Annotated in this window: 213 protein-coding genes, 4 tRNA genes and 3 pseudogenes (1 of these 220 cut by a window edge); 151 read left to right on the top strand and 69 right to left on the bottom strand. The window is 63.8% G+C overall.

Translation table 11 applies throughout. The features are described from left to right. The first annotated feature begins 530 nt into the window (after positions 1-530). The 5 genes and pseudogenes from OIT41_RS16325 to OIT41_RS16305 form a co-directional block, all read left to right on the top strand. On the top strand, positions 531-1,910 hold the full coding sequence (locus OIT41_RS16325; protein ID WP_264636847.1) for a polysaccharide deacetylase family protein: 1,380 nt from the start codon (positions 531-533) through the stop codon (positions 1,908-1,910). 370 nt (positions 1,911-2,280) lie between these two features. Further along, positions 2,281-2,799: pseudogene (locus OIT41_RS16320) on the top strand (ISL3 family transposase); the annotation flags it as partial. Between the two features lie 78 nt (positions 2,800-2,877). After that, complete coding sequence (gene istA / locus OIT41_RS16315) at positions 2,878-4,113, top strand: IS21 family transposase (RefSeq protein ID WP_264637979.1); 1,236 nt, start codon at positions 2,878-2,880, stop codon at positions 4,111-4,113. Between the two features lie 26 nt (positions 4,114-4,139). Continuing rightward, positions 4,140-4,898, top strand: coding sequence for an IS21-like element helper ATPase IstB (istB, locus tag OIT41_RS16310; RefSeq protein ID WP_264636846.1), 759 nt, complete (start codon positions 4,140-4,142; stop codon positions 4,896-4,898). A gap of 67 nt (positions 4,899-4,965) precedes the next feature. Next, positions 4,966-5,763: pseudogene (locus OIT41_RS16305) on the top strand (ISL3 family transposase); the annotation flags it as partial. A 244-nt stretch (positions 5,764-6,007) separates the two neighbouring features. On the opposite strand, the gene OIT41_RS16300 reads toward OIT41_RS16305, so the two are convergent. The 6 genes from OIT41_RS16300 to OIT41_RS16275 form a co-directional block, all read right to left on the bottom strand. Continuing rightward, positions 6,008-6,613, bottom strand: coding sequence for a YdcF family protein (locus tag OIT41_RS16300; protein ID WP_264636845.1), 606 nt, complete (start codon positions 6,611-6,613; stop codon positions 6,008-6,010). An 89-nt stretch (positions 6,614-6,702) separates the two neighbouring features. Next, a complete protein-coding gene (locus OIT41_RS16295) occupies positions 6,703-8,490 on the bottom strand; it encodes a hypothetical protein (RefSeq protein WP_264636844.1) in 1,788 nt (595 codons plus the stop codon). Then, positions 8,487-9,146: a response regulator transcription factor gene (locus OIT41_RS16290; protein ID WP_264636843.1), complete on the bottom strand. Its 660-nt coding sequence runs from the start codon at positions 9,144-9,146 to the stop codon at positions 8,487-8,489. The genes OIT41_RS16295 and OIT41_RS16290 overlap by 4 nt, the downstream gene beginning before the upstream one ends. Positions 9,147-9,285: 139 nt before the next feature. Beyond that, a complete protein-coding gene (locus tag OIT41_RS16285) occupies positions 9,286-9,429 on the bottom strand; it encodes a hypothetical protein (RefSeq protein ID WP_264636842.1) in 144 nt (47 codons plus the stop codon). A 475-nt stretch (positions 9,430-9,904) separates the two neighbouring features. Beyond that, positions 9,905-10,135 (bottom strand): hypothetical protein, encoded by a 231-nt coding sequence (locus OIT41_RS16280; protein WP_264636841.1) that lies wholly within the window; start codon positions 10,133-10,135, stop codon positions 9,905-9,907. 12 nt (positions 10,136-10,147) lie between these two features. Continuing rightward, on the bottom strand, positions 10,148-11,191 hold the full coding sequence (locus OIT41_RS16275; protein WP_264636840.1) for a hypothetical protein: 1,044 nt from the start codon (positions 11,189-11,191) through the stop codon (positions 10,148-10,150). A gap of 474 nt (positions 11,192-11,665) precedes the next feature. Here OIT41_RS16275 and OIT41_RS16270 point away from each other — a divergent pair, with 474 nt between their 5' ends. Continuing rightward, positions 11,666-12,241: an NADPH-dependent F420 reductase gene (locus OIT41_RS16270; protein ID WP_264636839.1), complete on the top strand. Its 576-nt coding sequence runs from the start codon at positions 11,666-11,668 to the stop codon at positions 12,239-12,241. Positions 12,242-12,259: 18 nt separating this feature from the next. Here OIT41_RS16270 and OIT41_RS16265 read toward each other — a convergent pair whose 3' ends face one another. Continuing rightward, positions 12,260-13,765, bottom strand: coding sequence for an FAD-dependent oxidoreductase (locus tag OIT41_RS16265; protein WP_264636838.1), 1,506 nt, complete (start codon positions 13,763-13,765; stop codon positions 12,260-12,262). Between the two features lie 202 nt (positions 13,766-13,967). Here OIT41_RS16265 and OIT41_RS16260 point away from each other — a divergent pair, with 202 nt between their 5' ends. Then, positions 13,968-14,612, top strand: a complete 645-nt coding sequence (locus tag OIT41_RS16260; protein WP_264636837.1) for a TetR/AcrR family transcriptional regulator — start codon at positions 13,968-13,970, stop codon at positions 14,610-14,612. 25 nt (positions 14,613-14,637) lie between these two features. Here OIT41_RS16260 and OIT41_RS16255 read toward each other — a convergent pair whose 3' ends face one another. Beyond that, positions 14,638-15,768 (bottom strand): EAL domain-containing protein, encoded by a 1,131-nt coding sequence (locus OIT41_RS16255; RefSeq protein WP_264636836.1) that lies wholly within the window; start codon positions 15,766-15,768, stop codon positions 14,638-14,640. 195 nt (positions 15,769-15,963) lie between these two features. Here OIT41_RS16255 and OIT41_RS16250 point away from each other — a divergent pair, with 195 nt between their 5' ends. After that, positions 15,964-16,779 (top strand): MBL fold metallo-hydrolase, encoded by an 816-nt coding sequence (locus OIT41_RS16250; protein ID WP_241706980.1) that lies wholly within the window; start codon positions 15,964-15,966, stop codon positions 16,777-16,779. Here the strand turns inward: OIT41_RS16250 and OIT41_RS16245 are convergent. From OIT41_RS16245 to OIT41_RS16235, 3 genes are read right to left on the bottom strand one after another with little or no spacing between them, the layout of a single operon-like run. After that, positions 16,776-17,387 carry a cation transporter gene (locus tag OIT41_RS16245; RefSeq protein ID WP_264636835.1) on the bottom strand — a complete coding sequence of 204 codons (612 nt, stop codon included), beginning with the start codon at positions 17,385-17,387 and terminating at the stop codon, positions 16,776-16,778. The genes OIT41_RS16250 and OIT41_RS16245 overlap by 4 nt on opposite strands. Next, positions 17,387-18,337 (bottom strand): cation diffusion facilitator family transporter, encoded by a 951-nt coding sequence (locus OIT41_RS16240; protein ID WP_241706988.1) that lies wholly within the window; start codon positions 18,335-18,337, stop codon positions 17,387-17,389. Before OIT41_RS16240 ends, OIT41_RS16245 begins: the two co-directional genes overlap by 1 nt. After that, positions 18,334-18,753 (bottom strand): ArsR/SmtB family transcription factor, encoded by a 420-nt coding sequence (locus OIT41_RS16235; RefSeq protein WP_264636834.1) that lies wholly within the window; start codon positions 18,751-18,753, stop codon positions 18,334-18,336. The genes OIT41_RS16240 and OIT41_RS16235 overlap by 4 nt, the downstream gene beginning before the upstream one ends. Before the next feature lie 145 nt (positions 18,754-18,898). On the opposite strand from OIT41_RS16235, the gene OIT41_RS16230 reads away from it, so the two are divergent. Further along, a complete protein-coding gene (locus tag OIT41_RS16230) occupies positions 18,899-19,042 on the top strand; it encodes a hypothetical protein (protein ID WP_241706989.1) in 144 nt (47 codons plus the stop codon). A 227-nt stretch (positions 19,043-19,269) separates the two neighbouring features. On the opposite strand, the gene OIT41_RS16225 is transcribed toward OIT41_RS16230, so the two are convergent. Beyond that, a complete protein-coding gene (locus OIT41_RS16225) occupies positions 19,270-20,838 on the bottom strand; it encodes a chitinase (RefSeq protein ID WP_264636833.1) in 1,569 nt (522 codons plus the stop codon). Between the two features lie 218 nt (positions 20,839-21,056). Between OIT41_RS16225 and OIT41_RS16220 the strand changes: the two genes are divergently transcribed. The 11 genes from OIT41_RS16220 to OIT41_RS16170 all read left to right on the top strand — a co-directional run bounded on the left by OIT41_RS16220 (position 21,057) and on the right by OIT41_RS16170 (position 34,293). Further along, the gene (locus tag OIT41_RS16220) at positions 21,057-23,402 is read left to right on the top strand and encodes a glycosyltransferase family 2 protein (RefSeq protein ID WP_264636832.1); all 2,346 of its coding nucleotides are present in this window, start codon (positions 21,057-21,059) and stop codon (positions 23,400-23,402) included. A 55-nt stretch (positions 23,403-23,457) separates the two neighbouring features. Continuing rightward, positions 23,458-24,942 (top strand): SDR family oxidoreductase, encoded by a 1,485-nt coding sequence (locus OIT41_RS16215; protein WP_264636831.1) that lies wholly within the window; start codon positions 23,458-23,460, stop codon positions 24,940-24,942. Positions 24,943-25,010: 68 nt separating this feature from the next. Beyond that, complete coding sequence (locus OIT41_RS16210; RefSeq protein WP_241707149.1) at positions 25,011-25,361, top strand: ArsR/SmtB family transcription factor; 351 nt, start codon at positions 25,011-25,013, stop codon at positions 25,359-25,361. Beyond that, positions 25,358-26,095, top strand: a complete 738-nt coding sequence (locus OIT41_RS16205; protein WP_264636830.1) for an aquaporin — start codon at positions 25,358-25,360, stop codon at positions 26,093-26,095. Before OIT41_RS16210 ends, OIT41_RS16205 begins: the two co-directional genes overlap by 4 nt. Then, positions 26,092-26,502, top strand: a complete 411-nt coding sequence (locus OIT41_RS16200; RefSeq protein ID WP_264636829.1) for an arsenate reductase ArsC — start codon at positions 26,092-26,094, stop codon at positions 26,500-26,502. The genes OIT41_RS16205 and OIT41_RS16200 overlap by 4 nt, the downstream gene beginning before the upstream one ends. A gap of 48 nt (positions 26,503-26,550) precedes the next feature. Next, positions 26,551-27,918, top strand: a complete 1,368-nt coding sequence (locus OIT41_RS16195; RefSeq protein ID WP_264636828.1) for an NAD(P)-binding domain-containing protein — start codon at positions 26,551-26,553, stop codon at positions 27,916-27,918. A 77-nt stretch (positions 27,919-27,995) separates the two neighbouring features. Next, positions 27,996-29,285 (top strand): MinD/ParA family protein, encoded by a 1,290-nt coding sequence (locus OIT41_RS16190; protein WP_264636827.1) that lies wholly within the window; start codon positions 27,996-27,998, stop codon positions 29,283-29,285. Between the two features lie 371 nt (positions 29,286-29,656). Further along, the gene (locus tag OIT41_RS16185; protein WP_264636826.1) at positions 29,657-30,484 is read left to right on the top strand and encodes a hypothetical protein; all 828 of its coding nucleotides are present in this window, start codon (positions 29,657-29,659) and stop codon (positions 30,482-30,484) included. Positions 30,485-30,643: 159 nt separating this feature from the next. Then, positions 30,644-31,597, top strand: coding sequence for a hypothetical protein (locus tag OIT41_RS16180; protein ID WP_264636825.1), 954 nt, complete (start codon positions 30,644-30,646; stop codon positions 31,595-31,597). 87 nt (positions 31,598-31,684) lie between these two features. Further along, on the top strand, positions 31,685-32,905 hold the full coding sequence (locus OIT41_RS16175) for an MFS transporter (protein ID WP_264636824.1): 1,221 nt from the start codon (positions 31,685-31,687) through the stop codon (positions 32,903-32,905). Positions 32,906-33,021: 116 nt separating this feature from the next. Further along, the gene (locus OIT41_RS16170) at positions 33,022-34,293 is read left to right on the top strand and encodes an acyltransferase family protein (protein WP_264636823.1); all 1,272 of its coding nucleotides are present in this window, start codon (positions 33,022-33,024) and stop codon (positions 34,291-34,293) included. Here the strand turns inward: OIT41_RS16170 and OIT41_RS16165 are convergent. Then, positions 34,220-34,567, bottom strand: a complete 348-nt coding sequence (locus OIT41_RS16165) for an alpha/beta fold hydrolase (protein ID WP_264636822.1) — start codon at positions 34,565-34,567, stop codon at positions 34,220-34,222. The genes OIT41_RS16170 and OIT41_RS16165 overlap by 74 nt on opposite strands. Positions 34,568-34,740: 173 nt before the next feature. Here OIT41_RS16165 and OIT41_RS16160 point away from each other — a divergent pair, with 173 nt between their 5' ends. After that, the gene (locus tag OIT41_RS16160) at positions 34,741-35,523 is read left to right on the top strand and encodes a hypothetical protein (RefSeq protein WP_264636821.1); all 783 of its coding nucleotides are present in this window, start codon (positions 34,741-34,743) and stop codon (positions 35,521-35,523) included. A gap of 103 nt (positions 35,524-35,626) precedes the next feature. On the opposite strand, the gene OIT41_RS16155 is transcribed toward OIT41_RS16160, so the two are convergent. After that, complete coding sequence (locus tag OIT41_RS16155) at positions 35,627-37,609, bottom strand: S-layer homology domain-containing protein (RefSeq protein WP_264636820.1); 1,983 nt, start codon at positions 37,607-37,609, stop codon at positions 35,627-35,629. 396 nt (positions 37,610-38,005) lie between these two features. Here OIT41_RS16155 and OIT41_RS16150 point away from each other — a divergent pair, with 396 nt between their 5' ends. Genes OIT41_RS16150 through OIT41_RS16140 form a run of 3 tightly spaced genes read left to right on the top strand, consistent with a single transcriptional unit; the run spans position 38,006 to position 41,094 of the window. Then, positions 38,006-39,058, top strand: coding sequence for a permease (locus OIT41_RS16150; RefSeq protein WP_241707150.1), 1,053 nt, complete (start codon positions 38,006-38,008; stop codon positions 39,056-39,058). After that, entirely contained in the window at positions 39,048-39,848 is an 801-nt protein-coding gene (locus tag OIT41_RS16145) for a TIGR03943 family putative permease subunit (RefSeq protein ID WP_264636819.1), read from the top strand. Before OIT41_RS16150 ends, OIT41_RS16145 begins: the two co-directional genes overlap by 11 nt. Continuing rightward, positions 39,838-41,094, top strand: a complete 1,257-nt coding sequence (locus OIT41_RS16140; protein ID WP_264636818.1) for a hypothetical protein — start codon at positions 39,838-39,840, stop codon at positions 41,092-41,094. The genes OIT41_RS16145 and OIT41_RS16140 overlap by 11 nt, the downstream gene beginning before the upstream one ends. Positions 41,095-41,116: 22 nt before the next feature. On the opposite strand, the gene OIT41_RS16135 is transcribed toward OIT41_RS16140, so the two are convergent. Genes OIT41_RS16135 through OIT41_RS16125 form a run of 3 tightly spaced genes read right to left on the bottom strand, consistent with a single transcriptional unit; the run spans position 41,117 to position 45,264 of the window. Then, positions 41,117-42,037, bottom strand: a complete 921-nt coding sequence (locus tag OIT41_RS16135; RefSeq protein WP_241707006.1) for a phosphatase PAP2 family protein — start codon at positions 42,035-42,037, stop codon at positions 41,117-41,119. 32 nt (positions 42,038-42,069) lie between these two features. Next, entirely contained in the window at positions 42,070-43,092 is a 1,023-nt protein-coding gene (locus tag OIT41_RS16130) for a glycosyltransferase family 4 protein (RefSeq protein ID WP_264636817.1), read from the bottom strand. Beyond that, entirely contained in the window at positions 43,093-45,264 is a 2,172-nt protein-coding gene (locus OIT41_RS16125) for a glycogen debranching N-terminal domain-containing protein (protein WP_264636816.1), read from the bottom strand. A gap of 562 nt (positions 45,265-45,826) precedes the next feature. Between OIT41_RS16125 and OIT41_RS16120 the strand changes: the two genes are divergently transcribed. From OIT41_RS16120 to OIT41_RS16105, 4 genes are read left to right on the top strand one after another with little or no spacing between them, the layout of a single operon-like run. Next, positions 45,827-47,245 carry an extracellular solute-binding protein gene (locus tag OIT41_RS16120; protein ID WP_078107824.1) on the top strand — a complete coding sequence of 473 codons (1,419 nt, stop codon included), beginning with the start codon at positions 45,827-45,829 and terminating at the stop codon, positions 47,243-47,245. Next, positions 47,242-48,210 (top strand): carbohydrate ABC transporter permease, encoded by a 969-nt coding sequence (locus tag OIT41_RS16115; protein ID WP_264636815.1) that lies wholly within the window; start codon positions 47,242-47,244, stop codon positions 48,208-48,210. Before OIT41_RS16120 ends, OIT41_RS16115 begins: the two co-directional genes overlap by 4 nt. An 8-nt stretch (positions 48,211-48,218) precedes the next feature. Beyond that, entirely contained in the window at positions 48,219-49,106 is an 888-nt protein-coding gene (locus tag OIT41_RS16110) for a carbohydrate ABC transporter permease (RefSeq protein ID WP_078107826.1), read from the top strand. Between the two features lie 24 nt (positions 49,107-49,130). Beyond that, positions 49,131-50,531, top strand: coding sequence for a glycoside hydrolase family 32 protein (locus OIT41_RS16105; protein WP_264636814.1), 1,401 nt, complete (start codon positions 49,131-49,133; stop codon positions 50,529-50,531). A 39-nt stretch (positions 50,532-50,570) separates the two neighbouring features. Here the strand turns inward: OIT41_RS16105 and OIT41_RS16100 are convergent, their stop codons facing one another. Further along, complete coding sequence (locus OIT41_RS16100) at positions 50,571-51,623, bottom strand: LacI family DNA-binding transcriptional regulator (RefSeq protein WP_241707012.1); 1,053 nt, start codon at positions 51,621-51,623, stop codon at positions 50,571-50,573. Positions 51,624-51,857: 234 nt separating this feature from the next. Here OIT41_RS16100 and OIT41_RS16095 point away from each other — a divergent pair, with 234 nt between their 5' ends. The 3 genes from OIT41_RS16095 to menD all read left to right on the top strand — a co-directional run bounded on the left by OIT41_RS16095 (position 51,858) and on the right by menD (position 56,892). Further along, entirely contained in the window at positions 51,858-52,847 is a 990-nt protein-coding gene (locus OIT41_RS16095; RefSeq protein ID WP_264636813.1) for an o-succinylbenzoate synthase, read from the top strand. A 109-nt stretch (positions 52,848-52,956) separates the two neighbouring features. After that, entirely contained in the window at positions 52,957-55,041 is a 2,085-nt protein-coding gene (locus OIT41_RS16090; protein WP_264636812.1) for a PhoX family protein, read from the top strand. 156 nt (positions 55,042-55,197) lie between these two features. Then, positions 55,198-56,892, top strand: coding sequence for a 2-succinyl-5-enolpyruvyl-6-hydroxy-3-cyclohexene-1-carboxylic-acid synthase (gene menD / locus OIT41_RS16085; protein ID WP_264636811.1), 1,695 nt, complete (start codon positions 55,198-55,200; stop codon positions 56,890-56,892). 87 nt (positions 56,893-56,979) lie between these two features. On the opposite strand, the gene OIT41_RS16080 is transcribed toward menD, so the two are convergent. From OIT41_RS16080 to OIT41_RS16065, 4 genes are all read right to left on the bottom strand, one after another. Continuing rightward, positions 56,980-57,756 carry an amino acid ABC transporter ATP-binding protein gene (locus tag OIT41_RS16080; protein WP_274619627.1) on the bottom strand — a complete coding sequence of 259 codons (777 nt, stop codon included), beginning with the start codon at positions 57,754-57,756 and terminating at the stop codon, positions 56,980-56,982. Further along, positions 57,753-58,727, bottom strand: coding sequence for an amino acid ABC transporter permease (locus tag OIT41_RS16075; RefSeq protein WP_241707016.1), 975 nt, complete (start codon positions 58,725-58,727; stop codon positions 57,753-57,755). Before OIT41_RS16075 ends, OIT41_RS16080 begins: the two co-directional genes overlap by 4 nt. 35 nt (positions 58,728-58,762) lie before the next feature. Next, positions 58,763-59,716 carry an ABC transporter substrate-binding protein gene (locus OIT41_RS16070; RefSeq protein ID WP_241707017.1) on the bottom strand — a complete coding sequence of 318 codons (954 nt, stop codon included), beginning with the start codon at positions 59,714-59,716 and terminating at the stop codon, positions 58,763-58,765. A gap of 200 nt (positions 59,717-59,916) precedes the next feature. Then, complete coding sequence (locus tag OIT41_RS16065) at positions 59,917-61,275, bottom strand: isochorismate synthase MenF (protein ID WP_264636810.1); 1,359 nt, start codon at positions 61,273-61,275, stop codon at positions 59,917-59,919. 94 nt (positions 61,276-61,369) lie between these two features. Here OIT41_RS16065 and OIT41_RS16060 point away from each other — a divergent pair, with 94 nt between their 5' ends. The 4 genes from OIT41_RS16060 to OIT41_RS16045 all read left to right on the top strand — a co-directional run bounded on the left by OIT41_RS16060 (position 61,370) and on the right by OIT41_RS16045 (position 65,508). Further along, on the top strand, positions 61,370-62,146 hold the full coding sequence (locus OIT41_RS16060) for a demethylmenaquinone methyltransferase (RefSeq protein WP_078107836.1): 777 nt from the start codon (positions 61,370-61,372) through the stop codon (positions 62,144-62,146). Positions 62,147-62,169: 23 nt separating this feature from the next. Continuing rightward, positions 62,170-63,513 carry a geranylgeranyl reductase family protein gene (locus OIT41_RS16055; RefSeq protein WP_264636809.1) on the top strand — a complete coding sequence of 448 codons (1,344 nt, stop codon included), beginning with the start codon at positions 62,170-62,172 and terminating at the stop codon, positions 63,511-63,513. A 9-nt stretch (positions 63,514-63,522) separates the two neighbouring features. Continuing rightward, a complete protein-coding gene (locus OIT41_RS16050) occupies positions 63,523-64,626 on the top strand; it encodes a polyprenyl synthetase family protein (protein WP_264636807.1) in 1,104 nt (367 codons plus the stop codon). Between the two features lie 615 nt (positions 64,627-65,241). Next, complete coding sequence (locus OIT41_RS16045; protein ID WP_264636806.1) at positions 65,242-65,508, top strand: hypothetical protein; 267 nt, start codon at positions 65,242-65,244, stop codon at positions 65,506-65,508. A gap of 129 nt (positions 65,509-65,637) precedes the next feature. On the opposite strand, the gene OIT41_RS16040 is transcribed toward OIT41_RS16045, so the two are convergent. Further along, the gene (locus tag OIT41_RS16040; protein WP_241707021.1) at positions 65,638-66,060 is read right to left on the bottom strand and encodes a hypothetical protein; all 423 of its coding nucleotides are present in this window, start codon (positions 66,058-66,060) and stop codon (positions 65,638-65,640) included. A 13-nt stretch (positions 66,061-66,073) separates the two neighbouring features. Continuing rightward, positions 66,074-66,745: a trimeric intracellular cation channel family protein gene (locus OIT41_RS16035; protein ID WP_241707022.1), complete on the bottom strand. Its 672-nt coding sequence runs from the start codon at positions 66,743-66,745 to the stop codon at positions 66,074-66,076. Positions 66,746-66,808: 63 nt separating this feature from the next. Here OIT41_RS16035 and OIT41_RS16030 point away from each other — a divergent pair, with 63 nt between their 5' ends. The 12 genes from OIT41_RS16030 to OIT41_RS15975 all read left to right on the top strand — a co-directional run bounded on the left by OIT41_RS16030 (position 66,809) and on the right by OIT41_RS15975 (position 81,264). Then, positions 66,809-67,522 (top strand): sirohydrochlorin chelatase, encoded by a 714-nt coding sequence (locus tag OIT41_RS16030; protein WP_264636805.1) that lies wholly within the window; start codon positions 66,809-66,811, stop codon positions 67,520-67,522. A gap of 132 nt (positions 67,523-67,654) precedes the next feature. Further along, complete coding sequence (locus tag OIT41_RS16025) at positions 67,655-69,400, top strand: nitrite/sulfite reductase (protein ID WP_078107985.1); 1,746 nt, start codon at positions 67,655-67,657, stop codon at positions 69,398-69,400. After that, positions 69,397-70,113: a phosphoadenylyl-sulfate reductase gene (locus OIT41_RS16020; protein WP_264636804.1), complete on the top strand. Its 717-nt coding sequence runs from the start codon at positions 69,397-69,399 to the stop codon at positions 70,111-70,113. The genes OIT41_RS16025 and OIT41_RS16020 overlap by 4 nt, the downstream gene beginning before the upstream one ends. Further along, positions 70,110-71,180, top strand: a complete 1,071-nt coding sequence (gene cysD, locus OIT41_RS16015; RefSeq protein WP_264636803.1) for a sulfate adenylyltransferase subunit CysD — start codon at positions 70,110-70,112, stop codon at positions 71,178-71,180. The genes OIT41_RS16020 and cysD overlap by 4 nt, the downstream gene beginning before the upstream one ends. Then, on the top strand, positions 71,180-72,592 hold the full coding sequence (locus OIT41_RS16010) for a sulfate adenylyltransferase subunit 1 (RefSeq protein ID WP_264636802.1): 1,413 nt from the start codon (positions 71,180-71,182) through the stop codon (positions 72,590-72,592). Before cysD ends, OIT41_RS16010 begins: the two co-directional genes overlap by 1 nt. A gap of 279 nt (positions 72,593-72,871) precedes the next feature. Continuing rightward, positions 72,872-74,026, top strand: a complete 1,155-nt coding sequence (locus OIT41_RS16005) for an ABC transporter substrate-binding protein (protein WP_264636801.1) — start codon at positions 72,872-72,874, stop codon at positions 74,024-74,026. Between the two features lie 109 nt (positions 74,027-74,135). Continuing rightward, positions 74,136-74,873 (top strand): ABC transporter ATP-binding protein, encoded by a 738-nt coding sequence (locus OIT41_RS16000; protein ID WP_234748948.1) that lies wholly within the window; start codon positions 74,136-74,138, stop codon positions 74,871-74,873. Beyond that, positions 74,863-75,813, top strand: coding sequence for an ABC transporter permease (locus tag OIT41_RS15995; protein ID WP_264636800.1), 951 nt, complete (start codon positions 74,863-74,865; stop codon positions 75,811-75,813). The genes OIT41_RS16000 and OIT41_RS15995 overlap by 11 nt, the downstream gene beginning before the upstream one ends. A gap of 35 nt (positions 75,814-75,848) precedes the next feature. Continuing rightward, positions 75,849-76,883 carry an LLM class flavin-dependent oxidoreductase gene (locus OIT41_RS15990; RefSeq protein ID WP_264636799.1) on the top strand — a complete coding sequence of 345 codons (1,035 nt, stop codon included), beginning with the start codon at positions 75,849-75,851 and terminating at the stop codon, positions 76,881-76,883. Positions 76,884-76,968: 85 nt separating this feature from the next. After that, positions 76,969-78,225: a uroporphyrinogen-III C-methyltransferase gene (cobA, locus tag OIT41_RS15985; RefSeq protein ID WP_078107992.1), complete on the top strand. Its 1,257-nt coding sequence runs from the start codon at positions 76,969-76,971 to the stop codon at positions 78,223-78,225. A gap of 98 nt (positions 78,226-78,323) precedes the next feature. Next, positions 78,324-79,790 carry an FAD-dependent oxidoreductase gene (locus tag OIT41_RS15980; protein WP_264636798.1) on the top strand — a complete coding sequence of 489 codons (1,467 nt, stop codon included), beginning with the start codon at positions 78,324-78,326 and terminating at the stop codon, positions 79,788-79,790. A gap of 94 nt (positions 79,791-79,884) precedes the next feature. Further along, positions 79,885-81,264, top strand: coding sequence for an MBL fold metallo-hydrolase (locus OIT41_RS15975; RefSeq protein ID WP_264636797.1), 1,380 nt, complete (start codon positions 79,885-79,887; stop codon positions 81,262-81,264). Between the two features lie 93 nt (positions 81,265-81,357). Here OIT41_RS15975 and OIT41_RS15970 read toward each other — a convergent pair whose 3' ends face one another. The 3 genes from OIT41_RS15970 to OIT41_RS15960 form a co-directional block, all read right to left on the bottom strand. Next, on the bottom strand, positions 81,358-82,038 hold the full coding sequence (locus tag OIT41_RS15970) for a FadR/GntR family transcriptional regulator (RefSeq protein WP_241707031.1): 681 nt from the start codon (positions 82,036-82,038) through the stop codon (positions 81,358-81,360). Beyond that, positions 82,035-83,300, bottom strand: a complete 1,266-nt coding sequence (locus OIT41_RS15965) for a CynX/NimT family MFS transporter (RefSeq protein WP_413542290.1) — start codon at positions 83,298-83,300, stop codon at positions 82,035-82,037. The genes OIT41_RS15970 and OIT41_RS15965 overlap by 4 nt, the downstream gene beginning before the upstream one ends. A gap of 210 nt (positions 83,301-83,510) precedes the next feature. Next, entirely contained in the window at positions 83,511-84,953 is a 1,443-nt protein-coding gene (locus OIT41_RS15960; RefSeq protein WP_241707033.1) for a PucR family transcriptional regulator, read from the bottom strand. Between the two features lie 144 nt (positions 84,954-85,097). On the opposite strand from OIT41_RS15960, the gene OIT41_RS15955 reads away from it, so the two are divergent. After that, positions 85,098-86,528, top strand: coding sequence for a gamma-aminobutyraldehyde dehydrogenase (locus OIT41_RS15955; protein ID WP_264636796.1), 1,431 nt, complete (start codon positions 85,098-85,100; stop codon positions 86,526-86,528). A gap of 58 nt (positions 86,529-86,586) precedes the next feature. Continuing rightward, positions 86,587-87,942, top strand: a complete 1,356-nt coding sequence (gabT, locus tag OIT41_RS15950) for a 4-aminobutyrate--2-oxoglutarate transaminase (protein WP_078107999.1) — start codon at positions 86,587-86,589, stop codon at positions 87,940-87,942. A 153-nt stretch (positions 87,943-88,095) separates the two neighbouring features. On the opposite strand, the gene rarD is transcribed toward gabT, so the two are convergent. Then, on the bottom strand, positions 88,096-88,992 hold the full coding sequence (rarD, locus tag OIT41_RS15945) for an EamA family transporter RarD (RefSeq protein ID WP_241707152.1): 897 nt from the start codon (positions 88,990-88,992) through the stop codon (positions 88,096-88,098). A gap of 291 nt (positions 88,993-89,283) precedes the next feature. Between rarD and OIT41_RS15940 the strand changes: the two genes are divergently transcribed. From OIT41_RS15940 to OIT41_RS15910, 7 genes are all read left to right on the top strand, one after another. Continuing rightward, entirely contained in the window at positions 89,284-90,717 is a 1,434-nt protein-coding gene (locus tag OIT41_RS15940) for an FAD-dependent oxidoreductase (RefSeq protein ID WP_264636795.1), read from the top strand. 151 nt (positions 90,718-90,868) lie between these two features. Next, positions 90,869-92,233 carry a GAF domain-containing protein gene (locus OIT41_RS15935; protein ID WP_078108008.1) on the top strand — a complete coding sequence of 455 codons (1,365 nt, stop codon included), beginning with the start codon at positions 90,869-90,871 and terminating at the stop codon, positions 92,231-92,233. Positions 92,234-92,316: 83 nt separating this feature from the next. Then, a complete protein-coding gene (locus OIT41_RS15930; protein ID WP_264636794.1) occupies positions 92,317-92,928 on the top strand; it encodes a hypothetical protein in 612 nt (203 codons plus the stop codon). Positions 92,929-93,060: 132 nt separating this feature from the next. After that, positions 93,061-94,584, top strand: coding sequence for an aldehyde dehydrogenase family protein (locus OIT41_RS15925; protein ID WP_264636793.1), 1,524 nt, complete (start codon positions 93,061-93,063; stop codon positions 94,582-94,584). Positions 94,585-94,704: 120 nt separating this feature from the next. Further along, entirely contained in the window at positions 94,705-95,727 is a 1,023-nt protein-coding gene (gene adhP / locus OIT41_RS15920; protein WP_264636792.1) for an alcohol dehydrogenase AdhP, read from the top strand. Beyond that, positions 95,727-96,143: a DUF779 domain-containing protein gene (locus tag OIT41_RS15915; protein ID WP_078108010.1), complete on the top strand. Its 417-nt coding sequence runs from the start codon at positions 95,727-95,729 to the stop codon at positions 96,141-96,143. The genes adhP and OIT41_RS15915 overlap by 1 nt, the downstream gene beginning before the upstream one ends. A 112-nt stretch (positions 96,144-96,255) precedes the next feature. Next, complete coding sequence (locus tag OIT41_RS15910; RefSeq protein ID WP_264636791.1) at positions 96,256-97,845, top strand: amino acid permease; 1,590 nt, start codon at positions 96,256-96,258, stop codon at positions 97,843-97,845. A gap of 57 nt (positions 97,846-97,902) precedes the next feature. Here the strand turns inward: OIT41_RS15910 and OIT41_RS15905 are convergent, their stop codons facing one another. The 3 genes from OIT41_RS15905 to OIT41_RS15895 form a co-directional block, all read right to left on the bottom strand. Further along, the gene (locus OIT41_RS15905) at positions 97,903-98,538 is read right to left on the bottom strand and encodes a DUF2461 domain-containing protein (protein ID WP_078108012.1); all 636 of its coding nucleotides are present in this window, start codon (positions 98,536-98,538) and stop codon (positions 97,903-97,905) included. 150 nt (positions 98,539-98,688) lie between these two features. Continuing rightward, positions 98,689-100,173, bottom strand: coding sequence for a catalase (locus tag OIT41_RS15900; RefSeq protein ID WP_264636790.1), 1,485 nt, complete (start codon positions 100,171-100,173; stop codon positions 98,689-98,691). Next, positions 100,170-100,661 (bottom strand): Fur family transcriptional regulator, encoded by a 492-nt coding sequence (locus OIT41_RS15895; RefSeq protein ID WP_184738401.1) that lies wholly within the window; start codon positions 100,659-100,661, stop codon positions 100,170-100,172. Before OIT41_RS15895 ends, OIT41_RS15900 begins: the two co-directional genes overlap by 4 nt. 150 nt (positions 100,662-100,811) lie before the next feature. On the opposite strand from OIT41_RS15895, the gene OIT41_RS15890 reads away from it, so the two are divergent. Next, on the top strand, positions 100,812-102,083 hold the full coding sequence (locus tag OIT41_RS15890; protein WP_264636789.1) for an MFS transporter: 1,272 nt from the start codon (positions 100,812-100,814) through the stop codon (positions 102,081-102,083). A gap of 158 nt (positions 102,084-102,241) precedes the next feature. Beyond that, complete coding sequence (htpX, locus tag OIT41_RS15885; protein ID WP_264636788.1) at positions 102,242-103,111, top strand: zinc metalloprotease HtpX; 870 nt, start codon at positions 102,242-102,244, stop codon at positions 103,109-103,111. Positions 103,112-103,163: 52 nt separating this feature from the next. On the opposite strand, the pseudogene OIT41_RS15880 reads toward htpX, so the two are convergent. Further along, positions 103,164-104,004, bottom strand: a pseudogene (locus OIT41_RS15880) (Dyp-type peroxidase); the annotation flags it as partial. Between the two features lie 163 nt (positions 104,005-104,167). Beyond that, positions 104,168-104,659, bottom strand: coding sequence for a YajQ family cyclic di-GMP-binding protein (locus OIT41_RS15875; RefSeq protein WP_059387254.1), 492 nt, complete (start codon positions 104,657-104,659; stop codon positions 104,168-104,170). 186 nt (positions 104,660-104,845) lie between these two features. On the opposite strand from OIT41_RS15875, the gene OIT41_RS15870 reads away from it, so the two are divergent. Both OIT41_RS15870 and OIT41_RS15865 read left to right on the top strand, forming a co-directional pair. Next, entirely contained in the window at positions 104,846-105,112 is a 267-nt protein-coding gene (locus tag OIT41_RS15870; RefSeq protein ID WP_078108081.1) for a hypothetical protein, read from the top strand. Between the two features lie 129 nt (positions 105,113-105,241). Beyond that, positions 105,242-105,323: transfer RNA gene (locus OIT41_RS15865), tRNA-Tyr, on the top strand. A 168-nt stretch (positions 105,324-105,491) separates the two neighbouring features. Here the strand turns inward: OIT41_RS15865 and OIT41_RS15860 are convergent. Next, the gene (locus OIT41_RS15860; RefSeq protein ID WP_241707043.1) at positions 105,492-105,716 is read right to left on the bottom strand and encodes a hypothetical protein; all 225 of its coding nucleotides are present in this window, start codon (positions 105,714-105,716) and stop codon (positions 105,492-105,494) included. A gap of 138 nt (positions 105,717-105,854) precedes the next feature. On the opposite strand from OIT41_RS15860, the gene OIT41_RS15855 reads away from it, so the two are divergent. Both OIT41_RS15855 and OIT41_RS15850 read left to right on the top strand, forming a co-directional pair. After that, positions 105,855-106,400 (top strand): acyl-CoA thioesterase, encoded by a 546-nt coding sequence (locus OIT41_RS15855; RefSeq protein ID WP_264637977.1) that lies wholly within the window; start codon positions 105,855-105,857, stop codon positions 106,398-106,400. A gap of 111 nt (positions 106,401-106,511) precedes the next feature. Next, positions 106,512-106,883, top strand: a complete 372-nt coding sequence (locus OIT41_RS15850; protein WP_059387274.1) for a thioredoxin family protein — start codon at positions 106,512-106,514, stop codon at positions 106,881-106,883. On the opposite strand, the gene OIT41_RS15845 is transcribed toward OIT41_RS15850, so the two are convergent. Then, positions 106,880-107,158, bottom strand: a complete 279-nt coding sequence (locus tag OIT41_RS15845) for a putative quinol monooxygenase (protein WP_078108018.1) — start codon at positions 107,156-107,158, stop codon at positions 106,880-106,882. The genes OIT41_RS15850 and OIT41_RS15845 overlap by 4 nt on opposite strands. A 102-nt stretch (positions 107,159-107,260) precedes the next feature. Between OIT41_RS15845 and OIT41_RS15840 the strand changes: the two genes are divergently transcribed. Both OIT41_RS15840 and OIT41_RS15835 read left to right on the top strand, forming a co-directional pair. Further along, positions 107,261-108,934: an AMP-binding protein gene (locus tag OIT41_RS15840; protein ID WP_264636787.1), complete on the top strand. Its 1,674-nt coding sequence runs from the start codon at positions 107,261-107,263 to the stop codon at positions 108,932-108,934. A gap of 132 nt (positions 108,935-109,066) precedes the next feature. After that, positions 109,067-110,029: a hypothetical protein gene (locus OIT41_RS15835; protein WP_264636786.1), complete on the top strand. Its 963-nt coding sequence runs from the start codon at positions 109,067-109,069 to the stop codon at positions 110,027-110,029. A 17-nt stretch (positions 110,030-110,046) separates the two neighbouring features. Here the strand turns inward: OIT41_RS15835 and OIT41_RS15830 are convergent, their stop codons facing one another. Next, positions 110,047-111,039 carry a DNA-3-methyladenine glycosylase family protein gene (locus OIT41_RS15830; protein ID WP_264636785.1) on the bottom strand — a complete coding sequence of 331 codons (993 nt, stop codon included), beginning with the start codon at positions 111,037-111,039 and terminating at the stop codon, positions 110,047-110,049. 150 nt (positions 111,040-111,189) lie between these two features. On the opposite strand from OIT41_RS15830, the gene OIT41_RS15825 reads away from it, so the two are divergent. The 5 genes from OIT41_RS15825 (at position 111,190) to OIT41_RS15805 (ending at position 116,319) form a co-directional block, all read left to right on the top strand. Beyond that, entirely contained in the window at positions 111,190-111,597 is a 408-nt protein-coding gene (locus OIT41_RS15825) for a VOC family protein (RefSeq protein ID WP_241707047.1), read from the top strand. A gap of 124 nt (positions 111,598-111,721) precedes the next feature. Further along, on the top strand, positions 111,722-113,107 hold the full coding sequence (locus OIT41_RS15820) for a cystathionine beta-synthase (protein ID WP_236812368.1): 1,386 nt from the start codon (positions 111,722-111,724) through the stop codon (positions 113,105-113,107). Positions 113,108-113,121: 14 nt separating this feature from the next. Further along, entirely contained in the window at positions 113,122-114,285 is a 1,164-nt protein-coding gene (locus OIT41_RS15815) for a cystathionine gamma-synthase (protein ID WP_264636784.1), read from the top strand. Positions 114,286-114,445: 160 nt separating this feature from the next. After that, complete coding sequence (locus tag OIT41_RS15810) at positions 114,446-114,973, top strand: winged helix-turn-helix transcriptional regulator (RefSeq protein WP_264636783.1); 528 nt, start codon at positions 114,446-114,448, stop codon at positions 114,971-114,973. Continuing rightward, complete coding sequence (locus OIT41_RS15805; RefSeq protein ID WP_264636782.1) at positions 114,970-116,319, top strand: MFS transporter; 1,350 nt, start codon at positions 114,970-114,972, stop codon at positions 116,317-116,319. The genes OIT41_RS15810 and OIT41_RS15805 overlap by 4 nt, the downstream gene beginning before the upstream one ends. A 53-nt stretch (positions 116,320-116,372) precedes the next feature. Here OIT41_RS15805 and OIT41_RS15800 read toward each other — a convergent pair whose 3' ends face one another. Next, entirely contained in the window at positions 116,373-117,557 is a 1,185-nt protein-coding gene (locus tag OIT41_RS15800) for an acyl-CoA dehydrogenase family protein (RefSeq protein WP_264636781.1), read from the bottom strand. Between the two features lie 81 nt (positions 117,558-117,638). On the opposite strand from OIT41_RS15800, the gene OIT41_RS15795 reads away from it, so the two are divergent. From OIT41_RS15795 to OIT41_RS15755, 9 genes are all read left to right on the top strand, one after another. Then, positions 117,639-119,123 (top strand): sensor histidine kinase, encoded by a 1,485-nt coding sequence (locus OIT41_RS15795; protein WP_241707051.1) that lies wholly within the window; start codon positions 117,639-117,641, stop codon positions 119,121-119,123. Then, entirely contained in the window at positions 119,120-119,794 is a 675-nt protein-coding gene (locus OIT41_RS15790) for a response regulator (protein ID WP_241707052.1), read from the top strand. The genes OIT41_RS15795 and OIT41_RS15790 overlap by 4 nt, the downstream gene beginning before the upstream one ends. Positions 119,795-119,815: 21 nt before the next feature. Further along, positions 119,816-120,478 (top strand): MOSC domain-containing protein, encoded by a 663-nt coding sequence (locus tag OIT41_RS15785; protein ID WP_264636780.1) that lies wholly within the window; start codon positions 119,816-119,818, stop codon positions 120,476-120,478. A gap of 452 nt (positions 120,479-120,930) precedes the next feature. Further along, the gene (locus tag OIT41_RS15780; protein WP_264636779.1) at positions 120,931-123,138 is read left to right on the top strand and encodes a DEAD/DEAH box helicase; all 2,208 of its coding nucleotides are present in this window, start codon (positions 120,931-120,933) and stop codon (positions 123,136-123,138) included. A 226-nt stretch (positions 123,139-123,364) separates the two neighbouring features. After that, entirely contained in the window at positions 123,365-123,727 is a 363-nt protein-coding gene (locus tag OIT41_RS15775; protein ID WP_264636778.1) for a LysM peptidoglycan-binding domain-containing protein, read from the top strand. Positions 123,728-123,845: 118 nt separating this feature from the next. Further along, a tRNA-Thr gene (locus OIT41_RS15770) sits at positions 123,846-123,917 on the top strand. A 62-nt stretch (positions 123,918-123,979) separates the two neighbouring features. Beyond that, positions 123,980-124,053, top strand: a tRNA-Met gene (locus tag OIT41_RS15765). Between the two features lie 369 nt (positions 124,054-124,422). Continuing rightward, positions 124,423-125,007 carry a DUF6932 family protein gene (locus tag OIT41_RS15760; protein ID WP_264636777.1) on the top strand — a complete coding sequence of 195 codons (585 nt, stop codon included), beginning with the start codon at positions 124,423-124,425 and terminating at the stop codon, positions 125,005-125,007. A 211-nt stretch (positions 125,008-125,218) separates the two neighbouring features. Next, positions 125,219-125,950 carry a hypothetical protein gene (locus OIT41_RS15755; RefSeq protein WP_264636776.1) on the top strand — a complete coding sequence of 244 codons (732 nt, stop codon included), beginning with the start codon at positions 125,219-125,221 and terminating at the stop codon, positions 125,948-125,950. 46 nt (positions 125,951-125,996) lie between these two features. Here the strand turns inward: OIT41_RS15755 and OIT41_RS15750 are convergent, their stop codons facing one another. Beyond that, positions 125,997-126,590: a recombinase family protein gene (locus OIT41_RS15750; protein WP_264636775.1), complete on the bottom strand. Its 594-nt coding sequence runs from the start codon at positions 126,588-126,590 to the stop codon at positions 125,997-125,999. Between the two features lie 177 nt (positions 126,591-126,767). Between OIT41_RS15750 and OIT41_RS21020 the strand changes: the two genes are divergently transcribed. Further along, positions 126,768-127,382: an HNH endonuclease gene (locus OIT41_RS21020; RefSeq protein ID WP_413542289.1), complete on the top strand. Its 615-nt coding sequence runs from the start codon at positions 126,768-126,770 to the stop codon at positions 127,380-127,382. 203 nt (positions 127,383-127,585) lie between these two features. Here the strand turns inward: OIT41_RS21020 and OIT41_RS15745 are convergent, their stop codons facing one another. From OIT41_RS15745 to OIT41_RS15735, 3 genes are all read right to left on the bottom strand, one after another. Next, positions 127,586-128,278: a hypothetical protein gene (locus tag OIT41_RS15745; RefSeq protein WP_264636774.1), complete on the bottom strand. Its 693-nt coding sequence runs from the start codon at positions 128,276-128,278 to the stop codon at positions 127,586-127,588. 305 nt (positions 128,279-128,583) lie between these two features. After that, positions 128,584-128,979 (bottom strand): HNH endonuclease, encoded by a 396-nt coding sequence (locus OIT41_RS21015; RefSeq protein ID WP_413542334.1) that lies wholly within the window; start codon positions 128,977-128,979, stop codon positions 128,584-128,586. A 515-nt stretch (positions 128,980-129,494) separates the two neighbouring features. Next, on the bottom strand, positions 129,495-129,626 hold the full coding sequence (locus tag OIT41_RS15735) for a hypothetical protein (protein ID WP_264636772.1): 132 nt from the start codon (positions 129,624-129,626) through the stop codon (positions 129,495-129,497). Positions 129,627-130,229: 603 nt separating this feature from the next. On the opposite strand from OIT41_RS15735, the gene OIT41_RS15730 reads away from it, so the two are divergent. The 3 genes from OIT41_RS15730 to OIT41_RS15720 all read left to right on the top strand — a co-directional run bounded on the left by OIT41_RS15730 (position 130,230) and on the right by OIT41_RS15720 (position 132,238). Further along, positions 130,230-131,372, top strand: coding sequence for a tyrosine-type recombinase/integrase (locus OIT41_RS15730; RefSeq protein ID WP_264636771.1), 1,143 nt, complete (start codon positions 130,230-130,232; stop codon positions 131,370-131,372). 265 nt (positions 131,373-131,637) lie between these two features. Then, positions 131,638-132,069, top strand: a complete 432-nt coding sequence (locus OIT41_RS15725; RefSeq protein WP_264636770.1) for a hypothetical protein — start codon at positions 131,638-131,640, stop codon at positions 132,067-132,069. Next, positions 132,059-132,238, top strand: coding sequence for a hypothetical protein (locus OIT41_RS15720; RefSeq protein ID WP_241707057.1), 180 nt, complete (start codon positions 132,059-132,061; stop codon positions 132,236-132,238). Before OIT41_RS15725 ends, OIT41_RS15720 begins: the two co-directional genes overlap by 11 nt. Positions 132,239-133,351: 1,113 nt before the next feature. On the opposite strand, the gene OIT41_RS15715 is transcribed toward OIT41_RS15720, so the two are convergent. Further along, positions 133,352-134,344 (bottom strand): LysM peptidoglycan-binding domain-containing protein, encoded by a 993-nt coding sequence (locus OIT41_RS15715; RefSeq protein ID WP_264636769.1) that lies wholly within the window; start codon positions 134,342-134,344, stop codon positions 133,352-133,354. 555 nt (positions 134,345-134,899) lie between these two features. Between OIT41_RS15715 and OIT41_RS15710 the strand changes: the two genes are divergently transcribed. Further along, positions 134,900-135,556, top strand: a complete 657-nt coding sequence (locus tag OIT41_RS15710) for an SDR family oxidoreductase (protein WP_264636768.1) — start codon at positions 134,900-134,902, stop codon at positions 135,554-135,556. A 149-nt stretch (positions 135,557-135,705) separates the two neighbouring features. After that, a complete protein-coding gene (locus OIT41_RS15705; RefSeq protein WP_264636767.1) occupies positions 135,706-137,277 on the top strand; it encodes a Na+/H+ antiporter in 1,572 nt (523 codons plus the stop codon). On the opposite strand, the gene OIT41_RS15700 is transcribed toward OIT41_RS15705, so the two are convergent. Then, positions 137,274-138,494: an ROK family transcriptional regulator gene (locus tag OIT41_RS15700; protein ID WP_264636766.1), complete on the bottom strand. Its 1,221-nt coding sequence runs from the start codon at positions 138,492-138,494 to the stop codon at positions 137,274-137,276. The genes OIT41_RS15705 and OIT41_RS15700 overlap by 4 nt on opposite strands. A gap of 107 nt (positions 138,495-138,601) precedes the next feature. Between OIT41_RS15700 and OIT41_RS15695 the strand changes: the two genes are divergently transcribed. From OIT41_RS15695 to OIT41_RS15660, 8 genes are all read left to right on the top strand, one after another. Continuing rightward, positions 138,602-140,305 carry a glycoside hydrolase family 13 protein gene (locus OIT41_RS15695; RefSeq protein WP_241707062.1) on the top strand — a complete coding sequence of 568 codons (1,704 nt, stop codon included), beginning with the start codon at positions 138,602-138,604 and terminating at the stop codon, positions 140,303-140,305. Between the two features lie 110 nt (positions 140,306-140,415). Further along, positions 140,416-141,381 (top strand): aldo/keto reductase, encoded by a 966-nt coding sequence (locus tag OIT41_RS15690; protein ID WP_264636765.1) that lies wholly within the window; start codon positions 140,416-140,418, stop codon positions 141,379-141,381. Between the two features lie 173 nt (positions 141,382-141,554). Next, on the top strand, positions 141,555-142,418 hold the full coding sequence (locus tag OIT41_RS15685; protein ID WP_241707064.1) for an HpcH/HpaI aldolase/citrate lyase family protein: 864 nt from the start codon (positions 141,555-141,557) through the stop codon (positions 142,416-142,418). A 284-nt stretch (positions 142,419-142,702) separates the two neighbouring features. Next, positions 142,703-142,927, top strand: a complete 225-nt coding sequence (locus tag OIT41_RS15680; RefSeq protein ID WP_241707065.1) for a DUF3188 domain-containing protein — start codon at positions 142,703-142,705, stop codon at positions 142,925-142,927. An 8-nt stretch (positions 142,928-142,935) separates the two neighbouring features. Continuing rightward, entirely contained in the window at positions 142,936-144,435 is a 1,500-nt protein-coding gene (locus OIT41_RS15675; protein WP_264636764.1) for an FAD-dependent monooxygenase, read from the top strand. A 45-nt stretch (positions 144,436-144,480) separates the two neighbouring features. Then, positions 144,481-144,930 carry a MaoC family dehydratase N-terminal domain-containing protein gene (locus OIT41_RS15670; protein ID WP_078108045.1) on the top strand — a complete coding sequence of 150 codons (450 nt, stop codon included), beginning with the start codon at positions 144,481-144,483 and terminating at the stop codon, positions 144,928-144,930. Positions 144,931-144,932: 2 nt separating this feature from the next. Next, positions 144,933-145,370 carry a MaoC family dehydratase gene (locus tag OIT41_RS15665; protein ID WP_264636763.1) on the top strand — a complete coding sequence of 146 codons (438 nt, stop codon included), beginning with the start codon at positions 144,933-144,935 and terminating at the stop codon, positions 145,368-145,370. A gap of 85 nt (positions 145,371-145,455) precedes the next feature. Continuing rightward, positions 145,456-146,523: a UDP-N-acetylmuramate dehydrogenase gene (locus OIT41_RS15660; protein ID WP_241707068.1), complete on the top strand. Its 1,068-nt coding sequence runs from the start codon at positions 145,456-145,458 to the stop codon at positions 146,521-146,523. A gap of 32 nt (positions 146,524-146,555) precedes the next feature. On the opposite strand, the gene OIT41_RS15655 is transcribed toward OIT41_RS15660, so the two are convergent. Further along, entirely contained in the window at positions 146,556-147,023 is a 468-nt protein-coding gene (locus OIT41_RS15655) for a hypothetical protein (protein WP_078108048.1), read from the bottom strand. Positions 147,024-147,132: 109 nt separating this feature from the next. On the opposite strand from OIT41_RS15655, the gene OIT41_RS15650 reads away from it, so the two are divergent. Then, entirely contained in the window at positions 147,133-148,251 is a 1,119-nt protein-coding gene (locus OIT41_RS15650) for a winged helix DNA-binding domain-containing protein (RefSeq protein WP_264636762.1), read from the top strand. A 125-nt stretch (positions 148,252-148,376) separates the two neighbouring features. On the opposite strand, the gene asd is transcribed toward OIT41_RS15650, so the two are convergent. The 8 genes from asd to OIT41_RS15610 form a co-directional block, all read right to left on the bottom strand. Further along, positions 148,377-149,531 (bottom strand): aspartate-semialdehyde dehydrogenase, encoded by a 1,155-nt coding sequence (gene asd / locus OIT41_RS15645; protein ID WP_078108050.1) that lies wholly within the window; start codon positions 149,529-149,531, stop codon positions 148,377-148,379. A 108-nt stretch (positions 149,532-149,639) separates the two neighbouring features. Then, a complete protein-coding gene (locus tag OIT41_RS15640) occupies positions 149,640-149,864 on the bottom strand; it encodes an NF038396 family protein (RefSeq protein ID WP_264636761.1) in 225 nt (74 codons plus the stop codon). 2 nt (positions 149,865-149,866) lie between these two features. Continuing rightward, the gene (locus OIT41_RS15635; RefSeq protein WP_264636760.1) at positions 149,867-150,454 is read right to left on the bottom strand and encodes a dihydrofolate reductase; all 588 of its coding nucleotides are present in this window, start codon (positions 150,452-150,454) and stop codon (positions 149,867-149,869) included. Then, complete coding sequence (locus OIT41_RS15630; RefSeq protein ID WP_284763903.1) at positions 150,451-151,254, bottom strand: thymidylate synthase; 804 nt, start codon at positions 151,252-151,254, stop codon at positions 150,451-150,453. The genes OIT41_RS15635 and OIT41_RS15630 overlap by 4 nt, the downstream gene beginning before the upstream one ends. An 18-nt stretch (positions 151,255-151,272) precedes the next feature. Beyond that, the gene (locus tag OIT41_RS15625; protein WP_264636759.1) at positions 151,273-152,241 is read right to left on the bottom strand and encodes an NUDIX hydrolase; all 969 of its coding nucleotides are present in this window, start codon (positions 152,239-152,241) and stop codon (positions 151,273-151,275) included. Positions 152,242-152,252: 11 nt separating this feature from the next. Next, entirely contained in the window at positions 152,253-154,502 is a 2,250-nt protein-coding gene (locus OIT41_RS15620; protein WP_078108055.1) for an RNA degradosome polyphosphate kinase, read from the bottom strand. Between the two features lie 105 nt (positions 154,503-154,607). Beyond that, on the bottom strand, positions 154,608-155,579 hold the full coding sequence (gene mshD / locus OIT41_RS15615; protein WP_264636758.1) for a mycothiol synthase: 972 nt from the start codon (positions 155,577-155,579) through the stop codon (positions 154,608-154,610). A 246-nt stretch (positions 155,580-155,825) separates the two neighbouring features. Continuing rightward, complete coding sequence (locus tag OIT41_RS15610; protein ID WP_059387339.1) at positions 155,826-156,524, bottom strand: winged-helix domain-containing protein; 699 nt, start codon at positions 156,522-156,524, stop codon at positions 155,826-155,828. Positions 156,525-156,841: 317 nt separating this feature from the next. Here OIT41_RS15610 and OIT41_RS15605 point away from each other — a divergent pair, with 317 nt between their 5' ends. The 7 genes from OIT41_RS15605 to OIT41_RS15575 all read left to right on the top strand — a co-directional run bounded on the left by OIT41_RS15605 (position 156,842) and on the right by OIT41_RS15575 (position 162,905). Further along, complete coding sequence (locus OIT41_RS15605) at positions 156,842-157,576, top strand: permease (protein ID WP_241707074.1); 735 nt, start codon at positions 156,842-156,844, stop codon at positions 157,574-157,576. A gap of 166 nt (positions 157,577-157,742) precedes the next feature. Further along, a complete protein-coding gene (locus tag OIT41_RS15600; protein ID WP_264636757.1) occupies positions 157,743-158,342 on the top strand; it encodes an FABP family protein in 600 nt (199 codons plus the stop codon). An 85-nt stretch (positions 158,343-158,427) separates the two neighbouring features. After that, positions 158,428-159,150: a flavodoxin family protein gene (locus OIT41_RS15595; RefSeq protein ID WP_078108059.1), complete on the top strand. Its 723-nt coding sequence runs from the start codon at positions 158,428-158,430 to the stop codon at positions 159,148-159,150. Between the two features lie 22 nt (positions 159,151-159,172). After that, entirely contained in the window at positions 159,173-160,258 is a 1,086-nt protein-coding gene (locus OIT41_RS15590; protein ID WP_078108060.1) for a YgfZ/GcvT domain-containing protein, read from the top strand. Beyond that, positions 160,255-160,668: an ankyrin repeat domain-containing protein gene (locus OIT41_RS15585; protein WP_264636756.1), complete on the top strand. Its 414-nt coding sequence runs from the start codon at positions 160,255-160,257 to the stop codon at positions 160,666-160,668. The genes OIT41_RS15590 and OIT41_RS15585 overlap by 4 nt, the downstream gene beginning before the upstream one ends. 98 nt (positions 160,669-160,766) lie before the next feature. Continuing rightward, on the top strand, positions 160,767-161,327 hold the full coding sequence (locus tag OIT41_RS15580) for a PadR family transcriptional regulator (protein ID WP_078108062.1): 561 nt from the start codon (positions 160,767-160,769) through the stop codon (positions 161,325-161,327). Positions 161,328-161,381: 54 nt separating this feature from the next. Beyond that, complete coding sequence (locus OIT41_RS15575; protein WP_241707079.1) at positions 161,382-162,905, top strand: DHA2 family efflux MFS transporter permease subunit; 1,524 nt, start codon at positions 161,382-161,384, stop codon at positions 162,903-162,905. Positions 162,906-162,976: 71 nt separating this feature from the next. Here OIT41_RS15575 and OIT41_RS15570 read toward each other — a convergent pair whose 3' ends face one another. The 5 genes from OIT41_RS15570 to OIT41_RS15550 all read right to left on the bottom strand — a co-directional run bounded on the left by OIT41_RS15570 (position 162,977) and on the right by OIT41_RS15550 (position 167,085). Further along, on the bottom strand, positions 162,977-163,708 hold the full coding sequence (locus OIT41_RS15570) for a GNAT family N-acetyltransferase (protein ID WP_241707080.1): 732 nt from the start codon (positions 163,706-163,708) through the stop codon (positions 162,977-162,979). Between the two features lie 94 nt (positions 163,709-163,802). Continuing rightward, positions 163,803-164,828, bottom strand: a complete 1,026-nt coding sequence (locus tag OIT41_RS15565) for an ATP-dependent 6-phosphofructokinase (protein WP_078108065.1) — start codon at positions 164,826-164,828, stop codon at positions 163,803-163,805. Positions 164,829-164,987: 159 nt separating this feature from the next. After that, positions 164,988-165,245, bottom strand: a complete 258-nt coding sequence (locus OIT41_RS15560; protein WP_078108066.1) for a PspC domain-containing protein — start codon at positions 165,243-165,245, stop codon at positions 164,988-164,990. A 45-nt stretch (positions 165,246-165,290) separates the two neighbouring features. Next, positions 165,291-165,596, bottom strand: a complete 306-nt coding sequence (locus OIT41_RS15555) for a hypothetical protein (protein WP_264636755.1) — start codon at positions 165,594-165,596, stop codon at positions 165,291-165,293. A 1-nt stretch (position 165,597) separates the two neighbouring features. After that, positions 165,598-167,085 (bottom strand): PspC domain-containing protein, encoded by a 1,488-nt coding sequence (locus OIT41_RS15550; protein WP_264636754.1) that lies wholly within the window; start codon positions 167,083-167,085, stop codon positions 165,598-165,600. A gap of 125 nt (positions 167,086-167,210) precedes the next feature. On the opposite strand from OIT41_RS15550, the gene OIT41_RS15545 reads away from it, so the two are divergent. Together OIT41_RS15545 and OIT41_RS15540 are read left to right on the top strand one after the other, a co-directional pair. After that, positions 167,211-168,569, top strand: a complete 1,359-nt coding sequence (locus tag OIT41_RS15545; protein WP_241707083.1) for an ATP-binding protein — start codon at positions 167,211-167,213, stop codon at positions 168,567-168,569. Next, complete coding sequence (locus tag OIT41_RS15540) at positions 168,566-169,237, top strand: LuxR C-terminal-related transcriptional regulator (RefSeq protein WP_241707084.1); 672 nt, start codon at positions 168,566-168,568, stop codon at positions 169,235-169,237. The genes OIT41_RS15545 and OIT41_RS15540 overlap by 4 nt, the downstream gene beginning before the upstream one ends. 115 nt (positions 169,238-169,352) lie before the next feature. Here the strand turns inward: OIT41_RS15540 and OIT41_RS15535 are convergent, their stop codons facing one another. Continuing rightward, on the bottom strand, positions 169,353-170,582 hold the full coding sequence (locus OIT41_RS15535; RefSeq protein WP_241707085.1) for a pyridoxal phosphate-dependent aminotransferase: 1,230 nt from the start codon (positions 170,580-170,582) through the stop codon (positions 169,353-169,355). 376 nt (positions 170,583-170,958) lie between these two features. Here OIT41_RS15535 and OIT41_RS15530 point away from each other — a divergent pair. From OIT41_RS15530 to rplL, 9 genes are all read left to right on the top strand, one after another. Then, a tRNA-Trp gene (locus OIT41_RS15530) sits at positions 170,959-171,031 on the top strand. Between the two features lie 82 nt (positions 171,032-171,113). Next, positions 171,114-171,395 (top strand): preprotein translocase subunit SecE, encoded by a 282-nt coding sequence (secE, locus tag OIT41_RS15525; protein ID WP_059387348.1) that lies wholly within the window; start codon positions 171,114-171,116, stop codon positions 171,393-171,395. A 114-nt stretch (positions 171,396-171,509) separates the two neighbouring features. After that, positions 171,510-172,346, top strand: a complete 837-nt coding sequence (gene nusG, locus OIT41_RS15520) for a transcription termination/antitermination protein NusG (protein ID WP_241707086.1) — start codon at positions 171,510-171,512, stop codon at positions 172,344-172,346. A gap of 129 nt (positions 172,347-172,475) precedes the next feature. Then, complete coding sequence (rplK, locus tag OIT41_RS15515) at positions 172,476-172,904, top strand: 50S ribosomal protein L11 (RefSeq protein ID WP_264636753.1); 429 nt, start codon at positions 172,476-172,478, stop codon at positions 172,902-172,904. A 268-nt stretch (positions 172,905-173,172) separates the two neighbouring features. After that, complete coding sequence (rplA, locus tag OIT41_RS15510) at positions 173,173-173,880, top strand: 50S ribosomal protein L1 (RefSeq protein ID WP_028265118.1); 708 nt, start codon at positions 173,173-173,175, stop codon at positions 173,878-173,880. A 111-nt stretch (positions 173,881-173,991) separates the two neighbouring features. Continuing rightward, positions 173,992-175,068, top strand: coding sequence for a GNAT family N-acetyltransferase (locus tag OIT41_RS15505; protein WP_264636752.1), 1,077 nt, complete (start codon positions 173,992-173,994; stop codon positions 175,066-175,068). After that, on the top strand, positions 175,047-176,198 hold the full coding sequence (locus OIT41_RS15500) for a GNAT family N-acetyltransferase (protein WP_372489595.1): 1,152 nt from the start codon (positions 175,047-175,049) through the stop codon (positions 176,196-176,198). The genes OIT41_RS15505 and OIT41_RS15500 overlap by 22 nt, the downstream gene beginning before the upstream one ends. A 302-nt stretch (positions 176,199-176,500) precedes the next feature. Next, positions 176,501-177,106: a 50S ribosomal protein L10 gene (gene rplJ, locus OIT41_RS15495; protein WP_264636751.1), complete on the top strand. Its 606-nt coding sequence runs from the start codon at positions 176,501-176,503 to the stop codon at positions 177,104-177,106. A 76-nt stretch (positions 177,107-177,182) separates the two neighbouring features. Next, complete coding sequence (gene rplL / locus OIT41_RS15490) at positions 177,183-177,560, top strand: 50S ribosomal protein L7/L12 (protein WP_059387353.1); 378 nt, start codon at positions 177,183-177,185, stop codon at positions 177,558-177,560. Between the two features lie 139 nt (positions 177,561-177,699). On the opposite strand, the gene OIT41_RS15485 is transcribed toward rplL, so the two are convergent. Together OIT41_RS15485 and OIT41_RS15480 are read right to left on the bottom strand one after the other, a co-directional pair. Then, on the bottom strand, positions 177,700-178,167 hold the full coding sequence (locus OIT41_RS15485; protein ID WP_241707089.1) for an aminoacyl-tRNA deacylase: 468 nt from the start codon (positions 178,165-178,167) through the stop codon (positions 177,700-177,702). A 52-nt stretch (positions 178,168-178,219) separates the two neighbouring features. Next, positions 178,220-179,431 (bottom strand): acetyl-CoA C-acetyltransferase, encoded by a 1,212-nt coding sequence (locus OIT41_RS15480; RefSeq protein WP_241707090.1) that lies wholly within the window; start codon positions 179,429-179,431, stop codon positions 178,220-178,222. 397 nt (positions 179,432-179,828) lie between these two features. Between OIT41_RS15480 and rpoB the strand changes: the two genes are divergently transcribed. The 8 genes from rpoB to OIT41_RS15440 all read left to right on the top strand — a co-directional run bounded on the left by rpoB (position 179,829) and on the right by OIT41_RS15440 (position 196,714). Continuing rightward, positions 179,829-183,335, top strand: a complete 3,507-nt coding sequence (gene rpoB / locus OIT41_RS15475) for a DNA-directed RNA polymerase subunit beta (RefSeq protein ID WP_078108119.1) — start codon at positions 179,829-179,831, stop codon at positions 183,333-183,335. Between the two features lie 103 nt (positions 183,336-183,438). After that, positions 183,439-187,338, top strand: coding sequence for a DNA-directed RNA polymerase subunit beta' (locus OIT41_RS15470; RefSeq protein WP_078108087.1), 3,900 nt, complete (start codon positions 183,439-183,441; stop codon positions 187,336-187,338). A 450-nt stretch (positions 187,339-187,788) separates the two neighbouring features. Beyond that, complete coding sequence (gene rpsL / locus OIT41_RS15465; RefSeq protein WP_009358312.1) at positions 187,789-188,163, top strand: 30S ribosomal protein S12; 375 nt, start codon at positions 187,789-187,791, stop codon at positions 188,161-188,163. A 1-nt stretch (position 188,164) separates the two neighbouring features. Further along, entirely contained in the window at positions 188,165-188,635 is a 471-nt protein-coding gene (gene rpsG / locus OIT41_RS15460; protein WP_059387355.1) for a 30S ribosomal protein S7, read from the top strand. Positions 188,636-188,703: 68 nt separating this feature from the next. Further along, a complete protein-coding gene (fusA, locus tag OIT41_RS15455) occupies positions 188,704-190,818 on the top strand; it encodes an elongation factor G (RefSeq protein WP_078108088.1) in 2,115 nt (704 codons plus the stop codon). Positions 190,819-191,054: 236 nt separating this feature from the next. Further along, positions 191,055-192,245, top strand: a complete 1,191-nt coding sequence (gene tuf / locus OIT41_RS15450; protein WP_028265109.1) for an elongation factor Tu — start codon at positions 191,055-191,057, stop codon at positions 192,243-192,245. Between the two features lie 196 nt (positions 192,246-192,441). Beyond that, the gene (locus tag OIT41_RS15445) at positions 192,442-196,560 is read left to right on the top strand and encodes a hypothetical protein (protein ID WP_264636750.1); all 4,119 of its coding nucleotides are present in this window, start codon (positions 192,442-192,444) and stop codon (positions 196,558-196,560) included. Positions 196,561-196,588: 28 nt separating this feature from the next. Then, on the top strand, positions 196,589-196,714 hold the full coding sequence (locus OIT41_RS15440; RefSeq protein ID WP_264636749.1) for a hypothetical protein: 126 nt from the start codon (positions 196,589-196,591) through the stop codon (positions 196,712-196,714). Between the two features lie 33 nt (positions 196,715-196,747). Here OIT41_RS15440 and OIT41_RS15435 read toward each other — a convergent pair whose 3' ends face one another. After that, positions 196,748-198,175, bottom strand: a complete 1,428-nt coding sequence (locus OIT41_RS15435) for a GH1 family beta-glucosidase (RefSeq protein WP_264636748.1) — start codon at positions 198,173-198,175, stop codon at positions 196,748-196,750. A 389-nt stretch (positions 198,176-198,564) separates the two neighbouring features. Here OIT41_RS15435 and rpsJ point away from each other — a divergent pair, with 389 nt between their 5' ends. From rpsJ to map, 23 genes are all read left to right on the top strand, one after another. Beyond that, the gene (gene rpsJ, locus OIT41_RS15430) at positions 198,565-198,873 is read left to right on the top strand and encodes a 30S ribosomal protein S10 (protein WP_003803825.1); all 309 of its coding nucleotides are present in this window, start codon (positions 198,565-198,567) and stop codon (positions 198,871-198,873) included. Between the two features lie 18 nt (positions 198,874-198,891). After that, on the top strand, positions 198,892-199,542 hold the full coding sequence (rplC, locus tag OIT41_RS15425) for a 50S ribosomal protein L3 (RefSeq protein ID WP_078108091.1): 651 nt from the start codon (positions 198,892-198,894) through the stop codon (positions 199,540-199,542). 4 nt (positions 199,543-199,546) lie between these two features. Next, positions 199,547-200,164: a 50S ribosomal protein L4 gene (gene rplD / locus OIT41_RS15420; RefSeq protein ID WP_059387361.1), complete on the top strand. Its 618-nt coding sequence runs from the start codon at positions 199,547-199,549 to the stop codon at positions 200,162-200,164. Further along, on the top strand, positions 200,161-200,466 hold the full coding sequence (gene rplW / locus OIT41_RS15415) for a 50S ribosomal protein L23 (protein ID WP_059387362.1): 306 nt from the start codon (positions 200,161-200,163) through the stop codon (positions 200,464-200,466). Before rplD ends, rplW begins: the two co-directional genes overlap by 4 nt. Before the next feature lie 29 nt (positions 200,467-200,495). Next, positions 200,496-201,335 (top strand): 50S ribosomal protein L2, encoded by an 840-nt coding sequence (gene rplB, locus OIT41_RS15410; protein ID WP_264636747.1) that lies wholly within the window; start codon positions 200,496-200,498, stop codon positions 201,333-201,335. A gap of 12 nt (positions 201,336-201,347) precedes the next feature. Beyond that, entirely contained in the window at positions 201,348-201,629 is a 282-nt protein-coding gene (rpsS, locus tag OIT41_RS15405) for a 30S ribosomal protein S19 (protein WP_018773666.1), read from the top strand. 37 nt (positions 201,630-201,666) lie between these two features. Continuing rightward, positions 201,667-202,032 (top strand): 50S ribosomal protein L22, encoded by a 366-nt coding sequence (gene rplV / locus OIT41_RS15400; protein WP_028265103.1) that lies wholly within the window; start codon positions 201,667-201,669, stop codon positions 202,030-202,032. After that, a complete protein-coding gene (rpsC, locus tag OIT41_RS15395) occupies positions 202,033-202,869 on the top strand; it encodes a 30S ribosomal protein S3 (protein ID WP_028265102.1) in 837 nt (278 codons plus the stop codon). After that, a complete protein-coding gene (gene rplP, locus OIT41_RS15390; RefSeq protein WP_028265101.1) occupies positions 202,870-203,286 on the top strand; it encodes a 50S ribosomal protein L16 in 417 nt (138 codons plus the stop codon). A gap of 2 nt (positions 203,287-203,288) precedes the next feature. Beyond that, positions 203,289-203,612, top strand: coding sequence for a 50S ribosomal protein L29 (rpmC, locus tag OIT41_RS20895; protein WP_059387364.1), 324 nt, complete (start codon positions 203,289-203,291; stop codon positions 203,610-203,612). Continuing rightward, positions 203,609-203,908: a 30S ribosomal protein S17 gene (rpsQ, locus tag OIT41_RS15380; RefSeq protein ID WP_059387365.1), complete on the top strand. Its 300-nt coding sequence runs from the start codon at positions 203,609-203,611 to the stop codon at positions 203,906-203,908. Before rpmC ends, rpsQ begins: the two co-directional genes overlap by 4 nt. Before the next feature lie 347 nt (positions 203,909-204,255). Beyond that, positions 204,256-204,624, top strand: coding sequence for a 50S ribosomal protein L14 (rplN, locus tag OIT41_RS15375; RefSeq protein ID WP_003803789.1), 369 nt, complete (start codon positions 204,256-204,258; stop codon positions 204,622-204,624). Between the two features lie 3 nt (positions 204,625-204,627). Then, positions 204,628-204,987, top strand: coding sequence for a 50S ribosomal protein L24 (gene rplX, locus OIT41_RS15370; protein ID WP_078108092.1), 360 nt, complete (start codon positions 204,628-204,630; stop codon positions 204,985-204,987). Beyond that, positions 204,987-205,565: a 50S ribosomal protein L5 gene (gene rplE / locus OIT41_RS15365; protein WP_059387367.1), complete on the top strand. Its 579-nt coding sequence runs from the start codon at positions 204,987-204,989 to the stop codon at positions 205,563-205,565. Before rplX ends, rplE begins: the two co-directional genes overlap by 1 nt. 77 nt (positions 205,566-205,642) lie before the next feature. Continuing rightward, positions 205,643-206,041 carry a 30S ribosomal protein S8 gene (rpsH, locus tag OIT41_RS15360; RefSeq protein WP_028265096.1) on the top strand — a complete coding sequence of 133 codons (399 nt, stop codon included), beginning with the start codon at positions 205,643-205,645 and terminating at the stop codon, positions 206,039-206,041. Between the two features lie 18 nt (positions 206,042-206,059). Beyond that, on the top strand, positions 206,060-206,596 hold the full coding sequence (gene rplF, locus OIT41_RS15355; RefSeq protein WP_059387368.1) for a 50S ribosomal protein L6: 537 nt from the start codon (positions 206,060-206,062) through the stop codon (positions 206,594-206,596). Positions 206,597-206,599: 3 nt separating this feature from the next. Then, positions 206,600-206,983: a 50S ribosomal protein L18 gene (rplR, locus tag OIT41_RS15350; RefSeq protein ID WP_059387369.1), complete on the top strand. Its 384-nt coding sequence runs from the start codon at positions 206,600-206,602 to the stop codon at positions 206,981-206,983. Positions 206,984-207,012: 29 nt separating this feature from the next. Next, entirely contained in the window at positions 207,013-207,684 is a 672-nt protein-coding gene (gene rpsE, locus OIT41_RS15345; protein WP_171983517.1) for a 30S ribosomal protein S5, read from the top strand. Positions 207,685-207,686: 2 nt separating this feature from the next. After that, entirely contained in the window at positions 207,687-207,893 is a 207-nt protein-coding gene (gene rpmD, locus OIT41_RS15340) for a 50S ribosomal protein L30 (RefSeq protein WP_078108095.1), read from the top strand. Next, positions 207,893-208,375 (top strand): 50S ribosomal protein L15, encoded by a 483-nt coding sequence (rplO, locus tag OIT41_RS15335; RefSeq protein ID WP_078108096.1) that lies wholly within the window; start codon positions 207,893-207,895, stop codon positions 208,373-208,375. The genes rpmD and rplO overlap by 1 nt, the downstream gene beginning before the upstream one ends. Positions 208,376-208,562: 187 nt before the next feature. Further along, complete coding sequence (gene secY / locus OIT41_RS15330; protein WP_241707095.1) at positions 208,563-209,873, top strand: preprotein translocase subunit SecY; 1,311 nt, start codon at positions 208,563-208,565, stop codon at positions 209,871-209,873. A 5-nt stretch (positions 209,874-209,878) separates the two neighbouring features. Then, positions 209,879-210,448, top strand: coding sequence for an adenylate kinase (locus OIT41_RS15325; protein WP_264637975.1), 570 nt, complete (start codon positions 209,879-209,881; stop codon positions 210,446-210,448). Positions 210,449-210,670: 222 nt separating this feature from the next. Beyond that, complete coding sequence (map, locus tag OIT41_RS15320; protein WP_264636746.1) at positions 210,671-211,498, top strand: type I methionyl aminopeptidase; 828 nt, start codon at positions 210,671-210,673, stop codon at positions 211,496-211,498. Between the two features lie 86 nt (positions 211,499-211,584). Here the strand turns inward: map and OIT41_RS15315 are convergent, their stop codons facing one another. The 3 genes from OIT41_RS15315 to OIT41_RS15305 all read right to left on the bottom strand — a co-directional run bounded on the left by OIT41_RS15315 (position 211,585) and on the right by OIT41_RS15305 (position 214,909). After that, the gene (locus tag OIT41_RS15315; protein ID WP_264636745.1) at positions 211,585-212,931 is read right to left on the bottom strand and encodes an ABC transporter substrate-binding protein; all 1,347 of its coding nucleotides are present in this window, start codon (positions 212,929-212,931) and stop codon (positions 211,585-211,587) included. Between the two features lie 92 nt (positions 212,932-213,023). Further along, positions 213,024-213,962, bottom strand: coding sequence for a carbohydrate ABC transporter permease (locus OIT41_RS15310; RefSeq protein WP_078108101.1), 939 nt, complete (start codon positions 213,960-213,962; stop codon positions 213,024-213,026). Next, positions 213,959-214,909 (bottom strand): carbohydrate ABC transporter permease, encoded by a 951-nt coding sequence (locus tag OIT41_RS15305; RefSeq protein ID WP_264636744.1) that lies wholly within the window; start codon positions 214,907-214,909, stop codon positions 213,959-213,961. The genes OIT41_RS15310 and OIT41_RS15305 overlap by 4 nt, the downstream gene beginning before the upstream one ends. A gap of 279 nt (positions 214,910-215,188) precedes the next feature. On the opposite strand from OIT41_RS15305, the gene OIT41_RS15300 reads away from it, so the two are divergent. The 9 genes from OIT41_RS15300 to OIT41_RS15260 all read left to right on the top strand — a co-directional run bounded on the left by OIT41_RS15300 (position 215,189) and on the right by OIT41_RS15260 (position 221,865). Further along, positions 215,189-216,333 (top strand): IS3 family transposase gene (locus OIT41_RS15300; protein ID WP_264636635.1). Its coding sequence is split into 2 segments (ribosomal slippage): positions 215,189-215,462 and positions 215,462-216,333, totalling 1,146 coding nucleotides; the frame shifts between segments, so codons are not numbered across the junction. A gap of 136 nt (positions 216,334-216,469) precedes the next feature. Then, positions 216,470-217,420 carry a P1 family peptidase gene (locus OIT41_RS15295; RefSeq protein WP_264636743.1) on the top strand — a complete coding sequence of 317 codons (951 nt, stop codon included), beginning with the start codon at positions 216,470-216,472 and terminating at the stop codon, positions 217,418-217,420. Positions 217,421-217,676: 256 nt separating this feature from the next. Next, the gene (infA, locus tag OIT41_RS15290) at positions 217,677-217,898 is read left to right on the top strand and encodes a translation initiation factor IF-1 (RefSeq protein ID WP_009358723.1); all 222 of its coding nucleotides are present in this window, start codon (positions 217,677-217,679) and stop codon (positions 217,896-217,898) included. Between the two features lie 75 nt (positions 217,899-217,973). Then, a complete protein-coding gene (rpmJ, locus tag OIT41_RS15285) occupies positions 217,974-218,087 on the top strand; it encodes a 50S ribosomal protein L36 (RefSeq protein ID WP_011775570.1) in 114 nt (37 codons plus the stop codon). A 193-nt stretch (positions 218,088-218,280) separates the two neighbouring features. Beyond that, positions 218,281-218,658 (top strand): 30S ribosomal protein S13, encoded by a 378-nt coding sequence (gene rpsM / locus OIT41_RS15280; protein WP_011775569.1) that lies wholly within the window; start codon positions 218,281-218,283, stop codon positions 218,656-218,658. Positions 218,659-218,760: 102 nt separating this feature from the next. Beyond that, positions 218,761-219,162, top strand: a complete 402-nt coding sequence (gene rpsK, locus OIT41_RS15275) for a 30S ribosomal protein S11 (protein ID WP_028265083.1) — start codon at positions 218,761-218,763, stop codon at positions 219,160-219,162. Between the two features lie 142 nt (positions 219,163-219,304). Then, entirely contained in the window at positions 219,305-220,315 is a 1,011-nt protein-coding gene (locus OIT41_RS15270; RefSeq protein WP_011692778.1) for a DNA-directed RNA polymerase subunit alpha, read from the top strand. 66 nt (positions 220,316-220,381) lie between these two features. Continuing rightward, the gene (rplQ, locus tag OIT41_RS15265; protein ID WP_264636742.1) at positions 220,382-220,942 is read left to right on the top strand and encodes a 50S ribosomal protein L17; all 561 of its coding nucleotides are present in this window, start codon (positions 220,382-220,384) and stop codon (positions 220,940-220,942) included. 32 nt (positions 220,943-220,974) lie between these two features. Further along, positions 220,975-221,865, top strand: a complete 891-nt coding sequence (locus tag OIT41_RS15260; protein ID WP_264636741.1) for a tRNA pseudouridine synthase A — start codon at positions 220,975-220,977, stop codon at positions 221,863-221,865. A gap of 222 nt (positions 221,866-222,087) precedes the next feature. Here the strand turns inward: OIT41_RS15260 and OIT41_RS15255 are convergent, their stop codons facing one another. The 5 genes in view from OIT41_RS15255 to OIT41_RS15235 are tightly spaced (at most 11 nt apart) and all read right to left on the bottom strand, a layout consistent with a single transcriptional unit that may run on beyond the window. Further along, positions 222,088-222,966 (bottom strand): type II secretion system F family protein, encoded by an 879-nt coding sequence (locus tag OIT41_RS15255; protein WP_241707128.1) that lies wholly within the window; start codon positions 222,964-222,966, stop codon positions 222,088-222,090. An 11-nt stretch (positions 222,967-222,977) separates the two neighbouring features. Beyond that, positions 222,978-223,919 carry a type II secretion system F family protein gene (locus OIT41_RS15250; RefSeq protein WP_264636740.1) on the bottom strand — a complete coding sequence of 314 codons (942 nt, stop codon included), beginning with the start codon at positions 223,917-223,919 and terminating at the stop codon, positions 222,978-222,980. A gap of 2 nt (positions 223,920-223,921) precedes the next feature. Then, positions 223,922-225,403 (bottom strand): CpaF family protein, encoded by a 1,482-nt coding sequence (locus OIT41_RS15245; protein ID WP_241707130.1) that lies wholly within the window; start codon positions 225,401-225,403, stop codon positions 223,922-223,924. Then, positions 225,400-226,599, bottom strand: coding sequence for an AAA family ATPase (locus tag OIT41_RS15240; RefSeq protein ID WP_241707131.1), 1,200 nt, complete (start codon positions 226,597-226,599; stop codon positions 225,400-225,402). Before OIT41_RS15240 ends, OIT41_RS15245 begins: the two co-directional genes overlap by 4 nt. Beyond that, positions 226,599-226,764: the 3' end of a Flp pilus assembly protein CpaB gene (locus OIT41_RS15235; RefSeq protein ID WP_264636739.1), read on the bottom strand. 596 nt of this gene lie beyond the right edge of the window; 166 of the gene's 762 nt are visible here — the last part of the coding sequence; the start codon falls outside the window, past its right edge — the gene reads right to left on this strand; its stop codon occupies positions 226,599-226,601. The genes OIT41_RS15240 and OIT41_RS15235 overlap by 1 nt, the downstream gene beginning before the upstream one ends.

Raw genomic sequence — 226,764 nt, 5'->3', positions numbered from 1 at the left:
ACTCCAGGCTCTGTAACAAGACCCATGATTACCCCTAAAATCGTTGTTTTCCCAGCTGATTTCGAGACTACGGGGCAGGGGTTCTATCAGGCTTGAGTGGTATTTACCCGTATTTGCTGCGGTTTCCTCGTATGTCGGCAATCAGCACGAGTGTCGCTACTTGCTTTCAACTCGTGATACTTGCGAGGGGGGAGAGGGCAAAGGCGCTTCGGTGGAATGAAGCATCGCTGCTTTGGAGGCGGACTTTTCCAGACCGGGTGTGCCGGTACTAATAAAGGAGTTCCTTGGCGAAATGGTGTTTGGCGCTTGAATAGGTCTCGCCGCGCTGAGAACGTGTTAATCCTGCTGGCGGCTAGTGTGTAAGGGAGGGCCAGCGCTCGAAGCACCACGTGGTGGCAGGACGGTCGTGTGGCCAAGCGTCGCGAGTTTTCCTGTACTCTTTTTGACGGGTGCCCGACTGAACCCAACGCCTCCCGCGATTTGGCGCGTAGTTCGTTCGAACCAGGAAGAACTTGAGACTGGAGGCTTCATTGGAAAAGAATCCGGAAGCGGGAGAACAGAACCCCAATTCGGCAAGGTCGGCCGTGAGCCGGCGATCTTTGCTTGCTGGAATTGGCGCGGCTGCTGCCGCTGCGACTGGAATTGGTGTGATCACAGCGTTGTCCTCGGGGCAAATGCAACAACAGACCAAGCCCGCTTCTGCACTGCCTGTAATTAGAGAACCCAATGAACCGCCGCGAACGATATTGACACAATTCCAACGTGATCACGGATTTCGTGGGGTCGGAACTGCATCGGGAGCAGTTGACGACACGGTAGACTACGTCGAAGGTGATCAGTCCGTGTACTTTGAGACGACGGGAAGTCGGGTACAGGCAACTATAAGTAAACCTTCCGCCCTGCCGGTCGGTTTCGACATGTCAGGAAAGGTATTCGCCGTCCTTCTCAAAATCACGGGGGGTGATCATTTAACCAGGCTTTCGCTTCGCGCCGGAGATTCTGCCTTCAAAAGCTACTTTCAGTTCATGATCCAGGCATCACCGACGCTCCCTTATCAAGAAATCTTTCCGGAGAATCGGTGGTCCTGGGTAACGATGCCTTGGATCCCAGATTCCGAGGGGAAGCCAGCGCGTGAAAATATAACGGATCTTTGTATCGCTGTCGAGGACGACGGTACGGGTAACCGGGTGAAAATTCATATCCAGGCGATCGCAGTCCAGAAGGAACGTCCCGATGCCTTCCCGTCGGGCGTGATCTCGATCGGTTTCGATGATTGCTGGGGATCTCAGGGAAGATTTGGTACCCCTGTTCTCGACAAGTACGGATTTCAGCCTACGATCTATACGATCGTCGACGAAGTGGGACGCCCTGGTCGACTTTCATTGTCTGATTTACATCAGATAGAGGACGGTGGCGGAGAGGTTGCTGCCCATGCCTGGACGACGGCAAGTCACAACATGGGGTTCACACGGCTCTCGGCTGAGATGCTTGACGCCGAACTAAGAATGACAAGGAATTGGCTTCTAGAGAATAGCTTTCGGGGGTCTGATCTATTCGCCTACCCGCTCGGTTACTTCAATGCCGACGTTATAAAAGCGACGTCCAAGTATTTCAAATTCGCCAGGACCCTCAATAACCGGCAAGAGGAGACACTGCCTCCTGGAGAGATGTACACATGTAGGGCACAATCCAGCACTAACACTGTCACTCTTGCCCATCTACGGGATCGGATCGATTCCTGCAAGGCTAATGGCACGTGGCTGAACCTCGTGTTTCACGACATAACCCCGGGAATACCATCTGCCAGTGTCCAAATTGCGCTATCGACCTTTCAGCAGACGATTGACTATATCGCCCGCATGGATGTTCCTGTTCGTACAACCTCAGAGGTGCTTCGTGGCGCGGTGTGAACTTCCAAGGAGGCGACATGTTTGCTCACCCTCTAGGCATTTCAACAGCAGCGTCCTGGACGCCGCGGCAAAATACTTCAACTATGCTCGAACGTTGAACAGCAGGCACCGTGGGATCTTCTGCCCGGGTTAGCCATGACATGCCCGAGCCCAAAGCGTCAACAGCGGCACAACGCTGGGGATATCACGGCGGTGGTTGACCGCGCCCAGTTGACCGGGTCCTCGCTGAACTTGGGATTGCAAGACCTCGCCCCTTTACTGGCTCATCGCATTTGAGGGTGTAGCCGGGGTGGGCGCGTCGGTTCCCGGATAGAGGTCGAGGTCTTCCGATGATGGAAGTTCCTACACTGCCCATCCGGAAGACCTCGACGTGTCCAACGCTACCTTCCTGCCTCCTGACCTGACTACGTTTTGCCGGCTTGATGAGCTTGGGCTCGAAGCTTCCGGGCAGCTTCTCGGGCCCGGCCGGGCCGTGTTGGTATGCCGTGCCGTTGATCCTGACGACTGGTGCCGTTCGTGTGGTGCGCAGGGCATCGCCCGAGGCACGGTCACCCGGCCCCTCGCGCACGAACCATTGGGCTGGCGGCCGACGACGCTGCTGGTGAGGGTCCGGCGCTACAAGTGCACCGGCTGCGGCCGGGTGTGGCGGCAGGACCTCTCCAAAGCGGCCGAGCCGCGGGCGAAGATCTCCCGTCGCGGGCTTCGCTGGGCGCTGGAGGGCATTGTGTGCCAGCACCTGACCGTCGCCCGCGTTGCCGAAGGGCTGGGCGTGTCCTGGCATACCGCGAACAGCGCGATCCTTGCCGAGGGCAAGCGGGTGTTGATCGAGGACCCTGCCCGGTTCAACGGGGTCGCCGTGATAGGCGTCGATGAGCATGTCTGGCGGCACTGTTGACGACGGTCTAGAAGTGCACCAGTTTCGACGGTGAAGAAGTGCACCACTTCCTACGCTTTGGGAGTGATGACTGTGCATGATTGGGCTGAGATCCGGCGACTTGCCCTCGTCGAGAAACTATCGTCGCGGCAGATTGCTTTGCGGCTTGGTTGTAACCGACGAACGGTCCAACGGGCCCTGGCTGCGGCCGTTCCGCCGCAATTCCGTTCGCCCCGGCGTGCATCGGTCTTTGATGACTTCGAGCCGCGGGTCAGGGAGCTGTTGGCTCAGTATCCGCGGATGCCGGCGTCCGTGATCGCGGAGCGGGTCCATTGGGATGGTGGTGAGTCTTGGTTCCGGGAAAGGGTCGCCGCGATCCGGCCGGAATACAAGCCCGTGGATCCGGTGGACCGGACCTCGTATGCGCCCGGTGAGATCATCCAGTGTGACCTGTGGTTCCCGCCGAAGATCATCCCGGTCGGGCCGGAGGTTCTATCGGCCCCGCCGGTGCTGACGATGGTTTGCGGGTACTCGCGCTGGATCATGGCCATGGCGATACCGACCCGCACCACGGAGGACCTGACCGCTGGCATGTTGAGACTGCTGAAGGGTCTGGGCGGGGCGCCGAAGACCCTTGTCTGGGACAACGAGGCCGGCATCGGACGGCGCAACGCCTTGACTCGCCCGACCCAGACGCTGGCAGGGACTCTGGGGACCAGGATCTGGCAGACCGAGCCCTATGATCCGGAGACCAAGGGAATGGTCGAACGGGCCAACCGGTACCTGAAGGAATCCTTCCTGCCCGGGCGTGCGTTTAGCTCAGGGCAGGACTTCAACGCCCAGCTGGCGGAATGGCTGCCGATCGCCAACGAGCGGAAGGTCCGTGCCACCGGTGCCGGGCCGTGCGAGCTGCTGGACAAAGATCTGGCACGGATGCGCCCGATCCCAGCGCTGCACCCGCATTTCGGGTTCCAGACCCGGATCCGTCTGGGCCGGGACTACTACGTCAGGGTGCTGAGCAACGACTATTCCGTGGATCCTTCCGCGATCGGCCGCCTCATCGATATTCGCGCCGACCTGGCTACAGTGACCGCGCATCTGGGCCCGAGGCTGCTGGCCTCGCATGAGCGTTCCTGGGGCCAGCGCGGCACCATCACCGATCCGGAACACCTTCACATCGCCGGGACTCTGCGCGCACAACTGGGCGAACGTCCCAGATCACGGAACACCGCCTCCGAGGTCATCGTGCCGATGAGAAACCTGGCCGACTACGACACGCTCTTCAATATCAATCTGGCCCAACCCACCGAGCAAGGACACCGGTACTGACAATGACACCACCACAAGAAACGGTCATGACCACCACGGGACGTGAAATCACCAAGGACCTGGCGTTCTTCTGCCGGGCGCTGGGGACACCGGTGATCGGCGACGTCTACGCGGACCTGGCAGAGCAGGCCAGGGGCGATGGATGGTCCCACGAGCAATACCTTGCCGCAGTCCTGGCCCGGCAGGTCTCCTCCCGGGAAGCAAACGGGACACGACAACGAATCGCGCGGGCCAGGTTCCCGTCGTTGAAGACCCTTGAGGACTTCAACTTCGATTACCAGCCCAAAGCCCCCCGCGATGTCATCAGCCACCTGGCCACCACCACATTCATCGAGGCCGCTTCCAACGTCGTCCTTCTCGGGCCGCCGGGCGTCGGGAAAACCCATCTGGCCATTGCCCTGGGCGTCAAGGCTGCCCAGGCCGGGCATTCGGTGCTCTTTGACTCAGCTACGAACTGGGTCCGCCGGCTCGCCGCTGCCCACGAGAGCGGAACACTTCCGGACGAACTGAAACGGCTCCGCCGTTACAGGCTCCTGATACTGGACGAGATCGGGTACCTGCCTTTCGACCCTGACTCGGCAAACTTGTTCTTCCAGCTCATCAGCGCCCGCTACGAGCAGGGAGCCCTGATCCTGACCAGCAACCTGCCCTTCGCACGCTGGGGCGAAGCCCTCTCGGACGACGTCGTCGCAGCCGCGACCATCGACAGGATCGTTCATCACGCCGACGTCATCGCCCTTGACGGCAAGTCCTTCCGAACCAGGAACATCAATCAGAACCGCTAAACTAACGACCACCCACTGGTGCACTTCTTCACCGTCGAAACTGGTGCACTTCTAGACCGTCGTCAACAGGCACACCCGGCGCGGGGACAAGTACGTCACCGTGATCATTGACCTCACCCCGGTCCGCGACAGGACCGGACCGGCACGGTTACTGGACATGGTCGAGGGCCGCTCCAAACAGGTCTTCAAAGCCTGGCTTGCCGGCCGGCCCAAGGCCTGGCGGGACGGGATCGAGGTCGTGGCGATGGACGGGTTCACCGGGTTCAAGACCGCAGCGGCCGAGGAGCTCCCCGACGCGGTCGAGGTCATGGATCCGTTTCACGTCGTCCGGCTTGCCGGCGATGCCCTGGACAGGTGCCGTCAGCGCGTTCAGCAGCAGAGCATTGGGCACCGCGGGCGGTCCGGTGACCCGCTCTACACCGCCCGCCGGACCCTGCACACCGGGCACGATCTGCTCACCGAGAAGCAGAAGGGCAGGCTGGAGGCTCTGTTCGTTGCGGACAACCATGCCGAGGTCGAAGCGACCTGGGGGATCTACCAGCGCGTCATCGCCGCCTACCGCGAACCCGATGGGACCCGGGGCAAACAGCTCATGCAAGCGTTGATCGGCGCGATCAGCGCCGGTGTTCCCGCTGCGCTGACCGAAGTCATTACGCTGGGCCGTACGCTGAAACGCCGCGCAGGGGACGTGCTCGCATACTTCGACCGGCCCGGCACCAGCAATGGGCCTACAGAAGCACTCAACGGCCGCCTCGAACACCTCCGCGGCTCCGCCCTCGGCTTCCGAAACCTGGCCAACTACATCGCACGATCACTGCTCGAGACCGGCGGATTCAGACCCCGGCTACACCCTCAAATGCGATGAGCCCCTTTACTGGGACGGAAACCGTTCCCAGTCCCAACGGCAATATTTCAGGGTGCCATCGACCATATCAGTGCCAGAAGCGTCCCTGTGCGCAAAGCCGCTCAAATGCGACGCGCAACGGCGACCTACTAGTGGCAGGGCATTTTGACGATCGGTTTTCGACCGAGGACCGTAAACGGCCGAAGTGCGATGCAAAGCCCTAGAAGGACGACAGGTTTAGCTTCTTCACCGGCCCATCCACCATTCAGCAGTCCGGGTGGATCGCGACCTTGACGAAGGCTGCCGTTTGGTAGAGGTACTGGTAGGCCCACGAATAGGTTGGGTCGGTAAAGGAGAAGACTGGCAAGTCCATCCGCTCGGCGATCATGTGGAGGTCTCCTGCATAACAGCGGCGGACGATCACCCTGGCCCTGCTCACATGGAATTGGGCTGTAAGGACGTTCGCGCTCTTCCAACCATATTGCTGAGAAAGGCTCCTCAGCTCCCGTGCTTCGCCCTGTGTGGTGAACGGATCAGAGTGGAAGCAGATAACCCGGTACGGGCGGTGAGCGCCGCATATGTCCGCGGTGAATCTTCCGTCTTTCCCTATGGGGCTTGAGACGGCGAGTGTTGGCGCATACCCCTGCTGCATCAACTGTTCGGCGTAGACCATGCGTTGGTCCGGCGGCCCCAGCACAAACAGAACGTCCGCGTGTTGCGGTTCGTCAGATGCGGGGGCAACGTACAGAAAGATTCCGGTTACGGCCCAGACGATCGCCAAGGCTGCAATGACCGCAAAGGACCGAAAGAACAATCGCTTCTTTCGGGTAGGCGGTTTGGCCTGTGTTTCGTGATCTCGGAGAAGGGTCATACCGTCCTCTTACCAAAGCGGGATGTGGGCGGCAGCGCTGCACTGGATCTAAGACTACTATCTGCTGACACAGAGACCGATCGGCGAGCTCACGCAAGCACAACCAGGAGGACGACGTTGTCGCCATCCTGGCCCAGCGTTACCTCCTTGCACAGGGCCTGAAGCGTCGTCATTCCGAGGTTGGGGCGGATCCGGCCCCTGAGACGGCCAGGCGAACTGATGCTTATGTGAAGGGCCCCGTTGTCCCTTGATCGTCCTGCTGGGTGCTGCTCGCGGACAGAGATCGTGACCCGGACATTGTTTCGTTCACCGTGCCGGATGGCGTTGGTAAAGCCTTCTGAGAGCACTTCGACGACTGCCTCAGCTCTGGCGGTGTTCTCGTCGCACATTGCCCACACTCCAGGGTCGATGTCGCACGATAGCTTCAACACGCGCCCCCAGGTACGCAGCAGGTCCTGGATACTCGATGCTGTGTGCCTCGCCTGCCCGGGCGACTCCTCCAGGATCTCACTTTCCGCAGCAGCTATGGCACACCGCAGGATGTCCCTCACCCGCGGCGGGGCAAGATCCTTTTCGTGATCGTTCCCTCCGGAAGCAGTCAACGCGAGGGCACTCGAAACCAGATTTCCCTGAAGGTTGGTGTGCAGAATCCGGGCGACCCGCCGGCGGGTGTGGAGCAGCTTGTGGTGCGCGCGGTCGGCTAGCTTGAGTTGCTCGTTGAGCGAGCGTGCCAGCCTGACCTCATGCCGCCGTCGTTGGCTCTCGGCAGCTCGAAGAACCGCCACCGTGAGCGCAGTCAGCGGATAGGCCCAGATGGCGGACCAGTAGAAGTACGGGGCATAGCCGAATGCGTCCTGCAGTAGGCAGGTCACCGACGCTCCAATTGCGGCCGTGCCCGCGTAGCAGAGGGTCATGGCGGAGATTCGCCGCAGGGGACTGGTGATCCCCCGCACCGTCCGGGCCGTCGCGGCGTTTCCGGCGAGCAGAATGGCCCCGCCCACAACCCACTGAACAAGAAGGAAAAGGAGGCCGTATTCCGTCAGCAGTCGCACCGCAATGAGTGAAGCGAAGAGCAGGACAGGCAATCCGAGCGGTGCAGCCCGGATCAAATCCGTGAATCGCGGCGTGCGCTCTCCCCGGACATCGGCCCGCGGAGGGGCTGACTCGGGCGACAAAGGTGAGTGGTCGTGGAAGAGCTGGTGGCTCATCGGGCGGACGACGTCATCGGAGATCGTCCGCAGGAGGCGTGCGGCCTCGGCTCTGTCGAGGCTTGTCATCATCCCGGCAGGGAGGGCCGCGTCAAGGCGTGCGGAGAGCTCGGTGACATAGTCGGATCGGATCGAGCGCAGACGGTTCTCATCGAATCCGAGCTGCGCTTCGATCACAGCCTGAGCAGCGCGGAGCCTGCGTTCAAGCACGGCGTGCCCGCGGATCGAGTCCGTCAGCATCGCAATCGCCGAAAGGAAAACCAGGGCCATCCCAACGTTGATGAGGATGCGGGCCCAGAGGTTTTCGCTGAGGTCCGCAATGTTCAGAACCTGCGCGGACCAAGCGACGAGGACCGGGCGGCAGGCGCCCAACAACGCGAAGGTGCCGAACGCCGTCGTGATCCTGCCCTTAAGGCTCGGGCGTGCCGTGATCAAAGGGCGGAGGAGTATCCCCAGAAGACCAAGCATGACGTGCGCAAGAAGCAGGATCGCGATGCCGGCACGTTCCCCCACCATCGTGGCCGATCCGGTTCCGGACAGTGTGTTCGATCCGGCGAACATGTTCATGACAGTCAGCGCCAAGGGCAAGGTCAGAAGCCACGACCAGAGGCTCAGGGCATTCTCACCGCCGATGCCCCGGGCCCAGAGTGCAGGGGAGCGGCCGCTCATTTGTCGCTATCGGCAGGGTTCGGCCACCCGAACGTGCGCGCATACAGCGTCGCCGCGGCAACACGCGGGTTCACGCCCGGACTACGGTTCAAGCCGAGCGCCTCGAACGTGCGCGAAACGGCCTTCTCCACGGATCGCATGCTGCTTCCCCGTTGTTTCGCGATTTCAGCGTTGGACCAGCCCTCCGCAATCATGCGCAGGATATCCAGCTGTACACGGGTCAGGGTGCCGATCTTCGCTGCGTCCGCCGACAAAGCGGGAGTCACGGTGACCGGAAGCTCCACCAAGGTTGAATTCACCGCATTGATGAGGCCGTCCACGGAGTCAAGGGACGACTTGTTGACGAAAGTCGATCCTGCCGGCAACTCGGAAAAGGCAGCTTCCGACGGATAGTTGGTGAGGAAAACGATCGCGCACCCCGGGGAGAGCGACCTCACCACATGCGCCAGTTCGACGCCGTTGGGCCGGGTTCCCAGATCGATGTCCGTCACAAGAACATCAGGATCGACGGCGGCAAACATCGAGATCGCCTCGGACGCGGACGCGCAATCATGGACGTCGAATTCCGCGCCCCTCAAGGCCTCGGCGACCAGCCCGCGCATGAAGGGTTGATCTTCGACAACCAGCACCCGCCGAACCCACCCCATAGCCCCCATGGTTGAAGGCTATCCGAGCACGCCGTTCGATTCACCGGCAGCAGCCAGTTGTTACAACTCAGGATGGATTACGACGGCGGCGCGCTCGCGGTCCGCTTCGTGACGCCGCCTGCCGGAGTGCTTGCCCCAGGCGACGGCCTCAGTGGCGGAGGGCGATCGTGACAACGACGCCTGTGGCGACAGCCAGAATCGCCAATCCAACGTAGGACAGCCTCCGCTGAAACCTTCTCCGACGCTCACGCCGTTCATCCCTGGCCAGATATCCCGTGCGGTAGTTCCCCATACCGGGAGGGTATCGTCGCTGATTCTGCGCTCGCCTGCCGGGGTTCGGGTATTGCGACCGGGTTGGCTGCCGCCTACCCGTCCTTCCCATCGTTGTTGAGAAGGTCCGGGATATGGTTTCGAAGTATGTGTGCTGCGATGCCCAGAGCTACGAGTGATGCGCCCAGTAGGGCAAGCCAGACGCGCACGACTGAACCGATGAAGCCTGTCAGCCATAGCCCGACGCCCACGCCGGCCCCGCCTTGGAGGGGGAAAAGAAGCGAAAGTAAGTTTGTGGCCAAGGTTTCGAAGAGCACTCCGCCCGCGCAGACAATGACGCCAATAATGAGCAGTCGGTTTCTTACCTGGGTAAAAATATGTGGTGTTTGCGATTGAAGTTCCGATTCATTTTTAGCCCCCGCCTGACCTAAGGAGCGCCCCACCCTGCGGTGGGACGCTCCCCTCCGCGCCATGATTGGGCATCGTCGATCGAGGGACTAGGAAGGCGGCTCCCGGTAGGCGTGCACCATCGGGTCGGTGCGATCGAGCTCGGCTGCGAGCGCACGTGCGGCCTTCTTCCTCCTGTGAAGAACTGCTTCATTGACCACGTACAACACCAGAACCACCGATGGTAAGAGGATTCGAAGCCACAGGTCCCAATTGGTCATAAAAAGGATTGCCAGGGAAACCATAAAGATCGGCGGATGCGCGTAGCTGCACCATTTCACGATTGCCTTCTCTCAGAAGCCGCAGTCTCGCCCAGGCATATCCCGTAGCGGAGAGGACGGGCTGGAAAGGTTGATGCCATAGCACTTTGTGGCAACAAGGTTGGCACCCCTAAACGTGCCATTGATGATAGCGATCACAGACGCAACACCACCCACGCCGATCACGGTACAAATCTGGCTGACGACTCTTGCGATCCATCCGGTCAGCTCGCTGAATGTGCAGCCTGCCCACGTTCCGCCGACGAAAACCGTGGCCGTGAGGCCCGCTAGTACCTGCAACTCGGCGCCGCTGATCGCGAGGACTGGCCATGGTACCCACTGAATGCTCGGATCGGCCGTTATTGGAAATGCGTTCGAGGAATTGAAGTCAATGCGCTGAACTAAGATGCCGTCCTCAATCCTGAATGTCGTCGGCACCGGGTTGCCGTCGGCGTCGAATGCCCACGGAGAGAGAAAGGTGCTTGTAACTCTTCCCGCGGCGTCTCGAATGAGTACCGAACCGTCAGCTTCCACCTTCGCGGTGGATCCGGCCGAGAGAGCTAATGGGAATCGGTAATAGCGAGGTGCCTTGTCCGATTCGACTGTGATCAATGTTTGCGAGCCCTGTGGAATGCTGTAGGTGGTCGTTGTCGCGCCGGTCAGGGCGGTGGTCAAAAGTGGTGCGCCTTCGCCAATGAAGTGCCCGATCGGGACGCCCTTAAGCTGGGCAGGTCTCGTCTCTGACTTTTTGCCGGGAACGGTAATCCGTACCGAACCCGAGGGGGATTGCGTTTGGACAGTAGCACTTCCGGGGGCGTTCCCGTCCATCACATACACGCCGTCGTGCTTCTTGGCGTTTTCATGCAGTGGACTGGCGCTTCGCCCGGGCGACAGCCCCTGATCCCACGCGACAGACTGGACTCCAGGGCTGGTATCGGCCCGTATCGGCTGATCTACCCGTTCCTGTAGTGTCGTGCTTCTTTGAGCAGTACCTGCCTGTGCCGGTGCGGCAATAAGGATGGTCGCAATCAAAGACAGGCATGCGGTAGCTGAGGCAATAATATGTAGACGCTGCAAGGGAAACTCCTATTCATATAGTTGCCCCCCCTGAGACTCACAGCTTGCAAGTAATCATACGGCGTTTTTGTCTTTGTTGAAAGAGAATTTCGTGCGAAATCGTACTACCTGAGTAATTAATTGGCATTTGAAAAGGAGGATTAGCGTCGTCGACTGCGGGTGCGTTTTCTCGCCCTACGCCTGGCTGGTCATTCGCTGTTCCCAGGAAGGACACGGCCAGGACGCCTTCCGACGATCAGCGCGGGGGACTAGGATGCCGGAATGAAAGTTACGTTGCTCCGCGGGGAGGGCGATGGCGGCCCCGATTGCCCACATCAATTCGTTGGTCGCTGCGATGATTGCCTCGACGCCGAACGAAATTCACGTGGTGAATCGGGTGGCCACGAGCCTGTGGGCCCCAGCGAATAGTCGGCGGGGCTGCCTCCGGGAGGCGCCGGTCGTCGGTACTTGCCTCGAAATGAATAGGTGGAATCCATGCGGATTACCGTGATTGGGCGGGGTCACGTCGGCGGTGCCCTCGCTCGACGCTGGACAGCCGCAGGCCACGACGTGACTGCGCTCGGCCGTGACGGCGGTGATGCCACCGGCGCCGACGTCGTGGTGGTCGCCATCCCGGGAGACTCGATCGCCGTCGGGCTGGACAAGATTGCCGGCCTCGACGGCAAGGTGACCATCGATGCCAGCAATACCTTCGGCGCTCGGCCGCCGGGCTACGACTCGATCGCCGATCAGGTCAAAGCGATGATCGGCGGGCCCACCGCAAAGGCGTTCAACACCAACTTCGCTTCGATCTACGATGCCGTCGATGCGGAGCCAATGCCGCCGGGAACCCTTTTCGCGTCCGACGCCGATGCTCGCCAGGTGGCCGAGCAGCTCATCAGGGACGCAGGATTCGAGCCGATCCACCTCGGCGACTTGGCGAAGGCTCCTCTGCTGGAAAGCCTCATCGCCCTGACCTCAACGCTGGACAGGGGAGAACTCGGTCCGTTCTTCTACCGCTTCAACCGCCCCGGCGAGCTGGCGGCACGATTGGGCCTCGACCCGAGCTGAGTTCCAGCCCGCCAATCCCTACTGCAGCTTGAACAAATTGTGCGTCGCCGGACCCTCCAGCAGCTTGCCCGCGGCCGAGAATCGCGAGCCGTGGAGCGGGCAGTCCCAGGACTTCTCGGCGTCATTCCAGTGCAGGATCCCGCCCAAGTGCGCGCATTCTGCCGACACCCTGCACACCACGCCATCCACCGTGCAGATAGCGGCGGGTTTCCCATGGAAAAGTCCTGTGACGCCCGTTCCCTCGGCGGGGCTGGTCTCCTCCGTGATGGCCGGCTTCTTCTTCAAGGCCGCCTTGTCCCGGAAATTCTGCTGCTGTGTCTCTACGTTGAGCGAAATCGTCGACGCCGCCCCGCGGGCACCGGTGATCCGGTGGTGGATCGTTCGGGCCCACTCCGGCTTTTCGCCACGGATATCCGCGGCGATATCCAGCGCCGCTGCAACACCGTTTGTCATGCCCCACTTGTTGTAGCCGGTGCCGAAGAAGATCTTCCCGTGGCCCCGGGGGAACCTGCCGAAGAACGGCATGAGATTGCCGGCCTGGTAGTCCTGGGCAGCCCACGTGTGCGTGACCTCGGCCCCCGGATAGTGCTGTTGGGCCCAACCGAGCAGCTCATTCACATGGACCTGCGTGGACGGCGCCCGGCCACCCGCATGACCGAACCCGCCCACCAAAAGCAACGACCCGCCGTCGGGCAGTGGATAGTCCCTCAGCGAGCGGGTGGGCGGCTCCGCGGAAAGGTACATTCCGGGAGGCGGGCTGATGCCGTCCGGCAGCCGCAACGCGGCGGCGTACGAACGATTGGGCCGCAGCTTCGCGAAGTACAGTCCGCGGTTCAGGATGGGTGTCCCGGTGGCGAGCACCACGTTGCGGGCGCGGACCTCGCCCTTCCTTGTGACCACCGTCAGGGGATCGCCGTTGCGGACGTTCATGACGCGGATACCCTCCACAATGCTGCCGCCGGCGGCCCGGACATCCGCAGCCAGCGCATCCAGGACGTCCATGGGGTTGAACTGGGCCTGCTTCGCAAGCCGCAAGGCGGCGTCGACGTCGAACGGCAGCCCGGTCTCGCGGGTGGACTTGACGTTGAGCCCGCACGCCCGGGAAGCGTTGGCTTCGGCGACGAGGTGTTCCGCGCCAGTGGGTGTGGTGGCGAAGGTGTAGGCGTCCCGGTACTGGAAAGGCACACCCCGTCCCTCAAGGTAATCGAGCAGCCACTTCTGGCCTGCCCGGTTCGCGTCTACGTAGGCGCGGACCACGTTCACCGAATACTGGTTCCGGAGCCTGGACAGCGTAGTGCCCTGCAAAAGGCTCAATTTGGCCGTGGTGTTGCCGGTGTTGACCGCCCCGATGTGCCGGGCCTCGAGGACCAGCACGCTGCTGCCGGTCCGTGCCAGCATGAGGGCCGTGGCCAGGCCCGTGATCCCGGCGCCGACCACGACGGCGTCGTAACTGTTCCCTGGCATGAATTCATCGGGGCTCGCAACTGCGGAAGCCTCGCGCGCGTCTAGCCACAGAGAAGTCATAGCGGTCCCACGTCCCTTCAGCCGGCCGCGGCCCACACCGGAATTAGCGCGGCGGCGGCCCGGTAGTGCCAGAGAAGCAGAAGGCCGCAAGAGAAGCAAGAGGGGAGCCCCGACGTCGCGGGTTGCCTGTGTCGAGTCAACGAAAAATGGGGTCTGACAGACCGGTCTGTCTGGTTGCTCTGCGAGTACGATTGCTTTCACCATGAGTACGCCAGATGCCTCGGAAGCACCCGGTTCGTCTTCATTGCCAGCCGGACAAACGACCACCCGTGATGACGCGGTGGATCGTATCCTGGACGCCGCCTACGAACTCTTCTCCCGCCGCGGGATCCGCGCGGTGGGGGTCGATCAGGTCATCGAGCGTTCAGGAGTAGCGAAGGCCACCTTCTACCGCCACTTCCCCTCGAAGGACGATCTGGTTCTTGCCTTCCTGGCGCTTCGCGACCAGATCTGGACCGTGGACTTGATCATCTCCGACGCCCGGAACCGGGGAAACACCCCCGAGGAGCAGTTGCTCGCGATCTTCGACGTCTTCGGCGACTGGTTCCAGCGGGAGGATTTTGAGGCGTGCTCGTTCATCAACGTCCTGCTTGAAATGGGGCGTGAACATCCCCTGGGCAAAGCCAGCATCGGCTACCTTGCCAGGATCAGGGGGCACATCCAGGAGTTGGCAGAAGAAGCCGGACTGGAACGCACCGAGGAGTTCGCGCGCTCCTGGCACATCCTGATGAAGGGATCCATCATCTCGGCCACCGAAGGCGACGTCCTGGCGTCGAAGCGAGCCCAACAGATGGCCTCCTGGCTGATCGAACAACACCGAGGCCCGGAGCGCCCGGTAACCGCCTGAGGCGTCCCGAGTCCTGCGCGGCCTGTCAGGTCTTCGCTGTCCGGCCGCGACCGCCGGGAGAAGCGAGATGCCGCGCCTTCCCGCCCCACTTGGCCCATTCGCGGGGCTGGACCGAAGGCCGCCCAAGGTGATACCCCTGTCCAAGGGTGACGCCCAGGCCCGTAAGAGTGTCCAGCTCGTCCTTGGTTTCGATGCGCTGGGCAGTCAAGACCGCCCCGATCTCCCGTGCGAACGCGACCTCCGCCGCGACGAGTTCCTGCCGGAGGGAATCCAGGTTCAGGCCCGCAGTCAGATTCCGCTCCAGCTTGATCATCTCCGGCTTGAGCCGAAGAATATGGCTGGCCCCGGCGAAGAAGGAACCCGTGTTCTCGATGCACAAGCGCACGCCGGCACTGCGCAGCGGAGCCACGGCCGCGTCGAGCGAATCAGCCTGATCCTGGGGGAACTTCCCGGAAACTTCAAGGATCACCCGCCCGGGCGCCAGCGGGGATTGCTCGAAAAGCCCAGGAAGACGCGGGTCCAGGCAGACCTCGTCGGAAAGCTTCAGCGCCACGAAAAGGTGGGGCGGCAGCTTCAGCGCGGCCTCAAGCCCCGATTCCAACGCCGCGAATTCCAGATCCGTCCGGAGCCCCGAGTCCTCGGCCTCCGCGAACCAGAAATCCGCAGGGTCTCCGCTGTCGCTGACGAATCGGGTCAAAGCCTCGGCGCCGACCGCCGTGCCGGTGCTGAGGTCGAAAACGGGCTGGAAGGCGGTCATCAGCATGTGGTCCCGGAGCACGGCTTCGAGCCGCGGGCTGCCTGGGTGCTGAGACTCCGGCTCGTCCTGCGGGGCGGATTCGCCGGGTTGGTCCTGCTCGCCGGGCTCGCTTTGTTCGCGCTGCTGCTCGCCTTGCGGGTCCGGCTGTTCCGACCTCAGCTCAGACAAGTGCTCCAGCAACGCCTCTTCCGGATGCCCGGGGTGGGCGGCAATGTGCTGGCGAAGTTGCTCACGCACAGCGTCCGTCGCCTGCGAAGAGTCCGACAAGACCTCATCGATGATTTCCAGGACCTGGCGGCGCAGCCCACTCAGCTGCTTGAGCGGCCGCTCGACAGTCTTCCCGCTGGCCCGCAACCCGGCGTCGGTCAATGCAAAATGAGACGGTTTTCGCGTCGACATGAAATCATTCCTTTGCCTTTAGCTCCCCCCCGAGCCCGGGACCTGCAAACAAGGGGAATACTACAGGCGAACAATCCAGCAGGCGTGCATTGGAATGAAATCTCAATTGGAAGGAAAGGCGCTCCCGATCCTCCCAGCTCCACGTGGGTAGAATCGAGGCCTGAACACTGCCGGAACGCATCAGACGGAGAAACAATGTCAGCATGGCTCGAAGTCGGCCCTAACAACTACGTGTTGGAGACCGAAGGGTGCCTGCTCAACACGGGCCTCGTTGTAGGAACCGAACGAGCCATGGTGATCGACACCGGTTGCGGCCCCCGCCAGGGCAAGCAGATCCTCGCCGCCGTCCGCGAAAAGACCCAGCTGCCGCTCGTCGTCGTGAACACCCACGCCCACTACGACCACTACTTCGGCAACGCCGTTTTTGCCGACGACGGCGTCACGGAGTTTTGGGGGCACGTCAACTGTGCGGCGACAATCGACGACGACGGCGACCACCAGCGCCGCTTCGTCGCCGCCACGGAACCTGAGATGGCCGCGGGCCAGGGCGACGCCGTCGAGATCGTCATTCCCAACGCGATCGTCAAGGACCAGCCTGTGCTGGTTGACCTCGGCGGCCTCACCGCGACTCTGTTCTACCTCGGCCGTGGCCACACCGACGGCGACCTCCTGGTCGGCACGCCCAGCACCCTTTACGCCGGCGACCTCGTGGAACAAGGTGCGCATCCCTCGTTCGAGGACTCCTACCCGGAGGATTGGGCCGACGCACTGCGGCACATCTCCGCTTTGCGCCACCGCTACGAGTTCCTCATCCCCGGCCACGGCAAGCCGTGCAGCGACCAGTTCGTGAAGACCATGGCCAACACCATGTCCACAGCGGTCCGGCAGGCCAGGCAGTCGATCCGGGACACGCCGTCGGACGCTACCAAAGCCATCCCGGTGCTTCCCTACGGACCCGAGCAATCACGCTGGTTCATCAAGCGGCTCCAGGAGACGCAAGCGCAGCACTAAGCGGTGTGCTTGAAGGCGTGACCGGCCTCCCGGGCTGCGTAATAGATGATCACGGCTCCCGCCAGGGGATCGGCCCACCACCAGCCGAACAGGGCATTCAGTGCTAGCCCGGCCAGCACCGCGCCCGCCAGGTAGGCGTCCACGAGGGTCACTTTTCCTTCCGCGCTGAGCACCGGATTGCCCATGCGGTGACCCGTGCGGATTTTGCCCCACGCCAGGGCGAGCATGACCACGAAGGTCAGGGCCGTCCAGGCGATCCCCGGAACTGACGTGGCCGGGCGGACTCCCGTGGCAAACACGACGGCCACCTGGATGAGCAAGTAGGCGCCGAGCACTGCGAAGGCTATCCCGATCAGTCGCATCGCAGGGGCTTCGCGCTCCTTGTGGGAACCTTTGAGCTGCCACACCACCACCATCGAAGCGAAGATCTCGATCAGGGAATCCAGGCCGAAACCCGCCAGTGCCGGGGAACCGGCCTGGATGGCGGCGGCTGCCAGGACGCCGAGGCCCACCACGTTCCAGCCCAGGGTCGCGTATTCCAGCCGCAACCCGCGGCGCAACAAGATCACGCGGTCCTTGGTTCCTTGCTGAGGCAGGGGAGTGGTCATCAGTGCGTTCCGGTTTCGTGGACGGCGTGGCCGGCGGGTTCGAGCTGGAAGGTGGAGTGTTCGACGTCGAAATGCCCGGTGAGGCAGCTTTGCAGTTCATCAAGGATCAGCGGGGCATGTCCGTCGTGGAAGCAGCTCTCGTCCAGGACAACGTGCGCGGAGAGAGCAGGCAGGTCCGAGGTCACTGTCCAGACGTGCAGATCGTGGACATCGTGCACATGCCCGGTTTCGAGCAGGTGTTTCCTGACCTGGTCCAGGTCCACACCTTCGGGTGCGCCTTCCAGGAGGATCCTCCCGGAGTCCCGCAGCAACCCCCACGCGGCGTGCAGCATCAGGGCCACCACGATGAGGGAAGCGATCGCGTCTGCACGGGTAAAACCGGTGGTCAGGACGACGAGCCCGGCGATCGCCGTCGCAATGAATCCGTAGAGGTCGGTCAGGAGGTGCTGGAAGGATCCTTCCACGTTCAGGCGGGACCGGTTGGCTTTGGCCAGCACCCACACCGCCACGAGGTTCACGATCACCCCGAAGATCGCGACGACCAGGACCGGACCGCCCTCGACCGGAGGCGGATCAACGAGGCGGTGGATGGCCTCCACGGCCACGAGGGCGCTGATGACCAGCAAAGTGATTCCGTTGGCCGCGGCGGAGAGGATCTCCGCGCGCTTGAACCCGAACGTCCAGATTCCCCGCGCCGGACGGGCCGCGAGGCTGATCGCCCACAGCGAGGCGGCGATCGCCCCGGCGTCGGTAAGCATGTGCCCGGCGTCCGACAGCAGCGCCAAGGACCCGGAAACGACCGCGACAATCACCTCGACGACCATGAACCCGACAATCAACGCCAACGCGATCACCAGATAGCGCCGGTCCGCGTCCGCCGCTATCGCGTGGCTGTGGCCGTGGTGCTTGGCTGTGTTGCCCGGGGAGTCGTGGGTGTGGTTGGTGCTCACTGGGCACTGTCCTTCTTGGAACGAGCCGTGCGCTCGGGGTGAACGGCGACGGTGTGGCCGGTGTGGGTCAGGCCCAGGTCCAGCAGCATCCGGACGTGGGCATCATCCAGCCGGTAATAAGCCATCCGGCCGCGCCTCGAAACGGAAACCACCCGGTGGGCGCGCAACAGCCGCAACGCATGGCTGACCGCGCTCTCGCTCATCGCCGTCGTCGCCGCGAGGTCGCACACGCACAGTTCCCCGCCTTCCAGCAGGGACGTCAACAGACGCAAGCGTCCCGGATCGCCCAATAGCGAGAACACATCAGCAAGCTCGGCAATGTCATGATCCGAGGGCAGGGACGCGCGGACGAGTTCGACCTTGTCCCGGTCGACAAGTTTCACGCCGCATTCATCGACGGCTTCACGGGCAGCCACGGGACCTCCAACGTATGAACAAGTATTCAGATGTCAGTATAGCGAAGGGGCCACAAATTCCGGCCAGAGGCTGCCGTCTGGGAACTTCGTAGGAGTTATCCCGTTTGTTGCCCGAGCGAAACAATTGCGGCGTACTGTTCCCGGTATGGGGAACAAGATGATTGGGCTGTCGGCTCGCGAATCGAAGCGGGAAATTCGGAAGCAGCGCCTTCACGTGCTCGCGTACGTGGGGCTGGGAATCCTCGCTCTGGCGACCGTGGTGGTCGTCGTCATCGCCCTGCGACGCTAGGAACCATAACGCCAATCCGCTACGGCCGTGTCCCGATTTGCGGTCACCCGGCCGAGGGGTGCGTTCGACCGGGCCCGCAGTCACCATCTGCTGCACCAGGTTGCTGACCGTGTTGGTGGCGAGCCCTTCCCCATGCCCCCGGACTCGATGATCCGGTAAAACTCCATCACGAATTGGCAGTAGATGCCCGGAGGGAGCGGGCTGCCAGTTCGCGCGTAAGTTCAGGTTCAGGAACTCGGCGCGGTGGGGGATGGAGTGGAGATCTGGGCTGGGGTCAATTTTGCCCAGGGGGAGTCCGGGGCGCCCTGGACTGCGGCTTCCGGGCTGTCGCCTTGAGTCCACCACTTGGCCTCGAACGCGGATCCTTCAAAGAGAATGCGGTCGCCCTTGTGATAGACGGTTTCCGGCACCCAGGCCGGGAAGGTTCCCGCAGGCACCGTTGCTTTGGGGCTGGGCCTGTCTCCCGGGAGCACCGGACCCACGAGTTTCCACGGGGTGGCACCGCCCTGCAGGACCGGGTTGTCCGGGACATCGGCGCGGGTCCACCACTTCGCCTCATAGACGCTGCCGTGCCACACCACCCTGTCCGCAGCGGCGTAGGCGGCATAGGCGCTCCACACCGGATACGGGCTTGTTGCCGGATCATCGGTGATGGAAGCCGTGGCACCGCTCGAAGGAGTAGCCGTGGACGATGGAACTGCAGTGGACGTAGGCAGCGCCACGTCATTGGCAAGGGTGGCCGAAAACAGTTGGGAGCCTTGGACGACTCCGCTGCAGCTGTCCGAGACCTTGCTCAAATCGGGGTAGTTGGGGCTGCACGTCCTGTCCCTGTTCATGGACCACATCGACAACCTGCCGAGGCCCTTGTCCTTGACGAAGCTGTTCATGGTGGCGGCGTCATTGAGGGTGAAAATTTCGCCGGCGATGTCGTTCTGCCCGACCATGACGGTCAAGCCGAGCTTACGCCACAGGGTTTCGCTGCCGAAGTCAGTTCCGGCGTCGCGGTAAAGGGCGGCAAGCTGTCCGTGGGCAGCATCCGCAGCTGATTCAGAGGCGCGGGACATGCTCCAGGCCGCCGGTTTGCTGGCGCCGAAGTCCATCGTCATGATGTTCACGCCCTCGAGTTCCACCCCGCCAGCGAGGGTATGAGCCACGATCCCTTGGCCTTGGCTCGTGAGGCCGTTCGGGTCGGCCGCGAGGGTAAGCCATACGGCGAGGGGCTTGCCGCTGGACGTGCGTTCCTTCTGAAGGGCGGCAATGGCTTGCGCCCGTCGGTCGGCGGCGGCCGTGTCACCCAAGGCGACGCCTTCGACGTCGAGATCTATCGTCGTGACGTCGTAGCGGTCAACAATCTGCCGGTAGGCGTCGGTCAGGGCTTTCGTGTCTTTGCAGGAAACCGCGAGTTCGCTGTTGTTCATTCCGCCGAAGGAAACCGCTGTGGCCCCTCCAAGCTGGCGGAGCCGGGCGATCCTCCGGTCCAGGTCGAGATCGGAGGCCGCCTGGTCCGGGCTGTACGCCGCACCCCAGGACGGGGCGCAGTCCCGCTTGGGATCGGCGACGACGAAGGACAGCACCACGGCTTTCGCGCTGGGTACCGCCGGGTCCTCGAAGGCGAACCGCGGCGTCGCCGTCACGTCCACGTAGCCGGAGAACACCGAAGGCATGGAGGCCGCGGCACTGACATCCTGAACGCTGCGGAGGCCGAGGTAGCCCGCCGTGACCGCCGCGATCACGATGACGCAAAGGATGCCCAGCCGCAGGACGGACAGCCGGCGGCCGGGAAAGCGCTTCGACACAGAAATACCCCCAGAGGATTCGAATAGGACGTCGCGGATGTCCGGGAAAGACCGCACTCGAGTGGCAGCTCCGCAGCTTGGCGTAGCATTTCCACGAGTCTTATCCCAACTCCACGTCGTTCGCCTATCATAGGGGCGCACTGTAGTGCGGGCCGTCACATTACGCCTGCATTGTGCCGCGTGCCCACTGGGGGCACACGGACCGCGAATGGGGATTCATGTCGGATCAGATCGTGCTGCTTCGGCCCGATGAGCAGGGAACGGCGGACGGGCAGTCCGCAAAAGTCCGAAAGCGTCAATGGGGCGCAGAAAAACGATCTGAACCGCTCTCGATCGTCCATCCGGCACCGTCGCGGCGGAAGATAGTCCTCGGCCGGATCGGCGTCCTCACCACCATCCTTGCCTGGCTCGGCTACGTGGTCACGACCGTGCTCAAACAGTTGGTGGACAACCCCGGCGCCGGCTTCCGCTTCGGCGCCGAAACCTTCTCCTACTTGGTGGTGGTGTCCTTCCTGACGTTCTCGGCGTTGATGTACCTCACCGCCCGCCAAGGCGCCCTGACACGCTTTCGCGCCCACCGCCGCGTACCCCGTGGGGAACTGGACCGGCACTTCTTCGACTACTCCGACGGCATCACCGTGCTGATCCCGTCCTACGCAGAAGAACCGGAAGTAGTCCGCGGCACCATGTGGTCCGCGGTCCTGCAGGAATTCCCGGACCTGAGCGTCGTGCTGCTGCTCGACGACCCGCCCTTCCCGGAAGACCCCGAGGTGCTGGGGCGCCTGGAAGCCACCCGCGCGCTCGCCGGTCAGATCACGGAAACCCTCAAGGAACCAGCGGCGAGAGTCAACGACGCCTACGCGAGGTACCGCCGTCGTCGTGATCAAGAACCCGGCCTGGAAGCGGGGCCAGACGCCAGCACCGAGGTGGAGCGGCTCATCGCCGAATACCAGTACGCTGCCGAGTGGCTCGAAGCAATGGCCGAGACCGAGTCCGTCGAGGACCACGTGGATGAATTCTTCGTGGACCTGGTCCTCATGGGCCTTGCCCGGGAACTACGACTGGTGATTCTGGCCCTTACCTCCGCCAGGGCACAGCAGGCCTCGCCCAGCCCGGAACGCATCGCCGAACTCTACGCACGGCTCACCTGGATCTTCAACGCGAGGGTGTCCACGTTCGAGCGGAAGCGCTTCGCCAGCCTCTCCCACGAGGCCAACAAGGCCATGAACCTGAACGCCTACCTCTCGCTTATGGGCGGGACCTGGCATCCGGAACACACGGCCGACGGTACCGTCCTGCGGCCCGGGGGAATGGACGACGGCGATGCGCTCTCGATCCCCGACACCACGTACGTCCTGACCCTGGACGCGGACTCGATGCTCCTGCGCGACTACTGCCTCCGCCTGGTCCACCTCCTCGAATCCCCGGGCAACGAGCAGGTGGCCGTGACCCAGACGCCCTATTCCTCCTTCCGGGGAGCGCCTACCCGTATCGAACGCATCGCCGGCGCCACCACAGATATCCAGCACATCCAGCACCAGGGGATGACCCAATACGGCGCCACGTTCTGGGTGGGAGCGAACGCCGTGATCCGCAAACGCGCGCTGGAAGACATCGTCGAGATCTCCACGGTGGGTGGCTTTGAAGTCAGGACCTACATCCAGGACCGCACCGTCATCGAAGACACCGAGTCCAGCGTGGACCTCGGCAAGCACGGCTGGACCCTGGCGAACTACCCCGAGAGGCTCAGCTACAGCGCCACCCCTCCCGACTTTGGATCGCTCGTGGTGCAAAGGCGGCGCTGGGCCAACGGTGGCCTGTTGATCCTGCCGAAACTCTGGGAGCAGATCCGCAAGCGCCGAGGCCAAGCCAGGCCGCTCCTCTTCCGCGAAATCCTCCTGCGGGTCAACTACATGGCCTCGATCACCTGGGCGAGCTTCGGGCTGCTGTTCCTCCTCGCGTACCCCTACGACAGCCGCCTCCTCAGCCCCTTGGTCTTCCTAGCCGCGTTGCCCTACTTCCTGGCCATGGGAAGCGACCTGCGGGACTGCGGGCACCGGTTCAGCGACATCTTCCGGATCTATGGCTTCAACCTGGTTCTCCTGCCGGTCAATCTTGCCGGCGTCCTGAAGTCCCTCCAGCAGGCACTCACGGGGGACAAGATTCCGTTCGTCCGCACCCCTAAGGTCAAGGACCGTACCGCGGCTCCGGCCCTCTACGTCCTGGCCCCCTACTTGATCGTCGCGTTCTCCTTGTTGACGGTTTGGCGCAACTGGGAACTGGGAAACTGGGGCAATGCGGCATTCGCTGCCTTCAACGCCGTCATGGCCGCCGGCGCGATCCGGGCCTACATCGGGCTGGCCAACTCCGGAGTGGACATGTACCTTGGCGTGTTGAACTGGCTGTACGTCGCGCCCAAGAAGGCGAAAGCGCTGCCGCCGGCCATCATTCCCAAAACCCCGGAACAGGTCGACTGGGAGTCGCTGCTCTACCACGGAGACCGCCGCCTGAACCGCGACCTCCGCGGCAAGAACGACCGCCGGAAACGGGCCGGATCGGTGTAGGGCTACGCTGGCATAGGACGCCGGTTTCCGGCTCCAACGCATCGGAAGGGGCACAATGAATCCACTTGCAGTGGTATTGGGATCCACCGGCTATATCGGCGGACGGCTCGTCCCGCGTCTGCTTGACGCCGGTTACGACGTCCGCGTCCTGGTGCGGCACGCGAACAAGCTCAAGGATGTCCCCTGGGCAGCCCGCGTGGACGTGATGATCGGCGACCTGGAGGACGTGGACTCCCTGCGCGAGGCCTTTGCCGGGGCCGGCGCCATCTACTACCTGGTGCACTCGATGGGCCCATCGGGCCAGCGGTCCTTTGAGGAGACCGAAAGGCTCTGCGCTAGCAACGTTGCGCGGGCAGCGGCCGACGCCGGTGCCGGACGGATCATCTACCTGGGCGGGCTGCACCCGGAAGGAACGCTCAGCCGGCACCTCCGATCCCGCAAGGAAGTGGGCGACATTTTCCTCGCGGAACCGCAGGTGCCCGCGATAGTGCTTCAGGCCGGCGTCGTGATCGGTTCCGGTTCGGCGTCCTTCGAAATGATCCGGCAACTGACCGAAGTGCTGCCCCTTATGGTGGCTCCCCGATGGGTGCGGAACAAAGTCCAACCGATCGCGATCCGCGACGTGCTGTACTACCTGGTCGCAGCCGCCGGACTCCCGGCCTCACTCAACCGCAGCTTCGACCTCGGCGGCCCGGACGTCCTCCGCTACGACGAGATGATGAACGGCTACGCCGCGGAAGCCGGCCTGCGGCGCCGACCGGTGATTGCACTGCCCGTCCTGACCCCATGGTTGGCATCCCAGTGGGTCAACCTCGTCACCCCCATACCCCGCTCCCTGGCCGTGCCGCTGATCGGATCCCTGCAGCAGAACTGCGTGGTCGGAGAACAGGACATCCACCAATACATCGAGCCGCCCGACGCCGGGCTGCTTGGATACCGGGAATCGCTTCGCCTGGCGTTGGCGCGCGAGTCGGGCGGAGAAGTCGAAACCAGCTGGCAGAACTCCTCCGTTCGCGGCGCTCCGAGCGATCCGCTTCCCAGCGACCCGCAATGGGCCGGCCACCTGGTGTACCAGGACAACCAACAGCAACTCACGACGGCCACTCCCCAGCAACTGTGGCAAGTCATCGAAGGCATCGGCGGCGACAACGGCTGGTACTCGTTTCCCTTGGCCTGGTCCGTGCGCGGCTGGATGGACAAGATCGCCGGAGGAGTCGGGCTCCGACGCGGCCGGCTCAATCCCACCAGGCTGAACACGGGGGACGCACTGGACTTCTGGCGCGTGGAACAGATCGACCGCGGCTCCCTGCTGCGCCTCCGCGCGGAAATGAAGGTCCCCGGGCGAGCTTGGCTGGAGATGCGCGCCGAGGAGGCCGACGGCGGAGCTCTCTACCGTCAAAGGGCGGTCTTCTTCCCCAAGGGCCTGGGCGGACGGCTGTACTGGCTGGCAGTCCTGCCCTTCCACGGTGTCATCTTCAAGGGAATGGCCAACCGCATCACGGCAGCGGCGGCCGCGATCGCTGACGACGGTCCGGCGTAGCGTTACACGGCCTTGCATAAAACGGTCTTGCTTTAAACATTGACGAATGTAAATATTTACGTGTGTCTATGTCATTGGAGTTGACGCCCGTCCAGACGGTGGCGTGCTGCTCGCCGCTGTCCAGGGAGCCCTTGTCGGAATCCGAAGCCGAAGGAATCGTGCCGCTGCTGAAAGCGCTGGGTGATCCGGTGCGGCTGCGGCTGATGTCCCTCGTGGCGTCCCACGAGGGCGGCGAAGCCTGCGTGTGCGATCTGAACGACGCCTTCGAGCTGTCGCAGCCGACCATCAGCCACCACCTGAAGGTCCTCCACGAAGCGGGCCTCCTTGAACGCGAAAAGCGCGGTGTCTGGGTCTACTACCGAGCCCGTACCGATGCCCTGTCCGGCCTGGCGGCCTTAATCGGGGGACAGGCCAAGTGAGTGTGCTGGTTCGGCGGGCCGTGGCCGAGTTCGCCGGCACCGCCTTCCTGGTCATGGCCGTAGTGGGCTCCGGCGTCATGGCTTCGCGACTGTCGCCGAACGACGTCGGACTGCAGCTCCTGCAGAACAGCGCCGCCACCGGTGCCGCGCTCGTGGCGTTGATCCTGGCCCTGCAGCCGGTCTCGGCATCATTCAATCCTGTTGTCACTTTGGTGGAACGCGCCTTGGGGATCCTGGACACGCCCACCGCGCTGGCACTGGTCGCTGCCCAGTTCGCCGGCGGCCTGGCGGGGACCGTGCTCGCCAACCTGATGTTCGGCCTCGACGCCGTGACGCTCTCCACGCATGAACGGGCCGGGGGAGGGCTGTGGCTCGGCGAAGTCATCGCCACGGCCGGATTGCTGCTGGTCATTTTCGGCACCATCCGCTCCGGGCGGCCTGAGCGGGTGGGGTTTGCGGTCGGCGGCTACATCACGGCCGCCTATTGGTTCACCAGTTCCACCAGCTTCGCCAACCCCGCTGTCACCGTGGCCCGGATGATCACCGACACGTTCGCCGGCATCGCCCCGAGCTCCGCGCCGGCGTTCATCCTCGCCCAGCTGGTGGGCGGCGCCGTCGGGTTTTTCCTTGTCCGTGCCCTTTATCCGAGTGTTGCCTCGTTGCCTTTGCTCGCGCCTGTGCCCACGCCCGCTTCCGCGCCAGCCTCCGCATCCGATCGAAAGGTCCTCTCATGACCGTCAAGAAGCCCTCCGTCCTCTTCGTCTGTGTCCATAACGCCGGCCGTTCCCAGATGGCCGCGGCCTTCCTCACCACCCTGGGCGAGGGCCGGATTGAGGTCCGTTCCGCAGGTTCCCAGCCCGCGGACCAGGTCAACCCGGCCGCCGTCGAAGCCATGGCCGAACTTGGCATCGACATGTCTGCCGAGATCCCCAAGATCCTCACCACCGAGGCGGTGAAGGAATCCGACGTCGTCATCACCATGGGCTGCGGCGACGAATGCCCCTATTTCCCGGGCAAGCGCTACGAGGATTGGGTCCTCGAAGACCCGGCCGGCCAGGGCATCGAAGCCGTCCGACCGATCCGGGACGAGATCAAGTCCCGCATCGAGGGCCTGATCGAGTTCCTCACCCCCGCCGCGTAACGACACGCAGCGAGGCCACGGATCAAACAGGGGACAGGATTGGATTCAATGAAGAAACTACCCATCGCTGTGATCGGCGCCGGACCTGTCGGCCTGGCCGCCGTCGCGCACGTGCTTGAACGCTGCCTGGAACCTGTCATCTTCGAAGCAGGCCCGACGGCGGGCGCCGCTATCGACCAATGGCGGCACATCCGCCTGTTCTCACCATGGCGGTTCAACCTCGACGCCGCAGCCGTCCGCCTGCTCGAACCGTCCGGCTGGGAAGCACCCCGCCTCACGGCACTCCCGTACGGCGGGGAACTCATCGACGACTACCTCGCGCCTCTGGCCGCCCTTCCGGCCATCAGCTCCCGGCTCCAGACAGGTGCGCGCGTCATAGCGGTCACCCGTGCCGGCCTCGACAAAACCCACGTCCGGGACCGTGACACCACGCCATTCGTGGTGCGGGTCGAACACGAGGACGGCGAAATCCGAGACCACACCGTGGCAGCCGTCATCGACGCCTCGGGGACTTGGTCCACCCGAAACCCGCTCGGCACCTCGGGCCTGGCGGCCATCGGCGAGAACACCGCCGCAGGCCGGATCTCTGCGCCCCTGCCGGATGTCATGGGCCGGGACCGCTCATCCTTCGCGGGCCGCCGGGTCCTCGTGGTCGGGGCAGGGCACTCCGCGGCGAACACCCTGATCAACCTCGCCGACCTCGCCAAGGACGAACCCGGAACCACGATCCTGTGGGCCGTCCGGGGCGCGTCGGCGGAGAAGGTCTACGGCGGAGGGGACGCCGATGGGCTGCCCGCGCGCGGGCAGCTCGGATCCCGGCTCCGCCGCCTGGTCGAGGCCGGAAAAGTCGAACTGCACACCGGATTCGGTATCTCTTCGCTCAAGACCTTGGACAACCATGTGAGCGTCGAAGCCGCTGACGGCCGCACCCTGGACGCCGACGTCGTGGTTCCCTGCACCGGTTTCCGGCCAGACGTGGACATCCTGCGCGAACTTCGCCTCAACCTGGACCCAGCGGTCGAGGCACCTGTCGAGCTCGGCCCGCTGATCGACCCCGAATTCCACTCCTGCGGCACCGTGCCCCCGCACGGCGCCCGTGTTCTGGCGCACCCGGAGAAGGACCTCTACATCGTGGGCATGAAGTCCTACGGCCGTGCCCCGACGTTCCTGCTGGCCACCGGCTACGAACAAGTCCGTTCCGTGGCAGCGTCCCTTGCAGGCGACCAGGCCGCCGCCGACACGGTCCACTTGGAGCTGCCCGAAACAGGCGTCTGCTCCACGGACGCCGGCACAAGTTGCGATGTCCCCGCCCCGGACACCCTCGCATCCGTGGAAACCGGCACGGGCCCAAAAGCAGGCTCAAAACCGGGGTCCGAACTGCGCGGCATGGCCCATATGTCAGGTTTGAGGCCGTAGCCACCTAGAATTGCTGGTTGAAGCAATCTAAACGAGAGCCGCGGCGCACAACGCTGCGAGTCCTAGGGGACAAGACCATGCCGGATTCTGTGGACAACGAAGCCAGCGCCGCTGCATCAAACGAAGGGCAGCCCGAACTTCGTCGACGCCGCGATCGCCGCCGCGAAGAGGGTGACCCCTGGACAGGAACCATGCCGATCATTACGCCGAACGATTCCGACGCACCTGCATCCACTCCTGCCCCGCTCCAAAGCAGATCCTGGGCTGAAGCGGCAGCGGCCGCCGACGCGTCCGCCGGGGCCGTAACAGACTCGACCAGCGCTGACGCAAGCCCCGCGGAACCACGCCGCGCGATCCCGACGGAGGCAGCACCGGCGTCGGGCGCTGTTTCCCCGGCTTCCGCACGGGCCGGACGCGCCGCCGCTGCCAATGCTCCGATTTCCGACTTCATCTCTTCGCCGGGTTCCTTCGTGCGGGAACAGAAGCCGCGACCGGTCGGTGGCTTCCGCGGCATGCTCTACAAGCTGACGGGCGGCGCCTGGAATCTCGGGCCCAGCGCCAAGCAGCGCGAGGAAGACGAACTGGCGCGACGCATTTCCCGCCAGCTCCAAGGCAGCTACAACACAGCCGTCCTGAGCCTCAAGGGCGGCATCGGCAAGACCTCCACCACCGTGGGCGTGGGCCTCACTTTGGCGGAATTCCGCGGCGACCCGCCCTGCGCCATCGACGCCAACCCCGATTCCGGCGACCTTGTCGAGCGTGCCCTGGGCGAGGGTATCTACCAAAAGGCCACGCCGCGCACCATCACGGACTTGCTCAAGAACGTCGACAATGTCGATTCACTCACGGCGCTGGCCCGGTACATGCACCACGCCGGCCGGCTGCACCTGATCGCCGGCGAACAGGACCCGGAAGTTTCGGACTCATTGACGGCCGAAGAATACCTGCGGATTCGCGAGCTGATCTCCGGCTACTACTCCATTGCGCTGACTGACTGCGGCACCGGCGTCACGCACAATGCGATGAGCGGCATCCTGCAATCGGCCGACAACCTCATCATCGCCGCTGGCTATGCCGTGAGCGGTGCCAAGCGTGCCCGCAGCACCCTTCAGTGGCTTGCGAGCCACGGCTATGAAGAACTCGCCCGCAACGCGATCGTGGTGATCACGGACAAGGACGAGGTGTCGTCCCGCGTGGACAAGGACGCCATCGAGGAACACCTCTCCGGGATCTGCCGCCAGCTGATTGCCGTGCCGCACGACAGGGGAGTGGCCGACGGTGACCTGGTCACTCTGGACGTCCTGCGCCCCGACACCCGACGCGCGTACAAAGAGATCGCGGCCGCGATCGTGGACGGGTACGTGTAGCGCCTTCCCTTTTCGGCGGCCCCGCCCAACTAGCTCGCATTAGATGTCGTTTAGAGGGCTCAAAACGACATCTACTGCGAGTCAGTTGGGTGGGGCTACTTAGTTATTGCCTGGCGTGACGCCGGCGACACTCTATTCGCTACTTGGTCTTGCGCGGGTAGGTGGCTGCTTTTACTCGACTGCTACGTGGATTGCAAATTGTCGATCCTGCCCGGATTTCCCTAGAGTTGCACCTGGACGTCGTTCGCTTTTGCGTGGCATCCTCGCCATGACCGGGAACTGGGCCCGGGCATGGTGCACCACATCCCGTGCCTTCATGACACCCCGCTGCGCCCGTTTCTGAACCCGAGGCCAGCACCCAGGAGCCTCCTTTGATTCCCAAAAAACTCATGCTCGTGTTCGCTGCCGTGCTTCTCCTCGGACTGACGGGTGCCACCGGCACTCACCCCTCCGCCGACACAGCGCCCGACGCCGCCCCCGCACCGATCGCGAACGCCGCACCCGCCGCTGAGGTAGCGCCGCTCGCCGCACCGACTCCAGCACCTCCCGCCGTTCCGCAGCCTGCCGCCGCGCCGGTGCCCGCCGTCGTCGTGCCCCAAGCTGGTTCCGTGAAGGTGCTCGACACCACCGCAGCCATCACCGACCCCAACTGGTTCCGGCAGGCCTACGCCGAGGGCTTCCGGCTATACGTCATGCACTCGACCGCCTGGGGCACGTGCACCCCGTGGCAACAGACCCAGGCCCAGTTGAAGATGGCGCTCGACGCCGGACTCAAGATCGCGGTCTACACGCGTGACGCGTCGTGCTGGGAAAACGGGATCAAGGCCGCCGGCCCGTACGTGTCCCAATTGCAGTTCTTCGCCCTGGACATCGAACCCGGCGGATCCCTGGTGACCCGGGCCATGGTGGATGGTGTGCGGAGCCTGGGTGTGCGGCCTGTGATTTACAGCGGCAGCGGCATGTGGCCCGGGCTGATGGGCAACAGCACCGCATTCTCGGATGTGCCCCTCTGGGATACCGACACGAGCAACCTCAACTACGCCCGCTGGACCGCGAACTACCTGGCACCTGCCCCCGTGCAGTACGGCGGCTGGAACACGGCAAGCACCATGCGCGTCGGGATCCAGCAGAAGTTCGAACACACCCTGAACGGCATCAACGTGGACCTGAACTCGTTCAACGCGAGCTTCCTGAAGTAGGCGCTGCGCTAAATTCCTGACGCTGACGGAATTCCGTGGGCGCAGGGACAAATCGGGGTCGTCAGGTACGGGACGCGTCGGAATGATGTCCCGGGACTTGTCCACATGGAGGAATCCGGTGCTGTCGCGGGCCGCGATCCACGTGGCAGCTTCTTAGTCATGAACCAATTGCCCCGCCTGATCCTTAGCCGAGATCACCTTTTTCTCGGAACGACCCTCAAGGAACTCGCCCGGAGTGCAAAAACGGGTGCCCTGCACCGCGTCCGCCAAGGTGCTTACGTTGACGGCGCTGCGTGGGCGGCGCTGAAACCGTGGGAACAATACCGTGTCCGGATCAGCGCTGCGGCCGAAACTTCCAGTGCCAGGACCATATTCGCGAGGCACTCGGCGGCGTCTGTTTGGGGGATTCCCACCATAGGCCTGCATCATCCGGTGCAGGCCTTGACCCTCCAGAACGATGGCGGCCGCTCGCGCGCCGGGATAACCCGCCATTATGCGGACCCCGCTGGTCTCAAGGTATATCGCTGCGAGGGACTCCTGGTGACTGACAGGGTGCGCACCGTACTGGACCTGGCGGCTTTTACTCCGTTCGTCGAAGCCATCGCTCCCCTCGATCATGTGCTCAAAGCCGACCGCAAACGGGGATTGCCCGCCATCACGAAAGAGACCCTTCTGGAGCGAGCGGATGCAATTTACACGGCGGCGGCCATCCGGAGAATCCAAGCGGCGGTCGATTTCGCGGATTCCTTGTCCGGATCTGCGGGGGAATCCTATAGCCGGGCGTTGATGCATGTCGCCGGATTCGAGGCCCCGGTTCTTCAACGTGAATTCCGCGACGAAGAGGGCCTCGTGGGCTATTCGGACTTCTATTGGAGGGGTGTGCGGGTGGCCGGGGAGTTCGATGGCATCGACAAGTACCTGAAACCGGAATTCCTCAAGGGACGGACTGCCGCTCAAGCCGTCGTCGAGGAGAAACTGCGCGAGGACCGGATCCGCGCCACCGGGGCCGGCGTCGTTCGTTGGGTGTGGGCAGAACTCACGGCGCCTGGCGTGTTCGAACGGAAGCTGGCGGCGGGAGGCGTGCCCCGGCGCCGTCCGCGAGGAGCCCTATGACGCGCGGAATGCCTGACGCAGCCGGAAATCCCTGCGCGAGAGATATTTGGCGCGTCGGAAAGGAGGCGGCGTCCTAGGATGAAAGGGATGACGACCACCAGCACCCTTCAACCCTTCAATCTCCGCAGCATTGCGTTGCCCGCCTTTGGGCCCGCGTTGCTGTTCTGTATCGGCGAAGGCGCGGTGCTTCCGGTGGTGGCGTTGTCCGCCCGAGACCTTGGCGCCTCAGTGGCCGTGTCCGCGCTGGTGGTCACGTTGATCGGTTTGGGGTCGTGGTTCTTCAACCTGCCCGCATCGCTCATCACTATCAAGTTCGGCGAGCGATGGGCCATCGTTGCCGCAGGCGCCGCCGGAGCATTTGCCCTGTTGGCCGCCGGATTCGCGCCGCTCCTTGCGCACAACGGCATTTGGCTGTTCGCCGCGGCGATGACCGTCGTCGGGATGTCCACGAGCGTCTTCAACCTTGCCCGCCAGAAGTACCTCACCGAAGCGGTCCCGGTCATCTACCGCGCACGCGCACTCTCGACCCTGGGCGGCGTCACCCGGATCGGCGTGTTCATCGGCCCGTTCGTCGGTGCGGCCGTCATGCAGTTCGCCGGGATCAGCGGCGCGTATTGGGTTGGCGTGGCGGGCATGGCAGCCGCCGCGGTGCTGTCCCTCACCATCCCGGACCTCGTGTTGCCGGACGACGTCGACGGCGGGCCCAAGGGTCCCGAGCCCACCCTCCGCGGCGTCGCGGTTTCCCACGCGGGCGTGTTCCTCACTGTCGGGACCGGAATCCTGCTGCTCAGCGCGCTGCGCGCCTCACGCCAAGTGGTCATCCCGTTGTGGGCGGAACACCTGGGATTGGACGCAACGCATGCATCGCTGATCTACGGGCTGTCCGGCGCGATCGACATGTTGGTGTTCTATCCGGCCGGCAAGCTCATGGACCGCAAGGGGCGCATGTGGGTCGCTGTGCCCTCCACCCTCATCATGGGCGCTGCGTTGTTCCTGATGCCGTCGTCCGCCGATTTCGTGGGGCTGCTGCTGGCCTCGCTCCTGATCGGCTTCGGGAACGGCATCAGCTCGGGACTCATCATGACGCTCGGAGCCGATTTTTCCCCGGACAAGGGCCGCGGGCAATTCCTCGGCTTGTGGCGGTTCATTTCCGACGCCGGTGCCACCGGCGGACCCGTGCTGCTCTCCGCCCTCACTGCCGCAGTGTCCCTCGCCGCGGGCGTCTGGGCCACCGGCGTCCTGGGCGTGGCCGCGGCGGCGGTGTTCGCCGTCGCGCTCCCGAAGCTCAAGCACCGCAGGAACTACTAGGGCCCAACTGACTCGCAGTAGATGCCGTTTTGAGGGCTGAAAACGACACCTACTGCGAGTTAGTTGGGTAGGGAGCTCCCAGACTCCGGTCAGGTGCGTCCGGTATGGTGAATTGGATGTTCTCAGTCATCTCGCCTCCGCATCGTGCCCCCACTGCGAATCCGACCGCTGGGAATCCCGATACAGACAGCGCACCCCCGCTTGGTTCCGGGCCGGAGAATCACCTGCCGACGAGCGCTCCGAAGCAGTCCCGGCCTGATCTCGCGACGCTGACCGCACTGCGTTTTGTGGCCGCGCTGTGGGTGGTGTTCTTCCATCTTCAAGCCATGCAGCAGACTTTCCTCGCCCCCGTCTATGAGTTGTTCCGCCCGATCATTGCCAACGGCGACCTGGGCGTGGATGTGTTCTTTGTGCTCAGCGGCTTCATCATCACCTACACATACCTTGACCGGCTGGGCCCACGGTTCCGCTGGCGGGCTGCAGCGGACTTCGTCTGGGCCCGGTTCGCCCGGATGTGGCCCGCGTTCGCACTAGTGGTGGGCGTGTTGGGCCTCTGGTTCGTGTACGGAACCGCGCAGGAATCCGTGCGGGAATGGTCCCTCCAGACCCAGGCCCCGGACCTGTCGCCGTGGGGGTTGGCCAAGCAGCTGCTGATGATGCACCTCTGGTTCCAACCCGGTACCGACGGCGCCAGCTGGTTCGGCCCGGGCTGGACGGTGAGTGCCGAGTGGCTTGCCTACCTGGCGTTCCCGCTGCTCGCGCTGGTCCTGTTCCGGCTGCGCCGGCTGCATACGCTCGCAGCGCTGGCCGCCTCCGTGCTCGTCCTCCTGCCGACGGCGGTCTGGGGTCCGGACCTGCCGATCGCCACCACCGAGCATCAACCGTATGAATGGCTGCTGCGGATCGCGTGCTGCTTCGTTGCCGGCGCTTTTGCGTGCATTGCCGCACGGAACGCTGACCGCATGAAGTTCAATCCTGCCCTGGCCGGTCCCGGCGCCCTCCTGACCGGGACCGCCGTCGTCGTCTTCCTGGCGACGGCCGGGAAACCCGGCCCGGGACGGCTGGCCGTGCTTGCCTTCCCGCTGCTCATCGCCCTGCTCAGCCTGACCCGGGGCTGGCTCCGCTCGGCGTTGTCCGCGCGGTGGCTGCAGTACGGTGGCCACAGCTCCTACAGCCTGTACTTGGTCCACATGTTCTTCATCTACCTCTTCTACTGGCTCATCAGGGACTGGCCGCAGGGAGCGAGTCCGCTGGCGGAAAACCTGCTCGCGGCTGCGTGCCTGCTGGGGATTGCCTTGGCCACCCACCTGCTGTTCAAGTACGTCGAGGAACCTGCCCGGCTCCGGTTGCGCGCACTGGTGCCGAGGGCGGCCCCCGCAAGCGTGTGACCCGCTCGTGAACCTCAACCAACGGAACCGAGGCGTCCTCGGCTTGTTCTACCAGTGAATAGCCGTGCTCCGGTTTCTCCGCGTCGCCCTGTCCTCGGAGGTCGGGCGCGTAAACCCTGAAGCCCCTCAGCAGGGGCACAAGGCGGTCAAAGCTACGACGGGATTCACTCCAGGCATGCAAGAGCAACAACGGCTTCGCATCGGAGTCGCCGTGGACAAGACACGGAATCCGGATGCCCGTGGTGAGCCTGAGATCCAGGACTTCGGCACCCATAGCATCAGGGTATGCCTCGACATCGGCACTTGGGCGACTGCCGCCGTCGGGCATTCATGTCCAAAAGCGAAAGCCGGGGCGCCGGGCGATCCGGAGGCGGAATCGTTGACACTTGCGAAGCATTGGCGTTCGATGATCGCAGGGGGAACTGCCTCGGCGGTGAGGAACAGTTCATGCGGGTCATCCGGAATGCGAAACCTGTATCCATCGTGGCAGGCAGCGCCCTGCTGCTTGAAGGCGGCGCCGGGATGTGGCTCGCCGCCACAGCGCCGGCTGGACCACAGAACGGCAGGATCGTTTTCCTGGCCTTCTACATTGGCGTCATTGGCCTGATTCGGGGTGTCGTCATCCTGTCATGGGACCGACGGTCCAAACCGATGGCGCTGATGCGGGCGCAGGCGGCCGATGCGCTTCCTGTCATCCTGCCCGCCACGGTGATGGTGTCCGAGCTTCTCTCCCTCCCCGATTTCACAGACCCCGGTCGCCCATATCTGTGGATGGGCGCCCTGCTGCTGGGATCGGCTGTCATTTCCGTAGCACCTGCAGAGAAGACGGCCCTCTTGGAGATCCCGCCACTACGCCCCGGACGGTTTCCCGATTGGCTCAGATGGCAGAAATTCGGTGCCGGCTCGCTGTGGATCGCACTAATCTTCACTGCCATGTTCTTCACCTGGCCACGGCAGCTTCAGCCTTTTACGCCATTGATCATCGTGTTGGCGCTCGCCCAGGCGGCCGTGAGCGTTTGGCGAATTATCGAACACCGACAGTTTTCCAAGGTCGGCCTGCACCTCTCCGGCCTGCAGATCAATTGGCTACGCGTCATCCATGTCAACCGCGGACATGAGGCTGCGGTGAAGGAACTCCGCACGATGTACCCCAAGATGGGGCCAGCCCAAGCCGACACCATCATCGAAAACCTCTATCGGGCGGAAGCTCTCAGCGGGCCGAACCTCTAGATCTGACCACCTTTGAACACCTCAGCAGTCCGGAATCCTCGAAAATTCGGGGATTCCGGACTGGAAGGTTGTTCAAAGGTGGTCGGATATTGCGCCCCTCCCGTCAGGGCCGGGGGAATTTGGCGTTGAGGCGGAACAGGAACGCGGCGGTCGCGTCGCGGTGTACGGGTTGAAGTGGCTGGTAAATCGATCCTCCGGCTACTGGCCATCCGGTGGTGATGCCGGTGGAGGCGAGCCAACTGATCTCCTTGTAGAACGGGTAGCTGACGGGTACGTCGAGGAACGCGGTGGTCGGGGTCACGGCTGGGCTGCCGCTCAAACGGTAGAGGAACACGGCCATCGAATCCCGGTTCACCGAATCCAAGGGGTGGAAGGTTTTCGTGTTGTTCGGCCCGGGATACCCGGTGGTGATGCCGGCGGTGGCCAGCCAGGTGATTTCCTTGTAGAAGGGGTCCGAGGTGGGAACATCAGTGAACGGGGATACCGCCGGGGCATTGAACGCCGGGCTGGCCTCGTAGCGGTAGAGGAACGCGGCCATCGCTTCCCGGCTGATCGACTGCAGCGGTTCGAACAAGGTGGTTCCGTTAGGACCCGGGAATCCGGTGGTGATTCCGTTGGTGGCCAGCCAGGTGATCTCGTTGTAGAACGGATACGTCGAAGGGATGTCGGCGAACGAGACACCGTTGTCGTACATCTCGTAGTCGTCGGTGGTGATGGTGCCATTCGTTTGGATGTTCAGGCCCCAACTGATTCCTGAGGCGCCGGCCGGCAGGGGAGGCGTGGTCCAGGTGGTTTGGGTCCAGTTCGCCGCGGCGGCGACCAGTGGGCTTGCGGTCCAGTATGTCCAGAAGCCGTTGCCGACCCGGTAATAGAGTTCGAATTGGGTTGCCGCGGTGGATTTATACCAGGCTTTCAGCTGATACGTATGTCCGGGTATACCTGTCGGCGAGCAGCCGCCTAGGTCCAGGGCGGGCAGGAGTTTCGCGTCCCCGGACACCCACCCTGTCAGGGTGAGCTGTTCGGCGTTCGTGCCGGTGTGGCCGGGTGTGACGATGGAGAAGGCAGGGGTGTTGGTGCCGTACCCGCCGGCGGCCCAGCACTGCGGGATTGTGTTGACCAAGGTTTCCAGGCTGGGGTTTTGGATCATGTTGACTCCCGGCCCTGGCGGTGGTGGCACAGCAGGGCCAGCAACTGCGGGCTGCTGGGTCCCGCCGATGACCTGGTCCACGGTCTGAACCGCGACCGTACCGGCTGCCTTTTGCTGTGCCAGCCAGTTGGCGAACTGGCTGAACAGGGTCGGAGTGATCGTCAGAGTCGGGTCCGTGCCGACGGCGATGTGGTGGAAGGTCAGCTGGACCCATCCGCCGGTGGTTGTTTGGGCGTGGGTCACCTGGTTCTCCAAGGTCGCCAGGGTCCAGGTGCTGTCTACCTCATCCGGTGCCGCCGTGACGTAGGGATTGGCTGGCGGGATGGTGTCTGCCGCGGGAAGCGTCGCCGAGGCCGGGTCCGGGCCGGCGGCATCGCCCAGTCCGCGGGCACTGTTGAAACCGCACCCCTTTACCAAGGCTTCGGTGTTCGCATCTTCGGATGCGAAGGGGTAGGCGAAACTAGTGACTTTGAAGCCCATGTTCATCAGCGCCACGCGCCCGTCACAGATCTGCCGTGTCGCTTCAGCGGGGATCAGGGACACAAGATCCGGGTGGGTCACGGTGTGGCCGCCGATCTCATTGCCGTCGGCGGAGATTTGGTGCAGGTTGGCTGTGGTCAGGTAGGTGGGCTGGTCGATCCACCCGGTGGTGATGAAAAACGTGCCGACCAAGCCCAGGCTCTTCATCGTGGCTTCGGCCGTCAATTGGTCCGCGTTGCCGTCATCGAACGTCAGCGACACTACCGTGTTTGGGGCGGCATGTGCAGGAGCGGCGAATCCCACCGCGGCCAGCAGGCCGGCCACAACCAGCGCCGTGCTGCCGAAAGCGGTCCAGCGTTTGCCAAAGTGCTTACCGGGCCGTAATCGGGTTATCTGGGGCCGTGTGCGGCCCTCGCGCGGCGATTCCGTCGTCCCTTGCTGGTCATTAGTGGTACTCATGGTCAACTCCTCCCCAGGCTAGGTAATGCACAGGCAGCCGGGTGATCCCTCGTTGGTGGGCCAAGAAGGTGCCGCTCGAAAGGGGAGTCCGATCTGGGTTTCCAGCGGTGGCACTCGGTGCCGGTTGTTTATTCACACTCACGTACATGCGAGGCTACGACCCCGGGCAGCCGTTGAAACGAGTGGTCAATACTTGTTCTTGCCACGCTTCCTGACGCTGCCTTAGGTGGTGCTTCCGATGCGTCTAGGTAGCTTGCAAAGTGCTCTACTCGAATCGGTGCCCGGGCCCCGTCCAGGGCTAGTCGCGCAAGCACCCCGCGTGTACAGTCGACTTCGCCAGCCCCTTCCGGTCAGGCCTGCCCGACCGGCCCCATGGAGGAAGGAGTGCCCGTGGCGCTGCCTGCAGTCGACAAACGTAAACAGCCGGAACACGAGCACGGAACCCCGGCCCGGGCTCTCACGTCGAAGTCCGCTGCAGGGCTGGTTGTCGGCCTTGTGCTCGTTGCGCTTTTCGCTGTCGTGCGGGTGCTGGCGCCGTCCACGTCGGAGACCTTCGGGCTTCCCAACGCAGCCCGCGACTTCGCCACGCTGTCGATCAGCGTCGTCGTGGAGTCCCTGCCCTTTGTCTTCCTCGGAATTGTCCTTTCGATCGCTGTCCAGGTCTGGCTACCGGAGGGCATGCTGCTCCGTCGCCTGCCACGGAGTCCGGTACTGCGGAGGCTGGTCCTTTCGCTTCTGGGAATGCTGCTGCCGGTCTGCGAATGCGGAAATGTTCCACTGGCCCGCGGGCTGGTGGTCAAGGGCCTCACCGTCGCGGAATCGATGACTTTCCTGTTCGCCGCGCCCATCCTGAACCCCGTCACCATCGTCACCACCGCGCAGGCGTTCGGCTGGAACAACGGCATCCTGGTTTCCCGCGTCCTGGGCGGCTTCTTCATCGCCAACCTCGTCGGCTGGATCTACAGCCGGCATCCGCGTCCGGGGGAGCTGCTGACCGCCCGGTTCCAGGAAACGTGCAACGTGGCAGACCACGACGGCGGCGCCGCTGGCAGGGTGCGGCGCAGCGTGCAGATGTTCTCGCAGGAGACGCGGGCAATGATGCCGGCCCTGTTCATCGGCGCAGGCATGGCGGGGCTGATCCAGGTGGCCGTTTCCCGCGAAGTGCTGGTCGCCCTGGGCAGCAACCCCGTCTGGTCCGTCCTGGCGTTGATGCTGCTCGCCTTCGTCGTGGCGATCTGCTCAAACGTGGATGCCTTCTTCATCCTGTCTTTCGGTGCGACCTTCATGCCGGGTGGCATCGTGGCTTTCCTCGTTTTCGGGCCCATGATCGACGTGAAAATGCTCGCCCTGATGCGCACCACCTTCACCGCGAAGACCCTCCTTCAGCTCAGCGTGCTCGTGGCACTGTGCGCCGCGGTCCTCGGATTGGCGGTCAACTATGGTCATTAGGCGGCTCGTGGGCCGCTGGCAAGGCGTGGTTCTCAGCCTCATCGGCCTCGTCGCAACGATCTGGCTGGGCCTGACGGGGCAGCTTGCCTTGTATATCCATCCGCGGTATTTCGTGTTCACGGTCATCATGGCCGTCATCGCAGGGGTGCTTGCCCTGGCGGCCTTCGCCTTGGTCCCCGGCGCCAATGACGCCCCCGACGGCGGGCACACCCACGCCGGCGACGCCCACGCCCACGAGCACGACGGCGACGACGCGCACCGTTCGCGATGGGGCTGGCTGCGGCCGGCCGGAAGCGTGCTGACCATCATCGCCGCCGTCGTCGCCCTGCTGATCCTGCCGCCGTCGACCCTTACCACCGCGACTGTCGCCCAGCGCGACCTCAACGGCTCAGCGTCCGCCCTTACCTTGAAAACACCCGCGCTGCCGGGCAAAGGCGACTACTCCTCCTTCACCGTCCGGGACTGGGCATCGTTGCTTCGGTCGGGCGCGGGGCAGGACTTTTTCGCCGACAAGACCGCCACGGTCACCGGGTTCATCAGCGCGGACACGACAGATCCAAACCTCTTTTTCGTGACCCGGTTCGTGGTGACGTGCTGCGCGGTCGATGCCCAGCCGATCGGTGTTCCCGTCTATCACCCCGGGTGGCAAAACGACTTCAAGACCGACAGCTGGGTCACGGTCACCAGCAGCTTCCACGCCAACCCCAACGCGGCCAGCCGCGAGGCAATCGTCCTGATGCCGGACTCCATCAAGCCCACCACCCAGCCGGCGCAGCCCTATGTCTACTAAGCGCCGCCCCGTCTCGGCCAAACGGGCCGCAGCGATTGCGGCCGCGGCCGAGCTCCTGGCCGGACGCCGGTTCGCTCGCCGCCTCTACGGCACGATCGCGATCCTCGCCCTCCTTGCCGGCGGGTTGACGGCAGCGAACCTTTCGAAGCTGCCGCACGCCAACTCCACCTCGGCACTTGCCCGCACCGCGACACCCGCAGCCTTTGCGTTGTACAGCCTGCAGAGGGACACCGGCAAGGACGACACAGGGCACAAGAAGCCGGACACCATCCTCGGCACGAGCCTGTCCGGCAGCGACCAGGGCACCGTCATCGTCAGCGCCCCCCGCATCCAGGAGTATGCCGCACTTCCCACTGCCCTCGCCGTGGTCACGCTCAACGATGACAACACCAGCTCGCTCGAGATTGTGCCCCTCACCGGCGGGCCGCCAACGCTTGTTCCCTTGCCAAGCCTGGGAACCGTGGCCAACCTCCATGCGGCACCCTCCCAGCACCTCATCGGTTTCACCTTCACCGCGTCTTCGGGCACCGGCCAGTACTGGAAATCGCTCTTCGTGTACGACGTAGGCAGTCCCTCCACGGCTCCGCGCGCCGTCCAGGGGATCAACGGTCCGGTCTCGGCCGCGGACTGGCGCTTTGTCCCCGGTGCGGCCACCTTGGTGGCACAGACCGACGACCAGTCCATGTTCCTCATTGATGCGCTGGAAAGCGGCAAGGTGTCGCCTCTGGGAGCGCATGCCGGGATCCTCGGATTCGTCCCCGGCACCAACGAACTCGCCGTCGCCGACCAGGGACTGAAAAAGGGCATCGACCCGCCACGCTATTCGACCATCAACCTCACCACCGGGACCTCCACGCCGCTCAGCCTCACCGGCGCGTTCGTGCCCGATGTCGCCAACGGGACCACCACCACGGCGAGCCAGCCGATGGTCCTCGGCACGTCCGGCCAGTACGCGCAGGTAGTGAGAAAGTACGACGGCGGAAAGGAAGCCTCCGTGGTGAACCTCGCCGACAAGAACGGCTCGCGCCAGCTTTACCAGCCTGCCGCGGACTGGTCGGCCATCCTTGACACGTGCATCTCACCGGCCGGCGACTACCTCGCGGTCGAAACGGCAGCACCCCAATACACGGGGGACCAGTACCCTGTCCTCCCCGAACCGACCCCCATCCGGACGGACCTCGTGGACGTGAAATCGGGCGTCGTCCTGAAAAGCGTCCCGGGATTTCTCCCGAGCTGGTGCGGCTGAACACGACGGCGACCGGCAGGGACTAAGGCGATTGCCGCCGTCGGGCGCTCACGTCGAAAAGCCAGGTGGCGGCGACCGTTGCCAGATAGCCGGTGATGACAATCAGGGAGACGCCGGCCCAGAAGTAATTGGTGGTGCTGCTTTCCCGGCCGACACCGGGCGCAATCTTCAAGAGCGAATACACCGAAACCGCCGCAGCAGCGATACCCGCCAGCGCCGCCAGCAAAAGCCATAAACGCGACGACGCCCAGTGCCCGCCGCGGCCGTCCTGGACGTTCCAGCGCTTTCCCGTGCGCAGCACCAACCAGCCGGCCGGAAGCATGACCGCCCCTACCACGAGGAACGCGGCCACGACGTCGGCGGGCCGGTGCCACTGGTTGATCAGCGTGGAAACCCCGGCCGCCACCGCGAAAGTGCCACCGAGGAACCCCGCCACAGGCCGCCAGCGCGGCGACACCACCAAGAACACCGCGGCGGCCGCCGAAGCCGCCAAGGTGGTGTGGCCGGAGGGCAACGAGTTCAGTTCAATGGTCTGGACGCCGCGGAACGGCCTGTTCGGAAACCAGTCCTTGAGGAGCTGGGTGGCCAGGTTTGCGGCGACGCAAGCGGCGAGGGCGATCCCGGCGGACTTCCAGCGGCGGCGCATGATCGTGACGAAAAGAACGACGACGGCGGCGATCGCCACCGAAATGACCGGCAACCAATCGAGGAACTGGGTGGTTGCCCGCTCGGTGGGACCGTTGATGGCCGCGGCTTCCACCAAAGCGGATTCGTCGATGTACTGACCCGTCGTGGTGCGCACGAAAAAATAGAACGTGGCGATGAACGCGACCACGCAGGCAAGGGTTGCGAGCACAAAAAGCAAACCCGTGCTGGCGCCCGCCCAGCGCTTGGCAAAGGTCCCCCGTATGTCCGGCAGCCGGCTCGTCTTTGGAAAACTCATTGCTTTCAGGGTGTCATACCTGGCTGGGAGGATCACTTTTGCTCGGCGAGGAGTTCCTCATAGAGCGCCAGGTGTTCGGCAACCATCCGCTCGGCGCTGAAGTAGTTTTCCGCGGAACGGCGGCACTCTCGGCGATCCAGCCTGGCGGCGGCGATGACGGCCTCGGCCAACTCCGGGGGGCTCGAGCGGAGGTAGCCCGTGACCCCCTCGGAAACGATCTCCGGAGCGGATCCCCGGAATGTTGCCACCACCGGTGTCCCGGCGGCGAGGGACTCGATCATGGCCATTCCGAAGGGTTCATCCCACTGAAGCGGATTCAGCAGGGCCACGGACCCGCCCAGGAGGGCGAACTTGTCCGCCGCGTTCAGCTCGCCGAGGTATTCGACGTCGGACCCCAGGAGCGGCGCGATGACCGCGGCGTAGTACTCATGTTCTTCCGCGCTGTACATCTTTGCCGCAATCCGCAGGGGTATCCGGGCCAGGCGGGCGGTCTCTATTGCTTCGGGCAGGCCCTTGCCTGGGTGCATCCGGCCGAGGAAGCTGACGTAGCCGCCGTCGCCGGCTCCGAGCGGGACGGATTGGGTGTCGATCCCGTGGTGGATGACCTTACGTACCTTGATTCCGGGGGCAGTTTCCGCTTGATGGTGCGAGATGGCAATGATCGCGGTGTCGGTGGCCATTGCTTGGTAAATGTCGTGGTTTTCGGCCGAAAAGGGGAGGTGGGCCGTTGCGACGATGGGCGTTCCTTTTGGCCGATGCCGGTACAGCGGCCCCGCCAGGGTGTTGTCGTGGATGAGGTCGACGTCGTCCATGGCTGCGAACGCGTACACGCTGTGGCGCAGTTCGTCCGTCCCGTTGCCTATCCTCGAGCCGTCGGCAAGCGGTGGTCCGGGGACTTTGGCCACTGGACATGTGCTTCCGGACGCCGCCGCGAGAAGCACCTCGTGGCCCGCGGCAACCAGGCCGCGGGCCAGGATGTCGATGATCGACTCGGTGCCGCCGTATGCGGGCGGCGGGACCGGAAGCCAAGGCGGGGCAACAAGGCCGATGCGCACCTAGTACCCCTGCCGGAGTCCAGCGGTGACGTGGTGGACATCCAACAGATCGGCAAGCGGTTTGCGCGCCTCGAGGTGCAGCGCGACGTCTTCGGGCAGGTCCCTGACGTGTGTTTCTCCGTTGGCAACCTCCACCGAGATCCGGGAGCCGGCGAGCGGGATGTTCCGCATGGTGATCCCGCCGAAGCCTTCAGGAACGACGGGCGCCAGCCAGAGGCCGCCGTGGGTGAGACACGGATCGAACCGGAGAAGGACCCGGAGCAGATGGACCGGTGTGGCAGCGGCCCACGCTTGCGGCGAGCAGGACGAAGGGTAGGGGACGGGCGTCCCGTAGCTTTTCCGATCCAGTCCGCAGAACAACTCCGGAAGCCGCCCGCCGAACGCTTCGGCCGCATCGAGGAGGCCCGTGACGAGGCGTTGGGCCTCCTCAATGAAGCCGTAGCGCATCAATCCGCCGGCAATGAGGGCATTGTCATGGGGCCACACCGAGCCGTTGTGGTAGCTCGCCGGGTTGTATGCTGCCATGTCCGAAGCCAGTGTCCGGACGCCCCAACCCGTGAACATGGTGTCCGACATGAGCCGCGCCGCGACCAGCGGAGCCTTGTCGTCGTCGACGATTCCGCTCCACAGGCAATGGCCCATGTTGGACGCGCACGCGTCCACCGGGCGCTTGCCGCGATCCAGGGCGATCGCGAAATAACCGCGTTCGGGGAGCCAGAATTGCTCGTTGAATTTTCGCTTGAGTTCGGCCGCCCGGGCGCCCCACACCGCGGCCAGCTTTAGATCGCCTTCCTCCTGGGCCATCAGGGCCCGGCTCAGATAGGCGGTGTAGACATAGCCCTGGACTTCGCACAGAGCGATCGGTGGTTCCGCCAACGTGCCGTCGGCGAAGTTGATGCCGTCCCCGGAATCCTTCCAGCCCTGATTGAGGAGGCCCTGGTCCGTGGCTCGGGAGTATTCAACGAAGCCGTCGCCGTCGGCGTCTCCGTAGTCGCGGATCCAGTCCAGTGCGCGGTCCACCGCGGGCAGAAGGGACTCCGAGACGTCGGCATGGAATCCCCAGCGGGTGAGCTCCCCGGCGAGGGTGACGAACAGCGGTGTGGCGTCCACCGAGCCGTAGTAGGCACTGCCGCCGCCGAGGGCGAGGCCCGTGCTGGCACCGAGACGCACTTCGTGCAGGATCCTCCCCGGCTCCTCCTCGCTGAGCGGGTTGACGGTCCTGCCCTGATGGTCGGCCAGGGTCTTGAGGGTTCCCAGCGCGAGCGAAGGATCCAAGGGAAGGGTCATGAAGGACGTCAGGAGCGAGTCCCGGCCGAAAAGGGCCATGAACCAGGGGGATCCCGCAGCCACCACCGTCCGCCCGGGATGGTCAGCGTCGAAGATCCTGAGGGAGCCGAGGTCTGCCCTGCTCTGGGCTAGCGCCTTTTCGAAGGCCTTGTTGGCAAGTTCCGTTGTAGGAACCCTTTCATGCCACTCCTGCTGCCTTTCTTCCGGGACATCGGTGGGGCGTTGGTTCCCCCAAACCTCGGCGTCGGCCTCGGGTCCGACCCCGTCGATGCGGGGGGTGGCCGTCACACCCGTGGACCAATGGCCTTGGGGTTCAAGGGAGATGTCATAGCTGATGACATCTCCGTCAACGGCGCCATTCGGAGCGTCAATGGTGACCAGGACGTGCCGGCCCTGCCTCTGGGACTCAAGGACCAAGGACCCGTTGCCATCCCGCGTCAAATGCACGCTCTCGTGGTGTGCCCTCCCTTCCTTCACTTCGAAGATGTCGGCAAAGTCCGCATTGACCCTGAGTGAAACCGTCGCGTGGGTGGCCTTGTTGGAGAAATTCCTGACCGTGACCTCTTCGCGGACCCCGCCGAACACGCTCCGCCTGCGTTCAATCAGCAGATGGCTGTCTGCCAAGCCGTCGGTGCGCGCCGCGCGGCCCACAAAATCAGCGCGGAAAGGCTCCGGGACAGGAGAACCCAAGGCTTCGATGGGGTGGCCGTTCACCGCCAGCACCCAGTTCGAAACGAACCGCGTGTCACGGAAGAACATCCCGTGCGGGCGCAGTTGATCCATATCGCCGTTGGCCGCAGAGACGCAAAACGATGTTCCTGCCAACAACGTCACGGCGCCTGCGCCGGCCGAACCTGCAAGGTTCTCGGCATTCCAACCTGTCATCAATGGGCTCCAAAGCTAGGGACGGGGGAATGGGGCAGCTTGTTTCAGCGTATTCGCCACGTCTTCGGAAGTGAACCCTCGCTCGGATATGTGGGGTTTTCGGCGGACGCTCCCTCACGTATGGCGGGTTGTGGGTGGACGCTCGCTCACGTATGGCGGGTTGTGGGTGGACGCTCGCTCACGTATGGCGGGTTGTGGGTGGACGCTCGCTCACGTATGGCGGGTTGTGGGTGGACGCTCGCTCACGTATGGCGGGTTGTGGGTGGACGCTCCCTCACGTATGGCGGGTTGTGCGCGGACGCTCGCTCGGGTCTGGGGGTCCGCCTGGGGTTGGGCCGCAAGACCTGAGCGAGGGTTTGGGGATTGGGGCGGATATGTGAGCGGGGGTTTGCCGGTTTGGCTCCATATCCGAGCGGGGGTTTGGGGATTGGGGCGGATATGTGAGCGGGCGTCGTGAAGGGGGTCGTGGATGGGGTGAGGGGGGCGTAACACGAATGTGACGCTTGACACGTGTTAGGCGATGGATTTACGCTACCTAACACGTGTTAGGAAGGAATTGAACATGGCAGGAAGCAATGGGAAGCTGCGTGAGATCTCACGCAGGACAGCCCTTGGTGCCTTGGGTGCGGGAATTGTCGGAGCAACGGTGGCGTCGTGGCCGCGGTTGACCGGCATGGACATCCCGGGCCGCGGGGACAACAGCCTTAGCATCGCCATCTTGGGAACCGCGGCGGACGCAGCCGCCCGCCAGCGGGTCATCGATGCGTTCGCGAAAGTGCACCCGGAAATCAAGGTGAAGGTCCAGGCCATCCAGGCCGCGGACTGGAAGGACTTCTTCACCAAGATCCTCACGATGGTGGCAGCAGGAACGCCGCCGGATGTGGTCTACGTGGCCACCGAAGGTGCCCAGCTCTTCGCCGAGAAGCTGGCGCACCCCTTGGACGAGTACCTTCGCCGCGATGCCGCGGACATGAAGGAGTACTTCGCGGACGTCCACCCGAGCCTCGTGGAGGCGTTCATGTACAAGGGCAGCCTGTTCCAGCTCCCCATCGACTGGAACGCCGCCAACATGTACTACAACACCTCGGCCCTCCAGCAAGCCGGACTCGAACGTCCCGCGGACAACTGGACCCAGGTCGATTTCCGCAACAGCCTTGCGGCCATGCGCAAAGCGAGGCCCCAGGACTTCACCCCGTACTACTGGACCAACAGGCTCTTCGGCGGTGTGGTGCCCTGGCTCTATGCCAACGACACCAGCTTCCTCAAGGAATCCAAGTCCACCGGCGGCGAATGGCTCTGGGACAGCTTCTACGCCCAGGATCCGTCCCGCGGACTGCGCTCCGGCGGCTACCAGTGGCTTGAACCCAATGCCGATGACCCGCGGGTGTACGAATCGTTCGACTACCTCCGCGGCCTCGTCAAGGATGGCCTCGGTGTCCGACCGGAAGAAGGCGGCGGAAATTCACTCGTCGGACTGTTCGCCTCCAACAGGATCGGCATGACCCCGGCCGGCGGCTACTGGGTGGAAGGCCTCCACGAAGCCGGAATGAAGGAAGACGACTTCGACGTCCAGTTCTTCCCGCGCTGGCGCACCCAACGGCACCAATTCGGCACCGCCGGCTACGCCATCATGAAGACCGCCAAGGACAAGGACGCGGCTTGGGAATGGCTCAAGTTCGCCTCCAGCCTGGAAGCCATGCGATTGGTCTTCCCGACGCCGAACACCACCCCGGCGCGCCGCTCCATGGTCAACGAACAGCTGTACGCAGGCCGCGGACCCAAGCACTGGAAAGTCTTCTACGACACCCTCGACAAATTCCCCACCACAGGTCCCATCCCGGCGCCGCCCCAGCAGGCCGCCGTCGAGACCGCCCTGATGAAAAACGTATCCCTGGCCGTCAGCGGTGATGAGAACCAGCTCAAGCAGGCCCTCGCCTCCATGCAACGCGACCTTGAGATCGCCTTGAGGAGGCAGGCATGAGCACGGCAACAACGGGCATGTCCACCAAACGCCGCAACGGCGCGGGGCCCAAACGCCGGAACGGCGCCGCACCGGGGAGCGACACAACCGGAAGGCAGCGTCAGCGCTGGCTGCCCTGGGCGTTCCTGGCTCCCACCATCCTGGGCATGGGGCTGTTCACGCTCGTGCCGATCGTCGCTTCCGTGGTCCTCGCCTTCTTCCGCTGGGACATCATTTCCGCGCCAAGCTTCGTCGGGTTCGACAACTTCGCCGAAGTGGTCCAGGACCCCACGGTGCGTGTCTCGTTCCTGAACACCATCATGTTCGTGGTGGTCGCCGTCGCGCTTCAGCTCGGCCTCGCACTAGCACTGGCGATCATGGTGCAGGAGAAGCTCCCGGCCTGGCTCCGCGTCTTCTTCCGCAGCGCCTTCTTCTTCCCGCTGATCCTGTCCGCGGCGTCGGTCTCCATCTTCATGCGCTACCTGTTCAACGAACAATTCGGCGTGGTCAACTGGCTCTTGTCCTTCGTCGGCATCCCCGCCGTCCCCTGGCTGACGACGCCGGCCGGTTCTGCCGCCGTCGTGATCCTCGTGTACGTGTGGCAGAACTTCGGGTTCTCGTTCCTGCTGTTCATCGGCGGCCTCGCGTCGATCCCGACCGAAACGTATGAGGCCGCGTCGATCGACGGCGCCACCGGCTGGCGCAAGCACCTCCACGTGACGCTGCCCCTCCTGAGCCCCACCACGCTGGTGGCATCCGTCATGGCGATCATCAACGCCCTGCAAGTGTTCGACCAGCCCTACGTCCTGACCCGCGGCGGCCCCGGCGACTCCACGCGCACTGCCGTGATGGTGATCTTCGAGTCCGCGTTCCAGCGCCTCGAATTCGGCCAGGCCTCGGCGATCGGCGTCATCCTCACGCTGATCATCATGGCCATCACCGCCGCACAGTTCCGGCTCAGCAAACGATTCGTCTTCTACCAGTAAGGCCCGCCATGACTACAACCTCAACCCAGCGCGCCGCCGTCGAACGCTTGGCTCCCCAGCGGCCCGCGCCCCGCAAGAAGCGGAACTGGAGCATGGCGGGACGAATCGTTCTGCTCCTGATCGCGTCCGTCTTCATCCTCGGTCCGGTGCTGTGGACCCTGTCCACCTCGCTGCGGCCACCGGCGGAATCGTTCCAGCTGCCGCCGTCGTTCCTTCCGCTCAACCCCGATTTCTCGTCCTATGACCAGGTCTTCAAACAGCTCAACATCATGCTTCTGGTCCTCAACAGCGCACTCGTGACGGGACTGATCGCCGTCGGGCAAATGTTCACGGCGGCGCTGGCAGGCTACGCGTTCGCGAACCTCAAGTTCCGCGGCCGCGGGGCACTGTTCTCGATTGTGCTGGCCACCATGATGGTGCCGGCGCAGGTGACGATCGTTCCGGTCTTCATGCTGATCCGCGGCATCGGTCTGTCCGACACGCTCCTCGCGCTGATCCTTCCGGCGATCCCGACGGCGTTCGGCACCTTCCTGATGCGGCAATACTTCCTGGGGCTGCCAAGTGATTTGGGCGAGGCCGCGGCGATCGACGGCGCCTCGCCCTGGCGCACGTTCCGTTCCGTCTATGCGCCGCTCGCGATGCCGGGCATGGCGATCGTGGGCATCCTGGCCTTCAATTACCACTGGAACGAGTTCTTCCGCCCGCTCATCCTGACCATCTCCGAGCAGAACTTCACTCTCCCGCTGGGCTTGGTCTCGCTGCAGGGCAACCTCGGCACGGGCAGCATCTCCGTGGTGCTCGCAGGCGTGATCCTCTCCATGATTCCCGCCCTGGTGGTGTTCATGTTCGGCCAGCGCGCCTTGCGTGACGGACTCACCGCCGGCACCGGCAAATAGCCCTACTTCCCTGAAAGGACTTCGATGACGGACGTCATATCTTCCGCCCCTGCTCTAGCCGCGGCGGCCACCCACCCGGACCCCGCTTTCCCGCGTTTCCACCCCCGGCCGGCGCAAGGCTGGATCAACGACCCCAACGGCATCAGCTACATCAACGGCCGCTACCACGTGTTCTTCCAGTTCAACCCGGAATCGGCCCGGCACCACCGGATCCAGTGGGGCCACGTCAGCTCCCCGGACCTGGTTCATTGGGATGAGCGCCCTGTCGCGCTGCGCCCGCAGGACGGCGGCCCGGATGAGTTCGGTTGCTGGACCGGGGTGGTGACCGACGACGGCAGTGTCCCCACCGCCGCGTACTCGGGCGTGCGGGGCGACGGCGGACACTCGCAAGTGGTGATTTCCCGAGGCTCCGCGGACTTGGTGACGTGGGAACAGGATGGTCACATTGCCGCTTCCATGCCGGACGACGGCCTGGTCACGGCCGTGCGCGACCCCTTCATCTTCCACGTCAACGGCAAGCGCTACGCCATGCAGGGCGCGGGGCTCGCCAATGGACATGCTGCTCTGCTGCTGTACACGGTGGAGGACATGTCCAACTGGAAGTACCAGGGCATTTGGCTGACCACCGAGAACCCGGTGGCGGCTGCGCACGCTCCGGCGGAGATCTGGGAGTGCCCGCAACTGGTCCAGGTGCCCTCGTCTTCCGGCGAGGCCGACACCTGGGTCATGATGTTCTCCCTCTGGCTCTCCGGCGATGATCACGAGCACGCCAACGGGGTGGGCCACCTGATCGGCTCCTTGGCTGAGGACCCGTCGACGGGACTGCCCGTGTTCGTCCCGCGTTCCGGCGGCAGGTCCGACCTTGGCCGGGACTTCTATGCTCCCCAGATTGTTCAGCTGGATTCTGCGTCAGGGTCCGGGGCGGCGCCGCGTGCCCTGCTGTGGGGATGGGCCAACGAAGGCCCCGGCCGTGATGGCCGGCGTGGCCGTTCGCAAGCGGAGATCGACGCCGCGGGCTGGGCGGGCGTCCTAACCCACCCGCGCTTCCTCTCGGTTGAGGGCGGTGCGCTGGTGGTTGCTCCTGCGCCGGAGGTCGAGGCGTATCGGGGCACCCTGACTGCCGGCAGGGCGTCCGGGGTGGATGACTTGCCGCCGTCTGCCGAGGCTGTTGTGACTGGCGGCCCCGGTGCCGGCGAGGTCCGGCTGGTCCTGGCCTCCGGCGCGGAACGGCAGGTCGTGTTTGCGGGGTCTTTGTCCGAGGGCGAAGAACTGCGGATCTTCATAGATGCGTCCTTGGTGGAGGTGTATCGGACCGGTTCCGTGGCCACGACACTCCGCGCCTACCCAGCGACCGGGGAAACGTGGCGCCTTGAGCTTCCCGAAGGTGCGCTAGCGGACGTCTGGGAACTGAAGCTGCCGGCATAGGCGGCAGGCCGCCGTCGGGCACTCGACCTTTTGTCGGATCTAGAGGACCGGTACAGGCCCGGTCGACTCGCGAACCACCAAACGGCACGGAACCATGGTTTCCAGATGGCCGCTGCCGTCCGACGTCGACCGCTTGGCCGGATCCTCGATCTGCTCGAGCAACATGCTCATCGCGGCCGCGCCCATTTCGCGCAGGGGGAGCGCCATGGTGGTGAGCGCCGGGACCATGGTGGCCGCGATGCGGAATTCGTCGTCATAACCAATGATCGAGAGGTCCCGCGGTACGTCGAGGCCCAGCCGCGCCGCGGCCAGGGCGACGCCGACGGCGAGCCGGTCGTTGGCGCACACGATCGCCGTCGGGCGCTGGGTGGCGGAGAGCAGTCCCATGGCGCCCTGGAAACCGTCGTTGATATCCCAACCGGCCATGAACACACGGTCTTCGCGGACGGGGATGCCGGCCTTGGCCATGGCTTCCCGATGCCCCACGATGCGCAACGGCACAGCCGGGGAGGTGGCGGCCCCGGCGAGGAAAGCGATATCGCGATGGCCCAGCCGAAGCAAGTGCTCGGTGGCTTCCCGACCGCCGGAAACCTCGTCCGGGATCACGTGGTGCAGCTGCGGGGCGGGGCTGCTGTCATAGCAATTGGCGAGCACGGAGGGGACGCGCAGCATGCCGTGGGGCACGTCGAGCGGCTTCAAACCGACCGTGACGTACATCAGCCCGTCCACTTGCCGGTCCAACAGGGTCTCGACGGCGCTCTCGTCACGGGAGGCGTCGCGCTCGGTGTCCATGACCACGGTGACAAAGCCGTGGGCGCGGGCAACGTCGTCGGCGCCACCGATGATGTTGCCGTCGAACGGGCTCACCACCACCTCGTCCGAAACGATCCCGATCACGCGAGTTCGTTGGTTCCGCAGGCTCAGGGCGATGGGGTTGGGGGAGTAGTTCAGGTCCGCGGCCGCCTGCCGGATCCGGTCCTGGCTTTCCTTGGCCACGTTGCCGTCCCCGCGGCCGTTGAGCACCAGCGACACCGCACTCCGCGAGACACCCGCGCGTTTCGCGACGTCGAGTGCTGTGGCTTTGCGCTGCATGCGGGCTCCTCCGACTGTTGTTCCGTTTCTTGCTGCATTCTACCTAACGCGTGTGAGGGCTTACCGCCCGTTTCCCAAGGCCGGAACGCTCGCTCACCTATATGGCCGTCCAGCCGATCGCTCGCTCACCCAGTGAGCGAGCGTCCGCCGAAAACGCCCCAAAAGTGAGCGAGCATCTGAGGGTGCGCCCCACCCCGGGAACCGGCCCAGCCCGCCCCACGCTACAGTGAAACCATGCCTCCACTCCCCGCCCTCGACGAGCTCCTTGCCACCGCGAAGGTGGTCAGCCTGCCGATGCGGGTCAAGTTCCGGGGAATCACCGAGCGCGAGACCCTCGTGTTCCTCGGACCGGCCGGATGGGGCGAGTTTTGTCCGTTCCCGGAGTACGGCGACGCCGAGGCTTCCCGCTGGCTCGCCGCCGCCGTCGAAGCCGCATGGCAAGGTTTTCCGCCGCAGCTAAGGGACATCATTCCCGTCAACGCCACCGTCCCCGCCGTACCTGCCGCCCGGGTGCCCGAGGTCCTGGAACGCTTCGGCCGCGTGGACGCCGTCAAGGTCAAGGTCGCCGAGCGCGGGCAGGAACTGGCCGACGACGTCGCGCGCGTCACCGCGGTCCGGGAGGCCCTGCCGGACGCCGCGATCCGTGTGGACGCGAACGCAGGCTGGGACGTGCCGCAGGCGGTTGAGGCACTCGGGCGACTCTCCGCCGTCGGGCTCGAATACGCCGAACAGCCTGTGCCGCACATCGAGGGCCTCGCCGAAGTCCGCCGACGGCTAGCGCAGCAGGGGACGCCCGTGCTCATCGCCGCCGACGAATCCGTGCGGAAGGAAGACGATCCCCTCAAGGTGGCGCGCGCCCGCGCGGCCGACCTGATCGTGGTCAAGGTGGCGCCGCTTGGCGGAGTGCGGCGCGCGCTGGACATAGTCGCGCAAGCCGGGCTTCCCGCCGTCGTGAGCTCGGCGCTGGACACTTCGGTGGGGATCCGCGCGGGCCTCGCGCTCGCCGCCGCGCTGCCGGAGCTGCCGTACGCGTGCGGGCTGGGGACCGTGCGGCTGTTCGCCTCCGACATCACGCAGGATCCGTTAGTGCCCGACGACGGCGCCATCCGCGTCCGCGAAGCCGTCGCCGACGAGGGGCTGCTGGAGCGGTACGCGGCTCCCGCTGGACGTCGCGACTGGTGGTTGGACCGGCTCTGTCGCGTGCACGCGCTCCTGAATGCATAGAATGCTGGGAAAAGTCTGGGAATTCACAGGAATTTTACCGGGGTGTCCTCTCGGATTCCGCTAGCGCTGTAAGGGTGGGGAAATCACTCAATCCCCGGAGGTATTTCCCATGTCTGAATCAACCAAGCGCAAGTTCGACTTGCTCCCGATGCTCGGCCATACGAAGGGCAAGCGCAGCCCCGTGACGTGCGCCCTGAAGTGCGACAACGCTTGCTCGGGCGAGGTGTGCAACACGAGCTCCAACGCCTACTTCCGCGACATCGCTTCCGCAGCTGTGTCCCGCCGCGCCGCCCTGGGCTTCGGCGCCGTGGGCGCGCTCGCCGTCGTGCTGGGCGGCAACCTGCCTGGCAACGTTCCCGAAGGTACCGGCCTGTCCGCGGCGGCAAAGACGGGCTTCGACAAGGCCAAGCTCAAGTTCGCGCCGATCAAGCCTGTCGACTACACGGTTGACGCGATCACCGTGCCGGATGGCTTCGCGTGGCAGCCGATCATCCGTTGGGGCGATCCGCTCTTTGCCGACTCGCCGGCCTTCGAGCTGAACGGCCAGACCGCGGCAGCGCAGGCCCGCCAGTTCGGCTACAACAACGACTACACGGACATCCTGCCCATCCCGGATTCCAAGGACCGCCGTGCCGTGCTCTTCACGAACCACGAGTACACCAACGAGAACATCATGTTCCCGGCCACTTTGGCGGCTGCGGAGGCGCGCGCGATCGGACGTGCCGCACACGGGCTCACGGTTGTTGAACTCGAGCGCAAGAACAAGAACAAGCCGTGGAGCTACGTCAAGGGCGCGCCGCTGAACCGCCGCTTCCTGACCGACACGACGTATGAGCTCACCGGTCCCGCCGCGGGCACGGACCTCGTCAAGACCATCGACGATCCGTCCGGCCGGAAGATCAAGGGCACACTTGGCAACTGCTCCGGCGGGACGACTCCCTGGGGCACCATCCTCTCCGGGGAGGAAAACTTCAACGGCTATTTCGTAGCTCCCGGTACCTCGGCGGCCGACAAGCGCTACGGCCTCTCGAACAAGCCAACGGCCCGCAAGTGGGAACTGGATGAGCCGCGTTTCAACACCAACAACGCCGGTTACGCCAACGAGACCAACCGCTTTGGCTGGATCGTGGAAGTCGACCCGTTCGACCCCTCCTCCACACCGAAAAAGCACTCCGCGATGGGCCGCTTCAAGCACGAAGGCGCCAACGTGATCGTTGCCGCCTCCGGCCGTGTGGTGGCTTACATGGGCGACGACGAGCGCTTCGACTACCTCTACAAGTTCGTCTCCAAAGGCAAGTACATGGCCGGCGGCTCGGCCGCGGCCCGCCGGAACAACATGAACCTTCTCTCCGAGGGGGACCTCTACGTCGCCAAGTTCACGGGGGACTCTCCCGCAGCTGAGATCGACGGCACCGGAAAGCTGCCGTCCGACGGCGCGTTCGACGGTTCCGGCGAGTGGCTTCCCTTGGTGGTCGACGGCGCTTCCGCTGTTCCGGGCATGTCCGTCCCCGAGGTCCTGGTCTACACCCGCCTCGCCGCGGACAAGGTCGGCCCCACGAAGATGGACCGTTGCGAAGACGTCGAGCCGAACCTGGCCACCGGCAAGGTCTACGTGGTCTGCACGAACAACTCGGACCGCGGCAAGCCCGGCAAGGAAGGCGCCACCGAGGTCAACCCGCGCACCCTCAACCGGGACGGCCACATCGTGGAAATCACGGAAACCGGGGACCAGACCTCCACGCGTTTCAACTGGACCCTCCTGATGGTTTGCGGAGATCCGGCCAAGAACTCCTCCACGTATTTCTCCGGTTTCCCGGCCGACAAGGTCTCGCCCATTTCCTGCCCGGACAACGTCGCTTTCGACTCGGCAGGCTACATGTGGATCGCCACTGACGGCGCGCCGTCGTCGATCGGGTATGCGGACGGGCTGTTCAAAGTCACCCTGGATGGCAGCGAACGCGGCAAGGTTGAGCAGTTCCTCGCCGTACCGCGCGACGCCGAGACCTGTGGGCCGATCGTGCACGACGACGAGCGGACCGTCTTCGTCGCCGTGCAGCACCCGGGCGAGGAAGGGACGTTCGACGTTCCGCACTCGTACTTCCCGGACTACGTTGGCGCCGGAGCCGCCCCGGCCGCCGGCCAGGTCCGCGCCCCGCGTCCGTCGATTGTGCAGGTGTTCCGCAAGGACGGCTAAGGGTCCCCGTTCCCCCTTTTCCCAACGCCCGCTCACCTACGTGGGTCTTTCGCCTGACGCTCGCTCACTCTCTTCAAGGGAGTGAGCGGGCGTTTCGGTTTGGGGCCCGATACGTGAGCGAGCGTTGGGGGGAGGCGCCGCTAATAGACTGGTGCGGTGACTTCGCAAGGCTCCCTGAGCTCCCTCGCCGCTGCCCGGATCGCCGTCAAGGCCCTGCTCGACGGCGGTGTGCGGCACGTGGTGGTCTCTCCCGGTTCGCGCTCGGCACCCATGGCGTACGCGCTGGCCGAGGCTGAAGCAGCCGGGAACGTCAGGCTCCTCGTCAGGATCGACGAACGCTCTGCCGGTTTCACGGCCCTTGGCTTGGCCCTGTCGACAGGCGCTCCGGCGGCCGTCCTCACCACCTCAGGCACCGCCGTCGGGAATCTGTTGCCCGCGGTCATGGAGGCCAACCACGCCGCCGTGCCGCTCGTGGTCCTTTCGGCCGATCGCCCCGCCGAGCTCCACGGAACCGGCGCCAACCAGACCACGATCCAACTGGACCTTTTCGGCGAACACGTTCGCTTCGCCGTCGACATCGCCGCTGGAAGCAACCCGCAGAGGGCCGTCGAGACTGCCATTTACGCGGCAACCGGCGCGCTTGAGGACACCCCTCCCGGGCCGGTGCAGCTCAACCTCGCGTTCCGCGAGCCGCTGGTTCCGGAACCGGGCGAGGCGCTGCCCGCCACCAAGGGCCACGGAGTCTTCCACTACGATTCCGGTCCCCAACCATTGAGCATGCCCCCCGCTCCCGCCGAGCTGGCCGAGCGGCGGACGGTGGTTTTGGCAGGGCACGACGCCGGACCGGTCGCCGAGGCGTTCGCCCGCGCCCATGGCCTTCCCCTGCTCGCCGAGCCCTCCTCCAATGCGCGCTTCGGTCCCAACGCCGTCGGGCCGTACCGCCTCATGCTGGACAACTTCGGGCCCGGGTCGGCGATGCCGATCGAGCGGGTGGTGGTCTTCGGTCGGCCTACGCTGTCCAGGCCTGTCGCCGCCCTCCTGGCCCGGAACGACCTCCCCGCAGCCATGTACGAGCCCGTTCCGGTGGCTTGGTACGAGCACGGCCGGCGTCGCGAGGAACGCTTCGAGTCTTTGACTGAACTGGCAGGGTTTGCTGGCAGGGGCTCGGATGAGTGGCTCGACGCCTGGCTCCTGGCGGGTGCCGCGGCCCAACACGCGCTCGACGGCGTTCTTGAGGCCGAGCCCGCAGCCAACGGACCCGCAGTGGGAGCCACCGTCTGGAAACACGCCCGCGGGCAGTTGGTCCTGGGCTCCTCCAACGGTATCCGCGACGTCGACCTCGCCGGGCAGCCCAGCCCCGAACCGTTGGCCACAGTATTCGCGAACCGCGGCCTGGCCGGCATCGACGGCACGATTTCAACGGCTACGGGAATCGCCCTCGGCGGTGGCCGCGAAACCACCCTCCTCCTGGGCGACGTCACCTTCCTGCACGATGCCGGCGGCCTCCTCCTCGGAGCCGGAGAGCCAGCACCGGACCTGCGCATCGTGGTCCTCAACGACGCCGGCGGGGGCATCTTCGGCCTTCTTGAGCACGGCAAGGTGGAGGACGACGCCGGCTACGGCACCGCCGTCGAGCGCCTTTTCGGCACCCCGCACAGCGTGGACATGTCCGCGCTGGCCGCGGCATACGGCGTCGGGCACACTTCGGTGCGTACGACGGCGGAGCTCGCCGCCGTGCTTGCCTCGCCTTTGAAGGGGCGCAGCATTGTGGAAGTAGGCACGGACCGTTCAGACTTGCGTCCCTTGCACGCGCGGATCAAGGCCGCGGTGGCTTCGGCTGTGTCCCAGTAGTTCCAGTTCCTTGCGATGCGCAAAATGCCCTGCGCAGCTGGAATTCCAGCCGCGCAGGGCATTTTGCGTATCGGGCGTCGCCGGAACCTACAGCACGCGGCTGAGGAATTCCTTGGTGCGGGCGTGCTGGGGGTTGGCGATGATTTCACGGGGGTCACCGGATTCCACCACCACACCTCCGTCCATGAAGGTCAGGCGGTCGCCGACTTCGCGGGCAAAGCCGATCTCGTGGGTCACCACGATCATGGTCATGCCGGACTTGGCCAGGTCCTTCATCACGTTAAGCACATCGCCCACGAGTTCGGGGTCAAGGGCGGAGGTGGGCTCGTCGAAGAGCATCAGCTCTGGTTCCATGGCCAGGGCCCGGGCGATCGCGACGCGTTGCTGCTGCCCGCCGGAAAGCTGTGCCGGGTAGTGGTTGGCTCGGTCGGCCAGGCCCACTCGGTCCAACAATTCGAGGGCAGCCTTCTTGGCATCGCTCTTGGATTTGCCCTTGACCTGCACGGGCGCTTCCATGACGTTGTACAGGGCGGTCTTGTGCGGGAACAGGTTGAAGCGTTGGAAGACCATGCCGATTTCCCGGCGCTGCGCGGCGATTTCTTTGACCTTCAGGTCGTGGAGGCGGCCGTTGACTTCACGGTAGCCGATCAGCTGGTCGCCGACGGAGATGCGGCCGGCGCTGATGGTTTCCAGCAGGTTCACGCAGCGGAGCATCGTGGACTTGCCGGAACCGGACGGGCCGATGACAACGGACACTTCGCCCTGGTTAACTGTCAGGTCGATGCCGCGAAGGACGTGGTGGGGACCGAAGTACTTGTGGAGGCCTTCGATCCGTACCAGCGGTTTCTGGGTGGTGATCGTCATTTTGCCTCCTCCTCGGGGAATTCCATCTTCAACGACGGCTCTGCTTCTGCGCTCGGTGCGACTGCCGCGGCAGCCTTGGCGGCTGCAGGGTTGATGACCGCCGGCGCGAGGTTGGTGTCAACGCCCTTGCCGTAGTAGGCCTCGATGTAGTGCTGGCCTACCATGAGCAGGCTGGTGATGACGAGGTACCAGATGGCTGCCACGATCAGCAGCGGCACCGGAAGGTAGATCCGGTTGGCCAGGGCGTTGGTCGCGAAGGTCAGGTCCAAGGTGAACGGGACGGCCAGGACCAAGGAAGTGGTCTTGAGCATGCCGATGGTTTCGTTGCCCGTCGGCGGGACGATGATGCGCATGGCCTGGGGCAGGATGATCCGCCACATGATCTTCCCCTTGCCCATTCCCAGGGCCTCGGCGGCTTCGGTCTGTCCCTTGTCCACGGACTTCAGGCCGGCCCGGAAGATCTCTGCGAGATAGGCCGATTCATTAAGGCCGAGCCCCAGAATCGCCGCAACAAGAGCCGTAATGACTGTGCTGGTGTCCACGCTGAACAGTTCGGGGCCGAACGGCACCCCTGCGCTGATCTTTGGGTAGAGGACAGCGATCAGGCCCCAGAAGACCAACTGGGTGTAGACCGGGGTGCCGCGGAAGAACCAGACCCATACCCAGGAGGTGTAGCGCAGAACCGGGTTGTCTGACTGGCGCATCACGGCCAGCAGGATGGCCAGGACAATCGCAATGACCATCGAAGCTACGGTCAGGAGCAGCGTCCAGCCGACTCCCTGGACGACCTTCACGTCCAGGATGTAGGTGCCCACGACGTCCCAACGGAAGTTGTGGTTCGTGATCACGCTCTGCACCATCAGCGCGAGTACGCCGACAATGATGATGGCGCTGATCCAACGGCCAGGATGCCGGACCGGCACCGCATCGTTCAGCACGGGCGCGGCGTGGCCTGCTTGATGATGATCCATCTGTGCACCTGATTTGTTATCGGTGGCGGGAATACTCAAGACTTGACCGCCGGGTTGACCTCGGACTTGGTGATGGCGCCTTCGGCGTTGCCCCAGCCAGTGAGGATCTTGTTGTATGAACCGTCAGACATGAGCTTGGTCAGTGTCTTCTGGATGACATCGGCGAGGGCGGTGTCAGACTTTGCAACAGCGATGCCCTGGGGAGCGGCGTCGTAGACGTCGCCGAGCTTCTCAAGCTGGCCGTTGGTCTGGGTCAGGGCGTAACCGATGATGGGGGAGTCGGCGGCCATGGCGTCGATGCTGCCGTTGACGAGCCGGGTGGTGACGTCGGTCTGGTTCTTGAGCGTGACGATGTTGATCGGCTGCTTGCCGTCAGCTGCGCACTTCTTGTTGCGGCCCGAGAGGTCCGGGTCTTCCTGGACGGTACCGGTCTGCACGCCAATGGACTTGCCGCAGATGTCATCCAGGGAGAACTTCTTCGGGTTGCCCTTCTGCACGGCCCATGCGGTTCCGGCGTTGAAGTAGCTGACCATGTTGACGGCGCCGAGACGCTCGGGGTTGATGGTGAAGGACGAGATACCCAGATCGTACTTGGGGCCGAGGGCAGGAAGGATGCCCGTGAATTCGGCGGTCTGCACCTGGACCTTCAGGCCAAGTGTGGCGCCGATCGCCTTGGCGATGTCGACGTCGTAACCGACAGGAGTCTGGCCGTCGGGTCCGAGGAACTCAGCGGGAGCGTAGGTCGTGTCCGAGCCAACGGTCAGCGTGCCCTTGGACTTGATCGCCGCGGGGACCATTGCGGCCAGAGTGTCGTCCTTGGCGATGGTGCTGGGGTCAAAGCTTGCATTGGCACTGCCGGAAGGCGAAGCGGCACTCGACGGGCCAGCCTCGGAGGCATTGGTGCAGGCAGTCAGTGCCAAGGCGCCGATTGCGATGATGGTTGCAGCCTTGAGCGTCGAACTGACCGGAAGCGAACGGAATTTCTGCATTTTCTTACCTTTTTTTGCAGTGGATGCGAAACTAATCGGTTCATAGTGTAGCGCCGAACATGAGATGTGCGTCACAGAAAACTAAGTTTTACTATTGGATAACCTACCAAGTAAAAAATCAAGACCCCCAACGTGGCTATTGTCTCGCACCCCAGACATCCATGGAGGCCGGCTGCGAACCGAATCCTGAAGCAGGAGGCCTAGCTGCTGATGCCCAGCGACTCGAGCATGGGCCGGAATTTGGCCCACGTCTCGGCCAGCTCGGCGTCGGGAACGGAGCCTTCGACGATCCCGCAGCCTGCATAGAGGCGCACGGTTGTAGGACTTTCGATGATCGCGCCACGCAGTGCGATGCCCCACTCGCCGTTGCCGGCGGCGTCGAGCCACCCGACCGGGCCGGCGTACGGTCCGCGATCCATGTGCTCAAGCTGCCGGATCAACTCCCCGGCAACCAACGTGGGCGTTCCGCACACGGCGGCCGTGGGGTGGAGTGCGTTGATCAGGGCCAGGCACGTAGGGACATGTCCCTCAATATCGGCGAGCTCGGCCTTCACATCCGATGCCAGATGCCACACATTGGGCAGTTCCAGGATGAACGGTTCGCTGTGGGCGTTCATTGCCTCGGAAAAGGGTGCGAGCTGCGTGGTCAGTGATTGGATGGCGATCTCGTGCTCGTGCCGTTGTTTTTCGGAGCCGGCCAGCACGCGTTCGGCGTATTCCATGGGGGAGCCGTCCATGCCCTCGGCGTCGCGCCGGTCGAGCGTTCCGGCCAGGACACGCGCCTGTGCCGTGCGGCCCTCCACTTGGATGAGCATTTCCGGCGTCGCGCCGACCAAGCCGTCGACGCCGTACGTCCAGCATTCGCGGTAACGGCCAGCCAACTGCCGCAGCACGTTCGCGGCGTTGACGCCGTCGGGCAGTGTCGCCACGACGTCGCGCGCGAGGACCAGCTTCTCGAGCTTCCCGGTCCGGATTTCCTCAACGCCGTCGGCCACGGCCTGCTTCCAGGCAGTTTCGCTCAGCGAACCGCTCTCGAGCGTCACTTTCCCATCACCCAACTGGCTCGCACTTGTTGTCGTTTTGGGCGCTCTAAACGACAACAACTGCGAGTTAGTTGGGTGCCCGACGGCGGGGCTGAGCCAGGCGGCCAGGGCGGCTAGGGCACCCGCTCCGGTGAGTTCGACGTCGTCGAGCGTCAACTGGGTGAGCCAGGACCGCCCGTCCCGGATCCCGACGACAATTTCCGGAAGGATCAAGCGGGATTCAAAGGCGGACGTCTTGGAGAAGGCAAAGGACCCAAAGGCGACAGGACCGGTACCGGGGAGCTCAAGGGGATCTGTGACGTCGGCCTCGATGACGAGATGGCGCCACCAGATGTCGGCCTCGAGAAAGCGATCGGGCCCGGAAGCGGTGAATCGCGCGAGTTCGCCAAAGCCCACCAGTCCGTTCTCGCGGCGGGACCAGCACAGGACGTCGTCCCGGACCAGAAATGACGGCAGTCCCCCGGAGGATGAATCAACATCGAGGGGGACTGTCAAGGTGCGGAGCGTACTCGTCATGATGGAACAACATTACTCCCGCGCGCAACGCGAACCCTGCCCGGACCGGAGTGCCCCGAAAGTTCTTCCTATATTTGTCTGAGACAATTGCAGGGTGAACCGAGCATCCTTGGAAAAGCGTCCGGACGAAGTTGCGACGATGTTTGACGATGTCGCCCCCAAATACGACGTCGTCAACGATGTCCTGTCCATGGGGCAGACCCGGCGTTGGCGCCGCGTCGTCGTCGATGCGATGGACGTTCGCGTAGGCCAGCGGGTCCTGGACCTTGCGGCCGGTACCGGCACGTCCAGCGAACCGTACGCCGACGCCGGAGTGGACGTCGTGGCGTGCGACTTCTCGTTGGGAATGCTGAAGGTCGGCAAGCGCCGTCGCCCGGACATCAACTTCGTTGCCGGGGACGCCACCAAGCTGCCCTTCGCGGACGCTTCCTTCGATGCCTGCACCATTTCCTTCGGCCTGCGCAATGTCAACGAACCGCACAAGGCCCTCGCGGAGATGTTCCGCGTCACCAAGCCGGGCGGACGCCTGGTTATCGCCGAATTCTCGGCCCCTGTGGTGCCCCTTTGGCGGACCATGTACACCGAATACCTCATGCGCGCGCTGCCCGCCATCGCCACGAAGGTCTCCTCCAACCCGGACGCCTATGTGTACCTTGCCGAGTCCATCCGCGCGTGGCCGGACCAGGATCACCTGGCCGCCTGGCTGCAGGAAGCCGGCTGGACCGACGTCACCTACCGCAACCTGAGCGGCGGCATCGTGGCAGTGCACCGCGCCCAGAAGCCCGGTGCCGAACACCGTGAAAGCGTTCCCGTGGCCAAGCTGCGCCGCCAGATCAAGCCGCGCCGCCAAGCCGGCGATCAGTCCCGCTAACCGGCCCTATTAACAAGGACGCTGTGAACGTACTGATAGTCGGCGCAGGGCCAGCCGGGTCCACCGCTGCGTACTACCTTGCCCAGGCGGGCATTTCCGTGACGGTGCTGGAAAAGACCAGCTTCCCGCGCGAGAAGGTTTGCGGCGACGGCCTGACTCCCCGCGCCGTCCGCGAGATCCAGAAGCTCGGCCTCCCGCACGCCGAGGACGCCGGGTGGCGCCGCAACAAGGGGCTCAGGCTCATTGCGGGCGGCCGGACGATTGAATTGCCGTGGCCCGAGGTCGCCGACTTTCCCACGTACGGGCTCATCCGCACGCGCCTCGGATTCGACGAGGAGCTGGCCCGGCACGCCCAGTCGGCGGGCGCCGTCGTGCTTGAACGGCACAGCGTCACCGAAGCCCTGCGCGACGACGCCGGACGAGTGATCGGCGCACGCGCCGCGCTGCTCGACGAGTCCGGACGCAAGACGGGCGAGACGCGCGATTTTCATGCCGACGTCGTGCTCGCCGCGGACGGCAACTCGACGCGGACCGCCGTGTCGCTCGGCATGCACAAACGCGACGACCGCCCTCTCGGCGTCGCCGTCCGCACCTACTTCACCTCGCCCCGCCACGAGGACGACTGGATGGAAGGCTGGCTGGAGCTCCCGGGCAAGTCCGGCAAACCGCTGCCCGGTTACGGCTGGGTGTTCGGCGTCGGCGACGGCACGTCCAACGTCGGCCTCGGGATCCTGAACTCCTCCAAGGAATTCGGCAAGCTCGACTACAAGCAGGTCTTGCGCGAATGGACCGCCGGCATGCCGTCCGAGTGGGGATTCACGCCCGAAAACCAGGTGGGGGAGATCCGCGGCGCGGCCCTGCCCATGGGCTTCAACCGCACCCCGCACTACTCTCCGGGGCTCATCCTCCTGGGCGACGCCGGCGGCATGGTTTCACCGTTCAACGGCGAGGGTATTTCCTATGCCATGGAGTCCGCCCGCTTTGCGGCCGAGTTCATCATTGACGCGTCATCGCGTTCACGTTCGGCCGGGTGGACAGCCGACGACGCCGACGCGCACCTTTCGCGGTACGCGGACTATGTGCGGGCCCAGTGGGGTTCGCACTTCACCCTGGGCCGCGTCTTTGCCGCCCTTATCGGCAAGCCCGCCGTCATGAAACTCGCGCTGCGGACCGGCATGCCCATCCCGGTGCTCATGCGCTTTGTGGTCCGGATGCTCGCGAACCTCACGGATACGTCGGCCAAGGGTTTCGAGGACCGCGCGATCCGCGTCCTCGAGATGCTGGTCCCGGCCACGTCCAACACCACGTCCACCGCCGCTTTCACCCGCGCCGGCACCGAATCAACGCTTTCCTCCGTGAAAAGTTAGGGTTAACCCGTGACTCACTCTGCCGAACACAGCTGGACGCACGCCGGGCACGGCTTGCCGGACGCTGTCGAACCCGGTCCCACCACCACCGCGATCGCCACTGGCCTGCAGCTTCCTGCCGGTTTTGCCGCCATCGCCAAGGACGTGGAGCTGGGTCCTGCCATCACCACGAACCTTGCGCGCGTGGAAAAGAAGCTCCGCGAAGCAATCGCCAACTCGGACCCCCTGGCTGACGCAACGTCGCGTCACTTGGTGGAAGCCGGCGGCAAGCGCATCCGCCCGCTCTTGACTCTGCTGTGTGCCCACCTCGGGGACGCGTCCCGGCCGGAAGTGGTCCAGGCCGCCGTCGTGGTTGAACTGACCCACCTCGCAACCCTCTATCACGACGACGTGATGGACTCCGCGCCCTACCGCCGTGGCGCCCCCACGGCGCACGAAGTCTGGGGCAACTCGGTGGCCATCCTCACGGGCGACCTGATCTTCGCCCGCGCCTCGATCCTGGTCTCCGAACTCGGGTCGCGTGCCCTGGGAATCCAGGCCCGCACATTCGAACGCCTGTGCCTCGGCCAGCTGCACGAGACCGTCGGTCCGCGTGAAGGCGAGGACGCCGTGGAGCACTACCTGTCCGTCATCGCCGACAAGACCGGTTCCCTCGTTGCGGCCTCGGGCCAGCTCGGTGCCATCTTCGCCGGCGCCGACGAAGCCTTCGAGGACGTGCTGGTGGAATACGGCGAAAAGGTCGGCGTGGCCTTCCAGCTGGCTGACGACGTCATCGACGTAACTGGCGTCAAGGTCAAGTCCGGCAAGTCCCCGGGGACCGACCTCCGTGAAGGCGTTCCCACGCTTCCCGTCCTTTTGCTCCGCAAGGCCGCCGACAACGGTGACCACTCCGCCGTCGAACTTTTGAAGCTGGTTGACGGCGACCTGTCCTCCGATGAGGCGTTGGCTTTGGCCGTTGCCGGACTGCGCGAGCATCCTGTCACCGCCGAATCCTGGGTGATTGCGCGCCAGTGGTCCGCCGAGGCCATCGAGGCTTTGAAGCCGTTGCCCGAAGGTGTGGTCAAGGAGTCGCTCACGAACTTCGCCCACGCCGTGGTGGAGCGCGCCAGCTAGTTTCTTCGCCCGGACCCAACTGACTCGCAGTTGTTGTCGTTTTGACGCTTCATAACGACAACAACTGCGAGTCAGTTGGGCGGGCCGGACGGGTTGGGATCCGGGTTGGGCAGGGACGGGCGTAAATGCAATGGCCCCGGTTCCTTGCAACGCTACGAGTCACGCGCTGCAACGAACCGGGACCATATTCTCCGTTCGCATCAGACTCACCGGAGGCATTTAGTGAATCCGGTTACAGCTTATGACAACTTTGTCACGGATGCAACTTTTCCCGTCAAAGGGTTTTCTCGAGTTTTTCAGGAATTGACTTTCCTTCTTCGAATTCAGAATGGCCCCTACACGCCTGCAAAGGGGTGTCTCTTGCAGTCCGTTGGCCGAAAGAAAGTCAGGAAGGGCCAGCAAAACTTGTCCACACAGGGGAGCCGGCAGCTGCTGTCGCCCGAGCGATACTGCTGGACTGGCCACATGGATGTGGTGCAATTCCTCAGAAACCGGGGTGGTGCGGCAAGGACTGCGCAACTGCAAGGACCAGGGGGCGTCCAAGGGCGGGGGAGTTCCCGGGAGCCCGAGGCCATCCACCTCAGCTGCGGTAGCTGCCAAGTCCGGGATAGTGTGGTGGACCACGCCCGATGTGCCCACCCTGGGTATCCGTACCTTCCTCTGGCCGGCCTGGCTGATCTTGAGGCGCGCCAGGTCAAGAAGGACAGACACCGCGACAACGCCAGCGTGAGGGGTGGCCTTTTGGTGTTGCGTTACTACTACGAGGACGTGGTCTTCCGTCCTGAGGAAGTGGTCAACGAGATCCTGACCGTGCTGCGACACCGGGAAGTGGGCCACTTCGCCCCCGCAAGATACGCGCCCGGGTGGGTCCCGCCGTCGTAATCCAGCAAACAGCGCGCCGTCCTGACCCTCCTTGCCACGAAAAAAGCCGCGACACACCGAGTTCAAGGCGTGTCGCGGCCGTTCAAAATTCAAACAGGGTCAGGAAGGCGCGGCCTCCCGAGCAAACCCCTAGTCTTCGTCGCTGAAAGCCCAGTCGAACATGTCGAACACGAATTCGGAGAACGTGCCTTCCTCGGATTTCCACTGGCCGCGGGCGTTGTTGCGGCGCCAGACGATGGGATCGGGGACGCCGAGGTCGCCTACGCGGAAGCCCCAGGTGAATTGCTCCTCTTCGTCCTCCAGGAACATGAGGAAGCCTTCGTCGTCCACTTCGAGCTCTTCGGGGTCCCAGAAGTAGTGGTAGGCCTCCATGAGGTCCTCGCAACCACCCAGGGCGAGGTAGAACTCGCGCAGCACCATGGGAATGGTGAACGAGTGGGCGGACAGGGCCTCGTCCAGCTCAGAGGTGGACAGCCCATCTTCTTCCTGCCATTCGTCCTCGAGATACTTCGGTACAAGCGCGCGGAATTTCTCGAGGAACATGTCAGTCATGCTCCCATCCTAGCTAATCCCGGCCGCGTGAATCGGCGCCCGGGGAGACCCCGGCGCGGTGCCATCCCCGGACCGCCAAAGGCACCCGCCAACCCCAACGCCAAGCCACCACCCGGAAGGCGAAAACCCAGGCCGCAATGACCCCGGCTGTTACGCCGTTGAAAGCTCCGATGTTCCAGAGCAGGGCGGTCAAGGCGGCTCCCGTGAAGGCCGGCAGGGCGTAGAGATCCCGCGCATTGAAGAGGGTGGGAATTTCGTTGGCCGTGATGTCGCGGAGCAAGCCGCCGCCCACCGCCGTCGTGACTCCCAGCAGGATCGCAGCCACCGGATTCATCCCGGCAGCCAGTGCCTTGAGCGTCCCCGTGATGCAGAACAACGCCAGCCCGCCGGCGTCGAACAGGGTCAAAAGGGACGTGAAGCGCTGGATGCTCGAAAACAGGAAGTACACCAGAACCGCGGCCAACAAGGGTGGCAGCAGATAGACCGGGTTGGTGAACGCCGCGGGTGGGCCGGCGTTGATGACGATGTCGCGGATGACACCGCCGCCCAGGCCGACGAGCGAAGCCAAGAGCAGTGAGCCGATGATGTCGAACTGCTTCTTGGCGGCGAGCAAGGATCCGGACACGGCAAAGAAGAAGACGCCGGCCAGATCCAGCCATACCAGCGCAAGGTCAAAAGTGAACAAATGCAGCTCCATTCTTCGTTCACAGACGGGCGATCATGCTCGCCCAACGTTACGCTTGCACGCATGAACAGCCCCGTCTTGATCGCGTGCGCCCACGGAACCCGGAACGTCGAAGGGCAAGCCGCTATCCGCCAGGTCATGGCCGAGATCGAGGCGCTCCGGCCCGGCCTGACCGTCGTTGAGGCCTACGTGGACGTCCAGGAGCCCGAGTTGGGCGGCGTGGTGGCCAGCCTCCCGGAGGGCACGCCCGCCGTCGTCGTTCCCTTGTTGCTCAGCACCGGCTACCACGTCAAGGTGGACATCCCGAAGGCGATCACGTCCCGCCCGGAGGTGTCCGCGGCGCCGCCGCTGGGGCCGGACCCGCGGCTCGCGGAGCTGCTCGCCGCCCGGTTGCGCGACGCCGGCCTGGGCGACGACGACGGCGTCCTGCTGGCCGCCGCGGGCTCATCGCTGCCGGACGGTTCCGTCGATTCGGAAGAGCAGGCGCGCCAGCTCGCCGAGCTGCTGCCCAACAAAGTGCGCGTCGCTTACGGTGCCAGTGCCGAGCCGAACGTGCCCGACGGCGTCGCGGCCCTTCGCGCGGAACTCACCGGCACGGAGGCCACCGAAGGCGGCGGCCGGGTGGTGGTCTCCTCGTACCTGCTGGCCACGGGCTATTTCCATGACCAGCTGTCCAAGGCCGGGGCCGACGTCGTGACGGCGCCGTTGCTTCCCTCTCGCGTGCTCGCGGAGATCGCCCTGGAACGCTACGACGCGGTGGTTGCTGCTCTCTCCTGAGCGGGCATTGCGAATGCACAGCGCGGCCGGGTGAACAAGGCACGACGGCGGTTCGTGACGAAATGTTTCCCTAGGTGACTCTTCGTTTCTGCGTCGTTGTTGGAGAAATCTGGCCAGCCCTACAGTCGATGCATGACTGATACAGCTCTAGCCGGAGCGTCTGCGGACGAGGCTGCACCCAAGCGCCCGGCCCGCACCGCCCGTCCTGCCGCTAAACCCCACGGCCAGTGGAAGGTTGACGGCACCGCGCCGCTCAACGCCAACGAAACCTGGAAGCAGGAAGACAACGGACTGAACGTCCGTGAGCGTATCGAGTCTGTCTATTCCAAGCACGGCTTCGACTCGATCGACGGCACGGACCTGCACGGCCGTTTCCGCTGGTGGGGCCTGTACACGCAGCGCAAGCCCGGGATCGACGGCGGCAAGACCGCCACGCTTGAGCCGCACGAGCTCGAGGATAAGTACTTCATGCTCCGCGTGAGGATCGACGGCGGTGCGCTCACCACCGAGCAGTTGCGCGTCATCGGCCAGATCTCCGTGGACTTTGCCCGTGGCAGCGCCGACTTGACCGACCGCCAGAACATCCAGCTGCACTGGATCCGCGTGGAGGACGTGCCGGAGATCTGGCGCCGCCTCGAATCCGTCGGCCTGTCCACCACCGAGGCGTGCGGCGACGTCCCGCGCGTCATCCTGGGCTCCCCGGTTGCCGGGATCGCCAAGGACGAGATCATCGATCCCACGCCGCTGATCCACGAACTCGCGGAGCGCTTCATCGGCGACCCCGAGCTCGCCAACCTGCCGCGCAAATACAAGACCGCCATCACCGGCCACCCCTCGCAGGACGTGGTCCACGAGATCAACGACTTCGGCCTGGTCGGCATGGTCCACCCCGAACTCGGCGTCGGCTATGACCTCTGGGTGGGCGGCGCGCTGTCCACCAACCCGATGCTCGCCAAGCGGCTCGGTGCGTTCGTGAAGCCCGAGGAAGCCGCCGAGGTATGGCTCGGCGTCACCAGCATCTTCCGCGACTACGGTTACCGCCGCATGCGCACCAAAGCTCGCCTGAAGTTCCTCCTGGCCGACTGGGGTCCCGAGAAGTTCCGCCAGATCCTCGAGGACGAATACCTCGGCTTCAAGCTTTCCGACGGCCCCGCTGCCCCGAAGCCTTCAACTCCGGGCGACCACGTCGGCATCCACGAGCAGAAGGACGGCAAGTTCTTCATCGGCGCCACACCCTTGGCCGGACGCCTCTCGGGAAGCCAGCTCGTGAAGCTCGCGGACACCCTCGAAGCCCGCGGCTCGTTCCGCCTGCGCACCACGCCGCACCAGAAGATCGTTGTGTTGGACGTCGCCAAGGAGCAGGTGGAAGCGCTCGTGGCCGAACTGGACACCCTGGGCCTCTCCGCCCGCCCGTCCGTCTTCCGCCGCGGCACCATCGCCTGCACCGGCATCGAGTTCTGCAAGCTCGCCATCGTGGAAACCAAGGTCACGGCAGCCACCGCCGTCGCCGAACTGGAACGCCGCCTGGCCGACCTCGCGGACAGCGGCCAGTTGCCGCAGGCCCTGTCCCTGCACATCAACGGCTGCCCCAACTCCTGCGCCCGCATCCAGACCGCGGACATCGGGCTCAAGGGCATGATGTTGCCGACGCCCGACGGCGACCCCACCCCGGGCTTCCAGGTCCACTTGGGCGGCGGGCTGGCTTCCTCCAGCCGCGAAGAAGCAGGCCTCGGACGGACCGTGCGCGGCCTCAAGGTCTACGTCGAGGACCTGCCCGATTACGTAGAGCGGGTAGTCCGGAAGTTCGTGGCCGACCGTGCCGAGGGCCAGACCTTCGCCGAATGGGCACACTCCGCAGATGAAGGAGATCTCCAGTGACCACCACCACCCAGCTCCGCTCCCACGACGAACTCAAGGCCCTGGCGGAATCCGGTGCCGCAGAGCTCGGCTGGAACGCGCCCGCCCGCGACGTCATCGCCTGGGTGGCCCGCAACTTCGAACTGCCCGCCGTCGCCGTGGCCTGCTCCATGGCCGACGCCGTGCTCCCGGCCCTCGTCGCGGACCAGTTTCCCGGCGTCGACGTCCTGTTCCTGGAGACCGGCTACCACTTTCCCGAAACCCACGCCACGCGGGACGAAGTGGCCGCGAACCTTCGCGTGAACATCGTGGACGTGCTCCCGGAAAACACCGTGGAGCAGCAGGACCGCCTTCTCGGCAAGGACCTGTTCGCCCGCGACGCCGCCCAGTGCTGCGCGCTCCGCAAGGTCCAGCCGCTGCGCCGGACCCTCGCCGGCTATGAAGTCTGGTTCACCGGTGTCCGCCGCGACGAGGCCCCCACGCGGACCAACACGCCGCTGATCACCTGGGACGAGACCAACGGCCTGGTCAAGGTCAACCCGATGGCCGACTGGAGCTTCGACCAGCTGGTCCAGTACTCCGAAGACAACATCCTTCCCGTCAACCCCCTCCTGAGCCAGGGCTACCCGTCCATCGGATGCCAGCCCTGCACCCGCAAAGTGGCCCCTGGAGCGGACCGTCGCTCCGGCCGCTGGGCAGGAACCGACAAGACAGAATGCGGACTACACGTATGAGTACCCAAATCACCAACGAGGACCTGGAGTTGTCTGTGCTGGAAACCGACGCAGCTGAGACGCCGACTGCCGCCCAGGGAGTGGCATCGGGCCTGTCGGAGCCGCGCGCTGGGCTGATCGAAGATCAGCCGCGCGGCGAAGGGGCGGGGGCGGCAGTCGGCGTCGAAACCTCTGAGCGCCTTTCCTCACTCGACACCCTCGAGTCCGAGGCCATCCACATCATCCGTGAGGTTGTTGCCGAGTTCGAGAAGCCTGCGCTGTTGTTCTCCGGTGGCAAGGATTCCGTGGTGATGCTGCACCTGGCCACCAAGGCGTTCTGGCCTGGCAAGGTTCCGTTCCCCGTGCTGCACGTGGACACGGGCCACAACTTCCCCGAGGTCATCGACTTCCGTGACCGCACGGTGGAGCGCCTGGGCCTCAAGCTGGTGGTGGGTTCCGTGCAGGAGTTCATCGACCGTGGCGAACTTGCCGAGCGTGCCGACGGCACCCGCAACCCGCTGCAGACCGTGCCGCTGTTGGATGCCATCCAGCGCAACAAGTTCGACGCCGTCTTCGGCGGCGGCCGCCGCGACGAGGACAAGGCCCGCGCCAAGGAACGCATCCTGAGCCTGCGCGACGAATTCGGCCAGTGGGATCCCCGCAACCAGCGCCCGGAACTGTGGAACCTGTACAACGGCCGCCACACCGTGGGCCAGCACGTCCGCGCGTTCCCCATCAGCAACTGGACCGAACTGGACGTCTGGCGCTATATCGAGCGCGAAGGCATTGAACTGCCCGGCCTGTACTACGCCCACGAACGCGAAGTCTACGAACGCGACGGCATGTGGCGCGCAGTCGGCGAGGTTTCCATGCCGAAACCCCACGAGGAAGTCGTGACGAAGCTCGTCCGCTACCGCACTGTGGGTGACATGTCCTGCACGGGCGCCGTCCTTTCCGACGCCCGCACGGTTGCCGACGTCGTTGTTGAAGTTGCCGCATCCACACTCACCGAACGTGGCGCCACCCGTGCAGATGACCGCATCTCCGAGGCAGCCATGGAAGACCGCAAGAAGGACGGCTACTTCTAATGAGCACTGAAACCGCACTCCTGGAGACCGGCCTGCGCGAATCGACGCTGTTCCGCTTCGCCACGGCTGGATCCGTCGACGACGGCAAGTCCACCCTCGTGGGCCGCTTGCTGCACGATTCCAAGGCGATCCTCGCGGACCAGCTCGACGCCGTCGCCCGCACCTCGGCGGACCGCGGCTTCGGCGGAGCCGGCGCCACCGGCAGCCAGGCGATCGACCTTGCCCTCCTGACCGACGGCCTTCGCGCCGAGCGGGAACAGGGCATCACCATCGATGTCGCCTACCGCTACTTCGCCACCGACCGCCGCAGCTTCATCCTCGCGGACTGCCCCGGCCACGTGCAGTACACCAAGAACACGGTGACGGGCGCGTCCACTGCGGACGCCGTCGTCGTCCTCATTGACGCCCGCAAGGGAGTCCTGGAGCAGACCCGCCGCCACCTGTCAGTGTTGCAGTTGCTCCGCGTGGCGCATGTGATCGTCGCTGTGAACAAGATCGACCTCGTGGACTTCAGCGAGTCGGTCTTCCGCGAGATCGAGGCCGACGTGCAGAAAGTCGCCCGCGAGCTTGGCTTGGGCAGTGATGGCGTGGCCGACATCGCCGTCATCCCGGTGTCGGCGCTCGACGGCGACAACGTCGTGGACCGCTCGGAACGCACCCCGTGGTACAGCGGCCCGGCGCTGCTCGAGGTCCTGGAAACCCTTCCGGCCGCGGACGAGCTCGAAAGCCACCTGGAGAGTTTCCGCTTCCCGGTCCAGCTGGTCATCCGGCCGCAAGGCGCGCTGGCTCCCGACGCCGTCGCCGCAGGGCTCGACGTCGGCGCGTACCGCGACTACCGTGCCTACGCCGGCCAGATCACGGAAGGAACCGTGAAGCTCGGGGACAAAGTCACCGTCCTGAGCCCGGGCCACGAACCCCGGATCACCACCGTGACGGGGATCGACTTCGCGGGCAGCGAGTTGACCGAGGCTACCGCTCCGCAATCCGTGGCGATCCGCCTGGCTGACGAAATCGACATCGCCCGCGGTGACACCATTGCCGCCGCAGGGACGGTGCGTGAGAGCTCGGCCGATCTGTACGCGGCCCTGTGCTGGCTTTCGCCGAAGCCGTTGCGAGAAGGTGCCAAGGTGCTCGTGAAGCATGGGACCCGGACCGTCCAGGCGCTCGTCCGCAATGTCACGGGCAAGCTGGACCTGGCCACGTTCAACGTCGAGGCGGCCTCCAGCCTTGAGCTGAACGACATCGGCAACGCCCAGCTTCGACTGGCCGCGCCGTTGCCGTTGGAGAACTACCTGCACCACCGCCGCACGGGCGCTTTCCTGGTGATCGACCCCGTGGACGGCAACACGCTGGCCGCCGGCTTGGTGAAGGACCACCCGGGCGACCACGAGGACGAACGTTACGTCATCTGACGCTTCCGGTGACTGGAACCGCAGCTTGTTTCCCGAACCCCGCCTTCAAGGTCCGGGATGGGAAACAAGCTGCGGTTTTTTGCGTCGGGGCCAGCTCAATTGTGACGCCGCATGAACGTGCGTGACCCCGGGTTTCCGGGTCATTGAACGGCAAATATGACAGTCCCTATGGTGAATCCATGACCTCATCGGATTGGTCCTTGGCTGCCCTTTCGGGGCGATGTCGCAGGGCCTGATAAACGCCCTGCCCCTTCCGCAACGCATCCCAAGGATTCCCCCATGTCAAACACCCCAGAACCCACGCCGCCCGCCTCGAACCCGGGAACCACCCGCATCGTCGCCGGCGAAACCAACAAGCCCAAGCGCCGCCGCGCGCTCGAGATCGGCATCGCCGTCGGACTCGTCCTGCTGATCGGTGCCGGTGCCGCTGTCGCATCGGTGGTGGCCAAGAACAACGAAACCCAGGCAGCCGCGGCAACGACGCCCGCCGCTGAACTTCGGCTCGGCTACTTCGGCAACGTCACCCACGCTCCCGCGCTGGTGGGCGTCAGCAAGGGGATCATCGCCAGCAAGCTCGGCAGCACCAAGCTCACTACCCAGATCTTCAACGCCGGACCCGCCGCGATCGAGGCCCTGAACGCCGGAGCGATCGACGCCGCCTACCTCGGGCCCAACCCGGCCATCAACTCCTTCGTCCAGAGCAAGGGCGCCTCCATCAGCATCATCGCGGGTGCTGCCTCCGGGGGTGCGCAGCTCGTGGTGAAGCCCGGCATCAACAGCGCCGCGGACCTCAAGGGCAAGACCCTCGCATCCCCACAACTCGGCGGCACCCAGGACGTGGCACTGCGCGCCTGGCTTGGCAAGCAAGGTCTGAAGAGCAACCCGAACGGCGGGGGCGACGTCGCCATCAACCCCACCGATAACGCCCAGACCCTCAAGCTCTTCCAGGACGGAAAGCTCGACGGCGCGTGGTTGCCAGAGCCCTGGGCCTCACGTCTGGTGCTCCAAGCCGGCGGGAAGGTCCTCGTGGACGAGAAGGACCTCTGGGACAAGGGTGCGTTCCCCACCACCATCCTGATCGTGAGCAAGAAGTTCGCCGCCGAGCACCCGCAGACGGTAACGGCCCTGCTCCAGGGCCACGAAGCCTCCGTCAACTGGCTCAACACCGCCTCGGCGGCCGACAAGGCCACCGCGATCAACGCCGCCCTGAAGGCGACCGCCGGAAGTACGTTGCCGGCCGACGTCATCGACCGCTCCCTGAAGAACATCACCTTCACCGTGGACCCGCTCGCCGGAACCTACAAGAAACTCCTCCAGGACGGGGTCGACGCCGGCATCACCAAACCGGCCGACATCAACGGCATCTTCGACCTCCGCGCCCTCAACAACGTGACCGGGCAGAAGACCTCGGCTGCAGGACTGGGCCAAGACTGAACTGCCAAGACCCAACTGACTCGCAGTTGTTGTCGTTTTGAGGCCTCATAACGACAACAACTGCCAGTCAGTTGGGAATTCAACAACGAAACAAACGAAGGACGGGACCATGCCAGTCGTACTGGAACACCTGGGTAAACGCTTCGGCGACGGAGCCCCGGTGCTGGACGACGTCAACGCCACCATCCAGCAAGGCGAGTTCGTCGCCTTGCTCGGTGCGTCCGGCTGCGGCAAATCCACCCTGCTGAACATCCTCGCGGGGCTGGACCAGCCGACGTCGGGCGCCCTGGAGGTGCCCAGCGACGGTGCCGCCTTCATGTTCCAGGATTCAGCGCTGTTTCCATGGCTCACTGCCCGCGGCAACATCGAACTCGCGCTGAAACTCGCCGACAAGTCCGGCAGCCTGAGCAAAGCGTCGCGTGCCGCCCGTGCGGGCGAGCTGTTGGACCTCGTCCATTTGGGTGGCGCGGGGGACAAGCGCCCGCACGAGCTCTCCGGCGGCATGCGCCAACGCGTCGCCCTGGCCCGCGCGTTGGCGCAGGACCGGCAACTGTTGCTCATGGACGAACCGTTCGCTGCCCTCGACGCCATCACCCGCGACCTTCTGCACGACGAGCTTGAGCGGATCTGGAAGGAAACCGGCCGCACCATCGTGTTCGTGACGCACAACGTGCGCGAAGCCGTCAGGCTCGGCCAGCGTGTCCTGCTGCTGTCCTCCCGTCCGGGACGGGTCGTGGCCGAGTGGAACGTCACCGAGGAACACCGGACCGACGCCGGCCGGGCCGGGGAGCTGACCGGAACCATTACCCGCCGCCTGCGCGAGGAGATCCGCCGCCATGCCAATTGAACAAGAGACCCGGCTTGCCGAAGGAGAGGCCGCCGAGCAAGCTCAGCAGTCCCGCCACATCACGTCGCCGTCCCTGAAGGGAAACCCGGACGAACTCCGGGACCTTGAGGCCGGCCTGGACAAGCTGCAGTCGGATGCCCACCGCAAGGCGCGCATCGACTGGGCCCGTATTGTCTTCCCGATTGCGGCGCTCTTGGTCCTGATCCTCGCGTGGCAGTTCTATGTCTCCCTTGGTTTCAAGCGCCGCGACCAGGTTCCCGGACCGCTCGACGTCCTGGGCCAGTTCGGTTCTTTGTGGGCCGAAGGCAAAGCCCAGGAAGCCATCTGGACCTCACTTCAGCGCGGCGTGATCGGATTCCTCATCAGCGTCGCCGTGGCTACTCCGGTGGGCCTGCTCCTGGCACAGGTGCAGCCGCTGCGCCGTGCCTTCGGACCGCTCATTTCCGGGCTCCAGGTGCTGCCGTCGGTGGCCTGGGTTCCGGCGGCGATCATCTGGTTCGGGCTCTCGGACGGCACGGTGTACTTTGTCGTCCTCATGGGTGCCATCCCGTCCATCATCAACGGGCTGATTTCCGGCGTCGACCAGATCCCGCCGCAATACCGGAGCGTCGGGAAGGTCCTTGGGGCCTCGCGACTGCAGATGGCGTTACAGATCGTCCTGCCCGCGGCCCTCCCCGGCTATCTGGGTGGACTCAAGCAGGGCTGGGCTTTCTCCTGGCGCTCGCTCATGGCCGCCGAAATCATCGCGGTGGGCGGCACCATCGGCTTCGGACTCGGTTCGCTCCTGGACCAGGGCCGCACCCTGTCGGACATGGCCACGGTCATGTCCGCCATCCTGGCGATACTCTTTGTGGGCATCCTGATCGAGCTCGTTGTCTTCGCCCCGATTGAGCGCCGCCTCCTGCTCCGCCGCGGCCTGCTCGCGGGCAGCACGCGCTAAGGAATTCCCCGGCCCACACCGTGGTTGATGCGGGCATGAAACGAATCGGTTTTCTTTCCTTCGGCCACTGGGGACCCGTCCAAGGATCGCGCACTCCGTCGGCCGGCGACGCCTTGCTCCAGGGGATCGACCTTGCGGTGGCGGCCGAGGAACTCGGCGTCAACGGAGCCTTCTTCCGCGTGCACCACTTTGCGCGCCAGCAGGCCTCGCCGTTCCCCTTGTTGGCGGCCATCGCGGCCCGGACCAGCCGGATCGAGATGGGCACGGGCGTGATCGACATGCGCTACGAAAACCCGCTTTACATGGCCGAAGAAGCAGCGGCCACGGACCTCATCAGCCAAGGCAGGCTCCAATTGGGCATCAGCCGTGGTTCACCCGAGCCGGCCCTGCACGGCGCCCGGTACTTTGGCTACGCGCCCGCCGAGGGTGAGGACGACTCCGCGATGGCCCGCCGCCACACCGCCGTTTTCCGGCACGCTATCGCAGGCCACGGAGTAGCCGAAGCTGATCCCTCCTTCATGGGCGGCGGCCGTGGCCTCCTGCCGATACAGCCGACGTCGCCCGGGCTGCCGCGACGGATCTGGTGGGGCGCCGGCACCCGCAAAACCGCCGTCTGGGCCGCGGAACAAGGGATGAACCTCATGAGCTCCACCCTGCTCACCGAGGACACCGGAGTTCCCTTCGACCAGCTCCAGGCCGAACAGATCAGCATGTTCCGGGAGGCATGGACAACGGCCGGACACGGTTTCGAGCCCCGTGTTTCGGTCAGCCGCAGCATCATTCCCGTGGTGGATGCCGAGGACGAACACTATTTCGGGCTCCGCGCGCAGGTGGATAACCGCGACCAAGTGGGCATGCTCGACGGTGCCCTGTCGCGGTTCGGCAAGAGTTACGTCGGCCCGCCCGATGCCTTGGCCGAGGAACTCGCGCAGGACGCCGCGGTCCAGGCAGCGGACACCGTACTCGTTACCGTGCCCAACCAACTCGGTGTGGAGTACAACATCAAGCTGCTGGGCAACATCGCCAAATACGTGGCTCCGGCGATCGGATGGGAGGCGCCCGGCGCTTAGGCGTAATGTGACGCCGGGTTACCTAGCGTGAACTGGTGTTTCCGGACCTTTGAAGCATGTTACGGCCCGGCCCTACAGTTTTTTCATGGCAATACAGGACATCTACCCCACAGCCCTGCGGCTGCTCGGCCGCCCGGTGCTGGTGGTGGGCGGCGGACCCGTGGCTGCCCGACGCGCCAAGGGACTGCTCGACGCCGGCGCTCGGGTGACCGTGGTGGCCCCCGTTGCCTCTGACGCGCTCCGCGAACTTGCCGCCTCCGGCCTGCTCACCTGGGAGCCGCGCACCTACCTTTCCTCCGACGTCGACGGCGTATGGTTCGTCCAGACTGCCACCGGTGTTGCCGCTGTGGACGCCCAAGTAGCCGCCGACGCCGAGGCGCAGCGCATCTGGTGCGTCAACGCCTCGGACCACGAATCGTCGGCAGCCTGGACGCCCGCCGTCGCCGTCGTCGACGACGTCAAAATCGCCATCAATGCCGGGGGAGACCCGCGCCGTGCCATGGCCTTGCGCGACGCGGTTGCCACCGCGCTTGAGACGGGAGACTTGCCCCTCCGCCGTCGTCGTGCGTCCACCGGAAGCGTCGCGCTCGTGGGCGGCGGGCCCGGCGACTCCGGACTCATCACCGTCCGCGGCCGCCGTCTGCTGGGCCAGGCCGACGTCGTCGTTGCGGACCGCCTCGGACCGCGTGACTTGCTGCAGGAGCTCGCTCCGGACGTCCGCGTGATCGAGGTCGGCAAGACACCCGGCCACCACCCCGTGCCGCAACTCGAGATCAACCGGATCCTTGTGGAGGAAGCCCTGGCCGGCCACCGGGTGGTGCGGCTCAAGGGCGGCGACCCCTACGTCCTGGGCCGCGGCGGCGAGGAAGCCGAATTTTGCCGGCAGAACGGCGTCGAGGTTGAAGTGGTTCCGGGCGTGACCTCGGCGATCTCAGTGCCGGCCGCAGCGGGTATTCCCGTGACGCACCGAGGACTCGCGAAGGGCTTCAGCGTGGTGACCGGCCACGAGGAACTCTCCGAGGTCCCGGCCCGACCGGACCACACGGTGATCCTGCTCATGGGCGTCGCCAAACTCCGCGAATCCGCCGCGGCCCTCGCGGAATCCGGAATGCCCCTGGACACGCCAGTAGGTATCGTAGAGAACGGCTACATGCCCGAACAGCGCGTCACGATCGGCACTTTGGCAACCATCGCCGAGCAAGCCGAGGCTACCGGCGTCGCAAATCCCGCAGTGATTGTGATCGGCGATGTTGTGCGTGTCAGCCCGTTTGCCCCCGAACATTTCAAGACCGCTGACTACAGCACACTGACCCCCAACAAGCCCCGCGTCGTTACCCCTTAGCCCCTCACCCAACTAGCTCGCATTAGGTGTCGTTATGAGCCCTCAAAACGACAACAATTGCGAGCCAGTTGGGAAGCACACTGAAAAGGAACACAGCCGTGTCATCTAGCACCACCGTAGGAACCGCCGCACGTCCGCTGCGCGTCGCCGTCGTCGGCTCCGGCCCGGCCGGCGTCTACGCAGCTGACATCCTGACCAAGAGCGAGGCCGTCAAGAGCGGCGAGCTGGCGGTCAGCATCGACCTCTTCGACCGCTACCCGGCTCCCTACGGCCTGATCCGCTACGGCGTCGCTCCGGACCACCCCCGCATCAAGGGCATCGTCAACGCGCTGCACAAGGTCCTGGACCGCGGGGACATCCGCTTCTTCGGCAACGTCGACTACGGCACGGACATCTCCATCGAAGACCTCCGCACCCACTACGACGCCGTGATCTTCGCCACCGGCGCCATCAAGGACGCGGACCTGAACATCCCGGGCATCGAACTGGAAGGCTCCTTCGGCGGCGCCGACTTCGTCTCCTGGTACGACGGGCACCCCGACGTTTCCCGCGAGTGGCCTCTCAACGCCAGCTCGGTGGCCGTGCTCGGCAACGGCAACGTCGCACTCGACGTTGCCCGGGTCCTCTCCAAGCACGCCGACGACCTTCTCGTGACCGAAATTCCGGACAACGTCTACGCGGGCCTCAAGGCTTCCCCGGTCACCGACGTACACGTCTTCGGCCGCCGTGGACCGGCGCAGGTGAAGTTCACCCCGCTGGAGCTCCGCGAACTGTCCCACTCCAAGGACGTGGACATCATCCTTTACGCCGAGGACTTCGAGTTCGACGAAGAGTCGGACCGCCAGATCCAGACGAACAACCAGACCAAGACCATGGTGGGCACGCTCACCAACTGGATCGCCGAGCAGCCCGAGGACCTCTCCGAGCTCAAGGCATCCCGCCGGCTGCACCTGCACTTCCTGCACAGCCCGGTGGAAATCGTGGATTCCGCAGAGACCCCGGGCAAGGTTGCCGCGATCAAGTTCGAGCGCACCGAGCTGGACGGCACAGGCAACGCGCGTGGTACCGGCGAGATCGTCGACTACCCGGTCCAGGCCGTGTACCGCGCGATCGGCTACTTCGGTTCCGCGCTGCCGGACGTTGAGTTCGACCACAAGCGCGGGGTCGTCGCGAACGACGGCGGCCGCGTGCTGGACGCTTCCGGCGAGCACGTTCCTGGCCTCTACGCCACGGGTTGGATCAAGCGTGGCCCCGTCGGCCTCATCGGCCACACCAAGGGCGACGCACTGGAGACGGTCACGTACCTCCTGGAAGACCGTGAAAACCTGCCGTTTGCTGCCGTTCCCGAGGCGGACGCCGTCGTCGAGCTCCTGGACGCCCGCGGTGTGAAGTTCACCAGCTGGGAAGGTTGGCTGGCCCTGGACGCCCACGAGCTCGCTCTGGGTGCCGCAGCGTCCGACGCCGGCACTTCGCACGGCGTCGAGGTCCAGCGCGAACGCATCAAGGTTGTCCCGCGTGAGGACATGGTGGATATCTCCCGCGACGGCGTGGCTGCCCAGGTCTAAATCTCCAACGCGGGGTCACTTGGCGCCCATCCGGGGCATCGGAATGGGCGCTAAGTGACCCCGCGTTGCGCGTTATCGGGGCTAAACTTTCCGCATGGACGTCGTCGTCGTCGAAACGACCCAATTGGGGGACCCCAGCTACCTCGTTCACGACGGTACGGTGGCGCTCGTGATCGACCCCCAACGTGACACCGACCGCGTCGAAACAGCGGCGCGCGCTGCGGGAGTGGCCATCACGCATGTCGCTGAGACCCACCTCCACAACGACTACCTCACCGGCGGCCTCATCCTTGCCCGTGACCACAACGCCCGCTACCTGGTGAATGCGGCGGACAACGTAGCGTTTGAGCGGGAGCCGGTTGTCCCGGGGCGGGCGTTCAAGGTAGGCAGACTTTCAGTCAAGCCCGTGGCCACGCCGGGCCACACGCACACACACCTGGCCTATGTCGTTTCGGACCCCGACGCCGGCACTGGCGTCCGGCTAGCCGTGTTCTCGGGTGGCAGCCTGCTCTACGGCTCTGTGGGCCGGACGGATTTGATTGGCCCGGAGGAGACCGCCGGACTGGCCCATGATCAATACGCCTCGGTCCGGCGGCTCGTCGCTGAGGCAACACCGGATGCGATCCTGTATCCCACCCATGGCTTCGGTTCGTTCTGCTCCATCGGTCCCGCGAGCAGGATCCCCGCATCGACGATCGGGGAGCAGGCCGCAAGCAACCATGCGCTCACTGACCCGGACGAAGACCACTTTGTCAGGCACCTCCTGGCGAATATCACGGCCTACCCGAGCTACTACGCGCATATGAGCCCGCTCAATGCACTCGGTCCGGGCCCGGCGATACTCGACATGCCGGAATCCGTGGAACCCGCCGAACTGGAGCGCAGGCTCGAGGCCGGGGAATGGGTGGTGGACCTGCGCAACCGTGTCGCATTCGCCGCGAGCCACCTGCGTGGCAGCGTGGCCTTTGAATACGGGATGGGATCGAGCTTCACGAGCTACCTTGGTTGGGTCCTGCCATGGAACCAGCCGCTGACCCTGCTGGGTGCCCATGCCGACGTCGAAAAGGCCATCCGCGACCTCGCAAGGATCGGATTCGACTCCCCGGATGCCGCCGTCGGCGTGGATCCCGGGGCTCTGGCACCCGGCGCGTTGTTGGTGCAGTATCCGATCACCGACTGGGCGGGGCTGATGCGGGACCGGGCTCCGGGTGAAACGGTGCTGGACGTGCGCCGTACCGAGGAATTTTCCGCCTCACACGTCCAAGGCGCGGCCAATGTTCCATTGCACGAGCTTTTGCGCCGTGTGGACGAATTGCCGACGGCCAGGATCTGGGTGCATTGCACCTCCGGTTATCGGGCAAGCGTCGCCGCAAGCCTGCTGCATCGTGCAGGCCGCGACGTGGTGCTCATCGACGCGCCCTTCCGCGAGGCAGCTGATGCCGGTGTCGAACTGACGGGCGCCGCTTCAGGCTAGATCCCGGACCCGCTGCGGACGCTCGCTCACCTTTGGGGTATTTCCTGCGGACGCTCGCTCACTAGATGTGAGCGGGCGTCGGGGAAGATGGCGTCAGCTGTTGAGCCACTCCGCGGCAAAGTCCAGGTTGCGGTACACGCTCGCGACGGCGGCAGCTTCGTCGCGTGCTTCGATGGCGTCAGCCAGTTCGTCGTGGCCTTCGTGCGGGATGCCGTTGAAGCCGGCCTTGCGTTGTTGGCGCAGCAGATCGTCGTTGAAGACCCCGCCGAAGGAAACATACAACTGGTGCAGCAACGGATTGCCCGAAGCCAGCGCCACCCGTTCGTGGAAATCCCAATCGGCCCGGGCCCACGCGGGGTAGTCGGCCGCGAGCCAAGCATCGTGGCGCAGTTGGAGCAGTGCGCGCATGGCGGCGATGTCCTCGGCGGTAGCGTGCTTCGTGGCTAGCCGGGCGGCTTGGGTGTCGAGCCCCACCCGGACTTCGACCACGTGCTCCTGCGTGTGTTCCTTGTACATCCGCTGGGCTGCGCCGGAGATCTCGCTCGTGGCCCGGACATAGGTTCCGTCACCCCGGCGGACCTCCAACATGCCGCTGTGGGCCAAAGCTTTGATGGCTTCGCGGAGCGTCCCGCGGGAGACTCCCAGCGAGGCCATGAGCTCCGGCTCGGCCGGAATCTTCTCCTGTAGCGGCCACTCACCGGACTGGATCATGCTGCGCAGTTGCCTGGTGACTTCCTCGGCCAAGGCGGGCCGGTGCGAAGGTGTCAGGCTCATGCAACAGGCCTTGGTCCGGCCTTGATCGGCGTCCGTTTGCTGGTCAGCTGGTGGCCCGTCACCATGAGGGCCAGCGCCACCAAGGCAAGGAGTGCCAAGGGAAGGGTCCAAGCGCCGGTGGCACTGTGGAGCAGGCCCATGCCGAACGGTCCCAACGCCGCGATCAAGTACCCCACGGACTGGGCGACAGTGGACATGGCGGTGGTCTCCGCCGTCGTACGCCCGCTGCGGCTGATGATCACCAGGACCAGGGGGAAGATGCCCAGACCGAAACCGAACATCACGGCGGGAACCGAGGCGAACGACGTCGGCAGCAGAAGCATTGCGGGGATTGCCAGGAGGGTGGTCCCGCTGCCGAGGTACAGGGCAGGTCGCATCATGCCGGGCCGCGAGCCGATGGCCAGGAGGATCATGCCACCAGCCACGGACACCAGCTGCATGAGTCCGAACTGGAGGCCGCTCTCGGAGGCGCTGAGTCCCTGGGTTGTCAGGATGTAGGCAAACCAACTCATCACGGCATACGCCAGGAGGCCCTGCAACGTGAAGATGGAAGTGATAAGGAATCCCAGCCGGGTGCGCAGGAGCGGCCACATCGACACGTGCTCTTGGCTGGCCTTGCGTGATGAGCGGTGGGTGTGGAGGACCATCGGAAGGAAGCCAAGGAGTGCGGCGACGCCAAGGAGTCCCCATGCGGCCAGGCCCATCGACGGCGAGCCCAGTTGCTGCGCCAAGGGCACGCTGACCGCCGCGGCGAAGGTGGCACCCGCGGACATCGTGAAGGTGTAGAGACCGGTCATCATGGACGTCCTGCTTGCGTAGTGCTCGCGGATGTACGACGGCATGGCCACGTTGCACACTGCCAGGCCGGACATCGCCAGCACTGTTCCGGCGAGGAGCGCACCGGTTGCGGGGACGCTGCGGACCAGGAGCCCGGCGGCCAACATGGCGAGCGCGACGAAGATCGATTTCTCGACGCCGATCCGGCGCGATAGCCACGAGGTACCCAAACCCGCGACGGCGAAGCACAGCAAGGGGATCGACGGAAGAATCGACGCGACGAGCGCCCCGTATCCGAGGAATGCCTGCAAATCGTGGAACAGCGCCGCCGCGCTGGTGATGCCGGCACGCAGGTTCAGGCCGATGAGGATGACGGCGATGATCCCGACGACGGCGACCACCCTGGATTTCGGTGCTACCGTACCGCCGGTGGCCGGCATAGTCGTTGCATCCGTTGCGTGGGGAGTCGGGTGAGTCGAAGCCATGCTTAAAGGTTAGACGTTTGATGTCTGGCGCGGGAAGTTTTGTGGCGAATCTCTCTGTGCCGCGGCGGGAGCCCAACTGACTCGCACTTAATGTCGTTTTGGACGCTCATAACGACAACAAATGCGAGTTAGTTGGGGAGGGCCGACGATGGCGGGTGGGGAGGGCCGACGGCGACGGCGGTTGGGGAGGGCCGACGGCGGCAGGGAACCTTAGCGCGGGTTGCGGGCGCCCAGCCGCTGCACCGCCAGGGCGAGCCACAGCTGCACGCGGTCCGGCGTCTGGGCGGGGTCGTAACCGGTGAGGTCCGTGATTTGCGCCAGCCGGTAGCGCACCGTGTTGCGGTGCAGGGTCAGGGCTTCGGCGACGGCGGCCACCGAACCATTGTGGTTGAGGTAGCTTTCCAGGGTTGAAACGAGCTCCGAGCCGTGCGCGGCGTCGAACTTGCGCAGGGGGGTGAGCGCCTCGCTGGCCATGTCCGCCAACGGCACATCCTCGCTCGCCAGCAACAGCGAGGTCAGGCTGAGCCGCTCGGGCTCGTTGACCGGCAGGCCGTGCGCCACGGCGTCGCGCGCTTCGAAGTAGCTCCAACGCACGCCGTTCGGCTTCGTGTACGCGCCGCCGATTCCGATCACCGCGTGGATCCCCGCCTCCAAAAGGTGATCACTGAGGTCCTTGGCGAGCGCGCTCGCGGAACTGCCGTCGTCGGGCACTACCGTCACCAGGTCCTTCCCGACGACGGCGGTCACCCCGCCGTCGAGCGACTGCGGAAGCGATGTGCTCCCGAGTTGCTTGTGATGGGCTGTTGAAACCACCAGCAGCACCACGTTCTTGCGCGTGCTGTTGATTCCGACGCCGGCCAGGCGGCGGGCACCCTCCACCGTGTCCAGGGTTCCGTGGATGACATCGTCCAGTACCTGGCCCGCCAAGGCCCGTTGGCTCTGGCGCTGCTTGACCATGTTGTTGAGTTCCACGCTGATCAGGTTCTGCGCATAACTGACAATCCCGGTGTCCCCGAAGGGTTGCCTGATCCATAGCGTGCAGGCGTCGCGACGGCCTGTCGGAATGGGAAAGGACGCCCAATCGTCAGCCGTCGGCGCGGGTTTGCCGGGCACGCTGTTGTAAAGCTGGGCGCTGAACTGGGTGAGCGCGATATCGGTCCGGAGCATGCTGCCCAACTGCTTGAGCAATTCGCCGAGGCCGCCCCCGGTCAGCAGGGCCCGGGCCAGGATCTGGTGGCCGGCGATGAGGCGCTCCAGCTTGGAGTAGTGGTCGGCGGATTGGGAATCGGCCACGAGTTTTCCGATGGCGATGAAAGGGGTCTCGTAGGGGACTTCCACGAGGGGCAGGCCCCAGCGGTTCGCTTCCGCAACGAGGGCGGAGGGCACGGCTTCATGGGTCAGCCCGGTCCCGAAGCCGATGCCGACTGCTCCCGCGCGCTGGACCTGGCGCACGAAACGGCGCTGTTCCGCGGCGCCGTTGAGCCTGAGCCCCGTGGTCAGGATCAGTTCGCCGCCATTGAGGAAGCGTTGGGGATCCTCCTGCTCCGTCACGGCCACCCATCGGATGTCTTCGTTCCAGGTGGTTTCCGCGAGGCCGGCTTTGCGGAGTCGAAGTGAGGGGACGGCGACGAGCGCGGCGAGTGACATTGCCATGCCAAAAAGGATATCCCTGCACTGGTCATTCGCACTAAGTCATGGTGGTCGGGGTGTGCACCTGACTATTCCGCGCTGCGGGGTGCTGGCATAGGCTCGGAGCAGCTGCAACCAATGCCTAGACACCGAAAGAGGTTGTACACCGTGGTCCAAACCTTGCAGAACTTCATCAACGGCGAGTTCGTCACGCCGGCAGGCACCGAACTGCTCGACATCGTGAACCCCACCAACGGAGAGATTGTGGCCCATGCGCCTATCTCCACGGCGGCCGACGTCGATGCCGCCATGAACGCGGCGAAGGAAGCTTTCAAGTCCTGGAAGCATGTCACGCCGGGCCAGCGCCAGCTCATGCTGCTCAAGCTCGCCGACGCCATCGAGGCCAACAGCGATGAGCTCGTTGAGGCACAGCACCGCAACACCGGCCAGGTCCGCGCCCTCATTGCATCCGAGGAAGTTGCCGCCGGTGCAGACCAGCTCCGCTTCTTCGCCGGCGCCGCGCGCATCATGGAAGGCAAGTCCGCAGGCGAATACTTCGAGGGCCACACCTCGTACGTCCGCCGCGAACCGATCGGCGTCGTGGCCCAGGTTGCCCCGTGGAACTACCCGTTCCTCATGGGTATCTGGAAGATCGGCCCAGCCCTCGCCGCAGGCAACACTGTTGTTCTCAAGCCCTCTGACACCACGCCGGAATCCACCTTGGTCCTGGCCCGCCTGGCGGGGGAGATCTTCCCGGCCGGCGTCCTCAACGTGGTCCTCGGCAACGGAGCCACCGGGTCCATGATGGTCGAGCACAAGGTCCCGGGCCTCGTCTCGATCACCGGTTCCGTCCGTGCCGGCATTGCCGTAGCCAGCGGAGCGGCCAAGGGCCTCAAACGTGCCCACCTGGAGCTCGGCGGCAAGGCCCCGGCCATCGTCTTCAAGGACGCCGACATCAAGAAGAGCGCAGCGGCCATCGCCGAATTCGCCTTCTTCAACGCCGGCCAGGACTGCACGGCCATCACCCGCGTGCTGATCGAGGACTCCATCCACGACGACATGGTTGCCGCGATGGTGGAGCACACCAAGACGCTGCACACGGGTTCGCAGAACGACGACGAGAACTACTTCGGCCCGCTCAACAACGTGAACCACTTCAACGCCGTGAACTCGGTAGTGGAGCACCTCCCGGCCAACTGCAAGATCGAAACCGGCGGCCACCGCGCAGGTGAGAAGGGCTTCTTCTTCGAGCCCACCATCATCACCGGTGCCAAGCAGAGCGACGACGTCGTCCAGAAGGAAACCTTCGGTCCCGTCATCACCGTCCAGAAGTTCACCACCGAGGCCGAGGCACTCGAGCTCGCGAACGACGTCGAATATGCCCTGGCCTCCAGCGTCTGGACCACGGACCATGGCACCGCGATGCGGATGAGCCGCGACCTGGACTTCGGCGCGGTCTGGATCAACACCCACATCCTGCTGACCGCTGAGATGCCCCACGGCGGCTTCAAGCAGTCCGGCTACGGCAAGGACCTGTCCATGTACGGCGTCGAGGACTACACGCGCATCAAGCACGTCATGTCCGCCCTTGATGCCTAACTCAGGCGCCTAGCGCCCGACGCCCACACACGGCAAGCATAAGAAAGAAAGAACCATCATGACCGCAACAGCACATGAAATCACCTACCGCCTGGACCAGAAGCGCAGCATCAACGGCGCCTTTCCCGGCCCCAAGTCGCAGGCCCTGAACGAGCGCCGTGCCGCCGTCGTCGCTGCCGGTGTGTCCTCGGGCGTGCCGGTCTACGTTGAGGATGCCGACGGCGGCATCATCCGCGACGTCGACGGCAACTCCTTCATCGACCTCGGCTCCGGCATCGCCGTCACGAGCGTTGGTGCCTCGGACCCCGCCGTCGTCGCCGCCGTCCAGGACGCTGCAGCGCACTTCACCCACACCTGCTTCATGGTCACCCCGTACGAGGGCTACGTCGCCGTCGCCGAGCAGCTGAACCGCCTCACCCCGGGCGACCACGAGAAGCGCACCGTGCTCTTCAACTCGGGCGCCGAAGCAGTGGAGAACGCCGTCAAGGTGGCACGCCTGGCAACCGGCCGTGACGCCGTCGTCGCTTTCGACCACGCCTACCACGGCCGCACCAACCTGACCATGGCGCTCACTGCCAAGGCCATGCCGTACAAGACCAACTTCGGCCCGTTCGCGCCCGAGGTCTACCGCATGCCGATGAGCTACCCGTTCCGCGAGGAAAACCCGGAGATCACCGGTGCCGAGGCCGCCAAGCGCGCCATCACCATGATCGAGAAGCAGATCGGCGGCGACCAGGTTGCCGCGATCATCATCGAACCGATCCAGGGCGAGGGCGGCTTCATCGTTCCCGCCGAGGGCTTCCTGCCGGCACTGTCCGCGTGGGCCAAGGAAAAGGGCATCGTCTTCATTGCAGACGAGGTCCAGTCCGGTTTCTGCCGCACGGGTGAATGGTTCGCCGTCAACCACGAGGGTGTTGTCCCGGACATCATCACCATGGCGAAGGGCATTGCCGGCGGCCTCCCTCTGTCCGCGATCACCGGCCGCGCGGACCTGCTCGACGCCGTCCACCCGGGCGGCCTCGGCGGCACCTACGGTGGCAACCCCGTTGCCTGCGCCGCAGCGCTTGCGGCCATCGGCACCATGGAGCAGCACGACCTCAACGCCCGGGCCCGCCACATCGAGGAAGTCGCACTCGGCCGCTTGCGTGAGCTCGCTTCGGAAGTTCCCGCCATCGGCGACGTCCGCGGCCGCGGCGCCATGCTGGCCATCGAACTGGTACAGGCCGGCTCCAAGGAACCGAACGCGGAATTGACCAAGGCCGTTGCCGCGGCGTGCCTCCAGGAAGGCGTCATCATCCTGACCTGCGGCACCTACGGCAACGTCATCCGACTGCTGCCGCCGCTGGTCATCAGCGACGAACTGCTCCTCGACGGCCTCGAGGTCCTGGCTGCAGCCATCAAGGCCAACGCTTAGCCGCAACCTTCAGGGGGACATGCCCGCCTCTAGGTGCAAGGGATGGACATAGTGCGACTATGTCCATCCCTTGCGTTTAACAATGGGCATGTCAACTGGACGTCAATGGGCATGTCCATTGGTGCTAGGTAGCGCTGGGCATGTCCGGCGGTCCTAGGCCGCGCTGAGCCGTGCGTTTTTCCTGATGACCGAGTTCTTGCGTGCCGTGCGCAGCATGTCGAGGGTCAGGAGCAGCAGCGCCAGCCACACGATCCCGAAGCCCACCCAGCGGTCCGGCGTCATGGCCTCGTGGAGGACCGCCAAAGCCACGATGAACTGGAGGATCGGCGCGAAGTATTGCAGCAGGCCGATGGTGGTCATGGGCAGGCGGCGTGCGGAGGCACCGAAGAAGAGCAGGGGCACGGCGGTGATGATGCCCGAAGCCGCCAGCAGCCAGAAGTGGCCCGGGCCGTTGCTTCCCAAAGTACCTGCTCCCATGAGGCCAAGGACAAGCATGGTGGCGCCGGCAACGGGAGCGAGGACCACGGTCTCCACCGTGAGGCTCGTGATGGCATTGACTTTCGGTCCTACGCGCTTCTTCACGAAACCGTAGAGGCCAAAGCTGAACGCCAGGACCAAAGCGATCCACGGCAGCTTTCCATAGGAAACCGTCAGGACGCCGACGGCGATGAATCCGATCACGACGGCGGCCCACTGGAGCGGGCGGAGCGTTTCCTTCAGGACGAACACCCCAAGGAGCACCGACACGAGCGGGTTGATGAAATAGCCGAGCGAAGCTTCGACCGCGTGCCCGGTGGTGACGCCGAAGGTGTACGTCAGCCAGTTGATGGCGATCAGCCCGGCAGCCATCGCGAGCGGTCCGAGGACGGCCCGGTCCCTGAAGGCATTGCCGAGGAGGCGCCACGTCCGGGTGATGGTGATGAGCAGGGCGCAGAAAATGAGCGACCACACCACCCGGTTGGCGACGATTTCCACGGCTCCGGCGGGTTGCAGCACCACGAAGTAGAGCGGAAGCAGGCCCCACAGGCCGTACGCCCCGATACCGAACACGACGCCCGCCGTCGTCTCCTTCTTTGCCGTGGCAGCAGCGGCGGCTGAAGCTGAAGAAGCACTGGTGTTGGACTGGGCAGGCACGGTTTGCTCGGGCGTAGACACAAAGTCAACAACATCACATTTTGCGAGGGTATTCCTGACCGTACGGCCGGAAAGTTTTTGTGATTTTCCTCGCCCGGTTGTGTCACCTCCCGCCACGTACTGCCGCTCCGGCCACAACTGAGAACTAGAATTGGAAACTGCGCGCCCCACTACGCGGGGCGGTTACCTGTCTCAGAAGGGTTCACGGTGTCCAACTCGGCCGAAACCACCTCAAAACGTCCATTGCGCGTCGCCATTGTCGGCGCAGGACCGGCCGGCGTGTACGCCGCGGATATCCTGACTAAATCGAATGAGGTCAAGGATGGCGACGTCGAGGTCAGTATCGACCTTTTCGAGGCATACCCTGCACCGTACGGCCTGATCCGCTACGGCGTTGCTCCGGACCACCCCCGCATCAAAGGCATCGTCAACGCGCTGCACAAGGTCCTGGACCGCGGAGACATCCGCTTCCTCGGCAATGTGACGTACGGCCGCGACCTCACGCTGCATGACTTCCGCTCTTTCTACGACGCCGTGATCTTCTCCACCGGGGCCATCAAGGACGCGGAGCTGAACATCCCGGGCATCGAGCTTGATGGCTCCTTCGGCGGAGCCGATTTCGTCTCGTGGTACGACGGCCACCCCGACGTGCCTCGCGAATGGCCGCTGGATGCCAAGGAAGTGGCAGTCATCGGGAACGGCAACGTGGCGCTGGACGTGGCCCGTATGCTCTCAAAGCACGCCGATGACCTCCTGGTGACCGAAATCCCGGACAACGTGTATGCGGCCCTCAAGGCTTCCCCGGTCACGGATGTGCACGTCTTCGGCCGGCGCGGTCCAGCCCAGATCAAGTTCACTCCGCTGGAACTGCGCGAGCTCTCGCACTCCAACGACGTGGACATTGTGCTGTACCCGGAAGATTTCGAGTTTGACGAAGCCTCGGACGAGGCCATCCGCAGCAACAACCAGATCAAGACCATGGTCAACACGCTGACCAACTGGCTCGTCGAGGAACATGCCGAAGCTGAGCAGCCCTCGTCCCGGCGGTTGCACCTGCATTTCCTGCACAGTCCGGTGGAGATCGTTTCCGAAGACGGCTCCGGGAAAGTGTCCGGCATCAAGTTCGAGCGCATGCAACTGGACGGCACAGGCAACGCCAAGGGCACCGGCGAGTTCGTGGACTATCCGATCCAGGCCGTCTACCGCGCCATCGGCTACCACGGTTCCCCGCTGGACGAACTTGAGTACGACGCCCGCCGAGGTGTCATTCCGAACGACGGCGGACGGGTGCTGGACGCCGACGGCAAGCCGGTGCCCGGGATCTACGCGACCGGCTGGATCAAGCGCGGACCGGTCGGCCTGATCGGGCACACCAAGGGCGACGCCCTGGAGACCATCGGTTGCCTCCTGGAGGACCGCCTCACCCTGCCCCCGGCCGAGAACCCGGATCCGCAGGCCATCATCAACCTCCTGGAAGAACGGGGCATCGAGTACACCACCTGGGAAGGCTGGAACAAGCTCGATGCGCACGAAGTAGCCCTCGGTGCCGCATGGACCGCCGAAAACCCGGACGCCGGCGTCGTACGCGAACGCATCAAGGTGGTTCCGCGCGAGGACATGATCGAGATCTCACGCGGCTAGCGGCTCGCCGCCGGGTGGCGGCGAAACCGTGGGTGTGGGCCGTAGGCTGCGTTCCGGAACGCGGCCTACGGGCCGCTGCCGCCCCATAGGCAAAGCCGTGCGACGCAACTAGACTGGCCCGTACTGTGCTGCGTCCGGTTTTGGGAGTTCGATGAAGAATCCGATCCATCCGGCAGCTTCGGTCTCCGACCCCGCCGAGCTGCTGCAGCATCACGCCCGGGCAGGGCACGAGCAACTGGAATCGTGGCGCTATGGTCTCCGGGACGCCACGGAGCTTCCCGGCCTGCGCAAGCTGATCAAGGAATCCTGGCAGCGATCCGCGCAGCTCAAAGCGAACCCGGACCAACCCGAGGCGCCGCTGGTCATCGACCTCGACGAACTCGAGGAATACCGCCGGCAGCACCCCCTGGCCACCATCATGCCCGTCATCCAGAAGCTCCTCATCCAGCCCAGCTATGAGAGCGGCCTGCTGGTCGCCGTGGGGGATGAGCTGGGCCGCTTGCTGTGGGTGGACGGTAATCCCGCGATGCGGCGCCGCGCCGAAGGCATGATGTTCGTGGCCGGCGCGGACTGGTCCGAAGCCGCGGTCGGCACGAGTGCGCCAGGCACGGCGCTCGCGTTGGGCCGCGGCATCCAGATTTCCGGCGCCGAGCATTACAAACGCTCCGTCCACCCGTGGAGCTGCACCGCGGTTCCGTTCCACGACCCTGACTCGGGGGCCCTGCTCGGCGTCGTCGACATCACCGGCACGGAAGCCGCCGTCGCACCCCACACGCTTTCCCTCGTCGAGGCAACTGTGGCGGCCGCGCAGGCGCAATTGCGCGTGGAGAGGCTCCAGCTCGCGGCCACCAAGCACTCTGCGCCTGCCCGACGCCGGAACTCGCCTCCCGCCGCCGGCTCGCGCCAGGGGACCGGACTGTACCGGAACAGCCTCCAGCTGCTGGGCCGGGACCAGGCCTTGTTGAGCATGGGAGGACGCAGTATTCCACTGTCCGCGAGGCACAGCGAGATCCTCGCGTTGCTAGGTACCCGTCCCGAGGGACTCAGCGCCGAGGAACTCGCCCTGGCCCTGTATCCGGGGGACGGCTCGAGCGTGACATTGCGCGCCGAAATGGTGCGCTTGCGGAAGGTTCTCCACGAGCTCGACCCCGCCGCGGTCCCGGAATCCCGCCCGTACCGGCTCCCGATCGACCTCGGCCAGGATGCCGCCCAGGTGCTGTCCTGCCTGCAGCGGGGCGCCCACCGCATCGCGCTGGAGATCTACAAAGGCGCCGTCCTTCCGCATTCGGAAGCACCCGGCATTGTCGAGCTCCGCGAGAAGGTATCGGCGCTGTTGCGCGAAGCGGTCCTGAACGACGGCAGTGCCGAGGCGCTGCTCAAGTATGCCGGGCTGCCTGAGGCGAAGGACGACGTCGACGTCCGGCGTGCCGCCCTCAGGCTCCTGCCGCCGCGCTCGCCGAAGCGGGCCGCCGTCGTCGCCGAGCTTGAACGCCTGGAAACCGAACTGTCGGCCTGACGCCGGCCCCTCGTGTGGCACTCGGGAAATACGGAGTTTCGGCCCTTATCGTAGAACCGAGCCAAACGAAAGAAGCCTCCTCCGTGTTGAACAAACGCCTCGCCGTTGCCCTGACCATGTCCGGACTCCTTGCCGGAGCCACAGCCTGTGGGGCACCCGCCCAGACTGCGCCCGCATCGGCAACGACGTCAACTGCGGCCACCACAGCTGCCCTTGCCGGTTGGGAACTCGATCCAGCCGCTGGCGCCCAGAGAATCAAGGCCGCAGGCCTGGATATCCTGACCGCCGAAGGCACAGCCGAGCACTATCACGCCCACCTGGAGGTCCTGGTTGATGGCAAAGCCGTCACCGTCCCGGCTGAGATCGGCTTCAGTTTCGGTGCCGACGGGCAGCCCAACGGAATCTCGGCGCTGCACACCCACGACACGTCCGGCGTCATCCACATCGAAGCGCCCACGCCCGGCCTGAAGTACACGCTCGGCCAGGTCCTCAGCGAGTGGGGAGTCCTGGACGGTAAGGATGCCACCGGAGCACCGCACAGCGGGACCGGCGGTTGGACCGCCTACGTGAACGGCGCAAAGCAGAATGCGCCGGTGGCGGCCGTGGTTCTCAAGGCCCACGACGAGGTGGTCCTCTCCTTTGGAACCGCACCTTCGCCGGTTCCGAGCTCCTACGATTTCCCCGCAGGACTCTAACTTCCCCGGTGCGGCAGGGGGGTACGTCCCCGAAGTGATCTGAACCACAGGGTTGCAACCTGCTTGCAACCTTCCCGCTCCTACGCTGATGGCACAGCAACGCCACCATCATGCGCAGCAAAGGAGCTACAGATGACTGTTTATGCACAGCCGGGTGCCGAAGGTTCGAAGGTCACGTTCAAGGACCGTTACGAGAACTGGATCGGCGGGGAGTGGGTTGCCCCGGTCAAGGGGCAGTACTTCGAGAACATCACCCCGGTGACCGGGAAGGCCTTCTGCGAGGTGGCCCGGGGCACGGCCGAGGACATCGAGCTGGCACTGGACGCCGCGCACAAGGTGGCTCCTTCCTGGGGTAAGACTTCGGCCACGGAACGCGCCGCGGTCCTGAACAAGATCGCCGACCGGATCGATGAGAACGTCGAGCTGCTTGCTGTGGCCGAGACGTGGGACAACGGCAAGCCGATCCGGGAAACCCTGAACGCGGACATTCCCCTCGCGGCGGACCACTTCCGCTACTTCGCCTCCGCGATCCGTGCCCAGGAAGGCCACTTGTCCCAGCTGGACGAAGACACCACGGCGTACCACTTCCATGAGCCGCTGGGTGTGGTGGGCCAGATCATCCCCTGGAACTTCCCGATCCTCATGGCCGTGTGGAAGCTCGCCCCGGCACTTGCCGCGGGCAACGCCGTCGTCCTCAAGCCCGCAGAGCAGACTCCGTCCTCCATCCTGGTCCTCATGGAACTGATCGGCGATCTGCTGCCCGCCGGCGTCGTGAACGTGGTCAACGGGTTCGGCGTCGAGGCCGGCAAGCCTTTGGCGTCCAGCCCGCGGATCCGAAAGATCGCCTTCACCGGCGAAACCACCACGGGCCGGTTGATCAGCCAGTACGCGTCCCAGAACCTGATCCCGGTGACCTTGGAGCTGGGCGGCAAGAGCCCGAACATCTTCTTCGACGACGTCGCCGCGCAGAATGACACGTTCTACGACAAGGCCCAGGAAGGCTTCACGCTCTTCGCCTTCAACCAGGGCGAAGTGTGCACCTGCCCCTCCCGCGCCCTGGTCCAGGAAGGCATCTACGATTCCTTCATGGCAGACGCCGTGGCGCGAACCAACAAAATCATCCAGGGCAATCCGCTGGACACGGACACCCAGCTCGGTGCCCAGGCCTCCAACGACCAGCTCGAGAAGATCCTTTCCTACATCGACATCGGAAAGCAGGAAGGCGCCAAGGTCCTCACCGGCGGCGCCCGCGCACAGCTCGACGGCGACCTGGCCGGCGGCTACTACGTCCAGCCGACCATCTTCGAAGGCCACAACCGGATGCGGATCTTCCAGGAGGAGATCTTCGGCCCCGTGGTGTCCGTGACGAAGTTCAGCGACTACAACGACGCCATCGGCATCGCCAACGACACCCTCTACGGACTCGGTGCCGGTGTCTGGTCCCGCAACGGCAACGTCGCCTACCGGGCAGGACGGGAAATCCAGGCCGGCCGCGTCTGGGTCAACAACTACCACGCCTACCCGGCCGGCGCCGCGTTCGGCGGCTACAAGTCCTCCGGCATCGGTCGTGAGAACCACGCGATGATGCTGGACCACTACCAGCAGACCAAGAACCTCTTGGTCAGCTACAACGAAAACAAGCTCGGCTTCTTCTAAGCCGCGCCGCACCCGGCGGAGGGACCAATCCAGGTCCCTCCGCCGGCCCTCCCTGGCCACCCCTCAGGAAAGCAGCACCCGTACCGCACTTTTAGTTTTGACGACGCAAGGATTTCGCCAATGACGACGACAATGCACGCAGCCGTGGTAACCGAATTCGGAAAAGAGCTACAAATCCAGTCCCTTCCCCTTCCCACTCCCGGACGCGGGGAAGCGCTGGTCAGGGTCATCACCAGCGGTGTCTGCCACACAGACCTGCACGCCGCGGAGGGGGACTGGCCGGTCAAGCCTTCACCGCCCTTTGTGCCCGGCCACGAAGGTGTGGGCGAAGTGGTGGCCCTCGGTGAAGGCGTCACCGACCTGGCCATCGGAGACCTCGTGGGCAACGCCTGGCTCTGGTCAGCGTGTGGCGACTGCCAATTCTGCCGGACGGGTTGGGAGACCCTGTGCGAAGCCCAGAAGAACGCCGGCTACAGCGTGGACGGCTCTTTCGCGGAATACATGCTGGTGGACAGCCGGTTCGCAGCCAGGATTCCGGCAGGTTCGGATCCCGTGGAGGTCGCTCCGGTGCTGTGCGCCGGAGTCACGGTCTACAAGGGCCTGAAGATGACCGAAGCCAAGCCGGGCCAATGGGTCACCATTTCCGGCATCGGCGGCCTGGGTCACATCGCTGTCCAGTACGCAGTGGCCATGGGCCTGCGGGTCGCCGCAGTGGACATCGCCGACGACAAGCTCGCCCTCGCCAGGAAACACGGCGCCGAGCTGACGGTCAACGCGCTGCACGAAGATCCGGCGGAAGTCATCCAGCGGGACACCGGAGGCTGCCACGGGGTCCTGGTCACGGCTGTGCATCCTTCGGCCTTCGGGCAGGCGATCGGCATGGCCAGGCGTGGCGGGACCATTGTCTTCAACGGACTCCCTCCCGGCGACTTTCCTGCGCCGATCTTCGAGATTGTGCTCAAGGGCCTGACCGTCCGGGGCTCGATCGTGGGAACGCGCCAGGACTTGGAGGAAGCGCTGGACTTCTACGCGCAAGGCAAAATCCACCCGACCGTTTCCACACGGGAGCTCTCCGAGGTAAACGCGGTCTTTGACGAAATGAAGCATGCCAAGATCGACGGCCGCGTGGTGTTGAGGTTCTAATGCGCCACAACAGGCTTGACGCCGCGGTGACGCTGCCCGGGGAAGACTTTTCCCGGGTGGCGCTCACCGCCGTTTCCAGAGAACTCCTCCGGAAGTTGTGGGAGCAGCACGGTCCGCTCATGTTCCATCAGTCAGGTGGTTGCTGCGACGGTTCCTCACCCATGTGCTACCCGGCCGGCGAATTCATTACCGGTGATTCGGACGTTCTGCTCGGACTTTTCGACATTGGCGAGCCCGAGCGGCCGCAGCCTGTGGAGTTCTGGATGTCCCGGGAACAGTTCAATTACTGGTCCCACACCCATCTGACCGTGGACGTAGTGGACGGCCGTGGGAGTGGCTTCTCGGTGGAATCGCCTGAGGGGAAGCGTTTCCTTATCCGTTCCACCTTGATGGATTGGAACGTCCCCAAGCTCTGAAGATGGGCTGCGCTTTTGTCTCACGATTCGGGACAAATGTGGGGGTCCATTGGCTGGACACTACTCTTGATGAGTCTGTTTCTACCCCCTCATCAAGATTGTGGACTCTCCTATGAACCTCTTCAGGACCAAATCGATCGAGCAGTCCATTGCGGACGCCGATGAGCCCGGACGCAAGCTCAAGCGTTCCCTCAGTACTTGGGATCTGATGATCATGGGCGTTGCCGTGGCCGTCGGCGCCGGGATCTTCTCTGTTGGCGCCAAGGCCGCCGCGAACTTTGCCGGCCCGGCCGTGACGATCTCCTTTGCAGTCGCAGCCGTCACGTGTGCCTTGGCCATCATGTGCTACGCCGAGTTCGCTACCGCCATCCCGGTGGCTGGGTCCGCCTACGTCTTCACCTACGCCACGATGGGAGAAATCCTCGCCTGGATCATTGGCTGGAACCTCATTCTTGAACTGTTTACGGCAGCCGCAGTCATCGCCAAGTACTGGGGCATCTACTTGAGCAACGTGTTTGCCCTCATGGGTGTGGACATGCCCCCGGCCTTGAACATCGGCGGCGTGGATCTCTATTGGGGCGCGTTCCTGATTGTTGCGATCTTCACGGTGCTCCTCGTTCTCGGTACCAAGCTCTCCGCCCGCGTGGGCAATGTCTTCACGCTCATCAAGATCGCCGTGGTGCTGTTCGTCATTGTTGTCGGCTTCACCTACGTGAAATTCTCCAACTACGCGCCGTTTGTCCCGGCATCGCAGCCTACGGGGGGCACTGACGGCGCGGATGTCATGAAACAGTCCTTGTTCGGCTTCCTCACCGGCGCGGTTCCGGCACAGTACGGAACGCTGGGTATCTTCGCCGGCGCAGCCTTGGTGTTCTTTGCCTTCATCGGCTTCGACGTGGTTGCGACTTCCGCGGAAGAGGTCAAGAACCCGCAGAAGACCTTGCCCCGGGGTATCTTCGGCGGGCTGGCGCTCGTGACGTTGCTCTACATCCTGGTCTCCCTCGCCCTGACCGGCATGGTGTCGTATACCCAGCTGGCGCAAGCGAAGAACCCCACTCTGACCACGGCCTTCGAGGCGGTCGGAAACACCGACGCGGCCAAGGTCATTGCCTTCGGCTCACTGATTGGTCTGACCACTGTCATCATGGTGCTGCTCATGGGCCTGGCCCGCGTGGTCCTTGCGATGAGTCGCGACGGTCTGCTTCCGCGCGCCCTGTCCAAGACGAGCGACAAGCGCTCGACGCCGGTCCGCCTCCAGATCATCTGTGGCGCTGCCGTGGCCATTGTTGCCGGTCTGACAAACGTGGATGTTCTCGAAGAGATGATCAACATCGGCACCCTCTCGGCCTTCGTGATGGTCAGCCTCGGCATCCTGGTCCTGCGCAAGAAGCGCCCAGATCTGAGGCCGGCTTTCCGGGTTCCCTTCGGCAAGGTGCTTCCGGTGGTTTCGGCCGTCCTGTGCGTCTACCTGATGACAAACCTGGCCGTGGAGACGTGGATCTTTTTCGCCATCTGGCTGGCAATCGGCCTGGCAATCTACTTTGCCTACGGTCAGCGCCACTCCCGCCTGAACGAGAAGTTCGCGTCCGCGAAGGCCGTGGTGTCCGGGCAAGACGCTTCGTCCGACGGGGCCTCCTCGTCCGACGGAGCCTCCGCTTCCGACACGAGCGGCGACGACGAGGACAGCCTCAGCAAGGTCTGAACAGACACGGATTCATTGCCGCGGCCGAACTCACGGCCGCGGCAACGACCCCAATGATTATGGCGCGGCGTGCTCGTTGACCCACTCCACGAGCGGGCGCAGCACCTCCCAACGCTTGGCGATTTCTTCCTTGGCTGAGGGCTCGGACATCCATGCCGGTTCTCCCAAGGTGACCCCTGCAGACAACGACTTGTGCTTCAAGAGCTCCGCGCGTGGATGGTCTTTGTCGAAACCACGCGGAACGGTCTTGAGCTTCTCGCCCTCCACCGTGAAACCTGCGGCGGCGATGGCATCGACGATTTTCTGGAGTTCTTCCCCGCTGGCCGGCGAATCCGTAGCGGCACGGAACCGGGCGATCTGTTCCGGGGTGCGCGAGTGGCATCCGCCGCCGATCAACAGGCCGTCTGCACTGAGCTGGAGGTAGAAGCCCACGCCCTCGTTGTCGGCTGCAAATGCTCCCTGTGCCGTCTTATACGGGGACTTGTCCTGGGAGAAACGGATATCACGGTTGGGACGGAAAACCTTGCCCGGCCCGAATCGGGGCTCAAGCTCCTCCAGCAACAGTGTCAACGGCTCTTTCACGGCGGAGTCGTAGATGTCTTTGTGCGCCAGCCACCATTCGCGGTTGTTGTTCTCTTCAAGCTCGGCATAGAAGGCGATTGCCGCTGCGGGGATCCCGGTAAATGTGCTCATGCAAGGATCCTATGGATGACAAGGCCGGGCTAGCCAGAGACGTTGGCGGCTATGTGGAAAACCTGCCGACAGCCCCCGCTATTCATGCGCATCAAAAAAGCAACCCCGCCGCGGAGATTCCGCAGCGGGGTTGCTTCATGGGTGGCGTTGTTACAGCTTGTTGGCTGCCTCTGCAGCCGACTCGTTTTGGCCGGCGCCGAGGTTGGCGCGCAGTTTGGCACCGAGTTCAGCATCGACGTTGGTCCAGTACTGGATGGCGCGTTCCTTGATGCCGGGGCTCTTGACACCGCCCACGGCGCCCGTGATGGTCTCGAGCAGGCGGGCCTTGGCGCCGTCGTCGTAGACCTCGCGGTACAGCGCGCCGGCCTGGACGAAGTCGCCGTCCTCGGCATGCAGGGAGTGCGCGGAGAGCGTCAGCTCGCCGTCGTTCTCCCAGCCACCGGCCGGGTTCTGTGGCTCAACAGCGGCCGGGCCACCCACGGAGTTCGGTGCGTAGACCGGAACCGAAGGAGCATTGAACAGGTAACGTCCCGCGCCGTCCTGGCTGTAGTTGTTGACTTGGTTCTTCGGCTGGTTCACCGGGATCTGGGCGTGGTTGGTGCCCACGCGGTAGCGGTGTGCGTCAGCGTAGGAGAAGATGCGGGCCTGCAGCATCTTGTCCGGGGAGGCGGCGATACCCGGAACGAAGTTCGACGGCGCGAAGGTGGCCTGCTCGATCTGCGCGAAGTAGTTTTCCGGGTTCTTGTTGAGCTCCATGGTGCCCACGTGGATCAGCGGGTAGTCCGAGTGCGGCCACACCTTGGTGAGGTCGAACGGGTTGAAGCGGTAGGTCTTGGCGTCCTCGTAAGGCATGACCTGGATGTGCAGTTCCCAGGACGGGAAGTTGCCGGCGGCAATGTTCTCCTGGAGGTCGCGAATGTAGAAGTCCGCATCCGAGCCGGCCAGTTCAGCGGCTTGGTCGCCCGTGATGGTCTTGACGCCTTGGTTGGACTTGAAGTGGTACTTGACCCAGAAGCGCTCGCCCTCGGCGTTGATCCACTGGTAGGTGTGCGAGCCGTAGCCCTGCATTTCACGCCAGGAAGCCGGAAGGCCGCGATCGCCCATGAGCCAGGTGACCTGGTGTGCGGACTCGGGCGAGAGGGTCCAGAAGTCCCACTGCATGTCGGCGTCGCGCAGGTGGGTGCCCGGGAGCCGCTTCTGGGAGTGGATGAAGTCCGGGAACTTGATGCCGTCGCGGATGAAGAACACCGGGGTGTTGTTGCCGACCAGGTCGTAGTTGCCCTCGGAAGTGTAGAACTTGACGGCGAAGCCGCGCGGGTCGCGCCACGTGTCCGGGGAGCCGTTCTCGCCTGCCACGGAGGAGAAACGGATGAGCATGTCCGTCTCGACGCCGGGCTGGAACAGGGCAGCCTTGGTGTACTTGGATACGTCCGAGGAAGTCTTGAAGGTACCGAAAGCGCCGCCGCCCTTGGCGTGGACAACACGCTCCGGGACGCGCTCGCGGTTGAACTGGGCGAGCTTTTCCACCAGGTAGTGGTCGGTCAGGATGATGGCACCATCGGCACCGACGGACTGGGAATGCGCGTCCGAGGTGACGGGGGCGCCCGACTGGGTGGTCGAGATGTTCGCGGTCATCGTTCTCCTATTTCGTGGGTTACTTGCGTTTGAGTAGGAAGCTGTTGTTTGGCCTGGCAGTCCTGGCAGATGCCTTGGTACAGGACGTCTGCGATCTGGATGGTCATGGGTTTGGAGTGCTCATCCCAATGCGGGGTGAGGCAGGGGGCATGGCCTACTGCGCAGTCGACATCTTCCACCCGGCCACAACTGATGCAGACGGCGTGGTGGTGGTTGTCGCCCACCCTTGTCTCGTAGAGAGCGGGAGAGTGGGGCGGTTCGAACCGTCGCAGCATCTGCAGGTCCGTGAGGTCGCTCAGCACCACATAAACAGACTGCGCTGTCAGTTCGGGAAGATCCTTGCGTGCGGCAGCCAGGATGCCTTCGGCGGGGGAATGTGGATTGTGCTGAACGGCAGCAAGGACGGCAAGCCGCTGCTTGGTCACGCGGCGTCCGTGGGAATGCAAGGCGGAAGCCCATGCTTCCTGGTCTGCCGTGTGATCTGCCATACGCCCATTGAAGCACTTATTATGAGTGCTTCACAATAAGGCGAGGCTAACTTCAGGTGAACCTGCCCGACGGCGGCCCTCACCGCAGCCGCTAACCCCACGCCCGCGGCGCTCCGGGAGGGTGGGCGGGTTGCTGGATAGGGTTGGACGGTGGCAAAACTCCTGGCTGACATGACCCCGCTTCGCGAAAGCCCCGCATTCCGCCGCCTGTGGCTGGGCTCGTCGGTGTCGATGGTCGGATCCCAGTTGACCCTGGTTGCCGTAAGCCTCGAGGTCTACAGCATCACCCAGCAGAGCCTCTATGTGGGTCTGCTCAGCATCTTTGCCCTGGTTCCGCTGGTGATTGCGGGTTTGTTTGGCGGCGCACTTTCGGATGCCTATGACCGGCGGAAAGTCGCCATTGTTGCGTCCCTCGTTTTGTGGGCCTGCAGCGTGGCCCTGGCACTCCAGGCGTGGTTCCAGCTGAACAATGTCTGGATCCTGTTCCTCCTCGTCGCGATCCAGAGCGGTGCGCAAGGCATCAACGGACCGGCACGCAGCGCCATTATTCCCTTGCTGGTCCGCAAGGAACTGCTGCCCGCCGCCAACGCGTTGAGCATGCTCAACATGGGTATTTCCATGACGGCCGGCCCCCTGCTGGCCGGCGTTCTGGTCGCGTCGAGCGGTTTTGGCTGGACCTACACGATCGATGCCCTGAGCTTCGCCTTCGCGCTGTGGAGCCTTTTCAAGCTCCCGGCCCTTCCCGCGGCAGCGAACGCGTCGGCACCCGGCCTGCGCTCCGTCGTCGAGGGCTTCCGTTTCCTGGGCACCCGGCCGAACCTGCGGATGACCTTCATCATCGACCTCATTGCGATGATCTGCGCCCAGCCGCGCGCCCTCATGCCCGCGATCGGAGCCACGATGATCGGGGGTGGCGACACCACCGTGGGTGTGCTGCTGGCTTCCGTGGCTGTCGGCGCCTTCCTGGCGGGGTTGTTCTCCGGACCTTTGGGGAGGGTGCGGCGCCAGGGCACTGCGGTGGTATGGTCCGTGGCCGGATGGGGATTCTCGATCGCGGCTTTCGGCCTGGTAGTGGTCCTTGCCGGGGACGCCGGACGCGGCGGCGTGACGCTCTGGATCATCCCGGCGGCAATGTGTTGTGCCGTTGCCGGAATCTCGGACTCGGTCAGCGCGGTCTTCCGCACCACCATCCTGCAATCGGCCACTCCGGACCACATGCGGGGACGGCTGCAGGGCGTGTTCATCGTGGTGGTTTCCGGTGGTCCCCGAGTGGGGGACATGCTCGCCGGTGGCGTCACCAAAGTTCTCAGCGAAGGCTGGGTGCTGCTTCTGGGCGGCGTGCTGTGCGCAGTGCTTGCGTGGCTCGTGGCGCGCGGGCAACGCGGATTCCTCCGCTACGATTCCCTCCATCCGGTGCCCTAGCCCGTGTTGAGCCCACACGCCCAAGTAGCTCGCAGTTGTTGTCGTTATGGCGGCCCAGAACGACATTAAATGCGAGTCAGTTGGGCGGAACGTCCGGGCCGCCGTCGGCGTTAATCGGAACAGAACCAACACCGGGCCGACTGCAAGAAAGTAGTGAAGTGCACAATCATCACAATGGACTGAAGACCGCAGCGCTTTTCGGTGTGCTCTGGGCAGTGCTGCTGGGACTTGGCGCCCTGATCGCCGCGAGCACCCGCAGTGCTGGGCCCATCTGGATCATGGCTCTGATCGGCGTCGCGACAACGGCCTACGGATATTGGAACAGCGACAAGATCGCCATCCGCTCCATGGCCGCGTACCCGGTTTCGGAAGCGCAGGCTCCGCAGCTATACCAGATCGTCCGGGAACTCTCCGTGCGGGCGAACCAGCCCATGCCGCGGATCTACATTTCTCCGACCATGGCCCCCAACGCCTTTGCCACGGGACGCAATCCGAAGAACGCCGCCGTGTGCTGCACCGCGGGCATCCTGAACTTGCTCGACGCCCGCGAACTCCGTGGCGTCCTCGGGCATGAACTCATGCACGTCTACAACCGCGACATCCTCACCTCGTCCATCGCGGCCGCCGTCGCCGGTGTCATTACTTCGGTGGGCCAGATGCTGCTGTTCTTCGGCGGCGGGGACCGGCGGAACGCCAACCCGTTTGCCATGATCGCCATGGCCCTCTTGGCCCCGTTTGCCGCCTCGCTGGTCCAGCTCGCCATTTCCCGCACCAGGGAGTACGACGCCGACCACGACGGTGCGGAGCTCACCGGCGATCCGCTGGCGCTCGCCTCAGCCCTGCGCAGGATCGAAGCGGGCGTGAAGCAGGTGCCGCTGCCACAGGATCAGCGACTCGTGAACACTTCGCACCTCATGATCGCCAACCCGTTCCGCGGCGGCGCCATGACCAAGCTGTTCGCCACCCACCCGCCCATGCGTGAGCGCATCGAGCGGCTGGAGCGGATGGCTGGACGCCCGCTCTCCTAGCCGGCGGTCCCGTAAGTTACCCCACCGGTGCCGCGTCCGACGACGGTCGGCTTCATGCGAACAGGCCCTCACCAATGAAGCCGCCCGCCTTACTGCTCGGGGGCACCGCGAAGAGGCCCGATCCCGTGTGCTTGAGGTACTCCAGGGCCAGTTTGTCGCTTTTCGCCATGGCCATCTGCATGGGCACGTAGTGCGTCCGCTGGTCCTTGACGAAGGCGACGAAGAACAGGCCCGCGTCGAGGTGGCCGAGCCCGTCCGAACCGTCGATGTAGTTGTAACCGCGGCAAAGCATCTTCACGCCGTTGTTCTGGTCCGCGTGGGCGAGGCGGACGTGGGAGTCGATGGGAACCAGCGGCGCGCCGTCGCGGCCCTTGATTCCAAAGTCAGGAGACGTGAATTCCTCTCATCCACGCTTCACCCTGGCGGTTTCCGGCGGTGGCCCAGACGTGCTCGTTGAGGAGTGCCGTGTCTTCCGACGTCAGGTTTGCCGTGCCGTCCTTGAATCCGAAGAGGTTGCGCGCGGTCGTCTGGGCCCTCGACGTGGAGGAGGTCCGGCCGAAGCCCAGCTGGGACCAGCGGACGCGCACCCTGCCGAAGCCGATGCGTGCGAGGTTCCGGGTCGCGTGCACGGCGACCTGCGTATCGTCGGCGCACGCCTGGACCACAATGTCGCCGCCGGTGCGTTCTGGCTGCAAGGCGTCGCCGGGGAAGTGCGGCAGGTCAATCAGGGCATCGGGCCTGCGGCCCTCAAGGCCGAAGCGGGGCCTGCCGTCCTTTTCGAAGATGCCCTCGCCAAAGCCGAACGTCAAGGTCAGCTTGGCCGCCGCCCCGGTGTCTTCCGGCGGCGCATCGTAGGGGCCATCGACTGCGCCAGTCGAGCCCGTTGCGCGCCCGCGGAATCGCGAAGTTATCGCTAGCCCCGACCCCGAAAAGTTGTCTGGTGTGACGCACCGCCCATCAACGACTGCCGCATTAACGACGACGGCGCGTCGCCCGCTCAGGGGGCAACGCGCCGTCGTCGTACTTCCGGATAACGGCCTGGGCCGCGGCGAACTCCTAGCTGCGGAAGTTCACGAACTGGAGATCGGCCTCTTCGAACTTCTTCAGGATGTTCATGGTTTCCTGCAGGTCATCGCGGGACTTCGAAGTGACGCGGAGTTCGTCGCCCTGGATCTGGGACTTGACGGACTTCGGGGCTTCGTCGCGGATGATCTTGTTGATCTTCTTTGCGATGTCCTGGGCAATGCCCTCCTTGATGGAGCATTCCAGGCGGAATTCCTTGCCGGAGGGGTAAGGCTCGCCCTGGTCGAGGGACTTCAGGGAGATGCCACGCTTGATGAGCTTGGACTGGAAGACGTCCAGGACGGCGAGGATGCGGTCCTCGGAGTTGGCCTTCATGAGGATCTTCTCGCCGCTGAAGTCGATCTCCGCGCCGACGCCCTTGAAGTCGTACCGCTGCGCGATTTCCTTCTGGGACTGGTGGAGCGCGTTGGCGACTTCCTGCTTGTCTACCTTGCTGACGACGTCGAATGTGGATTCGCCTGCCATGACTCTCCTTGTGATCGTTGGGGGTGGCCCGGAAACGGGCGGTTTTGTCTGCCATCCAGCCTAGTACGGAAGCGCCCGGCGTGTGCCGAACGTTCACAGTTCGCTCACAGCACACGTATGGCCGGAACTGAGACTGCCCCGACAGAGTTGTATCAGTTTGAAGAGCCCATCCTGAAAGGGAGCACCATGAGCAACCAAGCCGTCCGCTACGTCACCAAGTCAGCCGCTGCCGCCGCCGGTTCAATCGGAGCCGCTGCCGCCACCGCCGCAAGCGCGGTTGCAGCCGCAGCGCTTGCGGCCTCCGTGGTCTTGAGCCCGGTCCCGGACGCGGCATCTCGGATGGACGGCATTCACGCGGACCTGTTGCGGGCCGTGCAGCTCAACCAGATCACGCTGGAGCAGGCGGCCAGCTTCGAGGCCAAACTGGCCGGGCGGATACTTGGTGACGCCTGAGATTTTTGCCTGCTTTGAGGCTTCGAGGCCTCGATTCGATTCTTCGGCAGAAGTTCTGTAAGGTTGTCTTGCTCGCGCTTACCGGATCGGAAACGAAACGATGATCGGGAGTGACTTCTTTTGAAGTTCGGCAGATTACCCGAGCGGCCAAAGGGGGCTGACTGTAAATCAGCTGGCAACGCCTACGGGGGTTCGAATCCCTCATCTGCCACAAAATGAAATCCCCGGAACCATATGGTTCCGGGGATTTTTTGTTTGTCCATTGCGTTTTTGAGCGCCCCGTTCGACGCGGAAAATTTCCTGCGCGGCGCGGATGGGCTCTCGACACTCGGATTCCTGCGTCGACAGGAATTTTGCGTGTCGACGACGGAAGTCCGGGTTAGCTAGCACTGCCCGGCTCCAGCCAGTATCCGTCCTGGTGATGAACGAGTTGCCGGCCCAGGCCTCCGGAGAGCTGGATCCAGAGCGTGCTACGATCATCGGTCATGCCGTCCAAGGTGCCCACGATCCTGTTGCCGCGGGTGTCCTGCAACACCAGCTCCTGGTGGAGGGGAAGTTCCGGCCACACGTCTGCGTGTGCCGTGATCGTCGGGGTGGTGCTCACGGGATCTCCTTGGTGCTTTCTGCAAATTGTTTTCAGACATTCTTCCCGGGGCATGTGAACCGGCGGTAAACGACATGCCATGGAGCGACACACAAAACGAAGGCGCCCGAAATGTTACCGAGGAGTAACATGGCGTTTATGCATTTGCTTCTCCGAACCCTCTTGATCTTGTTCACCTCGTCCAGGCGGAGCTGGCTCAGCGTTTGGGGCACGTCCTCGTTGCCTATGCGCGTGCTACCCACGGACATCGACATTGCGATGCATGTGAACAACGGCATGTATTTTTCGCTGATGGATCTTGGACGCTTCGACCTCATGGTGCGGGCGGGGATCTGGCAAAAGATGCGACGCCGCCGCTGGAGTCCCGTGGCCGCGGGGGAGACCATTGCGTTCCGGAAGTCGTTGCAGCTTTGGCAGCAGTACACCATCGAGTCCAAGATCATCGGGCTCGATTCCAAGGCGATCTACTTTGAACAACGCATGGTGGTCGACGGCGAGATCTACGCCCGTGCGCACATTGCCACCCGGCTTGTCGCGAAGGGGCGGCCCGTGAGCCAGGAGGAGATCCTGGCCGAGTTTGGCGAGCCTCCCGCGGACCTCGAGCTTCCGGAATGGCTCCACGAGTGGCGCGAGAACAACGCGCTCCCCGGCGCGCGCAAAGCCGCCCCGCACTTCTGGCACTAACCGAAGGTACCGGGCGGCGCCAAACCGCCCGGCCGCCGTCGTGCTTTATTCCCGGTTTGCCGGGTAGCGAACAAGGGCGACTTCGAAGGCGTGGTCGCGTACCGTGGAAGCATGGCTACAGTTGACATCACCGGCGAGCAGTTCGCATCGACCATCGAGGGCAATGACATTGTCTTGGTGGATTTCTGGGCTGCGTGGTGCGGCCCTTGCAGGCAGTTTGCGCCCACGTACCAGGCCGCTTCCGAGAAGCATGACGATGTGTTCTTCGCCAAGGTGGACACCGAGGCCGAGCAGCAGCTCGCTGCCGAAGCAGGTATCTCCTCGATCCCCACGCTCATGGCCTTCCGCGAAAAGGTCCTCGTGTTCTCCCAGCCGGGCGCACTGAACGGACCCCAGCTGGAGCAGGTCATCGAGGCCGTCAAGGGGCTCGACATGGATGAGGTCCACGCGCACATCGCGAAGCAGCGCGCGGAAAACTCCTAGAGGCGCTCGAGCTTCACCGGCTCCGCGAGCAGCGCGCTGAGGGATTCGTTGAGGTCCTGGACCGCGATGCCTTTGGAGTGGATGTCGAGGTGCTCCTCGGAGGCCCACTGCTCGGTCAGGACGAGCTTGTCCTCGGTGGCTTCGGTGAGCTCGTAACGGATGCAGCCGGGTTCGTTCACTACTTCGTCGATCGCGATTTCCAGCGCGAGCTTGACGCGGAAGAATTCGCCGTCGTTGGGAATGAACGTGGCCTGCAGGTCAATGGGTGCACTCATGGGATTCACCTTACCGGCTGGTCCGGCGAGGCCCTGAAATATTTTGTAGGACTTCCAAGCAAAAGTCTTCTCTTGGCCCCGCGGAGTTGGTAGCGTGCGTTCATGCTTTCCTACACAGCCGGGGACACTGACGTCCCGCTGCTTGAAGAGACCATCGGCGCCAACTTTGAACGCGTCGCGGCGCGGTTTCCGTTGCGGGACGCGCTCATCGAAGCCGCCGTGGTGCCCGGCGATGAGGCTCGGCGCTGGAGTTACGAAAAACTGAACGACGACGTCGACCGGCTCGCGCGTGCGCTGCTCGCGATGGGCGTCGCGAAGGGTGACAGGGTAGGCATCTGGAGCCCGAACTGCGCCGAATGGACCATCCTGCAATACGCCACTGCGAAGGCCGGCGCGATCCTGGTCAACGTCAACCCGGCATACCGGAGCCACGAACTCGAATTCGTGGTCCGACAGAACGGCATGCGGATGCTGGTGGCCGCGCCTTCGGACAAGAACAGCGACTATGTGGGCATGGCCCGGGAGGCCTTGGCTAGCTGCCCTGAGCTTCGGGAGCTCGTGTTCCTTCCCGATCTTGGACTGGACATGCTCAACGCAGGCGAACCGCAAAGCGACGCCGAGCTGACGTTCGCCGAGCTGCTCAAGCGGGCGGACGACGTCGGGCCGTCGGCGCTCAAGGCGCGCATGGCGGAACTGGATCCGCACGATCCCATCAACCTGCAATACACCTCGGGAACTACAGGATTCCCCAAGGGTGCCACGCTGACACACCACAACATCCTCAACAACGGCAACCAGATCGGCAGGCTGCTGGGATACACCGAACGCGACCGCGTGGTCCTTCCGGTGCCGTTCTACCACTGTTTCGGCATGGTCATCGGGAACCTGAACGCGCTGAGCTTCGGAGCTGCCACCATTATTCCCGGGCGCGGATTCACCCCGGCTGCCGCCCTGGAAGCGGTTCAGGATTTTGGCGGCACCTCGCTGTACGGCGTGCCCACCATGTTCATCGCCGAGCTGGCTTTGCCGGACTTCGCCTCCTACGACCTCTCCACGCTGCGCACAGGGGTCATGGCCGGCTCACTGTGCCCTATCGAGGTCATGGAGCGCGTCATCGGGGAGATGAACATGCGGGACGTGGCCATTTGCTACGGCATGACCGAGACTTCGCCGGTATCCACCATGACCCTCGCGGCGGACACCCTGGAACAGCGCACCACGACTGTGGGCCGCACGATGCCCCGGCTCGAGTCCAAGATCGTGGATCCGGGCACCGGCGAAACCCTGGAACGCGGGGGCATCGGCGAGTTGTGCACACGGGGCTACGCAGTGATGGACGGGTATTGGGGCCAGCCGGAGAAGACAGCCGAAGCCATCGACGAGGACGGCTGGATGCACACCGGCGATCTCGCCCGGATGGACCCGGACGGGTTCATCGTGATCGAAGGCCGCATGAAGGACATGGTCATCCGGGGCGGCGAGAACGTCTATCCCCGCGAGATCGAGGAGTTCCTGTACCGGCATCCGGCCATCCAGGACGTCCAGGTCATTGGGGTTCCCGACTCCAAATACGGCGAAGAACTGATGGCCTGCATCATCCTCAAACCGGGAGCAACTTTGGACCTGGACGGGGTGCAGGAGTTCTGCCGCGGCAGGCTGGCCCACTTCAAGATCCCGCGCTACGTGGACATCAGGGAGAGCTTCCCCATGACGGTATCCGGCAAGGTGCGCAAGATCGACATGCGCGAAGAAGCGATCGCCCGCCTGGGACTCTAACTCCAACGCGGGGTCACTTACGGCCCATGCCGGGCAGCAACATGGGCCGTAAGTGACCCCGCGTTGGCGTGGTTGGAAGTCTGCCTGTGGATAACTGCTTGCAGGGGTCAAATTGCGGCCAAACTGGATCCCATGGTCCGCATCATTCCGCTGCCGAACGAACTCAGCAACCGTCCTTTCACGGTCTATGAATCGCGCGGCCTTGGCGTCGCTCCGAAGCGGCTGCGGGCCAGGGACGTGTCCGACGGCGGCCGCCTGATCTACTTGCCCGCGGGTCGTGAGTTTGAGTTTGCCGAAAGGGCACGCGTCCTTGCCGCGGCAACTCCGGGCGCCTGGGTGTCCCATGAGAGCGCCGCGATATTGACCCGGCTCGGCCTTCCTCCGTGGCTTGGCGACGGCGGGACGATCCACCTCAGCAAACCCCATGCGCTTCCCCGGGTCCGCCGGACGGGAGTGACTGGGCATCGGGTGCGCGTCCTCCCGGGCGAAGTCACGGAAATTGACGGAATTCCTGTGTCCTCTCCATCCCGGACGTGGCTTGACCTGGCGCATCAGTTGCCGCTGCGGTACGTGATTGCCATGGGCGACCAGTTGATCCGCATGCCCCGGCCGGGCCTGGAAGGACGGACGGAGCCCTACGCGGACAAGGAAGGGTTGCGCCTCCTGATCCGGCAGCATCCGAATATGAAAGGCGTCGAGAAGGCCCGGCTTGCCCTCGACGACATGCGCGTCGGAGCGGACTCGTTTCCGGAGACATTCCTGCGGCTGGCCATGGCGGATGCACGATTGCCTGAACCGGAATTGCAGCTCTGCCTCGATCCGGATGATCCGTGGTCGCCTTCCGCGGACCTGGGGTACCGGCGATTCCGGATCGCCGTCCAGTATGACGGTGCCCCGCACCTTACGCGGGAACGGCAGACAAGGGACAACCGGAGGGACGAGGCTTTCACCAGCGCCGGCTGGTCCTACTTCAAGGCCAACGCCGATGACCTGGCCGAAGGGTTCGCCGGCCTCATTGTCCGGATCAAGCGGGCGAAACCCCCAACGCGGGGTCACTTACGGCCCATGCCGGGCAGCAACATGGGCCGTAAGTGACCCCGCGTTGCCAGGCTTTAGTGTCCCCGATGGTCCTGGATGGTCATCCGCGGTCCGAACGTCGGCTTGCGGAAGCCGCTGAGCCCGAGCATCCGGACCACCCGCTGCCGGTGCCCCCGCCACGGTTCCAGGAGGGCGATCATGCCGGCGTCGTCCGTTTTCCTGCCCGTGAGCGCGTAACCGACGTACGAGGCCAAATGGTAGTCGCCCACCGCGATCGAGTCCGGGCAGCCATGGGTCCGCTGGACAACCTCCGAGGCCGTCCAGATGCCGATTCCCGGGATGGTCTGCATCTTGGCCCCGGCTTCCGCCGCGCTGAGTGAGGCGAGCCGTTCAAGCGCGACGGCGGATCGCAGCGCCCGCATGACAGTCCCCGAGCGCTGGGGACCCACTCCGGCTTTGTGCCACTCCCATGAAGGGATGGCCAGCCATTGGGCGGCGGTCGGCGCCACGAGGAGGCCCGATGGCATGCCCGACGTCGGGAGGCGGCCCGCGCTTGGCGCTGCGGTGCCGTACCTGTACATGAGGTAGCGGTAGCCCCGGCGGGCTTCGATGGTGGTGACCTTTTGCTCAAGAATCGTGGGCACAAGGGAGTCCACCACGCGGCCGGTGGTGGGCAGTCGGACGGCGAGGTTCCGGCGTCGGGCTTCTCTGACCATCCGCGGAAGGGTCGCATGGAAGGAGGCGTCGTCAAAGCCGGACCAGTCGTCCCGGCTCCCCAACAGCGCTGGTACGGAGGCAATGGCGGAACCCGCGCCGGGGCCCCAGGCCTGCGCATCGACAGACGTGTCTTGGCCGGTTCCCGCGGCCGTGAGGCGCAGCGTGGCCGGGCCGGCCGGCGTCGTGAAGGCCATCCACACGCCGTCCTGCCGTGCAGCGAAGGACGGATCACCGTTGCCGCGCATGAGGATTCCCACGGTCTGCAGGAGGTCGAAGGGGCCGCCGGGGTGCCATCGCACTGACGCGTCGGCCGCAGCCGCTGCGGCCGGTGGGACATCGACGATGGTCATTCCTTCATGGTCGCATGCTCGTCGGACAACACCGGACATGTCCCGAAACAAGCAGTCCGAGAGGCCCCTTACGCCGCGAAACCCACACGACTAGACTCCACGTGTGGCGCGGGGCGTCTGCGCCTTCCAGGACAATCTCAGGAGAACGCAATGGCCGGTGTAGTGCATTTTGAAATCCCCGCGGACGACAAGGAGCGGGCCAACACTTTCTACCAAGGTGCCTTCGGCTGGATGCTCAACCCCATGCAGGAAATGGACTACACGATCGCCATCACCACGCCTTCAGACCCGCAGACAGGCATGCCGAGCGCGCCCGGGGCCATCAATGGTGCTCTGTTCCCGCGCTCGGAAGAACTGAAGACGCCCATCATCACGGTTGACGTCGAAGACATCGAGGCTTCGCTCGGCCAGATCGAGAGTGCGGGCGGATCCGTGGTCAAGGGCAAGGACGCTGTTCCGGGCATGGGCTACTACGCGTACTTCAAGGACACCGAAGGCAACATCCTCGGCCTCTGGCAGACCGATCCTTCGGCAGGAGGCTCTGCACCGGCTGAGTGAGGGTGTCCCGCTAGCTTGACCCGCGTGGCCGTCGCTTGGTGAGGAGCGAAGCGGACGCGGCCCGGCACAGGTCTGAGCCTCGGCTGCACCGGAGCAGTCCCGACCAAGCGGTAACTTGGTACCTATGAAGTACGCCCAGTCCGTCCTGGACCTCATTGGCAATACACCGCTCATCAAGCTCAACCACGTGACCGGGGACATCAAAGCCACCATCCTGGTGAAGCTCGAATATGTGAACCCCGGAGGCTCGATCAAGGACCGCATCGCGGTGAAGATGATTGAGGAAGCCGAGCGGGACGGAAAGCTCAAGCCGGGCGGAACCATCGTGGAACCGACCTCGGGCAACACGGGCGTCGGACTTGCCCTGGTGGCGCAGCAAAAGGGTTACAGGTGCATCTTCGTCGTCCCGGACAAGGTGGGCGAGGACAAGCGTGCCGTGCTCCAGGCGTATGGCGCCGAAGTTGTGGTGACTCCCACCTCCGTGGCCCCGGACAGCCCGCAGAGCTACTACAGCGTCTCCGACCGGCTCGTGTCCGAGATCCCCGGAGCGTACAAGCCGGACCAGTTCTCCAACCCCGCTGCTCCCGGCAGCCACTACGAAACCACCGGGCCCGAAATCTGGCGCGATACCGATGGGAAGATCACGCACGTCGTGATCGGCGCGGGAACGGGCGGCACCATCACCGGCACAGGCAGGTACCTCAAGGATGTATCCGCCAACCGGCCGGAGTCCGACGGCGGCCGCGTCAAGGTCATCGGCGCGGACCCGGCAGGCTCGGTCTACTCGGGCGGCACGGGGCGCCCCTACTTCGTGGAGGGCGTCGGCGAGGACATGTGGCCGGCCAACTACGACAAGACCGTGCCGGACGATGTCATTGCCGTCAGCGACGCAGACTCCTTCGAGATGACCCGGCGCCTGGCCCGCGAGGAAGGCCTCCTGGTGGGCGGCTCCTCGGGCATGGCAGTGGTTGCCGCCTTGCAGGTGGCCAAAGACCTTGGCGAGGAAGCCGTCGTCGTCGTGATCCTGCCGGACTCCGGGCGCGGCTACCTGGCGAAGATCTTCAACGACAAGTGGATGCGCTCGTACGGCTTCCTCTCCGGCGGCGAGGAGGCCTCGGTGGGCGAGGTCCTGAAGTCCAAGACGGGCGAGATGCCGGACCTCGTCCACATCCATCCCAACGAGACCGTCCGCGATGTCATTAACATCATGAACGAATTCGGGGTCTCGCACATCCCGGTCCTCTCGCAGGAACCGCCGGTGGTCATGGGCGAGGTGCTCGGCGCCGTCGATGAGCGCACGCTGACCTCCAAGCTGTTCCGCGGCGAGGCGAAATTGACCGACAAGATCTCCGAGCACATGGGGGAGCGCTTGCCGGTCATCGGCTTCTTGGAAACCATCTCCGCCGCGCGCGAGCTGCTGTCCGACGTCGACACCGTCATGGTGACGTTCGTCGGGGCTCCCGTGGGCATCCTGACCCGCCACGACCTTCTCGCCTACCTGAGCAACTGACACTAGGAGTTCACATGTCTGCAAACGAAGCAGGATTCAACACGCGTGCCGTCCACGCCGGCCAGGCCTTCGAGCCGCGCACCGGCGCCGTGGTTCCGCCGCTGCACTTCAGCTCGACATATGCCCAGGACGGCATAGGCGGTTTGCGCGACGGCTACGAATACGGCCGCGGCGGCAACCCCACGCGCGATGCGCTGCAGGAGCAGCTCGCCGCGCTCGAGGGCGGCACCCACGCCTACAGCTTCAGTTCGGGCCTCGCCGCGGAGGACTCCCTGATCCGTGCCGTTGCCCGGCCCGGCGACCACATCGTCCTCGGCAACGACGCATACGGCGGCACCTACCGGCTCATCAACCGCGTGCTCGGTGAGTGGGGCATCGGCAACACGCCAGTGGACATGTCCAACCTTGATGCCGTGGCGGCGGCCGTCGCGGCGAACAACACCCGCATCGTCTGGGTGGAAACTCCTTCCAACCCGATGATGAAGGTCACCGATATCGAAGCGCTCGCCAAAGTAGCGCACGACGCCGGTGCCCTCCTTGTCGTCGACAACACCTTCGCGTCGCCCTACTTGCAGACCCCGCTCGCCCTGGGCGCCGACGTCGTGGTCCACTCGACCACCAAGTACATCGGCGGCCACTCGGACGTCGTGGGCGGAGCGATCGTGGTGAAGGACGCCGAGCTGGCCGCGAAGATCGGCTTTGTGCAGTTCGCCGTCGGCGCCGTGTCCGGACCCATGGATGCGTTCCTGACCACCCGTGGTCTCAAGACGCTCGGCGTGCGCATGGACCGCCACAGCGAGAACGCCCAGGCGGTGGCCGAATGGCTGTTGGAGCGCCCCGAGGTCGAAGCCGTGCTGTATCCGGGACTGCCTTCCCACCCGGGCCACGAACTCGCGGCCAAGCAGATGAAGAAGTTCGGCGGCATGATTTCCGTGCAGTTCAAGGGCGGCGAAGCTGCGGCCCGCAAAGTGGCGGAGTCCACCCAGGTGTTCACGCTGGCCGAGTCCCTGGGCGGCATCGAGTCCCTCATGAACTACCCCTCGGAGATGACGCACGCTTCGGTCAAGGGCACCGAGCTGGCCGTTCCGGTCAACCTGATCCGGCTTTCCTGCGGGATCGAGGACGTCGAGGACCTGATCGCGGACCTTGAGCAGGCGATCGGCAACATCGCGGACTGAATGCCCCTCCACTTCTGACCTTCTTTGATTGTCGATCCGGCCGGGACACGCCATCACCACGGCATGTCCTGGCCGATCCTCTTTCGAACCTGGTCGCAAGGGGAGAGCCGTCCCCGTCACAAACCTAGCTTTCTTTAGAAAAGCCAACTAATCTCGGACCATGCCCTTACGATCCGATTGGTCCGAGCGGACGTGCAGCCTGGCGCGCGGCCTCGATATCCTCGGCGACCCTTGGGGAAGCCTGGTGCTGCGGGAGGTCTTCTTCGGCAACGGCCGGTTCGATGCCATCAAAACCCGCCTCCACATCGCAGACAACGTCCTCAGCAAAAGGCTGACTTGGCTGCTTGAGTCGGGCCTGCTCGCCCAACGGCCCTACCAGGATGGCGCCCGCACCCGCCAGGAATACGTCCTCACGGCCAAAGGGGAAGATGCCTTGCCCGTCTTGAACGCCATCATTCTCTGGTCCGAGAAACATCTCGATGCGCCTGCGGACAACGCCCACATGCGCGTGATCCACACCGGTTGCGGACTGCCGACGGCGTCGGCTGATACATGCTCCCACTGCGGTTCCCGCCTGACCGCGGCCAACACCAGCTGGCATAGCCTCACGCGATCGGAACACCCCGTGGCCTTGGCCACTGCCCCCGCCAGACGTGACCTCCTGGACGAATCGGAGCCCTCCGCATGACCGCACCCAATCCCACCAAACTTTCCGCTGGCAAGACTCCGCGGAAGCGTCGACTCCACCCCGCCTGGATGGTCGCCGCCGTCGCGTTCCTGGCACTCGTAGGCGCGGCCGGTTTCCGGGCGGCACCCGGCGTGCTCATGGTGCCGCTGCAGCAGGAATTCGGCTGGTCAACAACCGTCCTGTCGCTCGCGGTCAGCATCAACCTGGTGTTGTTCGGCCTCACCGCGCCCTTCGCTGCCGCGCTCATGGAACGCTTCGGCATCCGCACCGTCACCTCGATTGCCCTCTGCCTGATCGGCCTCGGCTCCGCCCTGACGGTGTTCGTCAGCCAGTCCTGGCAGATCCTGCTGACCTGGGGTGTGCTGATCGGGCTCGGCACCGGATCCATGGCCCTGGTTTTCGCGGCCACCATCGCCAACACGTGGTTCTCCAAGAACCGTGGACTCGTGATCGGCATCCTGACGGCGGGCAGCGCCGCCGGGCAGCTTGTGTTCCTGCCCTTCATCGCGATGCTCGCGCAGAGCCCGGGCTGGCGCGGCGCCTCGCTGTTGATCGCCGCCGGAGCGCTCGCGGTAGTGCCGCTCGTGTTGCGCTGGCTCAAGAACTCACCCGCCGACGTCGGGGTCCAACCTTACGGTGCGGAATCCGAGGAGCCGACGACGGCGGAAGCCGCCCCGGTCCCGGAAGTCGCCAACGCTGAAGGCGCCAAGACGCCCAACGCCGCCGTGCGCGCACTGCAGGTCCTCAAGCGCGCCAGCAAAGTGCGCACGTTCTGGGCACTCGTTGCCGGTTTCGCCATCTGCGGTGCTACCACCAACGGCCTGATCGGCACCCACTTCATTCCCTCGGCGCACGACCACGGCATGCCGGAAACCACCGCGGCCGGCTTGCTGGCCGTCGTCGGGATCTTCGACATCGTGGGCACCATCGCTTCCGGTTGGTTGACGGACCGCTTCAACCCCAAGGTGCTCCTTGCCGTGTACTACCAGTTCCGCGGGGTCGGGCTGCTGGTGCTGCCCGTGCTCCTGAGCTCCACCGTGCAGCCGAGCATGATCCTGTTTGTCGTGGTGTACGGCCTGGACTGGGTGGCCACGGTGCCTCCGACGGCGGCCATCTGCCGCAAGGTGTTCGGGGCGGACGGATCAGTGGTGTTCGGCTGGGTCTTCGCCGCGCACCAGCTTGGAGCCGCGGCTGCAGCGTTCCTCGCGGGTTACATCCGGGACGCCACGGGCCACTACACCTATGCATGGATCGGTGCTGCCGCTATGTGCACCGTGGCAGCCGTCATCAGCGCCACCATGCGTAAAGACGCGGCCAGGAAGGAACCGGTCCCGGTCGGAGCCTAGGCCCGGTCGGCTAGGCCGGGCGCGGGACCGGCGCGTGGCCTGCGCCAGTGAAGTCAGCGGAAAGCCGGGATGCCCGTGATGTGCTGGCCGAGGATGAGCGTGTGGACCTCGTCCGTGCCTTCATAGGTGCGCACCGATTCCAGGTTGTTGGCATGGCGCAGCGGCGCGTAGTCCAGCGTAATGCCGTTGCCGCCCAGGATGGTGCGGGCGTCGCGGGCGATCTTGATTGCCTCGCGCACATTGTTGAGCTTGCCCACCGAGATCTGTTCCGGCCGCAGTTTGCCGGCGTCCTTGAGCCGTCCAAGATGCAGCGCGAGCATGGTGCCCTTCTGGATCTCCAGGACCATGTTCACGAGCTTCTCCTGGGTCAACTGGTAGCTGGCCAAGGGCTTGCCGAATTGCATGCGGCTTCCGGCATACTCGAGCGCGGCCTCGTAGGAGTCACGTGCCGCGCCCATGGCACCCCAGGCAATGCCGTACCGCGCCTCGTTAAGGCAGGAGAACGGGCCGCGGAGGCCCAGCGCACCCGGGAGGAGGGCCTCGGGACCCAGCCGGACGGCGTCGAACACCACATCGCACTGGATCGAGGCCCGCATGGAGAGCTTCCCGTCGATGGGAGCCACGGTGACTCCCTGAGCGCCGGCCGGAACCAGGAAGCCGCGGATGCCGTCGTCGGTGTTTGCCCACACCACCGTGACGTCGGCGATCGACGCCATCCCGATCCAGCGCTTCGAACCATTCAGCACCCAGCCGGCGTCGTCTCCCGTCCCGTCGCGGCGCGCAAAGCTGGCCATGGACGACGGGTCCGAACCCGCCGTCGGCTCCGTCAAGGCAAAGCAGCCGATCAGTTCGCCGGCAGCCATGCGCGGGAGCCATTGTTCCTTTTGCGCTTCGCTGCCCCAGCGGTGGATCGCCGTCATGGCCAGGGAGCCTTGGACGGACACGAAGGTGCGGATGCCGGAATCGCCGGCCTCGAGTTCCATGGCTGCGAGTCCGTATTCGACGGCGGAGCGGCCCGGGCAGCCGTAGCCCTCCAGATGCATGCCAAGGACTCCGAGCTCGCCGAGTTCCGCCGGCAGTTCCCGCGGGAACAATGCCTCCTCGTACCACCGGCCGATGTTCGGGCGGATCCGCTGGTCGGTAAAATCGCGTACCTTCTCACGAATCTCCAGTTCCTCAGGGGCCAAGAGGGAATCGAGGGCAAGGACATCGGAGGTATTCGTCGTTGAATGGCTCATGCCAGCATCCTAGGCCGGACATGTTCCTCGCGGCGGCCTGCGGGCGCAGGAGCGGCACCTCCGCCGTGCCAGAATTGAGCCATGGCCGCGGCAGACGTGAACGCAATAGGACTGCCGCTACGGGCAGTCAAGGGGATCGGGCGACGCCGCATTCTGGCGGGCCTGGCCTTGGCCCTGCTGCTGCCCGTCGCGATCGAAGTCCTGGTGTCCGCGCTGCAATACCGGAATTTCGCCATGATCATGCTGTTCCAGCTGGCCGTCTCGGCAGCGGTTGCGGCAATCGGGGGCCTGTGGCCGGCCGTGGTGTCCGCCGTCCTCGGCAGCATGCTGTTGAACTACTTCTCGGCAGATCCGGTGGGCTCCCTGTCCATCGCGGATCCCACTACGCTTCTCACCCTGGTTATCTTCCTTGCTGTGGCGTGCGGAGTGGCGCTCGCCGTCGGCTTGGCGACCAGGCGGGCCCAGGAGGCCGCGCACTCCGGCGCCGAGGCAAGGGCCCTCAGCGAGCTGGCCCTTCGTATCCTGAGCTCGGACGGCAGCCTCGAGTCATTCCTGGACAAGATCCGCGTCAACCTCGGCATGGAGGCGATGACGCTGCTCGCCACGTTTGACTCGCCGGACGCCCCCGGACCCAACTGGCAAGTCCTTGCAAGCTCCGGGATTCAACCGCCGGTGACCCATGCGGCAGCCGACCATGCCGCCGTCGTCGATCGCAACTACACGCTCCTGCTCCGGGGTGGACCGCTTTCCGAACAGCATCGCCGCATGCTCGCCGCGTTCGGCGCCTTCGTGGTGGCGTTGAGGGAGCGCCAGCAGCTCGTCAAGAGCAGGCAGGACAACGTGCGCCTGGCCGAAGGCAACAAAATGCGGACCTCCATCCTGCGCGCCGTCTCCCATGATCTCCGCACTCCTTTGGCGGGCATCAAGCTTGCTGTCAGCAGCCTGCGACAGGAAGACGTGACCTTTGCCCCCGAAGACGAGCGCGAACTGTTGGCCACCATCGAGGACTACGCGGACCGCTTGGATCACCTGGTGGATAACTTGCTGGACATGTCCCGGATTACTGCGGATGCCGTGAATCCGCTGCTGCGAGGACTGGGCTGGCACCAGATCATGCCGGAGGCTTTGCGCGGCGTGCCGGGGGAGCGCATCCGCAACGAGCTTCCGGCAAACCTTCCCCTTATAGAGGCCGACGCCGGGATACTGGAACGCGTCGTGGCGAACCTTGTGGAAAACGCAGTGAAATACGCGCCTGATTCCGATGTTGTGCTGGTGGCTCGGACCGGAGCGGGCATCACGGTGGATGGTCGGCCGGCCAGCGAACTCCGCGTGATGGACCATGGTTCGGGGATCACGCCAGCGGCAGTGCTGGAGCTTTTCCAGCCTTTCCAGCGACTCGATGATTCTGCATCCAGCCGGGACGGCCGCAGCGGAATCGGTTTGGGACTCGCTGTCGCCAAAGGATTCACCGAGGCCATGGGCGGTACGCTCATGGCTGAGGCGACGCCGGGAGGCGGGCTGACCATGGTGGTCACACTCCCTCTGTGGACGGGAGGGCGGCCATGAACCTCGTGCTGATCGTGGAAGATGAAGCCCAGATCGCCAGGGCAATGCAAATCAATCTCCACGCCCACGGCTACCACGCCATCAGCGTGGGCAACGGCGCAGATGCGCTCAAAGCGGCGGCCCAGCAGCCCGTGGACATCGTTGTGCTCGACCTTGGGCTTCCGGACATGGATGGTGTGGATGTGATCAAGGGAATCCGCGGCTGGAGCACCATGCCCATTATCGTGCTGTCCGCCCGGCACGGTTCGGAAGACAAAGTAGAAGCGCTCGACGCCGGAGCCGACGACTATGTGACCAAGCCCTTCGGCCTGGACGAACTCCTGGCCAGGCTCCGTGCCGCCTCGCGGCGGGCAGCACCCAGGCATGAAGCGCCGACGCTCCAGACCGCCGACTTCCTGGTTGACCTGGCCGGAAAGAAGATCACGAAGGACGGCGCGGAAGTACGGCTGACGCCCACGGAGTGGAACATCCTGGAATTGCTGGTGCGCAACGCCGGACGGTTGGTCAGCCAGCAGCAGATCCTCACCCAGGTCTGGGGACAGGCCTACGCCAAGGAGACCCAGTACCTGCGTGTCTACATCGCGCAGCTCCGGCGCAAGCTCGAACGCGACCCCGCCCAGCCCCGCCACCTCCACACGGAGGCCGGCATGGGATATCGCTTCGATCCGTAGCTGCGTACGTAGACTGTAGTCATGGATACCGCATCGTTGCTTGCCGTTTGTCGGGTATACGAGCTCCTGCCCGATCCCGAAGGGTCTGTGGGAGTGACGGCCATCGACAAGCGCCCGGTCGACGGGCCGGTGAAGGTCCACAAGCTGGGAGTCCACGGGGACATCCAGGCGAGCCGGATCCACCACGGCGGCGAGGACCAAGCCCTCTACGCGTACTCGCAGGCGGACGCCGATTTCTGGGCGAATGAACTCCAGCGGGACATGCCCGCCGGGATCTTCGGCGAGAACCTCCGCGTTGCCGGAATCGAGACCAGCGGTGCCGTGATCGGCGAACGGTGGAAGATCGGCCTGGACGTCGAGGTCGAGGTCACATCGCCGCGTGTACCGTGTGCGACTTTCCAGCGCCGCATGAATGAACCCCAATGGGTCAAGCGTTTCACGGAGGCAGGGCGGGTCGGCACCTACCTGCGCGTGGTTAAGACCGGCTCCATCTCGGCCGGCGACTACATCCACAAACTGTTCGTGCCCAAGCACGGCATCACGGTGGGGCAGTGGTTCAGCAACCCCAACCTCGATGACATGCAGTTGCTTCTCGACGCTGAGGCGGACGGAGAGATCCTGCTGCAGTCCGACTACCATGACAGCTTCGAAAAGCTCTTGCGCCGCAACGGGGTGGACGCCTGAAAGCGGCCCTTGAGCGGACAGCCTGAAGTGCGGTATTAGAGGCGGCCCTGAGGGCGGCTTTGAGGGCGCCGGCGGCGCGTTTGTGCGCAAGCTCACCGCCGCCGTCGGCCGTTATGTCGCCACGGGGCTGATCTGTGCCCTACACTTGAACTATCCCCCACTCCGGAAATCCCTTTTTCCTGCCCAATTCTTGAGGCAGGACTGGTCAGTGTTGGGGCCCGCAAAATGTGTGTGGGCAGTTTCATAGGGAGAGCCGGGCGAAGAAAACGCTGTACAGACTGCTGAGATAGCAGCCAAGAGATGCAGCGGGAAGTCCTGCCATGGGATTGCGACAGCGCCGGACTTCTTGCGAGCACCAGAGCCTCCTGGTTCTTTTGCCCGCAACGTGTACTGCGGCCAAGCCCAACCGGGCCGCGCCGACTGGCCCCCTATGGATGAGGAAACTTTCCCCTATGCCCGAAAACCTGAACGACCCGTTCGTCGCCGAGTCTGCTGAAGAAGCAGAGACCGCCGTCGAGATCGCCGAAACCGCACCCGCCGCTGAGTTCATCGAGGCTCCGGCCCCGGTCGAGGCTCCTGCCTTCACTGAGGCGCCCGCCGAGGCGCCCGCCAAGGCTCAGGCTGAGGCACCCGCCGCGGCTCAGGCTGAGGCGCCCGCCAAGGCTGAGGCACCCGCCGACGACGAGGAAGACGGCATCCGCTTCGTCGACCTCGGAATCGACCCCCGCGTCCTTGCAGCCCTGCAGGACGTCGGCTACGAGAAGCCGTCCCCGATCCAGGCAGCAACCATTCCGCTGCTGCTCGAAGGCCGCGACGTCGTGGGCCTCGCCCAGACCGGCACCGGTAAGACTGCAGCTTTCGCAGTACCGGCGCTGTCCCGCCTGGCCGAACTCCACGACCTCAACGGCCCTTCCCGCAAGACCCAGGCACTGGTTCTCGCTCCGACCCGCGAGCTTGCGCTCCAGGTTGCCGAGGCCTTCACCTCGTACGCCAAGCACATCGATGACTTCACGGTCCTCCCCGTTTACGGTGGCTCCGCCTATGGCCCGCAGCTTGCCGGCCTTCGCCGCGGTGCACAGGTGGTTGTCGGTACCCCCGGCCGCGTCATCGACCACATCTCCAAGGGTTCCCTGGACCTGTCCGAGCTGCAGTACCTCGTACTGGACGAAGCCGACGAGATGCTCCGCATGGGCTTCGCCGAGGACGTAGAGCAGATCTTCCAGCAGACCCCCGAAGACCGCCAGGTTGCACTGTTTTCTGCCACCATGCCGAGCCAGATCCGCCGCATGTCCAAGCAGTACCTGAACAACCCGGCTGAGATCTCGGTGAAGTCCAAGACCACCACCGGCGCCAACACACGCCAGCGGTACCTGCAGGTCATGGGCCCGCACAAGCTTGACGCCCTGACCCGCATCCTCGAGGTGGAAGAGTTCGACGGCGTTATCGCCTTCGTGCGCACCAAGATGGCTACCGAGGACCTCGCTGACAAGCTGAAGTCCCGCGGCTTCCAGGCTGCCGCCATCAACGGTGACATTCCGCAGCAGCAGCGCGAACGGACTGTCGACGCACTGAAGGAAGGCCGCATCGACATCCTGGTGGCCACCGACGTCGCGGCCCGTGGCCTTGACGTTGAGCGCATCAGCCACGTGGTCAACTACGACATCCCGCACGACACCGAGTCCTACGTCCACCGCATCGGCCGTACCGGCCGTGCAGGCCGTAGCGGCGACGCCATCCTGTTCATGACGCCGCGGGAGAAGTACCTGCTGCGTTCGATCGAGAAGGCCACCCGCCAGCCGGTTGAGCAGATGCACCTGCCCACCGCCGAGACCGTCAACACCTTGCGCCTTGGCAAGTTCGCGGACAAGATCACGGAGACCCTCGAGTCCGAGGACGTTGCCGCGTTCCGTGACTTGATCTCTTCCTACGAAGAGGAGCACAACGTTCCGGCGTCGGAGATTGCTGCTGCGCTGGCCGTCATGGCACAGGGCGGCCAGCCGCTCCTCGTCAAGGAACTGCCGGCTGCACCGGAATTCCAGAAGCGCGAGCGCTCCAAGGACGGCTTCGGTTCCCGTGGCCCGACCCGCGCCCTGACCGAGGGCAACGCCACGTACCGGATCGCCGTCGGACGCCGTCAGCGCGTCATGCCCGGTTCGATCGTTGGCGCCATTGCCAACGAAGGCGGCATCTCCTCGGCACAGATCGGCGGCATCGACATCCGCTCGGACCACTCCCTGGTGGAGCTTCCGGCGGACCTGAGCCCCGAGCAGCTGCGCGCACTGTCCCGCACCCGGATCGGCGGCGAGCTGATCCACCTTGAGCTGGACAACGGTCGCAAGCCGGCGTCTGACCGCGGCGGCGAGGGTGGCGGTTACTCCGGTGGCAGCCGCGGCGGCGACCGTGGCGGCTACTCCGGTGGAGACCGTGGCGGAAACTTCAAGGGCAACGGTGGCTTCAAGAAGGAGTTCCGTAAGACTGAAGGCGACCGTGGCGGCTACGCCGGCGGCGAGCGTTCTTCCGCTGACCGCGGCGGCCGTTCCTACAGCGAGCGCAGCAGCGCCGGTACCGGAGCGGGCAGCTACGCCGACCGGGGCGCACGCAAGCCGCGCACCGGTGGCGACGCTGGCAACCGCGATTTCAACCGCAAGGGTAAGTGGTAAACAGGACTAGTTCCTGGGTTTTTGGCAGAGGCCGGCTTTCGAGCCGGCCTCTGGCTGTTTAACGGCGGTCTGGGTTTAGCGGGGGCACGTGCCGTTCGTGTCTGTACCGTCCTCCCCATGTTTGCCCTCCCGAAGGCTCAGGATTGACCGACCCGCCGTGTCGCAGAAGCATTCCCAAGCCAAACATGGGGAAGACGTGCGGCCCCGGGTGTGGAAAGGTTGGTTCATGGGTTTCCTCGATGGGTTGAAGAAGAACCTCGGCTTCGACAAGGCCAACCACAGGCAGGCTGGACGGCCCTCGGAGGCCCCGCAGGAGGCCGCTCAAGCCTCAACGGGGGAGACGGTCCAGGCTGCCGGGCCGGAGCCGTCAGCGGAAGCTCTCGTGGTTCCGGACCCCGCAGTGCCCGACGCCGGTGCTCCCGCCGACGGCGGAGGGCAGGTCATCGAAGTCGTAGTGGAAGCAGACGATACCTTGAGTGGCATCGCCTTGCAGTTCGGCGTCGACTTGGATGCCCTGATCGCCGCGAACGCGGATACCGTGCCCAACCCGGACCACATCTACCCTGGACAGGTGCTCCGGCTGCCCTGATTCAGGCCCTTTCCGGCTCAAGAATCCGGCGCGGATGCAAATTGTGTCGGGGTCGTTTTTCCCTGTCCCGCAGCCGATTTGTGGCCTGAGAAATCGTCCGGTAGAGTATTTACTCGTTGCCCCCCTAGCTCAGTGGTAGAGCGCGTTCTTGGTAAGAACGAGGTCACCGGATCGATTCCGGTGGGGGGCTCTGAATGAGGGCCTGTGTCAAGGCGGTTTTTGACCGGCTTGGCGCAGGTTTTTCTCATTCGTGGCGGTGTAGCTCAGTTGGTTAGAGCGCACGACTCATAATCGTGAGGTCGGGAGATCGAGCCTCCCCACCGCTACATAAAAGAACCCCCGGAATCCGCAAGGTTCCGGGGGTTTTTCGTTGTTCGAAAGAAAACGCTTGACAAATGAGGATTCCTCTGCATTCCCTCAGAATCGTAGCCATTCTCTGAGTGATGGCTACAAAATGGCTACTAACAACTCCTTTCTGGAAGGTCCGGCGTCGGCGCTGGTTTGTTTAGGGCGGCCGTGTTGGCTCTCAGGAGGGCTTGATAGACCTCCGGCGCTATCTCCTCCCTAAAGGGCGGGATAGGAACCCACGCGGGCTTCGGAGGGCTTCTAAGGGCTTTGAGCTCCTGTGGGCGCTCGGATCACGTGTACTGCTGTGTTCTCGCAGCAAGCGCCTGCATCTGCGGCCTCATGTAAGAATGGCAAACGGAAGTGGCGACGAGGCACTTCGGCTTATTGGGGGGACCTTGATTCCTGAAATCGACAAACAGACAGAAGCGCTGCCGCCGGGCCGTTACCACGCGACGCAGGCTGAGATAGAAGCGGCGTTCCTAACTTCGGAGCGACGTAAGGAGTTATGGCAGGAATGGCAGGACGCTACCGCCCTGCTGAATAGTGCCGTTGACGTTGCCTCGGCTTGGCTTGGAGGCTCTTTTTTTACGTCCAAGGAGGAGCCGGGAGATATCGACTGCGTTTACTGGGTCGATGCCGAGCACCTGATGAGCTTGGGGCAGGATGACCGGATTATTGTCGAGACGTTCGCTGGGGGAGGGTCCCTCGAAGCTCTCGGATTCAGGGTTGACGCTTATCTCGTGCCTTGGGTCAGCAACCCCACTCCGATTCCAAGAGGTGTTGATGATCGCAACTACCACTTGGGACGTGGATACTGGGACGACCTTTGGGCCAAAATGAGATCAGGCGCGAAGAATAGTCAGCCCTCGCGCTTAGACTCGTATCCCAGACGAGGCTACGTGGAGGTGACCATCGATGGGTACGGAAAGTAACAGTCCCGGCATTGCCGATCTTCGCAGCAGAATCCTTAGCGCCGCCTCTACTCCGAAGTGGAGTACTCCTGATGATTTGTCAAGGATGAGCTTCGAAGCGCTAACTACCCGCTCCGAAGGGGCTAGGGAGAGTTTGTCTAATGGCAGCATCCACCTCGCAGGTGGCGGGGTGAGTGGCTCGTCTGCCAGTTTCTCGGACGTCGGTGACGTCATGAAGAATTTTCAAAAGCTTGTCACTGCACTGGGGGCTTCCCGTCGGGGGTACACCAATCTCAAGGGGAAGATCGCGGCAGACGTATCGTCCCTCACCAACTTGCGATTGATTGCCAGCCCTTTTGTTGGATCCGTAGTCCTGGATTTCATGCCCGATATTCACCCCAGCGAAGAGTTGTCACCGGGTGGCCAGCCGGCAATCCTCGATCAACCAACAGAGCAGCTATCGGATACGGCAGTGTCAGAGGCTCTGGAAATTCTTGAGTCAATCAAAGAAGTTGGGCCGGATGCGGATGGTTCTGAGTTTCTAGCCTCTGTGTCAGCACGCGGCCCTCGGGCTGCAACCGCCGTAAGGGACTTCGCTAGAACACTCGCAGCCGGTGATTTTGAGACAGACTTGAGTTGGCGAATTCCTGGTCGTACTACTATTCGAACGATCCTCACCAGTTCACAGGCAGATCACATAAGCCGCCTGATCGTGAATCGTGAACTCGACAAGGACGAGACAAGCATCGAGGGCGTGCTACGCACCGTCTCCGACCTGTCCGCGCTGTATGTACAAACGGATGAGGGGTTGGAGTCAATTGACGGGAAGGACCTCCCGCCGGAAGTGATTGCTGCTGCGCACGTGCAGGCAAGAGTTCGCGTTCGCGTGGAGATGACGATTCAGCAGCGCCCAGGCGGAATCGACGTACCCAAGTACCGCGCGCTGAGTATGGAATTTCTTTAGACCAACACGGACTCCGTTGGCGGCTGTTGCAAAGTGAGTTTTGCGTCTACTTGGCGAGATAGCGGTACAGCGTGGCGACGGAGACGCCCACGGCATCAGCAATTTCCCTAGGGTTGAGCACGCCCGCAGCGTGCAACTCCTTTGCCCTGGTGATCTTCGGGCTGTCCAGCAGGGTAGGCCTGCCACCGTTGCGGCCACGTGCCCGCGCCGCCGCAAGGCCCACGTTGGTCCGCTCCCTGAGCAGGTCACGCTCGTACTCGGCCAGCGTTCCGAAGATTCCCAGCATCAACTTTGCCTGCGCTTTGTTCCCATCGGTGCTGAGCATGGGGTTATCCAGCACCCGCACGCTCACGCCTCGCTCTGCCAATTGCTGGAACAACTGAATGAGGTTTCCAAGGGATCGGCCCAAGCGATCCAGTTTGGCAACTACCAACGTGTCCCCCTCCCGCAACGCGTCAAGACACTTATCCCAGCCGGGGCGGTTGACCTTGGCACCGCTTACGCCCTGGTCTGTGAACAAGTGCCGTGCATCATCCTTGACACCTGCAGCCAGCAGAGCGTCCCGCTGTCCGTCTGTCTTTTGCTCTGCGGTACTCACCCGCATGTAACCGATAAGCGCCATGGCTTGCTCCGTTCTCATTTACTCATTAAAAAAGCGTGTTACGGGAATTAGATTATGCGAACGAGTTATGAGAATGCAACTTCCTTGCTAACACTGGGGACAGGCGCGCACTGCTGGCCCTCCTTCTGAGACTCAGCAAACGATCGTTTTATGCGACAGAGTCACAATGCCAGAGGGAGAAGCTAGCCTCTGACCATGAAGCGACTATGTGCGCACTGCGGGGGATCGATACCCGAGACCCGAAGCTCTAGGGCGCTGTACTGTTCGTCGCAGTGCAACCAAAAGGCTCATTATTGGCGACACCATAACGAGGCCCTCGTTCGCCTAGCAGTTCAGCGGGCAATGCGTGGTCGCGAGTATTTTCGGACGAAGGCCAAAGAGAGTAAGAAGCGAAGACTCGCCGAGGACCCTGGCCTGAAGGCAAGGCTGCGGGCGTTGTCCCGAATCGATTACTTGAAGTACCGTGAGGCTCGGATCGCCAAGAATCGTGTGTATGCGAAGAGCCACGTAGAGTTGCGCAATTTGCACTCCATCACGAGGCGAGCGCGCGCGGCGGGTGCCGAAATAAACTACTTCACGGAACGTGACTGGCATCGACTCAAGCTGCGTTATCGCCATTGCTGTGCATATTGCGGCCAGTACTCAGAGGTGCTTCATAAGGAGCACGTCATCCCTCTTGGGCGAGGAGGGCGTCATTCCGTTGGCAACATTTTGCCTGCCTGCGGATTCTGCAACCTCTCAAAGCATGACAGCACTGTTATGGAGTGGCGAATGCGCCTGCTGCGGATTGCAAGGTTGCAAAGCAAATAGCAAACCCATCGGCCCGGAGTAGGGGGAGGGACCCGGCTCCGCTCTTGCTGCCCCCCGCTCGTGATAGCGTCCGCCGATCTGTACGGGATAAGGGGTGACGGAACCGGCAGAGCATTCTCAAAATGGGCGCAACATTTTCGAAAAGCTTTCTAGGACAGGGCAGGCGGGACCACAAAGCCCCGCATGCCCTGCCTTGGCGGGTGTTAGTAGATGTACGAGGTTTCGGACTTTGCCGCGACTTCTTCGCCAAACAGCACGATCCACTCCGCACGTCGCTGGATTGCCTCCCAGCGACCCCGCCCGTGGACCTCGGGCACGGGTTCGCCGTCCACCTCGATCCATACGGGCTTGTACCTCTTTTGATCCTCGTGGCCCCAGGCCAGAGAGGATGCGGGGTTGCCAGTGCCCTGGTCATTTGCGGCGTCGGACTCTTTAGCGTCGGCAAGCAGACGCAGACGACCCTCGTTGTGTGCCGCGCACAGAGCCACATGTTCAGTGAGCAGGGCGGCAATCTTCGAAGCCAGGGCTTCGGCCTCAGGGCGGAGCCTGTCCATGTGGATGCCGTATTCGCCAGCCTCAAGCCGCGCCCGAACGAGCGCGGTTCGGGCGGCCTGGACAGCGCCGCCGGCCACGGTGGCGGCGCGGCTCTTGGCTTGGTGCTGGAGCTTGAAGAAGCGCAGCTCGGCGTCTGCCTTGGTCAGGTCATCCAACCCGGCCGTCGGCTCGTCATCGGCAATGCATTGCTCGATGCGCTTGAGTTCTGCATCCGCTTTGCGAACGCGTTCCTCGATGGCTGGCAGTTCGGCAATGGCGGCGGCGTGCTTCGCCTCGGCGTCACTGACGCCTTTCACGGCGGAAGCGACATTGGCGGATGTCTTGGTGGTCGGGCTGGTCATGCGGGTTTCCTCCTGCGGAAATACGGTGGGTAGAGATGGTCGGTGGGTGATGGGAGGGGGAGGTGGCTACCTCCCATCTCAAATCTGAGACGGAGCAGTAGCCAGAGCCCGTTTTTTGGGTGCTGTGCGTCCGAGCCGTCGTCCGTTACTGCGCCACGGGCCAGCTTCCTGCTTTGGAAAGGTGGCGACGATGGGCGTGCAGGGGTCGCACGGCGGTTTACTCGTTTTGAAGCCGTCTTGGTGGCCGTAGGAAGCTTGCGATGCGCATCTCGCGCACAGGCCCAGGTCACGGTAGCGGCGATTCATTAGGTCCCACTCTTTCGTGCGGGAAATTTCGGCAGTGGTCGGTCGGGGCATATGGTCCTTTCCTGGTAGGGAGGGCGTGGCCGGTTGGCGACGCCTGACGATGTGTGGTGCTGTCGCTTGCCGTTGGCAAGCGGGAGTCCATGGCTTTCCGCGAACTCGGTGACGCAGGCATTGTTTGCCGCGTCGGTGTTGACCCAGCCCTTGTCGGGGCCGCGCCGTTTTCGGCGCTGGTTCTCACGGCTGGTAACCGCTTCCAGATGGAGTGGATTCGCGCAGTCGCGGCGCTTGCACGTCCGGTGATCCAGTTCAAGGCCGGGCTTATGCCCGCCTTGGAGTAGATTCCAAGCGACGCGGTGGGTTAGCCACAGGGCAGTGTTCGCACCCTCGGGAACCATGACGCCGTATCCGCCGTCATTCTTCGATCCACGCCACAGCCAACAGCCGTTGCCGTCTGCGGTTATGCCGTGGCCGAGTCGACGGAGGTTCAGTGTTTCGACCTCGTGGGTGATCCTGAGGTGCTGGACCTCGTGGCTTCGGCAGTAAAGGACGCCGTTCATGCGGCGGGCCCCGTCGTCCTGATGGTTTCGGCATCCGGGCCAGTGGCACCGCAAGTGGCCGTACTTGCGGTCCCATGCTTTGTAGTGCGTCCAGCACATTTGGCGGCTGGCGGCATTCTTGCCGCATTGCCTGATCTTGCATTTACCTTGGGTCTTAGGTCTGCCCAGATTGGTCTCCAATCATGTCCAAGAAAAAACGTCGGTGTGCCCACTCTGAGATGGGGCTCTTGCAGGTGCTCGCGGGAAGTTGGCTCATGCAACGTGCGCCAAAGAGGGCCGTGCATTATTAGGTAAACCGTTGGGGGAGTAGTGTTCTTCTCGCTGCTGCCGCGTAGCCCTAGCGAAGCGGCAGCTCATGCAATCACCTCCTGCTGCCGCATCCAGTTCTCAACGTCGGATAGTCGGTAGACGACCTTCGTGCCGAGGCGTATCCGCTTCGGCCCATCGTGCAGGTGGGTGGCGAGGAACTTTTCGCTGACGCTCATGAACCGGGCGGTGGCGCGGCGGTCCATGTATAGGGATGCGGTAATCTCTCTGGCTTTTTCGACTGTGTCCAGGGGGATGCTCGGTGACAAACAGGCTCCAGTAGGTTGTAAGTGCCGACGGCCAAAGGGCAGGCGGCAGCGCGGATCGCACGCCCTTGCCGGGCGCGTGGAGGAGGAAATGGACTCGCGTGGCCTCAAAGGCCCGGACCGAGATATGTGGCCGGGGACTACCCGTGAGGACAGAGTGCTGAGTGGTCGCCCGCAGGGTCGGTGAAACTTTTCCCATCCCAAACTGGGCAATCATCAGCCAGCGGGTGAGTCCGAAGTGAGGGCGTCTCCAACCCTTCGCTCGTGGACTTGGCAAAACACTAACAGGGGATTTTCGCCTGGAAATCCACTGACAATCCCTTCACTTCTCGATTACTCACCTCTTCGTAAAAAGGGTGGGTGAGGGATGTGTTATTTGAGATGTGCGTTCCTTGGTGCTCCGGGGATTACAGGACGTTTCTCGTGCACTAACGTGTGTAAGTAACGGTTTGATAACGGTATAAGTCGTCAGGAATTCTTCGCGAGCCTACGATAATTGTGGCTACTATTGTGGCCATGGCTATCAACAAGCTCCCCAATGGGAAGTATCGGCACGATTACCGCGTGGACGGCAAGCGTCGCTACAAGCAGTTCAGGACCAAGGCCGAGGCCTTGGCCCACGAGTTGCAGGTCAATACCGCTAAGGCCGGTGGCACACTTATCGACACCCGCAAGGGTGGCAAGATCAGATTCCACGAGCACTACGTGGAGTGGCTCGGCAGAATCGAGCGTGTGGGCGCGAGGGGCCAGCGGCCAGCCTCTCCTGTAACGGTTGCCGGATATCGGCGCGTTTACGAAAAGCACATGAGGCCTCACCTTGAGCACCGGACATTGGCGAGCTTCACGCTTCCAGTGATCAATGACTGGCTGAAGACCTTTGAAACGGACGATGCGCGCCAGCGGGCATACCGCCAGCTTGGCCGGATGCTCCAGTACGCCGTGGACAGCGGCTACCTCGCTACCAATCCAGCACGCAACGCGACTATCAACCACGTGCCCACGCCCACGCCCGTCAGGGAGCCCGCCGCCCTAACTGCCTCCCAGCTTCGCGCGCTCGCAGAGCAGGCGGCGAGAGGTGGCCGCTACGCGGATGCGTCCCATGACGCATACGGGCTTCTCGTTCTGTTTGCTGGTACTACGGGGCTGAGGTGGTCGGAGATATCCGGCCTCAGGGCCGGTGCCCTCAAGTTTGGCAATAGCCCTGAGGTTGTAGTGAGGACAACGCTCGTGCCGGTAGATGGCCGGCTGGAGTTCAGGGAGACGACAAAGGGGCGCAAGCCCCGTTCGGTGCCGATTCCTGGCTCGGTGGCGGTCGAGCTTGAGGAACACGTCAAGGGCGTCGCCCCCCATGCCCTGGTCTTCACGTCCCCTTCGGGCACTGAGCTCAGGTCGTCCAATTTCGCACGTCGCATATTCCATCCTGCCGTTGAGCGCTGTAAAGCTCTCGATCCAGACTTTCCCTCCATCGTCTTTCACGACCTGCGACGTACCGCCGTCACGCTGGCCGTCAGTGCTGGTGCCAACGTCAAGTTGGTCCAGCAGATCGCTGGTCACAGCTCCGCTGTAACGACGATGGACGTATACGCTCAGCTTTTTGCCCACGATGCCCAGTCGTCGGCTAGGGCCGTGGATGGGCTGCTGAGTGCCGCCGCTCGATAGTCGGAGTTTGTCTACCGAAAACCGAGTGGCTACAGAATGGCTACAGACTGGCCATTATGGCCAGTGTTTTAGGCAGAAAAATAAACGACTCATAATCGTGAGGTCGGGAGATCGAGCCTCCCCACCGCTACAAGTTTCAGCAGGCCAGAAGCGTTTCGCTTCTGGCCTGCTGCTGTTTTGAGCCTGCTTCTGGGGCCGTGACCACAAGGGGTTCGTCTTCTGGATGGGCTGTTTTGCGCCCAGGACCAGGGTTTACGCTCTGGTCATGAGATCCCGGAGCAAGGGAAGGAAGCCCCCAATCGAAGTGGTCTTCTCCGTAGGGGCGTTCATGGTTGCCTTAGCGGTGATCGACGTCCTCGGCGTTTGGGCCGTCTTCCAGATGGTGTCGGGACCGCCATGGGTTCCGTGGCTCTTTGGATTTGTCCTGCTGCTGCTTTCCGTGATCTGTGCCAGCTTGGTGCAGGCCCTCAAGCACGGCGATCGAAACATGCGCTATTACTTGAGCTTCGCCGTCGTGGTGTGCGGTTTTGGCTTTTCTTGGCCACCGTCATGGAGATGGTTGCTCTTCCTTGTTCCTATTGCCCTCATCGGCCCGCTGTGGCTGCCGCGAGCCCGGCGTTTCTTTGACGATGCCCGCGATGAGTCCTCTTCAAATGCGGGCGGTCCGCGCGGACAGGGCACTGATGATGAAACTTAGAGTCGCCATTATCGGGTTCGCTTTGTTCATTTTGATGGCGATGGCGCTCCTCGCGGCCCTCTTCCCAAACCTCGTGCGGCTTCTCACGGCTGGCATGCCCCTCGTCATGGGCGCCGCGCTGTTGGCTGTGGTTATCCTGGAACGGTCGCGACGACGTCGGAACAAGTAGGCCGGGTGCCCGGCAAAAGACTCCGGTCGCCACCACCCCGCAAGCTGAATCTCCCCCCTGTCCTGACCGCAGCCCGCAAGCCTGCTGGGCACTAGCCGTAAAGATTTCGTAAAGATCCTGCTGAATGGCTGGGAGCACCGTCGACCTGCCGATAGTTTTTAGAGGGCGCCGCCACTTGGGTGTCCCCCAATCCTCAGGTGGCGGCGCTTCTCGACGATGGCCCGCTCTTACGCGCTTGCGGTGGAGTTACCCGCACCATCGAAACTCTGCTTGCCAGCCATCCACTAGACAGCCGCGAACCATGCAGAATCCTGGCTTCGGGCAGCGCGCAAGTCCCCGGGAGCGGCCGCAGAGTAGGGTTCAGGATTAACACTAAATCAGATTTTTGCAGGAGCATTTGGCGCCCGGTCGAACACTCTTAGTTGAATCTTGATCTTTTCTTAGAGTTTCCTTGAGGTTCACCCTGTATTGAGGCCGTTTCGTTTGTGTGGCCATCTCAAGCTACGATCAGGAGGTTGTCCGGACCGAAAGGCATCGCTGCTCGTGGATTTTGGCCGCTTTCTCATTGACCTTGTGGTCTTCGTTGGCATCACAGTCGTGCTGATGTGTTCCTTCCATCTGCTGGTGCTGTGGCGCTCGAAGCGGAAGTATGCGAAGCTGTCGCGCCCTGAAAGGCGGCCCCAACCAATCCGCGATGCTCAACCGGGCGCAGAGCGGTTGATATCTGTTCCTGATCGAGCCTGACCCCCGTGCGTCCTGTTTTGAGGGCGAGTCGGTGATGCGAAAGCTTGGCTCGCCGTTTGCGGCGGACTGGCAACGCGTTTTGCGATCAAGCGGAGACTATCCGCGGCGTCCGAAGGCCATGACAATGGCTACCACAGCCGCGACGACCAGTACCGTCGCAACCCAGATCCACTGTTGTCCGTCCAACTTCGCCCCAATCTCAGGTCTTGATTCAGTCTCCCAAAATGGAAGCTATTGAGCGAGGTCTTATCGGGAGATCGAACATCCCCATCACCACAGAAACAGAAGAAGGCCAGGAGCGTTGAGCTCCCGGCCTGCTCATATTTGGGCTGCAGGGTTCCGCAGGCCTCCCGCCAGGCCTTCCCGGATTCAAAGAGGGTCAGGAAGGCGCCGTCGCCAGCTGCGCCGACGGGGCCAGCCCTCGTTCAACGCGATTACCAGCATCTGGTTGGTTCCCGGGATGCACGTCTGGAGTACCGCCCGGGGAAACCCGCCGAATACCGCTGCGACGTTGTTGGTGGTCCCGCCTTGGGGCACCTGGCCGCGGGCTGTCACGGTGTACATGCCGTACCCGGGGATGCTCACTTTCTCGCCGACGCCGATCCCCGAGAATTGTGCCCATCCTCCGCAGAAATCGTGTTCTGTAATGAACAGCGAGTAGGCGTCCGTGGGCGTGAAGTGGATCGGGCCAATGCAACTATCCACAGCGGCCTGGCCACCTGAACCCGCAACGTAGATGGTCCGCACCGCCGGAGCAGGAGCAGGGGCAGGAGCCGGTGCTGGTGCCGGAGCGGCTGCCGGGGCCGCGGCAACCGACGGTCCTGTCAGCTTCAGCACCTGGCCGGGCACGATCACCGAATACGCGCTGAGGCCGTTCGCTGCCAGCATAGCGTTGACGTCGACGCCGAACCTGGCGGCTATCGAGCCGATGGTGTCGCCGCTGACCACCGTGTAGGCGTTCGTGTCCGTCGCAGGATCAGGGGCCGCAGCGGGTGGAGCTGCGACTGCCGGCGCCGCTGCGGGGGCTGAAGGCGCGACGGCGGCTGGCGTCTGTGCGGGCACGGGCACCAGCGTGGCTGCCGGGGCAGCGCTTTCAACCGGCGTCGGATTGGCAGCGGCCGGCGAAGGCAGGGTGAGCCCGGCTCCCGAGCCCAGGAGCGGTGCGATGGCGGAACTGGTGCCTCCTGGCGCCAATACCTGTGAGTAGTTCTGCATCGTCACGGCCGAAACGGCGACGACTGCCACGATTGCCCAAGTGACTATTGATGCCTTGTACCTGGTGAGTGTTCTTACCCCCGCGGATATCAGGGCGAGGACGCTGCCTCCGCTGATCCCGCTGTGCCTGTACTCCTGCTGATACATGTCATATCCCCGTGATTCATCGTTTCTGGGGCAAGTCGGTTGGCTGGCCCTGGAGGTGATGCGCAGGCGCAGGGGACGGCGCTTGTTGAGACCCTTTTGCTTAATTGCGCAGCACTGAGGAAGCCCTCAATTCATCCCAATTCGAATAAATCCATCAACGGGATGTAACCCGGCTATTTGGATAAATCCATCAATGAGATTTATGAATGAGGCATTCCTTTTCCTGCTGCAGGTGATTTGAGTCTAGAAATTCGAAATTAACTCCACACGAGTGGGTGCCACTTGCTTTTATTTCCCGCCATCGACCCAACACTCGCAAGGCGTCACCGGCAGCGAGGGTGTGCCTGAAGTGTCCAGGTCCTCCGGTCTTCGAGCGGAAAATGTGATGGCGATTAAACTAAGTCTGCTTAGTCTTTGAAGGCCCTATTTGTTCGAAGTATTTACGAATTAGTCATTCCTTTCCGCAAATGCGAAGATGGCTATTTTTCGGGAATTTATCCACCGACTTGGGGAGGGCGCGGCCGAGGGACTTGACCACTGCGACAGAATGGGTCCATGAGTCGAATCGCAATCATCGGCGGCCACGGCAAGGTGGCCTTGCACCTGTCCCGCATCCTGAGCAACGAAGGCCACGCGGTCACTTCCTTCATCCGCAATCCCGAACACGCGCCCGACGTCACGGTGACGGGTGCAGCCCCGGTAATACTCGACGTCGAGAAGTCGACGACGGCGGAGATCGCCTCGGCGCTTGACGGCCACGATGCGGTGGTGTGGTCAGCCGGGGCAGGGGGCGGCAGCCCGCAACGTACGTATGCGGTGGACAGGGACGCCGCCATCCGCTCGATGGATGCCGCGGCGCAATCGGGCGTGGCCCGCTATGTGATGGTGTCCTACTTCGGGGCCGGGCCCAACCACGGCGTTCCCGAAGACAACAGCTTCTATGCCTATGCGGAAGCCAAAGCCGCGGCCGACGAGTACCTGCGTGGGACAGACCTCGACTGGACGATCCTGGGTCCGGGGGCGCTGACGAGCAATCCGGGCTCTGCGCTCATCGAGGTAAGCCCCGCGGACCCGGGCGCCGGGACGGAAACCTCGCGGGCCAATGTCGCCTTGGTGGCTGCCGCCGTCTTGGAACTGCCGGAAACTGCGCGCCGCACCATCGAGTTCAGGGACGGTGCGGTGCCGGTGGTCGAGGCCCTCACAGCGTCTTAACCGCCCCCAGCCGGGACTACGCCATGCCGGCCACAAAACCGGCCACAAAACCGGCCTCGGGACCGCGCCCAGCCGCGATATGTTGGTAGGGCTAGTCCACGGCATGCGCCCGGGACGCTGCCGCTACGACGTCTGGGGAAATCGGGAACATGGACCAGTTGGCACTCATTGTTGGATTGCTGCTTGCAACGGTCGTGGCCGTGGGCTTGGGGGACCGCTTGCGGCTCCCGTACCCGGTGTTGATGCTGTTGCTGGCTGCAGCGATGACCTTCATCCCGGGGTTCCCGGATTTTGAGCTTGCGCCCGAACTGATCCTGCCGATATTCCTCCCTCCCTTGCTCTTTGCGACCGCGCAGAAGAGCTCCTGGGCGGTGTTCCGGGTCCGATGGCGGACGCTGTTGCTCATGGCTGTCGCCCTTGTTGTGGTCTCCACGGCTGTAGTTGCCGGAGCCGCGTGGCTCATGATTCCCGGGATCGGCATTCCTGCGGCGATCGCGCTGGGGGCCATGGTGGCTCCGCCGGACCCGGTTGCGGTTGAATCCGTCGCCGGCCGCGTCCACATGCCGCGCAGGCTCATCACGGTGCTCCAGAGCGAGGGCTTGTTCAACGACGCTGCAGCCATCGTGATCTTCCAGGCCGCGGTGGCGGCGACGGTTTCCGGCACCAAGCTGGGGGCCGGCGTCGTGCTCCAATTCGTGATCGGTGCGGCACTGGCCGTCATCGTCGGCATCGCGATGGGCTGGTTGACGAGGCTGATCACCAAGCTGGTCACCTCCATGGTGGCCCGAAGCGCCGTGACCCTGGTGATTCCCTTCGCGGCCTACATCCTGGCGGAAGAACTCCACGCTTCGGGGGTGATCGCCGTCGTCGTGACGGCGCTGGAGACACAGCGGCACGCGCGGTCCCAGGACGCGGCCGAACGTGTCACGCGCACCGCTTTCTGGGATGTGGTGGAACTCCTCGCGACGGGCCTGGCGTTCGGACTTGTGGGGTTGGAGATCCGGCATGTGATCCGGGACGAGGGAGCGGCCGTTTACGGCATGATCGGCCCGGCCGTGGCGGTGTGCGTGCTGGTGTTCGTTGTCCGTTTCGCGTGGCTCGGGCTGTTGGCGATCTCGGCCCGCAAGCGGAAGAACCTGTTGCAGCCGACGTCCCCCAAGGAGGTCCTGATCCTGACTTGGTGTGGCATGCGCGGCCTCGCGACGCTCGCACTCGCCTTGGCCCTCCCGCTCACGATTGCCGATGGGGGCGACTTCCCCGCCCGGCACGAAATTCTGGTCATCGCTTGCGCGGTATTGCTGGCCACCCTGGTGCTGCCGGGGCTGACCCTTCCCTGGCTTATGCGCGTGCTCAAGGCATCCGAAGACGGCTCGCACGAAAAGGATGCCGCGCGGCTCTTGGCCAAGCGCGCCCAGACCGCCGCAATCTCCGCGCTCAAGGAACACGATCTGATGAAGGAATTGCCGGCGGACAAGGTGGCGCTCGTCAAGGAAAAGATGACCCGCCTGCACGCCGAGCTGCTTGACGGGACCTTGAAGAACGAAACAGACGTTGAAAAGCGCCAACGCGGCAGGGAACTGGCGATAGCAGTCCAGACCATCGCCCTCGACGCCGCGCGCCAGGAAGTGGTCGCGGCACGGAGCGAACCGGGGATGGATCCCGAGGTGGCGGACCGGGTGCTGCGCCAGCTCGACCTCCGCACCATGGCGATGCCGGACTAGCTGCCGAAGGTCTTGGGCCGCCGCAACACCAGGTCCAGGGAGTTCTTCTCCACGCGGTCGAGTGCGTGGCGGACTGCGCCGATGCCAACAATCGCGTCGCCCAGCGGCGACGCTGCCAACCGCGGGGGAGTGGCGGTGTAGGCAGCCAGCTTCCGGACGGTCGGCTCAAGAAGGGCCGACGCCGAAGCTGCCACCGCGCCGCCGATCACCACGAGCTCCGGGTTGAGCATGATGGCCACCGTGGAGACTACCCGGGCCAGCCGATCCGAAAGCCGGTCCAGGATGTCCAACGCAACCTTGTCGCCTTCGGCAGCAGCGGCGAAGACGTGCTGTGCCGTGACCTCCTGGCCAGCGGGGGCCGCCGTCCGCAGTGTGGTTTTCGACTTTCCCGCCAGGGCTTCCGCCGCCCACAATCTGGCCAGCGCGGCGAGGCCGTCCGCCGATCCGACTCCGTCCACCATGTCCAGGTAGGCCATCTCGCCAGCGCCGCCGCGGCTGCCATGAAGCAAACGGCCGGATTCCACCAGGCCCGCGCCGAAACGTTCACCGGCAAGGAGGACTGCCAAGTCCTGGACGCCGCTGCCGGCGCCGCGCCAACATTCGCCCAATGCCGCCAAGTTGGCATCGTTCTCCAGCACCACAGCCCATCCGTGCAGATCGTGCAGGGCCTTCTTCAGCCCGACGTCGAACAGGCTCCAGAACGGCTGGCTGACGAGGATGTTTCCGTCGCGGCCCACCGGGGCGGCAAGCCCGACCGTCACCGCGAGGACTTTGTCCGGTGCCACTCCGGCAGCCTCGAGGGCAAGGAGAGCGGTTTCGCTGATAACCCGGATCCGTTCCTCCGCTTCGATCTCCCTGGCGCGAAATGGTCCACTGGACCGTCCGATGGTGTGGCCGCGCAGATCGGCCACCACAACGGTGGTCTTGAGCACGCCGACGTCGATCCCCAAGACGCAGCCGGCGCTTTCGTCGAGCTCGAAGCGTCGTGCGGGGCGGCCCTTTTGGTACGTGCCGAAGTCACGCTGGTTCTCCAGCTCTCGGATCCAGCCCCGGGCCATGAGGTCTTCGCACACGGAAATGGTGGTGGCGCGGGTCAAGCCGGTGGCGTCCATCAGCTCCGAAACAGTCACGGCGTTGGAAGCGCGGATGGCTCCGAGCACGGTGGCCGCGTTGAACCGCCGGAGCATCTGCGGAGTGGCAGTCGCGATATCGGGCATGGCTGTTGACCTTCTGTTGGTATGCGTCACATAATACTAGAGGCACTAAATTTAGATTCTAAATAAACGCCCGTCCATCGCAGCGTCGACACAGAACAGGATTCCCTTTGTCCTCCACCGTCACCATGGCCACCCACTTCGACTCCGAGCGCTCCGAGCGCATGGCCGATCCGAACTGGTGGCGCCAAGCGGCTGTCTACCAGATCTACCCGCGCAGCTTTTCCGACGCGAACGGCGACGGACTGGGCGACATCAAGGGCATTACCGCCAAGGTTCCGTACCTGAAATCCCTCGGCATCGACGCCGTTTGGTTGAGCCCGTTCTACCCGTCGGCCCTGGCTGACGGTGGTTACGACGTCGATGACTACCGCAACGTTGACCCCAAGCTGGGCACCCTTGCAGACTTCGATGAGATGGCGGCCGCCCTGCACGCTGCGGGCATCAAGTTGATCGCGGACATCGTGCCGAACCACTCTTCGGACCGGCACGAATGGTTCAAGGAGGCGCTGGCTTCACCGAAGGGTTCGGCAGCCCGCGAGCGCTACATTTTCCGCGACGGTCTGGGCGAGAACGGCGAACTGCCCCCGGCGGACTGGGACTCGATTTTCGGCGGCCCGGCCTGGGAGCGCATCACCGAACCGGACGGCACCCCGGGGCAGTGGTACATGCACATCTTCACCAAGGAGCAGCCGGACTTCAACTGGGACAACCCCGAGGTCCGCGAGGACTTCCTGAAGACCCTGCGCTTCTGGTCCGATCGTGGCGTGGACGGCTTCCGCATCGACGTCGCCCATGCGCTCACGAAAGACCTGCCGGAGGTTCTGCCGTCGAAGACCGAGCTGCCCAAGGAGGGCGAAAACGCTTTGGGCGCCCACCCGTTCTGGGACCGCGATGAGGTGCATGAGATCTACGCCGAGTGGCGCAAGGTCTTCAATGAGTACAACCCGCCCCGGACGGCCGTCGCCGAAGCATGGGTGCACGCTGACCGCCGCGCCCGCTATGCCAGCCCAGACGGCTTGGGCCAGGCATTCAACTTCGACCTCCTCCAGGCTGATTTCGACGCAGGCCAGTTCCGCGACATCATCACGAAGAACCTCAGCGAAGCCGCTGCCTCCGGTGCTTCTTCCACCTGGGTCTTCTCCAACCACGACGTCGTCCGGCACGCCACCCGCTACGGCTTGCCCGCGGGCGGCGGCCGTGACGGCCTGGGCCAGGACGGCAAGCAGTGGCTGCTCGACGGCGGTTCGGCCGCCGACGTCGACGCCGAGCTCGGCTTGCGCCGCGCCCGCGCCGCGTCGTTGCTGATGTTCGCCCTTCCCGGCTCCGCGTACCTGTACCAGGGCGAAGAACTCGGACTGCAGGAAGTCGGCGACATCGCGGCCGGCCAGCGCCAGGACCCGGCGTTCTTCCGCAACCCGGGAGTCGACGTCGGCCGTGACGGTTGCCGTGTCCCGCTGCCGTGGACCAGCGAGGGTTCGTCGTTCGGCTTCGGCGAGGGACATGCCCACTTGCCGCAGCCTGAATGGTTCGCGGACTACGCGGTGGCGGAGCAGGAGAACGTTCCCGGCTCCACGCTGGAGCTATACCGCAAGGCCCTGGAACTGCGTTCGGAACTGCGGGCGGCCGAGGACCTGGAGTGGATCCCGTCCAGCCACGAGTCGGTGCTCCATTTCGTGCGCCCCAACGGCTGGCAGTCGGTGACGAACTTCGGAACCGAGCCCGTGGCACTTCCGGAAGGCACCGTCGTCGTGAGCAGCGCACCGCTCGAAGGCGGCAAGCTCCCGGCAAACACGACGGCCTGGATCGTCTAGTCCCTCACCCCTGCCCCTATCCCTCGCCCAACTAACTCGCAGTTAATGTCGTTTTGAAGGCTGTAAACGACAACAACTGCGGGTTAGTTGCGTTGTGAAAGAGTTGGAAAATGACTGCAAAGAGTGAAACTGCCGCGGGCCGGCTAATTTATGGATGCATGGGCCTCGGAGGTCCTTGGGAGGGCAGCGAATACGGTGCTGCCGAAATCGAGCAGGCCGCGGCCGCGATCGAAGCCGCCATGGGCATCGGGATCACCCTGTTCGACCATGCCGACATCTACCGCAGCGGCAAGGCCGAGGCCGTCTTCGGCGAAGTCCTCGCCCGGACGCCGGGGCTGCGGGAAAAGATCCAGCTCCAGACCAAGTGCGGAATCCGGCTGAGCCAGCCCGGCGTCGATGGACATTACGACCTCAGCAAGGACGCCATCCTGGAGCGGGTCAATGGAAGCCTGGAACGGCTGAGGACCGACTACGTCGACGTGCTGCTGCTCCACCGTCCCGATCCCCTGATGGAACCCGCAGAGGTGGCGTCCGCCGTCGGGCAGCTCATGGCGGAGGGTAAGGTGCGGCAGTTGGGCGTGTCCAACATGTCCGGCGCGCAGATCGCCTTCCTGCAGGACCAGCTGGAGGTGCCGATCGTGGCCAACCAGCTGGAAATGAGCCTGCACCGGCGGGCGTGGCTCGAGAGCGGGGTCCTGGTCAACCACGACGACGCCCTCGGCTACAGTTTTCCGCACGGCACTTTGGAACACTGCGTCGGCCAGGGGATCGAACTGCAGGCCTACGGTTCCCTCGCCCAGGGCCGGTACACGGGCTCGACGCCGGTTTTCCCGACTGCCGCGGACACTGCGACTGCCGCTCTGGTCGCCCAGCTCGCGGAAGCAAAGGGCGTCACTCCTGAGTCCGTGTTGTTGGGCTGGCTCATGAAGCATCCGGCGCGAATTTCCCCGGTGCTGGGCAGTTCCAACCCGGCGCGGATCGCTGCCTGCGCGGATGCTCCCGCCGTTGCCGCAGCAATGACGCGCGCTGAGTGGTATGGCCTGTGGGTGGCTGCGCGGGGCAGCAAGCTCCCCTAAAGCGCGTTAAACCCAACTGACTCGCAGTAGGTGTCGTTTTGAGGGCTCATAACGACACCTACTGCGAGTCAGTTGGGCTGGGGCTGGCTGTCACAATCGTTTTGTTCGTATTGATGCTCACACCGGTGCCCGATTCTTAGCGTTCCTGGTGGCTGGCCGGATACGGTAGATACATGACGTCTAGCACCGCCGCCGAGTCCATTCGGTCCACCCGCAACATTCCCGCCGAGATTGCCCGCTCCTGGCTCCTTGTGAACGCCATGAAGACGGAGCTTTTCGACCAGTCGGCCTCGTCGCGCGCGGACGCCATCATCCTTGACATTGAAGACGCCGTGGACCCGTCGCAGAAGGACATTGCCCGCGACAACGTCATCAACTGGCTGACCGCCGGCGGCCAGGCCTGGGTCCGCATCAACGACGCCACCAGCCCGTTCTGGGCCGATGACCTCGCCGGCCTCCGTGGCACGCCAGGTCTCTTGGGAGTCATGCTCGCCAAGACTGAGTCCGCGGACCAGGTCACCGAGTCCTTCCACCGCATGGACGGCAAGACCCCGGTCATCCCGCTCGTGGAGTCGGCCCTCGGCATCGAGGAAGCCAACCACATCGCCCGCGCACAGGGTGCCTTCCGCCTCGCCTTCGGTTCGGGCGACTTCCGCCGGGACACGGGCATGGCCGCCACGCCTGAGGCAATGGCGTACCCGCGTGCCAAGCTCGTCGTCGCCAGTCGCGTGGGCAACCTTCCGGGTCCCATCGACGGCCCCACCGTCGGCACCAACCACCCGATCCTGCGCGAGCAGACCGGGATCACTGTGACCATGGGCATGACCGGCAAGCTCTGCCTGGCCATTGACCAGACCACGGTCATAAACGAAGTCATCAGCCCGACGCCGTCCGACGTCGCCTGGGCCACGGACTTCATGAACGACTTCGAAGCCAACGGCAGGGTCATCCGCGACGGCTCCGACCTTCCGCGCCTCGGCCGCGCCGAAAAGATCATGAAGCTCGCGGTAGCCTTCGGGGTCCAGCCCTCTCTGTAAGCGCACCCACCGACGCTCTCTCACCTAAGTCCGGCTTTTTCAGGACGCCCGCTCACGTATGAGGGAAATACCCGAACCCTCCTGCAGATGAGCTGAGCGGGCGTTGGCTGGAAAGCTGTCATATGTGAGCGGGCGTTGGCGGATTGGCGACCATATGTGAGCGGGCGTTGGCTGGAGTCGGACGCTCGCTCGCTTATATCCGGTTTTGACGCCACGCTCGCTCACTTGCGTCGGTTCCCGCCCTGTGGAACCCGCGGTTTCGGCAAGTGTCCTAAACTTGGGTGGTGCTGAACGAATTCTGGGCCACGGCCTCAATCGCCTACAAAACGCTGGTTTTCGGCGCGATGGGGCTTATCGCCGTCGGGATCATCCTGACGATCATTGGCAACGCCTCCCATAACCAGGGCCTTGCTCTGACTTCCTTGTTCGTGATCGGGCTCGGCCTGGTCCTGCATGTCGTGGGCATGGTGGTCCGCGGACAGCAGGTCCGCAAGAGCTTGAAGAAGTAGCCCGCGGAATGACCCAGCACGCGGTGGTGATCGCCGGAGCAGGCCCCACAGGGCTGATGCTCGCGGGCGAACTGGCGTTGGCCGGCGTCGACGTAGCGATTGTCGAGCGGCGCGCAAGCCAGGAGCTCGCCGGCTCACGTGCAGGCGGTTTGCACTCGCGAACCATCGAGGTCCTCGACCAGCGCGGAATTGCCGATCGCTTCTTGTCCGAAGGACAGGTCGCCCAGGTTGCGGGGTTCGGCGGCGTCCGTTTCGACCTCAGCGACTTTCCTACCCGGCACAACTACGGGGTCGGCCTGTGGCAGAACCACATCGAGCGCATCCTGGCCGGGTGGGTCGCCGAGCTGGCGGTGCCGATCTACTACGGGCGCGAGGTGACCGGTTTCGCGCAGGACGGGACCGGCGTCGACGTCGGGCTGTCCGCCGGCGAGTCGCTGCGCGCGGAATACCTCGTCGGGTGCGACGGCGGCCGCAGCCTGGTCCGTAAGGCGGCCGGCATCGAGTTCCCGGGGTGGGATCCGACCACCAGCGCCCTGATCGCCCAGGTCGAAATGGCCGAGCAGCCGCCACTGGGCGTCCACACCAACGCCTTTGGCATCCACTCGTTCGGCAAGCTCGACTACAAGATCCACGACGGCAAGATCGTTTACGCGGAGGGTGGACCCGTCGGGGTCATGGTGACCGAAGAGCACGTCGGGGCCGCGAACGAGCCGACCCTCCAGGACCTGAGCGAGGCGCTCATCGCCGTATGCGGGACGGACTATGGGGCCCACAGTCCCATCTGGATCTCCCGTTTCACCGATATGACCCGGCAGGCCGCGAACTACCGCGACGAACGGGTCCTCCTCGCCGGCGACGCGGCACACGTGCATGCCCCCGACGGCGGACAGGGCCTCAACACCGGCGTGCAGGATGCCGTGAACCTGGGATGGAAGCTGGCGCAGGTGGTCAAGGGGACATCGCCGGAAAGCCTCCTCGACAGCTACCACGCCGAGCGCCACCCAGTGGCCGCCCGCGTGCTGCGCAACACGATGGCGAGTGTCGCGCTCCGCCGCCAGGACGAACGCACGAAAGCCGTGGGCGAGGTCGTGGCCGAGCTCCTCGGCATGGAGGAGCCGCGCCAGCGCTTCGCGGCGATGCAGTCCGGCCTCGATGTACACTACGACGTCGGCGAGGGGCACCCTTTGCTCGGACGCCGCATGCCCGATCTCGACCTCGCCACCCCCGTCGGCCCGCTGCGTGTCTTCAGCCTGCTGCACAGTGCCCAGCCGGTGCTCCTCAACCTTGGCGAGCCCGGCAGCATCGACATCACGCCGTGGGCGGACCGCGTTCAGTTGATCGACGCCACCTACCCCGGGACTTGGGAGCTTCCCGCAATCGGGGCAGTCCCCGCCCCCGTTGCCGTGTTGATCCGGCCCGACGGATATGTGGCCTGGGTCGGAGAAGGCTCCCAACGGGGCCTCGCCGACGCCCTCACCAGATGGTTCGGACCGCCTGCCACGGAGTAGCCGTCCGGCTCTTCTTACCGGCTCAGGGGCCGATAGGGTTGGATCATGACTATTAACCCGGATTTGCAGGGCCGCAGCTACCCTGCCTCAGAGGTGTACGACGTCGGCCGCGAAAAGATCCGGGAGTTCGCCCGGGCCGTGAAGGCCACCCACCCCGCCCACTTCGACGTCGAAGCCGCCAAAGCGCTTGGCCACAGCGACCTCGTCGCCCCGCCGACCTTCGCCATCATCGTCGCCCAGCGGGCGGATGCCCAGCTGATCGAGGACCCCGATTCAGGGATCGACTTCAGCCGCGTGGTGCACGCCGACCAGCGCTTCACGCACCACCGCGCGATCGTTGCCGGGGATCAGTTGCGGGCCGAACTGCACGTCGACGGCGTCCGCGCCATGGGCGGCGGGGCCATGATCACGACGCGTTCGGAAATCACAACGTTGGACGGCGAAAAGGTCGCCACCACCACGTCGTCCATCCTGGTCCGCGGAGAGGGACAGTAGCCATGAGCTTGAAACTTGAAGAACTCACCGTCGGGCAGGAAATCGGCACCCGCAGCATCGAGGTCACGCGCCAGGACCTGGTCAAGTACGCGGGCGCGTCGGGCGACTTCAATCCGATCCACTGGAACGAATCCTTCGCCACCGGCGTCGAGCTTCCCGGAGTCATCGCCCACGGCATGTTCACCATGGGCTCTGCCGTGCAGTTGGTGAGCGACTGGGCCGGCGACCCTGCCGCCGTCGTCGACTACCAGACGCGCTTCACCAAGCCCGTGCTGGTCGCCGACACCACCGGTACCAGCGAGCCCGGCGCCGTGATCGAGGTTGCCGGAGTGGTGGGAGCGCTCGACGCCGAGGCCCGCACCGCGCGCATCGACTTGACCGTCACCTTCGGCGGCCAGAAGGTCCTCATGAAGTCCCAAGCCGTTGTGAAACTTGCGTAAGTAATCAGCTCGCGCGCCGGGGCGCGCGCCTGACCGGCGCGCCCCGGGGTCGGCTGGCACAACGAATCCCAGCTAGGCTTGTTTGGTGACCCAGACGATGCTTTCCGAACTGACCACGGCCGCCGTTGGTGGCCCTGCCGGCGCCTTTGTGGAGGCCCGCACCGAGGCGGAAATCATCGACGCCGTCCGCTCGGCGGATGCTGCGGGCGAGAAACTGCTCATTATCGGCGGGGGATCCAACCTGCTGGTTTCCGACGCCGGATACCCGGGCACTGTGCTGAAGATCGCTTCGCAGGGCTTCACCGTCAACTCGGAAGACAGCTGCGGAGGCGTTTCCGTGGTGGTCCAGGCAGGGCACAACTGGGACGCCCTTGTGGGGCACTCGGTGCTGCACGCGTGGTCCGGGCTGGAAGCCCTCTCCGGCATCCCGGGTGCCACGGGCGCCACTCCTGTGCAGAATGTTGGCGCTTATGGTGCCGACGTGTCCCAGACCATCGCCGCCGTGCGCACCTGGGACCGCGAACGCAACGCCGTGCAAACCTTCACCAACTCGGAGCTCAAGTTCGGCTACCGGGATTCCATCCTCAAACAGACCACCACCGAGGGCTCGCCACGTTACGTCGTGCTGACGGTTGAATTCCAGCTGCCGCTCGGACGCATGAGTGCGCCCATCCGGTACGCGGAGTTGGCCCGGTCCCTCGGGGTCGAGGCCGGGAAGCGCGCGTATTCCAACGACGTCCGGCGCGAAGTCCTGCGGCTGCGCGCCTCCAAGGGCATGGTCCTCGACGCTTCGGACAGGGATACGTACTCCACGGGTTCCTTCTTCACCAACCCGATTGTTCCGGCCACCGCAGCTGCCTCGCTGCCCGAGGGAGCGCCGCAGTACCCCGCCGGGAACGACGGCCTCGTGAAGCTGTCCGCAGCCTGGCTGATCGACCAGGCCGGCTTCGAAAAGGGCTTCGGACTCGATCCCGCGGGCGTGTCCGGCGGGCGGGCCTCGCTGTCCACGAAACACACCCTCGCCATCACCAACCGCGGAGGGGCGAGCGCGGAGGATCTTGTGGCCATCGCGCGCGAGGTGCGCCGCGGCGTCGTCGAGCGCTTTGGCATCGAACTGCACCCGGAGCCGCTACTGATCGGTTTGGCCCTGTAGGAGCCTGCGTAGGTCCCCGCGAGGAACGCGCTTCAGCGCTTTCCGGTCGGATGGACCTTGTTGAGCAAGAGGAACGTCAGTCCGCAGCTCGCGGCCCCCAAGAGGAAGATCTGGCTGAACGCCATGCTCTGGGGCGACGGACCGCCCGGCGAAATCCAGCCTGCCGCCGCAAAGCCGGCCACGCCCAGGAGCATGACAATCGCGGCGAGCAGGAAACTGCGCACTTGATCGTTCGCGCCCGTGAACCCGGATTCGGGATCGTCAACGCGCCGATCGGACGATGGCTGGCTCGCGGCTGCAAGGCCCAGGAGCAGGGCGGCCGCGCCTGTGGCGGCAAGTCCAACCTCCTGGACAGTCTGCATCGACGGGGATAACCGGACCCCCGCACCAACAGCTATGGCCAAGCCGCAGACAAGCCCGACGGCGGCAGCGCACCAACCAGCGGCTGCTAACCGCCGGCTGAGCGGCCGCAGCAGCGGACCTAACTCACCGAACAGCATTCCCCTAGAGTAGGAGGGCCCGCTGGACGGCCCCTGTGAGCGGCATGGGAGTTCCTCCTGCGAGCAATTGAGGACTGAAGCTGTCCGCCATGCGTCCTACGATGGGGCCATGGCAGCTTCGGCGAGGATCAGGGTCACCCCCGGAGTCATGGGCAGGATGCGGCTCGCGAGCCAAGGATTGCTTGGGGGTTTCGGTAGCCCGGAGGAATGCGTCTCCCGGATGGGTGCCATGCAGGCTCAAGACCTTGCCTCGGCGTTCTGGGCCGTGGGGGAGAGGGTCCCCGGTTCCGGACTATCCAAGGTGTTGGAAGCGCTGGAGAGCGGCACAGTGGTCCGGTCCTGGCCTATGCGAGGCACGCTGCACCTGGTTCCGCCGCAGGACTTGCGCTGGATCCTCGCCATCACCACAGAGCGATCCATGCGTTCTGTTGCCGCACGGCACCGGGAACTCGGCATCGACGAGACGGACGTCGCGACGTGCCGGGACCTGGCCCTCGAACGCGTCTGCGGCAGTCCTGGCGCCACGCGCGAGGAGCTTTTCAAGATCTTCGAATCCGCTGGCCAAGTGACGTCGGCCCAACGCGGCATCCATTTGCTCTGGATTCTGTGCCAGAACGCCTGGCTGGTGCAAGGTCCTCCGGCGGGCACGGCAGGCAGAGCCCTGGGACAGCAACTGTTCGTCGCCTTCGATGAGTGGATTCCGGAATCCCGGCGCCTCGACCGTGGAGAAGGAATTGCCGAATTCCTGCTCAGGTATATTCGCAGCCACGGACCGGCCACACTCGCGGACTTCGCGTGGTGGAGCCAGATTCCCAAAGCCGAAGTCCGGGCAGCCCACGAGGCCATCCGCGGCCAACTCGTTGAGCTCGTCTTCCGGGAAACGTCCTATTGGCTGTCGCCCGAGACGGCGGCACTGCTCGACGACGGCGTTCCCGGCTCGCGTACGGTCCTCGCCTTGCCTGGATTCGATGAATTCCTGCTCGGGTATAAGGACCGCAGCCTTGTCCTGCCCCCTGGGCATTTCCAGAAAGTCGTTCCTGGGGGCAACGGGGTCTTCAAGCGGATGATTGTGTCAGGCGGCGAAGTGGTGGGCACCTGGTCCCGCAGCGGCACCGGCCGGAGCGCCGTCGTCGTGCCTGAACCGTTCGCTGCGGAAGGACTGGCCCCTGCGGCCAAACGATCCTTCGAACTCCAGGCGGCGAAGCACCTGCGGTTCATGGAGAGCTGACGGCACCCAACTAATCCCCGCAGGCTCCCAGCCCTCGCAAGTCCCCGCGGGCTCCCCCCTAGTTGATGTCGTTATGAGCTCTCAAAACGACATCAACTGCGGGTTAGTTGAATAAGGCAGGACGCCTAGAGGGTGCCGGTAGCGATCTTCAGCATGCGGCGCAGCGGTTCGGCGGCGCCCCAAAGGAGCTGGTCGCCCACGGTGAACGCGCTGATGTATTCAGGACCCATCTCGAGCTTGCGGATACGGCCCACGGGGATCTCCAAGGTGCCGGAGGCAGCCACCGGGGTGAGGTCGGCCATGGAGGCTTCCTTCGTGTTGGGCACAACCTTGGCCCACTCGTTGTCGGCGTCCAGGAGCTTTTCGATTTCGGCGACGGACAGGTCCTCGCGCAGCTTGAGCGTCAGTGCCTGGGAGTGGGAGCGCATGGCGCCGATACGGACGCAGAGCCCGTCCATGACCACATGGTCCTTGCCCGGCTTTCCGTTGCCGGTGCCGAGGATCTTGTTGGTTTCCACCCCGGCCTTCCACTCTTCCTTGGACTGGCCATTGCCGAGGTCGGCGTCGATCCACGGGATCAGGGAGCCTGCAAGCGGCACGCCGAACTGGGTGGCGTCGACGCCGGTGCGCTGGGTGGCCAGGACCTTGCGGTCGATTTCCAGGATCGCGGAGGCGGGATCGTCCAGTTCGCTGCTGACTTCGTTGTTGAGGGTGCCGAACTGGTTGAGCAGTTCGCGCATGTGGCGGGCACCGCCGCCCGACGCCGCCTGGTAGGTCATGGAGGTGCCCCACTCGACCAGGTTGTTCTTGAACAGGCCGCCGAGTCCCATGAGCATGCAGGAAACTGTGCAGTTGCCGCCGATGTAGTCCTTCACGCCGCCGGACAGGCCGGCGTCGATGACGTCGCGGTTGATGGGGTCCAGCACGATGATGGAGTCGTCGTTCATGCGCAGCGTGGACGCGGCGTCGATCCAGAGCCCGGCCCAGCCGCGGCTGCGAAGCTCGCCGTGGACCTGCTTCGTGTAGTCGCCGCCCTGGGCTGTGACAATAATCGGCAGCTTGGCAAGAGTCTCAATGTCGAACGCGTTCTCGAGCTTGCCTGCGGCACCTTCTGCTGTACCAGCGAAAGACGGCGCGGCACCTCCCGCATTCGAGGTGGAGAAAAATACCGGGTTGATGTTGGCGAAGTCGCCCTCTTCCTGCATGCGCTGCATCAGGACGGAGCCGACCATGCCACGCCAACCGACCAGTCCAACGGACGGATTAGCTGCTGTAGTCATTGAACCAGTCTAGACTTTCGCGGCTCCCGGCCGCTGTCGGTTACGTCACGACCCAACTGACTGGCAATAGGTGTCGTTATGAGCCCTCTAAACGACATCTAATGCGAGCTACTTGGGTGAGGCGTCGGGTTCTTCCAGCAGGGCCGCCTTTCGGGCACGCAGGGCGTAGAACGCGCCGAAAGCGAAAACCTGGGTTACCACTATCAGGACGATGATCCCCAGGATCTTGTTGCCGCCCAGGATCATGGTGAGCCCGACGATCGCGGACAAGAGCGCGAAGAGCGGCAACAGCATGTAGCCGAGCACGAACAGGGTCTCAGGTTTCTTCAGCATTCTCAGTCTTCCGTCCGGCGCCACGTGGCGATGCGGTAGTTGGTGCCGTTCTTGGCGGTCAGCCAGCCCTCAGCCGGTTGCGTCGCCTCAAGATTCCAAGCCTCACCGAACTCCGGCGCGAAGGTGTCGCCGTCGATGTCGGAATCGATGACCGTAACGACGGCGACATTCGCGATGTCCATGGACTGCCGGTAAATTTCGCCTCCGCCGATGATCCAGACATTCTGGCCGCCCGGTGCGAACTGGGACTCGAGGAGTGCGGCATCAAGTGAGGAGACGACGACGGCGCCACGTGCTTCGGGCGAGTCCGCCCAGCCGTGTTGCCGGGTCACCACGATGTTGGTGCGGCCGGGCAGAGGACGGTACTTTGCGGAGAAAGACTCCCACGTCTTCCGGCCCATGATGACCGGGTGCCCCGTGGTCAGCCGGCTGAAGTGCTGCAAATCTTCGGGAACGTGCCATGGCATGGTCCCGTCCTTGCCGATCACTCCGCTGCCGGTCTGTGCCCACACCAGGCCGATTCCGGTGAGCGTTTCCGCGCCCTCCCCGGAGGAAGGGGACTCCGCGGCAGGAGTTTCGTGGTTGCTCATATCGCCACGGGCGCTTTGATGGAGGGGTGGTGGCGGTAGCCGACTACTTCGAAGTCCTCGAAGGTGTAGTCGAAGATCGAGTCCGGCTTGCGGGCGAAGCGCAATTGCGGGTACTCGTACGGCTCCCGGGAGAGCTGTTCGGTGACTTGTTCAACGTGGTTGTCGTAAACGTGGACGTCTCCGCCGGTCCAGACGAAATCGCCGGGCTTAAGGCCCAGTTGCTGGGCCAGCATGCAGGTCAGCAACGCGTAGGAGGCGATGTTGAACGGAACACCCAGGAACATGTCGGCCGAACGCTGGTACAACTGGCAGGACAGCTTGCCGTCGGCAACGTAGAACTGGAAGAACGCGTGGCACGGCGGCAAGGCCATGTCCTTGATCTCGGACACGTTCCAGGCCGAAACGATGTGCCGGCGCGAATCCGGGTTGGCGGCCAGGCCCTTCATGAGTTCGGCGATCTGGTCGATGTGGCCGCCGTCGGGAGCCGGCCAGCTCCGCCACTGCACGCCGTACACCGGGCCGAGTTCGCCGTCGGCGTCTGCCCACTCATCCCAGATGGTGACGCCCTGCTCCTGGAGCCACTTCACGTTCGACTCGCCGCGGAGGAACCACAAGAGCTCCAGGGCCAGTGATTTGAAGTGCACCCGCTTGGTGGTGATGAGCGGGAAACCCTGGCTCAAATCGAAGCGCAGCTGGCGGCCGAAAACGCTCCGAGTGCCAGTGCCCGTGCGGTCCGACTTGTGCGTGCCGTTGGCCATGACGTCGCGCAGGAGGTCTTCATATGGGGTTGGGATGCTCACGCACCCAGCTTACTGGAGTCAGTCGTCGAAGGGCTTGATCTGTTCCACGGCCACTACGCGCTGGCCGTTTCCGCGGGCCACGTGGCACACGATGATCTCGCCGGGGGCCAGGTACGGGTCCTGGGCCGGAAGCGCCTCGTGAAGCTCCGGACCCATGCGTTCTCCAAGCGTCTTCAAGACGGTGGGGAGCGCCGGCCGGTGGGTGCACAACGCCACCGCGCGCTGCTTGTCGAACAAACCCTCGACGACGGCGGACGTCTTCTTCGGGCTCCGCTGGTGGTTGTGCTCCGTCAGGGCCTCGACAAGTTTCACTTTGGCTCCGGCTGACTTGGCGTACGGCGCGATGGTGGATACGCACCTGGCCCACGGACTGCTCACGATCCGCAGAGGCTTCCATACGCCCAGAAGCCGCTCCACGGCCAACGCCTGCCGCTGACCCGTCACGGCCAGCGGCCGGCTGCCCTCGGCCTTGGTCCAGGAGGACCGCGGCTTTGCCTTGGCATGGCGCACCAGAATCAGGGGCCACGTCTCCAGCTCACCATTAAGGTGGGCCTTCGCCAGCGCCTGGAGGGGACCCACGTCCGTCGGGTTGCTCAGGAAACGCGCCGCCTTGTCCGGCGCGGCCCACATGTAAGCGTCCACTTCGTTGCCGTCCGGCTTGATGATGGACCCGTTGACCTGCGTCGCCCAGTAGTGCACCACCTTCAGCCCGGCAGCCACATGGTAGTGCGTCGGAGGAAGGGGGATCCCGAGGGCTGCCTTGAGGCCGATTTCTTCCCTGATCTCGCGGACAGCGCACTCGGGGATGGTTTCCCCGGCGTCGAGCTTGCCCTTGGGCCAGGACCAGTCGTCGTACTTGGGCCGGTGAATCAGCAGGACCTCAAGGGCGCCCTTGGTGACGCGCCAGGGAATGGCGCCGGCCGCCGTGACGGCGATCGGCTCCCCGGGATGGTCCGTCTGGTCTGCAACAGGTGTATCGCTGTTCAACTTTTCGCTGCCTACCGCCGGGCGACTGCACGTTGGCGGGACCGGGAGGCAAGCAGCCAGGACTGGATGTCCAGCAGCGGCGAGCCGTCTTCGGCCTGGTGAAACCTGGTCCAGTGGCCTTGGTTGTCGAGGTGCCAGCTGGCCGTGCCGGGATCCATGTAGCGCCGCAGCAGGTCCATGACCTCGGCGGTGTCCTCCCGGCTGGAGAGCTGCACCAAGGCCTCGACCCGACGGTCGAGGTTGCGGTGCATCATGTCCGCTGAGCCGATGTAGACCACGGGATCGTTGGCATTGGCGAAGGCAAACACGCGGGAGTGCTCCAGGAAGCGGCCCAGGACGGAGCGGACCGTGATGTTCTCGCTCAATCCAGGCACTCCGGGGCGCAGCGAGCAGATGCCGCGGACAATGACGTCAACCTTCACCCCTGCCTGCGACGCCCTGTAAAGGGCGTCGATGATGGCTTCGTCCACCATGGAGTTGACCTTGATCTGGACCCGCGCGGTGATTCCCGCGCGGGCGTTGCGGATCTCGGTCTCGATCCTGTCGATCAATCCGGACCGCACCGAGCGGGGGGCCACGAGGAGCCGCTTGAACGTCGACTTGGGGGCATACCCGGAGAGCTGGTTGAAGAGCTTGGACAGGTCCTCGCCCACCTGCTCGTTGGAGGTCAGCAGACCGAGATCCTCGTAGTAGCGGGCCGTCCGGGGGTGGTAGTTGCCCGTGCCGATGTGGCAGTACCTGCGGAGGCCGTCCACTTCCTGGCGGACAACCAGGGACAACTTGCAGTGCGTCTTGAGTCCCACGATTCCGTACACCACGTGCACTCCGGCCTGCTCCAGTTTGCGCGCCCAGGAGATGTTGGCCTGCTCGTCAAAGCGGGCCTTGATCTCCACGAGGGCAAGCACCTGCTTGCCGGCTTCGGCAGCATCGATCAGCGCGTCCACGATGGGGGAATCGCCGGACGTGCGATACAGGGTCTGCTTGATGGCCTGGACCTTGGGGTCGGCGGCCGCCTGCTCGAGGAAAGCCTGGACCGACGTCGAGAACGAGTCGTACGGGTGGTGCAGCAGGATGTCGCGGCGGCGCATTGCCGCGAAGACGTTGGCGGCCTTGGACGTCTCGGATTCGTTCAGGTACCGCGAAGTATGGGGCACGTGCTTCGGGTAGTGGAGGTCGGCGCGGTCGATGCCGCCGATGACGGACAGGCCCCGGAGGTCCAGGGGTGCCGGGACGGAGTAGACCTCGGATTCCTCGACGCCGAGTTCCCGCACCAGGAGCGCGCGGATGTTCGGGTTGATGTCCGTGGTGACCTCAAGCCGGACGGGCGGGCCGAAGCGGCGGCGCAGAAGTTCTTTTTCAAGTGCCTGCAGGAGGTTCTCGGCGTCGTCCTCTTCAACTTCCACGTCCTCGTTGCGGGTGACGCGGAAGCTGTGGTGCTCCATGACTTCCATTCCGGGGAACAGCTTGTCCAGGTGCACCGCAATGACCTCTTCGAGCGCGATGAACCGGGCCACGCGGCCCGGGACCGCGCCGGCCCGCGGGCCGTCGATCGAAACGAGACGGGGCAGCTGGTCCGGAACCTTGACGCGGGCGAACAGTTCCTTGTCGCTCACGGGATTGCGGACAATCACGGCCAGGTTGAGGGAGAGCCCGGAAATATAGGGGAAGGGGTGGGCCGGATCGACGGCGAGGGGGGTGAGGATAGGGAAGACCTTCTCGCCGAACATGATGCTCAAACGGTGCTGGGCTTCGTCGTCGAGTTCGTCCCAGCGCATGAGGTGGATGTGCTCATAGGCCAAAGCGGGGCGGATCTGCTCGGCAAAAACGCGCGCGTGGCGTTCCTGCAGCTTCCGGGCCGCATCGCCGATCTGCTCCAGGACTTCGATGGGGCTCAGGCCGGCAGGGGAGGGAACCGCGAGTCCGGTGGCGATGCGACGCTTCAGGCCGGCTACCCGCACCATGAAGAATTCATCCAGGTTCGAGGCGAAGATGGAGAGGAAATTGACCCGCTCCAGCAGGAAGAGGTCCGGGTCCTCCGCGAGTTCGAGGACGCGCGAGTTGAAGGCGAGCCAACTCAGTTCGCGGTCCAGGAAACGGTCCGGAGTGATGTCGCCTTCGGGCTCGAGGGAGGGCGCAAACTCAGGAATGTCGATGCGGTCCTGGGTTGCCCGCGCTGCCGGGACTTCGGATGAACCGAAGCGGGGAGGCAAGGTTGCGCCCTTGACCTCGGTTTTGGTGGTTCCGACCGGGTCCGGGTTCATCGGGCTCTCCTTCTCGTTCAGCGCGGGGTTTGATTCAACCCTACAAGGATTCCACGTGCCGGAATCCTAGATGTCCTAGCCTTTCAGATACGCCTTGGTTCCGGGTTACTTCCCGGCTAACGGCGCATACATGACATCGACGTCCCAGCGCACGAATCCCAGCTTCTGGTACAGGGCGACGGCCGCGGTATTGTCGGCGTCCACGTACAGCATCACCGAGTGCAGCTCGTGGCTCTGCAGATACCTGATCCCGGCAACAGTGAGCGCCTTGCCGAGTCCCAGGCCTTGGGCTGCAGGCGTTACGCCGACGACGTAGACCTCGCCGATGGCCGGGTGGGTTCCTTGCCGGGGGTGCACCTTCGTCCAGTGGAAGCCGAGCAGCTCCCCGGCCGGATTCACGGCGAGCAGGAAACCTGCGGGGTCGAACCAGTCCTCGGCCATCCGGGCTTCCAGATCGGCCCGGGTGAGCGACCCCTGCTCTGGATGGTGGGCAAATGCTGCCCTGTTGGCAGCCAGCCAGGCGGACTCATCCTGACCCGGCACGAAGGCGCGCAGGGAGACTCCCTCAGGCAGGCCGGCGTCGCGCAGTTCCGCGGTGGAGGACATGAGGCGCATCTTCCACAGTTCACGTACGGGGCCGTAGCCGTAGCGGGCCGCGAGGTCCGCGGCGGCCTCGTGGTTTCCATGGGACCAGGCGTTCAGGCCCGCAAGCCCGCGGCTGTCCCGGAGCGAGTCCAACAGCCTCCCGGCGACACCCTGGTTGCGGTAGCTGGGGTGCACCGCCATTTCCAGGACCCCGGTCCCGTCGTCCGCTTCAACCACGACGGCGATTCCCGCCAGATCCTGGCCGCTCGCCGGATCGGACTGCTCGTCCGGGGCATACAGGGCCATGGTGAGCACTGAGTGGTCGCCGGAATCGGCTCCGCGCAGCATGACGAGGGTCTGTTCGGACAACGGGGGATTGCCGTCCGACTCCTCGGCAGCTGCGGCGAGCATTTTGATGTCTCTCAACAACTCGCTATCCGAGGCGCCTTTGACGACGAGTACGGGCCAGTTCTCCGGGTGCGCAGGGCTCATGCTGCAAGGCTATACGTCCCGGGCCGGTTTGGCGGGATGGATTTTGCAGGCACTCCCTTGGCCGTGTAAGGTCTATATCTCGTCCGGCTTTGCGAAGCAGGATACGAGGGGGATCCACCAGTGGGGTGGCCTCGATACGTTCGACCCGTATGTCCTCCACTCAAGCAAAGGAAGGCCCGGACTCCTGGAGTCCGGGCCTTCCTTGTGTTCGAAGCATGGGGTTCCGAAGCTTTGGGGTTTGGAAGCCTAGGCCTCCGTAAGCTCATCTTCCGGCAAGCGGACCAATGTCAGCCGGTAGCCGACATTGCGGACCGTGCTGATGAGGTTCTCGTGGTCCACGCCGAGCTTGGCGCGCAGGCGACGGACGTGGACGTCCACGGTGCGCGTGCCGCCGTAGTAGTCGTAGCCCCAGACCTCGGTGAGGAGCTGCTGGCGAGTGAACACCCTGCCCGGGTGCTGGGCCAGATACTTCAGGAGTTCGAACTCCTTGAAGGTCAGGTTGAGCGGCTGCCCGTTCACGCGGGCCGTGTAGCTTGCTTCGTCAATCACGACGCCGGCCGCCCGGATTTCGGTGTTGGTTTCCTCTTCGCCGGGAATCGCGCGGGCCACGGCCAGGCGGATCCGGGCTTCGACCTCCGCCGGTCCCGCAGAGTCGAGGACGATGTCATCCACTGACCATGCGGAAGAGACGGCAGCCATGCCACCTTCGGTGAGGATCAGGATGAGGGGTGCGCTCAAGCCCGTGGCCTTGAGGAGCTGGGTCAGGGAACGGGCCCCCACCAGGTCCTTGCGGGCATCCAGGAAAACGACGTCGGTGGGATCAGTCTCGAGCAATGCCGTGGGCTCGGCCGGAAGAATGTGGACCCGGTGGTTCAAGAGCTCCAAGGCGGGCAGGATGTCTACCGACGACCCGGTGCTGTTCGTCAGGAGCAGGATGTGCGACATAGTTCCTCCAATGGGCGGTCCGCGCATCATCGGGCGTCTGAACCGGGTTTCCACCGGCCGGTAGCTGCTTATGGGGCGTGGTTCCGTTGTAACGGAAGCGTTGCAACAAGAAGCGCTGTTGACAACCGAGTATACCCAAAGGCCCCTGCAACGTCAGGGATTCGTGTCACCTTCAACCCCTCTTTGCGACATATTTGTGCCGTATAAGGCAGGATTGTCACGAGGTTGGTCGCAGCTTGGATCGAAACGGAGTCCCCGAGGGGACCCGCGGATCGAGCGCACAGCGAGGTAAGGGACACAGTGAGGTCAGGGGCGCAGTGAAGTCTTGGAGCATCGGGGTGGTCGGCCTCGTGGCGCTCGCGGTTTTCGTCGCCAGCTCTTACGGCCCCACGGAGGGGTTGGTCGCCGTCGGAGTTCTGGCGTCGGCCGCCGTCGGCGTCGGCTGGCCCCATTTTCTTGCAGTCCCCGCCAAGAAGACCCTCGCAGCCGTGATCGGGCTGAGCGGCGCGGGTTCGGCCCTGGCTGCAGGCTTCGTCCCGGCCCCCGGATTTCTCGACGCGACGCCGGGCTTCATCGCCGCCGGCGTGATTGCGGTGTTCGTCGTGCAGCTGATCCGCGGAACAGGGCAGGCCCAACGGCTCGAATCGACCCTGGGCAGTTGTGCCGGCGTCCTGCTGAGCTGCCTTGGCGCGGGCTGGATTGCGGGTGCGAGGTTCAACGGCATCAAGGAAATGCTGTTGGTCGCGGCCCTCAGTGCCGCGGTAGCCCTCCTCGCAGGCTTGTTGCGCTGGCCGGACCGGGTCGTGGCGCCCCTGGGCATCGTGGCGGCCGGTTTGGTGGCCCCGCTGGCGGGCCTGGTGTTCTCCGATATCGCGATCGTTCCCGCCATTGTCGTGGGCGTCGTGATCGGTTCGGTCCTGGTCAGTTTCCGTCGGATGGTGACGCTTCGGCTCGGCCGGCTGAATTTCCCGGCCGTCCTTGGAATGGGCGTTGCACCCGTCTGGGCGGTTGGGGCCATGTGCTACTTCATCGACAAACTACTCATCTACTAACAGTTAGGATGGCATCATGTCCGTACTTGCATTTGAAATCTTCTTCCTCGTCCTCCTCGGCCTGGCCAGCCTCTCGATGGCATGGTTCGCTGGTTTTGTCGTTTACCGTCTCTTCAAGGGCCAGAAGTAGAGCTTCTGTACCTTCCGGTCCACTGAGGTAGTTGCTGTGCCCATCGAAATCCCTTCCGACCTGACACCCGAACTGGTACCCCTTTCCTGGCTCATTGGTGAGTGGGAAGGCCGGGGACGGCTGGGGACCGGTGAAGAAGACTCGGAACACTTCATCCAGCATGTCTCTTTCACGCACCACGGTCTGCCGTACTTGGAGTACCGGGCGGAAAGCTGGCTCAGCGACGAGGACGGCACCAAATTGCGGCCTCTCACCGTGGAAACGGGCTTCTGGGCGCTGGAGCGGAAAATGCTCGACGCCGACGGCGGACCGGGCCTGATTCCGGCGGAAATGGTCCCGGTATTGAAGACGGCCGACGACGTCGAGGCGCACCGGAACGCGGACGGCGGGTTCGACATCGCCGTGACGATAGCCCATCCCGGTGGCATCAGCGAGCTGTACTACGGCCAAATCAAGGGGCCGCAGATCCAGTTGAGCACCGACATGGTGATGCGCGGCGGCCACTCCAAGGAATACACTGCGGCCACACGTATCTTCGGCCTCGTGGATGGCAATCTATTGTGGCGTTGGGATGTGTCCACCGCGGGCAAATCGCTCGAGGCCCACGCTTCGGCTTTCCTGAACAAGGTTTCCTAGGGGCCTGTTCGCTGGCTTCAAGGTCTCACCGAAGAGGTCTCACTGAACGTCCCGTTTCGTAGTCCGAACCACAGGGGAGCAGCAAGTGAACGAAGCAACAAAGCCCGCAAGCTATGACGATCTCAAGGCTGTGTTTTTCAACGGGACACTCAAACCATCCCCGCAAGTGAGCAATACCGACGGACTGATCACCATCAGCCGGCGCATCATGGAAAAGCAGGGCGTCAGTACCCAGGTCATCCGCACCGTGGATCACGACATTGCCGCCGGTGTGTATCCGGACATGCGCGAACATGGCTGGGCCACGGACGAATGGCCGGAGTTGTACCCGGCTGTGCTGGAAGCCGACATCGTGGTGGTGGCCGGTCCTATCTGGCTTGGCGATAACTCCTCCCAGACCAAGAAGCTCATCGAACGGCTCTACGCCCATTCGGGCCAGCTCAACAGCAAGGGCCAGTGGGCCTACTATCCGAAGGTCGGCGGCTGCCTGATCACCGGCAACGAGGACGGCATCAAGCACTGCGCCATGAACGTCCTGTACAGCCTCCAGCACGTCGGTTTCACCATCCCGCCCCAGGCCGATGCCGGCTGGATCGGTGCGGTCGGCCCCGGCCCCAGCTACCTCGACGAAGGATCAGGTGGCCCCGAGAGCGACTTCACCAACCGGAACACCACGTTCATGACCTGGAACCTGCTCCACTACGCCCGGATGCTCAAGGATGCAGGCGGCATTCCTGCGTACGGCAACCTCCCGGATGAATGGAAAGCCGGCACGCGCTTCGATTTTGAAAACCCGGAATACCGCTGAGCCCCAAGGACTTCTACTACATATGACTTACACGAGCCCCCTTTTGTCGCGCCCCGGAGCTGTGGAAGGCGGCGGCGAGGACTCCGGCGTCGCGGCCCACTACGGCGAGCCCTTGCGTGAGCAGCGCGCCCTCGCCGCCGGCACCGCCGTCGTCGATCTTTCCTACCGGGGCGTCGTCACGGTCACGGGACCGGACCGCCTCAGCTGGCTCAACACCCTTTCCTCGCAGCAACTGACCAACCTCCAACCGCGCGTCTCCAGCGAATTGCTGCTCCTCACCATCCAGGGCCGCATCGAGTTCGATGCCCGCGTGGTGGACGACGGCGACACCACCTGGCTGCTGGTCGAGGCCGCCGAGGCCGCCCCGCTGGCGGAATGGCTCAACAAGATGCGCTTCATGTTGCGCGTCGAGGTGGCCGACGTGTCTTCCGATTGGGCGGTTGTCGGCGCAACCAAGGCCATTGACGCATGGTCGGAACGGCTGGTCTGGGAGGACCCGTGGCCGCATATCGGCGTCGGCGGCTACTCCTACAGCGTGGTGGAGGAAAGCTCCCATCCCGGCCTCGAGCGTCCCTGGTTCGAGTACCTCATTCCCGCGGCCGAGCTTGAAGCGGCCGTCGAGGGCATGGCACTCGCCGGTTCCCTGGCGGCGGAGGCGCTCCGTATTGCCGCCTGGCGTCCCCGGCTCGGCGCGGAGACGGACGAGAAGACCATCCCGCACGAGCTCGATCTCCTGCGGACCTCGGTCCACCTGTCCAAGGGCTGCTACAAGGGCCAGGAGACCATCGCACGTGTCCACAACCTTGGACACCCGCCCCGGCGGCTCGTCTTCCTGCAATTGGACGGCTCGCAGCACACCCTCCCGGCGCCGGGCAGCGTCGTATTTGCCGGAGAGCGCAAGGTGGGTACGCTGACATCCGTGGCCCAGCATTTCGAGATGGGGGCGGTGGGACTGGCGCTGATCAAGCGCTCAGTGGATCCCCAGGAAGTGCTGACCGTGCTGGACGGCGAAGAGCCTTATCCGGCCGCCCAGGAAGTAATCGTCGCGCCCGACGCCGGACAGGTGGTGGGGCGCCAGTCCGGATTCCTGAAGGGACCCCATCGATGAGCGAAACCACCGGCGCTGACGCCCAAGCGACAGGTGTCGACGACGAGGCCATTGCCCTGGCGCACACCTTGTTCGATGCTGCCAGGGAAGGCAACTCGGTGCTCCTGCGCAGCTACCTCAACGCCGGTGCGCCGGCTGGAATGCGCACTGCCGCCGGCGACTCGCTTCTGATGCTCGCCGCATATAACGGCCATGCCGAAACCGTTCAGCTCCTGTTGAACCACGGTGCAGACGCAAACGGGGCGAACGATCGTGGCCAGACTCCGCTGGCCGGCGCAGTTTTCAAGGGTTACACGGAGGTGGCCCGGTTTCTGGTTGACGCCGGGGCCGATCCCGACGCCGGTACGCCCACGGCGCGCGAGGCCGCGCGGATGTTTGCCCGCACGGAGATACTCGAACTGCTCGGATAAACCAAGGCGGCCCGCCGGGCATGGCTGGCGGACCGCTTGCGATCAGTTATTCCATGTGGAATAGTTGATATGGAATAGTTCGCACGGAGGATGGGGAAATGGCACGAGCCGCACTGACTCCACTTGGCGTCGCCGCGTTGGCCCTCCTTGTCGAGGCGCCGATGCATCCGTACGAGATGTACCAGCTCCTGATGGCCCGCCATGAGGACCGCTTGGTCAAAGTCCGGCCGGGCACGCTCTACCACGCCGTCGCTCGGCTGGAAGAAGCAGGCTTGGTCGAGTCGACGGGCACTGACCGCGCCGGCAACCGGCCCGAGCGCACCACCTACCGGATCACCGGAACCGGCCGGGAGGCGCTGACGGAGCGCCTCCAGAACATGCTTTCGGAACCCGTGAACGAATACCCGATTTTTCCCCATGCGATCGCCGAGGCACACAACCTGCCGTCCGGCGTCGTACTCGAACTCCTGGACCACCGCGTGGCGAACTTGGAAAACCAGCTCGACTTCCTGGTCCAAGGAGAAGAAGCCGTCGCTGCCAAAGGCGTCGAGCCCAAGTTTTGGATCGACGTCAAGTACCAACAAACCATGCTGCGGACGGAAATCGACTGGATACGCACCTTCCAGGACGATCTCCGCAGCGGGCAATTGCCATGGTAAGCGCCCGTCCCACGCACCAACCTGCAATCGATTCAGCACAGTCAAAGGAAACCCATGGAAAACGTCGCTAAACCGTGGCCCGCACTGTGGTCCCTCGTGGTCGGGTTCTTCATGATCCTGATCGACACCACCATCGTCTCCGTGGCGAACCCACGGATCATGGAGGGCCTGCACACCGATATCAACTCGGTCATCTGGGTGACGAGCGCTTACCTCCTCGCCTACGCCGTGCCGCTGCTGATCACCGGAAGGCTCGGGGACCGCTTCGGGCCCAAGAACCTCTACCTGATCGGTCTCGTTGTCTTCACCTTGGCTTCGCTGTGGTGCGGCCTTTCGGGCGACATCGGCATGCTCATCGCGGCCCGGGTGGTCCAAGGCATCGGCGCGGCCATGATGACGCCCCAAACCATGGCCGTCATCACCCGGATCTTCCCGCCGGACCGCCGCGGCGCAGCCATGGGCCTTTGGGGCGCCACGGCCGGCATGGCCATCCTCGTCGGCCCGATCCTCGGCGGCGTGCTGGTCGACGGCCTCGGCTGGCAGTGGATCTTCTTCGTCAACGTTCCCATCGGCGTCGTTGCCTTCGTCCTCGTGACCCGGCTGGTACCGAAGCTGACCACGCACAGCCACAAGTTCGACGTCCTGGGAGTGCTGCTGTCGGCAGCCGGGATGTTCCTGCTGGTGTTCGGCATCCAGGAAGGCCAAAGCTACAAGTGGGGCACCGTCACCGGACCCATTACCGTGTGGGGACTGATCATCACGGGCCTCGTTGTCCTGGCCGTGTTTGTCTTCTGGCAGTGGTTGCTGGAGCGCCGCGGCGGTGAGCCTTTGCTGCCTCTTGGCCTGTTCAAGGACCGCAACTTCTCCTTGGGCAACACCACCATCATGGCGGTGGGCTTCACCATCACCGCGTTCCCGCTGCCCACGATTTTCTATTACCAGGTGGTCCGCGGGTTGTCCCCGACGCAGTCCGCCTTGCTGATGATCCCCATGGCCGTGATCTCCGGCGCCTTGGCACCTTTTGTCGGCAAGCTGATCGACCGCATCAACCCGCGCTGGTTCGCCGCCTTCGGGCTCCTTTGCCTGTCCGGAGCGCTCTTCTGGACCGGCTCGCTCCTGAAGCCGGACACACCCATTTGGATGTTCCTTCTGCCGAGCGCCCTCCAGGGCGTGGCCAACGGTTTCATTTGGGGACCGGTCTCCAACGCCACCACCCGCAACCTCCCGCCGCGTTCCGCCGGAGCCGGTTCCGGTGTCTTCAACACGACGCGCCAGATCGGTGCCGTGCTGGGATCCGCCGCGATTGCCGCGCTGATCCAGTCCCGGCTCGCGGCTGAGCTGCCCGCGGCTCCGCCAGGTGCCGCCCCGGCCGGGGAAGGCGGATTCACCGGAAGTTTGCCTGAATTCCTGCACGCCGGCTTCTCGACGGCGATGAGCCAGTCGGTCTTGCTGCCGGCGTTTGCGATTCTGTTGGGCGCCGTAGCGGCGTTGTTGTTCGGCAAGCCCCAAGCCGTCCGGGGATGGGGTTCACCGGCTGCCGCAGGGGCCAAGCCTGAGACTGTTTCGCAAGACAGTTAGCCCGCGCGAACTGGCAGACGATGCCCCCAAAATGCGGGCATCGTCTGCCAACTCGCGGCCAGGGCAAGTCGCTAGCGGAGCAGTACGGAGGTCTGGATACCGCCGTCGGCGAATCCCAGCCTTCGGGCCAAGGCCATGGAACCCCGGTTGTCCAGAGCGGTCCGCCACTGCAGCGTCAGGCCGGAAGCGAGTGCCTCGTGGGCGGCGATCGAGGCAGCCAGGGTTCCGAGCCCCTGCCGGCGCAATTCGGGCGGCACCAGGACGCCCATGTCTGCGAGGATCCCTTGCCATTCTGCGTAGGCGCCGCAGGCCACCGGTTTGCGGTCCGGTTCGTTCCCGTCCATCACGGTGAAATGGTGGTCCATTTTTGAGAGGTGGACCTCGTTGACGTCGTCCGGAGGGCACCTGCCCTCCAACTCGATTGCCTCCGGATGGCCGTGGGAGACGGTGACTTCACCGCCCGGCTGGAAGAGGGGTAAATCGTCGGCGAACAGCAGTGCCGACGTCCCGAGCCCGTGGCCGCCGTGTTCGCGACTGATCCGCAACAGTGTGGAATGCTCGCTCAGTTGATCGTCTGAGAACCCGACGGCGGCGGCCACCGCCCAAGCCGGAGCCACCAATGCGGAGCGGCCAAAGAGCCTCACGAACGTGATGGATTCGGCGTCGTCGTCTTCCCTGACCAAGCGCTCCCCAGTGCGGGCAGCGGCTGGGCCGGAGACGAAACTGAAGGCCTCGTCGTCGAACCCCAAGTGCCGGGCCCAGGCCAGCAGCACAATTTCCGCCGATCCCGCATCAAGTTCCATGACATCGAGTCTATGCAGTCACCGGAAAGGGAAGGAGCAGGCGGCCACCTCGTGGTACCCGCCTGCTCCAGGAAGATTCCTTTGAGGGGCCGGCTCAGCCGAACAGTACCGCGGCTTCGTCGTAGCGGTTCTGTGGGACGGTCTTGAGTTTGCCGAGGGCAGCTTCGAAGCCCACATGCTCGATGTCGGTGCCCTTGAGGGCCACCATGGTTCCCCAGCGGCCTTCCACGACGGAATCGATGGCTGCCATGCCCAGCCGGGTGGCCAGCACGCGGTCGAAAGCCGAGGGGACGCCGCCGCGCTGGATGTGGCCGAGGATCGTGGCGCGGGTCTCGATGCCCGTGCGGGCTTCGATTTCGGGGGCGAGCTGGTCCGCGATGCCGCCCAAGCGGGGCCGGCCGAAGGTGTCAAGGCCGCGTTCGGAGTGCGGGGCTTCCATGTGGTCCGGGACAAAACCCTCGGCAACAACAATCAACGGTGCGCGGCCACGATCGTGGGCTTCCTGGACCCATTCCGTGATCTGCTCGATGCTGACTTTCTGTTCGGGGATCAGGATGGCATGCGCGCCCGCGGCCATGCCCGCGTGCAGGGCGATCCAGCCCACGTGGCGTCCCATGACCTCGGCGATCATGCAGCGGTGATGGGATTCTCCGGTGGTGCGCAGCCGGTCGATGGCTTCCGTGGCGATCTGGACGGCGGTATCGAAGCCGAAGGTGTAGTCGGTGGCGTCGAGGTCGTTGTCCACGGTCTTGGGGACGCCCACGATCCTTAGGCCCGCGTCGGTGAGGCGCTTCGCAGCGGCCAAGGTGCCTTCGCCGCCGATGGCAATGATCGCGTCGATGCCGAGGCGGTCCATGTGGGCCTTGATGACATCCGGCCCGCCGCCGTTCTCGAACGGGTTGGTGCGGGACGTGCCAAGGATGGTTCCACCCTGTTTGGCGATACCGCGGACCATCGTGCGGGGAATGTCGATGACGTCGCCCTCCACGACGCCCCGCCAACCATCCCGGAAACCGACGAATTCCTGGCCGTGGATGGCAATTCCCTTGAGGACGGCGCCGCGGATGACGGCGTTGAGTCCGGGGCAGTCGCCACCGCTGGTAAGGATTCCAATTTTCATGAGGGCTCAAATCCTGGCTAGGAGGTATACGTGCAGAGCGCCACGCTGAGCTCACAACGATTGTAGGGGGAAATGTGGGGTGGGACACAAACCATGACCACCGCCGTGGATGAGACTTTTGAAATAACCAGGAAACAGCCCGGGCAAGCCCGGGCCGTGCTAGTTCTTCCCTTGCGAACGCTGGGTGAGGAAAGATTCCAGCGCAATGTCGCCCCTTTGGTTGGGAAGCAACAGCCACGCCACGATGTAGATGAGCACGGCTGGCCCGGGTAGCAGGCAGAAGATCAGATAGCCGATGCGGACGTAGGCCACGTCCACGTTCAGTTTGGCGGCGATGCCACCGCACACCCCGCCGATCAAACGCTGCGGACCGCGCTTCAGGCCGATGCCTCGTACGATGCTGAAGAACTTGTTCATGGCTAGAGCCTTCCGTGTTGTGGCGGCTTTGTCACGTGCTTCTTGCTAGCGGCGGCCGGAATCGGCGGCGCCGGTCCCGGAGCCAGGGCCGGACCCGTTGCCTTTTCGGGAGCGCGCCGACACCAGCCCTCCGATCACGAGTGCCGCACCTGCTCCGATCATGAGCCCGATCAGCACATAGTTGCCGTTGAGGGCCACGAGGCCGAGTTTGGAAATGATGATCAAGGCTGCGAGAGCCAGGACGATCAGCCCCCAGACCACCGTGCCCACCCTTGCCCGGGCTTGGGGCGGGGATGCAGGCGCCGGGACGGGGTCTGGTTCGAAGGCCCGCGTGGGTTCGTGCGTGCTCATGTCAGTTTCCTTCCTGGACGGTGACGTTGCTGAACGTTCCGTTGAGTCTGACGACCAGCTTGGCGCCGGGCTTGTCCATGTTGAAGCTGTCCAGGGTGCCACCGTTGCTTTGGGCGACGGCACTACCGTCCTGCTTGAGGTTCGCAAAGGTCATGTCTGCCTGGACCTCCACCGGCACCGTTGCGGGGACGAGGAGTTTGATGTTGCTTGCGGTCACGTCCATGGGAACCACGACGTCGGAACTCAGCGGTGCGCTCAGGTTCAGTTTGGTCAGGTCGACGGTCCCGTTGGCCCCGGTGATGTCGAAGCCTTTGCGGGCATCGTCGATGCTCACAGGATTCCACTGCGCATTCTGCAGGCGGAAGTGGTCCGCGTTGGGGGCGATGTTGAAGATGCCTCCGATCACGAGCGTCGCGATGGCAAGGAAGCCGAGCAGCCCCGACGTGCGGCCACGAAGCCCGGCAACCAGGATGCCGAGGCCGAGGACTGCGGCGCCCGTGGCCCAGACCACTGCATTGGCGGCGTCGCCCAGGTGGATGACGTTGCCGGCGTCGAGCAGCTTGATTGTTCCGCCGCCCAGCAGGGCCGCGCCCGCTGAAACCGCTACGATCGCCGCGCCCGGTCCCTGCCGCCTCTGCCGCTCGGGACGCTCGGGGTGATGGGGTGCGCCGGCCGGTGGGTAGGGGCCCGTGGGATTGACGGGACCTGAAGGGGTCACGGGGCCGCCGGCCCCATAATTTCCGGCTCCGTAAGCCCCGGCGCTGTAAGTCCCAGGCCCGGAAGTCCCGGCGCTGTAGGGGCCCGCGCTGTACGGGCCGGCCGGATAGCCTGCCGAGGCCTGTGTGCTTGTGTCGCCAAAGGAACCTGGAGCGGCCGCATAGTGGTGTGGGCCCATGCTCTGCCTACCGCTGCGGGCTTTGCTCCGCTGGACCAGGAAATAGATCAGGTAGACGATGCCGCCTACCCAGAACAGCGTCCAGAGGATTCCGGGAACGCCGTTCCAGCCCCATCCCCAGAAGCCGCGACCGAGGCTTGGCAATCCGATGATGGTTGTGATGAGGGCGCCGGTCATGCCTGCGGACCAGCGGCCGGCCCCGGCTTCCTGTGCATGGATGCGGCCATCGGGTTCGGGCAGGAGCGCCCAGGCGATGCCGTAGAGCAGGATGCCGATGCCGGCGAAGAGGGTGAGGATGATGAAGATGCCGCGGACGATCAAGGGATCGATGCCGAAGCGGTGCGCGATGCCGCTCGTTACGCCGCCCACCCACCGGTCCCGGCCACGGCTGATGCCTTGGCTTCGGATCCAGGTGAAGAAGTTCTGCGGGGGAGCGGGCACAGCGTAGTCCGGAGCCGCGCCGCCGGTGTGGCCGGCGTTGGGCTGGGCCGGCTCCTCGGGCGAGCCCGCCCCGGCAGGGTGGCTGGATTCTGCAGTTTGTCCGGGCTCCGGTGCTTGTCCGGGGTCCTCGGGATTCATGCTGTTCGCGTTCATACTTCGATCTTGCCGCCCCGCGGCGCAGCCCTCTATTGGGGGATACCCTGAACGTTCCCTGAGTGGCCCCCTGAGATGCCCTGGCTTCGAGCGCCGAAGGCCCTGATACGTGTTTGGATGGATTCATGACAACCGCCATGCAACGCCCGCCGCTGGTCCGAAGCGGCGACCGGATGATTGCCGGCGTGTGCAGCGGCCTGGCGGACCACCTGGGCTGGCCCGTGAAGTACATCCGGCTCGGTATGGTCTTGGCCTCGTTCGCAGGCGGCGCGGGCGTGGTCTTCTACGCGTGGCTGTGGGTCATGGTGCCCACCGCCGACGAAAGCGCCCGCCGCAATAGCCGCCGGCCGGCGTCGCCCATTGCTCCCGCGGTGAGCATGCCTCCTTCGGTGGGCATGCCCCCCGATGTGGCAGCGCCCGACGCCGGAGCGCAGCCCCTGCCGCTGTACGCCCCGGCACCCGTCGTCGCCTCCTGGTTCAAGTTGAAGCGCATCCAGTACGGGAAGGAAATCCTCCTGGGAGCGGGCCTCCTCCTGGTGGCTGCCATCCTCATCGCCCGGCAGTTCGGCGTCGAAGTCCCGCTCGGCACGCTGATCCCCGCAGCGGCCATACTCGGCGGAGCGGCGATTGCCTGGATGCAGCTGGACGAGACGCGCCGGGCCGGACTGGTGGACAAGACCAAGGCCGACCAGGCCGGCGGCTGGGTCCGCCTCGCCGCAGGCCTGACCCTCGTGGTTGCCGGTGTATTGGTCATGGTGTCCGGTTCCGGCTCGTGGGAGCAGACTTGGCTCGCCCTGTTGGCTTCCATCGCCGTGTTGGGCGGCGTCGCCCTGGTGCTGCTGCCCTGGGGCTTGAAGTTCTGGAAAGACCTGGAAACTGAACGGGCGGCGCGGGTCCGCGAGACCGAGCGGGCCGAGATTGCCGCGCACTTGCACGACTCGGTACTGCAGACGCTCGCCTTGATCCAGCGCCGGGCCGGTTCCGAGCAGGACGTGGTCCGCCTCGCCCGTGCCCAGGAGCGTGAGCTGCGCACCTGGCTGTACCGGGACGCCGCCAAGGACTCGGGACTCCTGGCGGAGCGGATAGCCGCGGCCGCAGCCGAAGTGGAGGACGCCCACGGACACCCGGTCGACGTCGTCAGCGTGGGAGACGCGGCCATGACGGACCGGCACGAAGCACTCGTCCTGGCGGCCCGCGAGGCGATGCACAATGCCGCCAGGCATGGCGGCGGAGCCGTGTCCGTCTATCTCGAGAGTTCCGACTCGGGCAGCGAGGTCTTCGTCAGGGACCGCGGACCCGGCTTCGACCCGGATGCCGTCCCCGAAGACCGCCTCGGAGTCAAGGAATCAATCATCGGTCGGATGAAACGCCACGGCGGCACAGCGGTCATCGACAGCAGTTCCGAGGGCACGGAAGTCCGCCTGAAACTGCCTGTCGAGAACGCCGACAAAGCAGAAAACCGAAACGGAGACGCCAAAGCATGAATGCCTTATCAGAGCAAGTGGAGCGGAGCGTGCGCGTGGTGATCGTGGACGATCACGCCATCTTCCGGTCCGGGCTGAAGGCCGACCTCGATTCCAGGATCGACGTCGTGGGCGAAGCCGGAACTGTGGAGCAAGCCATCGCCGTGATTGCCGAGGTTCAGCCTGAAGTAGTGTTGCTTGACGTCCATTTGCCGGGCGGACTTGGCGGCGGCGGACGGGAAGTCATCAGCGGGTCCTCGGCGTTGCGCGGGAGCACGAGCTTCCTGGCCTTGAGCGTCTCGGATGCAGCCGAGGACGTCGTGGCCGTCATTCGGGCAGGTGCCCGTGGCTATGTCACCAAGACCATTTCCGGCCCCGAGATCTCCGACGCCGTGATCCGCGTGGCCGACGGCGACGCCGTCTTCTCGCCGCGGCTCGCAGGATTTGTCCTGGACGCGTTTGGAACGTCTCCTGCCGAGATCGCCGACGACGAACTCGACCGGCTCTCCTCGAGGGAACTGGAAGTCATGCGCCTCATCGCCCGGGGCTACAGCTACAAGGAGGTGGCCAGAGAGTTGTTCATTTCCATCAAGACCGTGGAAACCCATGTCTCGGCAGTGCTCCGCAAGCTCCAGCTCTCCAGCCGCCACGAACTGACCAAGTGGGCCGCCGAGCGCCGCCTCCTCTGACGCCCGCTCGCCTTTGGGGGTTTAAACCCAAACGCCCGCTCACCTCTGGGGTTTAAACCCAAACGCCCGCTCACCTCTGTCCCAAGGTGAGCGGGCGTTTGTGCAGGCGGGCTGGTTACCTGGCCTGGCCGAGGAATTCCTGGAGGCGTCGAACGCCTTCGGCGAGGTCGTCGTCGCCCAAGGCGTACGAGAGGCGCACAAAACCGGAGGGGCCGAAGGCCTCGCCCGGAACAACAGCGACCTCAACCTCGTCGAGGATCAGTGAGGCGAGCTCAGCGGACGTTGCCGGACGGACAGGACCGTTCGACGTCGGGAACTCCTTGCCCAGCAGCCCACGGACATCGGCGTACACGTAGAAGGCTCCGGCCGGCGTCGGGCATTCCACGCCCTCGATCGCGTTCAGTCCGGCGACAATCGCCTTGCGGCGGCGATCGAAGGCCACCTTCATTTCGTCGACGGCGGTCAGCGGACCGGAGACTGCCGCGAGGGCTGCGATCTGCATGATGTTGGAAACATTCGACGTCGCGTGGGACTGGAGGTTGGTGGCGGCCTTGATGACGTCGGCCGGGCCTATCATCCATCCAACGCGCCATCCCGTCATGGCGTAGGTCTTGGCGACACCATTGAGGATGACCACCTTGTCGCCGAGTTCGGGGGCGGCAGTGGCAATCGAGGTGAAGGGCACGCCGTCGTACGTCAGGTGCTCATAGATCTCGTCGGTGACCACCCAGAGGCCCTTGGCCGCAGCCCATTTTCCGATCTCGGCCACTTGTTCGGCGCTGTAGACAGCCCCGGTCGGGTTGGACGGCGAAACGAAAAGCAGGATCTTCGTCTTGTCGGTGACCGCGGCTTCGAGCTGCTCCACGGTGACCAAGTAACCCTGCTCGGGGCCGGCGAAGACCTCAACGGGAACGCCTCCGGCCAAGCGGATCGCCTCCGGGTAAGTGGTCCAGAAAGGCGTAGGAATGATTACTTCGTCGCCCGGATCGACAAGTGTGGCGAAGGTGTTGTAGACGGCCTGCTTGCCGCCATTGGTCACCATCACCTGGGAAGGGTCAACCTTGTAGCCCGAATCGCGGAACGTCTTGTCCGCGATAGCCTTCTTCAGCTCCGGCAGGCCGGCAGCGGGGGAGTACCGGTGGTACTTCGGCTGGGCGGCGGCCTCGACGGCAGCCTTGACAATGTAGTCGGGGGTCGGGAAGTCGGGCTCCCCGGCGCCAAAGCCGATCACGGGGCGACCCGCTGCCTTGAGCGCCTTGGCCTTGGCGTCAACGGCAAGGGTGGCGGATTCGGCGATGGCGGAAATTCGCTGTGAAATGCGGGCGGCAGGTATTCCGGCAGACATTTAAAGCACCGTTCTTCGCGGGCAGCTCATGAGCTGGATGGTGGGATTCGACGGAATCTACTTTATGCTGTTCTGCGGAGCTATCGGGCTAACGCCGGGAAAGTGACAGTGTGCGTTGATATGCTGTTCTGCGGAGCTATCGGGCTAACGCCGGGAAAGTGACAGTGTGCGTTGATCAAGCGAGCACTGATCAGCCGCAAGGCCTGAACGCTCCGGAAACGGCCCGGTTCGACTATCGCGACGTTGTTGCGTAGACTGGTTCACCGGTGTTGAAAAACATCACAATGGTTCGCGCCCCAGACTGGCTCCGGATTCCCGTGTTCTTCGGGATTCCTTGGCTTTGATGGAGTGTGGCCAAAATATGGATTCGTTCCATAGGGTAGTGGCGCAATTGGTAGCGCAGCGGTCTCCAAAACCGCAGGTTGCAGGTTCGAGTCCTGTCTGCCCTGCGCAAGCTGTTCCGGGGTTCTCCTTGGAACAAGCGCAGCAACCATGGCTCTGATCAGAGTCGGGTCAACGACGTTTGCATAGATGAGTGAGGATCAGGTGACCGAAACAGCTGCGAGCAGCTCGAAGGGCCGCCCTGCCAAGAAGTCCGATTCCGGCCTCTTCGCTCGAATTGCGCTTTTTGTCCGCCAGGTAATTGGTGAACTCAAGAAGGTAGTTGCCCCCACCCGCAAGGAACTGGTCAACTACACAGTCGTGGTGCTGGTGTTCGTGGCCATCATGATGCTTGTCGTCACCATCCTGGACCTGGCTTTCGGTACGGGAATCAAATGGGTTTTCGGCGCTACTGGCACCACGAACCACTAAGCGGATCGCTCCGCAAACCGCGTGGAATCCCCGGAAAATCAAGGGATTTCGCAGGGTTTGCGGAATTGAGCCATTTAAATAGGCATGTTAGGCAATGAGGAAGCAGGAGACCAAGTGTCTGAGCAGGAGCTCGAGGTAACTGAGACTGAGCTGGATGGGCCCGCTGAAAGCACGGCCCACGCCACGGCTGACGCTGTGGAAGGATCCGAGGTCGATTCTGCTGCGCCCGAAACTGCCGACGTCGACGACGCCGACCAAGATGAGTCCGAGGCCGACGAGTCTGCAGACGACGACGACTCCGATGCGTCCGACGCCGACGCCCTGGCCGCCGCTGCAGCCGTAGCGCCCGCGGACCCCGCTGAGGAGTTCAAGGCCAAGCTTCGCCGCCAGGAGGGTGACTGGTACGTCATCCACTCCTACGCCGGCTACGAAAACCGCGTCAAGGCCAACCTTGAGACCCGCATCCAGACCCTGGACATGGAAGATTACATCTTCGAGATCCAGGTGCCCATGGAAGAAGTCGTTGAGATCAAGAACGCCCAGCGCAAGATCATCAACCGCGTACGCATTCCGGGTTACGTCCTCGTTCGCATGGACCTGACTGACGCGTCCTGGGGCGCCGTCCGCCACACCCCCGGTGTCACCGGATTCGTGGGCAACGCACACAACCCGGTCCCGCTTCGCCTCGACGAGGTCTTTTCGATGCTGGCTCCGGTCTTCGAAGAGCAGCAGGCCGAAAAGGGCAAGCCGGTCAACAAGCAGCACCAGACGCCCGTCGACATCGACTTCGAAGTTGGCGAGTCCGTCATCGTCAAGGAAGGCCCGTTCGAGACCCTTCCCGCCACGATCTCGGAGATCAAGATGGATTCCCAGACGCTTGTGGTCCTGGTGTCGATCTTCGAACGCGAAACCCCGGTTACCCTCGCATTCAACCAGGTCACCAAGATCTAGTTGATCCAAGAATTTCGCCCCGCGGTTGCCCGCTTAGCAGCCACGGAGCGGCCGGCCGCCTTGCCATGGCGGCCATCAACCTGAGGCACGCTCCTGTGTCCTAGGAAGTTATTGAGAGAAGGACCTACATTGGCTCCCAAGAAGAAGGTCACCGGCCTCATCAAGCTGCAGATCCAGGCAGGTGCCGCCAACCCGGCCCCGCCGATCGGTCCTGCGCTTGGCCAGCACGGTGTCAACATCATGGAATTCTGCAAGGCGTACAACGCTGCAACGGAAGCCCAGCGCGGAAACGTTATCCCGGTTGAAATCACGGTCTACGAAGACCGTTCCTTCACCTTCATCACCAAGACCCCGCCGGCTGCAGAGCTCATCAAGAAGGCTGCAGGCGTTGCAAAGGGTTCGGCCACGCCGCACACCGTCAAGGTTGCCAAGCTGACCCAGGCACAGGTCAACGAGATCGCCACCACCAAGATAGAAGACCTCAACGCCACCAGCCTTGAGGGCGCTGCCAAGATCATTGCCGGCACCGCACGCTCCATGGGCATCACTGTCGAATAGTCGAGGAATGAACGGACGGTGAGGGCTGAGGAACGAAGCACTCGCCGGAAGTGAGTCCCGGAGACTTTCGACAATTAGATACCGTCGAGGGTTAATTCCCCTCACCGCTTCATGGCGTCTGTTCGGGAAACTGACGACGCCGGAGCGCACCGCCGGGAAACCGGCACCATTGAAACATTGAAAATGTTGGAGATCCACGCCGGATCCCCAACTGTGGCAGGGCCCAGCGCGGTCCGCAGACCACAACTGCACAAGGAGAATAAGCAGCATGGCAAAGCGCAGCAAAGCATATGAGGCAGCCGCAGCCAAGATCGAGGCAGACAAGTTCTACGCCCCGTTCGAGGCCATCAAGCTCGCCAAGGACACCAACCCGTCCAAGTTCGACGCCACCGTTGAGGTCGCTTTCCGTTTGGGCGTTGACCCGCGCAAGGCCGACCAGATGGTCCGCGGCACCGTCAACCTGCCGCACGGCACGGGTAAGACTGCCCGCGTCCTGGTTTTCGCAACGGGCGACAAGGCAGAAGCAGCAATCGCTGCAGGCGCCGACTTCGTTGGCTCCGATGACCTGATCGAAAAGATCGCAGCCGGCTGGACCGACTTCGACGCCGCAGTGGCAACCCCTGACCTCATGGGCAAGGTTGGCCGCCTCGGTAAGGTCCTCGGCCCGCGTAACCTCATGCCGAACCCGAAGACCGGCACCGTGACCGCAGACGTCACCAAGGCCGTCAACGACATCAAGGGTGGCAAGATCGACTTCCGCGTCGACAAGCACTCGAACCTGCACTTCATCATCGGCAAGGTTTCCTTCGACGAACTGAAGCTGGCCGAGAACTACGCAGCCGCCCTGGAAGAGGTGCTCCGCCTGAAGCCGTCCGCTTCCAAGGGCCGTTACATCCAGAAGGCTACGGTCGCCACCACGTTCGGCCCGGGCATCTCGGTTGACCCCAACGTCACCAAGGTCCTCACCGAGGCGTAAGCCACCGGGAGCATCGACTCTGAAAGGACCGTCCGGCATTCGCCGGGCGGTCCTTTCGTCGTATGCGACCGGCACCTATCGCTGGTGGCGGCCGCTCGTTAGGCTGAGGGCATGACAGGCCGGCTTCCGGATTTCAGCATCCATGAGCTCAACCTGCCGGACTCCCTGAATGGGCCGGACAGCAAGGAATTCCGGGAGCTCTCTTCCGTGATGGACGCCATGGTGCAGGAAACTTGGGGAAGCTTGGACAGGGCACTCTCTGCGCAAGTCCGGCTCGCGGGATGGCGCGATACCCCATACGAGGCGTCGAGGAATTTCTTCGGCCGGGTTGACGGACGCATCATCGGGCGCGCCTCCTGCTTCGTTCCACTCACGGATAACGTCCATGCCGCGTGGCTCCACGTAGATGTCCTGGATGCGTACCGCCGGCGTGGAATCGGAACCGCATTGCTCCGCACCGTCGAGGAGGTTGCGGAGGCCCGGGGGAGGCGCGTCCTTCAGGCGCACACCGAACACCCGATCGGCCCCGCAGGCGCAGCCGCGGCACCCGGGGGAGTACCCGAGGACGGGCCGGGAGCAGCCTTCTGCCTCAAGAATGGATATGCCTTGGAACAGGCCAGCAGATTCAGCACGCTGGACATGGACCATACCGCGGGGTGGACACGGCTGGAGCTTGCGGCGCATGCCAAAGCCGACCCCGATTACGCGGTCCTTGCCTGGACGAACCGTTGCCCCGGCGAATGCGTGGACCACTTGGCCGGGCTGATGGGCCGAATGAGCACGGATACGCCGGCGGGAGGCCTTGAGATCGAGGCAGAGGCCTGGGATGCTGACCGGGTCAGGCAACTCGAGGACACGACGCTTGCCGGGGGACGGGCTGCCCTTGTGGCCGCTGCGCAGCATCGGTGGACGGGGGAGCTCGTCGCGTACACCGTGATCTACTGTGATCCCGCGAAGCCGCGGGTGGCCGAACAAGACGACACTTTGGTGGCAAGGCCTCACCGCGGCCACGGACTGGGAATGCTCGTCAAACTGGCCAATCTGCGCAGGCTTCAAAAGGAATATCCGGAAGTCGAGCGCGTCATGACTTTTAACGCCGAGGAAAACGAACATATGCTGTCCATCAACGTACAGCTCGGCTTCAAACCGGCGGGATACGACGGCGAATGGCAAAAGAGGATCAAATGACGAGCACGGTGGAGATCGGCCAACTCTGGATCCCTGATTCCCTTGACGCCGATGACGCGAAGGACTTCCTTGCCGCCGTCGAAGTCAGCCGCCGGGTCCGCATGCAGATCTGGGGCACGGACGATCTCGCTTACACCCCGTTGGAAAAGCTGCTCGAACTCGGCGATCCTTACGAACGCCAGGTCATTCTCGTGGCCCGCGTTGACGGGCGCATTGTCGGCACCGTGGACATCGCGCTGCCGCTTGCCGACAACATGGACCTCGCCGAGTTCACCTTGGACATCCTCCCTGAATTCCAGCGCAGGGGCGTCGGACGGCAGCTTCTGGAAGCTGCCGAACATTTCGCCAGAAGCGAGGGCCGGACGATGATCATGGTGGACACCAACCACCCTGCCGAGTCCCTGCGCGGCGGTGCGGAGGGCCAGCTCGTGCCTGGCAGCGGCCTGGGCTTCGTTCCTTTGGCCAGCCGCGAGGTCGATTTTGCCCGGCGAACCGGCTACACCCTCCAGCACATCGAACAATTCAGTTCCTGCGCGCTCCCGCTTGATTCAAAGCTTGTTGCCGAACTCGAGGCCGAAGCCGAGGCCGCGAACGCCGGCCGTTACCGGGTCCACCACTGGACCGACCGTTGCCCTCAACAGTGGCTCGAAGCCGTGGCCGCGCTGGAGAACGCGGCCGGGGAAGTGGTGTCCGAAGGCAATGACGCTGCGGAAGCCGAGCAACAGCAGTTGGTGTTCGACGCCGGTGTGTTGCGCCAGGCGGAAGACGCCGCCGTCGCGCAGGGGCGCCGAACGGTGGTCACCGCCGTCGAGCACGTCGCCAGCGGGCGGATCGTCGGGCTGACCACCATCGGCGTGCTGGCACAACGCCAGGATGTCGTCTTCCAGGACGACACGATCGTCCTGCAGGAGCACCGGGGAAACAAGCTGGGACTCCTCATCAAGGTCGCCAATATGCAGCGCCTCAGCGAACAGTTCCCCGACGCCCGGGTGATCTACACCTGGAACGCTCCCGAAAACCGATACCTGCTGACCGTCAACAAGCAATTGGGGTTCACCACCGCCGGGGTCACCGGTCTGTGGCAGAAGGAACTGCCGAACATGGGCCCGAGGGTCACCTCGTCCGAGTGAACCGGCGCGATTTGGCGATGCACTTGCCCGTCCCGTAAGCTTGAACTACCAAAGACCGTCGGTTGATGGGAATCCACTCCTCCGCGCAGAGCTCAACTCTGTAGCTATGTGCGGAAGAACCAAGTGGTTTCCTAGACGAAGGACCCTGACAAAGGGCGGCCGGCGCAGGTGAACGAAGCAAATCTCCACGATCGTAGGATTGTGTCGAGCCAAGCCCCGTGCATCTGCGCGGGGCGTTTTTTAGTTGCAGCTCTTTTGAGCGGGGACCCGGAAGACCGGCTTTATTCCCCGGAAGGAGGGTTATGGCAACGCCAAGCAAGATCTCCGCAGTAGCTGAGATCACCAACGATTTCAAGGAATCGAACGCCGCTGTCCTGACCGAATACCGCGGGCTCTCTGTTGCACAGCTCAAGCAGCTGCGTGTTTCTCTCGGCCTGGACACCAAGTTCTCGGTCGTCAAGAACACCCTGACCGCCATTGCAGCCAAGGAAGCTGGTGTCGAAGCATTCGACGGTCAGCTCGCCGGCCCCACTGCAATCGCATTCATCAAGGGTGACGCGGTTGCTGCCGCCAAGAGCCTGACGGACTTTGCCAAGGCCAACAAGCAGCTGGTCATCAAGACCGGCTACTTCGAAGGCAAGGCACTGAACGCAGCAGAGGTTGCCGCACTGGCAGCCCTCGAGTCCCGTGAGCTGCAGCTCGCCAAGGTTGCAGGCATCCTCAAGGCACCTGCTGCCGCTGCTGCACGCATCATTGACGCTCTGCGCCTCAAGCTTGAAGAAGAGGGCGGCGCTGTAGCACCGGCCGCTGAAGAAGCACCGGCTGCCGAAGAGGCTCCCGCCGAGGCTGCTGCGGAAGAGGCTGCCGCTCCGGCTGAAGCCGCTGACGCAGCAACCGAAGAGAACTAAGTTCTCCCCCACTCAAACTGCGGTGCAGTAACGGACGACGTCCTTGGCTGCACCACCTAAAGGAAGGACGCCAAACATGGCGAAGCTCAGCAACGAAGAGCTCATTGAAGCTTTCAAGGAACTGACCATCATCGAGCTCTCCGAGTTCGTCAAGCTCTTCGAAGAGACCTTCGAAGTTACCGCTGCTGCTGTTGCAGTCGCCGGCCCTGCCGGTGGCGCTGCTGCTGAAGAGGCCGAAGAGAAGACTGAATTCGATGTCGTCCTCGAAGCTGCCGGTGACAAGAAGATCGCAGTGATCAAGGAAGTTCGCGCCATCACCTCCCTCGGCCTCAAGGAAGCCAAGGACCTGGTTGACGGTGCACCGAAGGCTGTTCTCGAAGGCGCCACCAAGGAAGCCGCTGAGAAGGCCAAGGAGCAGCTCGAAGCTGCCGGCGCCACGGTTACTGTCAAGTAACTCGGCTTTTCAGGAAGCCCCGTCCGGATTCGTCCGGACGGGGCTTCCTGCATTTCAAGAACAACGCGGGGTCACTTACGGCCCATAGGGGGCTGTCGGATGGGCCGTAAGTGACCCCGCCCTGCGTTTGTTGGAAGGCTCAGATCGGGTCGCTGATGTCGGCGACGACGGCCTCCAGCGCAGCGGCCAGTTCGTCGGCGTTGACGAACGCGCTGAATCCGTGTTCGCCTGCGCCCATGGAGATCCGGCGTCCCGTGATGCTGGCATCGGCATAAACCGGCCAAGGCGTCGTACTTCCCAGCGGCGTGATGGTGCCGCGCTCATAGCCGGTTGCCTCGAAGGCGACCTCGGCGGAGGGCATGGACAGCTTGTTGACGCCCAGGAGGGCGCGCAACTTGGGCCAGGAGATTTGCCGGTCACCCGGAACCAACGCGAAAAGGAACGTGCCATCCCGGTGCTTGACCACAAGCGACTTCACGATGTCCGCCGGTGTGATCCCCATGATGCGGGCCGCGTCCTCAAGGCTGCTTGCCGCCGCCCGCTCCACGAGGTGGACCCCAAGTCCGCGGTTGGCCGCGTCGGCGAGGAATCGCTCAGTGCCCCGCATTCATGCACCCTTTCCGTTCATGGCTCTTCCCGCTTCGGAACTCACCGAATAACTAGTCGCGGTAGAGAAGCAGGGCTTCGCCCTGGCCGCCGCCACCACAAAGTGCCACCGCCGCTTTGCCCGTGCCGCGGCGCTTCAACTCGTGGGCCGCATGAAGGGCAAGCCGCGCTCCTGAGGCCCCAATCGGGTGCCCGATCGCAATTGCACCGCCATGGATATTGCACTTCTCCAAGGGATAGTCCAGATCCTTCAAGGACTGCACCGCCACCGAACCGAAGGCTTCGTTGATCTCGATGAAGTCGAGGTCGGCCGTTGTCCACCCCGCCCGGTCCAGCGCATGCCGTATCGCGTTGGAAGGCTGCGAATGCAGGCTGTTGTCAGGTCCCGCTACTTGGCCGGGTTTCCCGACGACGGCAAGGTATTCCAGGCCGTTCTCCTCGGCGAAGCGCCGGCTCGTGAGCACGAGTGCGGAGGCGCCGTCGGACAGGGGAGAGGAGTTGCCCGCGGTGATGGTTCCGTCGGTCGCAAAGGCGCCCTTCAAAGGGGCGAGGGTCTCGAGCGTGGTCTGGGGACGGACGCCTTCGTCGCTTGTCAGCACCAAGGGTTCCCCCTTGCGCTGCTTGACGCTGATGGGCGTGATCTCGCCGTCGAACACTCCTTGCCCGGCAGCCGCGGCCGCACGCTGGTGCGAAGCGGCGGCCACTTCATCCTGGGACCGGCGGTCGATGCCGAGCGAGAGGTTCTTGATTTCGGTGGACAGGCCCATGGACTGGCCGTCGAACGCGTCCGTGAGGCCGTCATGGGCCGCGACGTCGAGTGCCTGGATCGCGCCGTAGCTCCACCCTTGCCTCGAACCGGGCAGCAGGTGGGGTGCGCGGCTCATCGATTCCTGGCCGCCGGCAACCACGACGGCGGCGTCGCCGCTGCGGATCATGCGAGCGGCATCGATCACGGCAGTGAGTCCGGAGAGGCATACCTTGTTGATGGTCACCGCCGGGATGTTCCAGCCGATTCCGGCGGCGATGGCGCTTTGCCGCGCCGGGTTCTGGCCGGCGCCGGCCTGCAGGACCTGCCCCATAATCACTGCGTCCACTTGGTCCGCAGTGAGTCCGCTTGCCGCAATGGCGCCTGAAATGGCGTGAGCACCGAGCTCGACGGCGGTGAACCCGGCCAGTTGCCCGTTCAACCGTCCCTGTGGGGTACGGCTGGCGGAAAGGATGACAACGTCGTTGTTGTTGTCCGCTGTTTCTGAGGGGGTGCTCATTTTCTCTCTTCCGATCAAGGGTGGTGAGCCTAGGTTACCGTGGGGTACATCACCTCTCCATTCAACGATGGAGCCCGGGACAACATTCCACCCACCCTGCCCGCATAGGTGCCTGCAGCAACGGTGCTTGCATTCAGGCGAGATGTGGGGTAGACAGGTGGGTTGATTTGCCGTATTGTGGATATTTGCGTCTTCCCTGTTAACCTTCAGCCTTCATATAGCGGTGGGCTTTACCTCTCAGCTGCGCCATCGACGTGCCGTTTAGAACGAGCATGGTCTTGGCCAGCGGGGGTCCCGGGTCATATAGCGGAACCGGAAAGGTACACTGCGGATTCAATCTGCAGGGTGCAAGCGGGGGAGATCTGAAAACGCCTGAAGGTCTGTGGAAGGATCCCTCTTGGTCGCCTCGAGCACCTCTAATAACGAAACCGCTAATACGGCAAGCACCGATGGTGCAACTCGCCGGCTCTCATTCGCAAAGATTCACGAACCGCTGGACGTTCCGAATCTGCTTGCACTGCAGACAGACAGCTTTGACTGGCTGGTCGGAAACGAACGCTGGCAGTCGCGGGTTGCAAAGGCCGTCGAGGAAGGCGACCTGAGCGTCGCCACCACCTCTGGACTTGCCGACATCTTCGAAGAGATCTCCCCCATCGAGGACTTCCAGGGCACTATGTCCCTGAGCTTCTCCGAGCCGGAGTTCGCTGATCCGAAGTACACCATGGCCGAATGCAAAGACCGTGACGCCACTTACTCGGCACCGCTGTATGTCAAGGCCGAGTTCATGAACAACAACACGGGTGAAATCAAGCAGCAGACCGTGTTCATGGGCGATTTCCCTCTCATGACCGAGAAGGGAACGTTCGTTGTCAACGGCACCGAGCGTGTCGTCGTCTCCCAGCTGGTCCGTTCGCCGGGCGCCTACTTTGAGCGCACCGCCGACAAGACCAGTGACAAGGACATCTTCACTGCAAAGATCATCCCGTCCCGCGGTGCATGGTTCGAGCTCGAAATCGACAAGCGCGACCAGGTCGGCGTCCGCCTCGACCGCAAGCGCAAGCAGTCGGTCACCGTTCTGCTGAAGGCCCTTGGCTGGACCGAAGGCCAGATCCTCGAAGAGTTCGGCCAGTACGACTCCATGCGCGCAACGCTGGAGAAGGACGCTACCGAAACCCGCGAAGACGCCCTGCTGGACATCTACCGCAAGCTGCGTCCGGGCGAGCCGCCCACCGTCGAGGCTGCCCAGTCCCTGCTGGACAACCTGTACTTCAATGCCAAGCGCTACGACCTGGCGAAGGTTGGCCGTTACAAGATCAACCGCAAGCTCGGCATCGACCGCTCCCTTGGCGACAAGGAAGCTTCGGTCCTGCACGTTGAAGACATCGTGGCCATGATCAAGTTCCTCGTCGCGCTTCACGCCGGCGAGAAGACCCTCATGGGCAAGCGCGATGGCGAAGACCACGAGCTCCGCGTCGAGATCGATGACATCGACCACTTCGGCAACCGTCGCATCCGCGCCGTCGGCGAACTGATCGAAAACCAGGTCCGCACCGGCCTGTCCCGCATGGAGCGCGTCGTCCGCGAACGCATGACCACGCAGGACGTCGAAGCGATCACGCCGCAGACCCTGATCAACATCCGCCCCGTCGTGGCAGCCATCAAGGAGTTCTTCGGAACCTCCCAGCTGTCGCAGTTCATGGACCAGAACAACCCGTTGTCGGGTCTGACCCACAAGCGCCGCCTGTCGGCCCTTGGCCCGGGTGGTCTGTCCCGTGACCGCGCAGGCATGGAAGTTCGAGACGTTCACCCGTCCCACTACGGACGTATGTGCCCCATCGAAACTCCTGAAGGCCCGAACATCGGTCTGATCGGTTCGCTGGCTTCCTACGGCCGCATCAACCCGTTCGGTTTCATCGAGACTCCGTACCGCCTGGTGTCCGAGGGCGTTGTTTCCGATGAGGTCCAGTACCTCACCGCCGACGACGAAGCCGAGGTTCTGATTGCGCAGGCCAACGCGCCTCTGGATGCAGACAAGAAGTTCGCGGAAGAAACCGTGCTCGTCCGTGCCCGTGGTGGTGGAGGCGAGCCCGTCCTGGTTCCGGCCGGCGAAGTCCAGTTCATGGACGTTTCCCCGCGCCAGATGGTGTCCGTAGCTACCGCTCTGATTCCGTTCCTTGAGCATGACGATGCAAACCGCGCACTCATGGGTGCCAACATGCAGCGCCAGGCTGTGCCGCTGGTCCGTTCCGAGGCCCCGTTCGTGGGTACCGGCATGGAGCGCGCCGCCGCCGTCGACGCCGGTGACGTTGTCATCGCGAAGAAGGCCGGTGTCGTCAACGAAGTTTCCGCTGACCTCGTCACCATGCTCAACGACGACGGCACGGAAACCAGCTACCGCATCAACAAGTTCGCGCGTTCAAACCAGGGCAACTGCTACAACCACCGTGTCCTGGTCAACGAAGGCCAGCGACTCGAAGTCGGCGGCATCATCGCTGACGGCCCGGCAACGGACCAGGGTGAACTCGCCCTCGGCAAGAACCTCCTCGTGGCATTCATGTCCTGGGAAGGCCACAACTTCGAGGACGCCATCATCCTGTCGCAGCGCATCGTCGCTGAGGACGTTCTTTCTTCCATCCACATCGAGGAGCACGAGATCGATGCCCGCGACACCAAGCTTGGTGCCGAGGAAATCACCCGTGACATCCCCAACGTGTCCGAGGAAGTCCTCGCAGGACTGGACGAGCGCGGCATCATCCACATCGGTGCCGAGGTTGAAGCCGGCGACATCCTGGTCGGAAAGGTCACCCCGAAGGGTGAAACCGAACTGACTCCGGAAGAGCGCCTCCTCCGTGCGATCTTCGGCGAGAAGTCCCGCGAAGTGCGTGACACCTCCCTGAAGGTTCCCCACGGTGAGTCCGGCACGGTCATCGGCGTGCGCGTCTTCGACCGCGACAACGACGACGAGCTGCCCCCTGGCGTCAACCAGCTGGTCCGCGTCTACGTTGCTGCCAAGCGCAAGATCACCGACGGCGACAAGCTCGCCGGCCGCCACGGTAACAAGGGTGTCATTTCCAAGATCCTCCCGATCGAAGACATGCCGTTCCTTGCCGACGGTACGCCGGTGGACATCGTCCTGAACCCGCTGGGTGTTCCGGGCCGCATGAACGTCGGCCAGGTGCTTGAAACGCACCTCGGTTGGGTTGCGAAGACCGGTTGGAAGATTGAAGGCGAGCCGGAGTGGGTCAAGAACCTCCCGAACCTGCCTCGCGAATCCGGCCAGACGACCGTTGCCACCCCGGTGTTCGACGGTGCACGCGAAGAGGAAATCACAGGTCTGCTGGATTCCACCAACGTGACCCGCGACGGCGACCGCCTGATCGACTCCTCCGGCAAGACCCGTCTGTTCGACGGCCGCTCCGGCGAGCCGTTCCCGGACCCGATCTCCGTGGGCTACATGTACATCCTGAAGCTCCACCACCTGGTGGACGACAAGATCCACGCGCGCTCCACCGGCCCGTACTCCATGATCACGCAGCAGCCGCTGGGTGGTAAGGCACAGTTCGGTGGCCAGCGCTTCGGTGAAATGGAAGTGTGGGCGCTCGAAGCATACGGCGCTGCCTACACCCTCCAGGAACTGCTGACGATCAAGTCGGACGATATCCACGGCCGTGTGAAGGTCTACGAAGCCATCGTCAAGGGCGAGAACATCCCCGAGCCTGGCGTTCCGGAATCCTTCAAGGTCTTGATCAAGGAAATGCAGTCGCTGTGCCTGAACGTGGAAGTCCTTTCCACCGACGGTACGACGATCGAAATGCGTGACTCTGATGACGCAGTCTTTACGGCTGCGGAAGAACTGGGCATTGATCTGTCTCGCGCAGAGCCCAGCTCCGTAGAAGAGGTCTAAACAGCAGCTCTGGCTGGCGGTGCAGACCGCCAGCCAAGGCAGCTGCCTCTTTCCGTAAACCCAAGACTTCAGAATTTAGAGAACAAGAGAGAACAGGGACCATATGTCCAGCGAATCCTCCTTCGGCCTCATGCAGATCGGCCTCGCCACCGCGGAAGACATCCGCGGCTGGTCTTACGGTGAGGTCAAGAAGCCGGAAACCATCAACTACCGCACGCTCAAGCCCGAGAAGGACGGCCTCTTCTGCGAGAAGATCTTCGGCCCGTCCCGGGACTGGGAGTGCTACTGCGGCAAGTACAAGCGCGTGCGCTTCAAGGGCATCATCTGCGAGCGTTGTGGCGTTGAAGTCACTCGCGCCAAGGTGCGCCGCGAGCGCATGGGCCACATCGAGCTGGCCGCTCCCGTCACGCACATCTGGTACTTCAAGGGTGTTCCGTCCCGTTTGGGCTACCTCCTTGACCTGGCACCGAAGGACCTCGAAAAGGTCATCTACTTCGCTGCCTACATGATCACGAGCGTCGACACCGAGAGCCGCCACGCGGAACTGCCGAACCTCCAGGTGGAGCACGACCTCGAGAAGAAGCAGCTCGTCGACAACCGCGACAGCGACATCGCCACGATTGCCCGCGACCTTGAGGACGAGCTTGCCCGCCTCGAGGGTGAAGGCGCCAAGGCTGCGGACAAGAAGAAGGCCCGCGATTCCGCGGACCGCCAGATGGCCAACGTCCGCAAGCGCGCGGATGCTGAGATCGAGCGCCTCGAGCAGGTCTGGGACCGTTTCAAGAACCTCAAGGTCGCCGACCTCGAAGGTGACGAAGGCCTGTACCGCGAACTGCGCGACCGCTACGGCATGTACTTCGAAGGCTCCATGGGTGCCGAAGCCATCAAGAAGCGTCTTGAGAACTTCGACATGCAGGCAGAGTCGGAGTCCCTGCGCGACACCATCCAGAACGGCAAGGGCCAGCGCAAGACCCGTGCCCTCAAGCGCCTGAAGGTTGTCAACGCATTCCTGACCACCAACAACAGCCCGCTTGGCATGGTGCTGGACGCCGTCCCGGTGATCCCGCCGGAACTGCGCCCGATGGTCCAGCTGGACGGTGGCCGCTTCGCGACCTCCGACCTCAACGACCTCTACCGCCGTGTGATCAACCGCAACAACCGACTCAAGCGACTGCTTGACCTCGGTGCTCCGGAGATCATCGTCAACAACGAGAAGCGCATGCTTCAGGAAGCTGTTGACAGCCTCTTCGACAACGGCCGCCGCGGCCGTCCCGTCACGGGTCCGGGCAACCGTCCGCTGAAGTCCCTGAGCGACATGCTCAAGGGCAAGCAGGGCCGTTTCCGCCAGAACCTGCTCGGCAAGCGCGTCGACTACTCCGGCCGTTCGGTCATCGTCGTCGGCCCGCAGCTGAAGCTGCACCAGTGTGGTCTGCCCAAGCAGATGGCCCTGGAGCTCTTCAAGCCGTTCGTGATGAAGCGACTGGTTGACCTCAACCACGCCCAGAACATCAAGTCGGCAAAGCGCATGGTCGAGCGTTACCGCCCGCAGGTCTGGGACGTGCTGGAAGAGATCATCACCGAACACCCGGTGCTGCTCAACCGTGCACCTACCCTGCACCGCCTCGGCATCCAGGCATTCGAGCCGCAGCTTGTTGAAGGCAAGGCCATCCAGCTTCACCCGCTGGTTTGTGGCGCCTTCAACGCCGACTTCGACGGCGACCAGATGGCAGTCCACCTGCCGCTGAGCCCCGAAGCGCAGGCTGAAGCCCGCATCCTGATGCTGTCCTCCAACAACATCTTGAAGCCGTCCGATGGCCGTCCGGTGACCCTGCCTTCGCAGGACATGATCATCGGTCTGTACCACCTGACCACCAAGCGCGTTGGTTCCGCAGGCGAAGGCCGTATCTTCTCCTCGGTTTCGGAAGCCATCATGGCCTACGACTCCCGCGAGCTGCACCTGAACTCCCAGGTCAAGATCCGCCTTGAGGGCTTTGTCCCTTACGCGGGCTGGGAAGCTCCGGAAGGTTGGGAGCCGGGTCAGACCGCACTGGTCCAGACCTCCCTCGGCCAGGTTCTCTTCAACGAGACCCTGCCGGAGGACTACCCGTGGGTTGAGGCTGTCGCAGACAAGGGCGAGCTTTCCCGGATCGTCAACGACCTCGCAGAGCGCTACCCGAAGGTTGTCACGGCCGCAACGCTGGACAACCTGAAGGATGCCGGTTTCTACTGGGCAACCCGCTCGGGCGTCACCGTGGCAATCTCCGACATCGAGGTGCCTACCTCCAAGCCGGCCATCCTGGCCGGTTACGAGACCATGGCTGCCAAGATCCAGGGCCAGTACGACAAGGGCCTGATCGACGACGACGAGCGTCGCCAGGAACTGATCGAGATCTGGAACAAGGCCACCAACGAAATCGCCCAGGCGATGCGTGACAGCCTGTCCCCGATGAACACCATCAACCGCATGGTGTCCTCCGGTGCACGTGGTAACTGGATGCAGGTCCGCCAGATCGCGGGTATCCGTGGTCTTGTGGCCAACCCGAAGGGTGAGATCATCCCGCGTCCGATCAAGTCCTCGTACCGCGAGGGCCTGTCGGTGCTGGAATACTTCATCGCCACGCACGGTGCCCGTAAGGGCCTGGCCGACACCGCGCTGCGTACCGCCAACTCGGGTTACCTGACCCGTCGTCTGGTGGACGTTTCGCAGGACGTCATCGTCCGTGAAGAGGACTGTGGCACCGAGCGTGGTCTCATGACCGCGATCGCCGTGCCGGACTCCAACGGCGAGCTGGTCCTTGACGAGAACGTCGAGAACAGCGCCTACGCACGTACCCTCGCCGTCGACGTCGTCGACTCCAAGGGTGCGGTGCTGGCAGCTGCCGGCACCGACTGCGGCGACGTCGTCATTGCCGAGCTGCTCGCAGCCGGCATCACCGAGGTCAAGGTCCGTTCCGTGCTCACGTGTGAGTCCAAGGTCGGTACCTGTGCGCTCTGCTACGGCCGTTCGCTGGCCACCGGCAAGACCGTGGACATCGGAGAGGCCGTCGGCATCATCGCCGCACAGTCCATCGGTGAACCCGGTACCCAGCTGACCATGCGTACGTTCCACACCGGTGGTGCTGTTTCTGCCAGCGGTGGCGACGATATCACCCAGGGTCTGCCCCGTATCCAGGAGCTCTTTGAAGCCCGTACTCCGAAGGGTGTCGCACCGATTGCTGAAGCAGCCGGCCGCATCGCCATCGAAGAGTCCGAGCGCCAGATGCGCCTCATCATCACCCCGGACGATGGTTCCGAGGAGATCGCCTACCCGGTGCTGCGCCGTTCCCGCCTCCTCATCGAGGATGGCGAGCACGTCAGCGTCGGCCAGAAGCTGATCAACGGTCCTGTGGACCCGAAGCAGGTTCTGCGCATCATGGGTCCGCGTGCCGCCCAGAAGTTCCTGGTGGACGAGGTCCAGGGCGTTTACCGCAGCCAGGGCATCGGCATCCACGACAAGCACGTGGAAGTCATCGTCCGTCAGATGCTGCGCCGCGTGACCGTCATCGAATCCGGCGACTCGGATCTGCTTCCGGGTGAGCTCGCTGAGCGCAGCCGCTTCGAGGACGAGAACCGTCGCGTGGTGTCCGAGGGCCGTACCCCGGCTTCCGGTCGTCCGGAACTGATGGGTATCACCAAGGCATCTCTGGCAACCGAGTCCTGGCTGTCGGCTGCTTCCTTCCAAGAGACCACCCGCGTTCTGACGCAGGCGGCCATGGAAGGCAAGAGCGACCCGCTGCTTGGCCTCAAGGAGAACGTCATCATCGGTAAGCTCATCCCTGCCGGTACGGGCCTGCCCCGTTACACCGAGGTCACCGTGGAGCCGACTGAAGAAGCAAAGGCAAGCCTGTTCACGGGCCCCAGCGCCTTCACCGACTTCTCGTACGACGCCCTGGGCGGCGACGGAGCTCCCGAGTTCCACGCCATCCCGCTGGATGACTACGATCTCGGCAACGACTTCCGCTGACGCCGATCAGGGCGGCCCCTTTCGTGTCGCGTTCCGCGCCACGTAGGGACCCTGCCGCCCTGCTCTTAGTGTGCAAGTCAAGGTAAGGACCCCGTACTCAGCGAGTGCGGGGTCCTTCCCGTTTGGCGCCCGACGACGGCGGGCGGCACCCGCCGTCGTGGTTCGCTCCTTTACACCCGATTAAGGCTCTAGATCAAGCCATGCTAGAATTTTGGTAATTGTTCTGTGTGGCAGTGGATGAAGGCCGCCGCAGCATCATTTCGGTTTTGTTCTCATGATGCTGGGTGGAGCCTGTTTCCGGGTTGCGGGCTACGTGCGCAACGAATGCCGCACTTTTGCACGCCCACCGGGTCTTCGGGCCAGGGCCGCATGGACAACGCCAAAGCTCTCACGCAAACACAGGCCAACGCCTGGGCGCGGAGCAGAGATCAACCAACGGAGAACACGAAAGTGCCTACGATTAACCAGCTGGTCCGCAAGGGCCGCACGCCGAAGGTCTCCAAGACCAAGGCTCCCGCGCTTAAGGGCAGCCCGATGCGCCGCGGTGTTTGCACCCGCGTTTACACGACCACCCCGAAGAAGCCGAACTCGGCTCTCCGTAAGGTTGCACGTGTGCGCCTCAACGGTGGCGTTGAAGTTACCGCCTACATCCCCGGTGTTGGCCACAACCTCCAGGAGCACTCCATCGTGCTGGTCCGTGGTGGTCGTGTGAAGGACCTCCCGGGTGTCCGTTACAAGATCGTCCGTGGTGCCCTCGATACCCAGGGTGTCAAGAACCGCAAGCAGGCCCGCAGCCGCTACGGCGCAAAGATGGAGAAGAAGTAATATGCCTCGCAAGGGTCCGGCCCCGAAGCGGCCGCTAGTTTCCGATCCCGTTTACGGTTCCCCGTTGGTCACCCAGCTGATCAACAAGGTTCTGATCGACGGCAAGAAGTCCACCGCAGAGCGCATCGTTTACGGCGCACTCGAAGGTGCACGCGCCAAGTCCGGTGGCGACCCCGTCGCCGCCCTCAAGAAGGCAATGGACAACGTCAAGCCTTCCCTCGAAGTTCGCTCCCGCCGTGTCGGTGGCGCAACCTACCAGGTTCCCGTTGAGGTCAAGCCGGGCCGCTCCACCGCCCTCGCTCTCCGCTGGCTGGTCGGCTACTCCAAGGCCCGCCGCGAGAAGACGATGACCGAGCGCCTCCAGAACGAAATCCTGGATGCGTCCAACGGTCTCGGTGCCGCTGTGAAGCGTCGCGAAGACACCCACAAGATGGCCGAGTCGAACAAGGCCTTCGCACACTACCGCTGGTAAAACTTCCCGTACGCCGCCGGCTCCTTGAGCTGGCGGCGAACGTGTAGTCCATCCGAAAGGGAGACACCGTGGCACAGGACGTGCTTACCGACCTTAGCAAGGTCCGCAACATCGGCATCATGGCCCACATCGATGCCGGCAAGACCACCACCACCGAGCGCATCCTGTTCTACACGGGTGTGAACCACAAGATCGGCGAAACGCACGACGGCGCTTCGACGACCGACTGGATGGAACAGGAAAAGGAACGCGGCATCACCATCACGTCTGCCGCCGTGACCTGCTTCTGGGACAAGAACCAGATCAACATCATCGACACCCCGGGCCACGTGGACTTCACGGTCGAGGTCGAGCGCTCGCTGCGCGTCCTCGACGGCGCCGTTGCTGTCTTCGATGGCAAGGAAGGCGTTGAGCCGCAGTCCGAGACTGTTTGGCGCCAGGCCGACAAGTACAACGTGCCGCGTATCTGCTTCGTCAACAAGATGGACAAGCTCGGCGCTGACTTCTACTTCACCGTAGACACCATCATCAGCCGCCTCGGCGCCAAGCCGCTGGTTCTCCAGCTGCCGATCGGTTCAGAGAACGACTTCATCGGCGTCGTGGATCTCCTTGAGATGCGCGCACTGGTGTGGCCGGGCGATGCCAAGGGTGATGTCACCATGGGTGCCAAGTACGAGGTCCAGGAGATCCCCGCCGATCTCCAGGCCAAGGCTGAGGAATACCGTGCGCAGCTCGTTGAGACTGTTGCCGAGGCTTCCGAAGAACTCATGGAGAAGTACCTCGACGGTGAAGAACTCACTGTCGAGGAGCTCAAGGCCGGCATCCGCAAGATGACCATCAACTCCGAGCTCTACCCGGTTCTCTGTGGTTCTGCGTTCAAGAACCGCGGCGTACAGCCGATGCTGGATGCTGTTGTCGACTTCCTGCCGAACCCGCTCGACGTCCCGCCCATGGTCGGTCACGACCCGCGCGACGAAGAGAAGGAGCTCACCCGCAAGCCTTCCGCCGAAGAGCCGTTCTCGGCCCTGGCGTTCAAGATTGCGGCGCACCCCTTCTTCGGCCAGCTCACCTTCATCCGCGTGTACTCCGGTCACGTGGAAGCAGGCGCCCAGGTGGTCAACTCCACCAAGGGCAAGAAGGAGCGCATCGGCAAGCTGTTCCAGATGCACGCCAACAAGGAAATGCCTGTTGAAGGCGCTACCGCTGGCCACATCTACGCAGCGATCGGTCTGAAGGACACCACCACGGGCGACACCCTGTGCGACGCGAACAACCAGATCGTCCTCGAGTCCATGAGCTTCCCGGAGCCCGTGATCTCGGTTGCCATCGAGCCGAACACCAAGGGTGACCAGGAGAAGCTCTCCACGGCCATCCAGAAGCTCTCCGCTGAGGACCCGACCTTCCAGGTCTCCCTCAACGAGGACACCGGCCAGACCATCATCGCCGGCATGGGCGAGCTCCACCTGGACATCCTGGTGGACCGCATGCGCCGCGAATTCAAGGTCGAGGCAAACGTCGGCAAGCCGCAGGTTGCCTACCGCGAAACCATCAAGCGCGCTGTAGAGCGTCACGACTACACGCACAAGAAGCAGACCGGTGGTTCGGGTCAGTTCGCAAAGATCCAGATCGCCATCGAGCCGATGGACACCGCCGACGGCGAGCTCTACGCGTTCGAGAACAAGGTCACCGGTGGCCGCGTGCCCCGCGAGTACATCCCGTCCGTTGACGCGGGCATCCAGGATGCACTCAACGACGGCGTTCTGGCCGGCTACCCGGTTGTCGGCATCAAGGCCACGCTGATTGACGGCGCGTACCACGATGTTGACTCCTCGGAAATGGCGTTCAAGATCGCCGGCCGTATGGCTTTCAAGGAAGCCGCACGCAAGGCGAACCCGGTTCTGCTCGAACCGCTGATGGATGTTGAGGTCCGCACCCCTGAGGAATACATGGGTGAAGTTATCGGTGACCTGAACTCCCGCCGTGGCCAGATGCAGTCCATGGAAGATGCCGCTGGCGTCAAGGTGATCCGTGCGCACGTTCCGCTGTCCGGCATGTTCGGCTACATCGGTGACCTGCGTTCGAAGACCCAGGGCCGCGCTGTGTACTCCATGACGTTCAACAGCTACGCCGAGGTCCCGAAGGCAGTTGCCGACGAGATCATCCAGAAGACCCGCGGCGAGTAATCACCGACGGATAAACCAGGATGCTGGCCCGTTCCCGGGAAAGCATTCAGTGCAGGCGCCGGGCTGTAGCCCAGGCCGCAGTCCGGCTCCTGCGCGAACAGACTCCAGGTACCGGCATTGGTCCCTGAATCTGCAATTTCACCAAATCCAAAGCCCCCAAGTAGACTTGCTGGAGTTTCTGCCGCGAAAAGCGCGGCCGAGAAGCAACTCACTTGAAATCGTTCTAGGAGGAACCTGTGGCAAAGGCAAAGTTCGAGCGGACTAAGCCGCACGTCAACATCGGCACCATTGGTCACGTTGACCACGGTAAGACGACGCTGACTGCCGCCATTTCCAAGGTGCTGTACGACAAGTACCCCACTCTCAACGAGCAGCGCGACTTCGCGTCGATTGACTCTGCTCCGGAAGAGCGCCAGCGTGGTATTACCATCAACATCTCCCACGTTGAGTACCAGACCGAGAAGCGCCACTACGCACACGTAGACGCTCCGGGTCACGCTGACTACATCAAGAACATGATCACCGGTGCTGCCCAGATGGACGGTGCGATCCTCGTGGTTGCCGCCACTGACGGCCCGATGGCTCAGACCCGCGAGCACGTTCTGCTCGCCCGCCAGGTTGGTGTTCCCTACCTGCTGGTCGCGCTGAACAAGTCCGACATGGTTGACGACGAAGAGCTTCTCGACCTCGTTGAAATGGAAGTTCGTGAGCTGCTCAGCGCTCAGGGCTTCGACGGCGACGACGCTCCGGTTGTGCGTGTTTCCGGCCTCAAGGCACTCGAAGGCGACCCGGTTTGGGTCAAGTCCGTCGAGGACCTCATGGAAGCTGTCGACAACTCGGTTCCGGACCCCGTTCGTGACCGCGACAAGCCGTTCCTGATGCCGATCGAAGACGTCTTCACGATCACCGGCCGTGGCACCGTTGTTACGGGTCGCGCCGAGCGCGGTACCCTCGCGATCAACTCTGAAGTTGAAATCGTTGGTATCCGTCCGGTCCAGAAGACCACCGTTACCGGTATCGAGATGTTCCACAAGCAGCTCGACGAAGCATGGGCCGGCGAGAACTGTGGCCTCCTGCTCCGCGGTCTGAAGCGCGACGACGTCGAGCGTGGCCAGGTTGTCGTCAAGCCGGGTTCCATCACCCCGCACACCGACTTCGAGGCCAACGTCTACATCCTTTCCAAGGACGAAGGCGGACGTCACAACCCGTTCTACTCGAACTACCGCCCGCAGTTCTACTTCCGTACCACGGACGTAACCGGCGTTATCACCCTGCCGGAAGGCACGGAAATGGTTATGCCTGGCGACAACACTGAGATGACCGTTGAGCTCATCCAGCCGATCGCTATGGAAGAGGGCCTCGGCTTCGCAATCCGTGAAGGTGGCCGCACCGTTGGTTCGGGACGTGTCACCAAGATCCTCAAGTAGTTTCTACTTGTAGATCGGTGGAGCACCGGCCGCCTGGCGTCCGGTAGCAAAGCAAAAAAGAACCCTGTCACTATCGTGGCGGGGTTCTTTTTTGCTATCGTTCATCCATCGAATGGATTAATGGCGGATTGTGGATCCTTAAATTTGCGGATCCGCAGCCCATGCCGCTTCGTCGCCCCTGGACAGGAGATCAGGAATGTCTGGCTTCTTCGGCACCATCCTCGTTCTGTTTGCTGTCTTCGTCACCTCATTGGTGTCCTACTCCGTAGGGAAATCGAAGGGGCGTTCGCTTTCCGAAAGGGCTGCACAGCGGGTGGTTGACGATTCCGCCGGGCAGTATCGCGCCGGCTATCTGGCCGGGCACCTGGCGGGGTGGCGCGACGCCGAGGCCCGCCGCACAGTTGCTCTTGTGGAACCACGGGATTTCCGCCCGCCGCATCCGGAGCCCAGCCAAACGTTCGCACCCGTCCCCGTTGAGCCCTTGCACCCCATCCATTGGCGGTTGCCGCAGATACCGCAAGCTGCCCGGATCCCGCCAGATGCCCGGATCCCGCCAGCGGCCCAGATCCCGCAGCGTGCACAGATCTCGCCGGAGGCCCTGCGTGCGGAGCAAGCGGCGCGGAAACAGAAGCGGGATCGGCAGAACATCAACGTCACGCTGTACGTGGCGAGCCTGCTGCTGGTCGCGGCTGCGGCCCTGTTCATCGGCACCAGCCTTCCGTCCGTCCTCCGATTTGCGGGCGTCTGGACCATCACGGCTGCCTTCTATGGGGCGGGTTTCATCCTCCATGCGAGGGCTCCCAGGCTTCGGCCCGCCGCGATCGCTTTCGCGGGCACGGGCCTTGCGTTGATCCCGGTGACCGGTCTGGCGATGTACAACTTCGCGTTGCATAACGGCCCGGCCGCCTGGCTGGTTACATCCGTTGTCGGGACCGTGGCCTATGTAGTCGCCGCGGTGCGGCTCGACAACAGGGTCCTCGCCTTCCTGTCCTTGAGCTTCGTTGTCTCCGCGGCGTGGTCCGGCGTGTCCATGCTGGGCGGTGCGCTCGTCTGGTATTTCGCTTGCCTGATCGGATTCGCCGTACTCCTGACCCTGATCGCCATGCGCAAACCGCGCTGGCTGCCGCCGGTCTATGTCCGGCCATTGATGTCCCTCCACCCCTATGTCGTGCCGTTCGTTGCACTCGCAGCCACTTTCGTGCCCCAGCATCTGGGCAAGGGCGAGTACGCGATCATCATGATGGCGTCTGGCCTGTATTTCGCCGTGATGGCGGTCCATCCCCGGGGCGCGTTCCGGCTTCAACAGTTCTATGCCGCGAGGCTCTCATTCACCGTGGCCTTCCTCGTGTTCCTTTCAGACGCCGGGCTTGGGTTGCCTGAAGTGCTGCTGGCCGCCGTCGTGCTCCTTGCCCTGCAGTCGCTGTGGTCGGCATTCGACAGCGGTAGGCTCGTCGGTTGGTTCCCGTGGCCCGGCACAGCCCAGGCGATCCGGCGCTGTTGGATTGATGCCGTGGTGTGCTTTGGACTACAACTCGCGGCGGCTTTCATGGGGGCGTTCGCCATCCTGGTGCGGCATTCGGAGACCCCCGTGGGGACCCCGTTGTTCGCGACCCTTCTGTGCAGCCTGGTCCTGGCGTGGAAGCTGGGAGGCCAAGCCGAGTGGCTCCCTGTCGCCGCGATTGTGGTCGCTGCCCCGTTCGTCGATGAGCTGGGCGGTTGGCCGACGGCGGCACTGCTGGGCATCGTCGGCGGGTTCTGGCTGCTGCGGGCAAGTGGGCCAATGGAGCCCAAGCGCAGGCTCTTTGTGTTGGCAGGGCGCATTGCGCTCACTGTCTGCGTTCCGGCAGTGACCGCCGGGGTAGTGCCGGAGAGTGCCGGCCGTCATAGCGCCGTCGTGCTGGCCTTCCTTGTCGCAGTGACGTTCCAGTTGCTGCTGGAAGCCGTGCTGATCCGCTCGGGTGTCACGACGTTCGCGCCGAGCGCTTGCCTCGCAGCCTTCGCCGGAGCGGGAATGGCTGCGATTGCTTTGCTGCTTTTGCTGGAGCAAGCGCCTGACCCAGCCCTGACGAGAGCGGCCATTGTCATTCATGTCCTTGGTGTTGCGTTGCTTGGCTGGACGTTGTTCCCGCAGGCTTTGGACCTCCCCGTTGGGCGCAGGAGAGTGGCTGAGTCCATTGCGCCGGCAGCTATTGCTTGGGCAGGGGCGTTATCCTTCGGCGCAGTCTCCGTGGCGTTGGGAAACACGGTGTTGCTCGTTGCAGTGCTGTACTTCGGCATCCAGGCGCTCCGCCTTCCGCGTACCCTGCACCGCCGCGGCTATTGGTGGGCCGTCCGTGTGCTTGCCACCCTGCTCGCAGGCTCAGGCTATCTGCAGTTGCTGCGGGACGGCGGCGGACTGGTTCTGGCGGGGGAGGAGCTTCAGCTTGGGACCGTCGTCTTCGTCGCGTTGGCACTCCAACTGCTCCCGCCGCTTGTGGAAGCGGTCCGCGGCCCTGACCGGGGCCTCGCGACACTCGACGCAGCCGTGGTGCTGCCGTTCATGGCAGGCGCGGCCGCCGTCGTGAGCATTTCCGGGAGCTACTTCGACGGCTCCTCGGCCGGAAGCTGGCAGGCGGTGGCGGCCTCAATCATCCTGGCGGCCTCCGCGGTCGCGGCCGGGTTCATGCTGCGCGCAGAGGGCGCCTCCGCGGTCTTCGCGCCTTCGACGTTGGTGCTCCTGTTGCTGCTTCGCGGCGGGCACGTTCACGAGGTCGAGGCGTTCCTTGCCATCTTCGCAGTGTTCAGCGCCGTCATGGTGGCCACGGCTCCCGGGCGCACGGCGAAGGGCATCTACTTCATCGCCGCCAGGATCCTCACGGCCGCCGTTGCCGCAGTCTTGGCGCACGACGTCTCGGCCTCCGTCACAGTTGTGTCGCTGACTTTCGCAGGCGTCCTCGTGCTGCAGCACGTCATCCGCTGGCTCATGCGGAACCACTTGCAGCAGATTCCCTTCCAACAGGCGGCAGTCTGGGTGACCCTCGGCGCTCAGGCCGTGCTGCCGGCAACGTACCTCTTGTCCGTGGTTCAGCCGGAAGCCCACGACGGCGGCCGCTGGGTCCTGCTGCTCGAGCTGGCTGTCTTGGTGGTTTCCGCTTTCGTCGCGAACCTGATCTTCACTGCCCGCGGTGCTCAATATCTGGCCATTCCGGCGTCGATTGCGGTGCTGGTGTCAGCCGGACCAGAGGTGCGCTTTCCGTCCGGGACGTGGCTTGCCGAGCCGCTGCTCAAAGAGTCGGTGGTGCCCGTGGTGCTGCTCGCAATGTCACTCCTGGTGACTGGCGTACGGCTGCTGCTCCACCCGGGAGGCGGCGTCCCCGAGCGCTGGTTCTGGCTGGCGGCGGCGCTGGCTTTCTCAGGCGCCGGAGGGGTGCTGTCCGCCGAGGTGTCGGACACCACCATGGGAATGGCGGGACTGGTATTGGCACTAGTGTGCTTCCTGGCCTCCCACGTCGAGGGAATGCCCGGCTTCTACCCGCTTGCCTCCGCCTCGAGCCTGGTCGGTGCGACGGTCTTGGCCGATTCGGTCCTCGGTGGAGCTCCTGGCCTGGTCGGGGCTCAATGGGCGGACTTCCTGCCGTGGCTCGTGGGTTGCGCCGGGGCGGCGGGCCTGCTCTACGCGGCTCGCTGGTCGGGGATCCCGGGCGTGGGATCCCGGCCCGTGCGCCGGTGGTCGCTTGCGATCGTGGCTGGAGGGGGACTTGCCTTGTCCGCAGCCGCAGGCCTATCGCGTGATGACACGGCCCTCGCCGGAACCGGCCTGCTCTGCGCCGCACTGGCTGTGGCTTACCTTGAGGCAACCCGGGTCATCAGGTTCGCCGTCGCAGAGCTGGGCGCGGTGTTGGTGCTTGCGGCCGCCCAGCGGGCGCTTCTTTTCGTCCATGGCGCCAGGCCCGAGCTCTTTTGGGTGGTGCAGTGGTTTGCGGTCCTTGGTGGCGTTTTGGCAGGGGTGCGCTATTACGTGGGGAACGAAAAGGAGGGGCGCCTCAGGTTCGGGCTCGCCTCGGGCCTGTTGTCCCTCGGCGGCTTCCTTTCGATAGTCCCGGGCAGCGACTTTCCGGGCACTGTGCCACAGCAATTATGGGTCCTCATCGGGCATGCGGTGATACTGCTTGCCGGGCTGCTCCTCGCCGAGCGGATGTTCGTGTGGTGGGGTGCCGCGGGCGTTGCCCTGAGCGTGATGTGGGCCCTTCGTTCTTACGCTTTCGCGATGCTCGCGGTGATCGCCTTGGCATTGATTGCCCTCGCCGTCTGGCGCCTCAACAGGAGCGCACCCTGATAGCGTTGCCTCAAAGGAGGAACGCGGAATGGGAACGTTGATTTTTCTCGTCTTGGCGGTTGTCGTGGTAGCCGGGGTCCTGTGGGGAAGGAAATACTTCCGCCGCGAGATCGATCGCGCCAAGCGCATCAATCGGGCGAACAGGAAAGACTGATTTAACACGTTCGGTCCACAAAAGGGACGTGAATCAGCTCCGTCGCGCCTTGCTCAAGGACTGGTACCAGTAGTACGAGTCCTTGGGGGTTCTTTCGAGGGTATCGAAGTCCACGTGCACCAGCCCGAATCGTTGCGAATATCCGGCAGCCCATTCGAAGTTGTCCAGCAGTGTCCAGACGTAGTAGCCCAGAAGTTCGACGTCGTGGGCGATCCCGCCGGGGGCCGTGGCCCTCAAAGCCTGGCCAAGGTGCGAAGCAAGGTAGCTAATGCGATCGGCGTCGTGCACCGGGCCCGGGATGTGGTCCGGTTCCGGGAAGCTCGCGCCGCTCTCCGTGATGAACAGGGGAGGCAAGGCTGCCCCATAGCGGTCCTTCAGCTCCCGCAGCAGGATTCCGAGGTGTTCGGGAGCCACAGGCCAACCGAATCCTGTCGTCTCGTATTCGGGAAACGCCGCCAGATGGAACGGCAGCTTGGCCATCATGTCCGAGTTACTGCCGGGCGGGCTTCCATCGCCGCGGCCCGAGGCTACCTTGACGGGGTAGTAGTAGTTCAGGCCATAGAAATCCAAGGGCTGGTGGATGGTCTTGAGATCCTCGTCGCGGACCTTGCCCAAGGCCCTGAACCAGGGCCTCACCTGGAGCGGCGGCTTCGGATAGCGCCCCAGGAGGATGGGATCGGCGTACACCCGGTTGAAGATGAGGTCGAAGGCCTTGGCCATGAGACCGTCGGCAAGCCGTTTGCTTGCTGGCCGGACCGGAGAGTGGACGTTGGCGACGCCGACAGATCCCGCCACGCCGGCGGCGCGCAGGGCCTGGACGGCGAGGCCGTGTCCGAGCAACTGGTGGTGGGCAGCCGGCAAGGCGTCGAAGAGCAGCCGCCTCCCGGGAGCGTGGACACCGAGCGCATATCCCTGCAACGCGACCGAGACAGGTTCGTTCAGGGTGACCCATTGCGCCACGCGGTCACCGAAGCGGTGCGCCGCCGCAGCAGAGTATTCGGCGAACCGTTCCGCCGTCGCCCGGTTCAGCCAGCCGCCGTCGTGCTCCAACGGCAGGGGAGTGTCCCAATGGAACAGCGTCACCATGGGGGAGATCCCGGCCTTCAGGAGCTTGTCGATCAGGCGGTCGTAGAAGTCCAGGCCCTGTTGGTTGATGGGTCCCTTGCCGCCGGGTTGGATCCGTGGCCAGGAGAGGGAGAAGCGGTAGGAATCCACGCCCAGGGCCTGCATGAGGGCAATGTCTTCGTCCGCCCGGTTGTAATGGTCGCAGGCGACGGCGGGTGAGTGACCGTCGACGATGGCGCCGGGCTTCTCGGCAAAGGCGTCCCAACTTGACGGTCCGCGTCCGTCCGCTGTGAGCGAGCCCTCGATCTGGAAAGCAGCAGCGGCGACACCTAAGACGAAATCCGGCCGGATGCGGCCTGCAAGATCCCCCACAGTGGCAGAATCCTGGACAGTCATGACCCAATCATCCCGAGCACGGGAGCCGATGGCAATGCTCCGCGGGGGCCCAATTGGCTTATGCCGGGGAATTCCGGCATACTAGGTGAGTTGTTCAAGCGCTTCTTCGTGTCCCGATCCGGATAATGCCGGGTGTCAGGGTCCAAGCTGAAGCCCAAACATAACCCAGATCCCCCAAGGAATTCGGACGATTTTGCGTGGAATGCGCGACACGCCCGACCGCGGGGGTCGGTTACACCGGCAAGTTGAGGAACCCGGATCCCTCCGGATTCAGCTTGTGCGGCGGGTGGTAGCACTGCTTCGAATGCTTCGGCAGCCACATGCAACACGTAAGTGAACAGGGCAGCCCTTATTCGAGGGCAGCACAGACTGAAAGAGAGTCAGGCGACATGGCGGGACAAAAAATCCGCATCCGGCTGAAGTCATATGACCACGAGGTCATTGATGTTTCAGCGCGGAAGATCGTTGAGACGGTCACGCGCGCAGGCGCAACGGTAGTGGGCCCCGTGCCGCTGCCGACGGAGAAGAACGTGTACTGCGTTATCCGCTCTCCCCACAAGTACAAGGACAGCCGCGAGCACTTTGAAATGCGTACTCACAAGCGTCTGATCGACATCATCGACCCCACGCCGAAGGCTGTTGACTCGCTTATGCGTCTCGACCTGCCGGCCGACGTGAACATCGAAATCAAGCTGTAGGGAGGTGCTGAGAAAACTATGACCGCAACCCGTAATGTAAAGGGCCTGCTGGGCACGAAGCTCGGCATGACCCAGGTCTGGGACGAGAACAACAAGCTCATCCCGGTAACTGTCGTCCAGGCTGACTCCAACGTCATCACCCAGCTGCGCAACGCAGACACTGATGGCTATGTCGCCGTTCAGATCGGCTACGGCCAGATCGATCCCCGCAAGGTCACCAAGCCGCTGGCTGGTCACTTTGAAAAGGCTGGCGTAACTCCTCGCCGCCACGTCGTCGAACTGCGCACTGCAGACGCCGCGTCTTACGAACTGGGCCAGGAGCTTTCTGTTGAGCTCTTCGAAGCCGGTCAGAAGATCGACGTCGTCGGCACCAGCAAGGGTAAGGGCTTCGCCGGTGTTATGAAGCGTCACGGCTTCCACGGTGTTGGAGCCTCCCACGGTGCGCACAAGAACCACCGCAAGCCCGGTTCCATCGGTGGCGCATCCACCCCGAGCCGCGTCTTCAAGGGTCTGAAAATGGCCGGTCGCATGGGCGCAGAACGTCACACCACGCTGAACCTCACGGTTCACGCTGTTGACGCCGAGAAGTCGCTGCTCCTTATCAAGGGTGCCGTCCCCGGCGCCCGCGGCCAGGTCGTCCTCGTACGCACCGCCGTGAAGGGAGCCTAGTTAGATGACTAGCACTGTCAAGGTAGACCTGCCTGCAGAGATCTTCGACGTCCAGACCAACGTGCCGCTGCTGCACCAGGTCGTCGTCGCACAGCTCGCTGCTGCTCGCCAGGGTACCCACAAGACCAAGACCCGCGCCGAAGTTTCCGGTGCAGGCCGCAAGCCGTTCAAGCAGAAGGGCACCGGCCGCGCCCGTCAGGGTTCCATCCGTGCTCCCCACATGACCGGTGGTGGCATCGTCCACGGCCCGACGCCGCGTGACTACAGCCAGCGGACCCCCAAGAAGATGAAGGCTGCCGCACTGCGTGGCGCCCTGTCCGACCGCGCCCGTAACGGCCGCATCCACGTCGTTTCTGAACTGGTCGCCGGCACCAAGCCGTCCTCCAAGGCAGCACTCGCCGCGTTGCGTGCAGTCTCCGAGCGTCGGAACCTGCTCGTTGTTATCGAGCGCGCCAACGACGTTGCCGCACTGTCCGTGCGCAACCTCGCAGATGTTCACGTTCTGTACGCAGACCAGCTGAACACCTACGACGTGCTGGTTTCCGACGACGTTGTCTTCACCAAGGCTGCGTTCGAGGCTTTCATCGCTGACAAGGCAAAGAACGAGGAGGATGCCAAGTGAGTGCAGCCACCATCAAAGACCCGCGCGACGTCGTCATTGCACCCGTCGTTTCGGAAAAAAGCTACGGCCTGATCGACGAGGGCAAGTACACCTTCCTGGTGGACCCCCGCTCGAACAAGACCGAGATCAAGCTGGCCGTGGAGAAGATTTTCTCCGTCAAGGTCGAATCGATCAACACCATCAACCGTGCCGGTAAGCGCAAGCGGACCAAATTCGGCTGGGGACAGCGCAAGAGCACCAAGCGTGCAATTGTCACCCTCAAAGAAGGCACAATCGACATCTTCGGCGGTCCGCTCGCGTAGCGGAGACCACTTTAACGAGGAAATGAATTATGGGAATCCGTAAATACAAGCCGACTACCCCGGGCCGTCGCGGCTCGAGCGTAGCCGACTTCTCCGAAATCACGCGATCGACTCCGGAAAAGTCGTTGCTGCGTCCGCTGCACAAGACTGGCGGCCGTAACAACACCGGTAAGATCACTACCCGTCACAAGGGTGGTGGCCACAAGCGCCAGTACCGTCTGATCGACTTCCGTCGCCACGACAAAGACGGCATCAACGCCCGCGTTGCCGAAATCGAGTACGATCCGAACCGCACGGCTCGCATCGCCCTCCTGCACTACGTTGATGGCACCAAGCGTTACATCATCGCCCCGAACAAGCTGTCCCAGGGTGACTTCGTCGAGGCTGGCCCCGACGCTGACATCAAGCCGGGCAACAACCTGCCGCTGCGCAACATCCCGGTTGGTACCACCATCCACGCAGTTGAACTGCGTCCGGGTGGCGGCGCCAAGATGGCCCGTTCTGCAGGTGCCTCGGTTCAGCTCGTCGCCAAGGAAGGCCGTTTCGCCCAGCTGCGTCTGCCCTCCGGTGAAATCCGCAACGTTGACGTGCGCTGCCGCGCAACCGTCGGCGAGGTCGGCAACGCCGAGCAGTCGAACATCAACTGGGGCAAGGCCGGCCGTATGCGCTGGAAGGGCGTTCGCCCGACCGTCCGTGGTGTCGCCATGAACCCGGTCGATCACCCGCACGGTGGTGGTGAAGGTAAGACTTCCGGTGGACGTCACCCGGTCAACCCGAACGGTAAGCGTGAAGGCCGCACCCGCCGCCCCAACAAAGAGAGCGACAAGCTTATTGTTCGTCGCCGCCGTACTGGCAAGAACAAGCGATAGGAGCCTGGACACATGCCACGCAGCCTGAAAAAAGGTCCTTTCGTAGACCAGCACCTCTTTGTGAAGGTCGCCAGGGAAAACGAAAAGGGCACCAAGAACGTCATCAAGACCTGGTCCCGCCGTTCGATGATCGTCCCGGACATGCTGGGTCACACGATTGCCGTTCACGATGGACGCAAGCACATTCCGGTGTTTGTCACTGAGTCGATGGTCGGGCACAAGCTCGGCGAATTCGCTCCCACGCGGACATTCCGCGGCCATGTCAAGGACGACCGTAAGGGCAAGCGCCGCTAGGCGCTCGCTCTACGGCTAAGACGAGAGAAGGAAAGCAATGGAAGCCAAGGCTATTGCGCGTCACATCCGCGTAACGCCTATGAAGGCCCGGCGCGTCGTCAACCTTGTTCGTGGTAAGCAAGCGAATGAGGCTCTGGCAATTCTGAAGTTCGCCGAACAGGCAGCTTCGGAGCCGGTATTCAAGGTAGTTCAGTCGGCAATGGCAAACGCACGGGTCCTCGCGGACCGCGACGGCGTTGCCTTTGACGAAGGAGACCTCTACATCAGCGAAGCGTTTGTTGATGAAGGCCCGACCATGAAGCGGTTCCAGCCGCGTGCTCAGGGTCGCGCATTTCAGATCAAGAAGCGCACGAGCCACATCACCGTGGTAGTCGCTACCCCGGAGAAAGAGGAGGCTCGCTAAGTGGGACAGAAAGTAAACCCGCACGGGTTCCGACTCGGCATCACCACCGATCACGTATCGCACTGGTTTGCTGACAGCACCAAGGCTGGCCAGCGGTACAAGGACTTCGTTCGCGAAGACATCCGCATCCGCCAGCTCATGTCCACGGGCATGGAGCGCGCTGGCATCGCCAAGGTCGAAATCGAGCGCACCCGTGACCGTGTCCGCGTGGACATCCACACGGCTCGCCCGGGCATCGTCATCGGCCGCCGCGGCGCAGAGGCGGACCGCATTCGCGGCGAGCTCGAAAAGCTCACCGGCAAGCAGGTCCAGCTGAACATCCTCGAGGTCAAGAACCCCGAGATGGAAGCCCAGCTTGTTGCCCAGGGCGTTGCTGAGCAGCTGACTTCCCGCGTGGCTTTCCGCCGTGCGATGAAGAAGGCCATGCAGTCCGCGCAGCGTGCGGGTGCCAAGGGTATCCGTATTGCTTGCTCCGGTCGACTGGGTGGCGCAGAAATGTCCCGCTCGGAGTTCTACCGCGAAGGCCGTGTGCCGCTGCACACCCTGCGTGCGAACATCGACTACGGCTTCTACGAAGCCAAGACCACCTTCGGCCGCATCGGCGTGAAGGTTTGGATCTACAAGGGCGACGTCACTGCCAAGGAACTGGCTCAGCAGGCAGCTGCTGCTCCGTCCCGCGGCCGTGGTCCGAGCGACCGCCCGGGCCGCCCGGGTGGCGCCGACCGTGGTGACCGCCGTCGTCGTACCGACCGTCCGGCAGCTGACGCAGCACCTGTTGCTGCAGAGGCTCCGGCAGCTGAAGCTGCTGCTCCCGCAGCAGAAGGAGGACAGGCTTAAATGCTTATCCCACGTCGAGTCAAGCACCGTAAGCAGCACCACCCGGGTCGTTCCGGCGCTGCAACGGGCGGCACCAAGGTCACTTTCGGTGAGTACGGCATCCAGGCGCTGAGCCCGGCCTACGTCACGAACCGTCAGATCGAGTCTGCCCGTATCGCGATGACCCGCCACATCAAGCGTGGCGGCAAGGTCTGGATCAACATCTATCCGGACCGTCCGCTGACGAAGAAGCCGGCCGAAACCCGCATGGGTTCCGGTAAGGGTTCTCCGGAATGGTGGGTCGCAAACGTCAAGCCGGGCCGCGTTCTCTTCGAGCTCGCCGGTGTCAATGAAGAGGTAGCTCGCGAGGCACTGCGCCTGGCAATCCACAAGCTGCCGTTGAAGGCACGCATTGTGCGTCGCGAAGGTGGTGAATAGAAATGGCAGTAGGGTCGAAGGATCTCGCACCCGCACAGCTGGACGGTTTCGACAACGAGCGTCTCGTTGAAGAACTCCGCAAGTCCAAGGAAGAGCTGTTCAACCTGCGTTTCCAGTCCGCCACCGGACAGCTGGAGAACCACGGTCGTCTGCGCGCGGTAAAGAAGGACATCGCACGCATCTACACCGTTCTCCGTGAGCGCGAGCTGGGCATTCGTGCCGAGGTTGCCGCACCGGTTGTGGAAGCCAAGGAAGAAAAGAAGTCCAAGAAGGCAGAAGCCAAGGCTGAAAAGGCCGAAGCCGAGGCTGGAGAGGACGCCAAGTGAGCGAACAGAAGGAAACTGTGACGGAAGCAGCAGCCAGCGCTGAACAGCGCGGTTACCGTAAGACGCGTCGCGGCTACGTTGTCTCTGACAAGATGGAAAAGACCATCGTTGTTCAGGTCGAAGACCGCGTGAAGCACGCTCTGTACGGCAAGGTCATTCGCCGCACCTCGAAGATCAAGGCTCACGACGAGCAGAACACCGCCGGCATCGGCGACCTCGTTCTGATCTCTGAGACCCGCCCGCTGTCCGCTACAAAGCGGTGGCGCCTGGTCGAGATCCTCGAAAAGGCTAAGTAATCCCGCGCCGGGCTTTGTCCGGCAGCGATATGGATTGGTGGAAGGCCCGTATTCCGGAAGGAATGCGGGTCTTTCCGCGTTTCGGTCCCTAGCATGAAACGTGCTAGGATATTGAGTTTGTATGGCGCCAGTTGTGCGTCAACAACCACCTCGTAAACAATCGTGCCGCGGCATACTGCCCCGCGCAGTTATTTCCGCAAGGGAAGCTGATGCTGGCGGCACGGGAGTTTAGGCCTGCTCTGGCAAAATCCAGGCAGGTCAAGAGACACCCCGATCAACCGTTCCGCAAGGCTCATTCCGTATGCTCCATTTCGGTCTGAGAACCGGCGCGACGCAAGGAGTAAAAATTGATTCAGCAGGAGTCGCGACTGAAGGTCGCCGACAACACGGGTGCTAAGGAAATCCTTACCATTCGCGTTCTCGGTGGATCCGGCCGTCGCTACGCAGGCATTGGCGACGTCATTGTCGCAACCGTCAAGGACGCTATCCCGGGCGGCAACGTAAAGAAGGGTGACGTCGTCAAGGCTGTCATCGTTCGTACCAAGAAGGAACGCCGCCGTGCGGATGGTTCCTACATCAAGTTTGACGAGAACGCAGCTGTGATTCTGAAGAACGACGGCGACCCCCGCGGTACCCGTATCTTCGGCCCGGTTGGTCGTGAACTCCGTGACAAGAAGTTCATGAAGATCGTCTCCCTGGCCCCGGAGGTGCTTTAGTCCATGGCTAAAATCAAGAAGGGTGACCTCGTTCAGGTCATCACCGGAGCCAAGCAGGAGCGCGGCGGCGACCGCGGCAAGCAGGGCAAGGTCTTGCGCGTTTACCCGGAGGCCAACCGCCTCCTCGTAGAAGGCATCAACCGAGTCACCAAGCACACCAAGGTCGGTCAGTCGCAGCGCGGCACCAAGACCGGTGGCATCGAGGTCGTTGAGGCCCCGATCCACGTCTCCAACGTTGCTCTTGTTGACCCCTCGACCAAGAAGCCGACCCGCGTTGGTTTCCGTCTCGAGACCGTGGAGAAGGACGGCGTCTCCAAGACCGTCCGTGTCCGCGTGTCCAAGGCATCCGGGAAGGACATCTAATGACTGAGACTCTCGAGACTCCAGCGAAGATCGTTCCGCGTCTGAAGACGAAGTACGCCGATTCCATCAAGCAGACCCTGGTTGAGGAATTCAAGTACGAGAACGTGAACCAGGTTCCCCGCCTGGTGAAGGTTGTTGTGAACATGGGTGTTGGAGATGCCGCCAAGGACTCCAAGCTGATCGACGGCGCCGTCCGCGACCTCACCCTGATCACCGGCCAGAAGCCGCAGGTAACCAAGGCCCGCAAGTCGATTGCACAGTTCAAGCTGCGCGAAGGCATGCCCATCGGTGCACACGCAACTCTGCGTGGGGACCGTATGTGGGAGTTCGTGGACCGCCTCGTCACCCTCGCACTGCCCCGTATCCGCGACTTCCGCGGCCTCAACGGCAAGCAGTTCGACGGCAACGGCAACTACACCTTCGGTCTGACCGAGCAGGTTATGTTCCACGAAATCGACCAGGACTCCATCGACCGCGTTCGCGGTATGGACATCACGGTTGTCACCACTGCAAAGACCGATGACGAAGGCCGTGCGCTGCTCAAGGCACTTGGCTTCCCGTTCAAATCCGAAGACTAATAACTACGTAGTAGGTCCGGCCGCGGCTGCTTTGTAGCCCACGCGGAAACCATTACGAGGAAGGGCAAGAGCCCACAATGACTATGACAGATCCTGTCGCAGACATGCTTACGCGTCTGCGCAACGCCAACTCGGCATACCACGACACCGTGAGCATGCCGTACAGCAAGCTCAAGGCACGCGTTGCCGACATCCTGAAGGCAGAAGGCTACATCGCTGCTTGGAAGGAAGAGGAAGCCGAAGTCGGCAAGAAGCTGACCATCGACCTCAAGTTCGGTCCGAACCGCGAGCGTTCGATTGCTGGTGTCCGCCGCATTTCCAAGCCTGGTCTCCGCGTTTACGCGAAGTCCACCAACCTGCCTCACGTTCTGGGTGGCCTGGGTATCGCAATCCTGTCCACCTCTTCCGGCCTCCTGACTGACAAGCAGGCCGGCAAGAAGGGCGTGGGCGGCGAAGTCCTCGCGTACGTCTGGTAACGGGAAAGGAAGAGAATAATGTCACGTATTGGACGTCTCCCCATCACCGTTCCTGCCGGCGTTGAAGTTAAGGTTGATGGCTCTGTCATCAACGTCAAGGGCACCAAAGGCGAGCTGAGCCACACTGTAGCCAGCCCGATCGAGGTCACCCTGGACGAAAGCACCTTGACTGTCACCCGCCCGAACGACGAGCGCGCTTCGCGTTCCCTGCACGGCCTGACCCGTACCCTGATCGCCAACATGATCGAGGGCGTCACCAAGGGCTACGAAAAGAAGCTTGAAATCGTTGGTACCGGTTACCGCGTTCAGGCCAAGGGTTCTGACCTTGAGTTCGCTCTCGGCTTCAGCCACCCGGTCAATGTCTCCGCTCCGGAAGGCATCACCTTCACGGTGGAGGGGCCGACCAAGCTCTCCGTCGCTGGTATCTCAAAGCAGCAGGTCGGCGAGGTTGCTGCCAACATTCGCAAGCTGCGCAAGCCCGACCCCTACAAGGGCAAGGGTGTCCGTTACGCCGGCGAAGTTATCCGCCGCAAGGTCGGAAAGGCTGGTAAGTAAACCATGGCCATCGCAATTAACAAGAAGCGTACGAACAAGAGCAAGTCTGCTGCACGCAGCCGTCGCCAGCTTCGTATCCGCAAGCGCATCACCGGCACGGCTGTTCGTCCTCGTCTGGTCGTCAACCGCTCCGCACGCCACATCTTCGTCCAGGTTGTCGATGACAGCAAGGGTGTAACCGTGGCTTACGCTTCCACTTTGGAAGCTGACCTTCGTGCATTCGACGGCGACAAGACTGCCAAGGCCAAGCGCGTCGGCGAGCTCGTTGCCGGGCGTGCCAAGGCTGCAGGCATCGAAGCTGTTGTCTTCGACCGCGGTGGTAACAAGTACCACGGCCGGATCGCCGCCGTCGCTGACGGCGCACGTGAAGGTGGGCTGGCACTGTGACCGTTGAGAATAACGAAAAGGACATTCAGGTGACTGAAGCTGCAGCTGCTGAGGCAACTGAGACTGCTGCTGCCACCGACGACCGCCGCGGCGGCCGTCGTGGCGAGCGTGGTGACCGTGGCCAGGGCCGCGGCGACCGTGGTGGCCGTGGTGGCCGCGACGGCGGTCGCGAGGCCGAGAAGAGCCAGTTCGTAGAGCGCGTTGTAACCATCAACCGTGTTGCCAAGGTCGTCAAGGGTGGTCGTCGCTTCAGCTTCACCGCACTCGTCGTCGTCGGTGACGGCAACGGCCTGGTTGGCGTTGGCTACGGCAAGGCGAAGGAAGTTCCGGCAGCTATCGCGAAGGGCGTTGAAGAGGCTAAGAAGTCCTTCTTCCGCGTTCCCCGCGTTGGCAACACCATCCCGCACCGCGTGCAGGGTGAGGCCGCAGCAGGCGTTGTCATGCTGCGTCCGGCTTCCCCGGGTACCGGTGTTATCGCCGGTGGTCCGGTCCGCGCGGTACTGGAATGCGTCGGTATCCACGACGTTCTCTCCAAGTCGCTCGGTTCCTCGAACGCCATCAACATCGTTCACGCGACTGTTGACGCCCTGAAGCGACTGGAAGAGCCCGCTTCCGTGGCAGCCCGCCGTGGCCTGCCGCTGGACGAGGTTGCTCCTGCTGCTCTGGTGCGCGCACTCCAGAACCAGAAGGCAGGTGTCTAGTCATGGCTAAGAACCTGACTCCCTCCGACGCTCAGTTGGAGATCACCCAGATCAAGGGCGTCATCGGCGCCAAGCAGAACCAGCGTGAAACCCTGCGGTCCCTCGGCCTCAAGCGCATCGGACACACCGTTGTCCGCAGCGCCGACGCCGTGACTGTCGGAATGCTCAACACGGTTCCGCACCTCGTGAATGTAGAGGAGGCGAAGTAATGGCTGAGAACAAGACTGCCGCAGAGGCTGCCGACAAGCAGAACACTCTGAAGGTCCACCACCTGCGTCCCGCCCCCGGTGCCAAGACTGCCAAGACCCGTGTTGGTCGTGGTGAAGGCTCCAAGGGTAAGACCGCCGGTCGCGGTACCAAGGGTACGAAGGCCCGCTACCAGGTCAAGGCTGGCTTTGCCGGCGGCCAGCTGCCGCTGCACATGCGCCTGCCGAAGCTTCGCGGCTTCAAGAACCCGTTCCGGGTTGAGTTCCAGGTTGTGAACCTGGACAAGCTCAACGAGCTGTTCCCGGAAGGTGGCGCTGTCACCGTCGAGGCACTGGTTGAGAAGGGTGCCGTTCGCAAGAACCAGCCCGTCAAGGTGCTGGGCACCGGCGACATCACCGTCAAGGTTGACGTCACCGCCCACGCTTTCTCCTCCAGCGCTGCTGAGAAGATCGCAGCAGCAGGCGGAACCACCACTGCCCTCTAAGGGCTCTGGGGCTATCGCCCGCTGTGAAAGACTCCCGGTGTGGAGGGCTTCGGCCCCTCGCGCCGGGAGTTTTTTCATATGGCGCGCACCCCTCGATTGTTCGCATCGCGCATCAAACCGTTAGACTCGGGTGTTGGGTTTCAATGACCCCTTTCGACACCCTTGGACTTTTAACTCAGGAGGACGCTTGCTAAGCGCATTCGGCCGGGCATTTCGGACGCCTGATCTGCGACGCAAGTTGTTGTTCACGCTGGGAATCATCACAATCTTCCGCTTGGGAGCTTTTATCCCCTCGCCTGGTGTGAGCTACCAAAATGTTCAGCAATGTTTGTCAAGCAATCAGGACCAGGGCGGCCTCTACCAGCTCGTCAACCTGTTCAGCGGTGGTGCACTGCTGCAGGTTTCGATCTTTGCCCTGGGGATCATGCCGTACATCACGGCCAGCATCATCGTGCAGCTGCTCCGCGTGGTCATTCCGCGGTTCCAGCAGCTGTATGACGAAGGTGCCTCCGGCCAGTCGAAGCTGACGCAGTACACGCGTTATCTGACCATTGCGCTGGGCCTGCTGAACGCCACCACTTTGGTATCGCTGGCTCGCTCCGGGCAGCTGCTGCCCAACTGCCAGCTCCCGATCATCCCGGACACGAGCATCATTGCCACGATTCTTGTGGTCATCACCTTGACGGCTGGTACGGGACTCATCATGTGGATGGGCGAACTTGTGACCGAGAAGGGCGTGGGCAACGGTATGTCCCTGCTCATCTTCACGTCCATCGCAGCCGGTTTCCCGACCTCCCTTGGGGCCATCTGGAATTCCAAGGGACCGGGCACCTTCTTCACGGTGTTGGCGATCGGTCTCGTGACCGTGGCCCTCGTGGTCTTCGTGGAGCAGTCACAGCGGCGCATTCCGGTCCAGTACGCGAAGCGTATGATCGGCCGGCGCACTGTCGGCGGGACAAGCACGTACATCCCCGTCAAGGTGAACATGGCCGGCGTCGTGCCCGTCATCTTCGCTTCCTCCATGCTCTACCTGCCGGGGCTGATTGCGCAGTTCAACCAGCCGAAGGCCGGGGAGACCATTGCCCCGTGGGTTGAGTGGATCAACAACAACCTCACCAAGGGCGACCACCCCATCTACATGGCGCTGTACTTCGTCATGATTGTGTTCTTCACCTACTTCTACGTCGCGATCACCTTCAACCCTGAAGAGGTCTCGGACAACATGAAGAAGTACGGCGGGTTCATTCCGGGCATCCGGGCGGGTAAACCGACCGCGGACTACCTGCAGTACGTGCTTTCCAGGATCACCCTCCCCGGAGCCTTCTACCTGGGCTTCGTGGCGTTGATTCCGCTGGTCGCACTTGTCCTGATCAGCGCCAACCAGAACTTCCCGTTCGGTGGCACGTCAATTCTGATCATGGTTGGTGTGGGCCTGGAAACCGTCAAGCAGATTGATGCGCAGCTACAACAACGTCACTACGAAGGGCTTTTGCGATGACGAGAATGCTGATCATTGGACCCCCGGGTTCGGGCAAGGGAACCCAAGCCGAGCGGATTTCCGGGCGCTTGGGCGTAGTCGCCATTTCCACCGGCGACATCTTCCGTGCAAACGTCAAGGGCGAAACCCCGCTGGGTATCGAAGCCAAGAAGTACATGGACGCCGGCGATTTCGTTCCGGACAGCGTCACCAACAAGATGGTCCGCGACCGGCTGAGCGAGAGCGACGTCGAGAACGGGTTCCTGCTCGACGGGTACCCGCGCACCACCGCCCAGGTGGAATACCTGGACCAGATCCTCGCCGACACCGAAGAGAAGCTCGACGTCGTGCTTCAGCTGACGGCCGACGACGAGGAACTTGTTTCACGCTTGCTGGGCCGCGCCAAGGAGACCGGGCGCTCGGATGACAACGAAGGTGTCATCCGCCACCGCCTGGACCTTTACCACGAGCAGACCGAGGCCGTCGTGGCCAAGTATGCCGAACGCGGCATCCTGACCCGAGTTGATGGCATTGGCGGCATCGACGAGGTCACGGACCGTGTGTTGCTGGCCATCGAGGCTGCCAAGGCGGTCTAGTTGCCGCATGACTCGTGAAAAGGGCGTGTCCCGCATCCGGAGTGAAATACTCCGGATGCGGGACACGCCCTTTTCTGCACCCCTCCCGGACCGCGCATCGTGAGGCCTCCGGCATGTTTGCGGCTCCGGTTTCCGGCACGGGCGCGGATGCGGGAAAATAGGGGATCAGAGGGTGATCTGCTTCTGCAGCCCACTACAAGCAGTACACGACAAGAGGAGACCATGGCGTTCGGCCAGCCCCGCATCGAATACAAGACCAACGAGCAAATGCGCAAGATGCACGAGACCGGATTGGTCCTCAGCAGAGCGCTCGACGCGGCCGTTGAAGCTGCGAAACCAGGTGTGACCACGCGCGAGATCGACGCTGTGTTTGCGGCGGTCCTCATCGACGCTGGAGCGAAGTCGAATTTCCTCGGTTACCACGGCTTCCCGGCCACCATCTGCACGTCCGTCAACGAGGAGGTAGTCCACGGCATTCCCGGTGACCGCGTCCTCCAGGACGGGGACATCATCTCGATTGATGGCGGAGCAATCGTGGACGGTTGGCACTCCGACTCGGCGCGCACCGTGATAGTCGGGACGGCGGATCCTGAAGACCAGCGGCTCTCGGATGTCACCCAGGCCGCCATGTGGCGTGGAATCGCTGCTTTGGCGAAGGGCAAGTTCGTGGGCGATATCGGCAACGCCGTGGATGACTACGTCTCCTCCGCGCCGGGAAAGCCGCTGGGCATCCTGGAAGACTACGTAGGCCACGGCATCGGTTCCGAGATGCACATGGCCCCTGACGTGTTGAACTACCGCACCACGCACCGCGGTCCGAAGATCAGGCCGGGACTGTGCCTCGCGATTGAACCCATGCTCGTCCGCGGCAGCATTGAAACAGCAACCCTCGACGACGACTGGACCGTGGTGACCACCGACGGCAAGCGTTCGTGCCAGTGGGAGCACTCGGTCGCCGTCCACGAAAAGGGCATCTGGGTGCTTTCCGCGCCCGACGGCGGCGCGGAGCAGCTGGTGCCGCTCGGCGTCGTGCCCGTTCCGATTCCCTGACGTCCGGGCCCGAAACCGATACGCAAAATCCCTGGCGACTCCGGAATTCCGGTGTCGCCAGGGATTTTGCGTATCAGGGGAGTTAGCTAGCTCTTGAGCTTGGGCTTCACGTCCTTGGTGTAGATGCCATCGAGTGTTGCCTTGAGGTCCGTCATGGTGGCTTTGACATCGCCTTGCTGGGTGAGGATCTTCGCGGCAGCCTTGGCCATCTCCTGGTCGGCACCGGGCAGGAACACCCGGGCGTTGTCCTGCACCTTGGTCACTGCGAGCTGGTCCATGGCCGTCTTGATCTGCGGGGTCTTGGCGAGGACAGCCGTCATGTCCGCGGAGACGCGCGTGGGCATGTATCCGGTCGCGGCGGAGAACGCCGCGGTGTTCTCCGGTTCGGTCATGAATTTCAGGAAGGTGGCAGCTGCGAGCTGGACCTCCTTGCTGACCCCGCTGGGGATCCCGAGGCCCGCTCCGCCGGTGGGGCAGACGTTGGTCGCGGCTTTGGGTCCGCCGGGCAGGAAGCCGACGCCGACGTTGAACTTGGCGGACTTCAGCACGCCCAGCAGGTCGCCGGTGGAGGAGATCGTGGTGGACGTGATGCCTGCGGCGAAGTCGTCCGCGGCGTTCTTGGAAGAGACGCCGGCCCACTTGTCCTTGTAGATGGAGTCCTGGGCCCACTGCAGCGCCGCGACGGACTCCGGGGAATCGCAGTTGAAGGTCCAGCCGTTGGACCAGCTGCCGCCCCAGCCCCACAGGTTGTTCTGCAGGGTCCAGCCGGCGTACCCGGCAAGGGCCGGGTAGATGTAGGCGTACTTCGCGCCCGAGCTGGCCTGGAGCTTCGGGGCCCAGTCGGCGAACTCCTGCCACGTCTTGGGAGCGCGGTCCGGAAGGCCGGCGGCCTTGAAATGGTCCTTGTTGTAGTAGAAGAGCGGGGTGGAACGGCCATAGGGGAGCGCCCACTGCTTGTTGGCGTATTGGTAGTCCGCAACGAGGGACTTCTGGAAGTCGTCAATCTTGACGTCCAGCTGCTTGATGAGTCCGTCCAACGGGATGATGTTGCCGTTGGTGTAGTAGCGGAACCACCAGACGTCCGAGAGTACTACGAGGCCGGGGAGGGCCGACTTGGCGGCCTGGGAGGTCTGGAACTTCTGGGCGATTTCCTCGTAGTTGGCGCCTGCCGTCACGAGGTTCACTTTGATGTCCGGGAACTTAGCCTGGAACTTGTCGACGATGGATTGCTCGACGGCCTGGGACTGCCCGGGGTGGCTGGTCCAGAAGTCGAACGAACCGGCCGGCTTGACGCCGGCGAAGTCGATGTCCGAAGGGCTGCTGCTCGCTGCGCTGCCGCTGGTCGACGGACCGCCGCATGCTGCCAGGGCGGCGGCGCCGACTCCGAGGCCGGCGAGCCCCAGGAAGTTTCTACGGTCAAGGTTCATTGCCATGGTTGGTCCTCTCAAGGATGCAAAGGTGGTGAGGTTGTGTCTGGACGGTGCGGCCGGGTTCGGGGAAGGCCGCGCTGGATGGTGCGGTGTAGCTAGCCTGTGACGCTGCCCTGGGTGAGCCCGGCAACGATGTAGCGCTGCAACGCTGCGAAGACCAGGAGGATGGGGATGATGACGAGTACGGCTCCGGCCATCAGGATTCCCCAGCCTGCGCCGTTTCCTTCAGAGTTCTGAAGCAGGGTCAGGCCGACCGGGAGGGTCATGGTTTCCGGCCGGTCCGTGATGATCAGGGGCCAGATGTAGTCGTTCCATTCGCTGACCACCGTGACGAGGGCAACGGTGGCGATGGACGGGAGCGAGACAGGAACGACAACTTGCCACAGCCTGCGCCAATGGCCGGCGCCGTCGATTTCCGCGGCTTCGAGGATGGAGCCCGGAAGCGTCTTGAAATGCTGGCGAAGGAGGAAAGTTCCAAAGGCCGTGCCGAGTCCCGGAAGAATGATCCCCCACAGGGTGTTCTTCCCGCCGATCCCAGCGATCAGGATGTAGTTGGGGAGGATCGACACCTGCGGCGGCACCATCAGGGCCACGAGGATCACCACGAAGATGATGTTCTTGAACGGGAAGCGGACAAAAACCAGGGCGTAGGCGGTCAGGATCGCCAGGATCACCTTGACCGTGGAGCCGACCGTGGTCACGATGAGGCTGTTCAGGAAGAACCGCGCGAACGGCACCGTGGTCATGGCCGTGTGGTAGTTCTCGAGGTTCAGGCCTTGCGGCAGGATCTTGAGATCAGTGGTGACGATTTCGCCCGGCTGCTTGAAGGAACTCAGCACCATCCACAACAGCGGCAGGACGACCACGAGCGTGGCCACGATCAGCGGGATGTAGCCTCCGGCCAATGTCTGGACCAGGTTTGCGCGGGAGAAGGGCTTGTCGCGCCGCGCTGGGAGATCCGGACCGCCGTCGGGAGCTTTCAGGGCCCCGACGCCGCTAGCGGGGTTGGGGCTTACGGGAGAGAGCGTGCTCATGAGTAGTGCACCTTCCGTTCGACGAACCGCAACTGGAGCACGGTGATGATGAGCAGGATGGCGAAGAGCACCACCGAGATGGCGGCGGAGTACCCGGCGCGGTTGTAGGCGCCGAAGGCTTGCAGATACGCCTCGTAGATCAGCGTGCTGGTGCCGTTGCCCAACGGTGTCATGATCCGGATCAGGTCAAAGGCCTGAAGCGAGCTGATCATCGTGGTGATCAGGAGGAAGAACGTGGTGGGCGAGAGCAGCGGAACCGAAATGCTCATGAAGCGGCGGAAGCCGTTGGCTCCATCAAGGGATGCTGCCTCCATGACGTCCTTCGGGAGTGACTGGAGCCCGGCAAGGTAGACGACCGCGCAATAGCCGAGGTTCTTCCAGACGTAGACGATGATGACCATCACGAGGGAGAGCTGTGGATCGTTGATCCACTGCGGGCTTTGCTGGCCGATGCCGCGGAGCATCCACGACAGCACGCCGTATCCGGGGTCGAAGATGAACAGCCACACGAGGCCGACACCCACGCCGCTGAGGACGTAGGGGGCGAAGACCGCTGAACGCGCAAATGTGGTGCCGCGGACCTTCGCGTTCAAGGCGAGGGCCACCAAGAGGCCCAGCACCATGGAACCGCCGACGGTGACCGCGGTGAAGACGAGGGTGGTGCCAAGTACTTGCGGAGCGTCGGAGCTGGTGAAGAAGGCGACATAGTTGTCAAGGCCCACAACAGTGGCCGAGGTGGAGCCCAAGGTCCAGTCGAGGGTCGAGTAGTACATGTTGTTGATCAAGGGCAGATACGTGAACACCGCGATCAGCGCCAAGTTCGGCAGGGCCAGTGCCAGGAACACGAAGAAGTCGCGTCGGGTTCGGCCGGACCAACGTCCGCGGCGCTGAGGGGCCGGGACAGCCTGCGCGGTGGCCGCGGGGCTGCTAGTCAGCTGTCTTGTCATGGGAGGTCTCTAACGGTTCGCAGATATCGGGGCGCGCCGGACTCGGACTGGTGGGTCAAGGGGGCGGCTAGATTTACCTCACCACACGGGAGCCTCTGTCAAGTCACAAAAAGGGCAGTTCGCGGGATTGTTGGACAAGGCTTTTGCGCTTGTTTACTCGATGTTTCGTGACGGGTGGGGCCGTGTTTACATTCGAGGCACGACTACCGCTTGGGACTGCCCCGGGTTTGATTGACTCCTGACTTGTGAGGATTTACTCCTTGCAGCAAGGATGTTCACATGCCCAAGCCTTTCCCCGTTGAGTTCCGCCGCGACGTGGTCGCCGTGGCGCGGAAGCACGAAGCCCCGATCTCCCAGATCGCTAAAGACTTCGGGATTTCCGAAGCAACCCTGCACAACTGGCTGAAGAAGGCCGACATCCAGGAGGGCGCCCGTCCCGGTGTGACGGAGAAGGAAGCCGCGGAGCTCAGGGATGCCAGGAAGCGTATCCGGCTGCTTGAGCAGGAGAACGAGATCCTCCGCCGGGCAGCGGCGTTCTTCGCCCGGGAGCTGCCCCCAAAATGAAGTTTCCGCTGGTCCTTGACCTTGCCGCGGATGGGATTCCCGTCGCGGTGGCCTGCCGGGTGCTGGGGTTCTCTAAACAGGCGTTCTACGCGTGGAAGGCCGCGCCGGTCACGGAGCGTGACTGGTCCGATGCGCACCTGATCAACGCAGCGGTGGACGTCCATCGGGACGACCCTGCATTTGGGTACCGGTTTATCGCCGACGAGCTCGAAGACCAGGGTTTCAGCGCCGGGGAGAACCGGGTGGCGCGGCTGTGCAGCAGCCAGCAGATCTGGTCCGTGTTCGCCAAGAAGCGCGGTCTGACCCGCAAAGCCGGCCCGCCGGTGCATGACGACCACGTCAGGCGGGACTTCACCGCGACGGCGCCTGATGAGCTTTGGCTCACGGACATCACCGAGCATCGGACCGATGAGGGCAAGCTCTACCTGTGCGCCATCAAGGACGTCTACTCCAACCGGATCGTGGGCTACTCCATCGATTCCCGGATGAAAGCGTCTCTGGCCGTCTCGGCCCTCCACAACGCGATAGCACTCAGGGAGCCGGTAGGAACCGTGGTCCACAGTGACCGCGGATCCCAATTCCGCTCCAACGCGTTCGTGGGGACGCTGAAGGGCAACGGGCTGAAAGGATCGATGGGACGGGTCGGCGCGTGTGCCGACAACGCCGCGATGGAATCGTTTTTCTCGCTCCTGCAGAAGAACGTTCTGGACCGCCAGCGATGGTCCACGAGGGTGGATCTGCGCCTGGCCATCGTGACCTGGATCGAGAAGACGTACCACCGGAAACGCCGTCAGCGGCGCCTCGGACGGCTAACGCCGGTCGAGTTTGAGACAATGCATAGCGGCCTCAAAGCCGCCTAACAACACTAAACCCCGAGAGTCAACGAAATCCGGGGCAGTCCCCTTGTGCCCAACTGGCTCGCAGTTGTTGTCGTTTAGACGGCTCATAACGACAACAACTGCGAGCTACTTGGGTGAGGGGGAGCAGAATGGGCACATGACTTCCAAGATCACTGATGTGCCTGGAATCCGGGTGGGACATGTCCAACGGACCGGCGATGGCTGGCTGAGCGGGGTGACCGTTGTCCTCCCGCCTCCGGGGACGGTGGGTTCGGTGGACGTACGCGGCGGCGGGCCGGGCACGCACGAGACGGACGCGCTCGACCCCACCACTCTGGTGCCCACGGTCGACGCCGTCGTGCTCACCGGCGGGAGTGCCTTCGGTTTGGTCACGGCCCACGGTGCCCAGCGATGGTGCGAAGAACAAGGACGCGGATTCGCGGTGCCCGGGGGAGTGGTGCCGATCGTTCCGGCCGCGGCAATCTTCGACCTGGGCCGCGGCGGCGACTTTGCCGCCCGCCCCGACGAAGCCATGGGATACGAAGCGGCCGGTGCGGCCGCGGCGTCGGGCGAGCACGCCGACGTCGGGCGCGGAAACGTCGGTGCCGGTACCGGTGCCGTGATCGGGCGGGGCGCGTTCAAAGGGGGGGTGGGGACCGCGTCCATCACCCTGGACGGGGGCGTGGTGGTGGGTGCGCTCGCAGTGGTCAACGCGCTGGGGATGCCTATCGGCGCATCGTCCGGGCGGGGGGAATCCGCCAACTCCGAACCGGCTGGACCCCCGGCACTGAACACCACACTCGTCGTCGTCGCCACGAACGCGGTCCTCGACCCCGCCGAATGCAAGCGCACCGCGAGTGCCGCGCACGCCGGCCTCGCCCGGGCGCTGAGTCCTTCCCATACCCTCGCCGACGGCGACACTGTGTTCGCGCTGGCGACGGGCGCCGTCGCGCTTGACCGCAGTTCGGAACAAGCAAGGCAGGTTTCGCTCATTACCCTGCAAAGCGCGGCAGCAGACGCCGTCCGCCTTGCTGTCCTCGATGGTGTCGCGGCTGCGGAATCGATCACGACGGCGGCAGGCACCTTCCCCGCCTACGGCGCGGTCTAGCGGGATTCGCGGGGCTCCGCGGCACGGTGAAGGGTGACACCGTGCCGCTGTCTGCGCTAGCATGGGCGGATTTAACTTTCGCGCCGTCTTGGCGTAGAGTTGTCTGTTGGTTGTCTGCACAGCCACGCCCATTTAACAGGTCGCGAGTCCTGCTTCGTGGAGTGGTAGGAGCCGGACGGCCAAACAAACAAAAAACGTCCGCAGATTTTCCGGTGCCTAACCGGAGGATTGCGGCAAACAACAGTTAGCGGAGGATATGGCCAAGAAGGACGGGGTCATTGAGATCGAGGGCGTTGTGACTGAGGCGCTGCCCAATGCGATGTTTCGCGTTGAGCTCACCAACAAGCACATCGTTCTTGCACATATCTCGGGGAAGATGCGACAGCACTACATCAGGATTCTCCCTGAGGACCGCGTAGTGGTGGAGCTAAGCCCTTACGACCTCACACGTGGTCGCATCGTCTACCGCTACAAGTAATGGCTGGGCGGCAGCCTTGGGAAACCGGGGTAGTTGCCGCGACAGCTGACCAACTGCAACACGCAAAGGAACGCCATGAAGGTCAAGCCGAGCGTTAAGCAGATCTGCGACAAGTGCAAAGTGATCCGCCGTAATGGCCGGGTCATGGTGATCTGCGAGAACCCGCGCCACAAGCAGCGCCAGGGCTAATTCCCCGCAAGGGAACTAGCGCCCGAGAGGGCAAACCTGGGTTGCTAACCCACGCAAGTAAATAAAGGCAGCACAAGCTGAATCGGGACGTATTAGAGCCTGGACAGCTAACCCCCGGTCGGAGGCTGGGGCCGCACTGAAAGTGCGGGTGTACTGCCTACGACCTCCGGTTTATTCAAGGAGTACTGCCACTATGGCTCGTCTCGCTGGCGTAGACATTCCCCGCGAAAAGCGGTTGGAAATTGCGCTTACTTACATCTACGGCGTGGGCAAGACCCGTGCACACGAAACCCTGGCTGCCACCGGCATCAGCGCTGACGTTCGCGTCAAGGACCTGACTGACGCCGAGCTGGTCCAGCTGCGTGACTACATTGAAGGCAACTACAAGGTTGAGGGTGACCTTCGCCGCGAAGTAGCAGCAGATATCCGCCGCAAGGTTGAAATCGGCAGCTACGAAGGCCTGCGTCACCGCAAGGGCCTGCCCGTACGCGGTCAGCGTACGAAGACCAACGCTCGTACCCGCAAGGGCCCGAAGCGTACCGTCGCCGGCAAGAAGAAAGCCGGCCGCTAGTCCCCATCCGCCCCCTAAAATCGCTGCGCGATTTTAGGGAACCCGGCAAATGTGGGCCCAAGCAGCTGACTTTCCCCCAATAAACTTTCTGTAGGAGAAATAATGCCCCCGAAGACTCGTGGCGCGGTTCGCAAGCCGCGTAAGAAGGACAAGAAGAATATCGCGCTTGGCCAGGCGCACATCAAGAGCACCTTTAACAACACCATCGTGTCCATCACGGACCCGAACGGTGCTGTAATCTCCTGGGCTTCCGCCGGTGAGGTTGGATTCAAGGGCTCCCGCAAGTCCACCCCGTTCGCCGCCCAGATGGCTGCCGAGGCTGCTGCAAAGCGCGCCCAGGAGCACGGTCTGCGCAAGGTTGACGTGTTCGTCAAGGGACCGGGATCCGGACGCGAGACCGCAATCCGTTCGCTGCAGGCCGCTGGCCTCGAGGTCGGCTCCATCCAGGACGTCACCCCCAGCGCCCACAACGGTTGCCGCCCGCCGAAGCGCCGCCGCGTCTAATTGGATTCTTGGCCTTGCCGGCCGGGTTCGCCACGGAACAGCCTGACTGCTCCGTGGCGCCCGGCCGGCAAAGCCGGAACCAAGCCGATTTCCACCACCTGTGTTGCGTCATATAGCGGATGCTCGCCGAAAGGAAACCTAAGTGCTTATTGCACAGCGCCCCACTCTGTCTGAAGAAGTAGTCTCCGAGAACCGCTCGCGTTTCATCATTGAACCGCTGGAACCGGGCTTTGGTTACACCCTCGGAAACTCCCTCCGCCGTACCCTGCTCTCCTCCATCCCCGGTGCTGCTGTAACCAGCATCCGGATCGATGGCGTGCTGCACGAGTTCACCACGGTTCCGGGTGTCAAGGAAGATGTCACTGAGATCATCCTGAACATCAAGAACCTCTCGGTGTCCTCCGAGCACGATGAGCCGGTTGTTGCATACCTGCGCAAGCAGGGCCCCGGAGTCGTCACGGCCGCGGACATCGCTCCGCCGGCCGGCGTCGAATTCCACAACCCGGATCTGCACATTGCCACGCTGAACTCGAAGGGCAAGTTCGAACTCGAACTGACCATCGAACGCGGCCGCGGCTACGTTTCGGCAGCTCAGAACAAGTCCGGCGACTCCGAGATCGGCCGTATCCCGGTCGACTCGATCTACTCGCCGGTCTTGAAGGTTACCTTCCGCGTGGAAGCTACCCGTGTTGAGCAGCGCACTGACTTCGACAAGCTGATTGTCGACGTCGAGACCAAGCAGGCTATCGCCCCGCGCGACGCCGTTGCTTCGGCAGGCACCACCTTGGTGGAACTGTTCGGTCTTGCACGTGAGCTGAACACCGCAGCTGAAGGTATCGAGATTGGCCCGTCGCCGACGGACGCTGCCCTGGCAGCTGACATGGCACTGCCGATCGAGGATCTGGACCTCACCGTCCGTTCCTACAACTGCCTCAAGCGTGAGGGCATCCACACTGTGGGTGAACTCGTTGCCCGCTCCGAGGCTGACCTGATGGACATTCGTAACTTCGGTGCGAAGTCCATCGACGAGGTCAAGGCAAAGCTGGTTGAACTGGGTCTGTCCCTCAAGGATTCCCCTCCCGGTTTCGATCTTGCAGCCCGCGCCGCAGCCATCGAAGAGGACGACGCCGCGTTCAGCGACGACGAGCTCTAACAAGCAGATCTTGGCCACCGAGTCCACGTTCGGACCCGGACGGCCTTCATTACAGGAGAAATTACTATGCCTACCCCCACTAAGGGTCCGCGCCTCGGAGGCGGTCCGGCTCACGAGCGCCTGATGCTCGCGAACCTGGCAGCAGCCTTGTTCGAGCACAAGCGCATCACCACGACGGTCACCAAGGCCAAGCGCCTGAAGCCGTACGCGGAGCGCCTCGTGACCTTCGCCAAGCGCGGCGACCTGTCCTCCCGCCGTCGCGTGCTCGGCCTGATCAGCGACAAGGGCATCGTCCACGAGCTGTTCACCGACATCGCCGGCGCCGTTGCCAACCGCGATGGTGGCTACACCCGCATCACCAAGATCGGCAACCGCAAGGGCGACAACGCTCCCATGGCTGTCATCGAGCTGGTTCTCGAGCCGGTTTCCCCGAAGCAGGCTGTAGTTGCCGAGGCAACTGCTGCTGCCAAGAAGGACGCTGAGAAGGCTGCTCCGGCCGCCGAAGAAGCCGCTCCGGTTGCTGAGGAAGAGGTCGTTGAGACTGAAGCCCCGGAGACCGAAGCCGAAGCTCCCGAAGCTGAAGCTGCTGAAACCGAAGAGGCTCCGGCCGCTGAGGAAAAGAAGTAATTCACTGAATTCTTCACAGTAGACTTAAGTCTATGAACGAACGAAAACCCGCTGCCCCCGTTTTGGGGGGCGGCGGGTTTTTGCGTGTCCGGATGGATCTCTCGTACGACGGGGGCCCTTTCAACGGGTGGGCCCTTCAGCCCGGTCTCCGGACCGTGCAGGGTTCGTTGGAAGAGGCGTTGGCGCTGATCGTGCGGCGTCCTGTGCGGGTCACCGTGGCGGGGCGGACCGACGCCGGTGTCCACGCGCGAGGACAAGTGGCGCACATCGATCTGTCCGAGGCCGAGTGGAGCGGACTGCCGAGGGGCCACGAGATCGCCCCCTCTGCAGCGCTGCTGCGGCGGCTTCGCGGAGCCTTGAGCCGGGTCCTGCTGGATGAGACCGGCGCCATTGAAGTGCACGACGTCGGACTGGCGCCTGATGGTTTCGATGCTCGCTTCTCAGCGTTGTGGCGCCGCTACAGCTACCGGATCGCCGATGGCGCCGAGCGCTGGGATCCTGTCCTGCGCAGGCTCACCCTGTGGCACAAGACTGAGTTGGACGAGGACGCGATGAACGCGGGAGCCGCGGCGCTGCTCGGGCTCCAGGATTTCCGTGCCTACTGCAAGCCCCGCGAGGGAGCCACCACTATCCGCGAGCTGCAGCGGCTGGAGTTCGTCCGCGGCAGCGATGGTGTGCTGGTGGCCAACGTCCAGGCGGATGCCTTTTGCCACAACATGGTGCGCGCCTTGGTGGGATCGGCACTGCGTGTGGGGGAGGGCCTGGAGCGTCCCGAGTGGTTGCATGAACGTTTGCTTGCCGGCGTGAGGGATGCCAGGTCGGTGTTGGCCGCGCCGCACCCTTTGGTGCTTGAGGAAGTGGCGTATCCCTCCGACGACGAACTGTTTGCACGGGCCGAGCTGACGCGGGCGCGGCGGGAGTAGGTTTGGGGTCGGGGTATCCGTGGCTCCCCGTCCCGGACGGCCCGGCGGTTGGCCGGGGCTTGGACGTTGGACGGCCCCCTCCCGGCTCTGGGTACCGTGGAGGGGGCCTGCGATGACCGCCCGCGTTCTGGGTTCGCGGGTGGTCGGTCAATAGCGCCCCAGATGCGCTGGTCCTGAGTTTCCGCACGCACCCTGGAGCAGGGTGCGTTTAGCAGAGCTGTCCTAGGTGAACGCCGCGATGATGTTGATGGCTGCGGGGCCAAGCAGGACGATGAAAAGGACCGGGAAGATACAGAAAATCAGCGGGAACAATACCTTTACGGGGAGCTTCATGGCCTTTTCCTCGGCCCGCTGCCTGCGCTTGACTCTTGCTTGCTTTGCCTGTGTGCGAAGTACCTTGGCGATTCCAATTCCGTACTTGTCGGCCTGGACGACTGCCCTGACGAAGCTCCGGACATCTGGAACGGTGCTCCTCGCAGCCAGCGCCTCGTAGGATTCTTGGCGTGGGCGCCCAACTTGGATGTCCTGAAGTGTCCGCGTGAGTTCCTGAGCCAGCGGGCCGTTTCCAGTTGTTCCGGCCCGTGCCATGGCCGATTCGAATCCAAGTCCGGCTTCAACGGCAATCAACATCTGGTCCAGGGTATTAGGGAGCTCCAATTCGATCGCTTCCTGACGCTTGATCCCCTTGTTGTAGATCAGAAGATCCGGCGCGAAGTAGAGGAAGATCGTCAAGAAGATAGCGATGCCGAGGTTTGTTGATGACGGTGTGCTGCTGAAGAGAAGAAAGCCGATCGCGGCGCCAGTCAGCGCGGCAATCGGTTTCGAGATGATCAGCTTCTCCAAGGGCATGGACTGCGGCCGGCCCGCCATTGCGAGCCATCGGTCCAGTTTTGCTTCGTAGCTTCGAGGAGTAGTCCGCTTAGAAAGCCCAAGCAATAGGGAGGTGCGTTGAACTTCGGGATTGCCGGCTCGCGACAAACCGGTTCCTAGATTCGTCTGGACAGCCAAAGCACCCTTTCTGTCCAGCGTGATAAGGACCCACGCGAAGTAGGCCAAGGGCAGCACAATCGCTGCGATGATGAGCCAAACCATGGGAGTCATTGCCGTTCTCCTTAGAACTTGATCTTGACGATGCGGCTCATCCAGAAACCGCCAACGACAAAGAGCAGAAAACTCACCGCAAGCATGATGAGTCCGATGGGCTGCTGGAACATCACGTCGAGATAGCCGGGGTTGACTGCCTTCATGAACAATCCGACGCCAATTGGAAGGGCCATCAGAATGTAGGCAGACATCTTCCCCTCGGCGCTTAGCGACCGAACGTGGCCCTTTATCTCGCTTCGCTCTCGAATGGTTGCCGCTACTTGCTCAAGAACCTCCGCCAGATCGCCGCCGACTTCACGGTTGATCTGGATAGCTTGGCCTATCCAGCGAAAATCCTCGCTCTGCATGCGGTCGGCGCATTCCTCGATAGCCTGGCGAGCGTCCTTTCCGATACGCGTTTCGTTCACGATGCGGGCAAATTCTTCGGAACTCGGAACGTCGGCCTCTAGTGCGGCGGCTTCGATCGAGCGCATCACGCTGTGGCCGGCGCGCAGGCCGCCGATCAACATTTGGATGGAATCGGTGAGCTGACGATCAAATTTTCCTCGCCGCTTCTCGGCGAGGAATCCCAGCACTATCCTTGCGAGGAAAGGGGTCACCGCGGCCCCCACAAGGCCAACAGGCCAATTGACGGTCAATGTTCCAAACACGCCTACAGCGAGCGCACATGCTGCGACGAGAACTGTGAAGTCTGCAGGAGCCATCTTCAGGCCGGCGTTATAAAGCAGTGCGCGGTTGTATGGCCCTCCAGATTCGCCAAGGACGCCGGCCACCGCGTCGGCGGTGGACTGTGAGACTTTGCTGATGGCGGATGGTTCAGGCTGATGGCCCCAACGACGGCGACTGAGCGGAACCGAACCGTGGCGTGGTTTGAGCACTACAAAGAACACCACGAAGAGAGCGGCGAGACACAGTGCAAAGCCGGCCAAGGGCGTCGTGAGCAAGGCCATCGCTACCGCCTCCCTGCCGGAACGGATTCAACACCGAAGACTGCCGGAGACACCGCGATGCCGAGTTCGGCAAAGCGATCGAGAAACCGTGGACGTATTCCTGTCGGAATCGGTTTACCCAGGAAACGGCCGAAGGGATCGATCCCGGCGGAATAGTCGAACAAGAAGGCGTCCTGCAAGGTCACGATTTCCCCCTCCATCCCCTGAACTTCGGTGACGTGGGTCACTCGACGGCTTCCGTCGCGCAACCGTGTGACCTGGACCAGAAGGTCTACCGCGGAGGACACTTGCTCGCGGATGGCGCGGAGCGGCAAATCCATTCCTGCCATGAGGACTAGCGTTTCCAGACGTGCAATGGCATCGCGCGGTGAATTTGCATGCACGGTTGAGAGGGAACCGTCGTGCCCGGTGTTCATGGCCTGCAACATATCCAGGGATTCACCGCCTCGCACTTCGCCTACGATGATTCGGTCTGGCCTCATACGGAGGGAATTGCGTACCAGATCCCGTATGCCTATCGCGCCCTTGCCTTCAATGTTCGGGGGACGGCTCTCGAGACGTACCACGTGTTGTTGCTGTAGCTGAAGTTCTACGGCATCCTCGATGGTCACGATCCGGTCTTCCTCAGGTATGAATGAGGACAGTACGTTGAGCAGGGTCGTCTTACCGGTGCCGGTTCCGCCGGAGACAATGATGTTCAAACGCGCCCGAACGCACGCGCTAAGCAGCTCCGCGATTTCGGGCGTGAGCGAACCCCACTCAACGAGATTCTGCACAGTGAGGGGTACGTGGCTGAATTTCCTGATGGTGAGGGAGGGCCCGTTCACCGCGAGCGGAGGAATAATCGCGTTCACACGAGAACCGTCCTCCAGCCTCGCGTCAACGAGGGGCGAAGATTCGTCGATGCGACGTCCCACACGCGACACGATCCGCTCAATGACTTTTCGAAGATGATCGTCTGAACTGAACCGCGCACCCGTCAAGGAGAGGTGGCCATGGCGTTCGATATAGATCTGGTCAAATCGATTGACCATGATTTCAGTGACTGATGGATCCTCAAGTAGACGCTGAAGGGGTCCGTAACCCATAACCTCGTCCGCGATCTCTCGGATGAGGCGCCTACGTTCCTCTGGCGAAAGAGGGACCTGTTCCTGGTCAATTACAGCCGAGAGTTCATCAATCGCAGTGGCACGAAGTTCCTCTTCGGACGAGGATGTATCACCAAATCGTGTTCCCATCCGTTCAAAAAGAGCCTGTGCAGCGCGCTCCTTCAGTCCAGCAAGCGCATCGACAACTGGTGTCTCTTGGCCGCCAGACAGGTACAACGGTGACGACGACCTAGAAACCGGAGCCAATGACGGGGCTACGGCAACGACGGCAGGGACCTCGGTTGGCGGTGAGTTGATGCCTTCGGACAAATCGGGATTGGCGCCGTCTACTTCGGGAGAACGTTGTGAATTGGAGAGTCGGGCTGAAAGCTTCATGACACAACCACCCGTCGGTGCTGTTGGTTGTGGGTAGTTGATACCCACTTCGGATCGAAGCGGTCTACAAGCTTCTTCAAGCCCTTCGACGCTGCATCGCGTGTAGTGCCCTGTAGCACCGGGATACCTCGGTTGGTGCTGAAAGGCAGCGTCCGTGAACGGGGAATCACTGTGTCGATCGGCACCCCGATGGTCGCCTCGACGTCCTGTACTGAGATTCCGCTCCTGCGATCAGCGAAGTTCAATACGGTGTGCCGGCCGGCGGGGAGAAGCTGAAGCTCCTTCAGCACGCTGAAGCATTTTCGAAGACCCCGGATACTCGGGACGTCCATGCCGCATACCCACACGCCGTCGGTGGCCAGTTCCAAAGTGGCCAGGCAGTGCTCGCCGAGCCCTGGAGCCGTGTCCACGACAACATACTTGAACTCGCTGGCCAGCTGGTTGATGAGCTGGGAGACGTGATCAGCCGTGATGTAGTCCGATTCCGCCGGTGTCCTTGGTGCGCAGAGGGCGTAAATTCCCGCTGGATGCACAGTAAGGAAGGCCTTCAGGACCATGGAATCCTGGGAGGCCGTTCCGCGGACGGCTTCAGTGATCGAGTGCTCAGGTTCGAGTAGCAACCCCGAGGCAACGTCGCCGAATTGCAGGTCAAGGTCAACGATGACGACGCCCATGGGCGCCAGCTTCCCCAATCCGATCGCCAGATTGGTTGCAACAGTCGTCTTTCCTACCCCGCCTTTGGGAGACATAACAGCGACGACGCGTCCGCGCTCCTGGCTTGGATCCGCGGCCGGAGCCATTCCCCTACGTCGGCTGGCCGAGGCCAGACATGCGCGCTCAAGCAACACCCGGAGTTCGTTGACGTCTATTTCGGGGGTGACTACATCACGTATCCCGGAATGCATGGCTCTTAGGATGAGGTCGGGACTCGGTTCTGCAATGAGCAACAGGCTGATCTCCGGATACTGGAGATCGAAGACAGTCGCCAGTTTCAAGGCATTCTCCGGGGTGACCCCTGGGCCGAGAATCAGGACCTCGGGTGGAGCACCATTGAGCTGCCTAAAAACATCGTCCGGTCCGCCGGACAAGACGTCTGGAGACAAAGTCTGCAGTTCGCCATGAAGGGCACCGGCAATGGCTTGACGCACGCGGCCCTCAAAATCGCGAACAGCAGTGATGGCTACAAAGCGACTCATTAGTACAGCCCTCCGAATGTAGTGATTGGAGGATTGCTCTTCTTGGTGGTGTCCGTTTGTTTGGCGAGCCACAGTGTCCCGAATTCGGAACTGAAGACCATCTTTGAGGCGTCTGCATCGCTCCTAGCCACCGTGACGAACGCAGAGCCATTGGGCATGGCCACT

It is taken from the genome of Arthrobacter sp. YA7-1 (assembly GCF_025960325.1).
Classification (GTDB): Bacteria; Actinomycetota; Actinomycetes; order Actinomycetales; family Micrococcaceae; genus Arthrobacter; species Arthrobacter bambusae_A.
Note: the sequence above shows the minus strand (reverse complement) of the source record. Positions and strands in the feature narration are given on the sequence as shown.

Excerpts from the sequence above, each read along its gene's own strand:
- OIT41_RS16025 (WP_078107985.1), top strand. The coding sequence starts at position 67,655 with ATGACTGATACAGCTCTAGCCGGAGCGTCTGCGGACGAGGCTGCACCC.
- OIT41_RS16200 (WP_264636829.1), top strand. The coding sequence starts at position 26,092 with ATGACCGTCAAGAAGCCCTCCGTCCTCTTCGTCTGTGTCCATAACGCC.
- rplF (WP_059387368.1), top strand. The coding sequence starts at position 206,060 with ATGTCACGTATTGGACGTCTCCCCATCACCGTTCCTGCCGGCGTTGAA.
- OIT41_RS15590 (WP_078108060.1), top strand. The coding sequence starts at position 159,173 with ATGACTTACACGAGCCCCCTTTTGTCGCGCCCCGGAGCTGTGGAAGGC.
- OIT41_RS16075 (WP_241707016.1), bottom strand. The coding sequence starts at position 58,727 with ATGGATCATCATCAAGCAGGCCACGCCGCGCCCGTGCTGAACGATGCG.
- OIT41_RS16070 (WP_241707017.1), bottom strand. The coding sequence starts at position 59,716 with ATGCAGAAATTCCGTTCGCTTCCGGTCAGTTCGACGCTCAAGGCTGCA.
- mshD (WP_264636758.1), bottom strand. The coding sequence starts at position 155,579 with ATGAGCCCTGCGCACCCGGAGAACTGGCCCGTACTCGTCGTCAAAGGC.
- OIT41_RS15325 (WP_264637975.1), top strand. The coding sequence starts at position 209,879 with ATGCTGATCATTGGACCCCCGGGTTCGGGCAAGGGAACCCAAGCCGAG.
- OIT41_RS15915 (WP_078108010.1), top strand. The coding sequence starts at position 95,727 with ATGCGCCACAACAGGCTTGACGCCGCGGTGACGCTGCCCGGGGAAGAC.
- rplC (WP_078108091.1), top strand. The coding sequence starts at position 198,892 with ATGACCGCAACCCGTAATGTAAAGGGCCTGCTGGGCACGAAGCTCGGC.
- OIT41_RS15505 (WP_264636752.1), top strand. The coding sequence starts at position 173,992 with ATGACAGGCCGGCTTCCGGATTTCAGCATCCATGAGCTCAACCTGCCG.
- OIT41_RS15470 (WP_078108087.1), top strand. The coding sequence starts at position 183,439 with ATGTCCAGCGAATCCTCCTTCGGCCTCATGCAGATCGGCCTCGCCACC.
- OIT41_RS16170 (WP_264636823.1), top strand. The coding sequence starts at position 33,022 with ATGTTCTCAGTCATCTCGCCTCCGCATCGTGCCCCCACTGCGAATCCG.
- OIT41_RS15780 (WP_264636779.1), top strand. The coding sequence starts at position 120,931 with ATGCCCGAAAACCTGAACGACCCGTTCGTCGCCGAGTCTGCTGAAGAA.
- cobA (WP_078107992.1), top strand. The coding sequence starts at position 76,969 with ATGGCAATACAGGACATCTACCCCACAGCCCTGCGGCTGCTCGGCCGC.
- OIT41_RS16005 (WP_264636801.1), top strand. The coding sequence starts at position 72,872 with ATGTCAAACACCCCAGAACCCACGCCGCCCGCCTCGAACCCGGGAACC.
- rplJ (WP_264636751.1), top strand. The coding sequence starts at position 176,501 with ATGGCAACGCCAAGCAAGATCTCCGCAGTAGCTGAGATCACCAACGAT.
- OIT41_RS15925 (WP_264636793.1), top strand. The coding sequence starts at position 93,061 with ATGACTGTTTATGCACAGCCGGGTGCCGAAGGTTCGAAGGTCACGTTC.
- OIT41_RS16000 (WP_234748948.1), top strand. The coding sequence starts at position 74,136 with ATGCCAGTCGTACTGGAACACCTGGGTAAACGCTTCGGCGACGGAGCC.
- OIT41_RS15975 (WP_264636797.1), top strand. The coding sequence starts at position 79,885 with ATGGACGTCGTCGTCGTCGAAACGACCCAATTGGGGGACCCCAGCTAC.
- OIT41_RS15570 (WP_241707080.1), bottom strand. The coding sequence starts at position 163,708 with ATGGAACTTGATGCGGGATCGGCGGAAATTGTGCTGCTGGCCTGGGCC.
- OIT41_RS15675 (WP_264636764.1), top strand. The coding sequence starts at position 142,936 with ATGACCCAGCACGCGGTGGTGATCGCCGGAGCAGGCCCCACAGGGCTG.
- OIT41_RS16245 (WP_264636835.1), bottom strand. The coding sequence starts at position 17,387 with ATGACCACTCCCCTGCCTCAGCAAGGAACCAAGGACCGCGTGATCTTG.
- OIT41_RS16190 (WP_264636827.1), top strand. The coding sequence starts at position 27,996 with ATGCCGGATTCTGTGGACAACGAAGCCAGCGCCGCTGCATCAAACGAA.
- OIT41_RS15790 (WP_241707052.1), top strand. The coding sequence starts at position 119,120 with ATGAACCTCGTGCTGATCGTGGAAGATGAAGCCCAGATCGCCAGGGCA.
- OIT41_RS15830 (WP_264636785.1), bottom strand. The coding sequence starts at position 111,039 with ATGACCATCGTCGATGTCCCACCGGCCGCAGCGGCTGCGGCCGACGCG.
- istB (WP_264636846.1), top strand. The coding sequence starts at position 4,140 with ATGACCACCACGGGACGTGAAATCACCAAGGACCTGGCGTTCTTCTGC.
- rplL (WP_059387353.1), top strand. The coding sequence starts at position 177,183 with ATGGCGAAGCTCAGCAACGAAGAGCTCATTGAAGCTTTCAAGGAACTG.
- OIT41_RS15575 (WP_241707079.1), top strand. The coding sequence starts at position 161,382 with ATGGAAAACGTCGCTAAACCGTGGCCCGCACTGTGGTCCCTCGTGGTC.
- OIT41_RS16030 (WP_264636805.1), top strand. The coding sequence starts at position 66,809 with ATGAACAGCCCCGTCTTGATCGCGTGCGCCCACGGAACCCGGAACGTC.
- OIT41_RS15260 (WP_264636741.1), top strand. The coding sequence starts at position 220,975 with ATGAACGAACGAAAACCCGCTGCCCCCGTTTTGGGGGGCGGCGGGTTT.
- OIT41_RS15820 (WP_236812368.1), top strand. The coding sequence starts at position 111,722 with ATGAAGTACGCCCAGTCCGTCCTGGACCTCATTGGCAATACACCGCTC.
- rpsG (WP_059387355.1), top strand. The coding sequence starts at position 188,165 with ATGCCTCGCAAGGGTCCGGCCCCGAAGCGGCCGCTAGTTTCCGATCCC.
- OIT41_RS16300 (WP_264636845.1), bottom strand. The coding sequence starts at position 6,613 with ATGACCCTTCTCCGAGATCACGAAACACAGGCCAAACCGCCTACCCGA.
- gabT (WP_078107999.1), top strand. The coding sequence starts at position 86,587 with ATGACCGCAACAGCACATGAAATCACCTACCGCCTGGACCAGAAGCGC.
- OIT41_RS15935 (WP_078108008.1), top strand. The coding sequence starts at position 90,869 with ATGAAGAATCCGATCCATCCGGCAGCTTCGGTCTCCGACCCCGCCGAG.
- OIT41_RS15445 (WP_264636750.1), top strand. The coding sequence starts at position 192,442 with ATGTCTGGCTTCTTCGGCACCATCCTCGTTCTGTTTGCTGTCTTCGTC.
- OIT41_RS16100 (WP_241707012.1), bottom strand. The coding sequence starts at position 51,623 with ATGCAGCGCAAAGCCACAGCACTCGACGTCGCGAAACGCGCGGGTGTC.
- OIT41_RS16040 (WP_241707021.1), bottom strand. The coding sequence starts at position 66,060 with ATGACTGACATGTTCCTCGAGAAATTCCGCGCGCTTGTACCGAAGTAT.
- OIT41_RS15910 (WP_264636791.1), top strand. The coding sequence starts at position 96,256 with ATGAACCTCTTCAGGACCAAATCGATCGAGCAGTCCATTGCGGACGCC.
- map (WP_264636746.1), top strand. The coding sequence starts at position 210,671 with ATGGCGTTCGGCCAGCCCCGCATCGAATACAAGACCAACGAGCAAATG.
- OIT41_RS15965 (WP_413542290.1), bottom strand. The coding sequence starts at position 83,300 with ATGGCTTCGACTCACCCGACTCCCCACGCAACGGATGCAACGACTATG.
- OIT41_RS15440 (WP_264636749.1), top strand. The coding sequence starts at position 196,589 with ATGGGAACGTTGATTTTTCTCGTCTTGGCGGTTGTCGTGGTAGCCGGG.
- OIT41_RS15735 (WP_264636772.1), bottom strand. The coding sequence starts at position 129,626 with ATGAGCGTCAGCGAAAAGTTCCTCGCCACCCACCTGCACGATGGGCCG.
- OIT41_RS15775 (WP_264636778.1), top strand. The coding sequence starts at position 123,365 with ATGGGTTTCCTCGATGGGTTGAAGAAGAACCTCGGCTTCGACAAGGCC.
- rplD (WP_059387361.1), top strand. The coding sequence starts at position 199,547 with ATGACTAGCACTGTCAAGGTAGACCTGCCTGCAGAGATCTTCGACGTC.
- OIT41_RS15725 (WP_264636770.1), top strand. The coding sequence starts at position 131,638 with ATGAGATCCCGGAGCAAGGGAAGGAAGCCCCCAATCGAAGTGGTCTTC.
- rpsS (WP_018773666.1), top strand. The coding sequence starts at position 201,348 with ATGCCACGCAGCCTGAAAAAAGGTCCTTTCGTAGACCAGCACCTCTTT.
- OIT41_RS15315 (WP_264636745.1), bottom strand. The coding sequence starts at position 212,931 with ATGGCAATGAACCTTGACCGTAGAAACTTCCTGGGGCTCGCCGGCCTC.
- OIT41_RS15990 (WP_264636799.1), top strand. The coding sequence starts at position 75,849 with ATGAAACGAATCGGTTTTCTTTCCTTCGGCCACTGGGGACCCGTCCAA.
- rplQ (WP_264636742.1), top strand. The coding sequence starts at position 220,382 with ATGCCTACCCCCACTAAGGGTCCGCGCCTCGGAGGCGGTCCGGCTCAC.
- OIT41_RS15805 (WP_264636782.1), top strand. The coding sequence starts at position 114,970 with ATGACCGCACCCAATCCCACCAAACTTTCCGCTGGCAAGACTCCGCGG.
- OIT41_RS15715 (WP_264636769.1), bottom strand. The coding sequence starts at position 134,344 with ATGTATCAGCAGGAGTACAGGCACAGCGGGATCAGCGGAGGCAGCGTC.
- OIT41_RS15900 (WP_264636790.1), bottom strand. The coding sequence starts at position 100,173 with ATGACCGCGAACATCTCGACCACCCAGTCGGGCGCCCCCGTCACCTCG.
- OIT41_RS15745 (WP_264636774.1), bottom strand. The coding sequence starts at position 128,278 with ATGACCAGCCCGACCACCAAGACATCCGCCAATGTCGCTTCCGCCGTG.
- asd (WP_078108050.1), bottom strand. The coding sequence starts at position 149,531 with ATGACTACAGCAGCTAATCCGTCCGTTGGACTGGTCGGTTGGCGTGGC.
- OIT41_RS15580 (WP_078108062.1), top strand. The coding sequence starts at position 160,767 with ATGGCACGAGCCGCACTGACTCCACTTGGCGTCGCCGCGTTGGCCCTC.
- OIT41_RS16290 (WP_264636843.1), bottom strand. The coding sequence starts at position 9,146 with ATGGGGGCTATGGGGTGGGTTCGGCGGGTGCTGGTTGTCGAAGATCAA.
- OIT41_RS16175 (WP_264636824.1), top strand. The coding sequence starts at position 31,685 with ATGACGACCACCAGCACCCTTCAACCCTTCAATCTCCGCAGCATTGCG.
- OIT41_RS16140 (WP_264636818.1), top strand. The coding sequence starts at position 39,838 with ATGTCTACTAAGCGCCGCCCCGTCTCGGCCAAACGGGCCGCAGCGATT.
- OIT41_RS16295 (WP_264636844.1), bottom strand. The coding sequence starts at position 8,490 with ATGAGCGGCCGCTCCCCTGCACTCTGGGCCCGGGGCATCGGCGGTGAG.
- OIT41_RS15995 (WP_264636800.1), top strand. The coding sequence starts at position 74,863 with ATGCCAATTGAACAAGAGACCCGGCTTGCCGAAGGAGAGGCCGCCGAG.
- rplP (WP_028265101.1), top strand. The coding sequence starts at position 202,870 with ATGCTTATCCCACGTCGAGTCAAGCACCGTAAGCAGCACCACCCGGGT.
- OIT41_RS15480 (WP_241707090.1), bottom strand. The coding sequence starts at position 179,431 with ATGAGCACCCCCTCAGAAACAGCGGACAACAACAACGACGTTGTCATC.
- rpsM (WP_011775569.1), top strand. The coding sequence starts at position 218,281 with ATGGCTCGTCTCGCTGGCGTAGACATTCCCCGCGAAAAGCGGTTGGAA.
- OIT41_RS16145 (WP_264636819.1), top strand. The coding sequence starts at position 39,048 with ATGGTCATTAGGCGGCTCGTGGGCCGCTGGCAAGGCGTGGTTCTCAGC.
- OIT41_RS15555 (WP_264636755.1), bottom strand. The coding sequence starts at position 165,596 with ATGAGCACGCACGAACCCACGCGGGCCTTCGAACCAGACCCCGTCCCG.
- OIT41_RS15435 (WP_264636748.1), bottom strand. The coding sequence starts at position 198,175 with ATGACTGTCCAGGATTCTGCCACTGTGGGGGATCTTGCAGGCCGCATC.
- OIT41_RS15620 (WP_078108055.1), bottom strand. The coding sequence starts at position 154,502 with ATGAACCCGGACCCGGTCGGAACCACCAAAACCGAGGTCAAGGGCGCA.
- OIT41_RS16230 (WP_241706989.1), top strand. The coding sequence starts at position 18,899 with ATGGGGAACAAGATGATTGGGCTGTCGGCTCGCGAATCGAAGCGGGAA.
- OIT41_RS15655 (WP_078108048.1), bottom strand. The coding sequence starts at position 147,023 with ATGCTGTTCGGTGAGTTAGGTCCGCTGCTGCGGCCGCTCAGCCGGCGG.
- OIT41_RS21015 (WP_413542334.1), bottom strand. The coding sequence starts at position 128,979 with ATGGTTCCCGAGGGTGCGAACACTGCCCTGTGGCTAACCCACCGCGTC.
- OIT41_RS15640 (WP_264636761.1), bottom strand. The coding sequence starts at position 149,864 with ATGCTGAAGAAACCTGAGACCCTGTTCGTGCTCGGCTACATGCTGTTG.
- OIT41_RS15825 (WP_241707047.1), top strand. The coding sequence starts at position 111,190 with ATGGCCGGTGTAGTGCATTTTGAAATCCCCGCGGACGACAAGGAGCGG.
- OIT41_RS15720 (WP_241707057.1), top strand. The coding sequence starts at position 132,059 with ATGAAACTTAGAGTCGCCATTATCGGGTTCGCTTTGTTCATTTTGATG.
- OIT41_RS15485 (WP_241707089.1), bottom strand. The coding sequence starts at position 178,167 with ATGCGGGGCACTGAGCGATTCCTCGCCGACGCGGCCAACCGCGGACTT.
- rplA (WP_028265118.1), top strand. The coding sequence starts at position 173,173 with ATGGCAAAGCGCAGCAAAGCATATGAGGCAGCCGCAGCCAAGATCGAG.
- OIT41_RS16080 (WP_274619627.1), bottom strand. The coding sequence starts at position 57,756 with ATGACGATCACCACCCAGAAACCGCTGGTACGGATCGAAGGCCTCCAC.
- OIT41_RS16105 (WP_264636814.1), top strand. The coding sequence starts at position 49,131 with ATGACGGACGTCATATCTTCCGCCCCTGCTCTAGCCGCGGCGGCCACC.
- OIT41_RS15610 (WP_059387339.1), bottom strand. The coding sequence starts at position 156,524 with ATGTCGCACATCCTGCTCCTGACGAACAGCACCGGGTCGTCGGTAGAC.
- OIT41_RS15665 (WP_264636763.1), top strand. The coding sequence starts at position 144,933 with ATGAGCTTGAAACTTGAAGAACTCACCGTCGGGCAGGAAATCGGCACC.
- OIT41_RS15250 (WP_264636740.1), bottom strand. The coding sequence starts at position 223,919 with ATGGCCTTGCTCACGACGCCCTTGGCCGGCTTTGCACTGTGTCTCGCC.
- OIT41_RS15540 (WP_241707084.1), top strand. The coding sequence starts at position 168,566 with ATGAATGCCTTATCAGAGCAAGTGGAGCGGAGCGTGCGCGTGGTGATC.
- OIT41_RS16010 (WP_264636802.1), top strand. The coding sequence starts at position 71,180 with ATGAGCACTGAAACCGCACTCCTGGAGACCGGCCTGCGCGAATCGACG.
- OIT41_RS15845 (WP_078108018.1), bottom strand. The coding sequence starts at position 107,158 with ATGAGTGCACCCATTGACCTGCAGGCCACGTTCATTCCCAACGACGGC.
- OIT41_RS15895 (WP_184738401.1), bottom strand. The coding sequence starts at position 100,661 with ATGGCAGATCACACGGCAGACCAGGAAGCATGGGCTTCCGCCTTGCAT.
- OIT41_RS15785 (WP_264636780.1), top strand. The coding sequence starts at position 119,816 with ATGGATACCGCATCGTTGCTTGCCGTTTGTCGGGTATACGAGCTCCTG.
- OIT41_RS16095 (WP_264636813.1), top strand. The coding sequence starts at position 51,858 with ATGCCTCCACTCCCCGCCCTCGACGAGCTCCTTGCCACCGCGAAGGTG.
- OIT41_RS15700 (WP_264636766.1), bottom strand. The coding sequence starts at position 138,494 with ATGCCCGATATCGCGACTGCCACTCCGCAGATGCTCCGGCGGTTCAAC.
- OIT41_RS15245 (WP_241707130.1), bottom strand. The coding sequence starts at position 225,403 with ATGAAGCTTTCAGCCCGACTCTCCAATTCACAACGTTCTCCCGAAGTA.
- OIT41_RS16250 (WP_241706980.1), top strand. The coding sequence starts at position 15,964 with ATGTCAGCATGGCTCGAAGTCGGCCCTAACAACTACGTGTTGGAGACC.
- OIT41_RS16210 (WP_241707149.1), top strand. The coding sequence starts at position 25,011 with ATGTCATTGGAGTTGACGCCCGTCCAGACGGTGGCGTGCTGCTCGCCG.
- OIT41_RS15760 (WP_264636777.1), top strand. The coding sequence starts at position 124,423 with ATGGCAAACGGAAGTGGCGACGAGGCACTTCGGCTTATTGGGGGGACC.
- OIT41_RS16165 (WP_264636822.1), bottom strand. The coding sequence starts at position 34,567 with ATGGGTGCCGAAGTCCTGGATCTCAGGCTCACCACGGGCATCCGGATT.
- OIT41_RS15960 (WP_241707033.1), bottom strand. The coding sequence starts at position 84,953 with ATGGCAATGTCACTCGCCGCGCTCGTCGCCGTCCCCTCACTTCGACTC.
- OIT41_RS15545 (WP_241707083.1), top strand. The coding sequence starts at position 167,211 with ATGACAACCGCCATGCAACGCCCGCCGCTGGTCCGAAGCGGCGACCGG.
- OIT41_RS15875 (WP_059387254.1), bottom strand. The coding sequence starts at position 104,659 with ATGGCAGGCGAATCCACATTCGACGTCGTCAGCAAGGTAGACAAGCAG.
- OIT41_RS15650 (WP_264636762.1), top strand. The coding sequence starts at position 147,133 with ATGGCAGCTTCGGCGAGGATCAGGGTCACCCCCGGAGTCATGGGCAGG.
- OIT41_RS16270 (WP_264636839.1), top strand. The coding sequence starts at position 11,666 with ATGCGGATTACCGTGATTGGGCGGGGTCACGTCGGCGGTGCCCTCGCT.
- OIT41_RS16215 (WP_264636831.1), top strand. The coding sequence starts at position 23,458 with ATGAATCCACTTGCAGTGGTATTGGGATCCACCGGCTATATCGGCGGA.
- OIT41_RS16255 (WP_264636836.1), bottom strand. The coding sequence starts at position 15,768 with ATGTCGACGCGAAAACCGTCTCATTTTGCATTGACCGACGCCGGGTTG.
- OIT41_RS15240 (WP_241707131.1), bottom strand. The coding sequence starts at position 226,599 with ATGAGTCGCTTTGTAGCCATCACTGCTGTTCGCGATTTTGAGGGCCGC.
- rpsH (WP_028265096.1), top strand. The coding sequence starts at position 205,643 with ATGACTATGACAGATCCTGTCGCAGACATGCTTACGCGTCTGCGCAAC.
- OIT41_RS21020 (WP_413542289.1), top strand. The coding sequence starts at position 126,768 with ATGAAGCGACTATGTGCGCACTGCGGGGGATCGATACCCGAGACCCGA.
- OIT41_RS16265 (WP_264636838.1), bottom strand. The coding sequence starts at position 13,765 with ATGACTTCTCTGTGGCTAGACGCGCGCGAGGCTTCCGCAGTTGCGAGC.
- OIT41_RS16115 (WP_264636815.1), top strand. The coding sequence starts at position 47,242 with ATGAGCACGGCAACAACGGGCATGTCCACCAAACGCCGCAACGGCGCG.
- rpsK (WP_028265083.1), top strand. The coding sequence starts at position 218,761 with ATGCCCCCGAAGACTCGTGGCGCGGTTCGCAAGCCGCGTAAGAAGGAC.
- OIT41_RS16220 (WP_264636832.1), top strand. The coding sequence starts at position 21,057 with ATGTCGGATCAGATCGTGCTGCTTCGGCCCGATGAGCAGGGAACGGCG.
- OIT41_RS15800 (WP_264636781.1), bottom strand. The coding sequence starts at position 117,557 with ATGAGCCATTCAACGACGAATACCTCCGATGTCCTTGCCCTCGATTCC.
- OIT41_RS16260 (WP_264636837.1), top strand. The coding sequence starts at position 13,968 with ATGAGTACGCCAGATGCCTCGGAAGCACCCGGTTCGTCTTCATTGCCA.
- OIT41_RS16120 (WP_078107824.1), top strand. The coding sequence starts at position 45,827 with ATGGCAGGAAGCAATGGGAAGCTGCGTGAGATCTCACGCAGGACAGCC.
- rplR (WP_059387369.1), top strand. The coding sequence starts at position 206,600 with ATGGCCATCGCAATTAACAAGAAGCGTACGAACAAGAGCAAGTCTGCT.
- OIT41_RS15795 (WP_241707051.1), top strand. The coding sequence starts at position 117,639 with ATGGCCGCGGCAGACGTGAACGCAATAGGACTGCCGCTACGGGCAGTC.
- OIT41_RS15690 (WP_264636765.1), top strand. The coding sequence starts at position 140,416 with ATGACTGCAAAGAGTGAAACTGCCGCGGGCCGGCTAATTTATGGATGC.
- OIT41_RS15840 (WP_264636787.1), top strand. The coding sequence starts at position 107,261 with ATGCTTTCCTACACAGCCGGGGACACTGACGTCCCGCTGCTTGAAGAG.
- OIT41_RS16135 (WP_241707006.1), bottom strand. The coding sequence starts at position 42,037 with ATGAGTTTTCCAAAGACGAGCCGGCTGCCGGACATACGGGGGACCTTT.
- OIT41_RS15810 (WP_264636783.1), top strand. The coding sequence starts at position 114,446 with ATGCCCTTACGATCCGATTGGTCCGAGCGGACGTGCAGCCTGGCGCGC.
- rplE (WP_059387367.1), top strand. The coding sequence starts at position 204,987 with ATGACTGAGACTCTCGAGACTCCAGCGAAGATCGTTCCGCGTCTGAAG.
- OIT41_RS15310 (WP_078108101.1), bottom strand. The coding sequence starts at position 213,962 with ATGAGCACGCTCTCTCCCGTAAGCCCCAACCCCGCTAGCGGCGTCGGG.
- OIT41_RS15295 (WP_264636743.1), top strand. The coding sequence starts at position 216,470 with ATGACTTCCAAGATCACTGATGTGCCTGGAATCCGGGTGGGACATGTC.
- OIT41_RS15905 (WP_078108012.1), bottom strand. The coding sequence starts at position 98,538 with ATGAGCACATTTACCGGGATCCCCGCAGCGGCAATCGCCTTCTATGCC.
- OIT41_RS15755 (WP_264636776.1), top strand. The coding sequence starts at position 125,219 with ATGAAGAATTTTCAAAAGCTTGTCACTGCACTGGGGGCTTCCCGTCGG.
- OIT41_RS15535 (WP_241707085.1), bottom strand. The coding sequence starts at position 170,582 with ATGTCTGCCGGAATACCTGCCGCCCGCATTTCACAGCGAATTTCCGCC.
- OIT41_RS15855 (WP_264637977.1), top strand. The coding sequence starts at position 105,855 with ATGCATTTGCTTCTCCGAACCCTCTTGATCTTGTTCACCTCGTCCAGG.
- OIT41_RS16110 (WP_078107826.1), top strand. The coding sequence starts at position 48,219 with ATGACTACAACCTCAACCCAGCGCGCCGCCGTCGAACGCTTGGCTCCC.
- OIT41_RS15255 (WP_241707128.1), bottom strand. The coding sequence starts at position 222,966 with ATGACTCCCATGGTTTGGCTCATCATCGCAGCGATTGTGCTGCCCTTG.
- OIT41_RS15550 (WP_264636754.1), bottom strand. The coding sequence starts at position 167,085 with ATGAACGCGAACAGCATGAATCCCGAGGACCCCGGACAAGCACCGGAG.
- OIT41_RS16090 (WP_264636812.1), top strand. The coding sequence starts at position 52,957 with ATGTCTGAATCAACCAAGCGCAAGTTCGACTTGCTCCCGATGCTCGGC.
- rplO (WP_078108096.1), top strand. The coding sequence starts at position 207,893 with ATGGCTGAGAACAAGACTGCCGCAGAGGCTGCCGACAAGCAGAACACT.
- OIT41_RS15730 (WP_264636771.1), top strand. The coding sequence starts at position 130,230 with ATGGCTATCAACAAGCTCCCCAATGGGAAGTATCGGCACGATTACCGC.
- OIT41_RS16180 (WP_264636825.1), top strand. The coding sequence starts at position 30,644 with ATGAACCAATTGCCCCGCCTGATCCTTAGCCGAGATCACCTTTTTCTC.
- OIT41_RS15585 (WP_264636756.1), top strand. The coding sequence starts at position 160,255 with ATGAGCGAAACCACCGGCGCTGACGCCCAAGCGACAGGTGTCGACGAC.
- OIT41_RS15710 (WP_264636768.1), top strand. The coding sequence starts at position 134,900 with ATGAGTCGAATCGCAATCATCGGCGGCCACGGCAAGGTGGCCTTGCAC.
- OIT41_RS15305 (WP_264636744.1), bottom strand. The coding sequence starts at position 214,909 with ATGACAAGACAGCTGACTAGCAGCCCCGCGGCCACCGCGCAGGCTGTC.
- OIT41_RS15670 (WP_078108045.1), top strand. The coding sequence starts at position 144,481 with ATGACTATTAACCCGGATTTGCAGGGCCGCAGCTACCCTGCCTCAGAG.
- OIT41_RS15850 (WP_059387274.1), top strand. The coding sequence starts at position 106,512 with ATGGCTACAGTTGACATCACCGGCGAGCAGTTCGCATCGACCATCGAG.
- OIT41_RS16125 (WP_264636816.1), bottom strand. The coding sequence starts at position 45,264 with ATGACAGGTTGGAATGCCGAGAACCTTGCAGGTTCGGCCGGCGCAGGC.
- OIT41_RS16065 (WP_264636810.1), bottom strand. The coding sequence starts at position 61,275 with ATGACGAGTACGCTCCGCACCTTGACAGTCCCCCTCGATGTTGATTCA.
- secE (WP_059387348.1), top strand. The coding sequence starts at position 171,114 with ATGAGTGAGGATCAGGTGACCGAAACAGCTGCGAGCAGCTCGAAGGGC.
- OIT41_RS15870 (WP_078108081.1), top strand. The coding sequence starts at position 104,846 with ATGAGCAACCAAGCCGTCCGCTACGTCACCAAGTCAGCCGCTGCCGCC.
- OIT41_RS15500 (WP_372489595.1), top strand. The coding sequence starts at position 175,047 with ATGGCAAAAGAGGATCAAATGACGAGCACGGTGGAGATCGGCCAACTC.
- OIT41_RS15685 (WP_241707064.1), top strand. The coding sequence starts at position 141,555 with ATGACGTCTAGCACCGCCGCCGAGTCCATTCGGTCCACCCGCAACATT.
- OIT41_RS15560 (WP_078108066.1), bottom strand. The coding sequence starts at position 165,245 with ATGAACAAGTTCTTCAGCATCGTACGAGGCATCGGCCTGAAGCGCGGT.
- OIT41_RS15815 (WP_264636784.1), top strand. The coding sequence starts at position 113,122 with ATGTCTGCAAACGAAGCAGGATTCAACACGCGTGCCGTCCACGCCGGC.
- OIT41_RS16285 (WP_264636842.1), bottom strand. The coding sequence starts at position 9,429 with ATGGGGAACTACCGCACGGGATATCTGGCCAGGGATGAACGGCGTGAG.
- OIT41_RS16155 (WP_264636820.1), bottom strand. The coding sequence starts at position 37,609 with ATGAGTACCACTAATGACCAGCAAGGGACGACGGAATCGCCGCGCGAG.
- rpmC (WP_059387364.1), top strand. The coding sequence starts at position 203,289 with ATGGCAGTAGGGTCGAAGGATCTCGCACCCGCACAGCTGGACGGTTTC.
- rpmJ (WP_011775570.1), top strand. The coding sequence starts at position 217,974 with ATGAAGGTCAAGCCGAGCGTTAAGCAGATCTGCGACAAGTGCAAAGTG.
- OIT41_RS15705 (WP_264636767.1), top strand. The coding sequence starts at position 135,706 with ATGGACCAGTTGGCACTCATTGTTGGATTGCTGCTTGCAACGGTCGTG.
- adhP (WP_264636792.1), top strand. The coding sequence starts at position 94,705 with ATGACGACGACAATGCACGCAGCCGTGGTAACCGAATTCGGAAAAGAG.
- rpsJ (WP_003803825.1), top strand. The coding sequence starts at position 198,565 with ATGGCGGGACAAAAAATCCGCATCCGGCTGAAGTCATATGACCACGAG.
- OIT41_RS16160 (WP_264636821.1), top strand. The coding sequence starts at position 34,741 with ATGCGGGTCATCCGGAATGCGAAACCTGTATCCATCGTGGCAGGCAGC.
- rplV (WP_028265103.1), top strand. The coding sequence starts at position 201,667 with ATGGAAGCCAAGGCTATTGCGCGTCACATCCGCGTAACGCCTATGAAG.
- cysD (WP_264636803.1), top strand. The coding sequence starts at position 70,110 with ATGAGTACCCAAATCACCAACGAGGACCTGGAGTTGTCTGTGCTGGAA.
- rplB (WP_264636747.1), top strand. The coding sequence starts at position 200,496 with ATGGGAATCCGTAAATACAAGCCGACTACCCCGGGCCGTCGCGGCTCG.
- OIT41_RS15750 (WP_264636775.1), bottom strand. The coding sequence starts at position 126,590 with ATGAGAACGGAGCAAGCCATGGCGCTTATCGGTTACATGCGGGTGAGT.
- infA (WP_009358723.1), top strand. The coding sequence starts at position 217,677 with ATGGCCAAGAAGGACGGGGTCATTGAGATCGAGGGCGTTGTGACTGAG.
- OIT41_RS15565 (WP_078108065.1), bottom strand. The coding sequence starts at position 164,828 with ATGAAAATTGGAATCCTTACCAGCGGTGGCGACTGCCCCGGACTCAAC.
- OIT41_RS15835 (WP_264636786.1), top strand. The coding sequence starts at position 109,067 with ATGGTCCGCATCATTCCGCTGCCGAACGAACTCAGCAACCGTCCTTTC.
- rpmD (WP_078108095.1), top strand. The coding sequence starts at position 207,687 with ATGGCTAAGAACCTGACTCCCTCCGACGCTCAGTTGGAGATCACCCAG.
- OIT41_RS15970 (WP_241707031.1), bottom strand. The coding sequence starts at position 82,038 with ATGAGCCTGACACCTTCGCACCGGCCCGCCTTGGCCGAGGAAGTCACC.
- OIT41_RS16195 (WP_264636828.1), top strand. The coding sequence starts at position 26,551 with ATGAAGAAACTACCCATCGCTGTGATCGGCGCCGGACCTGTCGGCCTG.
- rplX (WP_078108092.1), top strand. The coding sequence starts at position 204,628 with ATGGCTAAAATCAAGAAGGGTGACCTCGTTCAGGTCATCACCGGAGCC.
- OIT41_RS15635 (WP_264636760.1), bottom strand. The coding sequence starts at position 150,454 with ATGAGCAACCACGAAACTCCTGCCGCGGAGTCCCCTTCCTCCGGGGAG.